Source organism: Salininema proteolyticum (assembly GCF_042685645.1).
Taxonomy (GTDB): Bacteria; Actinomycetota; Actinomycetes; order Mycobacteriales; family Micromonosporaceae; genus Salininema; species Salininema proteolyticum.
In genome coordinates this window covers 398,694-623,578 of sequence record NZ_JBHUNX010000001.1, presented here as the reverse complement: position 1 = coordinate 623,578, position 224,885 = coordinate 398,694, and the positions used below count along the sequence as shown (strand labels likewise).

At 67.3% G+C, this 224,885-nt stretch carries 211 protein-coding genes, 5 tRNA genes, 3 rRNA genes and 3 pseudogenes (2 of these 222 cut by a window edge); 103 read left to right on the top strand and 119 right to left on the bottom strand.

Going from position 1 to position 224,885, the window contains the following annotated elements; all coding sequences use genetic code 11:
- Window positions 1–2,671, bottom strand: partial view of a type 2 lanthipeptide synthetase LanM gene (lanM, locus tag ACFTE1_RS02910; RefSeq protein WP_380618503.1) — the 5' portion only. 437 nt of this gene lie to the left of the window's left edge; only the first 2,671 of its 3,108 coding nucleotides appear in the window; the start codon lies at window positions 2,669–2,671; its stop codon lies off the left edge, out of view.
- Window positions 2,672–2,758: 87 nt separating this feature from the next.
- Window positions 2,759–2,962, bottom strand: a complete 204-nt coding sequence (locus ACFTE1_RS02905) for a hypothetical protein (protein WP_380618501.1) — start codon at window positions 2,960–2,962, stop codon at window positions 2,759–2,761.
- A 459-nt stretch (window positions 2,963–3,421) separates the two neighbouring features.
- On the opposite strand from ACFTE1_RS02905, the gene ACFTE1_RS02900 reads away from it, so the two are divergent.
- On the top strand, window positions 3,422–4,561 hold the full coding sequence (locus tag ACFTE1_RS02900; RefSeq protein ID WP_380618499.1) for a sensor histidine kinase: 1,140 nt from the start codon (window positions 3,422–3,424) through the stop codon (window positions 4,559–4,561).
- Window positions 4,558–5,310 carry a response regulator gene (locus ACFTE1_RS02895; RefSeq protein WP_380618497.1) on the top strand — a complete coding sequence of 251 codons (753 nt, stop codon included), beginning with the start codon at window positions 4,558–4,560 and terminating at the stop codon, window positions 5,308–5,310. The genes ACFTE1_RS02900 and ACFTE1_RS02895 overlap by 4 nt, the downstream gene beginning before the upstream one ends.
- 349 nt (window positions 5,311–5,659) lie before the next feature.
- Here the strand turns inward: ACFTE1_RS02895 and ACFTE1_RS02890 are convergent, their stop codons facing one another.
- From ACFTE1_RS02890 to ACFTE1_RS02860, 7 genes are all read right to left on the bottom strand, one after another.
- Window positions 5,660–6,190, bottom strand: a complete 531-nt coding sequence (locus tag ACFTE1_RS02890; protein WP_380618495.1) for an AAA family ATPase — start codon at window positions 6,188–6,190, stop codon at window positions 5,660–5,662.
- A 406-nt stretch (window positions 6,191–6,596) separates the two neighbouring features.
- Window positions 6,597–7,268, bottom strand: coding sequence for a hypothetical protein (locus tag ACFTE1_RS02885; protein WP_380618493.1), 672 nt, complete (start codon window positions 7,266–7,268; stop codon window positions 6,597–6,599).
- Entirely contained in the window at window positions 7,269–8,363 is a 1,095-nt protein-coding gene (locus tag ACFTE1_RS02880) for a hypothetical protein (protein WP_380618491.1), read from the bottom strand.
- 39 nt (window positions 8,364–8,402) lie between these two features.
- Window positions 8,403–8,888, bottom strand: a complete 486-nt coding sequence (locus ACFTE1_RS02875; protein ID WP_380618489.1) for a hypothetical protein — start codon at window positions 8,886–8,888, stop codon at window positions 8,403–8,405.
- 465 nt (window positions 8,889–9,353) lie between these two features.
- Complete coding sequence (locus ACFTE1_RS02870; RefSeq protein ID WP_380618487.1) at window positions 9,354–9,653, bottom strand: hypothetical protein; 300 nt, start codon at window positions 9,651–9,653, stop codon at window positions 9,354–9,356.
- Window positions 9,628–10,122: a hypothetical protein gene (locus tag ACFTE1_RS02865; protein ID WP_380618485.1), complete on the bottom strand. Its 495-nt coding sequence runs from the start codon at window positions 10,120–10,122 to the stop codon at window positions 9,628–9,630. Before ACFTE1_RS02865 ends, ACFTE1_RS02870 begins: the two co-directional genes overlap by 26 nt.
- Window positions 10,122–10,367 carry a hypothetical protein gene (locus ACFTE1_RS02860; RefSeq protein ID WP_380618483.1) on the bottom strand — a complete coding sequence of 82 codons (246 nt, stop codon included), beginning with the start codon at window positions 10,365–10,367 and terminating at the stop codon, window positions 10,122–10,124. The genes ACFTE1_RS02865 and ACFTE1_RS02860 overlap by 1 nt, the downstream gene beginning before the upstream one ends.
- A gap of 609 nt (window positions 10,368–10,976) precedes the next feature.
- Between ACFTE1_RS02860 and ACFTE1_RS02855 the strand changes: the two genes are divergently transcribed.
- Window positions 10,977–12,380, top strand: a complete 1,404-nt coding sequence (locus ACFTE1_RS02855; protein WP_380618481.1) for a S8 family serine peptidase — start codon at window positions 10,977–10,979, stop codon at window positions 12,378–12,380.
- Between the two features lie 74 nt (window positions 12,381–12,454).
- Here ACFTE1_RS02855 and ACFTE1_RS02850 read toward each other — a convergent pair whose 3' ends face one another.
- Both ACFTE1_RS02850 and ACFTE1_RS02845 read right to left on the bottom strand, forming a co-directional pair.
- Window positions 12,455–13,780, bottom strand: coding sequence for a hypothetical protein (locus tag ACFTE1_RS02850; RefSeq protein WP_380618479.1), 1,326 nt, complete (start codon window positions 13,778–13,780; stop codon window positions 12,455–12,457).
- A gap of 43 nt (window positions 13,781–13,823) precedes the next feature.
- A complete protein-coding gene (locus tag ACFTE1_RS02845) occupies window positions 13,824–14,354 on the bottom strand; it encodes a hypothetical protein (RefSeq protein WP_380618477.1) in 531 nt (176 codons plus the stop codon).
- 851 nt (window positions 14,355–15,205) lie between these two features.
- On the opposite strand from ACFTE1_RS02845, the gene ACFTE1_RS02840 reads away from it, so the two are divergent.
- The 6 genes from ACFTE1_RS02840 to ACFTE1_RS02815 all read left to right on the top strand — a co-directional run bounded on the left by ACFTE1_RS02840 (window position 15,206) and on the right by ACFTE1_RS02815 (window position 20,473).
- Complete coding sequence (locus tag ACFTE1_RS02840; RefSeq protein WP_380618475.1) at window positions 15,206–16,312, top strand: hypothetical protein; 1,107 nt, start codon at window positions 15,206–15,208, stop codon at window positions 16,310–16,312.
- A gap of 875 nt (window positions 16,313–17,187) precedes the next feature.
- A complete protein-coding gene (gene ectA, locus ACFTE1_RS02835; RefSeq protein ID WP_380618473.1) occupies window positions 17,188–17,733 on the top strand; it encodes a diaminobutyrate acetyltransferase in 546 nt (181 codons plus the stop codon).
- A gap of 69 nt (window positions 17,734–17,802) precedes the next feature.
- Entirely contained in the window at window positions 17,803–19,080 is a 1,278-nt protein-coding gene (gene ectB / locus ACFTE1_RS02830) for a diaminobutyrate--2-oxoglutarate transaminase (RefSeq protein ID WP_380618471.1), read from the top strand.
- A 13-nt stretch (window positions 19,081–19,093) separates the two neighbouring features.
- Window positions 19,094–19,507, top strand: coding sequence for an ectoine synthase (locus ACFTE1_RS02825; protein WP_380618469.1), 414 nt, complete (start codon window positions 19,094–19,096; stop codon window positions 19,505–19,507).
- 257 nt (window positions 19,508–19,764) lie between these two features.
- Complete coding sequence (locus ACFTE1_RS02820; protein WP_380618467.1) at window positions 19,765–20,052, top strand: hypothetical protein; 288 nt, start codon at window positions 19,765–19,767, stop codon at window positions 20,050–20,052.
- A gap of 139 nt (window positions 20,053–20,191) precedes the next feature.
- On the top strand, window positions 20,192–20,473 hold the full coding sequence (locus ACFTE1_RS02815; RefSeq protein ID WP_380618465.1) for a hypothetical protein: 282 nt from the start codon (window positions 20,192–20,194) through the stop codon (window positions 20,471–20,473).
- 110 nt (window positions 20,474–20,583) lie between these two features.
- Here ACFTE1_RS02815 and ACFTE1_RS02810 read toward each other — a convergent pair whose 3' ends face one another.
- Complete coding sequence (locus ACFTE1_RS02810; RefSeq protein ID WP_380618463.1) at window positions 20,584–20,976, bottom strand: hypothetical protein; 393 nt, start codon at window positions 20,974–20,976, stop codon at window positions 20,584–20,586.
- Between the two features lie 351 nt (window positions 20,977–21,327).
- Complete coding sequence (locus ACFTE1_RS02805) at window positions 21,328–21,852, bottom strand: hypothetical protein (protein ID WP_380618461.1); 525 nt, start codon at window positions 21,850–21,852, stop codon at window positions 21,328–21,330.
- Window positions 21,853–21,986: 134 nt separating this feature from the next.
- On the opposite strand from ACFTE1_RS02805, the gene ACFTE1_RS02800 reads away from it, so the two are divergent.
- Window positions 21,987–22,340 (top strand): VOC family protein, encoded by a 354-nt coding sequence (locus ACFTE1_RS02800; protein WP_380618459.1) that lies wholly within the window; start codon window positions 21,987–21,989, stop codon window positions 22,338–22,340.
- 82 nt (window positions 22,341–22,422) lie between these two features.
- Here ACFTE1_RS02800 and ACFTE1_RS02795 read toward each other — a convergent pair whose 3' ends face one another.
- The 5 genes from ACFTE1_RS02795 to ACFTE1_RS02775 form a co-directional block, all read right to left on the bottom strand.
- Window positions 22,423–22,731, bottom strand: coding sequence for a DUF4190 domain-containing protein (locus ACFTE1_RS02795; protein ID WP_380618457.1), 309 nt, complete (start codon window positions 22,729–22,731; stop codon window positions 22,423–22,425).
- 67 nt (window positions 22,732–22,798) lie between these two features.
- Window positions 22,799–23,467 carry an alpha/beta fold hydrolase gene (locus tag ACFTE1_RS02790; protein WP_380618455.1) on the bottom strand — a complete coding sequence of 223 codons (669 nt, stop codon included), beginning with the start codon at window positions 23,465–23,467 and terminating at the stop codon, window positions 22,799–22,801.
- Window positions 23,468–23,556: 89 nt separating this feature from the next.
- Window positions 23,557–23,910, bottom strand: a complete 354-nt coding sequence (locus tag ACFTE1_RS02785; RefSeq protein ID WP_380618453.1) for a hypothetical protein — start codon at window positions 23,908–23,910, stop codon at window positions 23,557–23,559.
- A gap of 296 nt (window positions 23,911–24,206) precedes the next feature.
- Complete coding sequence (locus tag ACFTE1_RS02780; RefSeq protein ID WP_380618451.1) at window positions 24,207–24,545, bottom strand: hypothetical protein; 339 nt, start codon at window positions 24,543–24,545, stop codon at window positions 24,207–24,209.
- 226 nt (window positions 24,546–24,771) lie between these two features.
- Window positions 24,772–28,071, bottom strand: a complete 3,300-nt coding sequence (locus ACFTE1_RS02775) for a S8 family serine peptidase (RefSeq protein ID WP_380618449.1) — start codon at window positions 28,069–28,071, stop codon at window positions 24,772–24,774.
- Between the two features lie 423 nt (window positions 28,072–28,494).
- On the opposite strand from ACFTE1_RS02775, the gene ACFTE1_RS02770 reads away from it, so the two are divergent.
- Complete coding sequence (locus ACFTE1_RS02770; protein WP_380618447.1) at window positions 28,495–28,785, top strand: hypothetical protein; 291 nt, start codon at window positions 28,495–28,497, stop codon at window positions 28,783–28,785.
- Between the two features lie 55 nt (window positions 28,786–28,840).
- On the opposite strand, the gene ACFTE1_RS02765 is transcribed toward ACFTE1_RS02770, so the two are convergent.
- The 3 genes from ACFTE1_RS02765 to ACFTE1_RS02755 form a co-directional block, all read right to left on the bottom strand.
- Window positions 28,841–29,239, bottom strand: a complete 399-nt coding sequence (locus tag ACFTE1_RS02765) for a hypothetical protein (RefSeq protein ID WP_380618445.1) — start codon at window positions 29,237–29,239, stop codon at window positions 28,841–28,843.
- Window positions 29,239–29,805, bottom strand: a complete 567-nt coding sequence (locus ACFTE1_RS02760; RefSeq protein ID WP_380618443.1) for a hypothetical protein — start codon at window positions 29,803–29,805, stop codon at window positions 29,239–29,241. Before ACFTE1_RS02760 ends, ACFTE1_RS02765 begins: the two co-directional genes overlap by 1 nt.
- 174 nt (window positions 29,806–29,979) lie before the next feature.
- The gene (locus ACFTE1_RS02755; RefSeq protein WP_380618441.1) at window positions 29,980–30,615 is read right to left on the bottom strand and encodes a hypothetical protein; all 636 of its coding nucleotides are present in this window, start codon (window positions 30,613–30,615) and stop codon (window positions 29,980–29,982) included.
- 177 nt (window positions 30,616–30,792) lie between these two features.
- Between ACFTE1_RS02755 and ACFTE1_RS02750 the strand changes: the two genes are divergently transcribed.
- Both ACFTE1_RS02750 and ACFTE1_RS02745 read left to right on the top strand, forming a co-directional pair.
- Window positions 30,793–31,110 carry a hypothetical protein gene (locus ACFTE1_RS02750; RefSeq protein WP_380618439.1) on the top strand — a complete coding sequence of 106 codons (318 nt, stop codon included), beginning with the start codon at window positions 30,793–30,795 and terminating at the stop codon, window positions 31,108–31,110.
- Between the two features lie 100 nt (window positions 31,111–31,210).
- A complete protein-coding gene (locus ACFTE1_RS02745; RefSeq protein ID WP_380618437.1) occupies window positions 31,211–32,239 on the top strand; it encodes a GNAT family N-acetyltransferase in 1,029 nt (342 codons plus the stop codon).
- 97 nt (window positions 32,240–32,336) lie between these two features.
- On the opposite strand, the gene ACFTE1_RS02740 is transcribed toward ACFTE1_RS02745, so the two are convergent.
- A complete protein-coding gene (locus tag ACFTE1_RS02740; protein WP_380618435.1) occupies window positions 32,337–33,080 on the bottom strand; it encodes a hypothetical protein in 744 nt (247 codons plus the stop codon).
- Window positions 33,081–33,172: 92 nt separating this feature from the next.
- Here ACFTE1_RS02740 and rmuC point away from each other — a divergent pair, with 92 nt between their 5' ends.
- Window positions 33,173–34,252, top strand: a complete 1,080-nt coding sequence (gene rmuC / locus ACFTE1_RS02735) for a DNA recombination protein RmuC (RefSeq protein WP_380618433.1) — start codon at window positions 33,173–33,175, stop codon at window positions 34,250–34,252.
- 239 nt (window positions 34,253–34,491) lie between these two features.
- On the opposite strand, the gene ACFTE1_RS02730 is transcribed toward rmuC, so the two are convergent.
- Entirely contained in the window at window positions 34,492–35,178 is a 687-nt protein-coding gene (locus ACFTE1_RS02730) for an IclR family transcriptional regulator (protein WP_380618527.1), read from the bottom strand.
- A gap of 67 nt (window positions 35,179–35,245) precedes the next feature.
- Here ACFTE1_RS02730 and leuC point away from each other — a divergent pair, with 67 nt between their 5' ends.
- From leuC to ACFTE1_RS02715, 3 genes are all read left to right on the top strand, one after another.
- Window positions 35,246–36,664, top strand: a complete 1,419-nt coding sequence (leuC, locus tag ACFTE1_RS02725; protein ID WP_380618431.1) for a 3-isopropylmalate dehydratase large subunit — start codon at window positions 35,246–35,248, stop codon at window positions 36,662–36,664.
- A 12-nt stretch (window positions 36,665–36,676) separates the two neighbouring features.
- Complete coding sequence (gene leuD, locus ACFTE1_RS02720) at window positions 36,677–37,279, top strand: 3-isopropylmalate dehydratase small subunit (RefSeq protein WP_380618428.1); 603 nt, start codon at window positions 36,677–36,679, stop codon at window positions 37,277–37,279.
- 279 nt (window positions 37,280–37,558) lie between these two features.
- Window positions 37,559–38,050 carry an HU family DNA-binding protein gene (locus ACFTE1_RS02715; RefSeq protein ID WP_380618426.1) on the top strand — a complete coding sequence of 164 codons (492 nt, stop codon included), beginning with the start codon at window positions 37,559–37,561 and terminating at the stop codon, window positions 38,048–38,050.
- A gap of 192 nt (window positions 38,051–38,242) precedes the next feature.
- Here the strand turns inward: ACFTE1_RS02715 and ACFTE1_RS02710 are convergent, their stop codons facing one another.
- Together ACFTE1_RS02710 and ACFTE1_RS02705 are read right to left on the bottom strand one after the other, a co-directional pair.
- Complete coding sequence (locus ACFTE1_RS02710) at window positions 38,243–39,130, bottom strand: NUDIX domain-containing protein (protein WP_380618424.1); 888 nt, start codon at window positions 39,128–39,130, stop codon at window positions 38,243–38,245.
- Between the two features lie 85 nt (window positions 39,131–39,215).
- On the bottom strand, window positions 39,216–39,434 hold the full coding sequence (locus ACFTE1_RS02705) for a hypothetical protein (RefSeq protein WP_380618422.1): 219 nt from the start codon (window positions 39,432–39,434) through the stop codon (window positions 39,216–39,218).
- 233 nt (window positions 39,435–39,667) lie between these two features.
- Between ACFTE1_RS02705 and ACFTE1_RS02700 the strand changes: the two genes are divergently transcribed.
- The 5 genes from ACFTE1_RS02700 (at window position 39,668) to ACFTE1_RS02680 (ending at window position 44,248) form a co-directional block, all read left to right on the top strand.
- Complete coding sequence (locus tag ACFTE1_RS02700; protein ID WP_380618420.1) at window positions 39,668–40,459, top strand: lysophospholipid acyltransferase family protein; 792 nt, start codon at window positions 39,668–39,670, stop codon at window positions 40,457–40,459.
- An 11-nt stretch (window positions 40,460–40,470) separates the two neighbouring features.
- A complete protein-coding gene (locus ACFTE1_RS02695; RefSeq protein WP_380618525.1) occupies window positions 40,471–41,478 on the top strand; it encodes an NAD(P)H-dependent glycerol-3-phosphate dehydrogenase in 1,008 nt (335 codons plus the stop codon).
- Window positions 41,468–42,511, top strand: coding sequence for a D-alanine--D-alanine ligase family protein (locus ACFTE1_RS02690; RefSeq protein ID WP_380618418.1), 1,044 nt, complete (start codon window positions 41,468–41,470; stop codon window positions 42,509–42,511). Before ACFTE1_RS02695 ends, ACFTE1_RS02690 begins: the two co-directional genes overlap by 11 nt.
- Before the next feature lie 121 nt (window positions 42,512–42,632).
- Window positions 42,633–43,283, top strand: a complete 651-nt coding sequence (leuE, locus tag ACFTE1_RS02685; protein WP_380618416.1) for a leucine efflux protein LeuE — start codon at window positions 42,633–42,635, stop codon at window positions 43,281–43,283.
- Between the two features lie 134 nt (window positions 43,284–43,417).
- Window positions 43,418–44,248, top strand: coding sequence for an aldo/keto reductase (locus ACFTE1_RS02680; protein ID WP_380618414.1), 831 nt, complete (start codon window positions 43,418–43,420; stop codon window positions 44,246–44,248).
- 66 nt (window positions 44,249–44,314) lie between these two features.
- Here ACFTE1_RS02680 and ACFTE1_RS02675 read toward each other — a convergent pair whose 3' ends face one another.
- From ACFTE1_RS02675 to ACFTE1_RS02660, 4 genes are all read right to left on the bottom strand, one after another.
- A complete protein-coding gene (locus ACFTE1_RS02675; protein WP_380618412.1) occupies window positions 44,315–45,586 on the bottom strand; it encodes a M64 family metallopeptidase in 1,272 nt (423 codons plus the stop codon).
- Window positions 45,587–45,725: 139 nt separating this feature from the next.
- On the bottom strand, window positions 45,726–46,001 hold the full coding sequence (locus ACFTE1_RS02670) for a hypothetical protein (RefSeq protein WP_380618410.1): 276 nt from the start codon (window positions 45,999–46,001) through the stop codon (window positions 45,726–45,728).
- Between the two features lie 426 nt (window positions 46,002–46,427).
- Complete coding sequence (locus ACFTE1_RS02665; protein ID WP_380618408.1) at window positions 46,428–46,973, bottom strand: hypothetical protein; 546 nt, start codon at window positions 46,971–46,973, stop codon at window positions 46,428–46,430.
- A 121-nt stretch (window positions 46,974–47,094) separates the two neighbouring features.
- A complete protein-coding gene (locus tag ACFTE1_RS02660) occupies window positions 47,095–47,991 on the bottom strand; it encodes a carbohydrate kinase family protein (RefSeq protein WP_380618406.1) in 897 nt (298 codons plus the stop codon).
- An 85-nt stretch (window positions 47,992–48,076) separates the two neighbouring features.
- On the opposite strand from ACFTE1_RS02660, the gene ACFTE1_RS02655 reads away from it, so the two are divergent.
- A complete protein-coding gene (locus tag ACFTE1_RS02655; protein ID WP_380618404.1) occupies window positions 48,077–48,685 on the top strand; it encodes a DUF4245 family protein in 609 nt (202 codons plus the stop codon).
- Between the two features lie 88 nt (window positions 48,686–48,773).
- Here ACFTE1_RS02655 and ACFTE1_RS02650 read toward each other — a convergent pair whose 3' ends face one another.
- Window positions 48,774–48,983 (bottom strand): exodeoxyribonuclease VII small subunit, encoded by a 210-nt coding sequence (locus ACFTE1_RS02650; protein ID WP_380618402.1) that lies wholly within the window; start codon window positions 48,981–48,983, stop codon window positions 48,774–48,776.
- Between the two features lie 7 nt (window positions 48,984–48,990).
- Window positions 48,991–50,235 carry an exodeoxyribonuclease VII large subunit gene (gene xseA, locus ACFTE1_RS02645; RefSeq protein ID WP_380618400.1) on the bottom strand — a complete coding sequence of 415 codons (1,245 nt, stop codon included), beginning with the start codon at window positions 50,233–50,235 and terminating at the stop codon, window positions 48,991–48,993.
- A 57-nt stretch (window positions 50,236–50,292) separates the two neighbouring features.
- Between xseA and ACFTE1_RS02640 the strand changes: the two genes are divergently transcribed.
- On the top strand, window positions 50,293–51,264 hold the full coding sequence (locus ACFTE1_RS02640; protein WP_380618398.1) for a 4-hydroxy-3-methylbut-2-enyl diphosphate reductase: 972 nt from the start codon (window positions 50,293–50,295) through the stop codon (window positions 51,262–51,264).
- A gap of 120 nt (window positions 51,265–51,384) precedes the next feature.
- Window positions 51,385–51,681 carry a GNAT family N-acetyltransferase gene (locus ACFTE1_RS02635; RefSeq protein ID WP_380618396.1) on the top strand — a complete coding sequence of 99 codons (297 nt, stop codon included), beginning with the start codon at window positions 51,385–51,387 and terminating at the stop codon, window positions 51,679–51,681.
- A 91-nt stretch (window positions 51,682–51,772) separates the two neighbouring features.
- Here ACFTE1_RS02635 and ACFTE1_RS02630 read toward each other — a convergent pair whose 3' ends face one another.
- Window positions 51,773–52,639, bottom strand: coding sequence for a siderophore-interacting protein (locus tag ACFTE1_RS02630; RefSeq protein ID WP_380618523.1), 867 nt, complete (start codon window positions 52,637–52,639; stop codon window positions 51,773–51,775).
- A gap of 476 nt (window positions 52,640–53,115) precedes the next feature.
- On the opposite strand from ACFTE1_RS02630, the gene ACFTE1_RS02625 reads away from it, so the two are divergent.
- The 4 genes and pseudogenes from ACFTE1_RS02625 (at window position 53,116) to ACFTE1_RS02610 (ending at window position 56,145) form a co-directional block, all read left to right on the top strand.
- Window positions 53,116–53,553: an MFS transporter gene (locus ACFTE1_RS02625; RefSeq protein ID WP_380618394.1), complete on the top strand. Its 438-nt coding sequence runs from the start codon at window positions 53,116–53,118 to the stop codon at window positions 53,551–53,553.
- Window positions 53,554–53,665: 112 nt separating this feature from the next.
- Window positions 53,666–54,880 (top strand): RNA-guided endonuclease InsQ/TnpB family protein, encoded by a 1,215-nt coding sequence (locus tag ACFTE1_RS02620; protein WP_380618392.1) that lies wholly within the window; start codon window positions 53,666–53,668, stop codon window positions 54,878–54,880.
- Window positions 54,881–54,943: 63 nt separating this feature from the next.
- Window positions 54,944–55,768: pseudogene (locus ACFTE1_RS02615) on the top strand (MFS transporter); the annotation flags it as partial.
- A gap of 14 nt (window positions 55,769–55,782) precedes the next feature.
- On the top strand, window positions 55,783–56,145 hold the full coding sequence (locus ACFTE1_RS02610; RefSeq protein ID WP_380618390.1) for a MerR family transcriptional regulator: 363 nt from the start codon (window positions 55,783–55,785) through the stop codon (window positions 56,143–56,145).
- A gap of 191 nt (window positions 56,146–56,336) precedes the next feature.
- Here ACFTE1_RS02610 and ACFTE1_RS02605 read toward each other — a convergent pair.
- Window positions 56,337–56,411, bottom strand: a tRNA-Gln gene (locus ACFTE1_RS02605).
- Between the two features lie 91 nt (window positions 56,412–56,502).
- A complete protein-coding gene (locus tag ACFTE1_RS02600) occupies window positions 56,503–56,994 on the bottom strand; it encodes an Lrp/AsnC family transcriptional regulator (protein WP_380618388.1) in 492 nt (163 codons plus the stop codon).
- A gap of 60 nt (window positions 56,995–57,054) precedes the next feature.
- On the opposite strand from ACFTE1_RS02600, the gene ACFTE1_RS02595 reads away from it, so the two are divergent.
- Together ACFTE1_RS02595 and erm are read left to right on the top strand one after the other, a co-directional pair.
- Entirely contained in the window at window positions 57,055–58,197 is a 1,143-nt protein-coding gene (locus ACFTE1_RS02595) for a trans-sulfuration enzyme family protein (RefSeq protein WP_380618386.1), read from the top strand.
- Window positions 58,198–58,458: 261 nt separating this feature from the next.
- Window positions 58,459–59,214, top strand: a complete 756-nt coding sequence (erm, locus tag ACFTE1_RS02590; protein ID WP_380618384.1) for a 23S ribosomal RNA methyltransferase Erm — start codon at window positions 58,459–58,461, stop codon at window positions 59,212–59,214.
- Here the strand turns inward: erm and ACFTE1_RS02585 are convergent.
- Complete coding sequence (locus ACFTE1_RS02585) at window positions 59,186–59,839, bottom strand: class I SAM-dependent methyltransferase (protein ID WP_380618382.1); 654 nt, start codon at window positions 59,837–59,839, stop codon at window positions 59,186–59,188. The genes erm and ACFTE1_RS02585 overlap by 29 nt on opposite strands.
- A gap of 161 nt (window positions 59,840–60,000) precedes the next feature.
- Between ACFTE1_RS02585 and ACFTE1_RS02580 the strand changes: the two genes are divergently transcribed.
- Window positions 60,001–60,801, top strand: coding sequence for an SGNH/GDSL hydrolase family protein (locus tag ACFTE1_RS02580; RefSeq protein WP_380618380.1), 801 nt, complete (start codon window positions 60,001–60,003; stop codon window positions 60,799–60,801).
- 55 nt (window positions 60,802–60,856) lie between these two features.
- The gene (locus ACFTE1_RS02575; RefSeq protein ID WP_380618378.1) at window positions 60,857–61,390 is read left to right on the top strand and encodes a DM13 domain-containing protein; all 534 of its coding nucleotides are present in this window, start codon (window positions 60,857–60,859) and stop codon (window positions 61,388–61,390) included.
- A gap of 31 nt (window positions 61,391–61,421) precedes the next feature.
- Here ACFTE1_RS02575 and ACFTE1_RS02570 read toward each other — a convergent pair whose 3' ends face one another.
- From ACFTE1_RS02570 to ACFTE1_RS02550, 5 genes are all read right to left on the bottom strand, one after another.
- A complete protein-coding gene (locus tag ACFTE1_RS02570) occupies window positions 61,422–61,790 on the bottom strand; it encodes a hypothetical protein (protein WP_380618376.1) in 369 nt (122 codons plus the stop codon).
- A gap of 113 nt (window positions 61,791–61,903) precedes the next feature.
- A complete protein-coding gene (locus ACFTE1_RS02565) occupies window positions 61,904–64,063 on the bottom strand; it encodes an Hsp70 family protein (protein ID WP_380618374.1) in 2,160 nt (719 codons plus the stop codon).
- A gap of 39 nt (window positions 64,064–64,102) precedes the next feature.
- Entirely contained in the window at window positions 64,103–64,705 is a 603-nt protein-coding gene (locus ACFTE1_RS02560; protein WP_380618372.1) for a TetR/AcrR family transcriptional regulator, read from the bottom strand.
- 9 nt (window positions 64,706–64,714) lie between these two features.
- Complete coding sequence (locus ACFTE1_RS02555; RefSeq protein ID WP_380618370.1) at window positions 64,715–65,449, bottom strand: ABC transporter permease; 735 nt, start codon at window positions 65,447–65,449, stop codon at window positions 64,715–64,717.
- A 2-nt stretch (window positions 65,450–65,451) separates the two neighbouring features.
- The gene (locus ACFTE1_RS02550) at window positions 65,452–66,168 is read right to left on the bottom strand and encodes an ABC transporter ATP-binding protein (protein ID WP_380618368.1); all 717 of its coding nucleotides are present in this window, start codon (window positions 66,166–66,168) and stop codon (window positions 65,452–65,454) included.
- Between the two features lie 157 nt (window positions 66,169–66,325).
- On the opposite strand from ACFTE1_RS02550, the gene ACFTE1_RS02545 reads away from it, so the two are divergent.
- Both ACFTE1_RS02545 and ACFTE1_RS02540 read left to right on the top strand, forming a co-directional pair.
- Complete coding sequence (locus ACFTE1_RS02545; RefSeq protein ID WP_380618366.1) at window positions 66,326–67,318, top strand: ABC transporter substrate-binding protein; 993 nt, start codon at window positions 66,326–66,328, stop codon at window positions 67,316–67,318.
- Entirely contained in the window at window positions 67,308–68,414 is a 1,107-nt protein-coding gene (locus ACFTE1_RS02540) for a FecCD family ABC transporter permease (RefSeq protein ID WP_380618364.1), read from the top strand. The genes ACFTE1_RS02545 and ACFTE1_RS02540 overlap by 11 nt, the downstream gene beginning before the upstream one ends.
- A gap of 187 nt (window positions 68,415–68,601) precedes the next feature.
- Here the strand turns inward: ACFTE1_RS02540 and ACFTE1_RS02535 are convergent, their stop codons facing one another.
- Window positions 68,602–69,612 (bottom strand): ABC transporter substrate-binding protein, encoded by a 1,011-nt coding sequence (locus tag ACFTE1_RS02535; RefSeq protein WP_380618362.1) that lies wholly within the window; start codon window positions 69,610–69,612, stop codon window positions 68,602–68,604.
- A gap of 211 nt (window positions 69,613–69,823) precedes the next feature.
- On the opposite strand from ACFTE1_RS02535, the gene ACFTE1_RS02530 reads away from it, so the two are divergent.
- The 4 genes from ACFTE1_RS02530 (at window position 69,824) to ACFTE1_RS02515 (ending at window position 74,268) form a co-directional block, all read left to right on the top strand.
- Window positions 69,824–70,774, top strand: a complete 951-nt coding sequence (locus ACFTE1_RS02530; protein WP_380618521.1) for a FecCD family ABC transporter permease — start codon at window positions 69,824–69,826, stop codon at window positions 70,772–70,774.
- Window positions 70,771–71,838 carry a FecCD family ABC transporter permease gene (locus ACFTE1_RS02525; RefSeq protein WP_380618360.1) on the top strand — a complete coding sequence of 356 codons (1,068 nt, stop codon included), beginning with the start codon at window positions 70,771–70,773 and terminating at the stop codon, window positions 71,836–71,838. Before ACFTE1_RS02530 ends, ACFTE1_RS02525 begins: the two co-directional genes overlap by 4 nt.
- Window positions 71,835–72,641 (top strand): ABC transporter ATP-binding protein, encoded by an 807-nt coding sequence (locus tag ACFTE1_RS02520; protein WP_380618358.1) that lies wholly within the window; start codon window positions 71,835–71,837, stop codon window positions 72,639–72,641. The genes ACFTE1_RS02525 and ACFTE1_RS02520 overlap by 4 nt, the downstream gene beginning before the upstream one ends.
- Before the next feature lie 439 nt (window positions 72,642–73,080).
- Entirely contained in the window at window positions 73,081–74,268 is a 1,188-nt protein-coding gene (locus tag ACFTE1_RS02515) for a peptidoglycan DD-metalloendopeptidase family protein (protein WP_380618356.1), read from the top strand.
- A gap of 224 nt (window positions 74,269–74,492) precedes the next feature.
- Here ACFTE1_RS02515 and ACFTE1_RS02510 read toward each other — a convergent pair whose 3' ends face one another.
- From ACFTE1_RS02510 to ACFTE1_RS02490, 5 genes are all read right to left on the bottom strand, one after another.
- Window positions 74,493–74,729, bottom strand: coding sequence for a hypothetical protein (locus tag ACFTE1_RS02510; protein WP_380618354.1), 237 nt, complete (start codon window positions 74,727–74,729; stop codon window positions 74,493–74,495).
- Window positions 74,730–74,891: 162 nt separating this feature from the next.
- Window positions 74,892–75,629, bottom strand: coding sequence for a metallophosphoesterase family protein (locus ACFTE1_RS02505; RefSeq protein WP_380618352.1), 738 nt, complete (start codon window positions 75,627–75,629; stop codon window positions 74,892–74,894).
- Window positions 75,629–76,156, bottom strand: a complete 528-nt coding sequence (locus tag ACFTE1_RS02500) for a DinB family protein (protein WP_380618350.1) — start codon at window positions 76,154–76,156, stop codon at window positions 75,629–75,631. Before ACFTE1_RS02500 ends, ACFTE1_RS02505 begins: the two co-directional genes overlap by 1 nt.
- Before the next feature lie 87 nt (window positions 76,157–76,243).
- Window positions 76,244–76,320: transfer RNA gene (locus ACFTE1_RS02495), tRNA-Met, on the bottom strand.
- A 79-nt stretch (window positions 76,321–76,399) separates the two neighbouring features.
- Complete coding sequence (locus ACFTE1_RS02490) at window positions 76,400–76,900, bottom strand: hypothetical protein (RefSeq protein ID WP_380618348.1); 501 nt, start codon at window positions 76,898–76,900, stop codon at window positions 76,400–76,402.
- Window positions 76,901–77,086: 186 nt separating this feature from the next.
- Here ACFTE1_RS02490 and ACFTE1_RS02485 point away from each other — a divergent pair, with 186 nt between their 5' ends.
- Entirely contained in the window at window positions 77,087–77,803 is a 717-nt protein-coding gene (locus tag ACFTE1_RS02485; protein ID WP_380618346.1) for a GH25 family lysozyme, read from the top strand.
- Window positions 77,804–77,915: 112 nt separating this feature from the next.
- Here ACFTE1_RS02485 and ACFTE1_RS02480 read toward each other — a convergent pair.
- The 13 genes from ACFTE1_RS02480 to hemW form a co-directional block, all read right to left on the bottom strand.
- Window positions 77,916–77,992, bottom strand: a tRNA-Met gene (locus tag ACFTE1_RS02480).
- A 124-nt stretch (window positions 77,993–78,116) separates the two neighbouring features.
- Window positions 78,117–79,043, bottom strand: coding sequence for a GTPase Era (gene era, locus ACFTE1_RS02475; RefSeq protein ID WP_380618344.1), 927 nt, complete (start codon window positions 79,041–79,043; stop codon window positions 78,117–78,119).
- A complete protein-coding gene (locus ACFTE1_RS02470; protein WP_380618342.1) occupies window positions 79,036–79,383 on the bottom strand; it encodes a cytidine deaminase in 348 nt (115 codons plus the stop codon). Before ACFTE1_RS02470 ends, era begins: the two co-directional genes overlap by 8 nt.
- A complete protein-coding gene (locus ACFTE1_RS02465) occupies window positions 79,376–80,674 on the bottom strand; it encodes a hemolysin family protein (RefSeq protein WP_380618340.1) in 1,299 nt (432 codons plus the stop codon). Before ACFTE1_RS02465 ends, ACFTE1_RS02470 begins: the two co-directional genes overlap by 8 nt.
- An 8-nt stretch (window positions 80,675–80,682) precedes the next feature.
- Window positions 80,683–81,147, bottom strand: a complete 465-nt coding sequence (ybeY, locus tag ACFTE1_RS02460; protein ID WP_380618338.1) for an rRNA maturation RNase YbeY — start codon at window positions 81,145–81,147, stop codon at window positions 80,683–80,685.
- Between the two features lie 12 nt (window positions 81,148–81,159).
- A complete protein-coding gene (locus ACFTE1_RS02455) occupies window positions 81,160–82,176 on the bottom strand; it encodes a PhoH family protein (RefSeq protein WP_380618336.1) in 1,017 nt (338 codons plus the stop codon).
- A gap of 156 nt (window positions 82,177–82,332) precedes the next feature.
- Entirely contained in the window at window positions 82,333–82,686 is a 354-nt protein-coding gene (locus tag ACFTE1_RS02450) for a histidine triad nucleotide-binding protein (protein ID WP_380618334.1), read from the bottom strand.
- Window positions 82,683–83,615: a DMT family transporter gene (locus tag ACFTE1_RS02445; RefSeq protein WP_380618332.1), complete on the bottom strand. Its 933-nt coding sequence runs from the start codon at window positions 83,613–83,615 to the stop codon at window positions 82,683–82,685. The genes ACFTE1_RS02450 and ACFTE1_RS02445 overlap by 4 nt, the downstream gene beginning before the upstream one ends.
- A gap of 118 nt (window positions 83,616–83,733) precedes the next feature.
- On the bottom strand, window positions 83,734–84,459 hold the full coding sequence (locus ACFTE1_RS02440; protein ID WP_380618330.1) for a 16S rRNA (uracil(1498)-N(3))-methyltransferase: 726 nt from the start codon (window positions 84,457–84,459) through the stop codon (window positions 83,734–83,736).
- 81 nt (window positions 84,460–84,540) lie between these two features.
- Window positions 84,541–85,680 (bottom strand): molecular chaperone DnaJ, encoded by a 1,140-nt coding sequence (dnaJ, locus tag ACFTE1_RS02435; RefSeq protein WP_380618328.1) that lies wholly within the window; start codon window positions 85,678–85,680, stop codon window positions 84,541–84,543.
- A 25-nt stretch (window positions 85,681–85,705) separates the two neighbouring features.
- The gene (hrcA, locus tag ACFTE1_RS02430; protein WP_380618326.1) at window positions 85,706–86,716 is read right to left on the bottom strand and encodes a heat-inducible transcriptional repressor HrcA; all 1,011 of its coding nucleotides are present in this window, start codon (window positions 86,714–86,716) and stop codon (window positions 85,706–85,708) included.
- Window positions 86,717–86,818: 102 nt separating this feature from the next.
- Complete coding sequence (locus tag ACFTE1_RS02425) at window positions 86,819–87,922, bottom strand: CapA family protein (RefSeq protein ID WP_380618324.1); 1,104 nt, start codon at window positions 87,920–87,922, stop codon at window positions 86,819–86,821.
- 20 nt (window positions 87,923–87,942) lie between these two features.
- Window positions 87,943–89,115, bottom strand: a complete 1,173-nt coding sequence (gene hemW, locus ACFTE1_RS02420; RefSeq protein WP_380618519.1) for a radical SAM family heme chaperone HemW — start codon at window positions 89,113–89,115, stop codon at window positions 87,943–87,945.
- 60 nt (window positions 89,116–89,175) lie between these two features.
- On the opposite strand from hemW, the gene ACFTE1_RS02415 reads away from it, so the two are divergent.
- Window positions 89,176–89,943 (top strand): enoyl-CoA hydratase/isomerase family protein, encoded by a 768-nt coding sequence (locus ACFTE1_RS02415; RefSeq protein WP_380618322.1) that lies wholly within the window; start codon window positions 89,176–89,178, stop codon window positions 89,941–89,943.
- Window positions 89,944–89,950: 7 nt separating this feature from the next.
- Window positions 89,951–90,826, top strand: coding sequence for a hypothetical protein (locus ACFTE1_RS02410; RefSeq protein WP_380618320.1), 876 nt, complete (start codon window positions 89,951–89,953; stop codon window positions 90,824–90,826).
- Between the two features lie 86 nt (window positions 90,827–90,912).
- Here the strand turns inward: ACFTE1_RS02410 and lepA are convergent, their stop codons facing one another.
- Window positions 90,913–92,745 carry a translation elongation factor 4 gene (lepA, locus tag ACFTE1_RS02405; protein WP_380618318.1) on the bottom strand — a complete coding sequence of 611 codons (1,833 nt, stop codon included), beginning with the start codon at window positions 92,743–92,745 and terminating at the stop codon, window positions 90,913–90,915.
- 454 nt (window positions 92,746–93,199) lie between these two features.
- On the opposite strand from lepA, the gene rpsT reads away from it, so the two are divergent.
- Both rpsT and ACFTE1_RS02395 read left to right on the top strand, forming a co-directional pair.
- Window positions 93,200–93,472 carry a 30S ribosomal protein S20 gene (rpsT, locus tag ACFTE1_RS02400; protein WP_380618316.1) on the top strand — a complete coding sequence of 91 codons (273 nt, stop codon included), beginning with the start codon at window positions 93,200–93,202 and terminating at the stop codon, window positions 93,470–93,472.
- A gap of 768 nt (window positions 93,473–94,240) precedes the next feature.
- Window positions 94,241–94,534, top strand: a complete 294-nt coding sequence (locus tag ACFTE1_RS02395) for a hypothetical protein (protein WP_380618314.1) — start codon at window positions 94,241–94,243, stop codon at window positions 94,532–94,534.
- 56 nt (window positions 94,535–94,590) lie between these two features.
- Here the strand turns inward: ACFTE1_RS02395 and holA are convergent, their stop codons facing one another.
- Together holA and ACFTE1_RS02385 are read right to left on the bottom strand one after the other, a co-directional pair.
- A complete protein-coding gene (gene holA, locus ACFTE1_RS02390; protein WP_380618312.1) occupies window positions 94,591–95,565 on the bottom strand; it encodes a DNA polymerase III subunit delta in 975 nt (324 codons plus the stop codon).
- Window positions 95,566–96,422: 857 nt separating this feature from the next.
- Window positions 96,423–96,857 carry an Lrp/AsnC family transcriptional regulator gene (locus ACFTE1_RS02385; RefSeq protein WP_380618310.1) on the bottom strand — a complete coding sequence of 145 codons (435 nt, stop codon included), beginning with the start codon at window positions 96,855–96,857 and terminating at the stop codon, window positions 96,423–96,425.
- 71 nt (window positions 96,858–96,928) lie between these two features.
- On the opposite strand from ACFTE1_RS02385, the gene ACFTE1_RS02380 reads away from it, so the two are divergent.
- Complete coding sequence (locus tag ACFTE1_RS02380) at window positions 96,929–97,816, top strand: SMP-30/gluconolactonase/LRE family protein (protein ID WP_380618308.1); 888 nt, start codon at window positions 96,929–96,931, stop codon at window positions 97,814–97,816.
- 152 nt (window positions 97,817–97,968) lie between these two features.
- Here ACFTE1_RS02380 and ACFTE1_RS02375 read toward each other — a convergent pair whose 3' ends face one another.
- From ACFTE1_RS02375 to ACFTE1_RS02335, 9 genes are all read right to left on the bottom strand, one after another.
- The gene (locus ACFTE1_RS02375; protein WP_380618306.1) at window positions 97,969–100,491 is read right to left on the bottom strand and encodes a ComEC/Rec2 family competence protein; all 2,523 of its coding nucleotides are present in this window, start codon (window positions 100,489–100,491) and stop codon (window positions 97,969–97,971) included.
- A 1,321-nt stretch (window positions 100,492–101,812) separates the two neighbouring features.
- Window positions 101,813–102,613, bottom strand: coding sequence for a helix-hairpin-helix domain-containing protein (locus tag ACFTE1_RS02370; protein WP_380618304.1), 801 nt, complete (start codon window positions 102,611–102,613; stop codon window positions 101,813–101,815).
- 107 nt (window positions 102,614–102,720) lie between these two features.
- Complete coding sequence (locus ACFTE1_RS02365; RefSeq protein ID WP_380618303.1) at window positions 102,721–103,557, bottom strand: DegV family protein; 837 nt, start codon at window positions 103,555–103,557, stop codon at window positions 102,721–102,723.
- Between the two features lie 344 nt (window positions 103,558–103,901).
- A complete protein-coding gene (locus ACFTE1_RS02360; protein ID WP_380618302.1) occupies window positions 103,902–104,375 on the bottom strand; it encodes a hypothetical protein in 474 nt (157 codons plus the stop codon).
- A 45-nt stretch (window positions 104,376–104,420) separates the two neighbouring features.
- Entirely contained in the window at window positions 104,421–105,071 is a 651-nt protein-coding gene (locus ACFTE1_RS02355; protein ID WP_380618301.1) for a histidine phosphatase family protein, read from the bottom strand.
- Window positions 105,072–105,084: 13 nt separating this feature from the next.
- Window positions 105,085–105,465, bottom strand: coding sequence for a ribosome silencing factor (gene rsfS, locus ACFTE1_RS02350; RefSeq protein ID WP_380618300.1), 381 nt, complete (start codon window positions 105,463–105,465; stop codon window positions 105,085–105,087).
- Window positions 105,466–105,549: 84 nt separating this feature from the next.
- Window positions 105,550–106,173, bottom strand: coding sequence for a nicotinate-nucleotide adenylyltransferase (nadD, locus tag ACFTE1_RS02345; RefSeq protein ID WP_380618299.1), 624 nt, complete (start codon window positions 106,171–106,173; stop codon window positions 105,550–105,552).
- Window positions 106,174–106,404: 231 nt separating this feature from the next.
- Window positions 106,405–108,045: a type IV secretory system conjugative DNA transfer family protein gene (locus tag ACFTE1_RS02340; protein ID WP_380618298.1), complete on the bottom strand. Its 1,641-nt coding sequence runs from the start codon at window positions 108,043–108,045 to the stop codon at window positions 106,405–106,407.
- Window positions 108,042–109,229: a M48 family metalloprotease gene (locus ACFTE1_RS02335; protein ID WP_380618297.1), complete on the bottom strand. Its 1,188-nt coding sequence runs from the start codon at window positions 109,227–109,229 to the stop codon at window positions 108,042–108,044. Before ACFTE1_RS02335 ends, ACFTE1_RS02340 begins: the two co-directional genes overlap by 4 nt.
- A gap of 303 nt (window positions 109,230–109,532) precedes the next feature.
- On the opposite strand from ACFTE1_RS02335, the gene ACFTE1_RS02330 reads away from it, so the two are divergent.
- The 5 genes from ACFTE1_RS02330 to ACFTE1_RS02310 are packed head-to-tail and all read left to right on the top strand — an operon-like array spanning window position 109,533 to window position 113,813.
- Complete coding sequence (locus ACFTE1_RS02330) at window positions 109,533–109,805, top strand: hypothetical protein (RefSeq protein ID WP_380618296.1); 273 nt, start codon at window positions 109,533–109,535, stop codon at window positions 109,803–109,805.
- A 3-nt stretch (window positions 109,806–109,808) separates the two neighbouring features.
- Window positions 109,809–111,536, top strand: a complete 1,728-nt coding sequence (locus tag ACFTE1_RS02325) for a hypothetical protein (RefSeq protein WP_380618295.1) — start codon at window positions 109,809–109,811, stop codon at window positions 111,534–111,536.
- Entirely contained in the window at window positions 111,536–111,706 is a 171-nt protein-coding gene (locus tag ACFTE1_RS02320) for a hypothetical protein (RefSeq protein WP_380618294.1), read from the top strand. The genes ACFTE1_RS02325 and ACFTE1_RS02320 overlap by 1 nt, the downstream gene beginning before the upstream one ends.
- Entirely contained in the window at window positions 111,703–112,230 is a 528-nt protein-coding gene (locus tag ACFTE1_RS02315; RefSeq protein ID WP_380618293.1) for a hypothetical protein, read from the top strand. Before ACFTE1_RS02320 ends, ACFTE1_RS02315 begins: the two co-directional genes overlap by 4 nt.
- 32 nt (window positions 112,231–112,262) lie before the next feature.
- Window positions 112,263–113,813 (top strand): AAA family ATPase, encoded by a 1,551-nt coding sequence (locus ACFTE1_RS02310; protein ID WP_380618292.1) that lies wholly within the window; start codon window positions 112,263–112,265, stop codon window positions 113,811–113,813.
- A 62-nt stretch (window positions 113,814–113,875) separates the two neighbouring features.
- Here ACFTE1_RS02310 and ACFTE1_RS02305 read toward each other — a convergent pair whose 3' ends face one another.
- From ACFTE1_RS02305 to ACFTE1_RS02285, 5 genes are all read right to left on the bottom strand, one after another.
- Window positions 113,876–114,076 carry a hypothetical protein gene (locus ACFTE1_RS02305; protein ID WP_380618291.1) on the bottom strand — a complete coding sequence of 67 codons (201 nt, stop codon included), beginning with the start codon at window positions 114,074–114,076 and terminating at the stop codon, window positions 113,876–113,878.
- Between the two features lie 184 nt (window positions 114,077–114,260).
- A 5S ribosomal RNA gene (gene rrf, locus ACFTE1_RS02300) occupies window positions 114,261–114,377 on the bottom strand.
- Between the two features lie 129 nt (window positions 114,378–114,506).
- A 23S ribosomal RNA gene (locus ACFTE1_RS02295) occupies window positions 114,507–117,629 on the bottom strand.
- Between the two features lie 362 nt (window positions 117,630–117,991).
- Window positions 117,992–119,522 (bottom strand): 16S ribosomal RNA (locus ACFTE1_RS02290).
- Together the 16S, 23S and 5S rRNA genes form the textbook arrangement of a ribosomal RNA operon.
- 515 nt (window positions 119,523–120,037) lie before the next feature.
- Window positions 120,038–120,529 carry a cupin domain-containing protein gene (locus ACFTE1_RS02285; protein WP_380620497.1) on the bottom strand — a complete coding sequence of 164 codons (492 nt, stop codon included), beginning with the start codon at window positions 120,527–120,529 and terminating at the stop codon, window positions 120,038–120,040.
- Between the two features lie 67 nt (window positions 120,530–120,596).
- Between ACFTE1_RS02285 and ACFTE1_RS02280 the strand changes: the two genes are divergently transcribed.
- The gene (locus tag ACFTE1_RS02280) at window positions 120,597–121,076 is read left to right on the top strand and encodes an RrF2 family transcriptional regulator (protein ID WP_380620515.1); all 480 of its coding nucleotides are present in this window, start codon (window positions 120,597–120,599) and stop codon (window positions 121,074–121,076) included.
- Window positions 121,077–121,094: 18 nt separating this feature from the next.
- Here ACFTE1_RS02280 and ACFTE1_RS02275 read toward each other — a convergent pair whose 3' ends face one another.
- Window positions 121,095–122,093 (bottom strand): aldo/keto reductase, encoded by a 999-nt coding sequence (locus tag ACFTE1_RS02275; protein ID WP_380620495.1) that lies wholly within the window; start codon window positions 122,091–122,093, stop codon window positions 121,095–121,097.
- An 85-nt stretch (window positions 122,094–122,178) separates the two neighbouring features.
- Between ACFTE1_RS02275 and ACFTE1_RS02270 the strand changes: the two genes are divergently transcribed.
- The 7 genes and pseudogenes from ACFTE1_RS02270 (at window position 122,179) to ACFTE1_RS02240 (ending at window position 131,320) form a co-directional block, all read left to right on the top strand.
- Window positions 122,179–122,868, top strand: coding sequence for a TetR/AcrR family transcriptional regulator (locus ACFTE1_RS02270; RefSeq protein ID WP_380620493.1), 690 nt, complete (start codon window positions 122,179–122,181; stop codon window positions 122,866–122,868).
- A gap of 327 nt (window positions 122,869–123,195) precedes the next feature.
- Window positions 123,196–123,285 (top strand): potassium-transporting ATPase subunit F, encoded by a 90-nt coding sequence (locus ACFTE1_RS02265; protein ID WP_380620491.1) that lies wholly within the window; start codon window positions 123,196–123,198, stop codon window positions 123,283–123,285.
- Entirely contained in the window at window positions 123,285–125,009 is a 1,725-nt protein-coding gene (gene kdpA / locus ACFTE1_RS02260) for a potassium-transporting ATPase subunit KdpA (protein WP_380620489.1), read from the top strand. Before ACFTE1_RS02265 ends, kdpA begins: the two co-directional genes overlap by 1 nt.
- 9 nt (window positions 125,010–125,018) lie before the next feature.
- Window positions 125,019–127,163: a potassium-transporting ATPase subunit KdpB gene (kdpB, locus tag ACFTE1_RS02255; RefSeq protein WP_380620487.1), complete on the top strand. Its 2,145-nt coding sequence runs from the start codon at window positions 125,019–125,021 to the stop codon at window positions 127,161–127,163.
- 2 nt (window positions 127,164–127,165) lie between these two features.
- Window positions 127,166–128,044 (top strand): potassium-transporting ATPase subunit C, encoded by an 879-nt coding sequence (locus ACFTE1_RS02250; RefSeq protein WP_380620485.1) that lies wholly within the window; start codon window positions 127,166–127,168, stop codon window positions 128,042–128,044.
- Window positions 128,045–128,108: 64 nt separating this feature from the next.
- A pseudogene (locus tag ACFTE1_RS02245) lies at window positions 128,109–130,644 on the top strand (ATP-binding protein).
- Window positions 130,637–131,320 (top strand): response regulator, encoded by a 684-nt coding sequence (locus tag ACFTE1_RS02240; protein WP_380620481.1) that lies wholly within the window; start codon window positions 130,637–130,639, stop codon window positions 131,318–131,320. Before ACFTE1_RS02245 ends, ACFTE1_RS02240 begins: the two are co-directional and overlap by 8 nt.
- A gap of 1 nt (window position 131,321) precedes the next feature.
- On the opposite strand, the gene ACFTE1_RS02235 is transcribed toward ACFTE1_RS02240, so the two are convergent.
- The 3 genes from ACFTE1_RS02235 to obgE all read right to left on the bottom strand — a co-directional run bounded on the left by ACFTE1_RS02235 (window position 131,322) and on the right by obgE (window position 135,168).
- Window positions 131,322–131,924, bottom strand: a complete 603-nt coding sequence (locus ACFTE1_RS02235; RefSeq protein ID WP_380620479.1) for a TetR/AcrR family transcriptional regulator — start codon at window positions 131,922–131,924, stop codon at window positions 131,322–131,324.
- A gap of 30 nt (window positions 131,925–131,954) precedes the next feature.
- Window positions 131,955–133,547, bottom strand: a complete 1,593-nt coding sequence (locus ACFTE1_RS02230; RefSeq protein ID WP_380620477.1) for an MFS transporter — start codon at window positions 133,545–133,547, stop codon at window positions 131,955–131,957.
- 154 nt (window positions 133,548–133,701) lie between these two features.
- Window positions 133,702–135,168 (bottom strand): GTPase ObgE, encoded by a 1,467-nt coding sequence (obgE, locus tag ACFTE1_RS02225; RefSeq protein WP_380620475.1) that lies wholly within the window; start codon window positions 135,166–135,168, stop codon window positions 133,702–133,704.
- Window positions 135,169–135,271: 103 nt separating this feature from the next.
- Here obgE and ACFTE1_RS02220 point away from each other — a divergent pair.
- Together ACFTE1_RS02220 and ACFTE1_RS02215 are read left to right on the top strand one after the other, a co-directional pair.
- Window positions 135,272–135,344, top strand: a tRNA-Lys gene (locus ACFTE1_RS02220).
- Between the two features lie 314 nt (window positions 135,345–135,658).
- Window positions 135,659–135,731 (top strand) — tRNA-Lys (locus tag ACFTE1_RS02215).
- 125 nt (window positions 135,732–135,856) lie between these two features.
- On the opposite strand, the gene ACFTE1_RS02210 is transcribed toward ACFTE1_RS02215, so the two are convergent.
- Window positions 135,857–136,267 carry a winged helix-turn-helix transcriptional regulator gene (locus ACFTE1_RS02210; protein ID WP_380620473.1) on the bottom strand — a complete coding sequence of 137 codons (411 nt, stop codon included), beginning with the start codon at window positions 136,265–136,267 and terminating at the stop codon, window positions 135,857–135,859.
- A gap of 78 nt (window positions 136,268–136,345) precedes the next feature.
- Here ACFTE1_RS02210 and ACFTE1_RS02205 point away from each other — a divergent pair, with 78 nt between their 5' ends.
- Both ACFTE1_RS02205 and ACFTE1_RS02200 read left to right on the top strand, forming a co-directional pair.
- Entirely contained in the window at window positions 136,346–137,116 is a 771-nt protein-coding gene (locus ACFTE1_RS02205) for an NmrA family NAD(P)-binding protein (protein ID WP_380620471.1), read from the top strand.
- A gap of 40 nt (window positions 137,117–137,156) precedes the next feature.
- Entirely contained in the window at window positions 137,157–137,570 is a 414-nt protein-coding gene (locus ACFTE1_RS02200; protein ID WP_380620469.1) for a RidA family protein, read from the top strand.
- Window positions 137,571–137,652: 82 nt separating this feature from the next.
- On the opposite strand, the gene ACFTE1_RS02195 is transcribed toward ACFTE1_RS02200, so the two are convergent.
- The 7 genes from ACFTE1_RS02195 to chvE all read right to left on the bottom strand — a co-directional run bounded on the left by ACFTE1_RS02195 (window position 137,653) and on the right by chvE (window position 144,444).
- The gene (locus tag ACFTE1_RS02195) at window positions 137,653–138,021 is read right to left on the bottom strand and encodes a VOC family protein (RefSeq protein ID WP_380620467.1); all 369 of its coding nucleotides are present in this window, start codon (window positions 138,019–138,021) and stop codon (window positions 137,653–137,655) included.
- Between the two features lie 58 nt (window positions 138,022–138,079).
- Window positions 138,080–138,430: a VOC family protein gene (locus ACFTE1_RS02190; protein ID WP_380620465.1), complete on the bottom strand. Its 351-nt coding sequence runs from the start codon at window positions 138,428–138,430 to the stop codon at window positions 138,080–138,082.
- Window positions 138,431–138,464: 34 nt separating this feature from the next.
- Window positions 138,465–138,986 carry a peptide deformylase gene (gene def, locus ACFTE1_RS02185; RefSeq protein WP_380620463.1) on the bottom strand — a complete coding sequence of 174 codons (522 nt, stop codon included), beginning with the start codon at window positions 138,984–138,986 and terminating at the stop codon, window positions 138,465–138,467.
- A gap of 125 nt (window positions 138,987–139,111) precedes the next feature.
- Entirely contained in the window at window positions 139,112–140,236 is a 1,125-nt protein-coding gene (locus ACFTE1_RS02180) for a glycosyltransferase family 4 protein (RefSeq protein WP_380620461.1), read from the bottom strand.
- A 227-nt stretch (window positions 140,237–140,463) separates the two neighbouring features.
- Window positions 140,464–141,750 carry a multiple monosaccharide ABC transporter permease gene (gene mmsB / locus ACFTE1_RS02175; protein WP_380620459.1) on the bottom strand — a complete coding sequence of 429 codons (1,287 nt, stop codon included), beginning with the start codon at window positions 141,748–141,750 and terminating at the stop codon, window positions 140,464–140,466.
- Entirely contained in the window at window positions 141,747–143,285 is a 1,539-nt protein-coding gene (locus ACFTE1_RS02170) for an ATP-binding cassette domain-containing protein (RefSeq protein ID WP_380620457.1), read from the bottom strand. The genes mmsB and ACFTE1_RS02170 overlap by 4 nt, the downstream gene beginning before the upstream one ends.
- A gap of 73 nt (window positions 143,286–143,358) precedes the next feature.
- Window positions 143,359–144,444: a multiple monosaccharide ABC transporter substrate-binding protein gene (gene chvE, locus ACFTE1_RS02165; protein ID WP_380620455.1), complete on the bottom strand. Its 1,086-nt coding sequence runs from the start codon at window positions 144,442–144,444 to the stop codon at window positions 143,359–143,361.
- 900 nt (window positions 144,445–145,344) lie between these two features.
- Here chvE and ACFTE1_RS02160 point away from each other — a divergent pair.
- The 3 genes from ACFTE1_RS02160 (at window position 145,345) to galK (ending at window position 148,637) form a co-directional block, all read left to right on the top strand.
- Window positions 145,345–146,154, top strand: a complete 810-nt coding sequence (locus ACFTE1_RS02160) for a DeoR/GlpR family DNA-binding transcription regulator (protein WP_380620453.1) — start codon at window positions 145,345–145,347, stop codon at window positions 146,152–146,154.
- Between the two features lie 10 nt (window positions 146,155–146,164).
- Entirely contained in the window at window positions 146,165–147,466 is a 1,302-nt protein-coding gene (gene galT / locus ACFTE1_RS02155) for a galactose-1-phosphate uridylyltransferase (protein WP_380620451.1), read from the top strand.
- A gap of 61 nt (window positions 147,467–147,527) precedes the next feature.
- Window positions 147,528–148,637, top strand: a complete 1,110-nt coding sequence (gene galK, locus ACFTE1_RS02150; protein WP_380620449.1) for a galactokinase — start codon at window positions 147,528–147,530, stop codon at window positions 148,635–148,637.
- Between the two features lie 135 nt (window positions 148,638–148,772).
- Here galK and ACFTE1_RS02145 read toward each other — a convergent pair whose 3' ends face one another.
- Entirely contained in the window at window positions 148,773–150,152 is a 1,380-nt protein-coding gene (locus ACFTE1_RS02145) for a GH1 family beta-glucosidase (protein WP_380620447.1), read from the bottom strand.
- Between the two features lie 209 nt (window positions 150,153–150,361).
- Here ACFTE1_RS02145 and ACFTE1_RS02140 point away from each other — a divergent pair, with 209 nt between their 5' ends.
- Genes ACFTE1_RS02140 through ACFTE1_RS02125 form a run of 4 tightly spaced genes read left to right on the top strand, consistent with a single transcriptional unit; the run spans window position 150,362 to window position 154,584 of the window.
- A complete protein-coding gene (locus ACFTE1_RS02140) occupies window positions 150,362–151,723 on the top strand; it encodes an ABC transporter substrate-binding protein (protein WP_380620445.1) in 1,362 nt (453 codons plus the stop codon).
- A gap of 7 nt (window positions 151,724–151,730) precedes the next feature.
- Entirely contained in the window at window positions 151,731–152,657 is a 927-nt protein-coding gene (locus ACFTE1_RS02135; RefSeq protein ID WP_380620443.1) for a carbohydrate ABC transporter permease, read from the top strand.
- Window positions 152,654–153,541: a carbohydrate ABC transporter permease gene (locus ACFTE1_RS02130; protein ID WP_380620441.1), complete on the top strand. Its 888-nt coding sequence runs from the start codon at window positions 152,654–152,656 to the stop codon at window positions 153,539–153,541. The genes ACFTE1_RS02135 and ACFTE1_RS02130 overlap by 4 nt, the downstream gene beginning before the upstream one ends.
- A 14-nt stretch (window positions 153,542–153,555) precedes the next feature.
- The gene (locus tag ACFTE1_RS02125; RefSeq protein ID WP_380620439.1) at window positions 153,556–154,584 is read left to right on the top strand and encodes a LacI family DNA-binding transcriptional regulator; all 1,029 of its coding nucleotides are present in this window, start codon (window positions 153,556–153,558) and stop codon (window positions 154,582–154,584) included.
- Between the two features lie 99 nt (window positions 154,585–154,683).
- Here ACFTE1_RS02125 and ACFTE1_RS02120 read toward each other — a convergent pair whose 3' ends face one another.
- From ACFTE1_RS02120 to ACFTE1_RS02095, 6 genes are all read right to left on the bottom strand, one after another.
- Window positions 154,684–156,045, bottom strand: a complete 1,362-nt coding sequence (locus ACFTE1_RS02120) for a carbohydrate-binding protein (RefSeq protein WP_380620509.1) — start codon at window positions 156,043–156,045, stop codon at window positions 154,684–154,686.
- Between the two features lie 427 nt (window positions 156,046–156,472).
- On the bottom strand, window positions 156,473–157,789 hold the full coding sequence (locus ACFTE1_RS02115) for an immunoglobulin-like domain-containing protein (protein ID WP_380620437.1): 1,317 nt from the start codon (window positions 157,787–157,789) through the stop codon (window positions 156,473–156,475).
- Between the two features lie 105 nt (window positions 157,790–157,894).
- Complete coding sequence (locus ACFTE1_RS02110) at window positions 157,895–158,953, bottom strand: ABC transporter permease subunit (RefSeq protein WP_380620435.1); 1,059 nt, start codon at window positions 158,951–158,953, stop codon at window positions 157,895–157,897.
- Window positions 158,950–160,020 (bottom strand): ABC transporter permease, encoded by a 1,071-nt coding sequence (locus ACFTE1_RS02105; protein ID WP_380620434.1) that lies wholly within the window; start codon window positions 160,018–160,020, stop codon window positions 158,950–158,952. The genes ACFTE1_RS02110 and ACFTE1_RS02105 overlap by 4 nt, the downstream gene beginning before the upstream one ends.
- A complete protein-coding gene (locus ACFTE1_RS02100; RefSeq protein ID WP_380620432.1) occupies window positions 160,017–161,525 on the bottom strand; it encodes a sugar ABC transporter ATP-binding protein in 1,509 nt (502 codons plus the stop codon). The genes ACFTE1_RS02105 and ACFTE1_RS02100 overlap by 4 nt, the downstream gene beginning before the upstream one ends.
- Window positions 161,526–161,562: 37 nt before the next feature.
- Window positions 161,563–162,603: an ABC transporter substrate-binding protein gene (locus ACFTE1_RS02095; RefSeq protein WP_380620430.1), complete on the bottom strand. Its 1,041-nt coding sequence runs from the start codon at window positions 162,601–162,603 to the stop codon at window positions 161,563–161,565.
- A gap of 620 nt (window positions 162,604–163,223) precedes the next feature.
- Here ACFTE1_RS02095 and araB point away from each other — a divergent pair.
- The 5 genes from araB (at window position 163,224) to phoU (ending at window position 169,249) form a co-directional block, all read left to right on the top strand.
- Complete coding sequence (gene araB / locus ACFTE1_RS02090; protein WP_380620428.1) at window positions 163,224–164,888, top strand: ribulokinase; 1,665 nt, start codon at window positions 163,224–163,226, stop codon at window positions 164,886–164,888.
- A gap of 59 nt (window positions 164,889–164,947) precedes the next feature.
- Window positions 164,948–165,667 (top strand): L-ribulose-5-phosphate 4-epimerase, encoded by a 720-nt coding sequence (locus tag ACFTE1_RS02085; protein WP_380620426.1) that lies wholly within the window; start codon window positions 164,948–164,950, stop codon window positions 165,665–165,667.
- 4 nt (window positions 165,668–165,671) lie between these two features.
- Window positions 165,672–167,174 carry an L-arabinose isomerase gene (gene araA, locus ACFTE1_RS02080; RefSeq protein WP_380620424.1) on the top strand — a complete coding sequence of 501 codons (1,503 nt, stop codon included), beginning with the start codon at window positions 165,672–165,674 and terminating at the stop codon, window positions 167,172–167,174.
- 376 nt (window positions 167,175–167,550) lie between these two features.
- Window positions 167,551–168,312 (top strand): VOC family protein, encoded by a 762-nt coding sequence (locus tag ACFTE1_RS02075; protein ID WP_380620422.1) that lies wholly within the window; start codon window positions 167,551–167,553, stop codon window positions 168,310–168,312.
- Between the two features lie 286 nt (window positions 168,313–168,598).
- Entirely contained in the window at window positions 168,599–169,249 is a 651-nt protein-coding gene (phoU, locus tag ACFTE1_RS02070) for a phosphate signaling complex protein PhoU (RefSeq protein WP_380620420.1), read from the top strand.
- Here phoU and ACFTE1_RS02065 read toward each other — a convergent pair.
- Window positions 169,185–169,871 carry a lysoplasmalogenase family protein gene (locus tag ACFTE1_RS02065; protein ID WP_380620418.1) on the bottom strand — a complete coding sequence of 229 codons (687 nt, stop codon included), beginning with the start codon at window positions 169,869–169,871 and terminating at the stop codon, window positions 169,185–169,187. The two genes, phoU and ACFTE1_RS02065, sit on opposite strands and share 65 nt — an antisense overlap.
- A gap of 199 nt (window positions 169,872–170,070) precedes the next feature.
- Here ACFTE1_RS02065 and pstS point away from each other — a divergent pair, with 199 nt between their 5' ends.
- The 3 genes from pstS (at window position 170,071) to pstA (ending at window position 173,196) form a co-directional block, all read left to right on the top strand.
- The gene (gene pstS / locus ACFTE1_RS02060; RefSeq protein WP_380620416.1) at window positions 170,071–171,132 is read left to right on the top strand and encodes a phosphate ABC transporter substrate-binding protein PstS; all 1,062 of its coding nucleotides are present in this window, start codon (window positions 170,071–170,073) and stop codon (window positions 171,130–171,132) included.
- A 178-nt stretch (window positions 171,133–171,310) separates the two neighbouring features.
- A complete protein-coding gene (pstC, locus tag ACFTE1_RS02055; RefSeq protein ID WP_380620414.1) occupies window positions 171,311–172,282 on the top strand; it encodes a phosphate ABC transporter permease subunit PstC in 972 nt (323 codons plus the stop codon).
- Window positions 172,282–173,196: a phosphate ABC transporter permease PstA gene (gene pstA, locus ACFTE1_RS02050; protein ID WP_380620412.1), complete on the top strand. Its 915-nt coding sequence runs from the start codon at window positions 172,282–172,284 to the stop codon at window positions 173,194–173,196. The genes pstC and pstA overlap by 1 nt, the downstream gene beginning before the upstream one ends.
- A 324-nt stretch (window positions 173,197–173,520) precedes the next feature.
- Here the strand turns inward: pstA and ACFTE1_RS02045 are convergent, their stop codons facing one another.
- Window positions 173,521–173,979, bottom strand: coding sequence for a hypothetical protein (locus tag ACFTE1_RS02045; RefSeq protein ID WP_380620410.1), 459 nt, complete (start codon window positions 173,977–173,979; stop codon window positions 173,521–173,523).
- A 700-nt stretch (window positions 173,980–174,679) separates the two neighbouring features.
- On the opposite strand from ACFTE1_RS02045, the pseudogene ACFTE1_RS02040 reads away from it, so the two are divergent.
- Together ACFTE1_RS02040 and ACFTE1_RS02035 are read left to right on the top strand one after the other, a co-directional pair.
- A pseudogene (locus ACFTE1_RS02040) lies at window positions 174,680–175,595 on the top strand (cation diffusion facilitator family transporter).
- A gap of 121 nt (window positions 175,596–175,716) precedes the next feature.
- A complete protein-coding gene (locus tag ACFTE1_RS02035; protein ID WP_380620406.1) occupies window positions 175,717–175,881 on the top strand; it encodes a DUF397 domain-containing protein in 165 nt (54 codons plus the stop codon).
- Window positions 175,882–176,361: 480 nt separating this feature from the next.
- Here ACFTE1_RS02035 and ACFTE1_RS02030 read toward each other — a convergent pair whose 3' ends face one another.
- Complete coding sequence (locus ACFTE1_RS02030) at window positions 176,362–177,300, bottom strand: helix-turn-helix domain-containing protein (RefSeq protein ID WP_380620404.1); 939 nt, start codon at window positions 177,298–177,300, stop codon at window positions 176,362–176,364.
- A 465-nt stretch (window positions 177,301–177,765) separates the two neighbouring features.
- On the opposite strand from ACFTE1_RS02030, the gene ACFTE1_RS02025 reads away from it, so the two are divergent.
- Together ACFTE1_RS02025 and ACFTE1_RS02020 are read left to right on the top strand one after the other, a co-directional pair.
- On the top strand, window positions 177,766–178,032 hold the full coding sequence (locus ACFTE1_RS02025; protein WP_380620402.1) for a hypothetical protein: 267 nt from the start codon (window positions 177,766–177,768) through the stop codon (window positions 178,030–178,032).
- A 794-nt stretch (window positions 178,033–178,826) separates the two neighbouring features.
- Window positions 178,827–180,749 (top strand): protein kinase domain-containing protein, encoded by a 1,923-nt coding sequence (locus ACFTE1_RS02020; RefSeq protein WP_380620400.1) that lies wholly within the window; start codon window positions 178,827–178,829, stop codon window positions 180,747–180,749.
- 226 nt (window positions 180,750–180,975) lie between these two features.
- On the opposite strand, the gene ACFTE1_RS02015 is transcribed toward ACFTE1_RS02020, so the two are convergent.
- Together ACFTE1_RS02015 and ACFTE1_RS02010 are read right to left on the bottom strand one after the other, a co-directional pair.
- Entirely contained in the window at window positions 180,976–183,990 is a 3,015-nt protein-coding gene (locus tag ACFTE1_RS02015) for a UPF0182 family membrane protein (RefSeq protein WP_380620398.1), read from the bottom strand.
- Window positions 183,991–184,042: 52 nt separating this feature from the next.
- Complete coding sequence (locus tag ACFTE1_RS02010) at window positions 184,043–185,026, bottom strand: YlbL family protein (RefSeq protein WP_380620396.1); 984 nt, start codon at window positions 185,024–185,026, stop codon at window positions 184,043–184,045.
- 284 nt (window positions 185,027–185,310) lie between these two features.
- Between ACFTE1_RS02010 and ACFTE1_RS02005 the strand changes: the two genes are divergently transcribed.
- On the top strand, window positions 185,311–186,591 hold the full coding sequence (locus ACFTE1_RS02005; RefSeq protein ID WP_380620394.1) for a zinc-dependent metalloprotease: 1,281 nt from the start codon (window positions 185,311–185,313) through the stop codon (window positions 186,589–186,591).
- Between the two features lie 114 nt (window positions 186,592–186,705).
- On the opposite strand, the gene ACFTE1_RS02000 is transcribed toward ACFTE1_RS02005, so the two are convergent.
- Together ACFTE1_RS02000 and ACFTE1_RS01995 are read right to left on the bottom strand one after the other, a co-directional pair.
- Window positions 186,706–187,242 carry a M48 metallopeptidase family protein gene (locus ACFTE1_RS02000; protein ID WP_380620392.1) on the bottom strand — a complete coding sequence of 179 codons (537 nt, stop codon included), beginning with the start codon at window positions 187,240–187,242 and terminating at the stop codon, window positions 186,706–186,708.
- Between the two features lie 215 nt (window positions 187,243–187,457).
- Window positions 187,458–187,622: a DUF5679 domain-containing protein gene (locus ACFTE1_RS01995; protein ID WP_380620390.1), complete on the bottom strand. Its 165-nt coding sequence runs from the start codon at window positions 187,620–187,622 to the stop codon at window positions 187,458–187,460.
- Window positions 187,623–187,909: 287 nt separating this feature from the next.
- Here ACFTE1_RS01995 and ACFTE1_RS01990 point away from each other — a divergent pair, with 287 nt between their 5' ends.
- Window positions 187,910–189,280, top strand: coding sequence for an ABC1 kinase family protein (locus ACFTE1_RS01990; protein WP_380620388.1), 1,371 nt, complete (start codon window positions 187,910–187,912; stop codon window positions 189,278–189,280).
- A gap of 219 nt (window positions 189,281–189,499) precedes the next feature.
- On the opposite strand, the gene ACFTE1_RS01985 is transcribed toward ACFTE1_RS01990, so the two are convergent.
- From ACFTE1_RS01985 to ACFTE1_RS01970, 4 genes are all read right to left on the bottom strand, one after another.
- Complete coding sequence (locus ACFTE1_RS01985) at window positions 189,500–189,682, bottom strand: hypothetical protein (RefSeq protein ID WP_380620386.1); 183 nt, start codon at window positions 189,680–189,682, stop codon at window positions 189,500–189,502.
- The gene (locus ACFTE1_RS01980; protein ID WP_380620384.1) at window positions 189,679–190,128 is read right to left on the bottom strand and encodes a WhiB family transcriptional regulator; all 450 of its coding nucleotides are present in this window, start codon (window positions 190,126–190,128) and stop codon (window positions 189,679–189,681) included. The genes ACFTE1_RS01985 and ACFTE1_RS01980 overlap by 4 nt, the downstream gene beginning before the upstream one ends.
- A 258-nt stretch (window positions 190,129–190,386) precedes the next feature.
- Window positions 190,387–190,809: a hypothetical protein gene (locus ACFTE1_RS01975; RefSeq protein WP_380620382.1), complete on the bottom strand. Its 423-nt coding sequence runs from the start codon at window positions 190,807–190,809 to the stop codon at window positions 190,387–190,389.
- Between the two features lie 158 nt (window positions 190,810–190,967).
- Complete coding sequence (locus tag ACFTE1_RS01970; RefSeq protein ID WP_380620380.1) at window positions 190,968–193,106, bottom strand: ATP-dependent DNA helicase UvrD2; 2,139 nt, start codon at window positions 193,104–193,106, stop codon at window positions 190,968–190,970.
- A gap of 189 nt (window positions 193,107–193,295) precedes the next feature.
- Between ACFTE1_RS01970 and ACFTE1_RS01965 the strand changes: the two genes are divergently transcribed.
- Window positions 193,296–193,529, top strand: coding sequence for a mycoredoxin (locus tag ACFTE1_RS01965; RefSeq protein WP_380620378.1), 234 nt, complete (start codon window positions 193,296–193,298; stop codon window positions 193,527–193,529).
- A gap of 475 nt (window positions 193,530–194,004) precedes the next feature.
- A complete protein-coding gene (locus ACFTE1_RS01960; protein ID WP_380620376.1) occupies window positions 194,005–195,330 on the top strand; it encodes a TrkH family potassium uptake protein in 1,326 nt (441 codons plus the stop codon).
- A gap of 10 nt (window positions 195,331–195,340) precedes the next feature.
- Here ACFTE1_RS01960 and nudC read toward each other — a convergent pair whose 3' ends face one another.
- The 3 genes from nudC to ACFTE1_RS01945 are packed head-to-tail and all read right to left on the bottom strand — an operon-like array spanning window position 195,341 to window position 198,808.
- Window positions 195,341–196,213, bottom strand: a complete 873-nt coding sequence (gene nudC / locus ACFTE1_RS01955; RefSeq protein WP_380620374.1) for an NAD(+) diphosphatase — start codon at window positions 196,211–196,213, stop codon at window positions 195,341–195,343.
- A gap of 2 nt (window positions 196,214–196,215) precedes the next feature.
- The gene (locus ACFTE1_RS01950; protein WP_380620372.1) at window positions 196,216–197,523 is read right to left on the bottom strand and encodes a M16 family metallopeptidase; all 1,308 of its coding nucleotides are present in this window, start codon (window positions 197,521–197,523) and stop codon (window positions 196,216–196,218) included.
- Window position 197,524: 1 nt separating this feature from the next.
- On the bottom strand, window positions 197,525–198,808 hold the full coding sequence (locus ACFTE1_RS01945) for a M16 family metallopeptidase (protein ID WP_380620367.1): 1,284 nt from the start codon (window positions 198,806–198,808) through the stop codon (window positions 197,525–197,527).
- Window positions 198,809–199,190: 382 nt separating this feature from the next.
- Between ACFTE1_RS01945 and ACFTE1_RS01940 the strand changes: the two genes are divergently transcribed.
- From ACFTE1_RS01940 to ACFTE1_RS01930, 3 genes are all read left to right on the top strand, one after another.
- Window positions 199,191–200,003, top strand: coding sequence for a methionine ABC transporter ATP-binding protein (locus ACFTE1_RS01940; RefSeq protein ID WP_380620362.1), 813 nt, complete (start codon window positions 199,191–199,193; stop codon window positions 200,001–200,003).
- 2 nt (window positions 200,004–200,005) lie between these two features.
- Entirely contained in the window at window positions 200,006–200,668 is a 663-nt protein-coding gene (locus ACFTE1_RS01935; protein WP_380620360.1) for a methionine ABC transporter permease, read from the top strand.
- A 67-nt stretch (window positions 200,669–200,735) separates the two neighbouring features.
- Window positions 200,736–201,557, top strand: coding sequence for a MetQ/NlpA family ABC transporter substrate-binding protein (locus tag ACFTE1_RS01930; RefSeq protein WP_380620357.1), 822 nt, complete (start codon window positions 200,736–200,738; stop codon window positions 201,555–201,557).
- Between the two features lie 83 nt (window positions 201,558–201,640).
- Here the strand turns inward: ACFTE1_RS01930 and ACFTE1_RS01925 are convergent, their stop codons facing one another.
- Window positions 201,641–202,156 carry an NUDIX domain-containing protein gene (locus ACFTE1_RS01925; protein ID WP_380620354.1) on the bottom strand — a complete coding sequence of 172 codons (516 nt, stop codon included), beginning with the start codon at window positions 202,154–202,156 and terminating at the stop codon, window positions 201,641–201,643.
- A gap of 115 nt (window positions 202,157–202,271) precedes the next feature.
- On the opposite strand from ACFTE1_RS01925, the gene ACFTE1_RS01920 reads away from it, so the two are divergent.
- The 8 genes from ACFTE1_RS01920 to ACFTE1_RS01885 all read left to right on the top strand — a co-directional run bounded on the left by ACFTE1_RS01920 (window position 202,272) and on the right by ACFTE1_RS01885 (window position 209,315).
- Window positions 202,272–202,814, top strand: coding sequence for a cysteine hydrolase family protein (locus tag ACFTE1_RS01920; RefSeq protein WP_380620352.1), 543 nt, complete (start codon window positions 202,272–202,274; stop codon window positions 202,812–202,814).
- A 14-nt stretch (window positions 202,815–202,828) separates the two neighbouring features.
- Window positions 202,829–203,776, top strand: a complete 948-nt coding sequence (locus tag ACFTE1_RS01915) for a GlxA family transcriptional regulator (protein ID WP_380620350.1) — start codon at window positions 202,829–202,831, stop codon at window positions 203,774–203,776.
- 48 nt (window positions 203,777–203,824) lie between these two features.
- Window positions 203,825–204,394, top strand: coding sequence for a hypothetical protein (locus ACFTE1_RS01910; RefSeq protein WP_380620348.1), 570 nt, complete (start codon window positions 203,825–203,827; stop codon window positions 204,392–204,394).
- A gap of 236 nt (window positions 204,395–204,630) precedes the next feature.
- Window positions 204,631–204,870: a glutaredoxin family protein gene (locus ACFTE1_RS01905; RefSeq protein WP_380620345.1), complete on the top strand. Its 240-nt coding sequence runs from the start codon at window positions 204,631–204,633 to the stop codon at window positions 204,868–204,870.
- Window positions 204,871–204,872: 2 nt separating this feature from the next.
- Window positions 204,873–205,496 (top strand): LysE family translocator, encoded by a 624-nt coding sequence (locus tag ACFTE1_RS01900; protein WP_380620507.1) that lies wholly within the window; start codon window positions 204,873–204,875, stop codon window positions 205,494–205,496.
- A gap of 171 nt (window positions 205,497–205,667) precedes the next feature.
- Complete coding sequence (locus ACFTE1_RS01895; RefSeq protein ID WP_380620342.1) at window positions 205,668–206,477, top strand: AfsR/SARP family transcriptional regulator; 810 nt, start codon at window positions 205,668–205,670, stop codon at window positions 206,475–206,477.
- 121 nt (window positions 206,478–206,598) lie between these two features.
- Window positions 206,599–207,408 (top strand): TrmH family RNA methyltransferase, encoded by an 810-nt coding sequence (locus tag ACFTE1_RS01890; protein ID WP_380620340.1) that lies wholly within the window; start codon window positions 206,599–206,601, stop codon window positions 207,406–207,408.
- Between the two features lie 101 nt (window positions 207,409–207,509).
- Window positions 207,510–209,315 (top strand): chitinase, encoded by a 1,806-nt coding sequence (locus tag ACFTE1_RS01885; RefSeq protein WP_380620338.1) that lies wholly within the window; start codon window positions 207,510–207,512, stop codon window positions 209,313–209,315.
- A gap of 65 nt (window positions 209,316–209,380) precedes the next feature.
- Here ACFTE1_RS01885 and ACFTE1_RS01880 read toward each other — a convergent pair whose 3' ends face one another.
- Window positions 209,381–209,608, bottom strand: coding sequence for a hypothetical protein (locus ACFTE1_RS01880; protein WP_380620335.1), 228 nt, complete (start codon window positions 209,606–209,608; stop codon window positions 209,381–209,383).
- Window positions 209,609–210,092: 484 nt separating this feature from the next.
- On the opposite strand from ACFTE1_RS01880, the gene ACFTE1_RS01875 reads away from it, so the two are divergent.
- Window positions 210,093–210,467: a hypothetical protein gene (locus ACFTE1_RS01875; protein ID WP_380620334.1), complete on the top strand. Its 375-nt coding sequence runs from the start codon at window positions 210,093–210,095 to the stop codon at window positions 210,465–210,467.
- 363 nt (window positions 210,468–210,830) lie between these two features.
- Here the strand turns inward: ACFTE1_RS01875 and ACFTE1_RS01870 are convergent, their stop codons facing one another.
- Together ACFTE1_RS01870 and ACFTE1_RS01865 are read right to left on the bottom strand one after the other, a co-directional pair.
- A complete protein-coding gene (locus ACFTE1_RS01870) occupies window positions 210,831–211,655 on the bottom strand; it encodes a hypothetical protein (protein WP_380620332.1) in 825 nt (274 codons plus the stop codon).
- A gap of 79 nt (window positions 211,656–211,734) precedes the next feature.
- The gene (locus tag ACFTE1_RS01865; RefSeq protein WP_380620330.1) at window positions 211,735–212,700 is read right to left on the bottom strand and encodes a hypothetical protein; all 966 of its coding nucleotides are present in this window, start codon (window positions 212,698–212,700) and stop codon (window positions 211,735–211,737) included.
- A gap of 483 nt (window positions 212,701–213,183) precedes the next feature.
- Here ACFTE1_RS01865 and ACFTE1_RS01860 point away from each other — a divergent pair, with 483 nt between their 5' ends.
- Together ACFTE1_RS01860 and ACFTE1_RS01855 are read left to right on the top strand one after the other, a co-directional pair.
- Window positions 213,184–213,426, top strand: coding sequence for a hypothetical protein (locus ACFTE1_RS01860; protein WP_380620327.1), 243 nt, complete (start codon window positions 213,184–213,186; stop codon window positions 213,424–213,426).
- Between the two features lie 5 nt (window positions 213,427–213,431).
- Window positions 213,432–214,211, top strand: a complete 780-nt coding sequence (locus tag ACFTE1_RS01855) for a hypothetical protein (protein WP_380620325.1) — start codon at window positions 213,432–213,434, stop codon at window positions 214,209–214,211.
- 232 nt (window positions 214,212–214,443) lie between these two features.
- On the opposite strand, the gene ACFTE1_RS01850 is transcribed toward ACFTE1_RS01855, so the two are convergent.
- Window positions 214,444–215,202 carry an SDR family oxidoreductase gene (locus ACFTE1_RS01850; protein ID WP_380620324.1) on the bottom strand — a complete coding sequence of 253 codons (759 nt, stop codon included), beginning with the start codon at window positions 215,200–215,202 and terminating at the stop codon, window positions 214,444–214,446.
- Window positions 215,203–215,303: 101 nt separating this feature from the next.
- On the opposite strand from ACFTE1_RS01850, the gene ACFTE1_RS01845 reads away from it, so the two are divergent.
- A complete protein-coding gene (locus ACFTE1_RS01845) occupies window positions 215,304–216,467 on the top strand; it encodes a helix-turn-helix transcriptional regulator (RefSeq protein WP_380620321.1) in 1,164 nt (387 codons plus the stop codon).
- Here the strand turns inward: ACFTE1_RS01845 and ACFTE1_RS01840 are convergent.
- Together ACFTE1_RS01840 and ACFTE1_RS01835 are read right to left on the bottom strand one after the other, a co-directional pair.
- On the bottom strand, window positions 216,416–217,141 hold the full coding sequence (locus ACFTE1_RS01840; protein ID WP_380620319.1) for a sulfotransferase-like domain-containing protein: 726 nt from the start codon (window positions 217,139–217,141) through the stop codon (window positions 216,416–216,418). The two genes, ACFTE1_RS01845 and ACFTE1_RS01840, sit on opposite strands and share 52 nt — an antisense overlap.
- Before the next feature lie 117 nt (window positions 217,142–217,258).
- Window positions 217,259–218,209, bottom strand: coding sequence for a hypothetical protein (locus ACFTE1_RS01835; protein WP_380620317.1), 951 nt, complete (start codon window positions 218,207–218,209; stop codon window positions 217,259–217,261).
- Window positions 218,210–218,353: 144 nt separating this feature from the next.
- On the opposite strand from ACFTE1_RS01835, the gene ACFTE1_RS01830 reads away from it, so the two are divergent.
- Window positions 218,354–218,983, top strand: a complete 630-nt coding sequence (locus ACFTE1_RS01830) for a MerR family transcriptional regulator (protein ID WP_380620315.1) — start codon at window positions 218,354–218,356, stop codon at window positions 218,981–218,983.
- Between the two features lie 80 nt (window positions 218,984–219,063).
- The gene (locus tag ACFTE1_RS01825) at window positions 219,064–219,981 is read left to right on the top strand and encodes a hypothetical protein (RefSeq protein WP_380620313.1); all 918 of its coding nucleotides are present in this window, start codon (window positions 219,064–219,066) and stop codon (window positions 219,979–219,981) included.
- A 244-nt stretch (window positions 219,982–220,225) separates the two neighbouring features.
- Here the strand turns inward: ACFTE1_RS01825 and ACFTE1_RS01820 are convergent, their stop codons facing one another.
- Window positions 220,226–220,567, bottom strand: coding sequence for a hypothetical protein (locus tag ACFTE1_RS01820; protein ID WP_380620310.1), 342 nt, complete (start codon window positions 220,565–220,567; stop codon window positions 220,226–220,228).
- Window positions 220,568–220,963: 396 nt separating this feature from the next.
- On the opposite strand from ACFTE1_RS01820, the gene ACFTE1_RS01815 reads away from it, so the two are divergent.
- Window positions 220,964–223,789: an alpha-L-arabinofuranosidase C-terminal domain-containing protein gene (locus ACFTE1_RS01815; RefSeq protein ID WP_380620307.1), complete on the top strand. Its 2,826-nt coding sequence runs from the start codon at window positions 220,964–220,966 to the stop codon at window positions 223,787–223,789.
- A 100-nt stretch (window positions 223,790–223,889) separates the two neighbouring features.
- On the opposite strand, the gene ACFTE1_RS01810 is transcribed toward ACFTE1_RS01815, so the two are convergent.
- Both ACFTE1_RS01810 and arsB read right to left on the bottom strand, forming a co-directional pair.
- Window positions 223,890–224,297 carry an arsenate reductase ArsC gene (locus ACFTE1_RS01810; RefSeq protein WP_380620304.1) on the bottom strand — a complete coding sequence of 136 codons (408 nt, stop codon included), beginning with the start codon at window positions 224,295–224,297 and terminating at the stop codon, window positions 223,890–223,892.
- Between the two features lie 10 nt (window positions 224,298–224,307).
- Window positions 224,308–224,885, bottom strand: partial view of an ACR3 family arsenite efflux transporter gene (gene arsB / locus ACFTE1_RS01805; protein WP_380620301.1) — the 3' portion only. It continues 532 nt past the right edge of the window; only the last 578 of its 1,110 coding nucleotides appear in the window; its start codon lies off the right edge, out of view — the gene reads right to left on this strand; the stop codon is at window positions 224,308–224,310.

The following is a 224,885-nucleotide window of genomic DNA, read 5'->3' as shown; positions in this document are numbered from 1 at the left end:
GGACGTCGAGCCAGCGGTGCCTCGTGGGGTCGAACAGGGTGTCGTCGAACTGGAGCGCGCGGCGTGCCGCTGTGGCGATGCCGTCGTCGTCGAGGAGGGCGGCGGCCTTGGCGAGTGTCCAGCCGATTCCGGTGGCGCCGTGGGAGAAGCCGCCGAGTCGGGCTCGCGCGGTTCCGGTCTCCCAGGCGAGACTGCCGTCGCCGGCGTCAACCCCGCGCTCGATCAGTCGGTCCGCGAGCGCGCGAAGCGCTTCCCGGCCGTAGTCGGTGCGCACTTCGGGTAGGGCCGCGATGACCGCGATCGCTCCTGCGGTACCGGCCATGACGTCCAGGTACTTGTCGTTCGCCGATGCGGTGGCCAGTCGTCGGACGGCCGCGGCTCGGAGTTTCCGGTACCGGTCGCCCCCGAGCCGGGAGTCGTAGTGGGCGATGGCGTAGAGGAGGCCGGCGGCGCCGCTGAAGGCTCCGATGGGTAGTTCGACGCGGTCTTGGGCCCAGTCGTCGAGGATCGCGGCGACGGCGTGCACGGTTCGGTGGGCTAGGTCGTCGAGTCCTAGGTCGGGGAGGACTTCGTGGGCGTAGGTGGCCGCGAAGGCGATGCCGGCGAGTCCGTCGTAGAGGGTGGGGCCGATGGGGCGGTATTCGAGTCCGGTGCTGTCGGTGCTGCTGCAGACGCTGATCCAGGTTGCGTCGTCCTGTCCCAGGATGGCGGTGTCGACGAGGAGTTCGCCCTGTTCTCGGGCCGCTCTGCGGAGTGCGGCTTCGCTGTCGCTCGCCCGCTCGGGAAGTGGTGCCTCGCGCGGGGGCTCGGTGCGTTCCTGGGCGGGCGTCGCGGCGAGGATCGATTCGTCGATGATCCGCCGTGATTCGGCGATGGCGTTCTCGGAGAGGTCGTCGAGGCGGTGCAGTACGTCGTCTCGGGTGGTGCGTTCGAAATAGCCGGGGGCGATCTCGTGCCCGTCGGTGTGCAGGGCGCTGGTGTCCAGGCCAGTGCTGAACAGGGGGACATCGAGGCGGCGGATCGCTTGTTCCTCCGCGCGGATGAGGTCGGCTTCGTCGGGGTGCTCGGCGAGTCTCACCCATAGGCTGCGCAGGAGGTGGTCGCGGTCGATGCCGCTGCGGAGTCGGCCCGGCTGGCGCATCTCGGTGAGCAGGAGCGAGTACGAGCGGGTGGCGCGGACGATGTGCCGCACTGTCATGTCGGGTGCCTCGGTGAGGATCTCGCGCAGCCGCGTGCGCTGGGTGAGAACAGCTCGGTAGGTTTCCGCGAATCCGTCGCTCAGGGCGGTGCGGTGGGCGCGGACAAGCGCGGCGGTCATGCCCGGGGGCTGGTTCTTCGCCTTGCCGATCGGCGTTTCCACGGCTTCGATCCGCATCCGGTCGGTGCACGGGTCGACGAGCTGGTGTGCGGTGGCGTATCCGGTGTCCTCCTTGAGTCCGCCGGTGCTCACGCTGACGTCGATGCTGGTGTCTTCTCCGGCGGTGAGTTGGACGGGGAGGATGCCGGTGCCGAGGACGGACTCGTTCAGCCGCCGGACCGCCACCTGTGCCGCGACGGAGGTGTCGGTTTTGCCGCTGCGGTTCTGGACGAGCGTCTCCAGGTCGACGGGTACGGGGCCGGCCGGGGAGGCTATGACGTTCTCGAGGTGGAGGTCGGAGGAGCCGAAGACGTGGGCTATCGCCAGCAGCCCGCCGAGCTTGCGCAGATAAGTGCCGGGGTCGGTGGTGCCGGTGGCGTGGGCGATGTGCTCGACCCAGCCGTATTCGGGCCGGACCAGCGCGATGGGGGCGTGTAGACGCGACTCGAGAGGCAGCATAGGTGCGAGGGCGTCGAGGGTGTCGCGGTAGAGGGTGAAGACGGAGCAGTCGCGGGGTTTGTAGACGAGCCGGTGCCCGTCGGTGAAGCGCAGGATCGCGACCGTCTGGCCCGCTTCGTGACTGTCGCCGGTGGCGAGCTCGATGTCTCGCAGTGTCCGGTAGTCGCAGGGCAGGAGGTCGGCGTCCGCGAGTGCGTCGGCGTCCGCGACGAGGCGGTCGAGGATCCGTTCGACCTGTGCGCGCCAGTTCGCGATGCCTACGGTGAGATCCTTTGCCAGCACGGGGTATCGCGCGTAGAAGCGCAGCCGTTCGTCGGGTTTCGAGAGTGCGGTGTCCAGGCGTTCGTACGCTCCCTCGGCGGTGTCCCGTGCGAGGTCGGTAACCAGGCATCGCAGGGACAGCGTCGCGAGTCGTTCCGCGAGGCGGTCCAGGAGGCCGGCGCGCGCTTCTTCGGTCAGCCAGGACCAACGGTCGAGGTGGTCCGCTTGCTCGGCGACCACCGGGCCAAGCAGTCCCGGGAACGGGAGCTCTTCGACGCGGCTTCCTTCGATGACCAGCGGCCCTGTCGCGAGATGGTGGGAGGTGGGGCGCAGCAGCCATTCGTCGGCCCGCGCGAGCCAGTCCGTGCTGCCGGGCCGCGGGGTCCAGGATCCACCGGACAGCAACGCTGCCAGGCCATCCCGGTCCAGTCCCTGTCGACTCAGGTAGGCGTCCAACGTGCCCTCCTCTTCGAGGAGGCGTCGCGCCCACGCGTCGGTCGCCGCGTCCGCGCCTTTTCCTGTCGTTGACCCGGGCCGCCGTTCGTGCAGTGCGGCGGCCTGGGCCAGTACCAGCGTGTCGTTGCTTGTGGGCACCGATCGTTCCTGTCTCTTAGTCTGCGGAAGTACGGGAAAGGCGGGCGGCCCAGGTGCGAGACCCGAACCGCCCGCCGAAGGGGTTTGCTACTGGCAGGCGCAGACGACCGTGCCGCACTCGATGGTGAGGGTGCAGACCCAGCCGCTGCTACCGAGGTACGGGGAGGCGATCTTCTCGAACTCGACGTCGATCTGGGCCTGGAGCGACGGCGTGGCGCCGTCGGTCTGGCGGGCCTCGACGTCCCAGCTCGGGCTGACCATGGTGACTTCCTGCTGAATGGTGTCGTTCATGCTTTTCCTATCTTGAGAGGCGGCCCGTGGCTTTTTCGCCCATCTCCATCGGAACCGTTGTACGACCAGATGGGGGGTCTTGATCGGCGTGGAAAAGAATCGGCGGATTGGGGTTCGCGCAAATCTTCACGCGATCAATGGATACAAGTACGAGAATACTGGTCGGAGTGGTCGCGCACATTATACGATTCGGTGATCTTCTTTCATGAAATCCCACCATCGTCGGACTCACGACTGTTCCCACAGCTGATGGGCGAATTACGTTTGCCCAGTGGCAGCCGCCCGGCCCCGTTTACCAGAAACGTCTACTCCCGCTCTGAATTCCGACCGTATACTGTCCGATCGCCGGCTCGGGACGTTCGACATCCCGCGAGTCCGTCACGGCGAGCCCCGTCTCGGCAGGCTCCGATCCGTTGGGCGCCAAGCCTTCCCCTACGGCAGAACTGGTAGTGTGATGGCATGACCACACGCGAACATGCACTGCGGTACAGCGACGCGGCCGTGGCCGGGCTCGGGGTACTGGTGTGCGTGGTCATGGGTCTTTTGGGGCAACCGGACTGGTGGTGGTCGACGGCGATGGCCGCGACTCTGGTCCTGCGTCGTCCGGCTCCGCTGCTCTGCGCCCTGGCCGCGGCGGCCATCTCCACCGTGCACCTCGTTCTCACGACCTCGTTGTTGATGCCTGGAGACCTCGTTCTACTGGTGGCGGCCTATTCTGTCGCCGCGCATGCCTCCAGTCGTACCCGCCAGATCGGACTCCTGCTCTGGACGGGATACGTGGTCGTCCTCGGCGGGCGAATCCTCCTCGGCGAAACCGAGACCGTGACCGGAGCGAACCTGTTCGTCGTCGGGCTCGTCGCCGCAGGGCTTCTGACCGCGTCGTCGGTCGGTTTCGTCTCTCACCGGAAGACGGACGCGCTGCGGGTGGCGGAGTTCCGGCGGATGTTGTCCGAACAGGAGGCCGACGCCAGGGCGCAGCTTGCGACCTACGAAGAGCGCGAACGCATCAGCAACGATATTCACGACATCCTCGCCCACACGCTCACCGGTGTCGTCGTGCAGGCGGAGAGCGGGCGGGCGACCGCGCCGACCGAAGACGTGGCGGACCTGTTCACCGGCATCGCCTCCAGCAGCCGGTCCGCTCTCTATGAGGTCAGGAGCCTGTTGACGTGGACCGGTGAGCCGGGGACCCACCCGACTCCCAGTCTGGACGATCTCGACGAGCTCATTGAGAGCTTCACGCGATCCGACCTGCGTGTCGACATCGAACGCTCCGGACAACCAGTCCCGCTCGGGCCGGGCATGTCCCTCGCCGTGTACCGAGTCGTGCAGGAGTCGCTGACCAATGCGCTCCGGCATGGGGACGGCAGCGAGGCAAAGGTACTTATGGACTGGGAACCTGATGCCTTGACGCTGACCGTGTCCAACCCCATGGACGGGGCTTCCCGTCGCCTGCCGATCCGGGAGAACCGCGGGTTGGCCGGCATTCGACGTCGATGCGCTCTGTACAACGGCGAGGCGTTTTATGAAAGCGCCGATGTTTTCACCGTCGTAGCGAAATGGCCATTGACAATTCAGAAGGATGTAAATAGAGCATGAATGAATCCCCTCGGCCAATCGATGTCCTCATCGTCGACGACCAGTCGTTGATTCGCGATGGGCTGTCCCGCATCATCAATGCGCAATCCGATATGCGAACCGCCGGCATCGCCGCCGACGGAAAACAGGCGATCTCACGGGTACGGGAACTGCGGCCCGATGTGGTCCTCATGGACGTCCGCATGCCCGTTCTCGACGGCATCGAGGCCACGCGGAAGCTGATCGGCGACCGCGTGAGCCCCTCTACTCGGATCCTCGGGTTGACCACGCACGATAGGGACGCCTACGCGATCCGCATGTTCAAGGCCGGCGCGATCGGCTTCATCATCAAGGACGGTACCGCCACTCAGCTCGTCACCGCCATCCGCTCCGCTCACAACGGGACCTTCACCGCCGCCGAAAGCACCACGCAACGGCTCCTGAAGAACTTTGACACCGACGCGCCGACTCCCCCGCCGGCCAACTGCAACGCGCTCGATTCGCTGACCAACCGCGAACGCACCGTGTTCGATCTCGTCGTGGCAGGCGCGTCCAATCCCGAGATCGCCCGGGACCTCTACATCGCCGAGGTGACCGTCAAGACCCATGTAGGGCGGATCCTCGCGAAGATCAACGTGCGCGACCGCGTCGCACTGGTGATCTGGGCCCACAGGCAGGGACTAGCAAACACAGGGACGAGAGAAAGAAAACCGTGGGAGGCCGGACCTGTCCACGGATATAAGCCCGGAGGTCGGCCCGTCGGCAAGTAGTAGGTAGCCAACGGCAACGGCGCTTCGACCACAACTTCCAGCGAACACCAGTAGCTTCTCTTGCAGTTCGCTCACCGCCCTGCCGCTGTCTAATCGCGCTCCCAACCATGTCATCCGCCGCGCCCAGACCCACCCTCAGCGCTCAGAAACCCGCTGGAGGATGGAGGAACTTGAATCCCGGTGCACAACGGGCACCGTAGCTGCAGCGGCACCAATTACAGGACCGCCCTCCCACTACTGGCCCTCCAAGTTTCTCTGTCTCTCAGCGGAGATCAAGTCAACGCTGTGGTTGTATTCTCGCTGCTGACCTCTGGTTCGTCTGGGGCGGCTCCCGAAGCGGCGGTCCCGTTCAGCCCTCATCACTGCCGCGAAGAAGGTCGACTAGCCCGTCAGCCACCTGTTCCGGAGCCAATCCCGTGGTGTCGATGACGATCGTCTCCTCGCTCATCCAGTCGACGAGGGCTTTCTCGTAGGTTGCTCTCGCTTCCAGGCGCCATTGCAAGGCGTCCTTCTCAAACTCGTCATTCTCGACCCGGTGGGCCCATACTTCGCGATCGGCGTGCAGAGTGAAGGCGCGAAGCGGAATCCCAGCAGACCGAAAACCTTCAGCCAGTTCGCTCCAGTATTCGCGCTGGAGGACCGTCTGAGGAATAACAAGCGTCCCGCCCTGAAAGTCTAGTATGCTGCGCGCAGTCTCTACGGTCAGATGCCGCCATGGCGGCCACTCCTTGAAGTCTGTATGCGGTAGATCTCCGAGGATCCCCTGGAGGACATAGCCGACCTGTTCAGAATCAAAGATCCTGGCTGGTAGCTTTGCCGCCACGAGCCCTGCAGTTGTCGTTTTGCCGGCCCCGTAGGTGCCGTTGAGCCACACTATCATTCGCGCAGTGTACCCAACCCTCTTCAAACCGCAAGTGCGATACAAGCCGCCGAGCAGAGTGTGTTCATGTGTCTGGCGAGTCCGTTTCTGGGGTTGAGCCCAAGAGCATTCAGGGCTCGGTGGTGAGTGACAGTGGTTGTGTCGCAGAGTCTTGGGATCATTCATGGTCCTTCCAAGGCGGAACTTCCCAAAGGCGAGATAGCGGAATCGATGCCATGACCCATGGAAGTATTCCCGGACCTGAGGTTGGAGAAGTCCACGGTTGAAACATGTGCGTGAGTGTGCCGGGCAGTTCCGGAAGAGGATGGCGTCTGCACCCCGGAAGGTTCACAGCCCGCAGTCAGCTTCTCTGGCGAATTTGATAATCACGCCGACAGATTTCGTCCCAGCTTCGGTCACCAACCAACTACGTCGACAAATCATTGAGAACTTCTACAGCTGACGGAATATAGTCATCCTTCAAATAATTATAGATCTCCTCAAATCCCGCAATACATGGAAGCTCCGAATTAACTCCATCGTCGGGATGCCTGTCTGGCGTTTCACAAGGTATGACCGTACTGTAACCTCCATACCCCATCTGACCATACACGACATAATTCGGCGCAGAGACCCTCCAGATCACGACCGGTGATTCCATCTCTCCTGGAGGGGATCCAATTTCCCCCAGATTGAAGTCCCCCAACAGTGAGTCGTATTTGAATTCAGGCGCCTCGAACAAACTAAGATCTTCATATTGTTCAAGGGATTCACTCGAACTCTTCGTAGGAATCAGATCAATTGTGAATCTTCCAGATTTAGGACCATTTGCCAAACTGAATACCATTTTACATTTAGTAGGACTGTCATCAAGTACTCCACCCACTGGATCGGGACCTGTATAAGGCTCGCCGAATTGACTCACCAGCTTCTCGGTATTGAGTTCACTGCAAAGTGAGTCAATTGAAAGTAGCTCGGTAGGCTCATCCCGGATGTCACTACTCTCATTCGATGGTTCAGGATCTGATGTAGTACACCCAGTCAAGATCATCAGAACTGATGATGCAATGGCCGCCAAGCGCAGTATGCATGTTTCCATCTAAAATCCGTCCCCAGGAGTTAGATCGCCGGCTGAAGCTTTCCTAAAGTACTCAGATACCTCGATGTCCATATTGTCCTTAATATTCTTACGCTGATCCCGCATCATTGATTTCAACTCCTCAATGCCCCCTGTGAGCTGGCTACGAATCTTGTCATACTCTTCCCTAGAGAGTCCACTTACAGTAGTCAGGTCGATTTCAAATTGCCACATTTGTCCGAGAACAGACATTGAATATGATGCCGCTTGTATTGCAAGCGGAACACCAGGCGAAATTAGGGATGCAAGCCCTACTACGTTGCCAAACGTGTTAATTATTGTTGATGATTGAATTTTTCTTACGCCCAAAGTCGCCTTTTTCATGGCATCTTCGATCGCTTCATGAGTTTCCGTTAGAAGATCATAGACGCCGCATCGGTAGATCGCCTGCAGCGCACCTTCGCAAGCTATTGCTTCCGTAAGCGCCTTTATGATGGCAACATGATTCGCTGCCATAGTGTCTGCATCCCCGAACGCCTTGAATGCCTTATCGCGATCCTTACCAATCCACCTATCTTTCTCAGGGTCAAACAACTCGTTAATGTTCTCAAATGCTCGGAATTTTAGACCATTGCTATCATAGTCAAATTCATCAAGAAACTGTCTGATCTTAATACATTCCTGATGGAGGCTAAATACTGCCGATATGCCACTTGGCGGAACCATCGACAAACATCTTTCTTTTAGCTCATCAATAATTGAGTCAGTCTCATATTTAGCCTCGCTAGAGATAGTAGCTAGAGCCCCTTCCGTAACAGACTCCGGCACTGGGCACTCAATTACATAACTCCATTTCACATTTTCAATACCTTCCTGTCCATTAGCTTCCGCGGTTTCTTCAAGATCCTTCGAAGGCGGGCGCCCAACACTACTATCCAATGATCCATTCCAAGCCACATACTCAGACTCAGTCATTCTAGTCCAATGAGTCATTTCGGGCCAACGCCGAGCAGCCCCATCCCTAATCAACATGTCATGAATTGGATCCCTGAGTTCGTCAATAAGCTGTAGTATTTCGTCATCTGTCGGAGGCGCATTGTCACCACTAATTTCCATAAAATATCCTTTCGATTTGACAATTGTGTCCTACACTGATTACCTAATGGCTGATCCTCCAGGGCCAGTTGCCCCAGTCCCTTCCTCATACGGCGTTCCCTGCTCCCGCTCAGGGGCCAATTCAGCATCATACTCAAGAAATTCATCAGAGCCATGTTCAAAATCTGAATTGTCATCGACCCGCGTATAGGATTCATTCAATCCAGAGTCATAGCTACTTTCTAGGTTCTTAACGATCTCTTCTTCCGTAATTTTGCTATCTTCTGCGGCCTTGACAATGGCCGAGCTCAATTTTGAGTATCCAAACGCCGATTCATATAGCACGTTATTTAGAAGTGCATATGTTTGAAGCCAATATTCGGCGGAATCAGGCATAGACCCATCAGCAATAGCCAAGGCTTGTTCCATGCCTCTGTCAGTTGATCGTGAAGCTTCAAGAGCCCTATCATAAATATCGGCGATAGTAGATAGGTCCTCTCTTCCAATTTTCTCCAAAAATTCAACATCAACAACTCGGTCGGTCACTTTTGCTCCTTTAAGTTTCGCACGCGGGAATTCAAATCGGCGTTCCATTGCCACCAACTCATGAGCCCTGTGCACTTCACTTCGGCAAGGCGCGCTCACCGATGCTAGCGCAACACTGCTCACGTTCTAGTTGATGCTGTCTTTGATTCTCGATTCATGATGGCCTTATTGCATTCGGCAAGGTTGGGCAGCTTGGAGGACCTCCTTGATTTCACAGCTGGCATGGGGGGATCCATGCACAGCCTTGGGGGATGCTTCTCTCAAACACGGTACTACACAACCGCAACCAGGTCTCGTATTGGATGTCTCATCGCCCAAGATACCGTCCTGAACTGGTGTAGTACAGGTTGCATCAATACTTGACACTGGATCTCTCTTTTCAGTCATGAGACCCCCGATCCCTGAAGAGTCGTTCAGCCCCTACAGACATCACCTTCTTCAGATGCCAGTAGGGGCCAAGAACGCCTAGTGTCTACGAACCAGCAGCATGATGGAGTCGCGGATTTCGTGCTCCCAGTTGGTGAACGTCCGAGAGAGCCGGTACTGCTTGTCGCAGTATATCGTGATCTTGGCCCAGACGCCCCGACTGCAGTTCGCGATGACCGCCGGCGTTCGCTCGGCGACCGGAGTGTCATCGTCCGGGCTGGCTGGATAGAGCAGGAAGGCCGTGCCGGCCCCAGCGTCGAGACGTACCTCGAACCGCTGCCCGTAGTGGTAAATGGCGCCGAGGTCCTCAGTGTCAGGAGGAAGGTAGAGTACTGGCACGATCGCTCCCCTCGATCTGGATCTCCTCCGCCAGGCGCGGCGGAAGCGGTTCGTCGAAGACGGTTCGGTCGATGACCGCCCCAATACGTTGTTCAAGGGCGAACTTGAGCCGAGACCGATCCCCGACCAGTGCACAGCGAGCAGGCGAACTGGACCACTGGATAACGCCCGGGTAGCCCAGGGTCCAGTCGACCTCTGCAACCAGCACGCGCCGACCTCCCGGTTCCACAGCTGTTACTGAGGCAGACTTCGACGAGACCGTACGGACGTCGAAGGTCCGGGCCATGAACGAAATCGACCCGAGCAGCACGCCGTCAGCGCGGATCGGCGAAACGGCCGCCCTGCCGGTGGCTGACCGCACTTCGCGCGGAACGTAGGGCGGGAACCCCCGGACAGCGAAATACAGGTACAGACCCGTGACGTTGATGAAGCCGAACAGGAAGAAGAGAAATTCGGCGATAGTGTTCATCAGGGCCTCACTCCCTTCGCGAAGCAGTAGGCGACGTACATGGAGTGGGCACGCAGGGCTTGTTCCAGCAGCCACTCGGAGATCTCTGCGCGGATGGACCAGCCCGGTTTGGGGAGGATGAACCGGCCCTCGGTGTGGACCATGGCGGCGGTTCGGCCGTTCACCGTGATCCAGAAGATCTTGCGGGCCCCGCGCCGGACGATCGAGACCGACCGGCCGTCCAGGGTGAAGTTTGCGAGCGTCATTGGCATAGTTGCCTCCTGACTCCCTGCGGATTTGAGCAGGGGGAAGTAAGGAATAGTCGAACCTGTCTTCTCGCCGAGATGAGACGAGGAACACGCCGTGAAGCAGAATGAGCGCACGGCGGCTGGACGCGATCGCCTGATCGCGTTGCAAGGCGGTAAGTCGGCTGGATTCAGCCGGTGAGATCAACTAGGATGAGTCAGTACAGCCGCTCCCTTCGGGAGTTGTTGGAGAGGCGGCTCGCCAGCTACGTTGCCAAACATGAGTCTGGCGAGCCGCTGCCGTGAGTAAGCGCGGTTCTTACTCAAGACCCCGTATGGTCATCTGGACCACACGGCATCATTTATCTTCGCGAGAAGCTCCGCTTGTTGTCAAGACAACACGCCGATATGAGGTAGATACGATTGTCAACCTTCGCCTACCTACCATTACTAGCTCAGAATTCAGCTCGGATACAGCGAATCTTTACATATTGTAGCTAGACAACTACTTTTCGTTGTGCACGAGAAAGATCAGAGTCTCCCCTACGCTCTGTCCGTGAAGAAATCCTTCAGGTATTTTGAAAACTGAACGTCCGAGAAACGACGCGAGAGGCAAGAGGAACGCCCCAAATGAAGATCGACGGCAGAGCGCCGGCTCAATCAAGAAGCCAAACATCCATCCCCAGGAAGTGGGGGGCAGCGTTCGCGACGACCGCGGCGACCGCCCTCGTGGGCGTTGGGCTTACCCCCGGCATCGCAATAGCAGATGATCACACCACCATGGCCGAAGATAACCAATGGGTCCTTGACCAGATCAATGCTGAAAAGGCTTGGTCTTCCTCAAAGGGGGAAGGAGTCACTGTCGCCGTCCTCGATGACGGGTTCCTCGACCACCCGCTCTTGAACGAAAGCAACTTGTTGGAAGGACATGACCTCGTCGTTCCAGGCAACCCTGACGGTGCTTACAACCCCATCGCCGAACACGGCACGAAAGTAATCGGTTCCACACTGATGGTGGCACCGGAAGCTACCATCCTCCCTATAACAATTTTCGGTGATGTAAGTCCCGATCCGTCCGGTGAACGGTTCGAGCTCGACCCTGGGGAAAAGCAACGGATTGAAGACGGTATTCGATATGCCGTCGACCAGGGCGCAGACATCATCACTACTTCATTCGGCTCCCATGACACATCGATGGACACTGACGAACTTCTGGCGGCCTACCAGTACGCCATCGACAACAACGTCGTTGTAGTCTCCGCTGCCGGCAACTCAGCTGGCGAGCCGGTGGGGGCTCCGGCCCGCTACCCCGGAACGGTCGCTGTCACTGGCACGGAGAAGGACGGATCGGTGAGGTCTTCATTGACCACCGGCCCGGAAGTCACTGTAGCGGCTCCTGGCGGCGAACAGCAGTGCGTCCGAGGAGATAACCGGCCCGAATTCGACTGGCAGGAAAACGAAGGCCCGTTCTACGAGTCTTGCAGTGGAACATCGATTTCCACCGCGATTGTCTCTGGGGCCATGGCGCTGGTCCTGGGAGCCAATCCTGATCTCGACGCCAACAACGCCATTAATAGGCTCATAAACACCGCAAGCAATGGGCCCGAAGGCAAGAACGATGAAACCGGCTATGGGATTATCGACATTGACAAAGCGGTGAATTCGGGAGATCTGGATACTGTCGAAGAGAACCCTCTCGGCTATCCTCTCGGCGAAGCTGGACTGAGCGAAACGTCCCCTGCTAACGAAGACAGCGAGGAGGACCAGAAAAGCAGTGAATCTACCGAAGACTCCGCTGCGGATGAAAGCGATGCGTCGGAAGAGGACAGTAACATGCTCCTGTATCTCCTGATCGGAGCAGCTGCTCTCATTGTCATCGTTGCAATCGTCGTGTGGCTCATCCTAAAGAATCGCAATAAGCCGACCCCTCCTTCCCAAGGTGGAAACGAGAATTTCTACGGACAAGTTCCCCCAGGCTCTCCACAACAGCCTGGTTCTCCGCAAGGTAATCAATTTCCTCCCCAGGGAACCTAATACCGAAGTAGTTCAAAGATTAGGGGCAGGGCCTGTACAGGTCCTGCCCCTAATCTTTGAACTACTTCAAATTGCTAGTCGTCGAGTTCATCGCTGTCACGAGAATCGATCCACTGGAACTCGTCTTCAGTGAGCCAAGTTTCGCGACCCTGCTCGTCTTCTTCGTCGAATCCAGCAGCTCCGCCGCGGCCGGCCCCAGCTCCAGCGCCGGCACGACCACCGGCACCAGGACGACCACCAGCGCCGCCGCGAGCATTCGCCCCTTGCCCAGCACCTGGTCGAGCTCCGGAACCCTGTCCGCCACCACGGGGACTAGAACCGGCTCCACCACGAGGCCCTGCACCACTTCCAGAACGGCTGCTACCAGTTCCTCCCTGACCGCCGGACGTACCACTGGTCGGACCGAACAGGCCGGAGCCTCCGCCTGGCGTACCGCCGCCAGCAGGAGTGTAGGTTGAGCCACCGCCGACATTAAGCGCCGGTCCGCCAGGCGTAGCGCTCTGAAGACCACCATTCTCGTCTTCCATTTCGCCACTTCCAGCAGCCGGGTTCCAGTTGCCGAACTCGTCATCGTCGTCGTAGCCGGGGAGATGATCATCTCCGCCGGTTCCATTGTTCGAGCCGCCACTGCCACCACCGCTCAGGCCCGAGTTGTCGCCAGGAGGTGTGGTACCGAAATCCGGTTTCGGCCGGCCACCAGTGAACCCGCCTTCTGGCGGAGTAGCCTGCTGCATGCGCTTCGGCATTTCCTCAGGCTGGGGAGGCTTGCCCTCAGTCCATTGCTTACTGTGCCTGATCTCCTGGTAGTCATCGCCAAGCTTGGCTACAACCTGAGCAAGCTGATCGTGCCGGTCCTCTTCGTACTGTCGGTATTCGGCTTGGAACTGCGGACGCTGCTGTTCGATCTTCTTCTTGTCTTCAGGATCATGCGGGTCGAGACCGCGATCCCGGGCACGCTTCTCCTCGAACTCTTCGTACTCGATGTTGTGAGCCGGGTCGAGGCTGAACTCATCGTACTCGCCGAAAGTTCCGCTTTCAGCCTTCTCACCACGGTGGCTATTAAGGTCGGCCCAGGACTGCGCTTCACGCAAAGCATCTCCCATCGGGCTTACAACAAGTTCCCCGACAGAGTCAATTTTGCGCTTGTTATCAGAGACGTACTTTATGAGCGTGTCCATTTCGCCCTTAAAGGCACTCGAAGCGTCGCCCTTCCAGAAGTCAAGTAGACTTCCCACACGCTGTCCAAGTTCATCCTTGGACATTTCCATACCGCTGCCGAGTTTCGACCAAAGCCTAGGGGCAGCGCTTACCTTGTCTGGCTGCCCAGCCTTGAGCTTCTCCCAGAGCTGCTCGTGCGAATAGGTTCCCTTGTAATAAGCTTTGCCGCGGCCCTTGGCCATTTCTACTCCTTAGTCTCTTCCGCAAGATCTTGAAGTCTCGCAGTTACGGGAGGTCGAGGTCGATCTCGTTCGCAACCTGGTTCATGCTCGCCTGGTTACGACCCTCGGTGTCGGTGTAGTTGTCTTTAATCTGCCTGACCGCCTCGACGGAGGAGGAATAGGCTCCTTCAAGCCTCATGGCTTGATCTCCCCAACCTTCGTACAGCTCAGTGAAGTACGCTTCCCTGACCTCAGCGGCGTCGTCGAAGTCCCCAAGCAGAAGGTCGTCCGCTGATACCGACATGGGGTTCCCAGGGGCCAGAACGCCCGGCTGAACCTCACGAGGCGGCCCGTAGGTTTCAACTGATCCGTTCCCGAAATCAACGACTACCACGTGGTAATCCTCAGTCGATTGCGAGAGGTGATGGGCGAAGGACTCCATTGCATCTTCGTCATGCTGGAGGACATCTTCGCCCGCGATGACGAACATCGTGCCGTCTTCAGTGTCCGCTTGGCGGACCTGAACTGCGCCTCCCGTAAATGGAACGGTGTAAACCACATCGTCGTCGTTGGTGGTGTTGTCGTTCTCGCTCATGCTGATCGTCCTCTTGAAGTAGTTCAGTTCTTGGCGATTCAGTAAGGACACGTATCGGGTCGTGCCCCGGTTTCAAGTCTAGTGATATGGCGGACACGAGCGGGGTTCAGCCGGTGTCCTCCTATATCATAGCCAACCCTCGCAACGCCAATCATCCCGTATTCGTGCCAGTTGCCCCCAGCCGCATCTATCCGAATACGTACCGTGATGATGGATCATTTTTCCTGAGTATCGCCTTCTTGACCGAGAATTCTCCGCCCCCGGCATGGTCACGTCAGCGCTCATTTCGAGTGCGGGCCCAGCTTCCCACGCCCAACGGACTGGCTGCCACGAAGAGGTCGGACACTACGGCACCACCTTTTGGGCAGCCCATGGCACACAGGCCTTCGAGGCCCGCATCCCCTACGTCGGCCTGGCATGCCAACAGGGACTTCCTGGTACTTCGTTCTCAATTGCCCTGACTGAGAGACAGGCCAGTGGGACGCCCGAAGTCGTGAACCCGACAGTGCCTGTCCCACAGTCGTGTCAGGCGACTCCCTGCGATGCCCCCTGTCACCAGGACACTGCTTGTCAACTGCACAAACGACTCTGGCACGTCACGGAGTCATTATCCTAATTGGCTATTGGTAACTGGTTTACCGGTACGCGCGAGGACTGAGCCCAGACAAGGGGCTGGAGAAGACCGGTTGAAGTTCTCGAAAAATCTGACCCAACGGCCGTAACTCGGTGCACCGGTGCCTCGTTAGACCCAAAAATGCAGAAAACGGCGCCCAGGCCTACACCGATCAAAGTTGAGCCTGGACGCCACCAAAACCACTGGTCATAGGACCAGAAGGAGGTTCGATCGTACCATGGCAATCGAACTCGTCGTGGCATGCCGCGACGTGGAAGGCCTGAGCCCGAAGGAAAAATCCACCCTGGTCGCACTGGCCACCTTCGCCGACGAAGCAGGTTTCGTCCACGAAATCCCCGCCGAGAGAATCGCCCGAGCGACTGACTTCCGAGTGCGCACGGTCCAGCGAGCCCTCGCCGGCCTCCGAAAATCCGGCCTGATCGCCGCCCACCATCGGGCCAACCACCCAAACTCCTACTCCGTCGATGTGGGCGCAGCCGAGCACTGCCAATGCGGAGGAATGGGAGCCTCGGTCGGCACTCGAGAAGACGCGGATCAGAAGATTCGGGTTCGGAGTGCGCACGAAAGCAACCACATGCCGCGTTCTGCCAACGAAGACTCGGCTGTGAGGGCGCCGACTGAGATGGCTGACTCGGCAAGGCCCGCACCTGGCCAGTCTGAGGAACTACGTCCGATGGCCTCGGAGAAGCGGTCGTTGAAATCGCCTGAACCTGTGAGAGGTGCCGCTCCCGACCATGGTGTGGCCCAACCGGCCCCAGAATTCCGCGCCGAAACACCGTCCGATGCTAGCGAAGTTCCGCCCCGCGTCGACGACGGCACGTGCCGAGCCGCCCTCGGCGAGCTCTGCCGGTGCCGCCCGACGAAGGACCACCTCCACGTCGAAGGCATGGACTGCGAGACGATGACCAACACGCCGGAGTCGCACTGGGCCCGAGCGGATTCCCTCATGACGGTCGCAAAGGCCTGGAGCTTCTACGGCAACGGTAGGAACTACTTCCGCGAGCTCGTCGAACAACTCGTGGCCCGAGGCTGGGACGGTCCGGCGATCGTCAAGGCGCTGGGACCACGCCCGGAAGTGTCCACCCATCCGTTCGGGCTGATCCGTCATCGGCTTGAGGCACTGCTGGATTCGCGACCACCGACCGAGCAGACCGCATTGACGCCGACTGCCTCCCGGTGCTGGATATGCGGCGGCGAAGCTCCGCAGGGCACCCACAAGTGCGGCCCTTGCGAAGAGGAGAGGCCGGAGGGCAGCAAGTCCCGAGTCCGGTGGCGTGAAGTGTGGAAGCAGATCAACGGCCCTGACGTGTGTCCCGGAACCTAGGCCTTCTCCCTTGGGCGAGCGGTCGTAGGTGAGGCTGCTGAAAGCCGCTGCCTGACTTGGCGTTGGCACGTTGGCGTGCGGTGGTCGCAAATCAGGGCAGCACCGGGGTCCTTGCGATCGCAGCGGCCGGGTCGTCGTCCACACGCGGTTCAAGCCACGGCGTGGTCTGCGGATGGATCGTCCAGGCGGTGGCCGCAACGTTGGCGCCCAGAGGAGCGCTTGCCTGCGATGCCCTGGGAACCTTCGTGGCCGGCGCCGGAGGCTCGGGCGAAACTTGCCGTCGCTGAGGGGATCATCTGCGGACAGGTCTGCAGTTGAGAAGCCACACAGGCCGAAATCGCGCACGCGCGGGAACGCGGCTCAAAGAATGCCGACAAGATAATAAGGTATCGGCGCCGGCGTAGACCGCCTCATTTCGCGAGCCGGGAGCTCCCGATTCCGTCATGAGGCACGGCGCGAGCCGGGCCGGCTCTGGCGACTTAAGCGGGCCTCGGCCATCTACCGGGACGCGCTGGGCGGTGCGCTGGTCGAGGCGAAACAGTGGCTTTGGCGCAGAGCGCCACACACGCCCCGAATCGGCGCTGGAGTCTGTTTCCAGCCTGGTGGCCGGAGTCGTCGCGATTGGCGGGTGATGGCTGATTCGATGAAATTGCCGCCCAAAGGGAGGCGTGCACCACAGTTATCCGGACCACGAAGCGGCGAGTGCCGAGCGCCGCAAATTGACTACGGAACGTAGTCACAAAGGGGCTTTTGGGGAGTTTATGTAACATTTTCATAACGAAAATCCGGCAGATAACGTGATTGACCATTGGCTGCTTAACAATATCGTTCGCCGTAGCTTAACAATCACCAGAATTCATGCTAGCCTCGCAGTCATGCCACGAGGCGATGACACATCCAAGGACCCTGACAAACCGACGCTGCCGGACTACCAGTTCGGGGCTCCCGACCCCAGGGAAGGGAAGGCCCTGTACGACTTGACCGTCAACACGGGAAACCTGGACGTGAACAGTCCATACGCCTACGCGCTGTGGTGCCGCGACTTCGCGGCAACCAGCATCGTGGCCCGCAAGGGTGACGACCTGGCCGGGTCCATCACGGGCTATCTACGCCCCGACGACCCGCGCACTCTCTTCGTCTGGCAGGTTGCCGTCAGCCCCGCCCACCGGCGGCAGGGGCTCGCTCGCCGGATGCTCGACAATCTGGTCGACCGACTTCGCCCCGAAGGCGTCGACTGGGTCGAGACCACCGTCACCCCAGACAACAAAGCGTCCCTGCGTCTTTTCGCGTCCTTCGCCGAAGGCCGCAATGTCAAAATCAAGCAGGACGTGCTGTTCACAGAGCAGGACCTGGGACCCGGCCACGAGCCGGAAGTCCTTCACACCATCGGTCCCCTGCCCTACCGGGAAACTCAGAAATAGCGCCGCTCCCGGTAAGCGCCAGAGACATCTGGAATCTTGAACAGCTCAACAGGCCGACCGAAAGTCATCATGGAAATTTTCGAAAAGGTCGAATCACAAGTACGCTCCTACTGCCGCACCTGGCCCACCGTGTTCACGACTGCCAAGGGCAGCGAGATCACGGACGAGAACGGGAAGACCTACCTGGACTTCTTCGCCGGGGCCGGCACGCTGAACTACGGGCACAATAACCCGGAGATCAAAGGCAAACTCCTCGAGTACCTCGCGGAGGACAACGTCATCCACACGCTGGACATGCACAGCACGGCCAAGGCCGACTTCCTGAAGACCTTCAAGGAAGTCATCCTCGAGCCGCGCGGCATGGACTACAAGATGATGTTCCCCGGACCGGCCGGCAACAACGCCGTCGAGGCGGCCCTCAAGCTGGCCCGCAAGGTCACCGGTCGCGAGACCATCGTGTCCTTCACCAACGGCTTCCACGGCATGACGCTCGGAGCCCTCGCCGTCACCGGCAACTCCATGAAGCGCGGCGGAGCGGGCGTCCCGCTCAACAACGTCGCCACCATGCCGTTCGACAAGTACATGGACGGTCAGACGCCGGACTTCCTCTGGCTGAAGACGCTCCTCGAGGACCCGGGCTCGGGCCTCGACAAGCCGGCCGCCGTGATCGTCGAGACCGTGCAGGGCGAAGGCGGCATCAACGTCGCCAGCGCCGAATGGCTGCGCGGCCTCCAGGAGCTGTGCCGCGAGCACGAGATGCTCCTCATCATCGACGACATCCAGATGGGCTGCGGCCGCACCGGATCGTTCTTCTCCTTCGAAGAGGCCGGCATCAAGCCGGACATCATCACCCTCTCGAAGTCGCTGTCCGGCATCGGCATGCCGCTCGCGGTCACGCTGTGCCGCCCCGAGCTCGACGTCTTCGAGCCCGGTGAGCACAACGGAACGTTCCGCGGCTTCGCCCCGGCGTTCATCACCGCGACCGCCGCGCTGGACGCGTACTGGCGGGACAACACCTTCGCCAAGTCCATCACCGCGCACGCCAGCTGGCTGGACGAGCAGCTCCACAAGATCATCGACGACTTCCCGGAGCTGAAACTGTCCACCCGCGGACGCGGCCTGGCCCGCGGCCTCGTGTTCGACAACCCGGACCTGGCCGGCGAGACCACGACCGAGCTCTTCGAGCGCGGTCTGCTCATGGAGACCGCCGGAGCCGAAGACGAGGTCGTCAAGTTCCTGCCGCCTCTCACCACCACCATTGACGAGTTCGAGAAGGGACTGGGCATCCTTCGCGAGGCCCTGTCGGCCGTCTCGACGAAACACGTCAAAGTCCTCGCAAAGGTTTAGGAGAACCACACACATGCTCGTAAAGCGTCTGTCCGACATCGAAGGCACCGACCAAGACGTCCTCGGAAACGACCGGGACAAGGCGGAAGGCACGTGGCGCTCGCGCCGTCTGCTGCTGGCCCGCGACAGGGTCGGCTTCTCGATGCACGACACCGTGCTCTACGCCGGAACGTCCACGACGATGCAGTACGCCAACCACACGGAGGCGGTCTACATCATCGAGGGCAAGGCCAAGCTGACCGACCACGAGACCGGAGACGTGCACCAGCTGGCGCCTGGCACGCTCTACCTGCTCAACGGCGGCGAGAAGCACACCCTCGACATCGATGAGGACCTTCGGTGCGTCTGCGTCTTCAACCCGCCGGTGACCGGGCGCGAGGTGCACGACGAGAACGGCGTTTACCCGCTGCTGACCGAGGACGACTAGCAGCGAGTACGAGGAAGACTTACTTTCCTTCCCGGGAAACGGGGGCGGCTCAGCCATGAGGCCGCCCCCGTTTCTCATGTCCGGAGTCCGAAACGGTAGGGGCGCAAGCCTGCCCCTTCCCCACTCCCCCGGGGCCATCGGGCACAAATTCCTTTGAAGCACTCCGAACTGCGCGTATGCAAAATTTCTGCCGCGCGTATGCATCCGCGGTACATGGTGACAGGGTCATTTCCCCGACATCCGAAAGGTTGATCACCATGCGCAAGACCGCGATCGCCGTCGTCGGCGGAGCACTGCTGGCGCTCGGCGCCGCTCTGCCCGCACAGGCCGCCCCGGCAGCGGCACCGGAGTCGAGCAGCGTCTCCACCGACCAAGCCGAGATCCAGGGCCACTGGTCCTCCATCCAGTACTCGGACCACAACTCGAAATCGGCCTGCAACAGCGCGCGGCAGGACAAGCTCATGCAGCCGCGGACCAAGGTCATCTCGGGCTGCTACTACTCCTACGGCGAGTGGATCTTCGAGTGGCGGTACTACATCCCCTAGGCCCTTGACGGCCTGAACGCTTAACCCCCAGGTCGGTCGTTCGGCGGCACGTCGCGGGCACAGCCGCCGAACGGCCATTCCCCAGAAGTACGCGGGACTCCGGCCGAGCGCTCGCAAAGGAATCGAGAAAGGTATCTTCATGACACTTAAGCAACTCGTCGGCGGTGTGGTCATTGGACTGGCTCATACCGGTGGCACTCTAGTCGCCCAGCCGGCCTACGCCGCGCCGACGGCCGTCGACCAATCCGTCGGCACGCAAGGAAAGACCCAGAAGTGCGATGCGAAGTACGACGCCTATAAGGCCGCACAAGCGAGATACAACGCTGCGGTGTTCAACGACTACCCGCCTTCGACAATAAAACGCTACAAGGACGCCATGCACCGAGCTTTCGCCGAGTACCGCCGCTGTTTGAACTCCTGACCGAGCTGACCGAACTCTCCCGGCGCGCCAAACGTCCTTTTCCCTGTCCTGTCAGGGCGTATGGCGCGTTTTCCGGTTTGCGGCACCCTACGGGTGCCGCAAATTTCAGCTCAGCCCACTGACGGGATGCTGTACAGCTCGAACGTGTCGACCATCAGGCTGTACAAGGTGTGCACGGCCCAGACCAGCGCCACAGTGCCGGGAACAGCCATGAGCCCCGCCGCAATGAAGAGCCTGGCCCCGATCGCCGAAAAGGCCGCGAAGAGCAGGAACACGGCGAACGTGCCCAGTGCCAGAACGACTCCGACCATGATCGGCGTCGTGTCGATGAGCGGATACTCGGACAGCAGAGACTCCGCCGACCTGGCCCCTGCGATGAACACCGCCACGGTGACGAAGAGGCCGGCGGTCGGGATCATCCACGTGCACTTGGCGAATACCCGCGCGACGGCCGGATGGTCCCAGTCGCTGTCGGGTTGAGTGGCAGTCGGTTCCTCGTGCATAGACCCCTCCGTCTTCTCTGCTGCGTTCACGGCGAGAGATCGCCTCGCCGACGTCGCCGTGGATTCCGCCCGCTGAGGCGGAACCGCTCGCCCTCCAGCTTGCATCGGCGACGCAAGACGGAACCGACCGCCCTCGCTCGGATGGCGAAGCTGAGGTGCCCATGGGACAAGGGGCCGCGGAGCGGGTAACCCGCGCAGGGAGGATAAAGGGCGACACCGGACGAAGTCGTACAACGAGGTCCGATTGACGGATGGACGGCGAAGGGCGCCGCACGGCAGAGAGACCGTGCGGCGCCCACAGGGAAAAGGGAACGGGCCGACCGGCCCGAAGACTGGACGTCCGGGTGCGAACTAGCCCTGGCCGATCTGGTCGGTGGCGGCCTGCTCGGCGTTGACGGCATAGATGATGGTCATGGCGTCGCCCGGCTGAGCCTCCAGCTTCTTGGCGAGGTTCTTCGACTCGAGAGCGGTGGCGCAGGCCTGGGTCTCGCCGAAGAGCTTGCCGCAGAACTTCTCGGCCTTGCCGTTGACCTTCGCGGCGAAGGTGGCGGCCTCCTGCACGCTCATCGGGGGCTCGTTGGCGATCTTGTCGAACTTGAAGGAGTAGAACGACTGGGCGTTCCCGAGGTCGGACAGGACCTCCATGTCCCCTGCACCGTGCGCCGTGGCATAGGCGCCGTACTGGGCGATGCGGTCCGAGGCGGCCTCCGCACGGGCGAGGTGGCAGTTCGTCACGGCCTGAGCGTCACCGGTCAGAACGGTGGAAGGGCTGCAGGCGCTCAGGTCGCTGCTCGGAGCCGTGGCGGCCTGGGCGGAACCGGCGGCGAGAACTCCGGCGGCAGTGGCGAGAACGGCGGCGGTGGCGAAAAACTTCATATCAGGTTCCTCCTGTGGACGATATCGTTTCACCCCATGTAACGACCCCAACACGTTATTGGTGACGGCCTTGAGACAGACTTTTCCGGGCAGAACGGACAGGTAATGAAGGCGATGAATGTTAGTCTGCGGCCATGATCAACGGAGTTCACGTAGTCCTGTACAGCCACGACGCCGAAGCCGACCGGGCCTTCTTCAAGAATGTCCTGCGATGGCCGTACGCCGACGCGGGAGAGGGATGGCTGATCTTCCGCGCTCCCCCGGCGGAGACGGCGGTCCACCCGTCGCCGGAGGGAGCGGAGCACGGCGAGATGATGCTGATGTGCGACGACCTGGAGGAGACCGTGGCCGACCTCAAGATGTCCGGCGTCCCGATCACACAGCCGATCAAGGAGCTCAAGTGGGGCAAGGTGACGGCCATCCACCTGCCGGGAGGCGGAGAGCTGAGCCTCTACGAGCCGCTGCATCCGAGGCCGACCGGCGAATGAGCGGACGGCCTCCGCCGGGCCACGGGCCGGAGACGGCGGAGATCTGGAGGGGAAGGGCCGGGATCGGATCCCGGCCCTTCCGTCAGTTCATGTTGTCGCCCCACCCGTCAGAGCCGGCCCAGATCGCGGCCCCGGCGATGATGTAGAACAGGATGATCAGAATGAACCCGGCGGCCGAGATCCACCCCAGGACGATGCCGGCGGTGGCCAGCGGCCGACCGAGCTGCCCGGTGGCGTTGACCTCTTTGCGCGCCGAATAGCCGATGAAGAGCCCGATGATTCCCACCGGACTGCAGAGCCCCACGGTGCCCAGCACCAGCGCGGCCACGGACTTGCCATTGATATCGCGCCGCTCGGGCGGCGCCTGCGGATAGGGCTGTTCAGGTTTCACGGATTCTCCCTTCGACAATGTGGACACAGTCTAGGGAGGGAAACCGGTGGTCGCAGGGGTATCGGTGTTATTCGTCCGCGACGGCGAGCCAGTAGTCGCGCAGGCGTTCGGCTACGGCGACGGGATTAGACAGGATGGCGAAGTGGCCGCCGGGAACGGTGTCGAGGGGCAGCTTGAGCCGCTCGGCCACCACCGGTTCGAGGAAGGACGGCGGGAAGAGCCGGTCCTCGTCGAAGGCCAGGAAGCGGGTGGGCGCGTCGGGCCAGGACGGCAGGCCCCAGGGAACGGTCCAGGACGGCCTGCCCTGGGAACGGGAGCGATCGAGCCCCTCGTCGGCGAGTTCGGGGACGTCGTGGAAGAAGTTGGACCGGATCTCGTCGGGAGAGTCGAGCCGGACGTTGAGCTCGGTGTGCCCGGTGTTCCCCCAGAAGTCCGAGACGGCCTCTCCGTGGAGGGGCACCATCGCGCCGAGGAGGACGATCATGCGGGCGGGCATGGCGGCAGCGGCGAGGGGCGCGATGTAGCCGCCGAAGGAGTGGCCCACGAGCACGGGATCGGGCAGGCCCTCGGCGAAGGAGGCTACGTGGGCGGCGTACTCGGGAAGTCCGGCACTCTTGTCCTCGAAGGGGAGATCGGGCGCAACCGCCTTGTGCCCCAAAGATTCGAGAGCGGGGATGAGGCGGTGGAAGTCCCACGAGGTCCGTCCGCCGCCGTGCACGAGAATGAAGGTCGCCATGGAGTCTCCTTGTCGGTGGCGTCCATCGTATCGAGTGGAGAGGGAGCGTCGCGTTCGAGTGGGGGCGCCCTCGACGGGCGCCCCGGCGGCTATAGGTCGGGACGGGGAATGAAGCTGAGCTGCCTCATGGCGTCGAGAGTCATGCGAGCCGTCTCCAGGGCGTCCCCCCGGTGCCCCTCCTCGGACAGTGCGACGGCCCGGCCGATGCCGGCGTAGACGTCCTCGAGGACGCGCAGGTTCTCCTCATAGCGCTGGAGCAGTTCGCGGCAGCCTTCCATGACGGGTGCGTGGACTTCGCGTAGAAACGGGTACCTCTCTTCCAGTTCGGCGGCGTGGAGCGTCAGTTCCGTGACGAACGCGTGGCCCGCCTCGGTCTCGACCCGCCCCAGGGCGCAGTAGGAACGTACGAGCGTGTACAACTCTTGATCCAATTTCTCCGGCACGGCACTTCTCTTCCGTTGGCTCGGTGGGGAATTCCAGGGAACCTGAAACATGAGCTAACCGTATAGACCGTAGTACGGGAAATCGGCGACCCGAGACACGGGGCCACTTTCAGTGAGACGGGGGATCCCTATAGTCACCATCGATCGATGAATGCGCACCGGTAATGGACAATACTGTTGGTTTTTACTGCGTAAATGCGGCCACGTCGGGGCTCCGGGATGCGGCCCGATCGTCCTGGCAGCCGTAATCCCTTGCGGCAGAACACTAAAGCTAAGACAATCGTCTTCTATGGACTTTATTCGTCCTTGTCGGAGGTGGTCTCGGACGCCGCCTCGCGCGCGGCCTCATAGAGCGCCGTGGCCTTCTCGGCGTCGCCGGCCTCCAGGAACTCGTCGACCTTGTCCAGGACCGCGAGAAGCCCCTGCGTCTTCCCCATCAGGTCGTCGAGCGGATTGACCAGGTCAACCGTCATCGCGGCGACCTTGTCCACGGCCTCGCCGAGCCCGGCGGCGGTCAGGCCCTCGGCCTTCTCGTCCAGCTCCCTCTTGATGGAATCGCGGCGCTCGCGCAGCTCCGCGAGGTTGGCGGTCATCGCCTCGCGGGTCTTTTTCACTCGTTCGTGCGTGATCGTCATGTCTGGAAGCCCTTTCACATTGGAGACCGGCACCAAGAGTACTCGATGAGGGCCAAGAGGCCGAAGAACGAAAAACGGCCGGCGGGGATCGCTCCCCGCCGACCAGACGCTCACCCGATGGAGCCTGGGCCCCATTCGCTCCGGGATCGCGTCTCCCGCAGTGTCACTATTTCACCCGGATCGCTCCGGGAGTCCATGCGCCACGGATATGTGTGGCGCCATCGCCTCAGCAGCCGAGTTCGGCCAGGCTGAAGGCAGAGGCGTTGTTTCGTCCGGCCTTCACTTCGACAGAATCGAAGTCTGCCGCGTAACCGTCCTTGGAAACGATAATCGTGTAGGTACCGGCGGTCAACCAGCGCTCGTACGAACCATCCTCGCCGGTGACGAAGTGGCTCGTCCCGCCCTGCGGGTCCCGCAGCTGGACCTGTGCGCCCGACAGATCGACGACCGTGCCGTCGCAGGTCACCGCTTCGACACTGCCGTCGAGCTTACCCTGCTGAGGCCGGGGTACGACCAACATGGACACCTCAACGCCCGGAGATTCACCCGGACTGACGTAATCGACGCCCAGCATGGCCGTGTAGGTGCCCGGCTGGTCGATGCCCTCGCCCGAGACGGTCACCTCGACGACGACGGTCTCGTCCGGCTCGACGGTGACGCGAGCGGGCTCAACGGAGAGCCACGACGCGGCGGCCGCGTCGACCTCGCCCATCATCTCGAACTCGCCGTCGGAGGCGGCGAAGTCGACCACGCCCGGAGCCGAACCGACATTGCGCAGCTCCAGCTCGAAGGTCCAGGAACCGCCCTGCTGGACGCTCGTCGCGAGACGCTCGTCCGAGACCTTGATGTGGGCCGTGCCGATCTCCATCGCAACCTCGGAGACGCTGGAGTCCTCGATGGCCACCGTGGTGACGCTGGAACCGAAGTCCTCCATCGTGGCGGTCAGCTCGACGTCGCCGGTGTCGGGAACGAACATCCAGTAGGAGCCGTCCTCGTCGGTGGAAGTCGACGCGCCGGCGCCGGAGACGATGGCGCCCGCCAGCGGCTCACCGGTGTCGGTGCTGGTGACGGTGCCGCGAACGATACCGCCCTCCTGCTGGACGCACTCGGCGTCGCCGATCATGACGTCGTCGACCGCCCACCACCAGGCCCACGAACCGCCGTCGACGTAGTGGAACTTCAGCTGCGCCTCAGTGGCGTCGCCCCAAGCGGAGAGGTCGACCGACTCAGTCGAGTCGCGGACGTCGGAGGAGGCCGACCAGATCGACTCCCAGGAGTCGCCGCCGTCGACGGACAGCAGCACATCAGCCTGCGAGTTGCTCAGGTGGTTGTAGTCGTTGGCCCACGTGAGCGTCTTGTCATCGGCACTGCTCAGGTCGAACACCGGGCTGATCAGCTCGGTGTCCACGGTCGCGCCGACCCCGGCCTCGTCGGAGTCCGCCATGGCGAACCCGTCCGAACCGGGAGTGGAGTTGACGCGTCCGGAGTCGTACGTCCAGGCGTAGTCGCCGTTGTTGACGATCTCCCAGCCGCCGGCACCGCTCTCGAACTGCTCGCCGAGCGGGTCGAAACCGTAGCCCGGAGCGGCACAGGACTCACCGGAGACCTCGACGACGAGGTCCTCGGTGCCCGTGGAGGCGGTGGCGGTGGTCGTCTGGTAGCCCCGGTACTCGGGGTCGACGGTCAGGTCCCACTCGCCGGCCGGAAGCTCCATGGAGAACTCGCCGGTGATCGGGTCGGCCTCGGCCACCACTTGGCCGTCGGCCGCGGAAACGGTGCCGCCGAGGGGCCAGCCGTGGCCGTCCCCGTCGACGACGGTGCCCGCCACGGTGCCGGACTCGACCGACTCCAGCGTCCAGGTGAACTCGTTGACCGTGTCCATCTCGATGGTGATCGTGCCGGAGGCCGCCCCGTAACCGAAGGCGGAGACGCTGTAGTCCCAGTCCCCGGCCGTCAGCTTCGCAGAAACGGTGCCGTCGGCTTCGGTGGTGAGCTCGCGCTCGCGCTCGCCGTTGGACAGCGTCACCTCGGCGCCGGCCAGGCCCTCGCCGTCGGCGTTGACGACACTGGCCTCCAGGTCGCCGACGTCGCCGATCGGGGCGTTGTTGATCATCGCGACCGCGTCGACCATGCCGTTGCCGTAGACGTTGTTCGCGTCGCCCTCGCTGCCGCACTGGTCGTCGGCCTTGGGCCGAGCGGTTCCGGTGAGGAGCTCGTAGACGCTGTCATAGTCGCCCTTGAGCTGCGGAGCGGCGCTGAGGAGCAGAGCGATCTGCCCCGCAACGTGCGGAGCGGCCATGGACGTGCCCGAGTAGGAGGCGTAGCCGCCGCCGGGAACGGAGGAGCGCACGCCCGCGCCCGGGGCCGAGATGTCCGGCTTGATCTGGCCGTCGACGCCCGGTCCGCGCGCGGAGAAGCTCGCGATGTTCTGACCGGAGTCGTAGGCGCCCACACCGATGACGTTCGGGTAAATGCCCGGGCTGCCGGCCGTGTTGCACGATGGACCGCTGTTGCCCAAGGACGTCACGGGAATGATCCCGCCGGCGTGCCACAGGTCGACGATGTCGACGTAGAACGGGTCGTAACCGGGGGCGGTGGTGCCCCAGGAGTTGTTGACCACGTCGGGGGCCTGCGACGGGTCGGGGTTGTTCCCCTCCCAGTCGGTCGGAGCGGCGATCCACTCGCCGGACTCCAGCAGGGCCTCCAGGCTGGGGCAGCAGCCGTTGACGCCGATCCAGTCCGCGCCGGGAGCGACGCCGATCTGGTTACCCTCGCCGTCGTCGCCGACCATGGTGCCGGTGACGTGCGTGCCGTGGGTGTCGGTGTCGCAGGGTTCGTCGCCGCAGGAGCCCTGGACGTCGAAGTAGTTGTAGTCGTGGGAGAAGGTCCCGTCCCCGTTGTTGCCACGGTACTGGTCCGTGATCGCCGGGTGGGTGTAGTCGGCGCCGGTGTCGACGAAGGCGACGGTCACGCCATCTCCGTCGTAACCCATGTCCCAGACGTCGGGAGCGCCGATGTCGTCCAGGCCCCACTCGGTGGCCTGCGGGGAGGGGTCGGCGTCGGTCTTCTCGACGGGGTCGATGAGGCTGATCTCCGGGGCCTCGACGACGGACTCGACCGAGTCGAGGACGACCAGGTCCTCGAGCAGTTCGATGTCGCCCTGGACCTTCACGGTGGAAGAGGCCCAGTAGGTCTCGAAGTCGGCGCCGGCGGACTCGAGGACGTCGACGGCCTCCTTCTGGGAGTCGACGGCGAACTCTTTAGCCGCCTGGACCGACGCCTCGGCCTTCGCCTCCTTGCTCTCCGCCGCTCGCGCCGCGTCGAAATCGGCCTCGCCCGCGAACCGCAGCCAGAGTTCGGTGTCACCCTCGGCTTCGATCTCCGAGAGCAGACTCGCGTCCACCTTGGAGTCGAGGAGGGCGCCGACCTGATCCTCTTGGGCGAGTGCGGACTCGCCTACGGCGAGTGGAACGAGGATTCCGACACCCGCGGCCGCGAGGACCTTGCGTGCGCGTCTTTGTCGCATGGACTCAGACTCCTGTCCTGTTGAGGGGCCTGTCCTTCCCTCCACTCCGTACCGCGTTGAGGTCGCGGCCGACGGATTCTCCGAGGGGGACAAGCGGGCCCGGGTTCGGGCCCTGCGTCTGAGAATGGCATTACGGTCCCAAATGTGCAAGCTTCTCAATACTGAGTGCACGATGCCGTCCGGCATGCGGGACAAGGAAACAGAAAGGACATTGCCTATTCTGTGGCGGCGCTGCGAGCGGGGAATCTATTGACCTTCGTCACTGCCTAGTCGGCCGGTAAGCGCGACACCGGCCGAATCGCTCGCATTGATGATGTGATGAGTATCACTTCCTGGAGCCGGTCTTGTGCGTTCGGCGCGGAACCGATATCGTGCGGAGATCGTCTAACGCATTTCGATGCGTCGCAACAGATGGGAGACACCATGAAGCGTGCGATAACCATGGCAGCCGCCGGCCTCGCCACCCTTGGGGCCGTCGGACTGGCATCCGCTCCGGCACAGGCCACCGACGGGGCACCGGGCGTCGTCGGATGCTCGTTCACCGCCCTGACCGAGAATGCCGACGGGAGCGGCAGCGAAGTGTGGCTCACCCGGGACACCGAGGTGACCGTCCACAGCGAATCCGGCGACGTCTGGCCGGTGACCGTCACCTCCGGCGGATACGACGGCCGCGAGGGATGGACTGACGCCGACTGCATTCTGCTGCTGGCATAGAAGATGGGAACCGGGGCCCGCGGCGAGCGCGGACCCCGGCAATGGACTCGGTGTTTCAGGCGTCGCAGTAGGCTTCGGACGACTCCTGGGCGAGCATGGTGAAGACGGCGACGTTCACTGCGACCCCCGTCAACCCGATGATCACCGGCAGCCCGGAGAACATCAGAATCAACGGACCGAAAATGCCGAGAAGGCTGAGCACCATGAGGACGAGCCGCCCCCAGTTCCGTCTCAGGTGGACGGCTACCAGAGCCGCCAGCTGCACCGTCCACAGGACCACACCGATGAACGCGGTCATGAGGACTGGCGGAGGCACGGCCGCCTCCCCCAGGATCCTGAATGCCAGAAAGCCGCCCAAAGCCAGGGTAGCGATGCCAATTGAGATCCACAGAATGACCACCGACGCCAAGAGCGGCCCCGGCATCTCCCTCCGGGAAGTCTCGTCGTACGCCATTATTCGCTGCAGTAGTCCTTGGCGTCCTTGTTGGCCAGGAAGACGATCACGAGGACGTTGATCGCCACGCTGACCGTTCCGGTCCCGACGGAGTCGCTCTCGACGAACTGCCACACGAGGCTGAGAATGCTCACCGCGCAGATGGCGATGAGGGCGATGCGGCCCCAGTTCTTGCGCATGTGGAGTGCGATGAGCCCGACCAGCTGGATGACCCAGACGACGGCGGTGATGGCGAGGAAGATGGGAACCTCGTCGGGGACGGGGGCGTCGACCGCGCTGAGGATGCCGGCCGCGGCGAAGAGGAACAGGAGCCCGATTGCGGTGAACCCGAAGGAGATCCACATGAGAACGGCGGCGGTCACGACGCGTCCGGGCATCTTCCTCGGCGGTATGGGCATGTTCGGGTAGCCGCCGTAACCGGCCTGCTGGTAGCCGCCCTGCGGAGGGTAGGCGCCCGGCTGCTGCGGATGGACTCCCGATTGTTGTTGGGGCGGGTAACCTCCGGGCTCCTGCTGGGGAGGGTATCCGCCGGGTTGGGGCTGCTGCCCGTTGTTGTCATAAGCCATGAAGGCTTCCTTTCTCGTTTCGGGCGCGGGGGCTGTTCTTATTTTGTACACCAATACGACAACGGAGCGAGGGCGGTGAGGAGTGGACCGGGGCCGACCACGTTCTGCTCTCGGCCGGAACGAGAAGAACCGGGGCCCGTTACGAGAGCGGACCCCGGGTGAGAACTCGGCGGATCAGGCGCCGCAGTATGCCTTGGCTTCTTTGTTGGCCAGGAACATGATCGCCAGGAGGTTGATCGCGATGCCGACCGTCCCCGCCCCGGGAGACTCCATTTCAATGAGCTGCCAGACCTGCGAGAGGGTTCCGACAACGCAGAGACCTATCAGCATGAGTCGGCCCCAGTTCTGGCGCAGGTGCGCCCCGATGAGCCCGATCAGCTGGAGGACTAGCAGGACGATGTTGAACAGAGCGAGTACGTAGAGGGTATCGACGTCCCCGCCGGCCGCTTCGAGGAGGCTGATGGCGGCAAAGAGCAGCGGAACGGCGATGATGCCCAGGCCAAACGAAATCCACAGCAGCACGACGGCCGCTTTCATTCGCCCGGGCATGCTCTGCGGCGGAATCGCCATGTTCGGGTGTCCCCCGTAGCCCGGCTGGGGGTAACCGGCCGGCGGGTAGCCGCCCTGCGGAGGATAACCTCCCGGCTGTTGCGGAGGGGGATAGCCACCGGGTTGCTGAGGCGGAGGATAGGCACCCGGCTGCTGGGGCGGATAACCGCCCGGTTGTTGTTGGGGCGGATAGCCACCGGGCTGCTGTTGGGGAGGGTATCCGCCGGGCTGGGGCTGCTGCCCGTAGTTGTCATAAGCCATGAAGGCTTCCTTTCTCATGTCTGGCGCGGGGGCGGCACCCCTCTTTGTACACCAGTACGGTGCCATTGCGAGGGCAGGCCTCTAGTATCCTGATGATGCCCGTTTAGACCTCCCTTTTCAACAGAGGAGAATTAGGACATGGTTCAACCGCAGCCTCCGGTCAAGCAAGGTAATGGCATGGCCATCACTGCCCTCGTCCTCGGCATCATCGCGATCGTCCTCGCGTTCATTCCGATCATCAACCTCATCAGCTTCGTGCTGGCCCTGCTGGCGATCATCTTCGGCATCATCGGCATCGTGAAGGCCAGCAAGGCCGGTTCCGGTAAGGGCATGGGCATCGCCGGCCTGGTCACCGGCATCCTGTCCATGATCATCGCGATCGCCGTGTACTTCCTGATCTTCGGGGCCGCCAAGCAGCTCTGTGAGGACAACTACGATTCCATGACTCCCTCGGAGCAGCAGTCCTGCGAGGACGTCTACGACATCACCGGATAACCGGTTCGCGGACTTCAAGGCCCGGCTGCCCGGCCGGGCCTTTCGCATGCCCGGAGGAATTCAATTGCCTCGTTGGTCCCCTTCCGGGGAGAATCCGGTCATGACCAATGGACAACTGGAGATCAGCGCGCTCGACCCGCTCGACCACGACACCGTCGACCAATGGCTCGAGCTTTGCCAGACCGTCGACGACCACGACTTCGCAAACTTCGAGACCCCCTCAGAGGCCGAGCTGCTTCTCGGGCACATGGCCCGGCCCGAAGAGGTCCGCCGACTCCACTGGGTGGGCTCCGTGGACGGCTCCGTCGTCTCCTGTGCCGAGGCCCGTCTCTACGATGCCGACAACACTCACCTGGCGGGCGCGACCGTTAAAGTCCACCCCGATCACCGCCGTAAGGGCTACGCTCGCCTCCTCCTGGGAGCCATCGAGGACCAGGCACGCCGAGAAGAACGCACCACGGTCGTCTCCTGGTTCCTCAAACCCTATGAAGGTTCCGGAGTCGACGGGCACGCCGTCGGCTTCGCCGCCGCCCAGGGATATGGTCCGACCCTGGAAACCGCCGTACGCCGCGTCGACCTGCTCGAGGTAAAAGAGGACCGCCTGGACGCGCTTTACCGAGAGGCGTTGGCCAAGGCCGAGGGCTACCGCATCGTCTCCTTCCCCGATCCGGCTCCGGACGAGTACGCCGAGGGCATCGCCTACCTGGAGGGCAGGATGTACACCGACATGCCTCTCGGCGACATGGATCTGCAGCCCGCCGAGATCACCGTTGAAAAGGTCCGCGCCCGGGAACGCCAGGCACGCCGGCGCGGGCTGCTGTCCCTGCGGACGATCGCCGTCCACGAAGAGACCGGGACCGTCGCGGCCATGTCCCAGTTGGAAACGGCCCCGGGCGACGAGCTCATCGCGCGCCAAGGGGACACGATCGCCGACCCCGACCACCGGGGGCACCGTCTGGGCCTCCTCGTGAAGATCGCCAACCAGCGGCAACTCCGCTCCTACCGCCCCCGGATACGGTACGTCCACACCGGCAATGCCACCGTCAACGACCACATGGTCGCGGTCAACGAGGCCATGGGATACCGGATGCTCGGGATGGCCGAGTGCTACCAGAAAGAACTGGCATAGAAAAGACCGCCGCACCAGCGGCGCGGCGGTCGCGAAGTCTTCCGGACCGGAGGTCCCGGCTCAGGAGGCGGAGGCCGGGGATCCGGCCCGTTCCGGGCTAGAAGTCCATGCCTCCCATGTCCCCCATATCCCCGAAGTCGTCACCGCCGCCGTCTCCGGCGTCGCCCTCTCCCCCAGCGTCACCGCCGGTCGGGTCTCCGTCGGCCGCGCCTGGGTCGGCACCTTCGACCATGCCGCCTGCATAGGCGGGAGCGAGGAGCGCGTTGAAGACCATGACGCCGGCCAGTCCCCCGGCGACGCCCGCGAGGGCGGGCTTCCACCACGGCGTGGAGTACCAGCCGGCGGGGACGGGGCGTCCGTCGACGCGGCCGCCCGGGTAATAGTGCGTGTTCTCGTCGTCGGGACGCGGGCTCGCGGTGATGCGCTGCCCGTCGACCTCGGCGGAGAGGTCCTCCTTGAGCTGTCCGGTGCCCTGGCTGCCGCGCAGCTGCGGAACCTCGGGGCCGGGGTCCATTCCCATGGCCTCGCGTCCGGCGCGGATGTAGTAGAGCCCTTCGATGGCCGTCTGCGCGGCTGCCCGGTACTGACCGACCGAGGAGGCGCGCTCCAACGCGGACCCGGCGGCGGTGTAGCGCTCTCCGGCGTCGGCGAGCGCCTGCCCGGCGGCGGGGTTGTCGCCGGGCGCGGTGAGGTTCATGCTCTGTCCGCCGAGGCGGTCGTAGAGCTGACGCGCTTCGGCCTCGGCGTCGGCGAGGGTCGCTTGGGCCTTCTTCTTATTGGTGTGCATTGTGAAGGCGATGAGCGCGACGGCTCCGATCAGTAGAAAGACCCACAATTCCATGTGTCGAGATTACCGTGCGCCACCGGTGCGGGCCAGTCGCGGAGCGGACTTCGGGAGGATTATGAGATTTCTTAGGTCTAAAGTCGTGAAGTATGACTTATGTACTCCTGGCATTGGTGTGCCTGGCGGCGGGTGCCGCCGGCGGTTTCTTCGTGGGGCGGTCGCGGCAAGAGCGCGAGGTCGGGCGGCTGCGCGAGCGTCTGGCGCTGGCGGCCGAAGGCGGGACCTCGCCGGAGTTGACCGCGGAGTCCCGCAAGCGCCTGGAGGAGGCCGTGTCTCCGCTGGCGGACTCGCTGGAGCGGTACCGGGAGCATCTGGGCGAGGTGGAGAAGGCCCGCCTGGACGCGTACGCGCAGTTGCGGGTGCAGTTGAGCGGCGTGGCGGAGATTTCGGAGGACCTGCGCGACCAGACGGGTCGCCTGGCGGGCGCGCTGCGGGCTCCGAACGCGCGCGGCATGTGGGGCGAGGTGCAGTTGAAGCGGTTGGTGGAGTCGGCGGGAATGGTGGAGCACTGCGACTTCGACACTCAGGTGTCGGTGTCGGGCGCCCGTCCGGACATGGTGGTCCGGCTGTCGGAGGACCGGGTGATCGTGGTCGACGCGAAGGCGCCCATGGAGGCCTACCTGGAGGCGATCGCGTCCGAGGAGGGCCGTGAGAGGGACAAGCTGCTGGTGAAGCACGCCAAGCAGCTGCGCAAGCACATGCTGGTGCTCTCGGAGAGGCGGTACGTGGACTCGTTCACCGGCAGCGCGGATTTCGTAGTGCTGTTCGTGCCCGCCGACCAGGTCCTGGACGCCGCTCTGCGGGCGGATCCGGGTCTGTTGGAGGAGTCCTACGAGCGCGGGGTCGTGGTCGCCTCGCCCGGTTCGCTGTTGATGCTGTTGAAGACCGCGGCCCTGACCTGGCGTCAGGCTCGTTTGGCCGAGCACGCCCAGGTGGTGCACGAACTGGGTCGGGAGTTGGTGTCGCGGGTGCGGGAGGTCGCCAAGTCGTTCTCTCGCCTGGGGTCGTCCCTGGAGTCGGCCGTCGGCTCCTACAACGACACGGTGCGGGCGCTGGACTCGAAGGTGCTGTCCACGGCGCGGAGGTTCCAGGAGTTGGAGGTCTCCGGCGAGGAGATCCCCGCTTCGCGGACTTCGGAGGCCGTGGTGCGGGGCCCGGCGGGCGACTAGGGCCGCCCAGACGCGGGGGCGGGTGAGGCGGCTGCCGCGGCGAGGCCCCCATGGGGCGGTTCTTGGAATGGGGAAAGCCGGGCCCTGGGGCCCGGCTCTACGAGTTTCGGATGGTCGGGGGGAGTCCGGTCGCTCGTCGTTGAGAACCCGGATGCGGCGTTCGTTGTCCGGTCTTCATTGCCGCCGCGGCGCCATTGCCTGAAACGGGGAGTGCGGGAGAGAGGTCGGCCGCTGTGGCGTCAGAGGCCGCTGAGTCGCTGGCCGGCGCGCAGGACGGCCATGCCGAGGCGGTCTCCCGGTCGGCGGCCCATGCGCTCGATCGGGCCGGAGACGCTGATGGCCGCGACGACGCGGCCGGTCTTGTCGCGGATGGGGGCGGAGACGGAGGCGACGCCCGCCTCGCGTTCTCCCACGGACTGGGCGAAGCCGCGGCGGCGGACTTCGGCGAGGGCCTTGGAGCTGAAGCGGCACTTGGGCAGGAGGGGGAGGATCGCTTCGGGCGGTTCCCAGGCCAGGAGGATCTGGGCACCAGAGCCGGCCGTCATGGGGAGGACGGACCCGACGGGGACGGTGTCGCGCAGGCCGGAGGCGCGTTCGGCGGCCAGGACGCAGACGCGCTCGTCGGCGCGGCGGCGGTAGAGCTGGGCGGACTCCCCGGTCTGGTCGCGCAGGACGTTGAGGACGGGTTCGGCGCTGGCCAGGAGGATGTCGGCGCTCGCGCCGGCCAGTTCTCCGAGCTTGACGCCGGGCCTCCAGCGGCCTTCGTGGTCCCTTTGCAGGATGGCGTGGGCTTCCAGGGCCTGTGCCAGCCGGTGCGCGGTGGCACGGGGCAGGCCCGTTTCATGGACTAGTTCGGCGAGGGACGCGCCCTTAGTGCAGGCCTCCAGGATGAGGACCGCCTTGTCGAGCACTCCGACGCCACTGATACTATCGGTTCTCACAAACTGAACGATACCTTCCACAATCTGAGATATACAAGGATTGGTTTCCGAAATGTCTAGTACGTCACAGGGCACCGGACCGCGGACCCTGGCCGAGAAGATCTGGGCCGACCACGTCGTCCGCTCCGCTCCAGGTCAACCGGACCTGCTCTACATCGACCTCCATCTGCTGCACGAGGTCACCAGCCCCCAGGCCTTCGACGGCCTGCGGCAGGCCGGGCGGCGCGTGCGACGGACCGATCTCACCATCGCGACCGAGGACCACAACACCCCCACCGACAACCTCTTCGACATCGCGGACCCGACCAGCCGCAAGCAGGTCGAGACGCTGCGCTCCAACTGCGAGGAGTTCGGCGTGCGCCTCCACCCGCTCGGCGACGCCGACCAGGGCGTGGTGCACGTGGTGGGCCCGCAGCTGGGGCTCACTCAGCCGGGCATGACGGTCGTGTGCGGCGACTCCCACACCTCGACGCACGGCGCCTTCGGCTCCATCGCCTTCGGCATCGGAACCTCGGAAGTGGAACACGTGCTGGCCACGCAGACCCTGCAGCAGGCGAAGCCGAAGACCATGGCGGTGACCGTCAACGGCTCCCTGCCCGAGGGCGTCAGCCCCAAGGACCTGATCCTCGCCGTCATCGCGGAGGCCGGGACCGGCGGCGGCAAGGGGCACATCGTCGAGTACCGCGGCGAGGCCTTCGAGGAGATGAGCATGGAGGGCCGCATGACGGTCTGCAACATGAGCATCGAATGGGGCGCCAAGGCCGGGCTCATCGCCCCCGACGAGACCACCTTCGCCTACCTGAAGGACAAGGTCCACGCCCCGCAGGGCGCGGACTGGGACGCGGCCGTCGAGTACTGGCGCACCCTCAAGACCGACGAGGGCGCGGCCTTCGACAAGGAGATCGTCATCGACGCGGCTGATCTCTCGCCGTTCGTCACGTGGGGCACCAACCCCGGACAGGGCTCGCCCCTGGCCGACTCGGTCCCCGACCCCGCCACGTACCAGGACGCCAACGAGCGCGTCGCCGCCGAGAACGCCCTCTCCTACATGGGCCTGGAGGCCGGCACGAAGCTCAAGGACGTTCCCGTCGACGTGGTCTTCCTCGGTTCCTGCACCAACGGGCGCATCGAGGACCTGCGCACGGCCGCTGCCGTGCTGCAGGACAGGGACGTCGCCGAAGGCGTGCGGATGATGGTCGTACCCGGCTCGGCGCGCGTCCGCGCCCAGGCCGAGGAGGAGGGCCTGGACCAGGTGTTCACCAAGGCGGGGGCCGAATGGCGCTTCGCCGGGTGCTCGATGTGCCTGGGCATGAACCCCGACCAGCTGACGGCCGGACAGCGGGCCGCCTCGACCTCGAACCGGAACTTTGAAGGACGGCAGGGCAAGGGCGGGCGCACGCACCTCGTCTCCCCCGCCGTCGCGGCGGCCACGGCCGTCAAGGGAACCCTGGCCTCACCGGCGGACCTGTAGGAGGAGCGCACCATGGAGAAGATTTCCGTGCACAAGGGAACCGCGGCCCCGCTGCGCCGTTCCAACGTCGACACCGACCAGATCATCCCGGCGGTGTATCTCAAGCGTGTCACCAAGTCCGGCTTCGCCGACGGGCTGTTCGCCGAGTGGCGCGAGGAGGAGGGCTTCGTGCTCGACGACCCCTCGTACGCTGGGGCGTCGGTCCTCGTGGCAGGCACCGAGTTCGGCACCGGCTCCTCGCGGGAGCACGCCGTGTGGGCGCTCAAGGACGGCGGCTTCAAGGTCGTCATCGCGCCCCGCTTCGGCGACATCTTCCGCAACAACAGCCTCAAGAACGGCCTGCTCACCATCGAGGTCCCCGACGAGGTCGTCGAAGAGCTCTGGGCCGCAGCCGAGGCCGACCCGGCCACCGAGGTGACCGTCGACCTCGCCGAGCGGAGGATAGCGTTCGGCGAGCGCACCGTCGGTTTCGAGTTCGACGACTTCGCCCGCTGGCGCCTCATGGAGGGCCTGGACGACGTGGCCCTAACGCTGCGAGAGGAATCGGCCATCGGGGAGTTCGAGAAGGACCGCCCCGCTTGGAAACCCCTGACCCTGCCCGCCAAGACCCCTTAGGGGCCCGGCGGATCCGGCCGCCCCGAGGGGCCGCCGGAGGCAGTCAGTGCGAAATGGACTCGGTGTCCCGACGCCCCCCGAAAGGGCGGCGGGACACCGTTTTTCTGTTCGAAGAACCCCGTATTACGCGTGGCAGGCGTTAAATTGGGAGTCCTCACGAAAAAAATCCTTGCGACACAGGCGGTTTTTTCGCGGAAACAGTTGCATCCCGATTCAAAAGGGAATAACGTGCGATTAACAGCCTGATTATATGAGCAACCACAATGGGAGGAAAGCTTCGTGAACAAGGCAGAGTTCGTAGATCGGATCGCCAACCGCACTGGGGACCGCCAACAAGTCAAGGAAATCGTCGACGTCGCGATCGATGAAATCCAGCGCGCGGTGGTCAAGGGCGAAAAGGTCTCCTTCGCCGGATTCGGCGTCTTCGAGAAGCGCAAGAGGGCGGCCCGCATGGCCCGCAATCCGCGCACCGGAGAGGCCGTCAAGGTCAAGAAGACCGTGGTGCCGGCGTTCCGTCCCGGCACGGGCTTCAAGGAGCTGGTGACCGGCAAGCGCAAGCTCACCAAGGTGGCCAAGAAGTCCGCTAAGAAGGCGGCCGCCAAGAAGACCACCCGGGCCGCGGCCGGCACCGCGACCCGCAAGAAGATGGCCACCGGCCGCGTGGCCAAGAAGGCCGCCGCCAAGAAGACGGCCCGCAAGACCGCGGCGAAGAAGACGACCGCGAAGCGCACGGCCAAGAAGACGGCGCGCAAGACCGCGCGCCGCCGGTAGTCCGGCGTTCGACAACTGTAGCGGAATAAGGCTCCCGCGCGGACGACTCGTCCGATCGCAGGGGGCCTTATTTCATGCCATTGGGCGCTATACGTGATCTGCAGGCGGCAGTGGCGCCGTCACCATATCAGGTCGAAGACGTTACCTGAAAGTCAGCACAATTCGATCGCATTAGAATTGGCAATGCGCCACTCAGAGCCTTTCGGCCCCCGCCAGGCGCGACCCCGAGAATGCGAGCACCCATGCCTCTCCCGGACGGGTCGAGACATCCGGAACCCCAATTCCGTCCTCATCGGACAAAATTGCGACCGCGTCGGCGATCACGTCCTCTTCCGCGCCGACTACCGCGCCCGAGCTCTCCTCCGCCAGACGGCGCAAGCGCGCCACGGAGCGCTCCGGGTTCCGGCCGTGCGAAGAGGCGTCGAAGGCGGTCTCCGAGAGCACCGTCAGGCCCAGGGAGGAGGCCACCGGCTCCACGGTCTGCACCGAGGCGCGCGCGGTCGCCGTGAGGGCCTTGTCGGGCTGGTAGAGGGAGACGAGGCCGGCCAGGCGGACAGCTTGGTCGCGGCCGCGCTCCGACAGCGGCGCGGTCAGGGCCGGGCTCCCGTCGCGGGAGTCGGTCTCCGCCGGGGCCACCAGGACGACGGTGGAGGTGACGCGCGGCAAGGCGGAGAAGCTCCGCAGCGCCAGTTGATCGCGGGGGCGGGTCAGGCGCACGAACGCCTCGCCCAGGGGAATCCACTGGCGCGAGCCGATCTCCTCGTTGCCCTCGAACTCGGCCTCGGGCTTGTCGGTGCGCATGGACCAGAAGTCGACGGTCTTGTGGACGTCGCCGTCGCGGTTGGGAAGGACGTACTCGGCGCGGCACAGCCACGCCTGGGGGATCGGGGGGACGCCGGTCTCCTCCTCGACCTCGCGGCACGCGGCCACGAGCAGCGGCTCACCGCCCTCCAGCTTTCCCTTGGGCAGTGACCAGTTTCCGACATCGGGACGCCAGACGGCCGCCACCTCCAACCCGGAGGGACCCGGCCGCCAGAGCACTCCCCCTGCCGCGGCGACATTTCGTGGTTCAGGTCTCACGGTGAACCATTATTCCCTGTCGGAGCCGCTATGTCGAGGAGTCGGCGAGGATAATAGGGGACGCCGCCCTAGTCGGCGCCCTCTTCTACTTGTGCAGCTGGCGGCGGGTCTTGCCGCCGGTCAGGGTCTCCTTGGCCTTGAAGCCCAGGAAGACGAGGCCGCCCACGATGGCGACGAAGAACGCCGCCTTGAGGACCCAGCCTATGAAGCCCGCGATCGCGCCGAGGACGGCGAACACGAGCCAGATCGCTACGATAGCTCCGCCGGCCAGGGCGGCCAGCCAACCGAACAGACGCCAGTTCATCGTTGGAAACTCCAGTCATCGGGGTTGATGTCAACTTGATGTCTATCATGACATCATTGAGTCGTTTTGACAAGCCCCGGGGGTGCCCGGCGTCCGGGCTGGTCACGCCCGACGCCGCGACACGCCCCTCCCCCGACGCGTGGGAGGATCGACTAGAGGACGGCCGAGCCCGACACCGGAGCGACCGACCCGCTAAAGTCTCTTGGGACGATAACGAGCCTGGAGGAGCAGACATGAGGCCCGAACCACCCGTGTACCGCGGTCGCCGCAAGGGAGGCGACGACTACACCACCTTCATCAAGGTCGTCGGCAACGCCATCAAGGGCGGTCTCAACATCCTCACCAAGCGCGAATGGAGCGGCCTCGAGCACATCCCCCTCGACGGCCCCGCCATCTTCGCCGCCAACCACTACAGCCACTTCGACCCCCTCCCCCTGGCCCACTACGTCTACAACTCCGGGCGCCACCCCCACTTCCTCCTCAAGAACTCCATCGTCGAAGTCCCCGTCGTCGGCCCGATCATCAAGGCCACCGGCCAGATCCCCGTCTACCGCGGCAGCCGCAACGCCGCCGACTCCCTCCGCGACGCCATCGCCATGCTCAAAGACGGCGGCACCGTCATCATCTACCCCGAGGGCACGACCTCCAAAGAGCCCGACCGCTGGCCCATGAGGGGCAAGACCGGCGTCGCCCGCCTCGCCCTGGAGTCCGGCGCCCCCGTCATCCCCCTCACCCAGTGGGGCTCACAGGCCCTGTTCGACCCCCTCGCCGAGAAGGGCAAGCTGAAGCTCGGCTTCCGCAAGCCCGTCACCGTCACCGCCGGACCCGAGATCGACCTCGACCGGTGGCGCGAACTCGAACACCCCACCAACGGCGACATGCAGGACATGACCGACCGCGTCATGGAGGTCGTCCGCGACCAGCTCGCCGAACTGCGCGGCGTCGGCGACCCCCCGCCGCTGTGGGACCGCGCCAACCTGAAGAAGACGAAGAAACAGACCGAGCGCAAGGAGGGCGGCCAGTGAAGGCAGCCGTCATGGGGGCGGGCTCGTGGGGCACCGCCTTCGCCAAGATCATGGCCGACGCCGGCAGCGACGTGAGCCTCTGGGCCCGCCGCGAGAGCGTCGTCGAAGCCGTCAACGCGACCCGGCGCAACCCGGACTATTTCCCCGACATCGACCTGCCCGAGGGCATCACGGCGACCGCCGACCCGGCCGAGGCGCTCGCCGGCGCGCGCATCGTCGTGCTCGCCGTCCCCAGCCAGACGCTGAGCGACAACCTCGCGGCGTGGACCGAGCGGATCGATCCCGACGCCACGGTCGTCAGCCTCATGAAGGGCATCGAACTGGGCACGCTGCGGCGCATGAGCGAAGTCGTCTCCGACGTCAGCGGGATCGCGACCGAGCGCATCGCCGTCGTCTCCGGCCCCAACCTGGCCCGCGAGATCGCCCAGGAGCAGCCGACCGCCTCGGTCGTCGCCTGCCCCGACCACGAACGCGCCGTGGAGCTGCAGAACGCGGTCACCACCTCCTACTTCCGCCCCTACAGCAGCACCGACGTGATCGGCTGCGAACTGGGCGGCGCCACCAAGAACGTCATCGCGCTGGCCTACGGCATGGCCTCGGGCATGGGCATGGGCGACAACACCAAGGCCACGCTCATCACGCGCGGGCTGGCCGAGGCCACCCGGCTGGGCGTCAACCTCGGCGCCGACCCGGCCACGTTCGCCGGGCTCGCGGGGCTGGGCGACCTCGTCGCCACCTGCTCCTCGCCCCTGTCGCGCAACCACACCTTCGGCAAGCAGCTGGGGCTCGGCAAGTCCCTCGAGGAGGCCGCCGAAGTCACCAAGCAGACCGCCGAGGGCGTCAAGAGCTGCCGGTCCATCCGCGACCTGTCGCGCAAGGCCGGCGTTGAAATGCCGATCTGCGAAACGGTCGAAAAGGTATGCTACGAGGGACTCGACCCCCGTGAAGCGGTCGTCGCCCTCATGACGCGCGAGACGAAACCCGAATCCGAGGAGCTGAGGAGCAAGCATGAGCAGTAAGCCCACCGTAGCGGTCCTTTTCGGAGGCCGCAGCGTCGAGCACCCCGTCTCCTGCGTCTCCGGCTCGCAGGCCGCCAAGGCACTGCGCGAGCGCGGCTTCGAGGTCCGCCTCATCGGGCTGACGCGCGAGGGCGCCTGGGTGGAGCTCGAGCCGGGCACCGAGTTCGCCATGGGCGAGCAGATGCCCGAGGTCACCGCCGCCTCCGGCGAGCCGGTCGTCCTCGACCTGGGTCCCGGCGCCGAGCCGCTCGCCGACGTCGTCTTCCCGATCTTCCACGGCCCCTGGGGCGAGGACGGGACGGTCCAGGGCCTGCTGGAGATCGCCCAGGTGCCGTTCGTCGGCTCCGGGGTGCTGTCGTCGGCCGTCTGCATGGACAAGGACGTGGCCAAGCGCCTGGCCGCGCAGGCCGAGATCGGCCAGGGGCCCTACGCGGTCCTGCGCGAGGCCTCCGAGGCCCGCGAGAAGGCCGAGAAGCTGGGCCTGCCGGTGTTCGTCAAGCCCGCGCGGGCCGGGTCCTCGCTGGGCATCTCCAAGATCAAGGACCTCGCCGACATCGATGCCGCCGTGGAGAAGGCCGTGGAGGTCGACCCCAAGCTCGTGCTCGAGAAGGGCATCGAGGGCATGCGGGAGATCGAGGTGGGCGTCGTCGTCCGCGACGGCGAGGTCGTCACGGCCCACCCGCTGGAGGTGCTCGACCAGAACGCCGACGGCTGGTTCGACTTCGACGCCAAGTACCTGGGCAGCCCCGAGCCGTTCGACCTGAAGCCGAGTTTCGAGGGCATCACCGCCGAGCAGATCCAGGACGTGGCGAAGAAGGTCTTCGCGACCTACGACTGCCGCGACTACGCGCGCATCGACTTCTTCCTGACCGCTGAGGGCGAGCTGCTGCTCAACGAGGTCAACACGTCTCCGGGCCTGACGCCCATGAGCGGCGTGCCGCAGGGCTGCAACGAACTGGGCCTCTCCTACGGCGAGCTCGTGGAGACCCTGGTGCTCAACGCCGCCTCGCGCGAGGGCGGCCGCCTGTACTGAACGCTCCCGCGTGTGACGGGCCTTCCCTTCGGGGGAGGCCCGTTCCGCGTCTGAGGCCCGGCGGTTCACTTGGTGGAATCGGGCGGGCGGACCTGCCGGGCGGCCGGTTAAGGTATGAGGCATGTTCGGCATCGTGGACATCTGGACGTACCTGGCTGCAGCCGTCCTCGTCATCCTCCTCCCCGGCCCCAACTCGCTCTACGTTCTCTCCGTCGCGACTCGGCGCGGGCGCAAGGCGGGCTTCACCGCCGCCTCCGGCGTCGTGCTCGGCGACTTCATCCTCATCGTCCTGACCGTCACCGGTCTGGCGTCCATGTTCGCCGCCGCTCCGCTGCTGTACAACATCGTGCGGTGGGCGGGCGTGCTCTACCTGGCGTGGCTGGCCGTCGGGCTGATGCGGTCGGCGTGGACCACCGTGCGCAAGATACGCGCCGGCGAGGTCGAGGCCGAAGCGCCCGCCGATACCGGCAAGCGCGAGCGTCCTTTCGTCCGGGCGCTGGTCGCAAGCCTGCTCAACCCCAAGGCGATCCTGTTCTTCGTGGCGTTCTTCGTGCAGTTCGTGGATCCCGGCTACGAGTGGACGGCGCTGAGCTACCTGATCCTCGGCGTGATCGTCCAGCTCCTGTCGGTCACCTACCTGACGACGCTCATCATCGCCGGCGACTCGCTGGCCACGGCGTTCCGCTCCCGCCGGAGGCTGGCCGCGACCGGGACCGGCCTGGTCGGCGCGGTGATGATGGCCTTCGCCGCCAAACTGGCCGTGGGGGTCTGACCCGGCCGGGGGCCCGGCCTCCGGGCCGTTCGGGCGCGTTGGCATGCCGCGCGGGCCGACCGCGCGGTATCGGCACGCCGAACGGCCCGCCGTCACATACTGTGAACCGTCAACACACACGTCAAGGAGCCAGAATGACCAACGCAGCACCGACCATGACGCTCAACAACGGGGTCGAGATGCCCCGGCTCGGGTTCGGCGTCTTCCAGATCCCCGACGACGAGACCACCGCCGCCGTGACCTCCGCCCTCGAAGCGGGCTACCGCAGCATCGACACCGCGGCCGTCTACGGCAACGAGACGGGAGTGGGCCGAGCCGTCGCCGAGTCCGGAATCCCACGCGACCAGTTGTTCGTGACCTCGAAGGTCTGGAACTCCGACCAGGGGTACGACAACACGCTCCGAGCCTACGACGAGAGCCTGGCCAAGCTCGGCCTCGACGCGCTCGACCTCTACCTGATCCACTGGCCGGCACCCGCCAACGACCTCTACGAGGAGACGTGGCGGGCGTTGGAGAAGCTCTACTCGGAGGGCCGCGTCCGCGCGATCGGGGTGTCGAACTTCCAGCCCGACCACCTCGAGCGGATCATCAAGGACGACGGCGTCGTGCCCGCCGTCAACCAGGTCGAACTGCATCCGGCCATGCAGAACCGCGAAGTCGCCGCGGCCGACACCGCCTACGGCATCGCGACCGAGGCGTGGAGCCCGCTGGCCAAAGGCGCGGTTCTCGGCGACGACGCCATCGTCGCGATCGCCGACCGCCACGGCAAGACGCCCGCGCAGGTCGTGGTCCGCTGGCACCTCCAGGAGGGCCGCGTCGTCATCCCGAAGTCGGTGACGCCCTCCCGCATCGCCGCGAACATCGACGTGTTCGACTTCGAGCTGACGCAGGAGGAGCTGGCGGCGATCGACGGCCTCGACGGCGACGGCCGCACCGGCCCGCACCCGGACGAGTTCAACGGATAAGACAGAGTCGCGCCGGGCCCCTTCTTCCAAGTGGAGGAAGGGGCCCGGCGATTCGTCAGGGGCGGATCACCACGGGCGCCGCGACGGCGTGACCTTCCAGGAGATCTCCTCCTGGATCGATCCCGTCGCGCAGGTCCGCTGATCGCGGACGTCCTCGGTCTCGTCGGTGATGACGACGCTCAGGTCCGACCCGCGCATGTCCCAGGTGAGCGGAACGCTCGTCCGGCCGTCCCAGTCGGACTTCCTCGTCCCGTCGACGTACCAGGTCGTCGTGAGCGTGTCGATCTCTGGCAGCTCAACCTCGACCTCGCGCCCGATCTGGGCCCGGTCGGTGTGCGAGTCGGCCAGGCTCCCGGCGCTGGCCCACATCTTCTCGATGAGGCCCTGCCTGCTCGGATAGTTGAACTCGGCGCCCAGGACCTTCATCAGCGAGGTCTCCGCGGGCCGGAAGGCGCCGAACTCGGCGTAGTAGGCCCCTTCGAACGCCCCGGTAGGGCCGCCGTTCGGGTCCTCCTCCCCTATCCAGCAGTGCCACTTGAGCTTGTCGCCCAGCATCTCGTCCTCGCTGTGGATCGTGACGTTCGGGGCGTCGATCTCGGGCCCGTCGTAGCGCGATCCGTCGCCCGGCTCGGCGTAGTAGTCGTACTCGTCGGCGAGGTCGCCCATGGAGTGCGCCAGCTCGTGCATCATCAGGTCGATGGACTGCTCGTTGCCGCCGGCGAGGGTGGCGATGTCTTCCTCGATGTAGCCCGCGCCGCCGTACTTCTCGCTGTTGGCGACGACGGCGATGTTGTCCACGCCGTCGATCAGGTCGGCGTACGACCAGGCGGCCCCGGTGTCGGTGCACAGGAGCCGTTCGATCCCGCCGCACCAGTAGTTCGAGTTCAGCGGGGTGTCGCGGACGACGTCCTCGGTCGGGTCGCCGCTGACGCCGGAGTCGGTGGAGGGCACCTCGATCCGGTAGACGTTGAACAGTTCGCGATAGCTCGCGAACGGCTCGTGCGACGCCATGGACTCCCAGATCCGGTCGGTCTGCTCGGCGAAGGCGCCCATCTCGCCGGCCTGGTACCCGTCGCCGATAAGGACGAGGACATTGCGGTTCTGGTCGGGGCCGTTGACCTCCACGGGGTGGACCGTGGCGTCGGACAGGGCCTGGCTCTGGACCTGCGGGGAGTCCTCGACGGGGACGTCGGTGTGGAACGGGGTTCCGTCGGGAGCGAAGCCCTCGACGCGTTGGGTGGGAGTGTCGGATTCCTCGGCCCAGGCCACTCCCGCGGGGGCGAGCAGGGCCAGGCCGGCGGTGGCCAGTGTCAGCCGGGTCAGCACAGCGGACTTCACTGAGGCGCCTCTTTCCGTCTCGTGGAACAGGAAAACAGCTACCAGTGAATCAGATATTCGCAACTGTGTAAATATTTACTATTAGTACGAAACCTCGGCGGGAGGCGCCGAACGCCTCCCGCCTCGGGGCTTCGGCCCGTCACTGGGCGGCCTCGCAAGCCTCCCTGGCGCGATCCTCAGGGATCGGGGTGTCAGCCAGTATGGCGAGGCACATGATCTGCCCGAAGCCGTTGCCCGCGCCGAGCCGGCAGGCGTTCAACACCTTGTCCCCGACCTCCCAGCCATCCAGGGAAATCAAGGCCGTGCAGTCTCCGACGGACGCGTGGGCGGCGGTCGAGGTCCCCGCGACGGCTCCGGTGCTGGCGACGACGGCCATCGCACCAGTGACCACGGTCTTCTTGATCCAGTTCTTCATCTACGTATCCTCCACATGGGATCAGAGGTCAGTGTTCGAACGAATATCAACTGTCCCATGGGTTTTCATGAATTCATCCTCATTCTGTCCTACGCCGACAAGAAGCAGGGCACAATGGAGACCCCGCTGCGGTCCACCCGGCATGCCGAGAACTCGGGTGCCGGTGGTGGGTCTTCGAGAGCCGGTCGGACGCACGCCGTCGCCCGACTGGACCCGTCGCCGGGGAAGAACGTTGATTCAGCTTCCGACCTGAGAGCTCTTCGCAGGAAGGGCTGGGCGCGACGGCGTCCGCGGCCCGAGCGTGGTCGCGTGCGTGCCGTCAGACGGCCGGACGACAGCTGGGCGCCGACCTCTGGCTTAGTCCGGGCGAGAGGCGCAGGTCGGGCGCGATTCGAGTGAGTGTCGAGCGCACTCCGGGTGAGAGCGTCAGTAGACGGCGTAGTTCGACTGCGTCAGCAGGGCGCCCAGCTGGTTCGACTGCTGGGCCTGGATCTTGAGGATGGTCTCGAAGTGCGAGCTCTGCTTCTCGATGGCGGCCTCGATGCGGTCGAGCCGCTCGGACTGCGCGCGCTGCCCCTGCAGGACCTCGTCGAGCTTGAGCGTGTGCCCGGCGATCAGGACGCCGAGGGCGTCGATCCGCTTGGAGTGCTCCGCCTGGCCCTCGCGCATCTGCTCGATGGACCGGTTCTGCGCCACGGTCGCCGTGGCCAGGTCCTCGGTCTTGACGGTGTGCCCGGCCAGGAGGACGCCCAGCGCCTCGGTCTTCTCCGTCGCCGACGTCAGCGCGGCGGTCTGGTCACCGCGGGCCTGCTCCGCCTCGTCCATCACCGCGTGGAGGCTCTCCACCTTGGCCTGGCAGATCCTCACCGACTCCTCGACCGACGCGTTCAACCGCCACAGCTCTTCCAGCATGGGGGACCTGCCGACCTCGTTCTCGGCGATGATGCGGGCCTCTTCGGGAGTCGCGGGCACGGGGGCCTCCTGGGGATCAGGGGACGCCGCCGTAAAGGCGGCGTCCGGGCGTCGCGTAGCCCTCAGTCTAGGTCCGCGCCCGCCGAACCCCGTGCAACACGCCGCGCCGCCGCGATTCTTTCTACGGGGCGCCCGCGTGGCCCACGGCGGCGGACGCCTGTCGGGTCGCGAAGGAGAGCGCCTTACCCACGATCTCCCGGTTGGACCAGGCGTCGAGCTTGTCCAGTCCCATCCAGCCCGCGGTGGTCAGCCACCCCAGCAGCCCCGCCGTGAAGGCGTCGCCCGCGCCGATGGTGTCGACGACCTCGACCTCCTCGGCCGCCACGGTGAGCGTGTAGTCGCGGTGCACCGCCACGCACCCCGCCTCCCCGAGCGTCACGACCACCAGGCGCGGCCCGCTCGCGAGCCACTGCTCCGCCACCGAGTTCACCGTGCGGTCCGGGTACAGGGCCGCGATGTCCTCGTCCGAGACCCGCACCAGGTGCGACATTCCCACCAGGCGTTCGGTCCTCTCCCGGACGTCCGCGACGTCCCCCATGGCCGCCAGGCGGATGTTCGGGTCGAAGCTGATCGGCAGGGCGCGCCGGGCCCGGTTCACCCAGTCCTCGATCACGTCGGCGCTCGGCGACAGGTACGCGGCCAGCGAACCGAAGTGCAGCACGTCGTACCTCTTCGCGTCGATCTCCGGCAGCCGCTTCCCCTCCCAGGCGAAGTCGGCCGTCCCGGTCGTCCAGAAGTCGTACCGGGCCCGGCCCTCGCCGTCGACGGTCGCCAGGGCGAGGGTCGAGGGCCGCTCCGAGCGCTCCAGCCAGCTCCTGTCCACTCCGCACAGGGTGTGACGGCGCCACACGCCGTCGCCGAAGGCGTCTTTCCCGCAGGCGCCCACCAGCGCCGTCGGGATACCGCGCTTGGCGAGCGCCACGGCCGTGTTCGCGGGGCCGCCGCCGGTCGCGGGGCGCAACAGCCCGTTGTCGCTCGCGATCAGGTCGACGACGTTCTCTCCGGCAATGAGGATCATGCGGGCTCCTTCGGGGGAGGTAGGTGGGACCACGCCCGGCAGGGGCGGTGGCCTGGGGCTGGGGCGCGTCGGTCACGATAGTGTCATGTCTGAGCGAGAAGTCAAGGCCGCCGCCTTCGATGAGGACGCCGAGAAGGGTCCCCAGTACGAGGAGGAGGGCGTGGAGTACCCGCGCCGGGCGCGGCGGCCGAAGTATCGCCGGTGGCGCGACATGTGGTGGTCGCTGGTGGTGCTGCTCGTCCCCGTGGGGCTCTTCTTCGCGCTGTGGAACGGCCTGTTCGGCGGGCCGGTGGCCCGCGAGGTCGACCCCACCCCCGAGTTCCAGGACGCGGCGAACGCGGGCCTCGACGTGATCGACGAGCCCGACCTCCCGGAGGGGTGGAAGCCCATCGCCGGCGACGTGGACCGGAACTCGGACTCCGTGACCCTGCGGGTCGGCTATGTCGCCCCCGACGGCGGCGGGCTCCAGCTCGTGCAGACCTCCGGGCCGGTCGAGAACGTCACCGGGGTGCTCGGGGAGCCCTCCGAGACCGTCGAGGCCGGGGGCCTGGACTGGCAGGTCCATCCCGACGCCGATGGCGCCGCGACCTGGGTCGCCGAGGGCACTGAGGGCTACGCCCTGATGATCGTCGGCGGCGAGGACTCCGACGGCGACGTCTCCGCGCTGGCGAAGGCCGCCGCCGAGGCCGCCTAGGAGATCCGCCCGAGCCGAAGGCCCGGGACTCTACCGCCGATCGGGCCGCCGGATCACTCCGTGCGGCCGACACTTTCGGCCCGGGGAGCTACTCCTCGGTCTCCTCCGAGCGGGCCTCGACCCGCTCGTCGAGCCTCCGCCTCGCGCCGGCGAGGTACTCGGAGCACAGGTCGGCGAGTTTCTCGCCGCGCTCCCACAGCTGGAGGGACTCCTCGAGCGTGGGGACGCCGGCCTCCAGTTTCTTGACGCACTCGACGAGTTCGGCGCGGGCCTCTTCGTAGGTCGGTTCGGCGGACATGGCTCTCCTATTCCTTGGCGATGCGTGTGACGACGTCGGCCTCCAGGCTGCCGGAGGCGAGGCGGACCTCGATCCTGTCGGCGGCCTCGGCGCTGTCGCGGACGATGGCGCCGTCTCCGGCGTTCAGCGTGATGGCGTACCCGCGGTCCAGGGTCGACTGCGGCGACAGGCTCCTCAGCCTGGCCCGGGTGTGTTCCAGGTTGTCGTCGGCCCGGTCCAGCAGGCCCTTGGTCTGGGAGCGCAGCCGCGCCAGGAGCTGGTCGACGTCGTCCTGGCGGACGGTGATCATGGACTGCGGCTGAGCCAGGACGGGCCGGGCGCGCGCCGAGTCCACGAAGTTCTCCTCCCGGTCCAGCAGTCCCTTCACCGCTTGGCGCAGGCGGGTCCTGGTGACGTCGAGCTTCTGCTGCTCCTCGGCCAGGTCCGGGACGACGGCCTTGCCGGCGGCGGTGGGCGTGGAGGCGCGGAAGTCCGCCACGTAGTCGAGCAGCGGGTTGTCCGGTTCGTGGCCGATGGCCGAGACGACCGGGGTGCGGGCCGCCGCCACGGCGCGGCAGAGCGTCTCGTCGGAGAACGGCAGGAGGTCCTCCACGGAACCGCCGCCGCGGGCGATGATGATGACGTCGACGTCCTCGTTCGCCTCGAGCTCCTCCAGGGCACCGGTCACGGCGGTCACCGCGTGGACGCCTTGGACGGCCACCTCGCGGATCTCGAAGAGCGCGCTGGGCAGGCGGGCCGTGGCGTTCCGCAGGACGTCCCGCTCCGCGTCGGAGTTGCGCCCGGTGATCAGGCCGATCTTATTGGGCAGGAAGGGCAGCGGCCTCTTCCGCTCGGGGGCGAAGAGGCCCTCGGAGGCCAGCTGCTTCTTCAGCTGCTCCAGGCGGGCCAGGAGCTCGCCCAGGCCGATCTGGTGGATCTCCCCCGCCCGCAGTGAAAGAGTGCCCCGGCCCGCGTACCAGGAGGGCTTGGCGCGCATGACGACCTGCGAGCCCTCCTTCAGCGCAGGGTCGATCCTGTCCAGCACGCCCGCGAACGTCGTGATCTGGAGGGAGGCCTCCTGGCTGGGGTCGCGGAGGTTGAGGAAGGCCATCTTGGCGCCCGACCGCCGGTTGATCTGGGTGATCTGCCCTTCGACCCACACCTCGCCGAGGCGGTCGATCCACTGCCCGATCAGTCGGGAGACATGCGCCACCGTCCAGGGCTCTTCGCGTGTCGGTTTGGCGCCGCGGCGGGAGGTCTCGGTGTCGTCCACAACCCCTAGCCTAGCGGGAGGCTTTGTGTTCCAGCCGCAGGCGGCTAAGATCGTGGGGTGGAATCCAAGCCTGTAGAGAAGCGAGTGCTGCTGGCCAAGCCCCGCGGCTACTGCGCAGGAGTCGACCGGGCCGTCGTGACCGTCGAGAAGGCGCTCGAAGTCTACGGCGATCCGGTTTACGTGCGCAAGCAGATCGTGCACAACAAGCACGTCGTCGAGACCCTCGAGAGCAAGGGGGCGGTCTTCGTCGAGGAGAACGAGGAGGTCCCCGAGGGGTCCGTCGTCGTGTTCTCCGCTCACGGCGTGGCGCCCGAAGTGCACGACCAGGCCGAGGAGCGCAGCCTCAAGGCCATCGACGCGACCTGCCCGCTGGTCACCAAGGTGCACCAGGAGGCGCGGCGCTTCGCCAAGGAGGACTACGACATCGTGCTCATCGGGCACGAGGGCCACGAGGAGGTCATCGGCACCTCCGGGGAGGCCCCGGAGCACATCCAGTTGGTCGACGGGCCCGACGAGGTGGAGAACATCGAGGTCCGCGACGAGTCCAAGGTCGTGTGGCTCTCCCAGACGACCCTCTCGGTGGACGAGACGATGGAGACGGTCGACCGCTTGAAGAAGCGCCTGCCGCTCCTGCAGTCCCCGCCGTCGGACGACATCTGCTACGCCACCCAGAACCGCCAGCAGGTCGTCAAGGACATCGCCGCAGACTGCGAACTGGTCATCGTGGTGGGCAGCCAGAACTCCTCCAACTCCCTGCGACTGGTCGAGGTCGCGCTGCAGCACGGCGCCGACTCGTCCTACCTGGTCGACTACGCCAGCGAGATCGAAGAGGCCTGGCTCGAGGGCGTGACGACCGTCGGCGTCACCTCCGGCGCCTCGGTCCCCGACAACCTCGTCCGCGAGGTCCTGGACTTCCTGGACGAGCGCGGCTACGGCACCGTCGAGGAGTTCGAGCCGGTCGTGGAGAAGCAGACCTTCCAGCTGCCCCGCGAGCTCAAACTGGACATGGCCGCCGCCAACGTCAAGTAGGCAAGCGAAGCTCAGAACCCGCCCCGGCCCGGTGCCGCGGCGGGTTCTTCGTTTCCGGGGAATACCGGAGGCCCCTGCGCGATTCTGTAGACAGCGGATCCCGACCGAAGAGGAGGCCCCATGGCCGTGGAGATAGTGGACAACAAGGACGCCCAGCGCTACGAGGTCTGGGAGGACGGCGAGATGGTCGGCCTCTCGGAGTACCGCGACTCGCCCCATCAGATCGCCTTCATCCACACCGAAGTGGACTCGGCCCGCAAAGGGGAGGGCATCGCCGGGCTCCTGGCACAGACGACCCTGGACGAGGCCCGAGCCGCCGGAAAGTCCGTCGTGCCGGCCTGCCCGTTCTACGAGAAGTGGATCGGCCGCCACCCCGAGTACGGCGACCTGGTCGCGCAGGGAGGACCCGAGTCGTAGAGCGGCTCAGGGAAAGGGCCCGTGAACGGCCGTAGAGCATGAGAGAGGGCGGGACCCAGCGGGGTCCCGCCCTCGAACGATTCAGAGGCCGCTAGAGCGAGCGGCCGTCCTTCCAGTAGCCCATGAGCGCCAGGGCGTTGCGGTCCATTCCGCGCTCCTTGCGCAGCACCGTGCGGACCTGCTTCACCACGCCCGCCTCGGCGGCCAGCCAGACGTAGCCGGGCTGGCGGGCCTCGGCGTCGGGCAGCTCCCAGAGGATCTCGGAGTCGATGTCGATCTCCGCGCACTGCGAGTCGCCCTGCGGGATGCTCAGCTCGTCCGCCGCCGCGCAGAACGTGCCCACGAAGCTGGAGCCGCGCGGGTGGCCGTCACGCGGAATCCACGTGATCTCCACTCCCGTGGGGGCCTTGAGGTCGCCGATGTCTAGCGAGTCGGGAACCTCCACGACCACGCGGCCGACCGCGTCCTCCGGCAGGCCCTCGCAGATCGCGGCGATCGCGGGAAGGGCGGTCTCGTCGCCGCCGACGAGGACCTCGGAGCCCTGCGGGGCCTTGAAGTCGATACCGCCGTGGACGCCGTCGTAGCGGGCGTTGGGACCGAGGACGACGATCTCGTCCCCGATGCGGGCGTTGAGGGCCCAGTCCAGGGCCGGGCCGCTGTGGGACTCGGGCGGGTGGATCACGATGTCCACGTCGAGCTCCGCGACCTCGGGACGCGCGTAGCGGACGGTGTAGGTGCGCACCGTGGGGCGCTTCGGCTCGGGGAGCCGGCGCAGCGCCTGGTACCAGCGCTCGCCCTCGACGAGTCCCTCGTATCCGCCCTCGGGGGCGGGGAAGATCAGTTTGATGCGCTGGTCCAGGCCGTTGTCGGCGAAGTCGCGCAGGGCGTCGCCGCCGAAGGTGACGCGGAGGAATGAGGGTGAGAGGCGGCGCAGTCCGACGACGGAGACGTTGAACATGCGCCACGGGAGCGCGGTCTGGGTCGGGGTGAGAACGGCTGTGCTCACGTGGGGACCTCCCTCTCGGTGTGTGCTTCCCGGAAAAGAGAACCGGGTAGGCCTTAGGCTAGCCTAACCTACGAGCGGAAGGCAAGAGTAAGGGGGGCCCTAAGTTGTTTTGACTCTTTATCGATGGCGGCGAGACCCCCGAAGGGAGGCAGGAACTCCCGAGCGCCGGGAGAGACTGGCATCGGTAAAGTCCTGGCTGGAAAGCTCTGCCAGGAACTCCCGCGCTCTGGGAAAGGCTCAGACGCCCCGTGCGAACCGCGAGAGGGCGTGGTCTAGGAACTCCCGCGCGTCGGAGAGACTCGGTCGGTCCGCACCGCAGGCCGTCGCACCCGACAGCCGTCCGCCGAGAGGGCCCGTAGAGTGGCGACGGTGGAAGCCGTCACAGGAACTTGACATTGACGTGGGCGTCAAGGTTTTAGCGTCGCCCTATGACAACGGATTCAACGCCCCGCACGCCACTGTGGCTGCTAGCCCTCTTCTTCGCGGCCTTCGCCGTCGGAACCGACGACTTCGTCATCGCCGGGCTCCTGCCCGAGATCGCGGACGACCTCGCCGTCTCCGAGGCCGCCGCCGGACAGCTCGTCACCGTGTTCTCCCTGACGTTCGCCGTGACCGCCCCGATCGCCGCCATCGTCACCGCCCGGTGGTCGCGACGCGCCGTCATGGTGAGCGCGACCGCCGTCTTCATCGCCGGCAACCTGCTCGCGGCCGTCGCCCCCACCTACACCGCACCGCTGTTGCTGCGCGTAATGCTCGCCTGCGCGGGCGGCGTCATCACGCCGACGGCCGTCGCGACGGCGGCGACACTCGCCCCGACCGGAAGGCAGGGCCGCTACCGGATTCTGCCGCAGTGCGCCGTCCTTTAGGGCGGTGGTGAAGCGGCTCAGAACCGCGCGCGGTGGACCACTGTGGCCGCTGGAACCGGCCCACGCGATATCTCGCAAGCCACGTGTCAGACCCCCGCGATAGAGTCACAGTGTGCTGCTGCGGTACCGGTTCCGGATCTACCCGACCGCGCCACAGGCCAAGGCCCTGGCGCGGGTGTTCGGGTGCGTCCGAGTCGTTTACAACGACAGCGTGGCCGCCCGCAAGGCCGCCTATGCGGCCGGAGAACCCTTCCCCGCATCGGGTGACTTGTCCCGCCGGTTGATCACCGAGGCGAAGAAGACCGACCAGCGGGCATGGCTGGCCGAGGTCTCAGCCGTCCCCTTGCAACAAGCGGTCCGGGACTGCGACCGGGCGTACACAAATTTCTTCGACTCGCTCAAGGGAAAACGGTCCGGCCCGCGCATCGGGCCGCCCCGGTTCAAACGCCGGTCGAACACACAGACCGCCAGGTTCACCAAGGCCGCACGGTTCCGCGTACTGGACAACGGGCGGCTGCGGCTGCCCAAGATCGGGGACCTCACAGTCGCCTGGTCGCGGGAGCTGCCCTCCTGCCCCAGCTCGGTGACGGTCATCAAGACCCCCACGGGGAAATATTACGCCTCGTTCGTGGTCGCCCTCGATGACGGCGCGGACCTACTCGAACCACTCCCGGCCGACCAGGATACGGGGATCGACCTCGGGTTGAAGTCGTTCGCCGTGCTGCGGGGCGGGGCGGTGATCGAGAACCCGAAGTTCTTCGCCCGCCTGGAGCGGAAACTCAAACGCGCGCAGCGGTCTCTGTCGCGCAAGCAGAAGGGATCGAACAACCGCGCCAAGGCGCGTCTTAAGGTCGCCCGGGTCCACGAGAAGATCAAGCACTCCCGCTCCGACTGGATAGACAAGAAGGTCCACCGCATCGTCAGTGAGAATCAAGCTGTATATGTGGAGGACTTGAACGTCAAGGGGCTGCAGAGGTCCCGCATGTCGAAGTCGGTGCAGGAGGCGGCGTTCGGGATGTTCCTGACCCGTCTGGAATCCAAGGCCGCCCGTACGGGCCGCGTGTTCGTGCGGGTGGATCGGTTCTTCCCCTCCACCCGTCTGTGCTCCGCTTGCGGAGCCTTGACCGGCCCCTCCGGTCTGGAAGGGCTCAAGGTTCGCCGTTGGGAGTGCGGGTGCGGGACGGCACTCGACAGGGACGCCAACGCCGAGAAGAATATTCGCGCCGAAGGGCGCAGGCTGGTCGCCGCAGGGCATGCGGAGACCCTAAACGACTCGTGGAGCGCAGGTAAGACCGGGGAGACCCGGCACAGCGCGTCGAAGCAGTAACCCGACCGTAGAGCCTCCAGCCACGCTGGAAGCCAAGCCGGGAATCGCCTTCCCTTTAGGCGAGGACGTCAAATAGGAACCGTGGCCGCGGGCCTCACCGTCGCCCTCGCCGCCGGCATGCCCCTGGGAACCTGGCTGGGCGGCGCCTTCGGATGGCGTTCCACCATGGTGTTCGTCGCCGCCCTGGCCGCGCTCGCCACCCTGGGGATGCTGAGGCTGCCTGCGAGCGAGCCGCCGCCCCGGACCCCGCTGCGAATCCGCCTGGCGCCCCTGCGGCGACCCGCGATCCTCACCGCCCTGCTCAGCGTCCTGATCGCCGCCTCGGGCGGGCTCATGGCCTACGAGTACATCGCTCCGATCGCCGCCGAGGCCACCGGAGCGGGCCCGCGCGCCCTGGCCGCGCTGATCGCCGCCGCCGGCGTCGCCGGGGCGATCGGGACCTGGCTGGGTTCGCGCGCCACCGACCGGTTCGGACCCGAGCGCACCACCCTGGTCGCCGTCGGCGGACAGGTCGCGTCGGTGCTGGCGATGGCCGCACTGGGCTACGCGATGGACCAGGTTCCGGTGGTGCTCTTCGGGTTCCTGTTCGCCGGCTGGGCCCTGGGCGGCTGGGCCTTCAACCCCGCGATGCACCTGCGCCTGATCAACCTCGCCGGCGATGCGGGAGGGGAGGTCGTCGGGCTCAACAACAGCGCCCTGTTCTTCGGGATCTCCATCGCCGGAGGGCTCGGCGGCGCCGTGCTGTCGGGATTCGGCGCACCGGCCGTGCCGCTCGCGTCGGGCCTGTTGAGCCTGATCGCGCTGGCGGTCTTCGCCGTCTCGTTCCGGACGTTCCGCACCGGCGCGGCACCGTCCGAGCGAGTTACAGTGGGCGCCGGGCAGTCTTGACGGGAGGCCGGGAAATGCGCATCGGAGAACTGGCGGAACGCACGGGCGCCACGACCAGGGCGCTGCGCTACTACGAGCAGCAGGGGCTGCTGGAATCGCAGCGGCGGGACAACGGCTACCGCGACTACGACGAGGCCGCGGTGATGCGGGTGCGGAACATCCGCCTGCTCCTGCGGGTGGGCCTGGGGACCGAGGACATCGGACGGTTCGGCGACTGCCTCGACATCGACCTGCGCACCGCCCCCGCCTGCGCCGAAGCGCTGGAGAACATCGAACAGCGCATGCGGACGATCGAAGGGCGGATCACGGAGCTCATGGACGTCCACCAACGCCTGCGCGACCACCTCGACGAGGTGGCGCCGCGCCAGAAGGTGTGAGGAGCTGTCGGCCTCGACTCGATTCGTCGGGGCCGACACTGCGATAAGCGGCCGCGAGAAGTCGGTCGGCCGCACCGCTTCCGGTGAAGGCCGGCCGGGGACCGGCCTCAGTCAGTGGAGGGAAGGGCCGGCGCCGAACGGAAAACGACTTGAGGGCAAGAAAAAAGCCGCCTCTCGGCGGCTTTTCACTGTGGCTGGGGTACCTGGACTCGAACCAAGAACGACGGTACCAGAAACCGCTGTGTTGCCAATTACACCATACCCCATGGCGTCTCGCTTTCGTCCTGTTCAGGACTGCCGCGCTGACGTTGAATAACTCTACCGGACTCCGTTCCGAGGCGGCAACCGGGGCCCGCCTCAACGTGACCCGTGCCTCTGCCCGGCCGGATCGAGCCCCGGACCGGTCCATCGCTCGAAGACCAGATTCGTGCGCACGTGAGCGACCTCGGCCCGAGCCGTGACCTGGTCGAGCACGAGAGCCTGGAGGCTCTCCACGTCCGCGACCGCCACATGGACGAGGAAGTCGTCGGGCCCCGTCAGGTGGTAGAACCGCAGGACCTCGGGCACCTCCCTCAGGTGGCGCACGAAGGCGTCGACGACGGGCCGCCGGTGCGGGCGGACCTGGACGGCGAGGAAGGCCTGGACGGGCGATCCGAGGAGGCTCCAGTCCAGATCGGCGTGGTATCCGGTGATGACCCCGGCCTCCGTCAGCCGGCGCACCCGCATCTGGCAGGTGGAGGCCGCCACCCCCGCTCGGGCGGCGAGGTCGCGGTTGGTCATCCGGCCGAATGACTGAAGACAGCGGAGAATCTCCCAGTCAACCGCATCCAATTCGATGTTCTCGGGCATGAACCGAATTTACGACATGGATCACCCCCGTGCGCCGTCGATGCCGCGATCATCGGTGCCATGAGCATCGACTTCTCCACCAGAGCCGTGCACGCCGGCCGCGAAGACCTCGCCGACCTGGGCGTCCACGTGCCGCCGATCGACCTGTCGACGACCTACCCCGCCGTCGACTCCTCCGCCGAGGCCGAGCGCATGGACCAGTTCGCCTCCGGAAAGCAGCCCGAGGGCAGCCCCATCTACCAACGCCTCCACAACCCGACCGTGGTGCGCTGTGAAAAGGCCGTCGCCGAGCTGGAGCACGCCGAGGCCGCCGTGGCCTTCGCCTCGGGCATGGCCGCGACATCGGCCTGCCTCCTCGCCTCCGCCATGGGCGGCAAGCGGCACATCCTGGCCGTGCGCCCCGTCTACGGGGGCACCGACCTGCTGCTCAACACGGGCCTGCTCGGCACCGAGGTGACGTGGGTGCAGCCCGACGAGATCGCCGGCGCCCTCCGTCCCGACACGGGCCTGGTGGTCATCGAGACCCCGGCCAACCCGACCCTCGGGGAGGTGTCCATCGCCGACGTCGCCAAGGAGGCCGGCGACGTTCCCGTGATGGTGGACAACACGCTCGCGACGCCGGTCCTGCAGAACCCGCTCGACCACGGCGCTTCGGTCGTCGTGCACTCGGCGACGAAGGCACTCGGCGGCTACGGCGACATCGTGGCCGGGGTCGTCGCCTGCGGAGAGGAGTTCGCTCAGAAGCTGCGCAGCGTGCGCATCGCGACCGGCGGCATCCTGCACCCCATGGCCGCCTACATGCTGCACCGCGGGCTCGCCACCCTGCCGATCCGCGTGGAGCGCATGGCCTCGACGGCCGCGGACCTGGCCCAGCGCCTCAGCGGCGACCCCCGCGTGGCGGCCGTCCACTACCCGGGCCTGAACGCCGACCGCCCGGAGCAGATGGCCTCCGGCGGCACGCTCGTCTCGTTCGTCCCGGTCGGCGACCACGACGAGGTCGTCAAGAAGGTCGAACTCATCACCCCGGCCGTGAGCCTGGGCAGCGTCGACTCGCTCATCCAGCACCCCGCTTCGCTGACGCACCACGTCGTCTCCGAGGACGACCGCCACGCCGGCGGCATCGACGACAAGCTGCTGCGCCTGTCGGTCGGGCTGGAGTCGGCCGACGACCTGTGGGCCGACCTGGACCGCGCTCTAGGCTGAGCCGCGGAAAACGACTTTCGCCCCGATGCGCCGACTGCTAGCATCGGGGCGTTTCCATTGCCTCCGAGAAGGGCGCGACCATGAGTGCCTCCTCCTGCTGCTGCGCGATCTACATCCGGCTGCGTTCCGACGCCTAGGCCGCTGGAGATCGACACCGAGCACCGTCCCGCGACGCACGTCGCGTTAGTCGCCGTACCCGAATACTCCGGCGGAACCGGGCCTCCCCGAGTCCTGTTCCCTTCTTCTCCACCGGAGTCATTCGTGAACGATCGCCGTGCCCTAGGGCAGAATTTCCTCGTCGACAACCGCCACATCCACCGCTTCGTCAGAGCCGCCGGCATCGCCGGGACCGACCTGGTCTGGGAGATCGGCCCCGGACGGGGCGCCCTGACCGGGCCTCTCCTCAAACGCGCCGCACGCGTCGAGGCCTTCGAGATAGACCTGAACCTCGCACGCAAGCTGCGCGACCGGTTCCGGGCCGTCGCACACTTCACCTGCCGCCCTGGGGACTTCCGGGACGCCGCTCCCCCGCGCCGCCCGTTCCGCGTGGTGGCCAACGTCCCCTACGCCATCACCACCGACGTCGTGCGCTGGTGCGTCGAGGCGCGGACCCTGCGGGACGCCACGCTCCTGACGCAGCTGGAGTTCGCCCGCAAGCAGAGCGGCGGCTACGGCAGGTGGACGAAGCTCGCCGTCCTCTCCTACCCGGACGTGGAGATGACCTTCCACGGCCGCGTCCCCCGCTCGGCATTCCGCCCGCGCCCCCGCGTGGACGGAGGGATCCTGCGGTTGCGGCGCCATGAGAGGCCGCTGCTGCCCGGGGGCATGCGGCGCTTCTACCGCGACCTCGTCGCGACCGGCTTCGAGGGCCGGGGCGGCAGCCTCTACGCCTCGCTGAAGCGCGGAGGCGGCCAGGTCGACCGGGCCTTCGACGCGGCGGGGATTCCCCGGGCCGCCCTGGTGGGCGAGGTCGCGCCGGAACAGTGGATCACGCTGGCGAAGAGCCTGGCGCGCTGACCGGATCGCGGAGGAGGGCGCCGTAGTACGGGTGGCCGCCTGTGCTCGGCGCCACGGTCTCGTGCAGGTCGAGGACGGTGAAGCGACGCTCAGCCGTGCGGCGCAGCGAGTCGGAGGTGTAGAGGGCGAAGAAGCGCGGAGGGTCGTAGCGGTCCTCCGGCAGCGGGCCCTCGTGGTCCTTGCCGCCGTACTGCCCCCAGTAGAAGACGCCGCCGGGGCGCAGGACGCGGGACACCTCGCCGAGGACGCCGTCGATCTCCGCCTTCGGCACGTGCAGAAGGCAGTTCATCGAGAAGACGCCGTCGAAGGAGCCGTCGCCGTAAGGGAGGTCGGAGAAGTCGGCGACCTCGGCGGCCAGCCCGCGCCGCCGGCATTCGGCGACGAGGTTCGGCGAGAGGTCGGTGGCGAGGACGTCGAGGCCCCGAGCGGCGAACTGCTCGCTGCTCGCCCCGTGCCCGGCGCCGATCTCCAGAACGCGGGCGGGGCCGCCGGAGTCGGACTCCAGAAGTTCGGCGAAGGCGTCCCGTTCCTTCACCCGCCAGGCCGGGTCGTCCATGCCCGCGCGGTCGTGCCAGTGCTTGTCGTAGCTCTTCCGCAAGCGGCTCTTGACCGTCGCGTAGTCCAATGGTCCTCCCAACGGCGAGCCCCGAGGGGCCGTGCGGTTCGCATTCTCACGGTCTCAACGGAAGTCTAGGCGCAAAGAAGGCTACCGGCGAGTATTGACTCGCTGGTAACTTCGGTGCAACAATCCCTTCATAGTTGAATTGATCAATATGAGGGGGATCTATGAATCGATGGCGCAAGGCTTTCACCATCTTGGCGGCCACCGCGATGGGGGCACTCGCCCTGCCCGCCGCGGCTACGGCGTCGACAGAACCGGAACCGGTCCAGTACGTGGCGCTCGGCGACTCCTACGCCTCCGGAGTGGGAGCCGGCGACTACATTCCCGACGGCACCCTGTGCCTGCGCTCGAACAACGCCTACTCCGCCATCTGGGCCGACGACACCGGAGCCGACCTCGACTTCCAGGCCTGCGGCGGAGCCCAGATCCCGGACGTGTACAGCTCCCAGATCGACGCGCTGGACGAAGAGACCGACCTCGTCACGATCTCCATCGGCGGCAACGACGTCGGTTTCGCCGGCATCATGATCGGCTGCACCGTCCTGCCCGACTTCGCCTGCATCGACAAAGTCGACAAGGCCGAGGCCGACGGCCGCGACCGCGTCGCCGGCGAACTCGAACAGCTCTACGCCGACCTCGACGCCGCCGCCCCGAACGCCACCGTCGTCGTGATGGGCTACCCGAAGCTCTTCAGCGAGGTCACCTGCTCCTACAACGCGGGCATCAGCGTCGCCGAACAGCGCCGCATCAACGACGGGGTGCTGGTGATGGACTCGATCATCCGCGAAGCCGCCGAGGCCCAGGGCTTCCGCTACGCCGACCCCGTGCCGACCTTCGAGGGCCACGGCTCCTGCGCCCACCCGATGTACGTTCACGGCCTCCGGGGATTCGCCCCCGAGTCCTACCACCCCACCTCGCTGGGCCAGTCCGACGGCTTCCTTCCGGCCTTCGAGACCGCCCTGTGAGAAATTGATCCGGGGCGGGACCCATCCGGTCCCGCCCCGGCCCCGAACACCGGACATGAGTAAAAGGACCATTGCCATCATCGGAGGACTCGCCGCGGCGGGCCTCATCGCCGCGGCCGTCTGGTTCGAGCCGTGGGCGCTGTTCACGAACGAGAGAGTCGACGAGGAGCTTCCGGAGGTCGCGCAGAGCGAACCCTCCGACGACCCCTCGGAGAGCATGGGCGACGAGGAGGAGGAAGAGGCCAAGCCGGTGCAGCTCGCGGCAGGAGAGTTCGTCACCCAGGAGCACGACACTAGCGGCGCGGCCACCGTCATCGAGAATCCGGACGGCAGCCGCCAGCTGCTCCTGGAGGACCTCGCCACGTCCAACGGACCCGACCTGCGCGTCTGGATCACCGACCAGGAGGTGGACCCGGACGAGTGGCACGTCTTCGACAACGGCTACTGGGTCGAGTTGGGCGAGCTGAAGGGCAACGAGGGCGACCAGGTCTACGACATACCCGACGACGCGGACCTCGACAAGGTCACCAGCGTGTCCATCTGGTGCAAGCGCTTCAGCGTCTCCTTCGGCGCCGCGGAACTGGTCTAGGGCCCGCCCGCCGGCCTGAGAGTCGAATAGCTCAGGCCGTCGGGGCCGAGGCCCACGAGACCTCGACCGTCCACGAGGCGCCGCAGCCGCCGTGGCCGATGACGCCGGGGTGGTACTCGAGGCAGTCGCAGGTGACGTCCACGTCGCGCGTCTTGACGGGGCCCTCGGCCTCCTTCAGGATCGCGTGCAGCAGGCCGTGCCCGTCGGCGAGCGAGCCGGGGTCCGGCAGAAGCAGCGCGGTCCACGCGGTGGCGTGCCCGCAGCGCGGGCACGGACCGGTGATGTCCGCCTGCTCGGGGTTCCGCCCCTCGGGCAGGAGGCTGACCTCGGCGGTGTCGGCCGCGGTCCGGTCCCAGTCGGGGTCGGTGGTCATGACGAAGGGAAGCGGTGTCTCAGTCAAGTCTGGGCTCCTCGGCTCGGAGTCGGTCATGCGGAAACGTCCCTGCCTCCCCACAGTGTATTACTGATCGGTAACGACGGCGCGGACGGCGCTCGGCGTGAGACCCGCGTCCCTCAGTCCCTGGTGAAATCGATGGTCTCGTAGCGGATCTGGTCGCCGCCGCCGGCCTGCATCCAGTCGCGCTCCTTGTAGAACTCCAGCGTCGAGGGCGGGTCGTAGACCAGTTGGAACTTCGCCAGGTCGCCGGGGATCAGGAACTGGACGGTATAGGCGCGCCTGACGACCTCGTCGCCGTCGTCCTCGGTGTGGTCGCGGTCGGAGAACTCCACCGCCTCGGGCGCCCAGGTCTCCCCGGAGCCCTTGATCGCGACGTCGGTCGTGGGCTCGAAGACGAAGCGGTAGCCGTGTTCGACGACGTCGTGATACTGCTCGAAGGCCACCGTCACCGCCGCGAGCCCCGAGTCGGCGAGCCACCCCTCCTCCTCGGAGTAGACGTTCCGGGTGACGGTGAACTCCAGGTCGGTGATGTTGGTACCCGTGATGAACCAGCGCCCTCCCGCGGACGCGTAGTCGATCTCGGTGGTGAAGGCGGTCTCCCGCTCCCCCAGCTCTCCGCTGTAGTACGCCAGGACGGGATCGATCAGTTCCCCGGTCCGCAGGTCGATGCCCTGTTCCCGACCCGAGTCCTCCACAGTGGCGACCGCTTCGTCGTCGGGGCCCGCGACGGCGGCGTAGACGGTGCCGGGCTCGGGAAGGCCCTCAAGCCTCCACGTCTTCGATCCGATCGTGACGACAGAGGACGCCTCGGCGTCCTCCGGGGAGTCTCCGAAGCGGACCAGGATGAACTCCTCGTCGGCCCCGAGGCCGGGTGCCGACCCGAAGAGGTCTTCGACGAGTCCCGTGTCGGTCGTGGACACGGCGCAGGTGACGTCCAGAGAGAAGTGGGGGCCGCGCAGGACGCCGGGCCAAGCGGCCCCGGCCTCGCCGCAGACCTCCTCGGCGGAGGCGGTGGCCACCCCCGGAATCGCGTCGTCCGCGAAGGGCCAGAACCTAAATCCCACTATGGCGAGTGCTGCCAGGACGGCAGCGGCGGCGGCCCCCGCGATCCAGCGGGCACGGCGGCCCTTGCGACCAGTGGCGAGTGGCAGCAGCGGCGTCGTCGGCAGTGCACCGGGCTTTGCTGGAGCGCCGGTCTCGGCCGTCGAGCCGGGTTCCGTGAGCGCGCCTTCGGCCACGGCGAGTTCGGGCTGTTCGACCAGTGTCGGGGCGATGCCGGAGGATTCTTCGACCAGTTCGGCCACGAGCGGCATCCGCGCCGCGCCGCCGACGAGGAAGAGACTGGCGGGGCGCAGGCCCTCCTCGCGGACCGCGCGCAATAGCCGCTCCAGCTCCGCGAGGACGGGGGCGAAGAGAGGGCGGGCGATGTCGTCGAGTTCGCGCCGCGTCAGGTGGACTCCGTTGTCGGCCCCGGGCACGTCGATCGGGGCGGTCGAGGCGGTGGAGAGCATCTCCTTGGCCTCGCGCGACTCGGTCCAGAGGTCGTTGCGCGCCTTGTAGTCCCCCGCGGCCTCGGGGCGGTCGATGCGGTCCCACAGCGGGCTGTCGGCGAGCCCGGGGATGGTCTTGAGGTGTTCGGCGACGGCCAGGTCGAGGTCGGTTCCGCCGAAGTCCGGCAGGCCGCCCTCGCGGACGACGCCGTGGGTGCCGTCGGGGCGGCGGGTGAGCACGGCGATGTCCACCGTGCCGCCGCCGATATCGACGACGGTGAGGGCCTCGCCGGGGCCGAGGGGCGACTCCGTCGCGGCGTCGAAACGCCGGGCGGCGGCCACCGGTTCGGTGACGATCTCGACGTCCGGGAAGCCCGCCGTCTCGGCGGCGGTGCGCAGCAGTCCCTTCCGCCTGTCACCCCAGGTGGAGGGGCAGGTGAGGACGGTGCCAGGCAGGGATCCGGCCGCTTGGCGGCACTCGGCGGCCACCCGGCGCAGGAGCGCGGCGAAGGCTTCTTCGACGGCCACGGTGTCGGTTCCCAGGAGGAGCTCGCCGTCGTCGACGTGCCTCTTCGGGTGCGGTTCATAGCGGTCGGGCGTCGTGGAGGCCAGGCGGCGGGCGTCGCGTCCGGTGTGGACCTCGCCAGACTCGTCGAGGAAGACTCCGGCGGGCAGGAGCGGCGAGCCGTCGAAGAGGAGCGGACGGAGGGTTCCGTCGTCGCGGCGGAGGACCGCGACCAGGTGGGTGGTTCCGAGGTCGATGCTGATGCGTGTGCGGGGCGTCACGGCTCCATTATAGGGCGCCAAGGCGTTCCGCCCACAGGGTCAGTCGAGCTCGCCGGTGAGGTAGCGCTGGACGGTGGGTCCGATGAGAGCGGGCAGGCGTTCGGCCGGTACCGAGGCGAGCGGTTCGATGCGTGCGATGTAGCGGGTCACGATGAGCCCGAATACCTGTGAGGCGACCAGAGAGCAGCGCAGGTCGAACCGGTCGGTCCGGTCGGCCAGGACCGGGCGGAGCGTGGCGGCGATGCGCTCCTCGAAGATGTTGCGCAGCAGGTGGCTGCGGTCGGGGTCGGCCAGGCCGGTGCGCATGACGGCGAGGAGCTCCTCGGACCCCGGGCCCTCCCAGACGCGCGCGAAGGCCCCCAGCGCGGCGTACCCGAATCGCTCGATCGGCACGTCGCCCGCGATCTCGCCGATGACGGCGACCGGGTCGAAGGGCAGGTCGATGGCGGCGGTGAAGAGGTCCTGCTTGGTGCCGAAGTAATGGTGGACGAGAGCCGGGTCGACGCCGGCGCGCTCGGCGATCCGGCGGACCGTCACCTGCCGGAAGGCCTGCTCGGCGAAGAGGGCTCGCGCGGCGGCGAGGATCTCCGACCTCGTGTCGGGATTGCCGCTGCGCCGCCCTGCTCTCTTCTCGTCGCTCACCGCACCAGCTTAATCCGTGCGCCGGCGCATGGTCGCGGCCCCGAAGGCGATGGCGACGACGGTCGCTCCCACCACGATGCCGAGGTCGCCCCAGAAGGCGGTCTCCACTGACGCGGCGGTCTGGACGTCCTCCAGCGCCTTGACGGAGTAGGTCAGCGGCAGCCAGTCGGAGACGGCCTGGAGCCAGTCGGCCATGCGCTCGCGCGGCCAGATGAGCCCGCACAGGAGCAGCTGCGGCACCACGAAGATCGGCATGAACTGCATGGCCTGGAACTCGGTGGTGGCGAAGGCGGAGACGAAGAGCCCCAGGGCCATGCCGAACAGGGCCGAGACGACGGCGGTGAGGACGACCGCCCAGGCCGGGCCGGCGGTCTCGAGGCCCAGCCAGGTGTAGGCCAGGATCGAGGCGATGGTCGACTGTAGGGCGGCGGCCAGCCCGAAGGCGAGCGCGTAGCCGGTGATGATGTCGCCCTTGCCCGAAGGCGTGGTGAACAGCCTCTCCAGGGTGCCGTGGGTGCGCTCGCGCAGGAGGGTGATGGAGGTGGTCATGAACATGAGCATGAAGGGGAAGGCCGCCAGGAGGATGAGTCCGACGGTGTTGAAGATCGCCGGGGTGTCGAGGATGTAGCGGATCAGGGCGATCATGACGGTGGGCACGACCAGGATGAGTCCCAGGGTGCGCTTGTCGCCGGCGAGCTGGGCCAGCACGCGTCCGGCGGTGACGAAGGTCAGGCGGGCGGACATGGTCAGTCCTCCTCTCGGGAGCGGATGACGGTCAGGAACGCCTCGTCGAGGTCGTCGGTTCCGGTGGCCCTCTTGAGTGCGGCGGGCGTCTCGTCGGCGACGACGCGTCCTTCGCGGATGAGGACGACGCGGTCGCAGCGGTCGGCCTCGTCCATGACGTGGCTGGAGACGACGAGGGTCCTGCCGTCGTCGGCGAGGTCGCGGAAGTCGTCCCAGAGCTGTTCGCGCAGGACGGGGTCGAGTCCGACGGTGGGTTCGTCGAGGACGAGGATGTCGGGGTCTCCCACGAGGGCGCAGGCGAGGGAGACGCGGGTTCGCTGTCCTCCGGAGAGGCGGTCGGCGCGCTGTCCGGCGTGGTCGGTGAGGCCGACCTGGGCGAGCACGCTCTTGACGGCGCCTTTGGGGGCGCGGTAGAGGGCGGCGTAGTAGGCGATGTTGCGTTCGACGGTGAGGTCGCCGTAGATCGCGTTGTCCTGGGTGACGTAGCCGATGCGGTAGCGCAGGGCGGCGGATCCGGCGGGGTGGCCCTCGACGGTGACGCCGCCGGAGCGGACCTTCTGCGTGCCGACGATGGCGCGCATGAGGGTGGTCTTTCCGGCGCCGGAGGGCCCGAGGAGGCCGGTGATGGAGCCTTTGGGCATGCGGGCGTTGATTCCGTGCAGGACCGGCCGGTGCCCGCGCCGCACTGTCAGCCGGTCGACGACGATGGAGTCGCTCATTTCTCCCCCGTATTTCATCCGTTGGTGAATTCACAGTACCACAGAAATTCACCGCCCGGTGAATTGTCTATTGCAAGAAACTGGCGATAGTGTCATGCGAATCTCCTTCGCAACGAGGTGAGCGAACGCCTACCCACCGGTTCCCTACAGTGGCGCCATGTCCCGATACCCGAAATCCCTGGCCGCCTTGGCAGCGGCCTCCGTGCTCGCCACCGCCGCCTGCGGCTCCGCCCAGGAGGACGACGTCTCCTCCGGCGAGGGAATCGCCAACTGCGGCTTCACCGTCGAGGTCGACAAGGCCCCCGAACGCGCCGTGACCCTCGACCAGAACAGCCTCGAGATCCTCCTCGAGCTCGGCCTCGGCGACCGCGTCCACGGCACCGCCAACCTTCGCACCGACGTCCCCGAGCGCTATCAGGACGAGTTCGAGGGCGTCGAGGTCCTCAACGACTCCTGGCTCACCGCCGAGCAGCTGCGCGAGGCCGCCCCCGACTTCGTCTACTCCGGCTTCAAGGAGCACTACTCCAAGGACGGCGTGGGCACCCGCGAGGAACTGGCCGACCTCGGCCTGCCCACCTACGCCTCCAGCGTCAGCTGCCCCGAGATGTCCGAGGGCGACACCGCCTTCGACCGCCTCTTCACCGACTACGCGAACATAGGGGAGGTCTTCGGCGTCGAGGACCGCGCGTCCGACCTGGTCGACGCCCAGCAGCAGAAGCTCGACGACGCCGCCGAGGCCGGCGAGAAGATCGACGGGCTCAAGGTCGCCTGGGTCTACTCCTTCGCCGAAGGACAGCCCTACGTCGCCGGCAACGACGGTATCCCCCAGGCCCTGAGCGACACCATGGGAGTCGAGAACGTCTTCGCCGACGTCGACGAGGCCTGGCCGGAGGTCTCCATCGACGAGATCGCCCTGCGCGAGCCCGACGTCATCGTCCTCGGCGACATCTCCGAACGGGGCATGCCCGGCGACTCCGCCTCCGACAAGATCGACGAGCTCCGGGACAACCCCGTCACCTCCCAGATGGACGCGGTGAAGGAGGACCGCCTCATCGAGGTCCCCGGCATCGCCATGGACCCGAGCGTCCGCTCCGTCGACGTGCTCGACCAATTCGTGGAGGGCCTGCAGAAGCTCGGCTATGTCGACTAGGACCGCGGCGACGGCTTCCGCCGACGGGACCGCGCCGGCTGCGACGCGTCCGAGGCGGCGGGGAACGCCGTCGCCCGGCGCGGACGGAAACCGGCGCAGGACCCTGTTCTACGTCGGCGCCCTCGTCGTCCTCGCGGCCTCGATCGCCCTGACAACGCCCCTGGGCGTCGACGGGGTGACCTACGGAGAGGCCGCACAGAGCGCACTGGCGCGGCTCGGCATCGGCGGTACTCCCCTGCCGGGGCTGCTCGACTCCCTGCTGTGGGACTTGCGCCTGCCGCGCGTCCTCATGGCGGCGATCGTCGGGGCGCTGCTGGCCGTCAGCGGGGTCACGCTGCAGACCGTCACCGGCAACGCTCTGGCCGAGCCCTATCTGCTGGGCATCGCCTCCGGTGCGTCGGCCGGGGCGGTCGCGGTGGTCGTGCTGGGGCTGGGCGGTTCGGTCGTCGGGCTCACCGGCGGAGCGTTCATCGGGGCCGTCGCCTCGTTCGCCCTGCTCATGGCGCTGTTGTGGCGGAAGGTGCTGCGGCCCATCACCATCGTCCTGACCGGAGTGGTGATCGGGCAGCTGTTCTCGGCGGTCTCCTCGCTGATCCTCATGTCCGCCGGGGACGCCGAGGCCACCCGCTCGCTCACGCACTGGCTCCTGGGGTCCCTCGCGCCGTCGCGGTGGGAGAACGTGGTCATCTGCGGTGCGGCCCTGGCGGTGTGCGGAGGGATCATCTGGGCCCGGTCCGGGGCGCTCGACGGGCTCGCACTCGGCTCCGAGACCGCCACCGCGCTCGGGATCAGGGTGAACGCCAATAGGATCGTCTTCCTGATCCTGACCGCGTTCCTCACGGCCGCCGCCGTGGCCTCGGTCGGCGCCATCGGTTTCGTGGGGCTCATCGTTCCGCACGCCATGCGGTACATCGTCGGGCCCGGGCACAAGGCGCTCCTGCCGGCCTCGGCGCTGACGGGGGCGGTGTTCCTGATCTGGACCGACGCGCTCGCCCGGATGGCGTTCGCCCCGCAGGTGGTGCCCGTCGGCGTGTTCACCGCGCTGATCGGCGTGCCGGTGTTCCTGCTGCTGTTGCGGAGGCGCGGCGACATCTAGGGAAAGGGCGGACACTCCGGACGGCGTTCCCGCAACGGAGGCCGCCGGCCGTCAGTCGCCCAAAGGAAACTCCTCGTTCGTGAGGTGGCCGGCCGAATAGGCTCCGCTTTCCCACTCCCCCTGAGGACACCGCGGGGCGGGACGCTCCTGCGCCCCGCCCCGCGGCCTACTCGGCTATGCCCTCGTCTTAAGCGACGGCGTCGCCCTTGGCGATCATGTCGGCGAGCGCCTGGACGTTCCCGGCCGAACCGCTCCAGGAGTAGCGCGGCTCGGAGAACCAGGGCACGATCTGGTCGGCCTGGACGGCCTTGAGGGCCTTCCAGGTCGGGAAGTCGGACAGCTCGTCGGGCTGCAGCGCGACGCCGGCGCGGGCGTCCAGCAGCAGGACGTCGGCCTCGTACTTGCCGGCGTTCTCCCAGGAGAGGTCCTCGAAGTAGCCCTGCTCGTCGGGGCTGTCGGGAACGATGAACTCCACGCCGAGCTCTTCGAAGAAGCGCAGGTCGTTGGAGGAGGCGGGGACCGAGGCGTAGAAGCGGTCCTCCGCGGCGGAACAGGCCAGCACCTTGAGCGGCTTGTCGGCGGCTGCGGTCTTGAGGGCCTCGACGGCCGCGTCGAACTCCTCCTTCTGCTCGGCGACGGAGTCGGCCTCGACGTCGGCCCCCAGGGCCTTGGCGAGGTCCTCGTGGCGCTGGATGATGTCGGCGAGGGTGTTGGACCCGTCGTCGACGTTGAGGGCGGCCTGCGGGGCCAGTTTGAGGATCTTGTCCTTGGAGTCCTCGGGGATGTACCAGAGGGACTCGGGGGTGTTGTAGTAGTGGTCGAGCAGGACCTGGGGCTCCAGGCCGGCGTACTTCTCGACGTCGAACTCGCCGAAGGCGTTTCCGATGACTTCGACGGCGTCCTTGTCGAGCCCCTCGACTTCGGGGCGGAGGTTGCCGTCCCCGTCGAGGGTGGGGCCGAAGACGCCGGTGAACCCGTTGAAGCCGAAGTCGGTCAGGGCGGCGGCCATGTAGGAGTAGGCGACGACGCCGGTCGGCGCGGCGTCGAGCTTGACCTCTTCGCCCCGGTCGTCGGTGAAGGTGAACGAACCGGATCCGCCCTTCTGGTCCTTTTCCCCGCCGCAGGCGGCGAGGGTTCCGGCGAGGCCGGCGGCGGTGGCGCCCGCGAGAAGGGCGCGGCGGTTGACGGTGAACTCCATGTCTCTCCTTAGAGATCGGGCCTGGCTGACGGGGTCGTGTCGGAGGCAACTCCCGCCGGTCGGTTTAGGCCGGGCTTCATTATCATTGATTAGGCTAACCTAAGTCCGATATCGTCCGACAGTCTGGAGGCCGTACGTGTCCACCGCCACGGTCGAGCGGAGCCGAGCCCCCCGGCTCCGCCGTTCACCGAAGACGGGCCTGGTCCTACTGCTGATCGCCGTCCCCGTTCTGACCGTCCTGTCTTTGGCGTTGGGGTCCAAGGACATCCCCCTCTCCGAGATCTGGCCGGGGCTGACCGACCCGGCCTCCGACTCCTACGCGGTAGTCAACGGCCTGCGCGTCCCCCGGACCGTCATCGGACTGGCCGCCGGAGCCGCCATGGGGCTCGCCGGCGCGCTCCTCCAGGCGGCCACCCGCAACCCCCTGGCCGACCCCGGCCTCCTCGGCGTCAACGCCGGGGCCGCCGTGGCGGTCGTGTCCGCCTCGTACTTCTTCGGCGTCACCAGCTTCCTCACCTCCCTGCCCTTCGCCTTCCTGGGCGCGGCCGCCGCGGCGACGGCCTGCTACCTCATTGCGGGCGGCGGCAGGGCCACGCCCGCTGCCCTCGCGCTGTCGGGCGCCGCGATCACCGCCGCGGGAATCGCCTACGTCCAGGGCATCCAGGTCCTCGACGCCGCCACGGTCAACACCATGCGGTTCTGGTCGGTCGGGTCGCTCGCGAGTGCCCACTCGGTTCCCCTGACGCTCACCGTCGTGCTCATGGCCGTCGGCATCGTCGCGGGACTCCTTCTGGCCCGCCCGCTCAACGCCCTGGCGCTCGGCGAGTCGGCCGCGCGCGGGCTGGGGCTCAACCCGACCGTCCTGCGGGTGGCGATCATCGCCAGCGTGACGCTCCTGGCCGGCACGGCCACGGCCGCGTGCGGCCCGATCGTCTTCGTGGGCCTCGTCATCCCCCACCTGGTGCGCGCCCTCGCCGGGGTCGACCACCGGTGGATCCTGCCGCTGAGCGTCCTCGGGGGCGCGGTCTTCCTGGTCGCCGTCGACGTGCTGGGCCGGCTCATCGCCCGCCCCGGCGAGGTGCAGGCCGGCGTCCTGTGCGCGATCGTCGGCGGTCCGTTCTTCGTCTACCTGGTGTCCCGGAAGAAGGTGTCGGCCCTGTGAGCACGGTCCACAGTCCCTCCCCGAGCCATGTCGTCAAGCGGATCGGCTCGCTGTCGGTCCGCTCGCACCGCCGCAGCCTCATCGCCGGATTGGCCGCGACGGCCGTCCTGGCCCTGTTGGGGCTCTATGCCCTCAGCGCCGGGGACACCGGCAAGGGCCTGGGGCGCACCCTGGCGATCCTGGTCGGCGACGGCACGGCCGCCGAGGACTTCATCGTCCTCGAACTGCGCCTGCCCCGCCTGCTGACGGCCGTGTTCGTGGGCGCCGCCCTCGGCTGCGCGGGCTCGCTCTTCCAGACCCTCACCCGCAATCCGCTGGGAAGCCCCGACCTGCTGGGCATCACCTCCGGCGCGACGACCGGCGCGCTGGTGTGCATCGTCTTCGGCATCAGCACCGCTCCCCTCGCCATCGCCGGTTTCGCCGGCGCTGCGGCCGTCGGCGTGGGCGTCCTCTTCACGCTGCTGCTGAGGGGGATCGACTCCACCACCGGTTACCGCCTGATCCTCATCGGCCTGGGCTGCTCGGCCATGTTCACCGGCCTCAACGGCTATCTGCTGACCCGCACGCAGGACGTCGTGGTGGCTTCCAAGGCCGTCTACTGGATGACCGGGGACCTCTCCGGGAGCGACTGGGGGCAGGCGGCGACTGTCGGATTCGCGGCAGTGGCCGGGCTCGTCGCCGCGCTACTGTTGAGCCGCTCGCTGGACGGTGTGCGCTACGGCACTCACACCGCGACGGGGCTGGGCGTGAACGTCGCCCTGACGACGCGCTCCGCCCTCGGATTGGCCTGCCTGCTCACCGCCGCGGCGGTGGCGGTGGCCGGACCGCTGGCGTTCGTGGCCCTCTCGGCGCCTCACATCGCCCGGACTCTGTGCCGGGGTGACCGACCCAATCTTCTCGTCTCCGCGGTCTTCGGAGCGGCTATCGTGGTAGTCGCCGATACGGCCGCCCAACACGCCTTCGTCGACCGCCAGCTGCCCACCGGGGCCGTGACCGGCGCGATCGGCGGACTTTACCTCATGTGGCTCCTAGCGGCCCATCGCAAGAAGGGAACCCGACTGTGACCGACAACCGTCTCTCCGCCTCCAACGCAACCCTCGGGTACGGAAAGTCCCCGGTGTCCCGGGACCTCTCGGTCCAGGTGCCCGACGGCGAGTTCACCGTGATCATCGGCCCCAACGCCTGCGGCAAGTCCACGCTGCTGAAGGCCTTCGCCCGCACGCTCAAGCCGCAGGGCGGGGAGATCGTGCTGGACGGCAAGGACATCCACTCCCAGCCGACGCGCGACGTCGCCAAGCGGCTCGGCCTGCTGCCGCAGTCGCCGGTCTCGCCCGAGGGCATCACCGTGGCCGACCTCGTCAGCCGCGGACGCTACCCGCACCAGGGGCTGCTCAAGCAGTGGTCGAGCGAGGACGAGCGCGTCGTCGCCGAGGCCATGGCGGGCACGGGCGTGGAGGACCTCGGCGAGCGCGGCATCGACGAGCTGTCGGGCGGACAGCGCCAGCGCGTGTGGATCGCGATGGTGCTGGCGCAGCAGACGCCCATCATGCTGCTGGACGAGCCGACGACGTTCCTCGACATAACGCACCAGTACGAGGTGCTGGACCTGTGCTCGCGACTGCACGAGGAGGGCCGGACGCTGGTGGCCGTGCTCCACGACCTCAACCAGGCCGCGCGCTACGCGTCGCACCTGATCGCCATGCGCGACGGCGAGATCGTCGCGGAGGGAAAGCCCGAGGAGATCGTGACGGCCGATCTGGTCGAGAAGGTCTTCGACCTCTCCTGCCAGATCATCGACGATCCCGAGTCGCACACGCCGCTCGTCGTCCCCCGCCAGAAAGCCAAGGTGCCCGCCGAAGTCGGCTAGCCGGTCGCGGAGTTCCGGGCCGGATTCACCGCGCGCGGCTTTCAGGTCTGCCCTCGACCGTCTTTCCCTCGGCATTCCGCGGCCCCGGTGGCCGCCGGACCTTCCGCTCAACCCGGCACCGGCTCGTCAGAGCTTCCGGTCCCTGATGTGGCAGTGCGCAGAGCGTAACGTACCGAGATCGCGCGTGTTCACGACGAAGTGCGGCTCGGACTCCGCCAGTTCACCGCCAACTGCTTTCGGAATCCGCCGGGTCTGCAGTTCGGGGCGAACCGCAGACCCCTCTCCGGCAGAATTCTCCGAACCGCCGACGTGGAAACGCCGGCGGTTCGGCCCGTCTCTAGTAGTATTTCCGACGCATGGTCGAGTGTGACATTCTAATAGACATTTGTCTATATATAATATAAGCTTCATGTTGTCCGATACCCACTAGGAGGCACACATGAGACACCTTGTCAGGACCGCCGTCTCCGCCACCCTCGCCGCCGGGCTCGTCATCGCCGCCTCGGCGACGGCCTCGGCCGCGCCCTCCCTCGAGGACGCCGTGGCCCGAGAGATGGTCGAGCACAAGGGCGGAGAAGCGGCCGCGGCCTACGGCCTCAACGCTCAGTCCACACCCGACCCGCAGATCGAGCCACGCGACGAGTCCGGCGCATGGTCCTTCGGCGGAGCCGTCTTCCTCATCCCCGACGACGTCGAGGCCAGCCCGGTCACCTCCCTCTACCTCGCCGAACGCGTCGGAGGCCAGTGGCAGGTCCACCTCGACGGAACCGAGGAGTTCGCCGAAGCCGCCGACCGCGCGCCCTCCCGCCTGTTCTCCTCGCCGGGCGAACAGGAGTCGCTCGCCGAACGCCCCGGAGAAGCACAGGCGGCGGCACAGCCCGGACTGGCCGCGCCGTGGCAGGCCGACCAGGGCGGCTGGCGCCACTGGGGAGTCCACGGCAACTCCGGGACCTCCCGCCCCTACAACTCGATCGACTTCTACGGCGGCGACGGATGGACCCGCGCCTCGGCGGGCGGCTACATCTACTACTACTGCGGCACCAGCACCCCGCACATGGAGATCCGCCACGGCGCGGGATGGACGACCGGCTACTACCACCTGCGGCAGCAGACGAGGTACGACTCCGGCTCCTACGTCGACCGCTACGCGCCCCTGGGGCACATCGGCGAACAGCTGCCCTGCGGCGGGCGCGCCAACGGCGACCACGTGCACTGGACGCTCTGGTACAACGGCGACGCGGTGTCCGTCAACGGGCGCACCGTCGGCGGCTGGGCCTGGTACGAGCAGAACGCCTACCAGGGCTGGGCAGAGCGCAACGGCACCCGGCTGTACAACTCCAACTGCTGCCTGACCAACTACGGCCCCGGCTACAGCGAGGTCCTCGGAACGGCCCACAACCCGGGCGGCGTAGTGAACGTTCGCAACGGGCCCGGGGCAAGCTCCGGCATCGTGCGCACCGTCTCGCACGGCCAGCAAGTGCCGCTCGCCTGCCACGTTCGCGGCGAGGCGATGGAAGGCCCCTGGGGCAACACCTCGGACATCTGGAACCGCCTGGAGGACGGCAGCTACGTCTCCGACGCTTGGATGGACACCGGCAGCAACGACCCCGTCGTGCCGGCCTGCTGAACGCCGCCCTCCGGCGGCCGGGCATGAGGCGGATGCCGCCGCGTCCACGTGACCGCGACTCGGTGGCCGATCTGAACCGCCCCTTCGGCCGCCGGCCACCCTCGGAATGTCCCGACCGCCCGGCCGGGGCCGGATACCGAGTTCCCCCGATGGGCTCGGAGACGACGAAGCGGGCCGGAGCTTTCGCTCCGGCCCGCTCACACTCCTATGGTCGGAGGACGACCCTAGGTCCAGTGGACGCTGTCAGGAGACACGCTCCACCAGGACCAACCCTGGTCTTCCTCGTTCTGCCAGCTCCAACCGGCGTCCTCTTCACTCTGCCAGGACCAGCCCTGGTCCTCTTCGCTCTGCCAGCTCCAGCCGTCCTCTTCGACGGGGTTGGCGGAGGCGGCGCTCGCGGTGAGCCCGATGGCTCCGACGGCGATGAGACCGGTCAGCCCGGCCGCTGCGATTTTCCTCATGGATCTTCTGTTCCCTTCTCCCGCAAGCGATGCGGGGGAAATTTCGAGGTGATGTCTCAATAGTACCGTTGTGCGACAACACCATCCACGAATAGGAAATCAGAGTTCTCTATGCGTTCCCCCGGACCCGAGGCAGAGCCGGCGCACCTTTCGGACGCCCCGTCAGTCCACCATGGGCGTGAACACCTCCAGAGCCTCCACATCAGAGGGCGGCGCGACGAGATACCCGCTCCCGAACTCGTCCGCTCCGGGAAAGGCCGACCGCTCGGCGATCTCCGCCGCCGCAGCCTCCGCGTCGAGAAGGGTCTCCCGGAACTCGACGCCCGGCCCCAAGAGACACCACGTCGGACCGGAACCGTAAGGCATGCCCACGCTCCCGGGATTGACCACGCGGCGGCGGTCCACCAGCCGGAAGAACGGCATGTGGGTGTGGCCGCAGACGACCGTCCGAGCCTCCACCCCCTCGAAGGCCTCCGCCCACTTCCCCGGCGGCGAGTCCACCAGCCGGACCTCGTGGTCGTTGCGCGGAGTCGCATGGCAGAACAGCACATCGCCCAGGCCGTCGATTCCAACGAGCGCCTGGGGAGGCAGGGCGGCGAGGAAGTCCACCTCGTCCCCCGACAACTGCTCGGCCGCCCAGCGCGACTCGTCGTGCCCCGGATCGACGCCGTCACGGCTCCACCCGACCATCTCCCGGTCGGCATTGCCGCTGATGAACGTCGCCCGGTCGCCCAGCGAGCGCATCAGCTCCAGCGTCTCCACCGGCAGCGGGCCGGCCAGATTGTCGCCGCAGAAGACGACGTGGTCGGCCGCGCGAACCTCCGGCTCCCGCAGTACCGCACGCAGAGCGGGGAGCACCCCGTGAACATCGGAGAGGACGGCGACGCGCTCGAAACCCATTACGAACTCGTCACCCCGTCGATGCGCTCGCGGACGATGTCGGCATGCCCGCAGTGCCGGGCGTACTCCTCGATGAGGTGCACGTAGATCCAGCGGAGGTTCAGCGAAGCGCCGCGGCCCTTGGAGGTGAACTCCTCGTCCAGGCCCCTGTCGGCCACCTCTCCGCGAACCTTCTCCAGGGTGGCCAGGTACTCCGCCCAGACCTCCTCGGCCGGGGCGCCGTCCAGGTCGTTAAAGTCGGAGTCGTCCTGCTCCGGGTCGAAGAAACCGAGGTCCTTCTCGTCGAGCCCGAGGAAGTTCGCCTCCCACCACCACTTCTCGACATCGGCCATATGCCGCAGCAGCCCCAGCAGGCTGATCCCCGAGGGGGCGGCCGACTTCTGCTTCAGCTGCTCTTCGGTCAGCCCCGCGCACTTCTCCAGGAGGATCTCGCGGTGCTGGTCGAGGAAGCCTTCGAGGAGTTCGCGCTCGCCCAGTCCGTTTCGGTCGGAGCGCTGAACGACGGTCTTCGGTGCAATCCAAGTCATGTCCGCATCCTAGTGGAGGGCACCGACACGCCTCAATCCGTTTGCGGACGCGAAAAGAGCCGGCTCCCGTAGGAACCGGCTCTCACGTGGTAGCGGGGGCTGGATTTGAACCAACGACCTTCAGGTTATGAGCCTGACGAGCTACCGAGCTGCTCTACCCCGCGTCGTGGTTACAACTGTACGGCACTTGAGAAATGGCGTTCCACGGCGGGGGTCCAGTGTGGCCCACGTCCCCGGCGGGCCTCACTCGTCGAAGCGGCCGTCGAGCCGGTTGCACACGCCGACGTAGTCCTCGTTCCGCTTGACCAGCTCCAGCGACTCCTCGGTGCCCGGATAGTACAGGTCCTGGTTCTCCACGGCGTGGGCGAGCTGTTCGGCCACCTTCTCGGCGGCCTCCGCCAGTCCGTCGTCGGGCGTGGTGGCGGCGTGCTCGGCCCACTCGTCGGCCAGCGCCTGAAGCTCCTGCGGGTCCTGCTCGGCGATCGTCGAGAAGTCCCGCAACGTCGTGAACCGTCCGCCGCAACCGTCGTACAGCTCCATGGGGTCGGTCGGTTCGGGCTCTTCGGCCTTCTCGGACTCGCTCGGTTCGGGCGAAGGCTCGGCGGACGGCGACTCTTCGACGGTCGGCTCGGGAGCCGCGGTGTCGTCTCCGTCCTCGCAGGCGGCCAGCCCCATGCCGACGGCCAGGGCCGCGGCGGCGATCGCGATGCGGCGAGGACTGCGGGACAAGGCTTTCGGGGTCACGTCTTCTCTCGTTTCGTCTCGGTCCTGGGTCATCGGTCCCCAGAATAGAAGGCGGCCGCCAACGTCCCGGCCGATGGACCGGCGGGCGACACGCCCCGCCGTACCGCGATGGGGAGCGGCTCTGTGGTGCCATCGGACCGGACTCCCGCCATTCCACGCCCGACCGACCCTTTTCGGAGGAACGCCGTGAGGCGATCACTGACCATATCGACGACCCTGGCCCTGGCCTTCGCGGCCTCCGCCGCACCCGGCGGCGCGCAGGAGGGTGAGCCCGAGGGCTTCGCCGCCACCTCCCTCCACGAGAACGCCGACTGGAGGGCCGCCGCGGCCGAGGCGGACTTCGCCTACGTCCGAGCGCTGACCGGGCTCGACCAGACCGACGCGAGCCTCTTCGAGCACGTCCGGAAATCAGGCGCCGCAGGAGTCCCGCGTGGGCTCTACCACGAGGCCCGGCCCGACGTCTCCACCGGATCCCGCCAGGCCCACGCCCACATAGACCTCCTCGAAGAGGCCGTGGAGATCGAAGGAGACATGCTCCCCGCCAATGTCGACCTGGCGCCGAACCCGACCGGCCCCGACTGCTACGGGAAGATGCCCGGGGAGATGCGGACCTGGATAGAGGGGTACGTCACGACGTGGGAGAACCAGATGGGCGAAAGCCTGGTCGTGCACACCGACACCCGCTGGTGGAACGAGTGCACCGGCGACTGGCCCGCCATGGGAGACCGCGTCCTGCTGTCCCACCACGAGCCCGCAAGCGCCGCCCCCGGGCTCCCCGCCGGCTGGGACGAGGCGTCCTTCGAGTGGTACTGGGACCCGGTCGAGGTACCGGGGCTCCCCGAGACCACCTACCGGGGCGTCTTCCACGGGTCCGCCGCGGAGTTGGAAGAGCTCTACTACTGACCCGGGCTCCGCGGCTCGAATCGCCGGCGGGGTCGAACACGCCTGCCCACGCCGTGGCGGACGACCTCGGGGCATGAAAAAAGGCCGATTCCCGTAGGAACCGGCCTTCACGTGGTAGCGGGGGCTGGATTTGAACCAACGACCTTCAGGTTATGAGCCTGACGAGCTACCGAGCTGCTCTACCCCGCGTCGCTGAAGACAACTATACGGTAGTGGTGAACGGCCCGCAAACTCGGGATCGGTGACCCCGATCACCCAGCGTTATCGCTGCTCATGCAGGGTGGACTCCCGCTCGCTCCGCTGCGGGAGCGGGTCAGAAGCCCAGGCGGGAGAGCAGCTTGGGATCGCGCTGCCAGTCCTTGGCGACGCGCACGTGCAGGTCGAGGTAGACGCGGGAGTCGATCAAGGCCGCGATCTCCTTGCGGGCCTTCGTGCCGACCCTCTTGAGCCGGGCGCCGCCCTTGCCGATGACGATGCCCTTCTGGCTGTCGCGCTCCACGTAGATCTCCGCGTAGATGCGGCGGCGCTCGTTGCCCTCGCTGACCTCGTCCTCCATCTCCTCGATGACCACGGCGATGGAGTGCGGCAGCTCCTCCTTGACGCCCTCCAGGGCGGCCTCGCGGACCAGCTCGGAGATCATGACGCGCTCGGGGTCCTCCCGCACCATGTCGTCCGGGTACAGCTGCGGCGACTCGGGCAGGTGCGAGGAGAGCACGTCGACCAGCGTGTCGACGTTCTTCCCGGTCTTGGCCGAGACGGGCACGATGTCGGCGAAGTCGTAGAGCTTGTCGACAGCCTGCAGCTGCTCCATGAGCCGCTCGCGAGAGACCAGGTCGGCCTTGGTCACCACCGCCACGACGGTGCCCTTGAGCTCGGATATCTCCTTGGTGATGAACCGGTCGCCCGGCCCGATCCGCTCATCGGCCGGAATGCACAGGCCGATGACGTCCACCTCGCTCCACGTCGAGCGGACCAGGTCGTTGAGCCTCTCCCCCAGGAGGGTGCGGGGCCGGTGCAAACCGGGCGTGTCGACGAGGATGAGCTGTGCGCCGGGGCGGTGCATCACGGCCCGGACCACGTGGCGCGTGGTCTGCGGCCGGTTCGAGGTGATGGCGACCTTCTCGCCGATGATGGCGTTGGCCAAGGTCGACTTCCCCGCGTTCGGGCGCCCGACGAAGCAGGAGAAGCCCGCGCGGAAACCTCCGGCGGCGAGCTGTTCTCCGGCAGGTGGATTAGGCAAGACGTGTCACGTCCTTTCGGTTCACCGCGTACACCGGCGCCTCGGGCGCCAGGTCGCGGACGGCTTCGACACCGGCGTCGTCGCCGGGCTGGTTGAAGATGACGGCGGCCTCGAGAGCCTCGGCGCCGGCCGACGCGGCCTGCGCCACGGCGGCCTGGAGCGCGGTCAGGCCCAGGCTGGGCAGCTCCACGGAGGCCGACGCGTAGGTGCGGCCGATGGAGTCGCGCACGGCGGCGCCCTTCAGCTGCGGGACGCGGCCGGCCGCCTGCTTGGCGAGCGTCGCCAGCTTCGCGTCCTCCGCCTCGAGGTCGTCTACCGTCATGGTCTGCGGGTCAGGCATGGAGGGAACTGCTTTCTTCTAGGGCGGACGGGTCGATCGGTGCGGGCGGGAGCCGCCGGACGAGGACGGTCTCGATGTGGCGGCGGCGCCCCACTTCGCCCTCGGCGGTCAGCTCGAGGCCGGCGACCACGACCCTGTCCCCGGCGGCGGGGACCTTACCCAGTTCGCTGGCCATGATACCGCCGACGGTGTCCACATCGGCGTCACCGAAGTCCACGCCGAACTCCTCGGCCAGCTCGTCCAGGTTAAGCCGCGCGATGACGCGCGCCGAGCCGTCGTCGTTCCAAGTGACCGGCGGCAACTCGTCGTCGTACTCGTCGGTGATCTCACCGACGATCTCCTCGATGATGTCCTCGATGGTCACCAGGCCCGCCACGCCGCCGTACTCGTCGACGACGACGGCGATGTGGATCTGCTTGGCCTGCATCTCGCGCAGCAGGTCGTCGACCGGCTTGGACTCCGGCACGAACGTCACCTCCCGCATGGACGAGGTGACCGGGGACTCGCGGTCCTCCACCTGGGCGAGGTCCTTGAGATAGGCGACGCCGCGGATGTCGTCAAGGTCCTCGCCCACCACCGGGATGCGCGAGTAGCCCGACTCGAGGGCCACCTTGAGCGCGGCATCGACGGCGGCCTCGGTGCGGAGCCACACCATCGACGTGCGCGGCACCATGACCTCGCGGACGACCGTGTCGCCCAGCTCGAAGACGGACTTGATCATCTCCGACTCGTCGTTGTCGACCGTCCCGTTGGCCTCGGCCTGGTCGACCATCTCGCGGATCTCCACCGCCGAGGTCGCGAACGGGCCCTCGCGGAAGCCCTTGCCCGGGGTGAGGGCGTTGCCCAGCAGGATCAGAAGCTTCGAGAGCGGGCCGAACGCCCGCGTCACGACGTTGACCGGGCCGGCCCCCGCCAGCGCGATCGGATAGGCGTGCTGGCGGCCGATGGTGCGGGGGCCGACGCCCACCGCCACGAACGACACCGTCGTCATCACCACGGCCGTCAGGGCGACCGCGGCGGGAGCCGAGTCCACGTGCGTGAAGAACACGACCGCGACCAGGGCCGCGGCGGTGACCTCCGCGGCCACCCGCAGGAAGATCAGGACGTTGAGGTGCGCCGGAAGACGCGAAATGACCGTCACCAGCGAGCCGGCGCCCCGCCGGTTCTGTTCGGCCAGTTCCTCGGCGCGTGCCGGCGACACGGCGTTGAAGGCCGAGTCGAGCATCGCCGCCAGGCCCCCGAGGATCGTGAGCGCGACCGCCGTGGCGATCATTCCCCATTGGAGTTCCATTTTTCCGCCTACCCCTGGGGACTTCGTCTTCGCCAGGCGTCGAGGATCCGGTTCTGCAGGCCGAACATCTCCTTGGCCTGCTGCGGCTCGGCGTGGTCGTAGCCCAGGATGTGCAGGATGCCGTGGACGGTGAGCATGCGCATCTCGTCCAGCGTCGAATGCCCGGCCTCCACGGCCTGGCGCTCAGCGACCTCCGGCGACAGGACGAGGTCGCCGAGGACGTCCATCTCGCCCTCGCCCGAGTCCGGGCGCGAGGGGATGGCGTCGTCCATGGGGAACGACAGCACGTCGGTCGGACCCGATCCGCCCATCCAGCGCTTGTTGAGGTCGGTCATGTGGTCGATGTCCGCGATGAGGAACGAGAGGTCGGCGGCGGGGTTGACCCCCATCTCGCCGAGCGCGAAGACGGCCACGTCCGCCAGCGCCCCCTCGTCGACCTCGATACCGGACTCGTTGATGAGTTCTATTGCCACTTCAGTCCCTTGCTAACCCCGGCCCCGGCGGGGCTTGTTCCGCTCTTCCGCGGTCGCGTCCCATTTCTCGTAGGCGGTGACGATCTCGCTCACCAGCTGGTGGCGGACCACGTCCTGGCTGTTGAGCCGGGAGAAGTGGACGTCGTCGAGCCCGTCGAGGATCTTCTCCACCACCCGCAGGCCGGAGGTCTGCGAACCGGGGAGGTCGACCTGGGTGACGTCGCCCGTCACCACGATCTTGGACCCGAACCCGAGCCGGGTGAGGAACATCTTCATCTGCTCCGGCGTGGTGTTCTGGGCCTCGTCGAGGATGATGAACGCGTCGTTGAGGGTACGGCCGCGCATGAACGCCAGCGGCACGACCTCGATCGTTCCCGTCTCCATGAGCTTCGGGATGGACGACTGGTCGAGCATGTCGTGCAGCGCGTCGTAGAGGGGCCGCAGGTACGGGTCGATCTTCTCCGTCAGCGTGCCGGGCAGGAAGCCCAGCTTCTCGCCGGCCTCCACGGCCGGTCGCGTCAGGATGATGCGGGTGACGTCCTTGGCCTGGAGGGCCTGGACGGCCTTGGCCATCGCCAGGTAGGTCTTTCCCGTGCCCGCCGGGCCGATGCCGAAGGTGATCGTGTGGGAGTCGATCGCGTCGACATAGGTCTTCTGGCCCACCGTCTTGGGGCGGATGGAGCGTCCGCGCTTGGAGACGATGTTGTGGGTGAAGATCTCTTCGGGAGTGGTGTTCCCCGGGGAGTAGAGCACGCCCTCGGTCCGCCGGATGAGGTCGGGGTCGATCGTCTGCCCGGCCTCCGCCAGGGCGACGAGTTCCTTGATGAGGCGTTCCACGGCGTGCAGGTCGTCGGACTCGGACGTCAGCTTGATGACGTCGCCTCGCAGGTGGAAGTCGACGACAGGGTGACGCTTCTCCAGGTATCGGAGGTTGGAGTCGGCCGGTCCGAGGAGGGCTGCCAGGGTCTTCTGGTCGGCTACGGTGATCTGGGCTGTGCGCCCGCCGTGCGGTGTGGGTCGATCGGTCATAGACGGTGCCCCCGGAGGGTTAGCCACCTGCTTCCATTGCGTCGTGGGTGATCTGTAGACATCAATCGTAGTCCTCCGCCGAGCGGGCGGGCAACGAAGAAACCGAACACCGGGGAGTTTGGGCCGCGCTGTCCGGTTTTCCGGCCCCGGCGTGACCTATTCCGCGTTCAGCGCACCCAGCGGTTCCCCTCCGAGGACGTGGAAGTGGACGTGGAACACCGTCTGGCCGGCGTCCGGGCCGGTGTTGGCCACCAGGCGCCAGCCCGACTCGGTGACGCCCTCCTGGTCGGCGACCTCCGCGGCGAGGGCGGCGACCTTGCCGAGCAGTTCCGGCTCCTTGTGGGAGATGTCGGCGACGTCGCGGTAGTGGCGCCTCGGGACCACCACGACGTGGGTCGGGGCGTTGGGGCTGATGTCGCGGAAGGCGTAGGCGTCCTCGTTGGAGGCGACCTCGGTCGAGGGGATCTCGCCGGCGAGGATCTTGCAGAACAGGCAGTCGTCTTGAGTCATGCGTCCATCCTAATCGTTTCCGGGCCCCGCCTCCTGCGCCACATGCCGATCGCGAGACCCGCCGCGACCAGCACCGCGCCGAGGGCCCCGGCCGGATGCGGGGGCTCGGTTCCGAGGAGCCAGGAAGCGGCGACGGCCGCGACGGGTGCCGCTCCGGCGCAGAGGCCGGCGCGCTCCACACCGATCACGGGCAGGGACGTGAACCACAGTGTGAAGGCGACGGCGGTGCCGAGGACTCCCAGGTAGGCCAGGGCAAGCCATTCCGCTCCCGTAGGCGCGGGAAAGGCGTTCGCGCCGTCCTCGACGAAGGCCGCTCCGGCGAGCATGGGCACGGCCGCCAGGCTGACCATGGCGGCGACGCGGACGGCGCCCAGCTTCGGCACCACCGCGGCCGCGATGAGATGGGAGGCCACCTCAACGGTCAGAGCCGCGGCGCCCCAAGCCAGGCCCGCCCAGGTTCCCCCGCCGAGTCCCTCCGTCACGGCAATGCCGGCCGTCACCACTCCGGCCGCGGCGAGGATCCGAGGGGAGGGCCTTCTTCCGGCCAGGAGCGGCGAGACGACGGCCAGTGCGACGGGGACGCCCCCGATGACGGTCCCGACGGCCGAGGGGTCGGAGTGCTCCAGGGCTTGGAGAAGGAAGACGTTGAACAGGGCCACGCCGGTCAGGCCGATGGCCGCCAGTTTGACCCAGTCCCCGGGCTCGACGGGTTCCCTCCGGGAGCGATCGGCGGTCAACGGGATGAGCGCCGTCAGGATCAGTCCGCCCAGGGCAAAGCGGATCGCCTGGCCGGCGAAGGCGGGATAGTCGCCGAGGAGCGCGAGCACCGGTGTCGCGGCGCCGACGAGGGTCATTGAGGCGAGGGCGGCGGAGAAGGCGGTGAGGTGTCCTCGGCCGGTCGCCGTGGGATTCGGGGCGGTGGCGGTCACCGCTCAACGGTAGAGGGGACCATTCCCACCCCGGTGCCCCGCCCGACGACGAGAGGCGCTCGCGCCGAAGCATCGCCGCTATCCGGCACAACACTTCTCCAGTGCTGGGAAAGTAGCACTACCATCTGCCGAGGCGGGCCTGCAGCACCGCCAGGATGGCCGGTCCGGCCGTCGACGTCCGCAGGATGTTGCTCCCCAAGCGGACCGGCGTCGCGAACCGCGACAGGGCCTCGACCTCCTCCGGAGTCATGGACCCCTCCGGGCCGATGACGACCGCGATCTCCCCGGACTCGGCCAGCGGCGCCCGCGAGAGCGGATACTCGGCCTCTTCGTGGGCGATGATCACCTGGTCGGCCCTTTCGAGGCGCTTCACCAACTGCTTCGTCGTGTGCAGCTCCTCGACCCGCGCCAGCCACGGCCTTCGGGCCTGCTTGCTCGACTCCCTCGCCGCACTGGCCCACTTCTGACGCGACTTCTCTCCGCGAGCGCCCTTCCACTGCACGATGGACCGCGCCGCCTGCCACGGGATCACGGAGTCCACGCCGATCTCGGTGGCCTCCTGGACCGCGCGCTCCCCCCTGTCGCCCTTGGGCAGTGCCTGCACGAGCGTCAGCGCGGGCTCTGCGGCGGGAACGTTCTCGCGCTCGTCGACGGTGTACTCCAGCCGCCCTTTGGCGACTGCGGTGACGGTCGACGAGAGCACCGTTCCGCGCCCGTCGGTCAGGCTCAACCGCTCCCCCGCCTTCAGCCGCTGGACGTCGGCGGCGTGGTGCCCCTCGGGGCCCTCCAGGACGCCGGAGTCTCCGGCGGGCAGGTCGTCGAGCAGGAAGTAAGGCTCAGTCACAGCGGAATCCTATCGGAGCAGAGGCGTGCCCGCCCTGCGGGTCGCAGAGGCGGGCAGCGGAGTCTCGGTGCGGCGCGGGCGTCAGCCGTGCCCGTGGAAGGCGTCGCGCATCTTGGCGAAGAAGCCGGACCCGGACTTGACTTCCTTGATCTCCTCGTTGCGGATGTCGGCGAGCTTGCGCAGGATCTCCTCCTGCTCCGCGTCGAGCTTGGTGGGCGTGCGGACGTCCAGCTCCACGTAGAGGTCGCCGCGCTGGCCGTTGCCGCGCAGCCGGGGGAGGCCCTTGCCGCGGATCTTCTTGACGGTGTCGGGCTGCGTTCCGGGGGCGACGTCCACCTCGACCTCGTCGTCCAGGGTGTGGATGTTGAGCTTGGTGCCGAGCGCCGCCTGGGTCATGGGGACGCGCACGCGGCAGTGGAGGTCGGCTCCGTCGCGGGTGAAGACCTCGTGGGGCTTCTCGTGGACTTCGACGTAGAGGTCGCCGGCGGGGCCGCCGCCGGGGCCGATCTCCCCCTCGCCGGAGAGGCGGATGCGCATGCCGTCCTCGATGCCGGAGGGGATCTTGACGGTGATCTTGCGGCGCGAGCGCACGCGGCCCTCGCCGCCGCACTTGGAGCAGGGGTCGGAGATGACCGAGCCGTAGCCGTTGCAGGCCGAGCAGGGGCGGACGGAGCGCATCTGGCCGATGATGGTGTTCTGGACGACCTGGACCTGTCCGGCCCCGGCGCAGGTGGTGCAGCTCTTGGTCTCGCCCGACTCGCTGCCCTGGCCCTCGCAGTGGTCGCAGAGGACGGCGGTCTCGACGGTGATGGTCGACTCGGTGCCGAAGGCCATCTCGTCCAGCGAGAGGTCCAGGCGGATGAGCGCGTCGTTGCCCGGGCGCACGCGGGAGCGGGGGCCGCGTCCGCCGCCGGAGAAGCCGCCCATGGAGCCGCCGAAGAAGGCGTCGACGATGTCCTCGAAGTTCATGAACCCGCCGGCGCCGGCCGGTCCTCCGGCGGAGCGGTCGTAGGGGTCGCCTCCGGCGTCCACGACGGCGCGCTTCTCGGGGTCCATGAGGACCTCGAAGGCCACGTTGATCTCCTGGAGGCGCTCTTCGGCGTCGGGCTCCTCGGAGACGTCGGGGTGGTACTGGCGGGCCAGTTTCCGGTAGGCCTTCTTCAGCTCGGCGTCCGAGGCGCCCTTCTCGACGCCGAGGATGCCGTAGTAGTCTTTCGCCACAGTAGTTCTCGCTAAGTGTCAGGTGTTAACGGTTGCGTTCCAAAATCTCGGAGACGTACCGGGCCACGGCGCGCACGGCGGCCATGGTGGCTGGGTAGTCCATTCGCGTGGGTCCGACGACCCCCATGTGCCCGACCACGGACCCGGGTCCGTATCCGGTGGCCACGACGGTGGTGTTCCGGAAGCTCTCGACGTCGTTCTCGTCGCCGATCCGGACGGTCAGGTTGGAGTTGCTGCCGGCCCCGAGCAGTCGCATGAGGACGACCTCCTCCTCCAAGGCTTCCAAAAGGGGTGTGACGCCCATGAGGGGGGTGTTGGAGCGAGTGAGGTTCGCTGCCCCGGCGACGGCGATCCGCTCCTCGGAGGAGTCGATGAAGGCGTCGAGGAGGACGCGGCCGAGCGCTGCCGCGATGTCGCGGAGCTCGGGCCGGGCCTCGGCGGGCATGTTGGAGAGTATCTCCGGGGCCTCGACGATGGGCTGCGAGATGAGCTTCTCGTTTATGAGGGTGCGCAGCTCGTTGGTGTGATCCTCGTCGATCTCCTCGGCGAGTTCGATGTGGCGCTGCTCGACGCGTCCGGTGTCGGTGATGACGACGAGGAGGAGCCGCTGGGGCGCGAGGCGGAGCAGCTCGATGTGGCGGACGGTGGAGCGGTTGAGGCTGGGGTACTGGACGACGGCCACCTGGTGGGTCAGCTGGGAGAGCAGCCGCACGGTGCGGGTGACGACGTCGTCGAGGTCGCCGGCGTCGGAGAGGTAGCGGTTGACGGCGCGGCGTTCGGCGCTGGAGAGCGGCTGGATGCGTTCGAGGCGGTCCACGAAGAGCCGGTAACCCTGGTCGGTGGGGATGCGTCCGGCCGAGGTGTGGGGCTGGTGGATGTAGCCGGCCTCTTCGAGCCAGGCCATGTCGTTGCGGACGGTGGCCGCGGAGACCCCCAGTTCGTGGTTGACCGTGAGTGCCTTGGACCCCACCGGCTCCTGCGTCGCCACATAGTCCTCGACGATGGCGCGCAGGACTTGGAGTTTGCGGTCGTCCATCGACCCTCACGTCCTCTCTGGTCGGCTGCTGCTCCACCCAAGTCTGGCACTCTTAGGGCGAGAGTGCCAAATCTTCTCGGCATGCCTTCGTGAAGAACGAGGTCAGGGCAGGAGGAGGCTGCCGTCCGGCGCGGCGGTGACGGCGTCGGGACCAAAGTCGGACGCCAGTTCGTTGATCGCGTCGAGGCCGCGGTGCTCCTCGTCGGGGACGGGGTAGCCGCGCTCGTCCATGAGGGTGGACGCGAACCCGGCCGACTTCACGGTGCCGTCCTTGGCGAGGGTGACGCTGAGGACGCCGCCGACTCCGAGCCAGCCGGAGTTGTCGAGGATGCCCTGGCCGCCGCCGAAGTTGCCGAGGGAATGGGCGACGAGCTTGCCGTTGTACACCTCCATGCCGCGCATGACGTGCGGCCCGTGGCCGATGTAGAGGTCGGCTCCAGCGTCGATGCAGGCGCGCGAGAGGGCGATCGGGTCGCCGCGGCGCTCGCCGGCGAAGGTCTCCATGCCGGCGGTGACGTGGCGCGCGTCGACGCCCTCGGCGCCGATGTGGGCGGAGGCGACGACGAGGTCGGCGCTGGACTTGGCCTCGGCGACGAGCGCCGCGCAGGCGGCGGGGTCGCGGAGGTCGGTGAACATGGCGTAGCCGGCGAAGCCCACGAAGGCGACGGTGATCCCGTTGGCCTCGACCGTGGTGATGGTGTCCTTGTGCCCGGCGAGGTGCATGCCGAGCCCCTCGACGGCCTCGCGCGTCTCGGCGGCGCCGTCGGGGCCGGCGTCCCAGGCGTGGTTGTTGGCGTGGTTGAGGACTTCGAAGCCGGCGTCGGCGTACAGCGACGCGTACTCGGAGGGGAGGGTGAAGTAGACGCAGCCGGACTCGCACTTGCTCCACTCGTCGGTGGAGAGCGCGCCCTCCAGGTTCGCCACGTCGATGTCCCCGTTGAACAGGTGCTTGACGTCGGCGAAGAAGTCGTCGTCGGGCGGCATCCGGTCGGGGTGCTTGCCGGGGAAGGCGTCGCCGACGTAGGTGATGGTGACGGTCTCCGCCTGGGGCTCGGGCGAGCTCTCCTCCGGCCGGGGCGGGGCGGTGTCGTCGGCGCCGGAGCCGCCCTCGTCCTCGTCGTTTCCGCAGGCGCTCAGCACGAGGCCGGCGCCGGCGGCGGTCAGCACGCTTCGGCGGGCCAGCCGGGAAGCGGGGGAAGTTCTCATAGGTCTCCCAAGGAGATTGGTCAACCGGTGAGGTCGCGCACCACCCTGTCGGCCAGGAGTCTTCCTCGGAGGGTCAGCCGGAGGCGGTCGTCGTCGACGACGACCAGTCCCTCATCGCTGAGGCGGTCGATCACCGGACGGGTATCCGAACCCGGCAAATCTAGCGGAAGTCCGGTCGAGAGCCTAGTCCTGAGAAGGATCGTTTCCAAATGTTTATCGCCTTGCGTCAATTCCTCACCGTCTGCGACCGGAAGTGAGCTTTCGGGTGTGAGGCACTCCCCGTAGCGGGCGGGGTGCTTGACGTTCCACCAACGCAGACCTGGCAGATGTGAGTGTGCTCCCGGTCCGGCGCCCCACCAGTGGCCCCCGTCCCAGTAGAGGACGTTGTGGCGGCAGCGGGCGTCCTCGGAGCGGGCCCAGTTGGACACCTCGTACCAGGAGAAGCCGGCGCCGGTGAGGATCTCCTCGGCGGCGAGGTAGCGGTCGGCGGCCACGTCGTCGCTGGGCTGCGGGACCTCCCCGGAGCGGACGCGGCGGGCGAGCGCGGTTCCCTCCTCGACGATGAGGGAGTAGGCGGAGAGGTGGTCGATGTCGGTGGCGACGGCCTGGCGGAGGGTCTCGGCGAAGTCCTCGGCCCGCTCCCCCGGCGTCCCGTAGATGAGGTCGAGGCTGACGTGTTCGAAGCCGGCGTCGCGGGCCTCGCCGACGACGTCGAGGGCGCGTCCGGGGGTGTGGTTGCGCTCGAGGACCCGCAGGACGTGGCCGGCGGCCGACTGCATGCCGATCGACAGGCGCGTGAAGCCGCCGTCGCGCAGCTCCCTGAGGTAGGCGGGGTCGACCGACTCGGGGTTGGCCTCGGTGGTGACCTCGGCGTCCGGCTCCAGGCCGAAGGCGTCGTCCAGCTCCCCCACGATCGCGACGAGGTCGGCGGCGTCGAGGAGGGTGGGGGTGCCGCCGCCGAAGAAGACGGTGTCGATCCGCGGGGGCCGGCCGAACAGGGCGGCGGCGCGGCGGATCTCCTCTCGCACGTACTCCGCGTAGTTCTCGCGCGAGACCTTGACCTCGCGGCCCAGTTCGGAGGCGGTGTAGGTGTTGAAGTCGCAGTAGCCGCACCGCGAAGCGCAGAAGGGGACGTGGACGTAGAACCCGAAACCGGACCCTCCCTTCTCGTAAGAGGAGGCCGTTCGAGCGATAACTGGGGTGAACGGCGGAGCCGTTCCGAGCACCTGGGACACGCCCACTACAGTATCCCTATGCAAAGCAATGACGCTCTCATCATCAGCAAGGCCACAACGGGTGTCACCACCGTGACCCTGAACCGGCCCTCCAGCCGCAATGCGCTCTCCCGCGCGCTGATCGGCGAGCTCGCCAAGGCCTTCACGGAGCTCTCCAGCGACGACGGAACCCGCGTCGTCGTCCTGGACCACGCCGGCCCGGTCTTCTGCGCCGGAGCCGACCTGAAAGAGAGCGCCGCCGCGCGCGACCTGGGCGACCTGCCCGCCGCCGCACTGCCGTCGCTGTTCCTCGCCATGGACGAGTGCCCCAAGCCCATCGTCGTCGTCGCCCGCGGAGGCGTGCGCGGCGGAGGCATGGGACTGCTCGCCGCCGCCGACCTCGCCGTCGTCGCCGAGGACGCCAAACTGGCCTTCTCCGAGGTCCGCCTCGGCGTCGTCCCCGCCGTCATCGGACCGGTCGTCGCCCAGCGCCTCACCCCCGCCCGCACCCGGGAACTGTTCCTCACCGGAGAGACCTTCACCGGCCAGGACGCCGCCTACTTCGGCCTGGCCGACATCGCGGCCCCCTCCGAGGACGTCGAAGAGGCCCTCCACACCGCCGTGGGCCTCCTCCTCCAGGGCGGCCCGAGCGCGCAGGCGGGTATCAAAGAGATCACGCGTCATCCGCATCTCAGTTCCGAACTCGCACAAGCTGCGGAAACGACCGCCCGATACTTCCTTTCCGAAGAGGGGCAGGAAGGCGTGGCCGCCTTCACCGAGAAACGGCGCCCCTCCTGGGTAATCTAGGAGCCCTATGCCGATCAGCAAGAAGAGCAGGCGACTGACGGGCCTCACCGCGGCCTCGGCACTCGCCCTCGCGACCACCGCCTGCGGGGACTTCGACTTCGAACTCCCGGAGCCGAAGCCCGTGGGCTGCTTCATCGCGGGAGACGGAGAAGAGTACAACCCCAACGGGGAACAGGCCTACTACGCGGCGACCATCGCCGCCGTCGGGGCCCGCGACGAGATGCCCGAGCGCGCCATCGTCATCGCACTCGCCACCGCGTGGCAGGAGTCGTCGATGAAGAACATCGAGTACGGCGACCGCGACTCCGTCGGGCTCTTCCAGCAGCGGCCCTCACAGGGCTGGGGCACCGCCGAAGAGCTGCAGGACCCCGTCTACGCCTCGAACGAGTTCTACCGGAAGCTCGTGCTGATCGACGGCTGGGACTCCATGACGCTGACCGAGGCCGCCCAGGCCGTCCAGATCAGCGGCCACCCCGACAAGTACGCCAAATGGGAGACCGAGTCGACCGACATGGCCGAGGTCTTCGCCGAAGGCCGCGCCGAGGGCATCGCCTGTACCGCCAGCCGCAGCCGCTACGGCTCGACCGACACCGCCGAGCTCGCCGCCGAGTACCAGAGCGAGTGGCAGGCCGAAGGCGCCGCCGACGGGCGGACGATCCGCTTCGCCGTCCCCGACGAGACGCGCGGCTGGTCGGTCGCCAACTGGGCGGTCACCCGCTCGACCATGTACGCCGTCGAGTCGGTCACCTACGCCGGCAAGGAATGGCGCCCCGGCGAACTCGAGTGGGCCGACGTGGAGAACGCCGACGCCTCGCAGGTCGCCGTCACGCTCCTCTCGCCGGAGGACCAGCCGAGCATGCCCGAGAACGGCGAGTCCTCCTAGACGGACTCACCGCGGGCGCACGCCCCGCGCCGAGGCGGCACCGAGACCGAAAGCGAACGGGGCCCGGTCTCCCGGGCCCCGTTTCCTCAGTCCTCGTCGGTCCGCAGCGCCGCGATGAAGGCCTCCTGCGGGACCTCCACGCTCCCGACGTTCTTCATGCGCTTCTTGCCTTCCTTCTGCTTCTCCAGCAGCTTCCTCTTTCGCGAGATGTCACCGCCGTAGCACTTGGCGAGAACGTCCTTGCGGATCGCGCGGATGTTCTCGCGGGCGATGATCCGCGAGCCGATGGCCGCCTGGATGGGCACCTCGAACTGCTGGCGCGGGATCAGCTTCTTCAAGCGCCCGGCCAGCTTCACGCCGTAGTGGTAGGCCTGGTCGCGGTGGACGATCGCGCTGAACGCGTCGACCCTCTCGCCCTGCAGCAGGATGTCGACCTTCACCAGGTCCGCCTCCTGATCCCCCGAAGGCTCGTAGTCCAGCGAGGCGTAGCCCTTGGTCCGCGACTTGAGCTGGTCGAAGAAGTCGAACACGATCTCCGCCAACGGCAGCGAGTAGCGGATCTCCACCCGCTCCGGCGACAGGTAGTCCATGCCCTTCATCGTTCCCCGCCGCGTCTGGCACAGCTCCATCACCGCGCCCACGTAGTCCGAGGGCGTCAGGATCGTCGCGTTCACGATCGGCTCGGTGATGGCCCGGGTCTTCCCCTCCGGGAACTCCGAGGGGTTGGTGACCTCGATCTCCTCGCCGTCCTCCATGGTCACGTCGTAGACCACGTTGGGGGCCGTCGAGATCAGGTCCAGGTTCGACTCGCGCTCCAGGCGCTCGCGGATGATCTCCAGGTGCAGCAGGCCCAGGAAGCCCACGCGGAAACCGAAGCCCAGCGCCGCCGACGTCTCGGGCTCGAACTGGAGCGCCGCGTCGTTCAGCTGCAGCTTGTCCAGCGCCTCGCGCAGGTTCTGGTAGTCCGAGCCGTCGATCGGGTAGAGGCCCGAGTAGACCATCGGCTTGGCCTCCGTGTAGCCCGGCAGGGCCTCCTCCGCCGGCCCCCTGGCGTTGGTGACGGTGTCGCCGACCTTCGACTGGCGGACGTCCTTCACGCCGGTGATCAGGTAACCGACCTCGCCGACGCCGAGCGCCTTGCCGGACTTGGGCTCCGGGGAGATCACGCCGATCTCCAGCAGCTCGTGCTCCGCGCGCGTCGACATCATCTCGATGCGGGCCCGGGCCTGCAGACGACCGTCCACCACCCTGACGTAGGTGATCACACCGCGATAGGTGTCGTAGACGGAGTCGAAGATCATCGCGCGAGGCGGGGCGTCGGGGTCGCCGACCGGGGCCGGGATCTGCTCGCAGATCGCGTCCAGCAGCTCCTCCACGCCCACGCCGGTCTTGCCCGATACGCGGAAGACCTCTTCCGGCTCGCAGCCGACCAGGCCCGCGATCTCCTCCGCGTAGCGGTCCGGGTCCGCCGAAGGCAGGTCGATCTTGTTGAGCACCGGGATGATGGCCAGGTCGTTCTCCATCGCCAGGTACAGGTTGGCCAGCGTCTGCGCCTCGATACCCTGGGCCGCGTCGACCAGCAGGACGGCGCCCTCACAGGCCGCCAGGGAACGGGAGACCTCGTAGGAGAAGTCCACGTGGCCGGGGGTGTCGATCATGTTCAGGACGAAGTCGCCGCCCTCGCCCTCACCCGAGCGGGTCTTCCACGGCATGCGGACGGCCTGCGACTTCACGGTGATGCCGCGCTCGCGCTCGATGTCCATCCGGTCGAGGTACTGGTCCCTCATCTGCCGCTTGTCGACGACCTCCGTGAGCTGGAGCATACGGTCGGCCAAAGTAGACTTACCGTGGTCGATGTGCGCGATGATGCAGAAGTTGCGAATCGCGTCCGCGGGGGTCGCACCTGGCTGATTGGTCACTGATACCTCGCTCAATGGGCCTCTGCCCACCAGATCTTCCGGGTTGTTGATACTGCCATGGCCATTCTGCCCTATCGTCCGTGCCGACCATTGGCGACGTCGCGAAAGCGTGCCAGTGCTCTCCGCCCTCGACCGCGGGCTCGCGCCGGGCGCCGCCGCAGCACAGGGCGGGTGCCGCCGGACCGGCGGAGAGGACCCTCGCCCCGAGCGCCGAGGCGGGGATTCGCCGCCGTCGCCCCGCTCCGTCCGACGGGCGCCGTTCTCGCCTCGTGACCAGCCCATACCGGTGCGAACGGAGTGAAATACATCGCCTGGGAGCGCCTTGGAGACGCCCTTTCGCGGTCTCCTGGTAAGGTTGGCTGTCGCGCGGAGTGTGCTATGCCCTCTTCCTGATCGCCATCTCTGCGCAAAACTGTAAGTAAGCATAATCCATCACGAGACTAAGGCTTCACGAGTGGCGAACATCAAGTCCAAAGAAAAGCGTAACCGGCAGAACGAAAAGCGCCGTATGCGGAACAAGTCTGTGAAGTCGTCGTTGAAGACCGCCATCCGGAAATTCCGTGAATCGGCGGCCACCGGCGACATCGCTGCCGCCAAGACGAACCTGCAGGCCGCCAGCCGTCAGCTGGACAAGGCCGTTTCGAAGGGCGTCGTCCACAAGAACCAGGCCGCGCAGCGCAAGTCCAAGATGGCTCAGGCCGTCAACAAGCTGGAAGCCTCCGCTTAACCAGCCCGGGCAAGCCGGCCGAGCATCTAGGGCATGTCCCTCGGTCGGCCGCCAGTTTTGCGCAACGCTTAATCGTCCGGCCGCGGATGCCGCTCCCCCTCGCGGGGAGGCGCTCCGCGTGGACCGGGCAAGAGGGTTTACCGAACGGGGTCTCCGACAGGAGGCCCCGTTCCGCTGTCCGGGAACGGTCGGTCCGTCCGCGCCGTCCTCCCGGCCCATGCGATCCGCTCCGCACTTCGCGATCCCCACCGTCCTCCCCGCCTAAGCCACCCGCACCGCCCCTCGCGATCCGCGCCGTCCTCCCGGCCCATACGATCCGCACCGCACTTCGCGATCCCCCTTTCTTTCACAGAAGAGTGAAATTCACGAAGCGCAGCGAGGCTCACCGCCGCTCCTCCGACACTCCATCATGGCTCCAGGGGCGGACGTCGAAACCCGCGTTCCCACATCTCAGGCGCCCGCGGCTCCGCACCGCCGAGCTCCGCCGCGAACGACCGCCGCCGAAAAATTCCGTTTTGTCCGGGTGTCCTGGACGCTCCGAGTTCACATTGGTTTGAGACAATTTCCAGAAGTCACCTGCCCGTCGCCCCGTGTCATCTCCTCAGCGCGGCGGGACCGACACCGGTCCTCCACCGTCCGAAGCGGTCCTCCACCGTTCGCCGGCTTCGACGGAGCGCGGGCCGGAAAGCCGCTCGGCCGCCGGATCTCCGACCGGTGCCGGCAGGGTGAAAGGCCATGGCGGAGCTCGGATTTTAGATAGGGCGCGGAATGAAACGCACGGAAGACGCGGGCACGTCCGGGGCCATGTCCCCGACCGGGACGAACTACCGGACCGGCCATGTCGGCCGCGCACGGCAGCCCTGGTACGGAAGAATTCTCGGCCTGAAGAACATCCGGCTGAGCCGTTCGTGGTCGGTGGTCTTCTTCGAGGGGTCGGCCGCCGTAGCGGTCCTGCTGGCCCTGACCGAACTCGTCTCCTGGTGGGTCGTCCCCGTCCTGCCGCTGCTCGTCGCCGGCCTCGTCAAACTCAACGACATCATCGCGGGAGCCGGGAAGTACTGAGAGACGTCTCGGACCGTCGAAGGCGGGGTCGGCGCCTCGCTCGATCCATGCGGTTTTCAGGCCCGCGAAGAGCCCGCCAGAACGCTGATCTGCACGACGGCGTGCTCCAACGCCCACTCGCGGTCGTCCATGCCGCCCTTGACCTCCCCGTTCAGGCGGGCGGCGATGGTCATCGCCTCCGCCAGCCCTCTGGGAGTCCAGGACTGGGCCTGACGCTTGGCCTTGTCGACCTGCCACGGGGCCATGCCCAGCTTCGACGCCAGCTGGTTCGACCCGCCCCGCTCGCCGGCCACGCGGGACAGGTTCCGCACGGCCGCGGCGACGGCATCGGCGATCGGCACCGGGTCCACCCCGATCTGGAACGCGGACCGCAGGGTCGAGAGCGCCTCGGCGGTCCGGCCGGCCACCACGGCGTCGGCGACGGTGAACCCCGTGACCTCGGCCCGCCCGGAGTAGTAGGCCCGGACGTCCTCCTCGGTGATCTTGCCGCCCGTGTCGGCGACCAGCTGGGAACAGGCTGATGCCAGCTCGCGCAGGTCCGATCCCACCGCCGTGATGATCAGGTCCGCCACGGCGGCCGTCGAGGATCGCGTGGGCGCTCCGGCCGCTGTCAGCTCGCCGCGCACGAAGGCGACGCGGTCGGCGGCCTTCTTGATCTTGGAGACCTTCACCTGCGGCACTTTGCGTTTCTTGAGGCCGTCGACCAGGGCCTTGCCCTTCTGGACACCCGGGTGGACCAGGATCAGGTAGACGCCCGGAGCCGGGTCGTCGATGTAGGAGAGGATCGAGGGGAAGAGCCCCTTGTCGACGTCCTGGGCCGAGTCGACCACGGCGACCACGCCGCCGCCCAGCAGGGTCGGGCTGGTGAGCATGGAGAACGCGCCGGCGGTCAGGTCGCCGCCGTTCAGACGGGACACCTCCGCGGTCGGGTCGTCGGCGCGCACGGCCGCCAGAAACCGGCTCACGGCGCGCTCGGCGAGGAAGTCCTCGTCGCCGATGACGAGTTGGATCGGGTCGAGAGTTTCAGCCACGGAACCATCCTAACCGCTGCACCGACATCACCCGCGGTTCAGAGGCGCCCGGCGATAGCTCGCTTACCTCAGCGAACGGCGGCGCAGTGGATCCTCGCCGCCGACGCGGGCACATGCCGACACCGACCGGGACCACGGTCGACCGCCGCAGCCGGGAGTCCCTTTCCGGCAGTGTGAGCCGCTGGCGGCGCGCAAATGCCTCTCGCTGTGGCGACTCGCGAAGGAACAGCCGGACTATGAACCACTAACGGCGCGCAGAGGCCTTCCGTGAAGACCACTCGGCGGATCCGGGACCGGACCACCGGGAATCGACGTCCCCAACAACCGTTGAATGCGCCCTCCTGATCGGGGAGACAACTCCCGTGACGTCCGGGAGCGCCAGCGCACAGCCCCCGGCCTCAGCAGTGGAGAGGAGGTCGCCATTGCCGGGGACGTAGCCCTGGCCGAGACGCCGCCGCCTGACCCCTACTTCAACCGTAGAGGGAGATCGGCGATGCCGTTCCGGCAACCCCGGGCGCCCTGGGCCCAGCGGCCGGAGGCCCTATCAGCGAGGCTTCCGGCATTCACCAGGGGTCCGCCGCCGCAACGCTTCAATATGGACAGAATCGCGGAGTGGGCGGTCCCCTGGGGCGGACAGAACGTTGGAGCGGACGGAATCTCAGCACCGACGAAACGTCCCGGCGAAGAGGTCCCTTCCGAAGAGACATTAGGGCGAACGAAAGGTCCGAGCAACCAGAGCGACCGCTGCCCGCAACGCAACTCCAAGTCCGCAGGACTCAGGACTCAGGACTCAGGACTCAGGACTCAGGACTCAGGACTCAGCCAGAGGATCGGCACCACCGAAGCTCCGACTCCCGTCACGGACTGACCGGCCTCGCGAAGAAGCTTTCCAACACGATGGTGGCAGAGGTGCCCCTGACTCCCGGAATCTCGTAGAGTCGGCGCAGAACCTCCTGCAGTTCCCTCATCCCCTCGGTCCGCACCTTCAGAAGCAGTGTCGCCGCCCCTGCGACCACGTGGGCCTCGAGCACTTCGGGGATCTCGGCGAAGGCGTCCGCCGAATCGCCCATCCACTGATCCGTGTCGACCGTGATGAACGACAGGACGCTCTTGTCGAGGGCCACCGGATCGACCTCCACCGTCGGTAGGCCGATGACCCCCTTCTCCCGCAACTTCCGGACTCGCTCGTGGACGGCGCCCGCCGAGAGCCCCACCGATTCGGCCAGGCCGGCGTACGACTGACCCGCGTTCTCCTGAAGTCCGGCGATGATCGCACGATCCTTGTCATCCATGCCCACTACCATATCTCATTCGGATTATGTACGCTAAATCTGAACATCATCTATTTTTAGAGGAGTTGACCATGGATCGGTTCAGAACCGAGTTCGAGATCCTAGACGATCGGTTCCGCGGCTGCGACGGCGACGTCCATGTCGAGGTCATTCACAGGGGAGACCGCAAGACCGAGGGGCCCGTGTACTTCCCGGCCGGCCGCTACCTCGTCTGGAGCGATATCCCGAACAACCGCCTCATGCGTTGGGACGAGACCACCGGCGCCGTCGGCGTCTTCCGACACGACTCCGGATACGCCAACGGGAACACCGTCGACCGCCAAGGCCGCCTCATCACGTGCGAGCAGGGCGCACGGCGGCTGACCCGAACCGAGCACGACGGAACCACCACGGTCCTGGCAGACGCGTTCGATGGCCGGAAGCTGAACAGCCCCAACGATGTCGTCGTCGGATCGGACGACGCGATCTGGTTCACCGACCCCCGCTACGGCATCAGCGACGCCTACGAAGGCTACGGCAAGGCCGAAAGCGAGATCGGCGGCGACTACGTCTTCCGGATCGACGGCGGGACCGGCGAACTGTCGGCTGTGGCCACCGATTTCACGCGCCCCAACGGACTGGCGTTCTCCCCGGACGAGGGTCACCTGTACATTGTCGACACCCGGCAGCGGCACATCCGGCGGTTCGCCGTGAAGCCGGGAGGGACGCTCTCCGGAGGCGAGGTGTTCGCGACCGGGTGGTTCGACGGAATCCGCTTCGACACCGAAGGCCGCCTCTGGGGTGCCGCCCTTGACGGTCTCCACTGCCACGCGCCCGACGGAACCCTCATCGGCAAACTCCGCCTCCCGGAGTCCTGCTCCAACCTCGTCTTCGGCGGCCCGCAGAAGAACCGGCTCTTCATTACCAACTCGGCCGGGGACGTCTACAGTCTCCGCGTCACCTTCTGCGGCGCACGGTAGTCGGCTGCTACCGGCACCCCCACACCAATCGCCGTGGGCGTAGAGGCGCCTCGACCACGGCGACCGCAACCCCGTCCGGGCCCACCAATCGGCGTGGGCGTAGAGACGCCGCTCCTCGTCAATCACCGTGGCTGTAACGGCACCATCCCTCTTCAATCGCCGTCGGTGCGGAGCGACCACCTCCCCTCGGTAAAGACCACTATGACGAGGCCGTCCGTGTCCGTGCGGCGTACACGGACCGCCTCGTCTTCGAGGAGCCGGATCACCTCGCCCGACGGATGCCCATGCCTGTTCCCTTCTCCGACGCCGATCAGGGCTATCGAGGCGTGAACGGCGGAAAGGAACTCCTCTTCCTGATACGCGGAGCCATGATGCGGCACTTTGAGAACGTCGGCGCTGAGGTCGACTCCGGAACGGAGCAGGGCCTGTTGGGCCTCGAGTTCGATGTCGCCGGGGAACAGCAGCGAACGAGGATCGCCCCCTTCCCGACTCTCGACAGTCACTCGCAGAACGATCGAGTTGTTATTGGGATCGGACCGCGTCCCCGACCACGGCCTGGTCCCCGGTGCGAGCACATCGATGACCGTCCGCCCATGGACGATCCGCTGCCCCGCCGTCGCCTCTTCGAACGAGACCCGCCCGGGCGGAGTGCCTCCGTCCGTCGTGTCCGTTCGCCGTTCGTTCGCTCCCCCAGGCGGTTCCCCGTTCCATTCACCGTGGCCTCCAGAGCCGGTGGCACTCTCCCGGCCATCCGGTTCTTCGAGCGGGCCGGCGTTCCGGCCCTGCCCCAGTACTTTTCGCACCAGGGCCGCCCCCTGCTCGGCGCCGGCGACCGGCGGCACCAGGACTCTGGAGACCGTCCGCCCGTCGATCAACGCCGCCGCGCCTCCCACATGGTCCATGTGGAAGTGGGATACGACGAAGAGGTCGATCCGGTCGATGCCCAGGCCGTCCAGGCACCGGTCCATGGCGGCCGGGTCCGGTCCGGCGTCGATGACGACGGCCCCTCCCTCTCTGCCGGGGACGACGAAGGCGTCACCCTGCCCCACAGGGCAGGCGGCGACCAGCCAGCCTTCGGGCAGTGCCGACTTCCACTGACAGGAGAAGAAGGCCAACGGGGCGATGAGCACCACCGCGAAGAACGCGGGTCGGAACCGCCGTACCTTCCAAAGGACCCAAATGAGGAGGGTGGCGAGTAGGAACAGCCCGACTCCGGCAAGGCCTTCCGGCCACGGTATGACCGCCCCCGACACGCCCGCGCCAGTTTCGGCCAACCATATGAGGAAGCGAATCGGCCAGGCGGCGACCGTGGCGACCGCCTGGCCCGCGGGTATCGCGACGACGGCCAGCGCCGCCGCGGCCACGGCGAGCGCCACGGCCGGTGCAGCCACGATCGTGGCCATCACGTTGACCGGGATGGAGATCCAGGAGATCCCCGATCCCCAGGAAACCAGGACGGGCGTCACCATCAGCTGAGTCGACACGGCGATCGTCAACGCCAAGGCCGCCCATTTCACCCATCCCCGCCGCAGGAGGGGGTCGGCCCAGCGGAAGGCGAAGGCCAGAATGCCGACGCAGGCCAGGACCGAGAGAATGAAGCCGCCGTCGAGGGCCATGTCCGGGTCGGCCAGGACGAGGAGGATCACCGCCGAGGCGAGTGCCTGCGGCGACGCACGCGGCCGCCCCACTGCCAAAGCCAGCAGCATCATGCCGGCCATGACATCGGCTCGCAGCACGCTGGGGGACGGTCCGACGATAATGGTGAATCCGACTATTCCGGCCAAGCAGAGGGCTGCTCGGAGTGCGGGTCGCAGGCGCGCGCGTAGCGCGCCCCAGAGCAGGACTCCCACGACGATGCCCACGTGGTATCCGGAGGTGACGATCAAGTGCACCAGGCCGGTGTCGCGGAACGCCTCGTTCACCGACTCGTCCATGAGCGACCGGTCGCCGAGCGCGAGTCCCGCGATGAGGCCCGCCTCGGCCGGGTCGAGATCGGCTACGGCCGAATGCAGACGGGTGCGGACGTGGTGGGCCGCCCGCGCGTACCAGGGCGGGCCGCGGGTGACGGTGAACGCGGTGCCCTTGACCACCGCGGCGGTGAGGTCCGGCCGATCGTCCTTCCAGATCTCGGCTTCCGCGCTGATGGCCTGCCCGGGTAGGAGCGCCTCCCACTCGGGGCCCTCTCCGATGATCAGGATCCTCCAGTGCCCGGTGGCCGGTGAGGGCCCGCGGGACCGAGCGTCCGATGACCGCTGATCGTCCCCCGGTCCGATCTCGACCAGCGTGGCGGGTATCAGGAACTTCTCGTCGTCCCATCGGCTTTGGCGGGGGATGTCGGAGACTCTGGCTTCGACGTGAATCGTGTCGTCGCTCTCGAGGTACGGCTCGAGTGCTCGGTGGTCGCGGAGGGCTACGTGGAAGCCTCCGGCGGTCGATCCCAATATGACGCCGAAGAGCGCCGTCGACAGGGCGGGGCGGATCGCATGGCGACGCCCGCGATTGAAGACCATGGCCAGTGCCGCCGCGGCCGTGACGGCAAGGCCGTACGGCCCCGACGTGAACAGAGCGGCGGCGGCTCCCGCCCAGGTTCCGAAGGCGGCGATGATCAGACGGTTGTCGGACGGGTCGTTGACGAAGCGCGATTCCGCGTCGGTCTCGGTCCGTGGCGTTGGCATGGTCGTCTCACCTCCTGTCATTCGCGCCGCCGTCGATCGATACCGCCGCCGGCGGGTACTCGGCGGCGGGCCGACTCGGGTGCGGTGGCACGGCCGGTACGGATGGCACTGCCAGCTTGGCGGCATGGCCAGCTCAGTTTCGGTGGCAAGGCCGGTACGGGCGCAGACCAGTACGGGTGCAGGCCGGTAAGGGTGGCACTGCTAGTTCGGGCGCAATGGCACTGCCGGTACGGATGGCGCTGCCAGCTCAGGCGCTGTGGCACTGCCAGGTCGGGAGCGGGCCGATGCCCGGCCGACAGGTTCGTTCCGGCCCCTTTTCCAGTCCACGGATTGAAGGACCGGTTGGACTGGAAGACTCGGTTGCAGTCGTCGGCAAGTGAACGGTTCGGGGAGGTGCTCGGACCTGACTGGACTAAGATGTCCGAGCACCTCCTCCCCCTCGACACGGTCCGTCGTGCTGACAGACCGTGGAGCCGTGGACCTGTGAACCGACCGATCGGTGCCGCGCACGGCCGAACCGTTCCCGTAGATCCCGCAAACGGGACGGTTCGATGGGCACCCCATATCCCATGGGCGCTGCGAACCTATCCGTCGACAGCGCACCGCCTTGCGACGAGCTGCCCCTGATGCAGGCCCATTGACGACCGGATACCGCTAAACGAGGGTCGAACAGGTTGATCAGAGTCGCAGGTCGGCAGTCGTCCTAGTGTTGGCGCTCCGGGGCGGGACTGTCACCGGAGTTCGACGCGATGCGGTGAACTCCGTTCCACCTCCCGAGCGGGACGACTAGTCGCCGCCTGCTGTTCGATCGGTTGAGGAACGAGCGCATTGGACTTCCGATCCCGTTCCTCCGTCGGTTCTGGTTTCCACTTCTCTCATACGGTCTCGGTTTCCCCCTCACCTTTGGTGTGCGGATATTCTGCGAATGGTTCAACCGCCGCAGGGGCATCCTCGGCCGGTCCACAGCGGGGCCCGCTGTTTCGTCTTCTGTTGCCCTTCTTCTGTTGCCCTGCAGCCCTATGAGCGACCGGTGCAGTGACTACGCAGGAAAGGCCGATGCGATCGCGCTTCAGGACGGCGTTCCCGGTGGTTCACCAGTGGTAGCACCTCGGGCTGCGCATGCGGCCACCTTTGCACCCGCACGGACAACGACGCCTCGGTCGTGTCTGCGGCCGGAGAGCAGTGCCGGCACCTCCGTCCACCGCATTGGTGATGACGGTGGGCAGGACTGGGGCCGGTAAGAAGCCGGAACTTCGGCCAGCCCCTGACGGTGTCCGCTGCCGGACCATAGCAACGACTGCGGCCCCAGCCCCCGCTTCCGTCAGACGGCCACGCTCTCGCGGATGCTCTCCAGCAGCGCCGGCCCGATGCCGCTGACGTTCGTCAACTCGTCGACGGTGGCGAAAGAGCCGTTCTCATTGCGATACGCGACGATACGATCGGCCAGAACCGGGCCGATGCCGGTCAGCTCCGTGAACTGCGCGGCGTCGGCGCTGTTGATGTTCAGCAATCCTCCGGCATCACCCGAATCGTCGCCCTCTCCGTCGCCGCCGTCGGGTGGCACCACTTCGTCATCGCCGCCTTCGTTCACGGCGATGAGGTCACCGTCGTCCAGCGGCCGCGCCAGGTTCATGAACCCCACGTCGGCGCTCTCCGACAGGCCTCCGGCCGCCTTGATCGCGTCGATGACCCGGGCTCCGGGCTCGATTTCGACGACGCCCGGTTCCTGCACTCCGCCCGCCACCGAGACCATGATCGTCGTCGATCCCGTTTCGTGCGAAGCGCTGGAGGCGGCCACGGCGTCGACGGGAGCGAACTCCTCTTCCGAGCTCGACGGCCACGAGAGTGCCGCGGTGGCACCGCCGACGACGATCGCCGCGGCCCCTATGGACCCGAGGATCCACCGATTGGCGTGCCCGAGCCCCGCGCGCCCCTGGATCTTCTCGACGCGTTCGCGCAGGCGAGTGCGGATGGGCACCCTGCTGAGCGGTTCACCGGAAGCGGAGTCGACGCTCTCGGCGCACTCGTCTCGGCCGGGGTGTTCGGTCGGATTCTGAGCCACGGCCTCCACATTGGCGCAGAGTCGGGCGAACGTTTCCTCTTCGTATGATTTCTTTTTCATGACCCCATGAGACATCCGGAGTCAAGAGAAGTACAGGAAAGAATTCCGCCTGTGGATAACCTGTGGATAAAATCGAGGATCGCCACTCGTTCGAACGAATGACTTCCTCAGGCCTCGGGGCAGGCGACGACTCCGACGACGCCGGGACCGCAGTGCGCGCCCAGGGCCGCTCCGATTTCCGAGACCCGCACATCGGTCACCTGGTCGGCGAAGCGCTTCGTCAACCATTCCGCCAGGGCCACCGCGTTCTTCTCCGACTGAAGGTGGTGAACGGTCAATTCGGCGGGGCGCGAGCCGACGGCCTCCTCGGCCAGAGCGGCCAGGCGCTGCAGGCCCCGGGAGGGCGTGCGCACCTTCTCGATCATGGAGATCACCCCGTCGTCCAAGGCGAGAATCGGCTTCACCGAGAGAGCCGTGCCGACCAGCGCCCGGGCGGTGCTGATCCGGCCGCCGCGCCGCAGGTACTCGAGCGTGTCGAGGTAGAAGTACGTGTTGATGCCGTTCACAGGGGCCTGGGCGGCGGCCGCGACGGGCCCGATGGCTTCGCCCTTGGACGCCGCGCGGGCGGCCGCCAGAGCCGGATAGCCGAGGGCCATGCCGGCGCCCAGCGAGTCGACCACGACGACCCGACCGTCGAACTCCGACGCGACGGTCCGAGCGGCGGAGACGGTCCCGGAGAGTTTGGAGGACAGGTGGACAGACACGACGCCTTCGGCGCCCTCGTCCAGCAACCGCCGGTAGGACTCGCGCAGCTCCCCCATCGGCACTTGCGACGTGGTGACCTTCTCCCCTGAGCGGAGCGCCGCCGCGACCTCGCCGGGTCCGATGTCCACGCCCTCGCGGTACTCCCGGTCACCGATCCTGACGATGAGGGGAACGACGGTCAGCCCGTCCTCCCCGTCGTGCAGAGCCGAACTGGAGTCAGTCACCACTCGAATAGCCACGCTCTTAGACTACCCACGAGCGGAGCATCCGTTCCAGCGGTTGGAAGCGACTGAGAGACGGGGGAACCCGGCCTGCTCGTCCAGAACCGGACGGATCGCGCCCGACGCGGCTCCGCAAAGGCGAAGACCCACCGTATCGGCTGCGCGTCGGGGAAACGCGGGACCGGTGCCGAACGCCGGGCCGCCGGTCGGTACCGACCGGCGGCGACGGGCCCGGCCGCCCCGGACGGAAAACCGGCCCGGTCCTGCAGCGGACCGGGCCGGACGAAGTCATCAGTTCACGCCGAACCGGTGAATGCCCGGCTTGCGGGGTGGGCACGTCCCGGGTGGGAGGCGAACGGGGCCTACTTGACCGAGAAGTCGCTGACCTTGAAGGGGGTGCCCTGCTGGCAGTGGCTCATGATCCCCTTGTCCACCTGACCGGTCAACTCGACCTCGGCGCCGGCGCGGACCTTCTGCTTGTCAAAGGAGCCGAACAGACCGTAGGTCGTGCCGTTGTGCGTGAGGACGAGGCAGCCGGCCTCGACGCCTTCCTCCACGGTTCCGGAAATGGTCATCGACGTCAACTTCTGGTCGTCCTCGACGCCCTTGGACGGGTCGACCTTGGGCGGCTCGCTCTCGCTCACGGACTCCTCCTCGGAAGGATCGCTGGAAGACTCGGTCGGAGCGGCCGAGTCGGTGGCCGGCGGCGGGTCGGACGCGGCCGAACCGGGCTCATCGCCGTTCTCACAGGCGCTCAACACCATCGCCAGCAACGCCGCCGAGGCCAGGATAACCGCTCCACGACGTTTCCGATAGACCTGACTGAATGTTTTCATATGGAGTAGACGTCGCTCGCCACCGGATGGTTCCCGCGAATTCGGCTACGACTGGTTCGCCTTGGACAGGGGACTGGACCCCAGGTCGTGGACGGACCGCACTCCCAGGTTGAACCCGAACATGCGCCAACGGCCGTTCTTCATACGGCGCAGGTCCGTCCAGTGGACGTTGTCCATGCCCGCGAGAGCGCCGGCCGCGTCGTGGTCCCATCCGAGGATCCCGGCGATCAGGTGCCGAGCGGCACCCCCGTGCGTGAACACCATGAGCGTGCCGTCCGCCGCGTGGGTGAGGTCCTCGACGGCCTCCAGGCAGCGCTCCTGCAGAGCGTCCCACGTCTCGATCTCGGGGTTCTCGACCGGTCTGCCCGATTTCCAGCGCATGTGGTCCTCGGCGAACCTGTCCCTGATCTCCTCGTTCTTCAGCCCCTCCCAGGGGCCGAAGGCGCGCTCGCGAAGACGCGCGTCGCGCTCGATCGCGACTCCGACGAGGTCCGCGACGGGCTCAGCCGTCGCGACGGCACGGGACAGGTCGCTGGAGACGATCCGCGAAGGCTTGTACTCCGCGAGAGCCTCGGCCGCATCGGCCGCCTGCGCGGTTCCGACCTCGTCGAGCGGAATGTCCGTCGAGCCCTGAATCCGGCCCGAGATGTTCCATTCGGTGCGCCCGTGCCGGACGACGATGATCTTGCTGACCACGGAGAGCCTCCCGCTACTCGCCGGAGGCCGGCTCGTCGGTGAACTCGATCTCCGGGCAGTCCTTCCAGAGGCCGTCGAGCCCGTAGAACTCGCGCGCCTCCTCGTCGAAGACGTGAACCACGATGTCACCGTAGTCCAGCAGCACCCACTGGTCGCTCGAACCCTTGCCCTCGCGGCGGCGCGGACGCAGGTCCTTCTGCTTGATCAGTTCGCCTTCGACGTTGTCGACGATGGCGTTGACCTGCCGTTCGTTGGTCGCGGAGACGATGACGAACACCTCGGTGATCGCCAGCTGGTCGGTCACGTCCCGCAGGTTGATCTGCTCGCCCTTCTTATCGGCCGCGGCCTGGGCAGCGATCTGGGCGATATCGATGGCATATTGGTCAGCTGCCACAAGACTTCCTTTTCCGGATCGACGGCTCGTACTGCGCGCTGGGCGCACTGTCCCAGTGTGCCATGGGCGGCCCCTGAACCTCGATCACATATCGCCTAACGCACGTCCCGGGAGATAGAGGTCCGCGGACTCGATGAACCCCCGCACCGGCTCGGGTACCAGGTATCGGAGAGTCTCGCCACGGGCGACGCGCTCGCGGCACATGCTCGAGGACAGCTCCATCCCCGCCATGTCCACGTACTCCACCTTCGTGCCCGGCGGAAGCTCGGCCCCCCTGCGCTGGGAGCCCGGCCGGTTGAGGGCAATGAACTCGACGCTTCGCACCAGTTCGCCGACGCGGTGCCACGTGTAGAGGTTCTCCAAGGAGTCGGCCCCGAAGATGAAGTAGAGGTCGACGGCCTTGTCGTATTCGGCACGAATGTCCTCGACCGTGTCGGCGGCGTAGGTCGGCCCCTCCCGCTCGATGTCGACGAGGCTCATCCGGAAGCGGGGGTCGCCGTTGATCGCCAGACGCGTCATCTCGCCGCGCAGGGCGGCCGGGCTGATCGCCTTCCCCGCCTTCTGCCAGGGGTCGCCGGTGGGCACGAAGACGACCTCGTCCAGGTCGGCTCGAATGTACGCCTCGCTCGCCGCCGCCAGATGGCCGTAGTGCACGGGATCGAACGTGCCTCCGAAGATCCCGACCCGCCAAGAAACTCCAACAGTCACAATCAGTAATACTACCGTGGACGGCCCCGTGTGAACCATGATCACCGGGCACACCGCGGGCACCACGCCGCACAAGGGCCTGTGCCGCTTTTGAACGGGACATATCGGCCGACCGTGAACTATCGGGAACAGGACATTCGCGCCCCGCCTGCCGGGCCTCCGGGGAGACCACCGTCCGCCACTCCCGCTTCTCTTTTGCCGCAGAACCCGATCCGACTTCGGGCAACGAGGTCAGGCCCGCAGATCGACCTCGACGGGGCCGAATCGGTGCCCGGTCGCGTCGGTCAGCACGGCCAGACAGCGCCCCGTGGGGATTCCGGTCATGATGTCCGACGGCGTCCACCGGGCCCGCTCCACCTTCTTGTACGTGTATCCGCGGCTTTCCGACTCCGTGCGAGTGCGCCCGCGCTGAGTACGGTAGTCGAAGATGCCGCCGAGACCCCGCGTGGTCCCTCTCGACCACGACCGCCCCTCCCGCCTGTCGCGGCTGACGCTGATCTCGGAAATCCACTCGTCCCCGAAGAACCGGGAGAACAGATCGGCGTCGCCCGGATCGACCGCGCCGAACACGGCCTTGCAACCCGCCGACCCGAACACCGAGGAGCGCACATCGGCGCGGAAGTCCGAGATCGACTGGGACAGCAGCACGAGCCCGGCATTGTTGGATCTGAGCCTCTGCACTCCTTTGGCCGCGTAGTCGTCCACGTACCGCCCCGCCTCGTCCATGACGAGCCCCTTGAAAAGATTCCGGTTGGTCTTGGAGGACGAAGCGACCTGGACGAACTGTGAGACCGCCAGCCTGGCGATGATCCGCCCGGCTTCCGGGTACTCGGACTCGGCGAGCGCGAACCGCACCCGCACACCGTGGTCGATCTCCGTCATCCGGAACTTGGGACCGGTCCCGTCCAGCAGGCGCTCCAGCCGGGGACGGTGGAGGAGGGCGAGCCGCTCGACCATGCTCGCCGCGGGGTCGTGGCGCCCCGACGCTTGGTCCCGGCGGGTGTCCAGCAGTGCGCGAGCGGCTTTGCTCCCATGACCCTTCAACCCGCTCTTGACATGGTCGGTGGTTCCCTGTTCGACCCGCAAGAGCGCCAGCAGTTCCCGAACGGACGGAAATCTCCGGAAGGCATCGACGTACGGCGAGAGGCACGCGTATAGGGCGTTGCGAGAAGCGTCCATGAAATAGGCGACGTCATCGCCCGCCTGCGGAGGAAGGAGGGCGCTCGCCAGCCGGTCGGCCGCCGTCTCAGCGTGTTCGGCGCCGCCGAACAGGTCGAAGCCCGTCGTCGGAGCGAGCGGGTCGATGACATGGTCGAACCAACCGGGGAAGTCGAAGTCGTCCCCCTTGGGATCGATGACGACGAGGCTCGACTGTCCGGCCAGCGCCCCCAGGGAGAGGTGTTCGACGACGGGGAGGGCGAAACCCCGCGTCTTGCCCGATCCCGGCGGCCCTATGACGAGCATGGAGGTGCGCAGCGCGTCCTGGCCGACTGCGAAGTCCAGGCCCCCGGTTTCCGGCGCCCTGGCCGACGGCACGATCGTGCCCACCCGTACCTGGCCGTGCTCCAGGTTGTGCCTGGCCATCAGGCGTCCGGGAAGACGGCGCAGGCCGGAGGGGTGCGCGAGCGCGCCGGCCCCCTCCGCGACTATGGCGGCGGCCAGCTCTCCCAGCCGCTCCTGATCGGAGACCGCTCCGGTCTTGAAGGGTTCCAACGCGTTGCCGATGCGGGCGTAGTCGACCTCGGTCAGTTCCCCTCGGGAGTGCAGCAGATCGAGGGAGTCGGCGGCATGCGCATGGCGGGGTCTCAGCCAGTCCCAGGGAGAGGGGCGGCGTCGGGGCCTGCTCTTGTCCTTGCGTTTGAACCACTTCACGGCATCCCCAGGGTGGCTTTGAGTCGGCGTATCCGGATGTCGATGGGAGGGTGGGTGGCCAGGATCCTGTCGCGGAAGGCCTCCCTCCGGCCGTCCCGCATTCCCATGGCCAGCCAGTCTTCCATGACGTCCACCAGCGCATGGCCGTAGCCGACGCGGGCGGCGATGCGGTCGGCGCGGAGTTCCGCGCGCCGCGACACCCAGGCCATGAGGGGCGGGGTGAGGAAGACGACGGCCAGCACCGCCGGGAGCACTCCGATTCGGGTGAGGAGAACGGCGGCCGCGACAATCGAATCGACTACGGCCCCGATGAACTCGAGCACCGTCGCGGCCAGCAGGCAGATTCCGATGAGCCCGGCGATCATGAACAGAAGCGGCAGGTGGCTGACGATCTTCAGCATGGCGCCGAAGACGTAGAGGAGCGCCCGCAACGCTTGAGCGCCGACCCACAGCGCCACCCACGCGGCTGTGGCCAGGACCCCGTTGAAGAACCTGCCCGGCATCGAATACCAGTACAGCAGAAGGGTGCTCCAGGCGTGCCCGGCCGAGTGGTGCCCGAGTTCATGGGCCAGGACGGCCCGAAGCTGATGCGGAGGCATCGTATCGACGGCCTGACGGGTGACGGCCAGGATGTGGCCGGCGGAGGCCGAGGCGTTCAAATCGTCGGCGTCCTGGACCCACAGGCGAAACCGTCCGGGGTCGATCCCCGCGCGTCCGGCGACCTCTTCCCAGGCCGGTTGGAGGATGTCCAGTTCGCGGGAGGTGGGAGGACGGAAGCGGTACAGGTACCGGGCGATCGCCGTCTCGGCGGGAGGGAAGAACATCAGCGCTCCGGAGAGAATCCAGAGGGGAATGATGAACAGGGCGAGACCGAGTGCCGCCGAGAACAGGCCGATCACGAGGAAGCCGTAGAGCAGCCACGGTACGGCGATGAGGAGGGTTCCGAAGGCGGGCAGGTCGATGCGGCGCCCTCCGGGCGGCCGCGCCGCCGGAGGGTCCGGTGAGGCCGTGCCGCCGTCGGGGTCCTGCGACGGGGAGGAGGGACTCGGCGGCTGGAAGACACCGAGTTGGTCGGGAGGCTTCACCTTGGGCCGCATCCAGGGAGGAAGCGGACGGCCGGTGTCGCCGTCGCCGTGCTCGCGGCCCATGTCGTCCTCCTCGGGGCTCAGGGGGTTGTGGCACATCTCATTTATGGTTGACAATACAAACTCAGTGCAACCATCTACATTTCATGATATAAGGACCGGTTCCGCGCGAACAAGAGCGAACGCGGAGCCCGAAACCCAGGAGGCCGCCCAATGCCTTCCAACCCGCGACCCCGACACCGGCCGGTACCGCTTGCCCGGCCGACGACCGGCACACGGCTCACGCCGTCCGCGGCGAAGACCGCCGCCCACCGATCCGTGGAGCGGCGCTCGCGTCGATACCTCGACCTCATCACAGGACTCGACGCGTCGACCGCCACCGTACGAGTGGACACTTCCGAAGTGCGCGAACGCATCAGCGCCGAACTGGCGGCGTCGGCCGTGCCGATCGGAATCATCGCCCACTGCCATCTGGGAGAGGACTTCCAAGTCCACACGATCACCCCGGCACTCGACGACATCATCGCCCACTATCGCCGGGGCGAACCCCTGCCCGACGGATTGGAGCGCGCCCGCGCCTGGACCCGCACCGCCTCCTATCTGGCCGTGGAAGTGTACGAGGACGGAGTCCTGTGCATCCGCCCGGACGGCACCGTCATCAAGGCGGAGGGCTGACCGGTGGCGAGACCAGTGATCCTGTCCGAGGAATACCTCAACGGACTCAACAGCTCCATCAACGAGATCATGAACCGCCAGGAGTCCGTGGAACTCCTCGTCCACGAAGTCCGGACGCTTCTGGAAGCGAACAACAACCGCGTCGACCAGCTGCAGACCGAATTCCACGAGTTCATGGTCGCCGACACCCTCGCCAAGAACGTGCAGCTGGCCCAGACACAACTGAACACCATTCGGCAGGAGGTGGACGCGAACTTCGGCCACTACTCCGCCGTCCGACTCCACGCCACCGGCATCCTGCAGGGCATGGACGCGGGCCTCATCCCGCACTCCACGATCCGGCAGGCCACCGAGGAACTCATGATCTCCACGCCCCGCTACTGGCTCGCCCCGGCGCTCGTCGCCCTGGCAGCGTGGATCCGCGACGACAAACCCCTGGCCGACCGCGGTCTGAAGGAATCGCTACGGCGCGACAATGACAAGACGTCTCTCTTCTTCGCCCTCGTGCTGCGCCGCGTGGAACGCGATGAACCGGCGGTGCGCTGGTTGAGCCAGTACCTCGCCCGACAGGACGCCGACCGCCTGGGCCAAGAGTTCGCCGTCCTCCTGGACGCGGTGGCCAACGGCGGATTCGGACCGGCCGCGAAGGAACTGATCCTTGAGCGCGGCGCCTCCTGGTACGACCGCCTGGTATCCGACGAGGACGCCGTCGAGGCCCAAGTGGAGAGGTGGTGCGAGTACATCGGCTCGCACCGCCGGAACCCTCCCACGGACTTCCCGAACCTCAGGGCGCTCAGCCCGGACTGGCCGCAGTTGGAGAACGCCTACAAGCTCTCCACCGTCTTCGGCCCTGCCGCCGAGGAGGTCCGAAGAGTCTACGAGAAGCCCCTGAACCGGTCCCGGACCCTCGCCGAACAGGTCGACAACCTGTTGCAGCGGTTGGTGACCTCCTTCGACGAGGAAGAGGCTCCGCTCCGGCGAAAAGAAGCCGAGCTTCTGGACGTCATAGGTAGCGGAGGAGACTTGGACGCGGCGCGGAAGCGGACCGCGGCGACCCAGGAGGCCTTCGACAGCGAGATCAACTTCCTGGACCTCTTGAGCAACTCGGCGCTCGCCCCGGAAGACACCGGAGTCTCGCGCTCGACGCAGCGCCTGGCCATAGCGCTCTGTCGCGACTGGGCCGACCAAGCCGCCGGCCGGCTGGAGGCCGCCTCCGTCGCGGCCCTGCCCGACCAGGTGAACCTGGATATCGACGGCTGGTCGACGTCCGTTCACGACGCCACCCGGGAAGAGGACGTCGTCGCCGGCCTCACCGCTCACTTCGACTCCCGTACGGCGAGGGACATGGAGGCCGTCCGCTCCCTGCCGGCCGTGTACGGGCGGGCTGCCGCGGCCGGCGTCGGTGCGCTCACGGCGATCGTCGCCTTCACCATGGCAGTCCCGCTGCTAGGGCTCGCACTGGTAGCGGCAGCGATATTCGCCGGTGCCTGGGCATGGCACGAGAATCGGCGCCAGGAACAGCAATGCGAAGGGATTCGAATCGCTTCCGAAGAGAACAAGAGGCAAAGGACCCGAGAACTGCGAGGGGCGCTGGCGGAACTGGTCGACTTCGGCGAGCGGACCGAGGAAGAACGCGAACAGGCGGCCCGTCTCCACGATTTCCTGCGGGCGCTGCGCCCCGATCAGCAGATGGTGCGAGCCCCTGACACCGCACGAGGAGTGATCACCTGATGCAGGACGACCAACAGAGAGAACCCGTGTCACGATCCACCGTCCGGCCGATCTCCGGGCCCGACGAAGAGCAGGACGGCTCGATCGCCCTCCGGCTCCCCGACTGGGACCTCGTGCCGCCGGTCGAGCCGCTCCGCCGACCGCCCACTTCTCCGGACGGTACCCGGTGATCAGGGCGTCCAGCGGCGACTACACCCGATGGAAGGAGTGGCTGGAGGGTTTCGGGCGCGGTGTCGACCGGGGAACGGACGGCCTGCCTCCGTTTCACTCCGACTGGGGCGGTGGAATGTACGAGCGGCTGTTGGACCGGGTCGAATCGGCCTTCACCGCACGCATGGGCCTGTGGGCCGAGAGCCTCCAGCGGGACATGGGGCGGGCGAGCGGCCTCACCGCTGACGAGCTGGGCGCGGCCCTGACCGCAGCCCGACGCCGCCTGCGACCGATCAAGAGATTCGCCGAATCCGACCGTCTGCCCGAAGACCTTCGCACTCAATTGGCCACCGCACTCCACGCCAGTGTCGCCACGGCACAACGGAGCCTGGAACGCAGCGCCGGTGAGGACGACCCGACCGGCCACCGCGCGGCCGTCGTCCGCCGAGGCCCGTTGACGGCCGACCTTGGCACGCGGACGCCGGAGCGTCGCGACACCCCGAACCCGCCCGACACCGGACCACGCCCGATCCGGTTCCGTTGACCCCAGGACCGCCGACCGAAGGAGACACCACCGTGTCCAATGCAGAAGAAACCCGCGCCCAACTGGAGTCCTACCTGCTCGCCCGGATCCCCTTCGTCTCCATCCGTTCCGGAGAGCGCGTGCGGGTCCGCGAAATCCTCAAATCCGTCGCCGACGACCTGCAACTCGACATCCTCGTCCACACGCTCAGCCAAGGACTGCGCGACATCGCGACTGGGGCCATCGTCTCCGAGGACATGTCGGTGTGGGGCGCCATCGACTTCATCAGCCAACAGTTCGAGGCGCGAGAGCACCTCACCATCGTCTTCACCGACATACAGCAGATCAGCGACGACAGTGAAACCTCCCGGCGCCTCTTGGACTTGGCCACGCTCGCCGAGAGCAGAGGCGGCTGCGTAGCCGTCATCACCACCGATCCGATCTGGATACCACTACAGAGGCTGGGGATGTCCGTCATCCTCGACGTGCCGGACATCGACGAGATGCGCAGAGAGATCACCGACTTCGTGCAGCCTTACCGGGGGCAGGTGGAAATCGAATGGGACGAGGAGGGATTCGCGAAGGCCGCCTCCATCCTGACCGGAGTCACCCGGACCGAGGCGTTCAACATCATGGCGACCCTCCTGGCACGCAGGAAGATCACCAATGACGACTTCGCGCTGCTGAGCCGTGCCAAGGACAGCATCTTCTCCGACCTCAACGGGATCGAACGAGTGCGCAGTGCGGGCGGCGGAGTCCGGATGGGCGGGCTGGCCGGTCTGCGCGAGTGGCTGGAGCGCAAGCGCCCCCTGCTCACCATGGACTTGCGTGACCGGGGTCTGCGACCGCCCCGCGGCGTCCTGCTCATCGGCGTGCCGGGATGCGGCAAGTCCCTTTCGGCCCGATTCGTCGCCGACCAATGGCAGTTGCCCCTGTACCGCCTGGACATCGCCGCCGTGTTCGGACAGTACGTCGGCCAATCCGAAACCCGCCTCAAGGAAGCCCTCGAGACCGCCGACTCCGTGGCGCCCAGTGTGCTCTGGATAGACGAGATCGAGAAGGGGCTTGCCGGCTCCGGTACCGACACGACGGGAATCACGACTCGCCTCGTCGGCCAGTTCCTCTTCTGGCTGCAGGAGTCGGACGCGAGAGTCTTCGTGGTGGCGACGGCCAACGACGTGCAGTCCCTACCGCAGGAACTACTGCGGAGCGGGCGGTTCGACGACCTGTTCTTCATAGACCTCCCCGAACCGGACGAGCGGCGCGAGATCATCTCCCTGTACCTGGAGAAGTACTTGAAAGTAGACGTCGCGGAGGATCTGGTCAACGAACTCGTGCGGCTCAGCGAAGGTTTCGCCGGCTCTGACATACAGGCGGCCGTGGCGGAGATCGGCCACGAAGCCATCAGGAAAGGCGATGAGAACGTCGAGGAGACCTATTACTTGCGTGCGTTCGAGAATATCGTTCCGTTGTCCAAGACCGCCCCTGAACGCATCCAGGAAGTGCGCCAACTGAGTGACCGCGCCCTACCCGCTTCCGGAACCTCCCGTAGGGGGCCTTCGCCCGGCGAGCCGACACAAGGGCGACGAGTCGTCCTGAGCTGACCCGAGTTCATCGGGGCTCAACCCACGGCAGAATGCGCCGGACGAAAGTCCGGCGCACGCCATCACAGTAGTGACAGCAGGATAGGAACGGCCTTCAAGACCTCCCACATCCCAACGCTCGTCACGAACGCTGTCACTAGCCGGCTCTTGGGATGCCGACCGAAGAAGGCTTTCCACTCCTCCAGGGAGTGGTCCAACTCCTTGGGCATGTCTCCCACTAACCGGATCAGCTGTAACAGCCGACTGGATTTCTCGTTGTCCACAGAACGTTCCTCCTGTTTTCAGTGGAATGGATCTACGTGGAAACGTCGCTCAACGCAAGTCGAGCGAGTCCAGCAGAGGCGCCTATTATCCTCCATCAATCGATATTAGTCAATATCTAAGGGCAAAAGGAAGGGGTCCGTTTCCCCTACCAGGAAACGAACCCCTTCCTCCATCATGTTTAATGTTTGGCGGCGACCTAATCTCCCACACCCTCTCGAGTGCAGTACCATCGGCGCAGGGAGCCTTAACAACCAGGTTCGGAATGGAACTGAGTGTACCCCTCCCGCTAACACCACCAAACAAACCCACGAGACACAAACATATCCTCGGGATCCGAGGTGTGCTGCCTCAGAATCATATAGCGTGCGTGAATATCTCGTTTAGCTCTCTACCGTTTCAACACCCATATGCAACCCAATGGGTTGAATATTGGTTAAGCCCTCGGTAATTAGTACCGGTCCACTCCACACCTCACGGCGCTTCCATGCCCAGCCTATCAACCCCATCATCTCTAGGGAACCTCACCAGCAATAACGCTGACGGAGACCTCATCTCGAAGCACGCTTCCCACTTAGATGCTTTCAGCGGTTATCGCTCCCGAACGTAGCCAACCAGCCATGCCCCTGGCGGGACAACTGGCACACCAGCGGTTCGTCCATCCCGGTCCTCTCGTACTAGGGACAGCCCTCCATCAAATCTCCAACGCGCGCGGCGGATAGGGACCGAACTGTCTCACGACGTTCTAAACCCAGCTCGCGTGCCGCTTTAATGGGCGAACAGCCCAACCCTTGGGACCAACTCCAGCCCCAGGATGCGACGAGCCGACATCGAGGTGCCAAACCATCCCGTCGATATGGACTCTTGGGGAAGATCAGCCTGTTATCCCCGGGGTACCTTTTATCCGTTGAGCGACACCACACCCGTACGTTGATGCCGGATCACTAGCCCCAACTTTCGTTCCTGCTCGACCCGTCAGTCTCACAGTCAAGCACCCTTATACGCTTACACTCACCAACTGGTTTCCAACCAGCCCGAGGGCACCATTGAACGCCTCCGTTACCATTTAGGAGGCAACCGCCCCAGTTAAACTACCCACCAGGCACTGTCCCCCAACCCGATCAGGGCCGAAGGTTAGACACACCATTTAGCCAGAGCAGTATTTCACCAACGACTCCACCAACACTAGCGTGCCAGCTTCCCAGTCTCCTGCCTATCCTACACAAACCAAACAACATGCCAATACCAAGCTATAGTAAAGGTCCCGGGGTCTTTCCGTCCTGCCGCGCGAAACGAGCATCTTTACTCGTACTGCAATTTCGCCGAGCATATGGTTGAGACAGCAGGGGAATCGTTACGCCATTCGTGCAGGTCGGAACTTACCCGACAAGGAATTTCGCTACCTTAGGATGGTTATAGTTACCACCGCCGTTTACTGGCGCTTCAATTCACCACGACAGGCCAAAGCCTTAATGGATCCTCTTAACGTTCCAGCACCGGGCAGGCGTCAGTCCATATACATCACCTCACGGCTTAGCATGGACCTATGTTTTTAGTAAACAGTCGTTCCCCCCTGGCCTCTGCAACCCCCACCAGCTCACAGTCGCTTGACTACACCAGCAAGGGCCCTCCTTCTCCCGAAGTTACGGAGGCAATTTGCCGAATTCCTTAACCATACATAACTCGAACGCCTCAGTATACTCTACCTGACCACCAGTGTCGGTTTAGGGTACTGGCCGAACCACACTCGCTAGAGGCTTTTCTCGACACCACGGAATCACGGAATTCACTCAAAAGAACTATGCATCAGCGCTCACCCACATGTGCTCCGGATTTACCTAGAACACGGGCTACCACCTTACCCCGCCTAAACCACCAGACGGTACCGCTATCCCCATGCGTCACCCCATCACTACACTAACAACAGAAAGGACCCCAACCAGATCACGATAGAAAAGAACCGAAGCCCTCAACCACCAGTCACCAGCCAGTTAGCATAACTGCCTTCGCACAACACGTATGATTCGGGTACCGGAATATCAACCGGTTATCCATCAACTACGCCTCTCGGCCTCGCCTTAGGCCCAGACTAACCCAGAGCGGAACAACCGTCCTCTGGAACCCTTAGTCAATCGGCGGACCAGATTCTCACTGGCCTCACGCTACTCATGCCTGCATTCTCACTCGCACACACTCCACGGACACACCCTGTTGGGCTAGCTCACGCTTCCGCTTCCCCGCATGTACGACGCTCCCCTACCCAACGCCCGACTCACAAGTGAATCAGACTTTGCTACGGCTTCGGCGGTGCACTTCAGCCCCGCTACATTATCGGCGCTCAACCACTCGACCAGTGAGCTATTACGCACTCTTTCAAGGATGGCTGCTTCTAAGCCAACCTCCTGGCTGTCAACGCGATCAAACATCCTTTTCCACTCAGCACACCCTTAGGGGCCTTAGCCGGTAATCAGGGCTGTTTCCCTCTCGACAATCGATCTTCTCACCGACAGTCTCACTGCCAACCATGAATAATGGCATTCGAAGTTTAACTCGAGTCAGTAACCAACACGGCCCATTCCCGAATCAGAGCCCTACCACCACTACACATAAACATTGACGCTGTACCTAAATACATTTCGGGGAGAACCAGCTATCACGGAGTTTGATTGGCCTTTCACCCCTACCCACACCTCATCCCCCCAATTTGCAACTTAGGTGGGTTCGGGCCTCCACACGCTCTTACACGCGCTTCACCCTGGACATGGGTAGATCACCCCGCTTCGGGTCTAGAACACACAACTCAACGCCCTATTCAGACTCGCTTTCGCTCCAGCTACCCCACAACAGGTTAACTTCGCTGCATACCCTAACTCGCAGGCTCATTCTTCAAAAGGCACGCCATCACCCACCCGACAAGCAAAAACTCATCGCCAGGCTCTGACGGATTACAGGCACACGGTTTCAAGCACTATTTCACTCCCCTCCCGGGGTACTTTTCACCATTCCCTCACGGTACTCATCCACTATCGGTCACCAAACCTCTTTAGGCTTACCAGACGGTCCTGGCAGATTCACACAAGGCTCCACGAACCCCGCACTACTCGAGCATCAGACCCGAACCCATGAACATTCCTTCGCCTACGGGACTATCACCCACTACGGTCGGCTTTCCCACACCATTCGACTAAAACATCCACAGAGAACCTGTTCCCGGCAGGAAACAACGATCCAACCTCACAACCCCGCATCCGCAACAGCTGCCGCCTTGACACGAACACGGTTTAGCCTCCTCCGCTTTCGCTCGCCACTACTCACGGAATCACTATTGTTTTCTCCACAGCAGGTACTAAGATGTTTCACTTCCCCACCACACCACTACTCGCCCTATACATTCAAGCGAGAGCAACCGACCACCAAGCCGGCTAGGTTACCCCATTCGGAAACCCTGGGATCAACGCCCTGTTGACAACTCCCCCAGGAATATCGCAGCCTCACACGTCCTTCATCGGTCATTTGGCACCAAGGCATCCACCATGCGCCCTCATTAACTTAACCAACACACACAGGTGTCAATCAGATAGAAAACATAAAGACACTCACGCACACTATACAAATCTCAAACAACACACCAGCCCACCCCCTCCACCACACACGCGGCTTCAGAAACAGACCAGGCTCCGAGACGTATTGCCTCAGAACCTAAACAGGGTGCCAGCACCAGAAGAAAACACAAAGTACTCTCTCACTGGTGCTGAAGGATAATCAACGTACGTCTTGCTCTGACACACCAAAAAAACATTCAGTCTTACACACCCCGAACACTCACAGAGACAACCGAATGTCACCTCTTCAACGATCGGGATGGTCGGAAACCAACAGTTACTAAAACTTCACCGTAGCCTCCATAGACTCCTTAGAAAGGAGGTGATCCAGCCGCACCTTCCGGTACGGCTACCTTGTTACGACTTCGTCCTAATCGCCAGCCCCACCTTCGACCGCTCCTCCCCACAAGGGGTTAGGCCGCAGGCTTCGGGTGTTGCCAACTTTCATGACGTGACGGGCGGTGTGTACAAGGCCCGGGAACGCATTCACCGCAGCGTTGCTGATCTGCGATTACTAGCGACTCCACCTTCATCGAGTCGAGTTGCAGACTCGAATCCGAACCAAGACCGGCTTTACAGAGATTCGCTCCACCTCACGGTATCGCTGCCCGCTGTACCGGCCAATGTAGCATGCGTGAAGCCCTGGACATAAGGGGCATGATGACTTGACCTCATCCCCACCCTCCTCCGGTTTAACACCGGCAGTCTCCCGCAAGTCCCCACCATTACGTGCTGGCAATACAGGATAAGGGTTGCGCTCGTTGCGGGACTTAACCCAACATCTCACGACACGAGCTGACGACAGCCATGCACCACCTGTCACCCAGTCCGAAGAAACCACTATCTCTAGCAGCGTCCGGGTGATGTCAAACCCAGGTAAGGTTCTTCGCGTTGCATCGAATTAATCCGCATGCTCCGCCGCTTGTGCGGGCCCCCGTCAATTCCTTTGAGTTTTAGCCTTGCGACCGTACTCCCCAGGCGGGGCGCTTAATGCGTTAGCTACGGCACAGAGCAGAAAAACCACCCCACACCTAGCGCCCACCGTTTACAGCATGGACTACCAGGGTATCTAATCCTGTTCGCTCCCCATGCTTTCGCTCCTCAGCGTCAGTACAAGCCCAGAGATCCGCCTTCGCCACCGGTGTTCCTCCACATATCTGCGCATTCCACCGCTACACGTAGAATTCCAATCTCCCCTACTTGCCTCAAGCCTGCCCGTATCCACCGCAAAACCCCAGTTAAGCCGAGGCCTTTCACGGCAGACGCGACAAGCCGCCTACGAGCCCTTTACGCCCAATAAATCCGGACAACGCTCGCGCCCTACGTCTTACCGCGGCTGCTGGCACGTAGTTAGCCGGCGCTTATTCAAACACTACCGTCAACACAGCAAAAACCATGCCTTCGTCATGAATAAAAGGAGTTTACAATCCGAAAACCGTCATCCTCCACGCGGCGTCGCTGCATCAGGCTTCCGCCCATTGTGCAATATTCCCCACTGCTGCCTCCCGTAGGAGTCTGGGCCGTATCTCAGTCCCAATGTGACCGGCCGCCCTCTCAGGCCGGCTACCCGTCGCCGTCTTGGTAGGCCACTACCCCACCAACAAACTGATAGGCCGCAAGCCCCTCCCAGGCCGAAAAAACTTTCCACACCAGACCATGCGATCCGATGTCATATCCGGTATTAGCCACCGTTTCCAATGGTTATCCCAGAGCCTAGGGCAGGTTACTCACGTGTTACTCACCCGTTCGCCACTCGAGTACCCCCGAAGGGGCCTTTCCGTTCGACTTGCATGTGTGAAGCACGCCGCCAGCGTTCGTCCTGAGCCAGGATCAAACTCTCCAACAAAAAACTATAAATAGAATGTGCCGAAGCGATACCTGACCGATTCTTGTAAATAAAGAAATCAACAGTCAAATACAAACCATGAACCCACCAGAAACCCGAAAGCCCCCAGCAAATCCAATGGCCCGCACGCTGACCATCCAAACACCCTGTTCAGTTCTCAAACAACACGCCACAACCAGATCCAGTAAGCTTCGCTTGACTTTCCCCGATCGGAGCAACCCCACTAATCTACCAGAACCACAACCAGAGTCAATAACGACCCCCTGTGACCCCGACGACTAGCAAAGCCGAAGACCGCCACCAACCCTCCAGACCAACAACCACTCACCGAACCCGGTTCGTCGTTTTCCTGTCCGTCTGTCCGGTTGTCCCGGCGACAAGAAATAATCTACGGCATTGGTCCGGGAGCCCTGAAAAAGGGGGTTGACAGTAGTGACCCAGCACTCCATTGGGGCAGACGCGAGTTGGAGCAGAATAAGCAGGATCGCTGGTCATGACCATTGGGGCGCAATATTTCAGCGAGCGCGAGCCGCTTCCCAAGCCGGGCTGGGCACGTAGTTGTTGTCGTATTCCAGGCTCGAAGCGGGGATCTCGGAGGCGTCGGCGCTTCCTTTAACGACGCGCTCGAGAAGGCGGTAGTAATCGAAACGGTCGGCCGCGGGTGAGAAGACGGCGAGCACGTCGGCGTCGGAGTCGGAGGTGGCGCCGAAAGCGTGTGGCGTGGAAGCGGGCAAGTGGATGAAGTCGCCGGCTTCGAGGATCTCGGTTGATTCGTTGACGAGCACTTGGAGCCGGCCGGAGATGACGAAGAGGGACTCGGTGTACTTCGTGTGGAAATGGGGAGGCGCGCCGTCGGCGCCCTTGGGGAAGCTGGAGCGGGTGATGGAGAGGTGGCCGGAAGTCTGGGCGGCGTCGGCGAGGAGGGTCATGACGCTGCCGTGGGCGTGGTCGAGCTTTTCGGCGGAAGAGGCGCGGGCCAGGTGGACCGGGTTCGAAGTCTTGTTCATAATCTAGATATTATTTGTCTAGATAAGTTCTGTCAAGGCCGTTGGGGGTTAGGATCGCGCCATGAAGATGAGTGAGGGCGTGGAGTGGGCGGCGCATTGCTGCCTGGTGTTGGACTGGATGGACGGCGAGGCGATGCCCACGGCGAAGCTGGCGGCGGCGTTCGAGCTGCCTGCGCATTATCTGAACAAGCAGTTGCAGCCGTTGGCGAAGGCGGGAATCCTGACCTCCACGGCCGGGAAGAAGGGCGGCTTCCGGCTGGCCAGGCCGTTGGAGGAGATCACGTTGATGGACGTCGTGGCGGCGATAGAGGGGCCGCAAGAGGCCTTTCAGTGCACCGAGATCCGACAGAAGGGCGTGTGGGCGGATGAGCCGGAGTCGGCCTTCAAACTGCCGTGCGCGATAGACGGGGCGATGAAGTCGGCGGAGTTGGAGTGGCGGAAGGCTCTGGCGTCGAAGACGCTGGCCGATATCAGCGCAACCGCGTGCGGTCAGGCTCCGGGGTTGAAGGACCGGGTGCGTGACTGGTACGCGCAGAGGGGCCGGTGACCCGGCCCCTCGAAGTGCTCACTTCTCACTGTCGAGTTCGGCCATGAGCGGTTCCGGGTAGCGGTCTCCGGCGACCCGGTCGGCGGGCACGGCGGCGGAGATGGCGTCGAGGTCGGACTGGGTGAGCTCCACGTCGGCAGCAGCGAGGGACTCGGCGAGGCGTTCGCGGGTGCGAGCGCCGACCAGCGGAACGATGTCCGTGCCTTGGGCCGCGACCCAGGCGATGGCCGCCTGGGCGGTGGTCAGCCCTTTGGCCTCGGCGACCTTGCGGAGTCGCTCGACGAGGGAGAGGTTGCGGTCGAGGTTCTCGTCGCGGAAGCGGGGACTGAAGGAGCGGAAGTCCTGGCCGGAGAGGCCCCGGTCGGGGGTCCAGTGCCCGGAGAGCAGCCCGCGGGAGAGGACGCCGTAGGCGGTCACGCCGATGCCCAGTTCGCGGACGGCGGGCAGGACGTCCCGCTCGATGCCGCGGCTGAAGAGGGAGTACTCGATCTGGACGTCGGTGATCGGGTGGACGGCGTGGGCGCGGCGGATGGTCTCCGCGCCGACTTCGGAGAGCCCGATGTGGCGGATGTAGCCGGCCTCGACCATTTCGGCGAGCGCGCCGACGGTCTCCTCGATGGGGACGTTCGGGTCGAGCCGGGCGGGCCGGTAGATGTCGATGTGGTCGACGCCCAGGCGCTTGAGGCTGTAGGCGAGGGAGTTCTTGACGGCCTCGGGCCGGAGGTCGTAGCCGAACCAGGCGCCGTCGGGGCCGCGGAGGGCGCCGAACTTGACGGATATGAGGGCCTGGTCGCGGTCGCGGCCTCGCAGCGCGCGGTTGAGGAGCATTTCGTTGTCGCCCATGGCGTAGAAGTCCCCGGTGTCGAGGAGGGTGACGCCGGCGTCGAGGGCGGAGTGGATGGTCTTGACGGCTTCTTCTTGGTCGGCGGGCCCGTAGAGGGCGGACATGCCCATGAGGCCGAGTCCGAGGTTCGCGGTGGTGACGGGGCTGGTAGTTCCGAGTTGTGCGTCGCGCATGATCGTCCTTTGCGTTATCGGTGATATCAGTGTTGCAATATCGATGTTAACACGACGCTACCATAGTTCTGGTAACATCGCTAACATGACGAACAGTGAATCCAGGGAACGCCTGGTGCGTGCGGCGATGAAGTTGGTCGAGGAGCAGGGGGTAAAGGCCCTGTCGACCAGGGCGGTATGCGAGGAGGCCGGCGTGCAGGCGCCCGCTCTGTACCGGCTCTTCGGGGACAAGGAGGGTCTGCTGGACGCGGTGGCGGAGGCGGGCTTCGAGCGCTACCTGGGTGCGAAGAAGGCCCTGGAGGGGTCCGACGACGCGCTGGCGGATCTGCGCTCGGGGTGGGACGGACACGTGCGCTTCGGTCTGGAGAACCCGGACCTCTACCGGCTGATGTTCGGCCGGGTCACGGCGGAGGGGATGGTCCGCGGCCCGATGGGCGAGGCCAAGGCGATGCTGCGGAGCCTGGTCGGACGGATCGCGGCCCAGGGAGAACTGACCGTCGACGTGGAGACGGCGGCGGACCTGATCCTGTCGGCGAACATCGGCGTGACGCTCTATCTCATCGACTCTCCCGAGGAGGACAGGGACCTGGGGCTGTCGGACGTCAGCCGGGACTCGGTGACGGGCATGATCTCTTCGCGGGAGGTCCGTACGAAGAGCCCGTTGGCGGCGCAGGCGGCGAAGCTGCGCAGCACGTTGGCGGCGACGGAGGATTGTGGACTGACCAAGGGCGAGAAGGCCCTGATGGAGGAGCTCCTGGAGCGCCTGGCGGGCTAGACCGTCAATAACCCGTCAAGATTCCCCTGGGATCCGTATGGAGGCTGTCAAGGACTCTTCACTTTGCGCGAATCGCGACGTTTACTCGTTTCGACGGCGTGAGAACGCCGTCGGAAAGGGCGCGTAGCGGACCCGTTCCTGCCGTGGGCCCCAGGGGCCCATGGGGATTCCGTCCCCCCGCGCGCGCCGTGGCCAGGGTGCCGGCCTCAAAAGCCGGCACCCGTTCTCGTCAGGAGTACAGCGCGATATGCCCGACATTGCATTCCTCGCCTTGACCGTCGCGGGCTTCCTCGTCCTCGGCACGGTCGTGAAGGCGGTGGAGAAGATATGAGCGTCGTCAATCTGATAGGGGTCGTCGCGGCCCTGGTGCTCGGCGCCTTCCTCGCAATGGCCCTCTTGTTCCCGGAGCGATTCTAGTGAAGCAGACATACTCGGCGATCGGCACTCCGTCGGACTCGGCGGCCGGAATCGTCTTCATCCTCTTGATGATCGCCGTTCTGGCGCTGGCCTACAGGCCGCTCGGCGACTACATACACCGCGTGGTGACGCGCGAGAAGCACGCGAAGGTCGAGAAGGCCGTCTACCGGCTGGTGGGCGTCAAGGCCGACCAGGACCAGACCTGGGGCGGCTATGCCCGTGCGCTCCTGGCCTTCTCGGCGGTCTCGATCCTGTTCCTCTACGGCTTCCAGCGCTTGCAGAACCATCTGCCGCTGGCCAACGGCATGGAGGGAGTGGACGCCGACCTGGCCTGGAACACGGCCGTGTCGTTCGTGACGAACACGAACTGGCAGGCCTATTCGGGCGAGGCGGTCATGGGACACCTCGTCCAGACGGCCGGGCTGGCCGTGCAGAACTTCGTCTCGGCGGCGGTGGGCATCGCCGTGGCCGTGGCGCTGTGCCGCGGGTTCGCGGCGAAGGCGACGGGGAGGATCGGCAATTTCTGGGTCGATCTGACCAGGATCGTCACGTGGGTGCTCCTTCCGATCTCGACGGTCGCGGCCGTGGTGCTCATCGCGGGAGGAGCGGTCCAGAACCTGACCGGTGCGGAGGCGACGACGCTGACGGGCGCCGAGCAGACGATCACCGGCGGCGCGGTCGCCAGCCAGGAGGCCATCAAGGACCTCGGCACCAACGGCGGCGGCATCATGAACGTCAACGCGGCCCACCCGTTCGAGAACCCGACGGCGTGGACCAACTTCGTCATCATCTTCCTGCTGCTGTGCGTTCCCTTCGCCATGCCGAGGGTCTTCGGCAGGATCGTGGGCGACAAGCGCCAGGGGCTGGCCATCGTCGGCGTCATGGGCGTCATCGCGCTCATCTCGGTGACCGCGGTGGTCGGTTTCGAGAACCTCGCAGACGGAACGGTGCCCTCGGCGGTCACGGCCGCCATGGAGGGCAAGGAGGTCCGCTTCGGCGTCACCGACTCGGCGGTGTTCGGCACCGCCACGACGCTGACGTCGACGGGGTCGGTCAACTCCTTCCACGACTCGTACACCGCGCTGGGCGGCGGCATGCTGATCCTCAACATGATGCTCGGCGAAGTCGCTCCGGGAGGAGTCGGGACCGGCCTGTACGGCATGCTCGTGCTCGCGGTGATCACCGTCTTCCTCGCCGGCCTCATGGTCGGGCGCACGCCCGAGTACCTGGGCAAGAAGATCGGCGCCCGGGAGATCAAACTGGCGTCGCTGTACTTCCTGGTGACACCCGCGCTCCTTTTGACGGGCCTCGCTCTGTCGCTGTCGGTCCCCGGCAACCTGGACTCGATGTCCAACGACGGGCGGCACGGCTTCTCGGAGATGATGTACGCCTTCGCCTCCGCGTCGAACAACAACGGCTCGGCCTTCGCCGGGTTCGGGGCCGACACGCCGTGGTTCAACACGGTGCTCGGACTGTGCATGCTGTTCGGCCGCTTCCTGCCGATCATCCTGGCCCTGGCCCTCGCCGGGTCGCTGGCGAGGCAGAGGCCCGCCCTGGGAGAAGAGACCGGTTCGGGCGGAACGGCGGTGCTGACGAAGGTCGGCGCGTTCCCCACCCACACGCCCCTGTTCACAGGCCTGGTCGTAGGAGTGACCCTCATTCTGGTCGCCCTCACGTTCCTGCCGGTGCTCGCCTTGGGCCCCATCGCCGAAGGCCTGATGTAGGAGTCTGAAGTGACCGACGTACTGGAACGCCCGGAGACGGAGCCGGAGGCTCCCGCTCCGGAGAAGAAGAACGGCCTGCTGGACATGGGCCAATGGACCGCCGCCGCGCCCAAGGCGCCGGCGAAGATGAACCCGAGGACGCTGTGGCGCAACCCGGTCATGTTCATCGTGGAGATAGGTGCCGTGTTCACCACGGTCCTGGCCGTGGCCGATCCGAGCGTGTTCGCCTGGACCATCGTGGCCTGGCTGTGGGCGACGGTGTGGTTCGCCGCGTGGTCGGAGGCCGTGGCCGAGAGGCGCGGCAGCGCCCAGGCCGACTCCCTGCGCCGGACCAAGACCGACACCGTGGCGCACATGGCAGTCGGCAGGGCCGACGGGCCGGACGCCGAGACGACCGAAGTCCCGGCCTCGGTGCTCGAACGCGGCGACCTGGTCGTCGTGAAGGCCGGGGAGACCATCCCCGGCGACGGAGACGTGGTGGCCGGAATCGCCTCGGTGGACGAGTCCGCCATCACCGGCGAGTCGGCCCCGGTCATCCGGGAGTCCGGGGGCGACCGCTGCGCCGTCATGGGCGGCACCAAGGTCCTGTCCGACCGGGTGGTCGTGGAGATCACCGCCGAGCCGGGGAAGTCCTTCCTCGACAAGATGATCAGTCTGGTGGAGGGGTCCCAGAGGAGGAAGACCCCCAACGAGATCGCGCTCAACATCCTGTTGGCGGCGTTGACGATCATCTTCCTGCTGGCCGTGGTCACCATGCAGCCGGCGGCGATCTACTCCAAGGACGTCAACGCCGCCGCGCCGGACACGAACGTCATCACCGGCGACGGCGTCACGGGCATCGTCCTGGTGTCGCTGCTGGTGTGCCTGATCCCGACGACCATCGGGGCCCTCTTGAGCGCCATCGGCATCGCCGGCATGGACCGGCTCGTGCAGCGCAACGTCCTGGCCATGTCGGGACGCGCGGTGGAGGCGGCGGGAGATGTGGACACGCTCCTGCTGGACAAGACCGGCACCATCACCTACGGCAACCGCATGGCCGACGCGTTCCTGCCCGCGACGGGCTTGGAGGAGCGGCGGCTGGCCGACGCGGCGAGGCTCTCCTCCCTGGCCGACGAGACGCCGGAAGGGCGGTCGATCGTCGACCTGGCCGTGGAAGAGCACGGCGGGGACACCGCGATCGCCGACGGCGCCGAATGGGTCCCCTTCTCGGCGGAGACCCGCATGAGCGGCGTGGACCTGCCCGGCGAGGAGGGTGTCCGGAGGATCCGCAAGGGCGCCGCCGACGCGGTGGCCGCGTGGGTCCGTGAACACGACGGCAGTTACCCCGTCGACGTAGCCGAGACCGTGGACCGCATCTCCGACAAGGGCGGCACGCCGCTGGTCGTCGCCGAGCGGACCGGGGACGCCCCGGCCGCGGTGATCGGCGTGGTCTCCCTGTCCGACGTCGTCAAGGAGGGCATGGTCGAGCGGTTCGAGCAGCTGCGCGCCATGGGCATCCGCACGGTCATGGTGACCGGCGACAACCCCCGCACCGCCCAGGCCATCGCCGACCAGGCCGGCGTCGACGGGTTCCTCGCCGAAGCGAAGCCGGAGGACAAGCTCGACCTCATCAGGAAGGAGCAGGAGTCCGGCCGCATGGTCGCCATGACCGGCGACGGCACCAACGACGCGCCGGCACTGGCACAGGCCGACGTGGGGGTGGCCATGAACACGGGCACCTCGGCGGCCAAGGAGGCCGGCAACATGGTCGACCTCGACTCCGACCCGACCAAGCTCATCGAGATCGTCGAGGTCGGCAAGCAGCTGCTCATGACGAGGGGCGCGCTGACGACCTTCTCGATCGCCAACGACATCGCCAAGTACTTCGCCATCATCCCGGCGGTGTTCATGGCCGTCTACCCGGGCCTGAGCGCGCTCAACGTCATGGGCCTGGCCAGTCCCGAGTCGGCGATCATCTCCGCGGTGGTGTTCAACGCGGTCATCATCGCGGCGCTGCTGCCGCTGGCGCTCAAGGGAGTGGCCTACCGGCCGGTGGGCTCCGCGAAGCTCTTGCGGCGCAATTTGCTCGTCTACGGCCTCGGCGGCGTCATCGTGCCGTTCGCGGGCATCAAGCTCATCGACACGCTCGTCTCTCTCATCCCGGGGGTGGTTTGAAAATGACCCGTCTACCGCGCTGGATCACCACGCACACGGCCGGGCTGAGGGCCCTGCTCGTCTTCACCGCCGTCACCGGGATCGTCTACCCGCTGGCCGTCCTGGCCGCCGCCCAGGCGCCCGGTCTGAAGGACAGGGCCGACGGCTCGCTCGTCCACAACGACGAGGGCGAGGTCGTGGGATCCTCCCTCATAGGACAGTCCTTCACTGACGAGGACGGCGACGCCGTGGAGCACTACTTCCAGTCCCGCCCCTCCGCCGCGGGAGAGGGCTACGACCCGCTCAACACCTCGGCGACCAACCTGGGCCCCGAGGACGTGCTGGACGGCCCCGACGGAGAAAGCCTCCTGACACAGGTCTGCTCGCGCAGCCTCGCCGTCGGCGAGCGCGAGGGCGTCGACGGTTCGCGCCCCTACTGCGCCGAGTCCGGGGACTCCGCCGTCGGAGCGGTTCTGGGAGTCTTCTACTCCGAGGGCCTGACCGGCGACATCGTGCGCGTGGTCAGCCTCAACGAGGTCTGCGGGACGGTGGACCGCCCCTTCCGCGAGGAGTGGAAGGGAGCGCCCGTCGAGTGCGCCGAGGAGGGGAAGGAGTACGACCGCGCCGTCGTCACCCCCGTCAGGGGGGACGCGCCGGACGAGCCGGAGGTTCCGGCCGACGCGGTGACCGCCTCCGCCTCCGGCCTGGATCCGCACATCTCCCCTGAGTACGCGGAGTTGCAGGTGAAGCGGGTCGCACAGGCCCGCGGCATGGAGGAGTCCGAGCTAGAGTCGCTGGTGGACAGGCACACCGGCGGCCGGGCTCTCGGCTTCATGGGAGACCCGGCGGTCAACGTGCTCGAGCTGAACCTGGACTTGGACGAGACCCGTCCGGTCCGTTAGTCCGGGGTGCCGGGAGGGCGGGCGTTTCGCGCCGGCCCTCCCGGCTTTTCTCAGGAAGGCTGTTATGGCACGCGGGGAGTTCCGCATCTACCTCGGGGCCGCGCCCGGGGTGGGCAAGACGTACGCGGCGTTGGCCGAGGCCGCGCGGCGCCGCGAGCGCGGGGCCGACGTGGTGGTGGGGTTCGTCGAGACCCACGGGCGCGGCGAGACGGCCCGGATGGTCGGCGACCTGCCGGTCCTGCCACGGAAGCCAGTCTCCTACCGGGGCGGCGACTTCGAGGAGTTCGACCTGGAGGGCGCGCTGCGGCGGCGCCCGGAGGTCCTGCTCGTCGACGAGCTGGCCCACTCGAACGTCCCCGGGTCGGCCCATGAGAAGCGCTGGCAGGACATCGACGTGCTCCTCGACGAGGGGATCGACGTCGTCTCGACGGTGAACATCCAGCATCTGGACTCGCTCAACGACGTGGTCGCGGCGATCACCGGCGTGCAGCAGAGGGAGACCGTCCCCGACGAGGTGGTGCGGCGGGCCGACCAGATCGAGTTGGCCGACATAACCCCCGAGGCGCTGCGCAAGCGCATGCAGCACGGGAACGTCTACCCGCCGGAGAAGATCGACGCGGCCCTGTCCAACTACTTCCGCGTCGGGAACCTCACCGCGCTGCGCGAGATCGCCCTGCTGTGGCTGGCCGACAAGGTCGAGTCCCAGCTGGAGCGGTATCGCAGCGAGAAGGAGATCACCGCGACCTGGGAGTCCAAGGAGCGCGTGGTCGTGGCCCTGTCGGGCGGTTCGGAGGGGGAGACCCTCATCCGCCGCGCGGCGCGGATCGCCGCTCGCAACGGCGCCGACCTCAAGGCGGTGTACGTCGCGGCCGGGGACGGGCTGTCGACGGCGAAGGTCGCGAGGGACCTGGCTCGCCAGCGCGGCCTCGTCGAGAACTACGGGGGTTCCTTCCACCAGGTCGTCGGGGAGTCGACGCCGGAGGCGCTGCTCGACTTCGCGCGCGGCGTCAACGCGACGCAGCTGGTGCTCGGCGCGAGCCGGCGCGGGCATTTCGCGCAGCTGTTCTCGCGGGGGATCGGCAACGCGGTCACCGCGATGTCGGGTTCGATCGACGTCCACCTCGTCACGCACGAGAACGTCCGCCGGGTGAAGGCCCCTTCGCGGCGGGGCGTTCCGGGGCAGCGGCGGCGGCTCGCCGGTCTCGGCCTCGCCCTGGTCGGGATTCCCCTGCTCATCATGGCGCTCGTGCCGTTGCGCGAGACGATCCCGCTGACCAATGTCATGCTCATCGTGCTGTCGGCGGTCATGGCCGTGACGCTCGCCGGGGGCATGTGGCCGGCGCTGCTGGGGGCGTTGACGGGTTTCGCCTGGCTGAACTTCTTCTTCACCGACCCCCTCAACACCTTCTTCATGACCAGCCGGGACCAGGTCCTCACGCTGGTGGTGTTCGTGCTCCTGGCGCTGGGCGGGGCGACGGTCGTCAACATCTCCGCGCGGCGGGCCCGGGCGGCGGCGCGTGCTGGGGCCGAGGCCCAGACGCTGGCGGCTTTGGCGACGAACGTGCTGCGCTCGGACGGCAGGCTTCCGGCGGTGCTGAGCCTGCTCCAGGAGACGTTCGGCCTGGATTCGGTGTCCCTTCTGGAGCGCCGGGGGCCGTCGAGCGGACCGCGCGAGCGCCACGAGGAGCGCACGTGGCAGGTCGTCGGATCGGCCGGTCCCGCCTGCGCCACTCCCGGGGAGGCGGACAACGACATCCTCATCGACGGCGACCTCACCTTGGCGGTGCGGGGGGCGCACCCTGCACGCTGCCGAGCGGAGGATGGTGCAGGCCTTCGCGATCCACGCGGCGGCGGCTCTGAAGGAGTCGCGGCTGGCCGAACAGGCGGAGCGCTCGCGCGCCTTGGCCGACACCGACAGGATGCGGACGGCGCTGCTGGCGGCGGTCTCGCACGATCTGCGTACTCCCCTGGCCTCGGCGCGCATGGCGGTCAACAGCCTGCAGGACGGGAGCGCGGGGTTCAGCGAGGAGGACCGGGCCGAGCTGTTGGACGCCGCTGACCTGTCATTGACGCGATTGACGGCGCTGGTCGACAACCTCCTGGACATGAGCCGCCTCCAGGCGGGAACACTGGGGGTGATCCCGGTGGCGGTCGGCTGGGAGGACATAGTCGCCCACGCGCTGCGGGACTTCGACTCCCCGCTGGGGGATATACGGGTTCCGGCGGACTTGCCCGAGGTGCTGGCCGATGTCGGCCTGGCCTCGCGGATCGTGGCCAACCTGGTGGGGAACGCGCTGCGCCACTCCCCCGACGGGCGACCGCCGCAGATCACGGCGAGTTCCCTGGGCGATGCGGTGCAGCTGAGGGTGATCGATCACGGGCCGGGAGTGGATCCCGCCGATCACGACACCATGTTCACCCCGTTCCAACGGCTGGGCGACAGGGACAACGCCTCGGGAGTGGGGCTCGGTCTCGCCTTGGCGCGGGGTCTGGCGGAGGCGATGGACGGTTCGGTGGCTCCGGAGGTGACGCCGGGCGGCGGGCTGACGATGGTGGTGGAGTTGCCGGCGGCGAGAGAGGAGAGGGACTCGGATGGTTAAGATCCTGGCGGTGGACGACGAGCCGCAGATCCTGCGGGCGATGCGGATCAATCTGGCGGCGCACGGTTACGAGGTGGCGCTGGCCGACTCGGGGCGGGCCGCGCTGAGGACGGCGGCGGCGGTCCCGCCGGACCTGGTGATCCTGGACCTGGGTCTGCCCGATATGGAGGGCGTGGAGGTCATCGAGGGGCTGCGGGGCTGGTCGAAGGCGCCGATCCTGGTGCTGTCGGGGAGGACCGAGTCGCGGCAGAAGATCGCCTCGCTGGACGCGGGGGCGGACGACTACGTGACCAAGCCCTTCGACATCGGGGAGCTGCTGGCCCGGGTGCGGGCCCTGTCGCGGCGCACGGGTTCGGAGCCCTCGGAGCGGGGCGAGTCGGTGGTGCTGGGCGACTGCCGGGTCGACTTGGCGGCCAAGGAGGTCGTCCGGGGCGGGGAGGCGGTGCACTTGACGCCGACGGAGTGGGCGCTGCTGGGGGAGCTGCTGGCCCATCCCGGGAAGCTGGTGCCGCAGCGGCATCTGCTGCGGGCGGTGTGGGGCCCGGGCTACGGCCGGGAGACGAACTATCTGCGGCAGTACATGGCGCAGTTGCGGAAGAAGCTGGAGGCCGACCCGGCCATGCCCCGTTACCTGCTGACCGAGCCGGGCATGGGCTACCGCCTGCGGGCGGACTGAGTCAGCGGGTGAGCATTCCCTCGAGGAGGGTGTCGATGACCTTCACCGGGAGGTTCTCGTCGTCGAGCTCGGGGAAGCCCTTGTAGGCGCGGATGCTGATGATCGGGGAGACGAACATGGCCACCGCCAGGTTCACGTCGACGTCCTCGCGCAGTTCGCCGCGTTCCTTGCCGAGGGTGAAGATCTCGCGGACGATGGCGCGGCGGGCCTCCATGAACCGGTCGTGGTGCCGGCGCATCTCCTCGTTGCCCTTCATCTCCGCGTGGACGATGTGGAAGACGGCCTCTTCGCGCGGTCCGTGGTTCTTGCCCATGACCGCGGCGGTGATGAGGAGGTCCTCGCGGACGGTGCGGTGGGGCAGGTCGTCGACCACCGGGGCCTTGACGTTGTCGATCGCGGCGGCGACGAGCTCCTCCTTGGAGGACCAGCGGCGGTAGACGGTGGCCTTCGAAACTCCGGCCCGTTCGGCGATGGCCTCCATGCTGACGGCGCTGAGGCTGCCGCGCTCGGCGAGGAGGTCGAGTGCGGAGGTGAGGATCGACACGCTCGCCTCACGACTGCGCGGCCGGCCCTGCGACGGTGCGCAGTTTTCCTCGTTGTCCATCACTCGACCTCTCTTCACCGGACTATTGTCTCATTCGGCCATGGCGGGTTCGGGTTTCCTCTCGGCGTCAGCGGCCTGCCTCATGGCCTGGCCCTTCGTCGGGAAGAAGAGGCCGACGATGACGAAGCCCAGGACCACCACTCCGACGGAGGCCCAAGCGGTGACGTGGAGGGCGTCCATGAAGGTGGCGTTGGCCGCCGTCATGAGGCTTTCGGCCTGTTCGGGCGGGATCGCTCCGGTCTCGACGGCCCCGTAGGTCGACGAGATCGACTCGGCGGCCTCCGAGGGCAGCTGCGGCGCGGCGTCGGTGATCCCGGCGCGGTAGTTCTGCGCCATGATCGTGCCCATCACGGCGACGCCGAGCGCGCCGCCGACCTGGCGGAGCGTGTTGGCCAGGGCCGAGGCGACTCCGGCGTGCTCGCGGGAGACCGAGGACATGAGGGTGTTCATGGCCGGCGGCATGAGGTTGGACATCCCGACGCCCTGGATGGCGAACAGCGCGATGACGAAGCCAAGGGACGTCTCCTGCTCCAGCTGAGTGGCGATGAGCATGGACGTCAGTACCAGCGTCAGGCCGAACAGTCCGACGGTCTTGGGGCCGAAGCGGTTGACCAGGGTGTTGGACAGCGGGGCGAAGATGAGCATCATGCCCGCGAACGGCACGAACAGAAGCCCGGCCTGCAGGGGCGTGTAGCCGCGGACGATCTGGACGTAGAACGTCATGAAGAAGAACACGCCGAGCGAGGCGAAGAAGACCAGCGAGATGATGCCGGACGAGGCCGCGAAGCGCTTGTTCTTGAACAGCCGCGGGTCGAGGGAGGCGTGCGGGATGCGCAGCTCCCAGAGGACGAAGGCGGCCAGGACGCCGATGCCGACGACCAGGGTGCCCCAGACTTCGGGGCTGGTCCAGTCGCCCGAGTCGCCGGCCTCGATGATGCCGTAGGTGAGGGCGACCAGTCCCGCGATCGAGAGCGCCATGCCGACGAAGTCGGTCTTGACGTTGCGGCCCTTCGACTCGGGGGCCATAACGCCGATGAGGACGAGGGCGACGGCGACGACCGGCACGTTGATGAGGAAGATCGAGCCCCACCAGAAGTGGTCGAGCAGGGTGCCGGCGAGGATGGGACCGACGGCGCCGGCCGCGCCGACGGCGGCGGTCCAGATGCCGAGCGCCTTGGGGAACTCCTTGTTGGAGAAGACGGTGCGGAGGATCGCCAGGGTGGCCGGCATCATCGCGGCGGCGCCCACGCCTTGGAGGGCACGGTACCAGATGAGCTGGGCGGGGCTGGCGGCGTAGGCCGACAGGAGCGAGGCGACGCCGAAGACGACGAGGCCGATCAGGAGCATTCTCTTGCGCCCGAGTTTGTCGCCGATGACGCCGAAGGCGAAGAGGAGGCCGGCGAAGACCAGGGTGTAGGAGTTGATCATCCAGGCCAGGTCGCTCTGGGTGGCTCCGAGACCGGCCTCGGGGTCGGCGAGGGTCTTCATGGCGACGTTGAGCACGGTGTTGTCGAGCACGACGACCATGAGGGAGAGGACGAGGACGGCGAGGATGAACCAGCGCCGCGGGTGTCCCTCGTCCTCGGGAATACCGGCGGGAGCCTCCGGTGTTTCCTCGGACATTGCTGATGGTGAAGATGACATGCCTTCACCATACCATTTTCAAAACGATACGGTTTCGTATTTATTCTAAGTCACACCGTGGGCCTGATCAGCAAAGACGCGAGGCCGCCGGGGAGTTCCCCGGCGGCCTCGCGTTATGTCCGTTAAACGATCGCTAGCGGTTGCGGCGGGACTTGCCCTTCGCCTCCTTCTCCAGGCGGATGCGCTCCAGGCGGTCGGCGCGGCGGGCGTCGTGCTCGGCGCGCCGCTCCTCGGCGGACTTGCGGTCGCTGCGCTCGAAGCGGGGGTCCGTGCCGCGCGGGCTGACCGTGGCGATCAGCTCCGGGTCGGTCGGCTCCCACTCGAACTCGCGGTCGCCGATGCGGACCACCGAGCCCGGCTCGGCGCCCTCGTTGACCAGCGCCTGCTCCACGCCCAGCTTGGCGAGGCGGTCGGCGAGGTAGCCGATGGCCTCCTCGTTGTCGAAGTTCGTCGTCCGCAGCCACCGCTCCGGCTTGGCACCGGTGACCTCGAACTCCACGTCCCCCTCGAAGGCCGGGGTGAGACGCCGCACGGTGAACTTGTCCGAGTCGAGGGCCTTCGGCGCGATGACCACACGCGGCCCCTCGATCTCCGGCTGGGCGGCGCGGTGCTCCTCGACCTCCTTGGCGAACGCGAAGTTCAGCTCCTTGAGGCCCGCTCGGCTGACCGCACTGGCCTCGAAGATCGGCCAACCGAACTCCTCGAGCTCGGGCCGCATGATCTCGGCGAGGTCCTTGCCGTCGGGGATGTCGACCTTGTTGAGGACGATCACGCGCGGCTTCTCCGCGAGGCCGCCGTACTCCTCCAGCTCCCTCTCGATGACCGCGATGTCCGCGGCCGGGTTGCGGTCCGACTCCAGGTTCGCCGTGTCGACCACGTGCGCGAGGACCGCGCAGCGCTCGATGTGGCGGAGGAACTCGAGCCCCAGGCCCTTGCCCGACGCCGCGCCCGGGATCAGGCCCGGCACGTCGGCGATGGTGTAGGTGGTCTCGCCGGCCGCGACGACGCCGAGATTGGGCGTCAGAGTCGTGAACGGGTAGTCGGCGATCTTCGGGCGGGCGGCCGACATGGCCGCGATGAGCGACGACTTGCCCGCCGAGGGGTAGCCGATGAGGCCGACGTCGGCGACGCTCTTGAGCTCCATGACGACCTCGTGGTCCACGCCCGGCTCGCCCAGCTCCGCGAAGCCCGGCGCCCGCCGCTGCTTGCTGACCAGGTGCGCGTTGCCGCGCCCTCCCCGGCCGCCCTTGGCGACCGTCACCTCGGTGCCCTTGCCGGTCATATCCGCGAACTCGGCGCCGTCGACGAACACGACGGTGCCGTTCGGGACCGGCACGCGCAGCGTCTCGCCACGGGCGCCGTCGCGGTTGTCACCGCGCCCCTGGTTCCCGTTACCCGCTTTGAGGTGCCTCTGGAAGTGCAGGTCGAGCAGCGTGTGCACATTGGGGTCGACATAGAATATGACGTCGCCCCCGTGCCCGCCGTCACCGCCGTCGGGTCCGCCCAGCGGACGGAACTTCTCCCGGTGGAGGGACACACACCCATTACCACCGTTTCCGGCGCTGACCTGCAACTTCACCCGATCAATAAAACTAGCCACGGACTAAGCTTAGCCTGGGACACCCCCTGTCAACGAGGAGCCGCGGGCCGTGCTAGAGTTTTATCTCGTTGCGGATGAACAGCACATGTTCACACCGTGGCACGCGCCGCTAGCTCAAGTGGTAGAGCAACTGACTCTTAATCAGTGGGTTCGGGGTTCGAGTCCCTGGCGGCGCACCGAACAGAGGCTCCGGGAAACCGGGGCCTTTCTTCATTTCACCCGAGATCCCGGCCGCTCCCCCGCGATCCGCCTTCCACCCGGGAGTTCTCGGCCGCTGTCAGGAGATCCGGTCATGGCCCGGAACCGCGGCGCCGGCCGTTCCCGCCACTCCTGTGATTCCACGCCCGTCCCCTTTCCACGCCCCTCTCTCCCAGGCCTTTCGGACCGAAAAAGATGCGCACGTCATACCCCCGCCCCTCACCTCCCAAGGGGCGGGCCGAACCGTGCTAAAGTTTTCCTCGTTGCAAAGGCGAAAGCCAGAACGCAGCACGCGCCGCTAGCTCAAGTGGTAGAGCAGCTGACTCTTAATCAGCGGGTTCGGGGTTCGAGTCCCTGGCGGCGCACCGAACAGAGGCTCCGGGAGACCGGGGCCTTTCTCATTCCCAAAAGACCGGGCATTCCCCAAGAGACCGGACGTTCCCGGAAGTCCGGCCGTTCCCCCGCAGCGCGGCGGCCCCTGGCACCGTTCCTACCCGTCTCGGCGTGCGTCCCACTCTTCGCGGGCCCGCTCGATGCCGGGAACGTGCTCCCGCGACCAGTCGGCCATGTGGTCCACCAGTTCCCTCAGGCGCGCTCCCAGCCCTGTCAGGCGGTACTCGACCGTGGGCGGGTTCGTGGCGAAGACTTCGCGCTCGACGAGCCCGTCGCGCCGCAGGTTCTTGGTGACGAGGGTCAGCATCCGCTGCGAGATTCCGGGGACGGCGCGCTGCAGGTCGCGAAATCCCCGAGGCCCGTGCGACAACTCCATGACCACCAGGACGCTCCACTTGTCGCCGATGCGGTCCAGGATCTCTCGGATACCGCAGTCGTCCTCGCCACAGGGACCGGTTCGCCCGCCCTCGGCCCCCTGGAGGGTTACCTCCGTGTTCGCAACCGACATCGCTGTGCCTCCTTACACTCCGCCTTTTTCCAACCCACCATGGAGACCGCATCATCCCGACTCGGAAAGGCGGACCCCATGATTCTCGTTACCGGAGCCTCCGGCGCACTCGGTTCGGCTATCGTACGAAAGCTCGGCGAGCGCGGCGTCGAGACCGCCGCGGGCACGCGAAACCCGTCCGACGGCGCACGCCGGGTGGACTTCGACCGCCCCGCGACGCTCACTCCGGCCTTCGCCGGAGTGGACACGCTCGTGTTCGTCTCGGCGGGCTACGCGGAGGACGACGTCGTCATGGAGCGGCACCGCAATGTCGTGGAGGCGGCCGTGTCCGCCGGGGTCGGCCACGTCGTCTACACCAGCCTCGTGGGGGCGGGCGAACGGCTCGGCATCGCTCTGGCCCACCGCTACACGGAAAGGATCGTCCGGGAGTCGGGGATTCCCTTCACGATCCTGCGCAACGGCCTCTACACGGAGCTGTTCGACGCGTTCGCTGAGGCCAACGTCGCGGACGGCGTGCTGAGCCTGCCCCTGGGACGGGGAAGGGTCGCGGCGATTCCGCGGGAGGACCTGGCCGACGTCGCCGCCGACGTCGCGCTCGATCCCTCCGCTCACGTCGGCGAGGTCGTCGAGTTGGCCGGCACCGAGGCGGTGGGCGGGGAAGAACTGGCCGCCGGGCTCGGTGAGAAGCTCGGGCGCGCGATCGCCTACGAGCCCGTCCCGCTCGCGTCGTTCCGGCAGCGGCTGCTCGACGTCGGCGTTCCCGGTTTCGAAGCGGCCCATGCCATTTCGATCATGGCCAACGTCCAGGCGGGCCTGCTGGGGGAAACGGGCCGAAAAGGCGCACGCTGAACGGTTCTCCACGGGCGGGTTTGCCGATAGACTGTCGCCCATGTCACTTGAACACATCAATCCGGACTCCATGCACACCAACCCCGCCTACTCTCAGGCGATCAAGGTGACCGGCCCTCACGCCACCGTTTACGTGGGCGGTCAGAACGGCGTCGACTCGGACGGCTCACTCGTCGGCGACGACCTCGCCGCCCAGGCCGAGCAGGCGGTGTCGAACGTGGTCGCCTGCCTGGAAGAGGCCGGGGCCCGCCGAGAGGACACCGTGAAGCTCGACATCCACCTGGTCGAGGGCGCCGACGTGCAGACGGCCTTCGCGGGTGCGCAGAAGGCCTGGGGCGACCACCCCACGACCGTGACCGTCGTGAAGGTCGCCGGCCTGGGCGTTCCCGGCGCGCTCGTGGAGGTCGGCGCCATCGCGGCCATAGGGGCGGCCCGCAGGCCGGACCTGGGATAGGGCAGAGGCGTTCGCCCTGAGGCGGCCTGGAGCGCAGGCCGCCTCAGGATCACCGGGGGGCGGGTGGTCCGCGGGCCGAGGTCTATCGTTCGGACGGCGGGATGCAGAGGCAGAAAAGGTGCCCGGCCGGGTCGGAGTAGACCCGGAAGTTCTCGTGCGAACCGTCGATCAGGTTCGCGCCCAAGCTCGTCACGCGTTCGTGCTCGGCCGCGATGTCGTCGACGTAGAGGTCGGTGTGCGTCTGCAGGGTTCCCGGGTTCTCCGGCCAGGAGGGCGGAATGAAGTCCGGCGCGCGCTGGAACCCGAGCCGCTCGTCCTCCGGGCTCGGCCCCAGGGAGGTCCAGGACTCGTCGTCGTCGATCCGGCGCCAGGAGAGGACCTGCTCGTAGAAGGACGCCAGGGCCCGGGGATCCGGGCAGTTGAGGACGGTCATACACGTCGTCACGCTCATGGGGCCAGCATAGCGGCGGGGACCGACACCGCTGGGGAGATCGGCCCCCGGCCCCGGGTCACCAGCAGAGGCAGAAGATGTGCCCGGCCGGATCGGCGTAGACCCAGAAGTCCGGCGCGGAGGCGTCGAGGCGCTTCGCGCCCAGCTCGATCGCCCGACGGTGTTCGGTCTCGACGTCGTCGACCCAGAAGTCCAGGTGCATCTGCAGCTCGCCCGCGCCGGGCCAGGCGGGCGGGGAGAACTCCGGCGCCAGCTGGAAACCCAGGCGCTTGTCGGTCTGGGAGGGCCCGACACTGGCCCAGTCCTCCTCGGACTCGAGCCGCTCCAGGCCCAGCAGCGCCTGGTAGAAGTCGGCCAGCGCGTTCGGGTCGGGACAGTCAAGGACGGTGGTGTGCAGTCTCGTTGCCATGACGGCAGCCTATCCGACGCCTCCGACGTCCGGCTCAGACCTTCAGTCCGGCGCCCTTCAGCAGCTTCTTGCGGATCTTGGTGGGCAGCCGGTCGACGTAGACGGTGCCGTTGGTGTGGTCGGTCTCGTGGATCAGGCAGCGCGCCGTGTAACCCTCGGCCTCCAGCGTGATCGGGTCGCCGTTCTTGTCCTGGCCGGAGACCAGGGCGTAGTCGGGGCGGGCGACGTCGTAGTACTCGCCGGGCACCGACAGGCAGCCCTCGTTCTCCACGACGAGGTTGCGCTCTCCGCCGGGGCGCTCGACCGCCTCCAGGACGGGGTTGACGATGTGGGCGACCATGCTCCCGCCCTCGTCGGTCGGGCAGTCCATGACCCAGACGCGGGCGTCGACGCCGATCTGGTTGGCGGCGAGCCCGACGCCGTCGGCCTCGTACATGCTCGCGAACATGTCGTCGACGAGGTCGGACAGCTCGGGGCCGAACTCGGTGACGGTCTTGTTCGGGCGGTGCAGGACGGGGTCGCCGTAATGGACGATGGGGCGGGCCTTGCCGGACAATCGGACTCCTCGGAACTCTTATCGCAAATTACTTGCAATTATAGCGCGGGCGTTACGCACCCATATTAGCGCTCGCCGCGGGCGTCCGGCCGCGGCGAAGGTTCCGGAGAAGGCGCGGAGGCGGTTCAGGACACCGCTCCCCCGCTCTTCGCCCGCGCGGCCCGGCTCAGGTGCTCCAGCAGCTGGTCGTGCTCCGAGGCCATGAGGCTCTCCTCCGCCCGGCGACGGCCGGCCCGGCCCCAGTCGGCCAGCATGTCGCGGCGGTTGGTCAGCTCGGCCACCTTGGCGGCGATCGAAGGGCCGTCCAGCTCTATGTAGTCCCCGTCCAGGCCGGGGCGGACCAGCTCCCCCGCTCCCCCTGCGGCGACGGTCAGCACGGGCAGGCCGGAGGCGTGCGCCTCCTGGACGGTCCGCCCGAAGGTCTCGAAGGGCCCGGGGTGGACGAAGAGGTCCAGCGAGGCGTACGTCTCCGACAGGTCGTCGCCGGTCAGCACGCCGGTGAACTGCGCGCGCGGGAGCGCCGCGCGCAGCGACTTCTCCGCGGGCCCGCCGCCGACGACCAGCAGCTTGACGCCGGGGATCTCGCTCGTCTCCCGCAGCAGGTGCAGGTGCTTCTCGCGGGCCAAGCGGCCGACGTATCCGACGAGGAACTCCCCGTCGGGGGCCAGGACCGCCCGCCGCTCCCGTTTGCGCGCCGAGGGGCGGAACCGGTCGGTGTCGACGCCGTGGGCGATCACGGTGACGTTCTCGATGCCGTTGCCCCGCATGGCCTGTGCCGAGTCGTCCGAGAGGGCGATGTTCACCGCGGCGTGCGAGTGGATGGAGCGGAAGCGCCGCCAGATGTACGGTTCGAGGCGGCCGAGGCCGTAGATCTTGGAGTACGAGGGCAGGTCGGTCTGCCAGGTCGCGACGACGGGGACGCCCGCCTCGGCCGCGTACGCGCAGGCGCGCGAGGGGAATCCGAAGGGACTGGCCAGGTGGATGACGTCGGGCCGGAACTCGCGCAGCGCCCGCCGCACGCCGCGCGTGGCGATGCCGAAGCGGAACTCCCGGTAGCGCGGAACTCCGACGGACGGGACGTGGTGCACCGGCCAGGGAGTGTGCGGCGCGACCTGGCGGCGGCTCGGGGACGGGGCCATGACCAGCGTCTCGTGCCCGTGGGAGTGCAGGAACTCGGCCAGCCGGTGCACGGAGTACGAGACTCCGTTGACCTGAGGCAGGTAGGACTCGGTGACTATGGCGATCCTCATGCCGCGAGGCTACGGCGCGAGCGTGTCCCGGAATCTAATGACGTTATTCGATCAATTGAACATCTCATGGCCGGGGGCCGCGTCCGGGGACGGCTCCGACACGGGCGTGGAGCCCGGCGCCGTTCGCGGCGAAGGGAAGACGCCCGTCGCCCGGTCCCGGGCGCGGAGCCCGGCGCCCCCGCGCCCGGCGAAGGGAAGAGCCGTGGGGCACGGGGGCGCCGGTCCGGTCAGTCGGAGGCCTTCTCCTCCTCGCCCGCCGCGGGTTCGGAGTCCTCCCCGCGCTTCTGCTCGGGAACGCGGGCCTCGGCGGCCGGGGCGGTGGAGGTGCGCTTCTTGTTCCACACGTCGAACACCACCGCGGCGAGCAGAACGAGGCCGAGGATGATCTGGACCTGGTCCTGGCCGATGCCCAGAGTGGACATGCCCTGACGCATGACGCCCATGACCAGTCCGCCTACGACGGCTCCGACGACGGTGCCGATGCCACCGCTCATCGAGGCGCCGCCGATGAAGGCCGAGGCGATCGCGTCCAGCTCGAACATCTCGCCCGCCTGCGGGTTGGCGCTGTTGGCGCGGGCGGTGAAGACCACGGCGGCCAGGCCGGCGAGCGCGCCCATGTTGACGAACACCCAGAAGCTGGTGGCCTTGGTGTTGACGCCGGAGAGCGCGGCGGCCTTGAGGTTGCCGCCGCCGGCGTAGACGTGGCGGCCGAAGACGGTCCGGTTGGTGACGAAGGTGTAGACCACGACCAGGCCGATGACGATGATCCCGATGACCGGCAGGCCCTTGTAGAGCGCCAGCATTCCCGAGAAGAGGAGCGTCACCGCCGCGACGGCGACGGCCTTGACCGTCCAGAGGGCCGCCGAGGAGGCGGGCAGGCCGTGGCGGAGTCGTTCGCGGCGGTCGGCGATCTGGACGTAGGTGAGGGCGACGACCGCTCCGACGCCGATCAGGAGGGTCGGCAGGTGCATGGCGGTGCCGCCGATGGTGGTCGGTTCGCCCCAGTACCCGGAGCCGAGCATGCGGAAGCTCTCGTCGCCGACGGCGATGCTGCGGGACTCGGTGACCCAGATGGTGAGTCCGCGGAAGACGAGCATTCCGGCGAGGGTGACGATGAAGGCGGGGATGCCGACGTAGGCGACCCAGAAGCCCTGCCACGCGCCGATGAGCGCCCCCGTTCCGACGGCCATGAGGACGGCCGCCCACCACGGGAGCCCCCAGGTGCCGGAGGCTATGGCGGCGACCGCGCCGGTGAAGGCGAGCACGGATCCCACCGAGAGGTCGATGTGCCCGTTGATGATCACCAGCATCATGCCGATGGCGAGGATGAGGATGTAGGAGTTCTGGACGATGATGTTGGTGATGTTGCGCGGCGTGATGAAGTTCTGGTCCATCTCTGCCACGACGAGGACCTGGAACAGCAGGGCGATGCAGCACAGTGCGATGACCATGCCGTACTGCCGCAGGTCGATGCGGTGGAGGAACTCCGCCGCCTTGTTCTTGACGGTGCTCATGCTCGGGCCTTTTCTGTGCTGTCGTTCGTCATCAGGGTCATGAGCCTCTCCTGGCTCGCCTCGGCGATCGGCACCTCGCCGGTGATCCGTCCGGCGCTCATGGCGTAGACGCGGTCGCTGATGCCGAGGACCTCCGGCAGCTCGGAGGAGATGACGAGGATCGCCATCCCCTGGGCGGCCAGGGAGAAGACGAGCTCGTAGATCTCGTACTTGGCGCCGACGTCGACGCCCCGGGTGGGTTCGTCGAGGATGAGGACCTTCGGTTCGGTGAAGATCCACTTGCCGAGGACGACCTTCTGCTGGTTGCCTCCCGACAGGTTGCCCACCGGCTGTTCGACGGAGGCGGCGACGACGCCGAGCTGCTCTTTGAGCGTCTCGGCGTGGGAGGCCTGGAGTCCGGGGCTGACGAGCCGGCCGCGGAGGATGCGCGAGAGGTTGGCGAGGCTGAAGTTCTCCCTGATGGAGTAGTCCAGGTGCAGTCCGAGGTTCTTGCGGTCCTCGGTGACGTAGGCGAGTCCGGCGGCGATGGCCGCCTGCGGGGACTTCATGGTGACCGGTTCTCCGTCGACGGCGACCGTTCCGGAGCGGTAGCGGCCCCAGCTGCGGCCGAAGAGGCTCATGGCGAACTCGGTCCGGCCGGCGCCCATTAGCCCGGCGAGGCCGACGACTTCGCCGCCGTGGACGGTGATCGAGGCGCCGTCGATGGCGTTCTTGGAGAGGTCGTGCGGGTCGGCGACGGTCCAGTCGTCCACCCGCAGGACCACGTCGCGCTTCTCGTGGGTCCGGGGCGGGTAGAGGTCGGCGAGTTCGCGGCCGACCATGGAGGCGATCATCCTCGGGTTGGTGATCTCTCCGCCGTGGAGGGTCTCGATGGTCCGTCCGTCGCGGATGACGGTGACGGCGTCGCAGACGTCGCGGATCTCGTCGAGCTTGTGGGAGATGAGCAGGCAGGTAACGCCCTCGTTCCGCAGGCCTCTGAGGAGCTCGAGCAGTTTCTGCGACTCGATCTCGTTGAGCGCGGCGGTGGGCTCGTCGAGGATGAGGAGGCGGACGTCCTTGGCGAGGGCCTTGGCGATCTCGACCAGTTGTTGGCGCCCGACGCCGAGGTCGTCGACGAGGACGCCGGGGTCGATGTCGAGTCCCACGCGGCTCAGCAGTTCGGCGGCGCGGCGGTTGGTCTCGCCCCAGGAGATGACGCCCTTGGTGGCGCGCTCGTTGCCGAGGAAGAGGTTCTCGGCGGCGGAGAGCTCTCCGACGAGGGCGAGCTCCTGGTGGATGATGGCTATGCCGGCGGCCTCCGACTGGCGGATGCCGCGGAACCTCGCCTCGGTGCCGTCGAGTTCGATGGCGCCGCCGTACTTGCCGTGGGGGTAGACGCCGCTGAGGATCTTCATGAGCGTCGACTTGCCGGCGCCGTTCTCGCCCACGATCCCGTGGACGGTTCCCTCGGCCACTTCGACGGTGACTCCGTCGAGGGCCTTGACTCCGGGGAACTCCTTGGAGATCCCCTTCATGCGCAGTAGATGGTCGGGCATGGTCCTGTCCAGTCGCTAGGCGGTGTCGGAGTGCGGGGCCCGGCCCGGTGGGCGCGGGCCCGTGCCGCTCCGGCTACTTGAAGTCGTCCTCGGTGTAGTAGTCCGATCCGACGAGGAGCTCTTCCCAGTTGGAGGCGTCCACGTTGACCGGTTCGAGGAGGTAGGATTCGACGACCTTCTTGCCGTTGTCGTAGGTCTCGGTGTCGTTGACCTCGGGGTCCTCCCCGGCGAGGAGGTCCTCGACCATGCTCACGGCGACCTTGGCGAGTTCGCGGGTGTCCTTGAAGACCGTCTGGGTCTGGCGGCCGTCGATGATCGCCTTGACCGACTCCAGTTCGGCGTCCTGGCCGGTGATGACCGGGAGGTCTTCTCCGGTGTAGCCGTTGCTCTCGAGGGAGGCGATGATGCCGCGGCTGATGCCGTCGAACGGGGCGAGGACCGCGTCGACCTTCTCGGAGGAGTAGTGGGTGGACAGGATGTTGTCCATGCGGTCCTGGGCGTTCTCGGCGAGCCAGCTCTCGGTGGCGGCCTGTTCGATCTCGGTCTGGCCGGAGCGGACTACGAGCTTCCCGTCGTCGATGTAGGGCTTGAGGGTGTCGATGGCGCCGTCCCAGAAGAAGAAGGCGTTGTTGTCGTCGAGGGACCCGGCGAACAGTTCGATGTTGAACGCCTCGTCGGTGTCGTCGAGGCCGAGGGCGTCGACGATGTACTGCCCCTGGAGGACTCCGACGTTGTAGTTGTCGAAGGTGACGTAGTAGTCGACGTCCTCGGTCTCGGTGATGAGGCGGTCGTAGGCGATGACGGGGATGTCGTCCTCTTTGGCCTGTCCGAGGACTCCGCCGAGGGTGGAGCCGTCCTTCGCGGCGATGACGAGCGCGACGACGCCCTGGGAGACCATGGTCTCGATCTGGTTGATCTGGCGGTCGACCTTGTCGGCGGCGAAGTTGAGGATGACGTCGTAGCCCGCTTCCTCGAGCTGGGCCTTCACGTTGTCGCCGTCGGCGATCCAGCGCTCGGAGGTCTGGGTGGGCATGGAGACGCCGATCTTGTCCTTGCCGCCGCCGTCGCCGCTGGCGCAGGCGGTCAGGAGCGGGGCCGACAGGGCGGCGGCCCCGCCCGCGGCCAGCAAGTGGCGTCGTTTCAGGCTGAAGTCCTGCATGGTGAAGTCCTGTCTTCTTTGACGAACGGATGCGTGGTCGATCTCCCGGCGGGATGCGGACGGCTCCCGGGCGCGGAGACCCGATCGCCGTTCCGATTCCCGAAGGTCTTCGCGGCGGGCGTCGCTGTCGGCGCCCGCCGGCGCTTTTCGGCCTTCACCGACGGCCGCGTCCCGTGCGATCGGCCCGCCGTCGGAGGTTCGCTCCGGACAGGCTGCTGCCGTAGACATCGATGTTGCCAATATCTCTCCGTATTCAAACGAAAATCAACACAAATTCTCATTTGTAATCATTTTTTAACATTACCGCTATCGGAGCGATACCGGCGATCCCCTGGACTGGCCACTGAATATGGTGTAGCGCAGGAAATCCCGTGACATGCGGCGGCATTCCGCCATCAGGGCGCCGTACCGCCCTGGATCCGCCCCATTCATCTACGGAGAACGATTGACCGGCGACCTAGGGTCATGTCCGATGGCGTCGGCTGCTTGTTGGAACACGACCGGTTCGCGGCCGCCCCGCCCCCGTCCGCCGATGGCCGGCGCACCCCCGTCCACCTCCGGGCCGCCGCGGCCGCACCGGCCCGCCGGGCCCGCCCGGCGCCTGCGGGAAAGGCCGGATCCCCCTCCGTGCCCCGGGACGGCTCGCCACGCCCGCAGGGCCAGGAGGCGTCGGCAGAGTAGACTGTCCCCAACCCGAGCGGCCTTGGCGGGGCGTCCCCACAGCACGGCCCGGCCCGCATAACCCCGCATCAACGGCGTGCGATCCGTCCAATAAGGGCATAACTTCATCGGTCCGGCGTCAGTCGCCCCCTCTACACTGAGGGTCCGGTAGTCAGGTGAATACCGGCGGGTGATTATTTTTGTTTGATTATGTGTGTTAGTGTGAGGTAGTGAGGAATCATGTTGGCTAAACAGAGGCAGGCTCGAATCCTGGAGGTCCTGGCCGAAAAGGGAGCCGTGCGCGTCACCGAGCTGGTGGACGCCTTCGGCGTCTCCGACATGACCATCCGCCGCGACCTCGACTTCCTGTCCGAACTCGGCAAACTGAACAAAGTCCACGGCGGGGCCACCCGCGTCGACCTGAGCGCCGCGGCGGAACCGGGCTTCACCGCCAAGAAGGTCCGCGAACAGGCGGAGAAGACCGCCATCGCCAAGACCGCCGCCTCCTACGTCAAACCCGGCCAGGCCATCGCCATCTCCGCCGGGACCACGACGTGGATGATGGCGCAGCAGCTGGCCGACACCCCGCAGCTGACGGTCGTCACCAACTCCATCCCCGTCGCCGACGTCTTCTACCGCAACGGCCGCGCCGACCAGACCGTCATCCTCACCGGCGGCATCCGCACCCCCTCCGACGCGCTCGTCGGACCCTTCGCCGTCAACTCGCTCACCACGATCAACGTCGACACCGTCTTCCTGGGAGTCCACGGCATGAGCCTGGAATCGGGCTTCACCACCCCGAACCTCATGGAAGCCGAGACCCTCACGGCGTTCTCGCAGAAGGGGCGCAACCTGATCGTCCTGGCCGACCACACCAAGTGGAAGACCGTCGGCCTCGCCACGATCGCCCGCCTCGAGGACGCCGACGCCGTCATCACCGACTCGAGGATGGACCTCGAGACCCAGGAAACGATCGACGAGCTCACCGAGCTCGTCGTCGCCCCGCTCGACGGAGACGAGTCGGGCGAGGGCGCCCCGCCCTCCGACTGAAGGAACGCCCATGGACTGTCTCAGCGAGGAGGCCGTCGCGCTCGCCGACGGCCGCCGTCTCCGGTACTTCCGCTCCGACCGCGACGACGGCGGGGAAGACGGCGGTCCCTCCCCCGAAACGGCAGTGCACCGGGGCGAGAAGGGCGAAGGCGGCGGAACGGCCGCCCATTCCGAAACGAGTTCGTCGTCGCCCCGCTCGACGGACCGGAGCGAGACCGGCGAGTGCCGCGGACCCGCCGCCCATCCCGACCGGCGCGAGACCGGTCCCCCTCCCCGCCAGGGCGAACGCCGCTGGGACGTCCTGCGCCGGGAATGGGTCGTCGTATCGGCCTCCCGCAACGGCCGCCCGCTCCTGCCGGTCGACTGCCCCCTGTGCCCCACACCCGTCGCCCCGCCCGAACCCCGCACCGGAGAGTGCGGATCCCGCGCCCCGTCTCCCGCCTCCGGCCTGACCGAGATCCCCGCGCCCGGCTACGACATCGCCGTCTTCGACAACCGGTTCCCGTCGCTGACCGGGACCGGCTCCCCGGACGGCAAGCCCTCCGAGCACTTCGCCGAGATGGGCCTCTCCCGACCCGCCAACGGCCACTGCGAGGTCGTCTGCTTCTCCGACGACCACGACGCGACCCTGTCGTCCCTCTCCACCGAGCGGATCGCCGACATCGTCGCGGTCCAGGCCCGCCGCAGCGAAGAACTGCTCGGGCGCGACGACGTGCGGGAGGTGGCCTGCTTCGAGAACCACGGCGTCGACATCGGCGTGACCCTGCACCATCCGCACGGGCAGATCTACGCCTACCCGTACACGACGCCCGACACAGAGCGCGTCCTCGAGTCGGCGGCGGCCTACCTGGAGCACCGGGGGCGCAACCTCTTCGAGGACCTGATCGCCGCCGAGACCGTCGGCCCGCGCGTGGTCGCCCGCAGCGAGGACTGGATCGCCTTCGTCCCCTACAGCGCCCGCTGGCCCTGCGAGCTCCGCATCTGCCCGCTCGACCCGGTGTCCGACCTGCCCGGGCTGAGCGGCCGCCAGCGCCGCTCCTTCGCCGAGATGTACCGCAGGCTGCTGCGAGCCCTGGAGTCCGTCCTGGGCGCCGACGTCCCGTACATGGCAGCATGGAGGCAGGCCCCGCGCGACGGCGACCCGCGCACCGCCGAGGCCTGGCGTCTGAGCCACCAGCTGGTATCGCCGCGTCGGGCGCCCGGCAAGATCAAGTACCTCGCCTCTTCGGAGTCCCTCATGGGGGCGTTCGTCAACGACGTCGTCCCGGAGGAGATCGCCGCCCGTCTGGCAGAGGCCTATGCCGCCGCGTGACGACGGGCCGACGGCCGCGAGAGCCGGAGACGTCCGCCCGCACGAAGGAGAGCAGGAGACCATGCCCATTCCACCCGAGCAGGCCGACCGGGCCGCCGCCCTGTTCCGCGAGCGCTTCGGCGCCGAACCGGAAACGGTCCGCGCCGCGCCCGGCCGCGTCAACCTGATCGGCGAGCACGTCGACCACTCCGGCGGAGCGGTCATGCCGTTCGCCATCGGCCGCTACTGCGTCGTCGCCGCGGCGAAGTCCGACCGGTGGCGCCTGGCGTCGACGGCGGACTCGGGCTCCGACTCGTGGACCGTCTACGCGACCGGGGTCCAGGACGCGCTGCGCGACTTCGGGTTCGAGACCGGGCCGGCCGCGATGGCCGTGCACGGGACGGTGCCCCTCGGGGCGGGCCTCTCCTCTTCGGCGGCCCTGACGTGCGCCGTCCTTCGGGCCATGGCGGACCTCTACGGCCTGGAGATCGCCCCGGAGGCGCAGATCGACATCGCGCAGCGCGTGGAGAACGCCTACGTCGGCATGCCGTGCGGGAACATGGACCAGGCCGCGTCCCTTCTCGGGCGGTCGGACCACGTGCTGTGGTTCGACTCCGCCTCGAAGGAGTACGACTACATCCCCTTCCGCGTCGACCTTCGGGGGCTGTGCGTGCTCGTGATGGACTCGCGGGCCCCGCACCGCCTGGTCGACGGCGAGTACGCGGCCCGGCGAGCCCACTGCGAGAAGGCGCGGGAGATCCTGGGAGTCCGGCAGTTGGCCGACGCCCGGACGGAGGACCTCGACCGGCTGGCCGATCCGGTCCTCCACGGCCGGGCGCGCCATGTGGTCGGCGAGACGGAGCGGGTGCGGAAGGCCGTGAACGCTCTGCGGGACAACGACTTCGCGACCGTCGGCGCCCTGCTGAACGCGTCGCACGCCTCGCTGAGGGACGACTTCGAGGTCAGCTCGCCGGAGTTGGACTCGGCCGTCGACGCCGCCGTGGAGGCCGGGGCGCTCGGTGCGCGCATGGTCGGGGGCGGATTCGGCGGCAGCGCCATAGCCCTGGTCGAGCGGGGCGCGGTGGGACGCGTCGAAGACCGGGTGCGGGAAGCAGCCGCGAAGCGCGGGCTCCCCGAGCCGGCTTTCACGGTCGCCGGACCGGCCGACGGGGCGCTGGCGCTGCGGCCCTGACCGCGCTCCGCGGATAGTGGACGGAGCGGCGCGGGGGTTCGGGACACCGCGCGGACAGTTCGCCCGGCGCAGGCGTAACCGCCGCTGCCGCCACCCGGCCTGGACCCCCGCGCGGACGGCCCGCCCCGGACCGCCTCAGACGTCGAGGCCGTTGTCCCGCACCACCTGCGAGAACCAGTGCGCGCTGGCCTTCGGCACGCGCCTCTGCGTGCGGTAGTCCACGCGCACGAGCCCGAACCGCTTGGCGTACCCGTAGGCCCACTCGAAGTTGTCCATCAGCGACCAGGCCGTGTACCCGCGCACGTCGGCGCCCTGCTCGATCGCCTCGTGCACGGCGGCGATGTGCGACCTCAGGTAGTCGATCCGCTCGCGGTCCTCCACCCGCCCGTCGGCGTCGGCCTTCTCCTCGACGGCCGTCCCGTTCTCGGTGACGTACAGGGGGACCCGGTAGTCGCGGTGGAGCCGCAGCAGGAGGTCCCGCAGTCCGGTCGCGTCCACGGGCCAGTCCATGGCGGTGCGGGGCAGGTCGGCCGGCTCCCATCCGGCGATCCCCTCCGAACCGGGGTAGACGTCCATCGCCGGCGCTCCAGGCTCGGCCTTGACCCAGGCCGGGCTGTAGTAGTTGACTCCCAGCATGTCGATCGGCTCGCTGATCGCCGCGAGGTCCCCGGGGCGGACGAACGACCAGTCGGTGAAGCGCATGGTGTGCCCTATGACGTCGGAGGGGTAGTGGCCCTTGAGGACGGGGTCGAGGAATATCCGGGTGGCCAGTCCGTCGATGATCCGGCGCGCGACGTGGTGCTCGATGTCGGGGCTGCCGAGGACGTCGTCGGCTATGCGGACCTCGGAGGGGTTCACGGCCATGGAGACCCGGTCGGCGCCGTTGGTCCGCAGGGCCTTGACTGCGAGGCCGTGGGCCAGGAGCTGGTGGTGGACGACGGTGAAGGCCTCGGCCGGATCCCGGTGCCCGGGGGCGTGTTCGCCGCTGGCGTGTCCCAGGTAGGCGACGCACCAGGGTTCGTTGATCGTCCACCAGGTCCCGACGCGGTCGGCCAGGACCGAGCCCATGGTGTCGGCGTACTCGGCGAACCGGTGCACCGTCTCGCGCTCGGTCCAGCCTCCCCGGTCCTGGAGGGCGCGGGGCAGGTCCCAGTGGTACAGGGTGGGCATGGGATCGATGCCCGCTTCGAGGAGCTCGTCGACCAGCCGGTCGTAGAACTCGACGCCCTTCGGATTGACCGGTCCGGAGCCGTCGGGCTGGACGCGGGGCCAGGAGATGGAGAAGCGGTAGGTCTGGAGGCCGAGGTCGGCCATGAGCGCCACGTCGTCCCTCCAGCGGTGGTAGTGGTCGCAGGCGACCGCGCCGGTCTGCCCGCGGTGCACGCGTCCGGGCTCGGCGCTGAAGGCGTCCCAGACGGACGGTCCCCTCCCGTCCTCGTCGACGGCGCCTTCCACCTGGTAGGCGGCTGTGGCGGTCCCCCATCGGAAGGCGTCGGGGAAGCGGAGTGCGGTCATGGGTGTCCCTTTCCGATCGGGTTCCAGGGCGGTGGATCCCTGACTGTGGATCTCTTGCGTCAGGTTAACAGTGGGAGAGCGCTCTCTCAAGATCAATGTGAATGTAACAATCTTATAAATGAGCATTGACGTGCGTTGAAATTGAGTGCTACGAATATATTTCAATCTTACGAGAGAGCGCTCTCTGAGAGCGCGGAAAGACCGGGACCATGAACGGAAAACAAAGCGCCCGCCCGGGCGCCGCCCCCAGCCCCACCGACCCGACCACCGCACGGACCACCCCGGGACGAAAGGCCCCGCACCGCAAGTCCCCGCACCGAAAAACCCTGCGCGGCACGGCCGCCGGGGCGATCGCCGTCCTCGCCGCCGGCACCCTGGCCGCCTGCGGCTCCGACGACGGAAAGACCACCCTCACCGTCGGGCTCTTCGGCGACTTCGGCTTCGGCCCGCTCTACGAGGAGTACGAGGAGGCCCACCCCGACATCGAGTTCGAGGAGCGCGTCTCCGAGTTCGCCGACCACCACACCAACCTCACCGCCCACCTGGCCACCGGGTCCGGGGCCGCCGACATCGAAGCGGTCGAGGTCTCCTACATCAGCCAGTACGCCGCCAACCCCGACCGCTTCACCGACCTCTCCGAACTCGGCGCGGGCGACCACGAAGAGCGCTGGCTGGACTGGAAGTGGAACCAGGCCCTCACCGCCGACGGCGACCGGGTCATCGGACTCGGCACCGACGTCGGCGGCATGGCGATGTGCTACCGCAGCGACCTCTTCGAGGCGGCCGGGCTCCCCACCGACCGCGACGAGGTCTCCGCCCTGTGGCAGGACTCGTGGGAGGACTACGTGGACGTCGGGGAACGCTACCTCGCCGCCTCCGGCGACAGCCACTTCTTCGAGTCCTCCGGCAACATGTTCCGGGCGATGGTCGACCAGGCGCCGACCGGCGTCTACGCGAACGACGGCACCGTCACCGCCGACGACCCGGCCGTGGCCGAGGCCTGGGACCTGACCGTCCGGGCCATCGAGGCCGGCATGTCCAACGAACTCGAGGCCTACACCCCCGAGTGGAACGCCAGCTTCGCCGAGGGCACCTTCGCGACGATCATCTGCCCCGCCTGGATGACCGCCTACATCGAGGACAACGCCCCCGAGGCCGCCGGCAAGTGGGACATCGCCACCGTCCCCGGCGGCTCCGGCAACATGGGCGGCTCCCACCTCGTCGTCCCCGAGCAGAGCGACAACGCCCAAGCGGCCTACGAGTTCATCGAGTGGCTCACCCGCCCCGAGCAGCAGCTGAAGATCTTCGAACAGACCGGGAACTTCCCCTCCACGCCCGAGCTCTACGACGACGAGGCCTTCACCTCCCAGACCTCCGCCTACTTCAACGACGCCCCGACCGGACGGATCTTCACCGAGGCGGCCGAGGCCGTCGAGCCGAAGTACCACGGCCCCCTGGAAGGCGACATCATGACCATGATCGGCCAGGGCCTCGGACGGATCGAAGAGGGCTCCCAGTCGCCGGACGAGGCATGGGACCAGGTCCTCTCCGACATAGCGACCCTGGATTGACCGCACCGTGACGACCGCGGAGACGACACGGCGGCGATCGCGCCGGAACGCGCGACTGTCGCCCTACCTCTACATCGCCCCGTTCTACCTCCTGTTCGCGGTGTTCGGCGTCTTCCCACTCGCCTTCACCGCGTGGGTCTCCCTGCACGACTGGTCGCTGCTGTCCGACGACCACGCGTTCGTCGGACTGGCCAACTACACGACCCTGCTGTCCGACCCCTACTTCTGGAACGCGCTGGGCAACACGGCGAGCATCCTCGTCCTGGCCACGCTCCCCCAGCTGTTCGCCGCGCTCATCCTGGCGAACATCCTCGCCATGAGGGTGCGCGCCCCCACGTTCTTCCGGATGGGCCTGCTGCTGCCCAACATCGCCTCGGTCGTCGCCGTCGCCGTCATCTTCAGCCAGCTGTTCGGACGGGACTTCGGACTGGTCAACTGGACCCTCGAACTCTTCGGAGCCGGCCGCGTCGACTGGCAGGCGGGGACGGCGACCTCCCACATCGCGATCGCGACCATGGTCGCCTGGAAGTGGACCGGGTACAACGCCCTCATCTACCTCGCGGCGATCCTCACCGTCCCCAGAGAGCTGTACGAGGCCGCCCGCATCGACGGCGCCACCAGGTGGCAGCAGCTGTGGAAGGTCACCGTCCCCTCCATCCGCCCGACGATCATCTTCACCGTCATCGTCTCCACCATCTACGGACTCCAGATCTTCGCCGAACCGCAGCTGTTCGCCGGCGGCGGGCCGTCGGGGACGACCGGAGGATCCTCGCGCCAGTTCCAGACCCTCACGCTCTACCTGTACGAGCACGGCTTCAACCGCGGCTTCCAGTTCGGCTACGCCTCCGCCGTCGCATGGACCATGTTCGCCGTCATCGTGATCGTCTCGCTGGTGAACCTCGCCCTGTCCCGCCGCATCTCCTCCGACCGATGAGCGAGACCCCGACCAAGGAGCCCGCCGTGAAACCGCACAGCACCCGCCGCCGCCTGCTCGTCCTGCGCGACCGGCCCGGCCGCCTCGCCTACCTGACCCTGACGGCGGTCATGTTCTTCTCGATCTTCCCGCTCTACTACAGCCTCGTCGTCGCCTCCCGCGACAACGCGGCCCTGGCCGAGACGCCGCCGCCGCTGACGCCCGGGGCGAACCTCTGGGAGAACACCGTCCGCGTCTTCGACACCGTGCCCTTCGGCGCGGCACTGGCCAACAGCGCCATCGTGTCCACCACCGTCGCCCTGTCGACCGTCCTCTTCTCGACGCTCGCCGGGTTCGCCTTCGCCCGCCTGCGGTTCAAGGGATCCCGCGTGCTCCTCGTCGGCGTCATCGCCACCATGATGGTGCCCATGCAGCTGGGGGTCATACCCCTCTACATGCTCATGGTCCGCCTAGGCTTCGCCGACACCCTCCTCGCCCTCATCCTCCCCGCGCTCGTCAACGCCTTCGGCGTCTTCTTCATGACGCAGTACCTCTCCTCGGCCCTGCCGGCCGAGCTCATCGAGGCCGCGCGAGTCGACGGCGCCTCCACCCTCCGCGTGTTCTGGAGCATCGTCCTCCCCGCCGCGCGGCCCGCCGCCGTCGTCCTCGGCGTCCTCACCTTCCTGACCGCCTGGAACGACTACTTCTGGCCCCTGGTCGTCCTCTCCTCCCCGGAGAGCCACACCGTCCAGGTCTCCCTCTCCACCCTCGCCGGCGGCTACGTCTCCGACCGGTCGCTCGTCCTGACCGGGACACTCCTCTCCACGCTCCCGCTCCTGGCGGTCTTCGCGGTGCTGGGCCGCCACATGATCAGTGGCATCATGGAGGGAGCCGTCAAAGGTTGAGAGGAGTCGGCGCCGTGGCCGGACGCAACGCGAATCGGAGAGAACGCCCCACGCTCGTGCAGGTGGCCGCCGAGGCGGGAGTCTCGCGGGCCACCGCCTCGCGGGCGCTGCGCGGGGAGAGGACCGTCGACGCCGGGCTGCGCGCCAAGGTCGAACGGGCGGCGGAGAAGCTCGGATACGTGCCCAACGCGGCGGCGCGCTCGCTGGTCACGAGGCGGACGGACACCGTGGCCCTCATCCTCCCCGAACCGACCGACCGCGTCTTCAGCGACGACCAGTTCTTCCCCAACGTCATCCGCAGCGCCGCCGCCGAGTTCGAGGCCGCCGGGAAGCTGATGCTCCTGTTGACGGCGGGGTCCGAGGACGGGCACCGGCGCATCGAGCGCTACGCCCTGAGCGGGCACGTCGACGGCGTCGTCTTCGCCTCGCTGCGCGACGGCGACCCCCTGCCGGAACTCGTCCACCGGTCGGGGATCCCGGTGGTGTGCAACGGCGCCCAGAAGGGGTCGTCGATCCCCTATGTGGACGTCGACCACCGCAGCGGGGTCCGCGAGGCGCTGCGGCACATGTACGAGCGCGGCTGCCGGCGCATCGCCACCATCGCCGGCCCGCAGACCATGGTCGCCGGCCGCGAGCGCCTGGCCGCCTACGCCGAGGAGTCGAAGGCGCTGGGGACGGGCACGCAGATCGTCTTCGGCGACTTCACCAAGGAGTCGGGCCACAACGCCATAGGCGTGCTTCTGGACGAGGGGACGTGGGAGGACACCCCCGACGCGGTGTTCGCCGCCTCCGACCTGATGGCCTACGGGGCGCTGCAGCACCTGCAGCAGAAGGGGATCTCCGTTCCCGACGACATCGCGCTCGTCGGGTTCGACGACATGGAGATGGCGGCCTTCACCGAGCCGGGGCTGACGACCGTGCGCCAGCCGATCGACGAGATCGGCGCCGCCCTGGCCAAGCAGATGCTCATGCTCCTCGAGGGCGAGGAGGAGATCGCGAACGTCGTCCTGCCGACGCAGCTCATCCGGCGCGGCACCTGCTGACCCGCAAGCCGCTTCGCGCACCGTCCGGTTGACGGTGCGCGAAGCGCGTGCTATTCGAATCGATCACCGGGTCGGGACCCGTCGGCCCGGGCCGGAGCGTCAGCGGCGGAACCGGAAGGACCGCACGGTGACGTAGGGTTCGCCGTGTCCGGCGGTGAAGGTGAGGTAGACGTTGTGGGTGCCGGTGGGTCCGTCCACATTGCCCGGAATGTCGGTGAACGAGTTCCACCCGCCGGTGCTCCCCAGGGCGAACGATCCGATGGGCGGCGCGGTCGGTGAGCCGATCCGGACCTCTACCAGGCCGCTGACCCCGTCGGGGGCTCCGGAGGCGACGGTGGCGACCACGTCGAGCGGCGGCTGCGACCCGAACTCGACGCCGTCGAACCGCAGCCAGTCGCCGTTGGAGAGCGGGCCGACGGAGTCGTCGGCGGTCGGGACTCCGGAGGATCCGTCGTAGGATGTCGCCGCGATCGGCTCGTAGGCGTCGTGCCCGTCGCCCGGGTCGGGGTCGCAGTCGCCGCAGGGGTCTCCGTCGGCGGTGTAGACGCGGACGTAGTCCACCAGGAGCGAGTGGCCGGACTCGGTGGCGGCGGTAGGAGTCGGGAATCCCGCGACGCCGTCGGGGAAGGCGCCGCCGATGGCGAGGTTGAGCAGGATGAAGTACCCGGCGTGCCCGGTCATGTCCGCCCAGGTGTCGGCGGGCATGTCCGCCTCGGAGACGGTGTGGTGGAGCTGTCCGTCGACGTACCAGCGGAGCTGCTGGGAGGGCCCGGAGTCGTCCCATTCGAAGGCGTACTCGTGGAACTCGCCGGGGCAGGGGCCGGTCGGGCAGGCGGTCTCATGGCCGAGGCCGAGGGTCTCGTTGCAGGGGCCGCCCTGGGGGACTCCGCAGTGGAGGACGGCGGCGACCCAGTCGTTGCCGTTGACGTTCTCCATGATGTCGAACTCGCCGATGGCGGGCCAGTTCCAGTAGTTCCCTCGGTAAGGGGAGCCGAGGGCCCAGAAGGCGGGCCAGTACCCGAGGGCGGCGTCGCCGGTGACTCCGGGGATCTGGAGGTTCCCCTCGATCCGGAGGCTGCCGCCGGCAGGGGGTTTGAAGTCGCCGCGGTGGGTCTCGATGCGGGCCGAGGTCCAGTCCCCGTTCGCGTCCCGGAGCGCGGTGATCTCCAGGTTCCCGTTCCCGTCGAGGGAGATGTTGTCGGGGTCGTCGGTGTGGTAGGCGATCTCTCCGGTGCCCCAGTTGTCGGGGCCGCCGGGGTAGGAGTGGCCGATGTCGAACTGCCACAGGGAGGAGTCGGGCAGTTGGCCGGCCGGACCGTCGAACTCGTCGGCCCAGACGAGGTCCCATTCTGCGGCCGCGCCGGCTTCCCCGGGGGCGGCGTCCGCGTCGGTCTCGGCGGAGGCGGTGGGCGCGGTGGCCAGGGATACCGCCGTCAGGACGCCGGCTGCCGCGGCCGCCATGCCGCGACGGAGGACGCGGCTGCGCCTGCCGTCGCCGCGGAGAAAGCGGTCCGCTCCGGCGCCGCCGCGCGAAGCGTGCCCGCCGCCTGAGGCTCTGTTCCCGGCTGCGCTCTCGGCCGTGTTCTCGCGGGCGATGGCTCGACCGGCTATGCCGTTGTGGACGGTGGATTCGCCTTCGGAGGGCCGGCCGTGAGCGCCGCTCCGGGCACCTGTGCCGTCCGTTCGCCTCTCGGTACGGTCTTCGCCGTCGTCTCGGGTCGGATCCATGGTCTCTTCTCCCCTTGTCGGACTTGTGTTCCCGGATACGGAGAGCGCTCTCCCATAAAAATAGGTGGCTTTACCTATTTCAAGAGAGCGCTCTCTCTATCCCGTTATAACAAGGACGGAGCCAAAGATCAACACTTATCGATTACTTCGCCGGGGTCGGCTAACCCCAGGCCTGCTGGATCCTCTCGTACTCGCTCGCCGTCACCGGGACCACGGTGCCGTGGCGCGGGTGCTCGGGCAGGGACTGGCCGGCCGCCTCGGTCCACGTCCCGGCGGCCAGGTCGGTGGTCTCGAACGCCACATACCCGCGGCCGCCGTACTCGTCGATGAACATGTACCACTTCTCCTCGGTGTTCGACTTGAACACGAGCGGCCCCTCGCCCTGGCTGATCGCTCCGGCGCCGATGCACTCGGACTGGAAGTCCCAGTCGGTGTCGCGCAGGCTCTCCGACGTCTCGGACAGGATGAACTTCCCGCACGGGCTGTCGCCGGTGTTGGAGCGCTCGTCCTTGGTGAAGCGGTAGTAGACGCCGTCGTCCTCGGCGATGGTCGAGTCGATCGTCGAGTACCCCTTGTCGACCCACACGCGCGGCTCGGTGAAGTCCACGAAGTCGCGCGTGGTCGAGTACATCATCCGGTTGTACGTGTCGTCGGAGTGGTCGGGCGTCTCATAGAGCTTCGACGCCCAGAACACGACGTAGGCGTCGATCTCGTCGTCCCAGTAGGCCTCCGGAGCCCACGTGTTGCCGGCCGACTCGGGCGAGACCTCGACGAGGCGGCCCTCCGACCAGTCCACCAGGTCGGTCGACTCCCACACCATGATGGAGCGGGACCCGTGCCGCTGGGCGCCGTCCCAGTCCCCGTTCCCGTGGATCTTGAGGTCGGTGGCGATGAGGTAGAACCGGTCGCCCTCGGGAGAGCGGATCAGGAAGGGGTCGCGCGCCCCCTCCTCGCCCTGGTCCGTGGTGAGGACCGGCGCTCCCCCGTTGAGTTCGGAGAAGGACGTCGGGTCCTCGCCGTCGGAGAGGGCGGCGTACACCTGCTCGCCGTCCGGGAAACCCTCCCCGGTGAAGTAGGTGAAGAAGTATCCGGCGTAGTCCTCCTGTTCGGGGAGGGCCGGAACCTCGGTGGTGAAGCGCTTCTTCGCACGCGCCCTGTCCTTCTCGACCGTGGCCGTGAGGGTCACGGCTACCGCGTCCGACCCCGGTTCGGGGCGGTTCACCCGGCCGTCGGACGACAGCACGTCCTCCCGGGAGGAGCGCCAGGAGATCCGGGTCTCCTCGGCGCCTTCGGCGGGCAGGTTGAGCGCGGAGCGGGGGTCGTCGATATTGACGACGGACAGCTCCTCCACGGCTTCGCGGACGTCGGCCCGGTCGGCCAGGTGGCCGTTCTTCGCGGCGGCGGAGCCGGGCGCGACCGCCACGGCGAGCGCCGCCAGGGCGGCCCCCGCCGCCACGGCGGTTCTTCTTCGAGTCATCGTGTTCCCTCCATCGTTCCTAATCGTGTGGCGGGAACGGCCGCCCGGCCCCGACGGGCGGAGCCGCGACGGTCGCTCCCTTCGGCGTCCGGCCGATCCGGTGCCTCACGGCGCGGCCTGCTTCTGCGGTTCCGGCCGGGCGGGCTCGGCGCCGGGCGGCGCCGCGCGTTCCGCCACGGTTCGGCGGCCGAGCTTCTCGATGAGCTGCTGCAGGAGGATGAACAGCAGCAGGAGCGCGCCGACGGTCATGTTCGCCCACCAGGAGCTGAGGCTCCCCTGGTAGGCGATGATGGTGCTGATCAGGCCGAGCACCATGACGCCGGCGACGGTGCCGAGGACGAACCCGTAGCCGCCGACCAGGAGCGTCCCTCCTATGACGACGGAGGCGATGGCGTCCAGCTCGAATCCCACGCCGGCCAGCGGGTTGGCGGACTTGGTGTAGAAGGCGGCCACGACTCCGGCGAGGGCGGCGCAGAATCCGCTGATCGCGTAGACGGTGATCTTGGCGCGCGCCACGGGGAGGCCCATGAGGTGGGAGGACTGCTCGCTGCCTCCCACGGCGTACACGGTCCTCCCGAGGCGGGTGTAGTGGAGGATCGCGAAGGCGACGACCGCCGTGGCGAGGGCGACGAAGGTGATGTTGGGGAGGCTGACCTCGCCGAACCGGTGGCGCTCCATCCCCCAGGAGAAGAACTCGACGTCGCGCACGGAGATGTCGCGGTCGGAGATCTGCAGGGTCAGTCCCCGGTAGAGGAAGAGCCCCACGAGGGTGGCGATGAACGGCTGCACCTTGAAGTAGTGGATGACGGCTCCGATGAGTCCGCCGGAGAGCATGCCGAACAGCAGGACGCCGGGCACCGCCCATCCCGCGGGCACGCCCGCCTCGACGGTCAGCCACGCGCAGGCCATGGTGCTGAACGCCATGACCGACCCGACCGAGAGGTCGATGCCGCCGGTGAGGATCACGAAGGTCATGCCGACCGCCGCGATGAGGAGGGCGGCGTTGGTGACGAAGAGGTTGGCCACCACCTGGGGGTGGTCGAAGTTGCGGTAGTTGGCCAGGCCGCCGGCGTACAGGGCGGCGAGCAGGAGGAGCGTCGCCGCGACCGGCACGTAGCGGCGGGATCCGGCGCTGGACAGGACGGTGGTCACTGGGTTGGTCACGAGCGGTCCTTCTTCCGTGTCGGGGGCTGCAGCCGGCGGCGGAACTCGGGCGACTGGAGCAGCGCGACCGCGAAGACGACGACGGCCTTGGCGGTGAACTGCCATTGGGAGGAGAGGCCGACGTTGATGATGGTGACCTCCAGGGTCTTGATGATGACGACGCCGAGTGCGGTGCCGAGGAGGTGGAAGCGCCCGCCGGTGAGCGCGGTCCCTCCGAGGACGACGGCGAGGATCGCGTCCAGTTCGATCCACAGTCCCCCGTTGTTGGCGTCGGCGCTGCCGAGGTTGGACGCGGAGATGAGTCCGGCCAGTCCGGCGAGGAGCCCGCAGATGAGGTAGACGGCGAGGGTGAGCTCGCGGGCGCGGATGCCGGAGAGCCGGCTGGCCTCGGGGTTGCCGCCGACCGCTTCGAGCAGCATTCCCATGGCCGTCTTGCGGGTCAGCAGGGCGAGGAGCAGCAGGACGGCGAGTCCGATGAGGATCGGCACGGGGACGGTGAGGACCGACCCGCGTCCGAGCCCTCCGAAGGGGCCGGCGTCGTCGACGTTGGGGATCTGGCCGCCGGTCACCAGCTGGGCGATGCCGCGGCCGGCGATCATGAGCACGAGGGTGGCGACGATGGGCTGGATTCCGAAGACCGACACCATGGTGCCGTTCCACGCCCCGATGGCGGCGGCGACGGCCAGCGCCAGGGCGACGGCGAGGACGACGCGGCCGAGGGCCTGCTGGTCGCCTCCGATGAGGAACTGGCAGGCCACGGCCGCGGCTATGGCGTAGACGGCCCCCACGGAGAGGTCGATGCCCTTGACCGCGATGACGAGCGTCATGCCGAGGGCGACCAGGAGGAGGGGCGCGCTGTTGCGCAGGACGGTGACGAAGGGGCCGCCCATGCGCCCGTCCTGCCATTGCGGGAGGACGAAGTCGACGCTTCCGGTGGCGATGACGTTGACCAGGACCAGGGCGGCGAGGATGAGCAGCGGCCACAGGAGTCCCCGGGAGGGGCGGCGCGCGGGGGCCTTCTTCTCGGCCGCGCCGGCGGCGGGCCCGTCGGTGTTCACGTCGGTCACGGTCGCGCCCCTCCCGCGATGGTGTCCACGATGGTGGAGGCGGTGGTCTGCGGCGTGTTGTCGAGGATGTCTATCATGCGGCGGTCCTTGAGGACTCCTATGCGGTCGGAGAGGCGGACGACCTCGTCGAGTTCGGCGGAGATGAAGACGACGGACATGCCCTGGCCGGACAGCTCGGCCACGAGGTTCTGGATGTCGGCCTTGGCTCCGATGTCGATGCCCCGGGTGGGCTCGTCGAGGATGAGCAGGCGCGGCTCGGTCAGGAGCCAGCGGGCCAGGAGGACCTTCTGCTGGTTGCCGCCGGAGAGGTTCCGGACGGGCATGTCGGGGTCGGCCGGGCGGATGTCGAGCCGTTCGACGAGGTCGGCGACGACGGTGCGGCGCTTCTCGGCGGGTATCGGCCGCGCCCATCCCAGGGAGGCCTGGAGGGCGACGGTGATGTTCTCGGCGACCGTGAGGTCCGGCAGGAGGCCCTCGGTCTTGCGGTTCTCGCTGCAGTAGGCGATGCCCGCGGCGATGGCGTTGCGCGGGTTGTGGCCGCGCCGGGTCCGTCCGTCGACGGCGAGGGTCCCGGCGTCGGCGGGGTCGGCGCCCGCCAGGAGCCGCGCGGTCTCGGTGCGGCCGGAGCCGAGCAGCCCGGCGAGGCCGAGCACTTCGCCTCGGCGGAGGTCGACGGTGAACGGTTCGACGGCGCCCTTGCGCCCCAGGGCGGTGGCGGAGAGGAGGACCTCGTCGCGCGGTTCGCGTTCGCGGCGGCGCTCCTCGAGTCCGGCCAGGGAGGTCGATTCGCGGCCGAGCATGCGGCCGATGAGGTCGGCCTCGGGGAGGTCGGCGGTCGGCCACTCGCCGACGAGGGTCCCGTTGCGCAGGACCGTCATCCGGTCGCAGACGTCGTAGACCTGGTCGAGGAAGTGGGAGATGAAGACGAGCGCGGTCCCGTCGTCGGCGAGGCGCCGCATGGTGTCCAGCAGGCGGCGCACCTCGTCCTGGTCGAGGGAGGAGGTCGGTTCGTCGAGGACGAGGACCTTGGCGTCCATGTCGACGGCGCGGGCGATGGCGACCAGCTGCTGCACGGCGATGGAGAGGGTGGAGAGCGGGGCGGTGACGTCGAGGTCGAGTCCGACGCGGGCGAGGGCCTCCTCGGCGCGTTTCCGCATGGCGCGGAACCGGATGAACGGTCCGAGGCGGGGCTCGCGCCCGGCGAAGAGGTTCTCCGCGACGGTGAGGTTCTCGGTCAGGTTGACCTCTTGGTAGACGGTCGCGATCCCGGCCTCCTGGGCCTCCCTCGGGTGGTGGAAGGAGACGGGCCGGCCGTCGAGCTCGACCGTCCCCGAGTCGGGGCGGTGGACTCCGGTGAGGGCCTTGACGAGCGTGGACTTGCCCGCTCCGTTCTCGCCCATGAGGGCGTGGACCTCCCCCGCGCGCAGGGTCAGGTCCACGCCGTCGAGGGCGGCGACCCCCGTGAAGGACTTGGAGACGCCCTTCATGCGGATGATGGGTGGCATGGTGGTTCCTTAGGGTGTTCCCGGTCGCGCGGGCCGGTCAGTACTGGCGGTTGGGCAGTTCGTCCGCGAACTCGTCGGGGCCGTAGGCGGACTCCTCGACGGGGACGTACTTGTCGACGTCCTCGCCGCCGACGACGTCGACCGCGAGGTCCATGAGCTGGTCGCCGAAGACGGGGTTGCACTCGACGATGTAGTCGACCTTCCCGTCGGCGCCGGCCTGGAAGCCGGCGGCGGAGCCGTCGACGATGATGACCCGGACGTCCTCGCCGGGCTCGACTCCGGCCTCCTCCATCGCCTGGATCGCGCCGAGGCCCATCTCGTCGTTGTGCGCGTATAGCACGTCGACGTCCTCGGGGTCGTGGCTCTGCAGGAAGACCTCCATGACCTCTTTGCCTCCCTCGGCGGTGAAGTCCCCCGACTGGCTGTCCAGCAGGTCGTAGTCGAAGCCCTCGCCGTCGAGCACTTCGTAGAACCCGGCCTTGCGGTCGTTGGCGGGGGCCGATCCGACGGTGCCCTCGAGTTCGAGGACGGCGGTGCCGTCGGCGTCGGCGAACTCCTCGGTGACCCACGCGCCGGCCTTGCGGCCCTCTTCGACGAAGTCGGAGCCCAGGCGGGTGGCGTACAGGTCCTCGTCGGACTGTTCGACGCTGCGGTCGGCGAGGAGGACGGGGATGTCGGCGTCCCGGGCCTCCTCGAGCACCTCGGTCCAGCCCGTCTCCACGACGGGGGCGAGGACGATGGCGTCCACGCGCTGGGTGATGAGGTTGCGCATGCCCTCCAGCTGCTTGGCCTGGTCCTGCTGGCCGTCGATGAACTTCAGCTCCGCGATGCGGTCGTCCTCCCCTGCCGAGGAGCGGACGGACTCGGAGTTGGCGGTGCGCCAGGCGGACTCGGCGCCGACCTGGACGAAGCCGATGACGAGGCCGTCGTCGGACCCGCCGGAGTCGCCGCCGCAGGCGGCCAGTCCGAGGAGGAGGCCGGTGGCGGCGAGGCCGCCGACGAGGCGTCGGGTGACGCCGGAACGGGCGGCCCCGCGGAAGAAATGTTGATTCTTGTTCGCTCGATCAGCACCGCTCATCGAGCGCGGGGAGGGGCTGTTATCACTGTGGGCCGCACGCCCTTGTGAACTCGTGATTCGGTCAGTCGCGGGGTTCGCCGCGGAGTTCTCGGACATCATGAGCCTTTCGATTTTGTGTGAATTTGTTGTTTATTGGCCTGATTCTATGTTTGAACTGAGGGCGAGTCAACAGAGCGGCCGCAGTGATTCATAACGATTCAGCCATATCCGCGTAACATGTCCGTAAAACTTCGCGATCCCCTCGGGGGTCCGGGGATGCCGACCGGCCGGGAATGTTCATTTCCGTCGGCACGGTCGCCCTGCGGCCGAGTGCTGGACGGCGCCGGGCCCGACTGCGGTGACCAGTGTGTTCAACTCTGTGGAAGACTGGTGGTTTTTCGTGCGAGTGGACATCGAACCGAGGCGGCACCGCGTCGGCGGTCCCGAATCTCAGCCCGGAAAAGCCCCGGGGCGGGCTTTACTTGTTTGTTTTTGTCGTTTATTGTTCGTTCAAGACTCAAGCAGACCTGTCCACCAGTGACGGCCACGAGCACGGCGCCCCGCGGGGAGTACCACTCCGCTCCTCCGGAACCCGCCGCTCTGCTCCGAGTGACCTCACTCCCCGGGGAAGGAACCACCCTATGGCCGACCCATCGTCCTCCGCCGTCATCGGCATCGACTTCGGCACCCTGTCGGGCCGGGTCATCGTCGTGTCGACCGACGACGGCACCGAGCTCGCTAGCGTCGAGCACGTCTACCGCCACGGCAGCATCGAACACCACCTGCCCGAATCCGACCAGCGGCTGCCCGCCTCGTGGGCCCTCCAGGACCCCGACGACTGGCGCCAGGTCCTCAGCCGGGCCGTTCCCAAAGCGCTGGAGCAGTCCGGCAGGACCGCCGCCGACATCGTCGGCATCGCGACCGACTTCACCTCCTGCACCGTCCTCCCCGCCACGGCCGAGGGATCCCCGCTGTGCGAGCTGCCCGAGCTGCGAGCCCGTCCGCACGCCTGGCCCAAGCTCTGGAAGCACCACGCGGCGCAGGACCAGGCCGACCGGATCACCGAGCTCGCCCACGCCCGAGAGGAGGACTGGATCCGCCGCTACGGCGGCAAGATCTCCTCCGAGTGGCAGTACGCCAAGGCCCTCCAGGTCCTGGAGGACGACCCCGAGATCTACCGCCGCACCGACCGGTGGATCGAGGCGGCGGACTGGATCGTCTGGCAGCTGACCGGCCAGGAGAACCGCAATACCTGCACCGCCGGGTACAAGGGGATCTACCAGGACGACGGCTGGCCCTCGCGCGACTACCTGGCGGCCCTGCACCCGGAGTTCGCCGACTTCGCCAAGTCCAAGCTCGACTTCCCGCTTTCGCCGCTGGGCGGGCGCGCGGGAGGATTGAGCTCCAGGGCCGCCGAGTGGACCGGGCTGCGCGTGGGCACCCCCGTCGCGGTGGGCAACGTCGACGCGCACGTGACGGCGGCGGCCGCTCAGGCGGTCGACCCGGGTCAGCTGGTGGCGATCATGGGCACCAGCACCTGCATCGTCGTCAACGGCGACCTCCTGGCCGAGGTGCCGGGCATGTGCGGAGTGGTGCGCGACGGCATCGTCCCCGGCCTGTGGGGCTTCGAGGCCGGACAGTCCGGCGTCGGCGACATCTTCGCGTGGTTCACCAAGAACAACATCCCCGACTCCTACTCGAAGCTGGCAGAGCAGCGGGGCCAGTCCATCCACGACTACCTGAGCTCTCTGGCCGCCGAGGAGAACGTGGGCCAGCACGGCCTGATCGCCCTGGACTGGCACTCGGGCAACCGGTCGGTCCTGGTGGACCACGACCTGAGCGGCGTGATCGCCGGCCTGACGCTGGCCACCCGCCCGGAGCAGATCTATCGGGCGCTGCTGGAGGCCACGGCCTTCGGGGCGCGGAAGATCATCGACAGCCTGACGACGTTCGGCGTCCCGGTCACCGACATCACCGTCGCCGGGGGCCTGCTGAAGAACGAGCTGCTCATGCAGATCTACGCCGACGTGCTCAACCGGCCGTTGAACGTGCTGACCAACCCGCAGGGGCCGGCGCTCGGCTCGGCGATCCACGCGGCGGTCGCCGCGGAGGTGTACCCGGACATCCGCAGCGCCTCCAAGGCCATGGGAGCGGTGCGGCGCAACGCCTACCACCCCAACCCCGACAACGCCGCCCGGTACGACGAGCTCTACCGCGAGTACTGCGAGCTGCACGACCACTTCGGGCGGGGCGGCACGGAGATCCTGCACCGGCTCAAGCAGATCGCTCGGGACGCGCAGTCGTGACGGCGCGAGTGCGGGGCCCACGTCGAGCGGAATCCGAGACGACGAAAGCGAACACGACTATGTCCGACATGGTGGAGAAGTACCGCAGGGAAGTCTGCGAACTGCACGGAGAACTGATCAGGTGGGGACTGGTCGCGTGGACGGCGGGGAACGTCAGCGCCCGCGTCCCCGGCACCGACCTCATGGTCATCAAGCCCTCCGGGGTGTCCTACGAGGACCTGACCCCGGAGTCGATGGTGGTGTGCGACCTGGACGGGGTTCCCGTCGACGAGGGGGCGTCGCCCTCTTCGGACACCGGCAGCCACGCCTACGTCTACCGGCGCCGGCCCGACGTCGGCGGGGTGGTCCACACCCACAGCCCCTACGCCACCGCCTGGGCGGCGACGGGGGAGCCGATCCCGTGCGTCATCACCGCGATGGCCGACGAGTTCGGCGGGGAGATCCCGGTGGGGCCGTTCGCGCTGATCGGCGACGAGTCGATCGGCGAGGGGATCGTGGAGACGCTCGAGGGCAGCCGCTCTCCGGCGGTGCTCATGAGGCAGCACGGGGTCTTCTCGATCGGGAAGGACGCCAAGGCCGCGGTGAAGGCGGCGGTGATGTGCGAGGACGTAGCTCGGACGGTGCACATCGCGAAGCAGATGGGGGCGGTGGAGCCGATTTCCGGTGCGGACGTCGACTCGCTGTTCGACCGCTATCAGAACGTTTACGGGCAGAAGAAGGGTCCGGCGGGCGCCGCGTCGCGCGAGCGCGCCGGTGCCGCCGAGGGGAAGGATGACTGAGGCTATGAGCGTCGACGCGAGCGGAATGGAAGTGTGGTTCCTGACCGGGAGCCAGGAGCTGTACGGGCCCGAGGCGCTGGAGGCCGTCGAGCGGCAGGCGCGCCGGGTGGCCGAGGAGCTGGACGCCCCGGACGGGTCGGGCCGGAGGCTGCCGGCGCGGGTCGTGTTCAAGCCGGTGGTGACCACGCCCGACTCGATCCGCCGCGTCATCACGGAGGCCGGCGCCGACGACTCCTGCGCGGGCGTGATCGCGTGGATGCACACGTTCTCCCCCGCGCGCATGTGGATCTCGGGCCTGCAGCGGCTGTCGAAGCCTCTGCTGCACCTGCACACCCAGTTCAACCACGACCTGCCGTGGTCTCGGATCGACATGGACTTCATGAACCTCAACCAGGCCGCGCACGGCGACCGGGAGTTCGCCCACATCCTGACCCGCCTGGGCGTCCCGCGCAAGACGGTCGTCGGGCACTGGGGCGGCGAGCACGTCAGGGCGCGGCTCGACTCCTGGTGCCGGGCCGCCTGCGGGCTGGCCGAGGCCAGGAGGCTCTCGGTGGCCCGGTTCGGCGACAATATGCGCCGGGTGGCGGTGACCGAGGGAGACAAGGTGTCGGCGGAGATCGACCTGGGCCCGGCGGTCAACGGCTACGGGATCTCCGAGGTCGCCGACCGCATGGCGGGCTTCGGGGACGCCGAGGCGGGCGCGCTCGTGTCCGAGTACGAGGAGGCCTATGACCTGGTGCCGGAGCTGCGCGCAGGGGGCGAGCGCCGCTCGGACCTGGTCGCGGCGGCGCGGATCGAGCTGGCGCTGGCGTCGTTCCTGGAGGAGACGGGCGCCGGGGCGTTCACCGACACCTTCGAGGACTTGGGGGCGCTGCCGCAGCTGCCGGGGATCGCGGTGCAGCGCCTGATGGAGCGCGGCTACGGTTTCGGCGCCGAGGGCGACTGGAAGACGGCGATCCTGGTCCGGATCGGCAAGGCCATGGCCCGGGGGCTGGACGGCGGCACGTCGTTCATGGAGGACTACACGTACAACTTCGGCGCGGAGCATCCGCAGGTGCTGGGCGCGCACATGCTGGAGGTGTGCCCGTCCATCGCTTCGGCGCGGCCGAGCTGTGAGATCCATCCGCTGGACATCGGGGGGAAGTCCGATCCGGTGCGGCTGGTGTTCACGGCGCCGGAGGGTCCGGGGACCGTGGTGGGCCTGACGGACCTGGGCGGCCGTTTCCGGCTGGTGGTCAACGAGGTGGACGTGGTGGCCCCGGAGGAGGACCTGCCGCGCCTGCCGGTGGCCCGTGCGGTCTGGACGCCGAGGCCGAGCCTGGAGGTGTCGGCCGAGGCGTGGATGCAGGCCGGGGCGCCGCACCACACGTGCTTCTCCCAGGCGCTGACCGCAGAGGTGTGGGAGGACTTCGCCCGGATGGCCGGGGTGGAGGCGGCCCTCATCGACGGGGAGACCTCTCCCCGGAGCTTCCGCCGCGAGTTGGAGTGGAGCGCTCGTTCCTTCTAGCGCGTCGGGCCGGCCGGGGGTGCTCCGAGGGAGTTCCCCCGGCCGGCCACTTTCGTCGGGGCCCGCGCCCCGCCCCGACGCGGCTTGTCATCCCCCTCTCCACCGCGGTCCCGTATCGCCCCTGGTACGGAGTTCGGCGGGATCCGACCGTTCTGCATGTCCGCTGTGAATGCGACCAGTTCCCACCTCCTTGCGGTCCCGCTCGTGCCATGGTGTCCCTAGACGAACGGTCGCCCCTTCCGGGCAGCGGATCCGCCTCGGAACACGGTGCCGCCGCGGGGCGGAGTCGCCGTGGACGACCGATCATCCGGTGACGCCGGCGCCGGGCCGAGACGGGTCCGGCCGGCCTAACCCGAGCCGAGGAGGACGACACGCCATGACCGCCGCCATCTCGCAGGGCGCCCCGTTCTGGGCCGACGCCAACGCCGCGGACATCGCGGGCGACCAGGATTTCTACACGGGCCTGTTCGGCTGGACGCCGGAGGACCTGGGACCCGAGATGGGCCATTACCGGGTCATGAGCCTGCCGGACGGGCGCCACGTGGCGGGCCTGGCCCCCAACCGGCCGGAGAGCCCGGACTCCCCGGCGGTGTGGACGCTGTCGTTCAAGGTCGCCGACTGCGCGGCGAGCACGACCCTGGCCCGAGACCTGGGAGGCAGCGTCGTCATGGGCATCACCGACCTGGGCGACCTGACGTTCTCGCTGGTGGAGGACCCTCAGGGCGAGATGTTCGGGATCGTCGAGCACGGCGGCGGCGACTTCGGGTTCCAGGCGTCGCACGAGCGTTCGGCGCCGGTCTGGTTCTCCTACGGGGCGCCGGGGGATCCGGTCGACGCCATGCGCTACTACATCGACCTGTTCGGATGGCGCAGCAGATCGTCCCCGATGCCGGACGGGGGAACGATCCTGGAGATGACGGCGCCCGAGGAGTCCGGGGCCTTCTGCTCGGTGCGGACGGTCGCCGCCGGGGAGAGCCCGCACTGGACGGTCTTCTGGGGCGCGGAATCGGTGCCGCGGACCGTGGACCGCGCCGTGGCGCTGGGCGGTTCGGTCGTCGTTCCCGCCAGTCCGTCTCCGGCGAGCACGTGGGCGGTCCTGGCCTCGCCGGCCGGGTCGGTCTTCGGGGTCATGGACTGAGAAACGGTCTCCCGAACCGTCACCCGGACGCATTCCGCCGACGTATCACCGTCCTCATGCGACTGCGAATCGCATTTTGAATAGGATTCCCTGGGCCGCAATATGAATAATACTAACGCTCGGGAGGCCTCGAACCGGACCGGGAACCGGACCGATCCGGCATAGTACGATGATTCGGGCGGAGGAGGCCATTTTCCGGCCATGGGCGGTCAACCCTCTGTTCACCTTGTCGTCCGCTCATCCCCTTACCGTGGGGCGCAGTCGATCATATGAAGTGAGAACAGCCGTGGGAAACGTATTTCACCAGCAACTGGACGAGTTGGCCGAGCTCCTCGTCGACATGTCGCGCCGCACCACCCGCGCCATGGAGCGCGCCGGCGAGGCCCTGTCCACGGGCGACGTCGACCTGGCCCGGAAGGCCGTGGTGGGCGACGGGAAGATCAACCGCCTGCAGTACCAGGTGGACGACTTCGTCGTGGACCTCATGACCCGCTACCAGCCGGTCGCCCAGGACCTCCGCTTCATCCTCGGCGCCGCGCGCATCACGATCGACTTGGAGCGGGCGGCGGACTACGCCAAGCACATCGCCCAGACGGTCATCGACCGCGCCCCGTTCCCCGCGGTGCCGGAGTTCCTGCGCCCGCAGTACGAGGGCATGGCCCGGGCCGCGGTGCGGATCGGCGACAAGACCACCCGCGTGCTCGAGACGCTCGACACCGTGGAGGCCTCGCAGCTGTCGCTGGACGACGACGAGCTCGACGCCCTGCAGGAGACCGTCCACGGTTCCTTCGAGACCTGGGACTACGGAGCCCAGGCGGCAGTCGACGCGGCCCTGCTCGCCCGCTTCTTCGAGCGGTTCGGCGACCACTGCGTCAAGGTCGCACACCAAGTGGTGTACCTGGTGACAGGCGAGATCCGTCTCGATCGGTCCGCGTGATCCGCACCAGCGAACCGATGATCAGCACCTGCGCGGCGGCGTAGGTCACCATGATCGCGCCGGAGCGCCCCGCGAAGTCGATGTCGGCCAGGTCGAGCCCGATCATGAGGTCGGAGACGACGAAGGCCAGCGCCCCGGCGGTGAGCCACCGGTCCCGCAGCCCCGCGGCGAGCACCGCCATGCCCACCAGCAGCGCGCTGTAGATCGCCACCGGCGCGGCGAAGTCGCCGAAGGCGCCCCAGAAGTAGACGTTGAACGCCGCCCAGAAGACGAGCAGGCCCAGCGGCAGGCGCCAGTGCTCGCGCACCCCGGCCACCGCGCCGCGGCCGATGAAGATCCACATGTAGAGCACCTGCATGACGCCGAAGAGGGCGATGCCGGCGAGGAACGAGATCTCGTCGCCCCGCAGCAGCGCCGCGTCGGCCGCCCAAGCGGCGACCAGCGCGGGGAGGACGAGGCCGAGCCGCTCCCGCCTTCCGCGCGAGAGGGCGAGGAAGTAGAGCGCCAGCAGCGGCATGAGGGCGAGCTTCGAGAACCACCGCAGGTCGTCGGCGCCGGTGGCGATAGCGGCGACGTCGGTTCCGAGAGCGGCGGCGTAGAGTACGGCGAACAGGGTCGGCATCGGATTCCTTCTCGGGGGTTCGCGGGGGGAAAACGGTCATTTAAACCCTATCGGACCCGAACAGTGGTGGTCCAGCGCACTTTAGCCAAAAGTCCCTTCCGAGTTTACCTCTAGTTCAACTTCCTTTCGTCCCGCGTACGCCCTGAGCCATTTTCATGGGGCGTGACAGAGAAAGAATGGAAAAGGACAGAGAGATACCGTGAAAATTCACATGCGCCGTCGAGCCGCCTTCTCGACCCTCGCCGCGGGCTCCCTCGCTCTCGGTCTCGCCGCCTGCGGCGGAGGCAGTGAGGGTTCCACGACCATCGAGGGGACCGGCGCTTCGTTCCCGGATGCCTACTACCAGGTCGCCATCACCAAGTACCTCGAAGAGAACTCCGACTCCGACATCAGCTACAACGCCGTCGGCTCCGGCACCGGCAAGAGCGACTTCGCCGAGGGCCTCAACGACTTCGCCGGCACCGACTCGCTGGTCGGCACCGACGACGGCCCGGAAGAGGGCTCCTACCAGTACATTCCGACCGTCGCCGCCCCGATCACGGTCTCCTACAACCTGGAGGGCGTGGACGGGCTCAACATCGGCCAGGAGACCCTGGCCAAGATCTTCCAGGGCGACATCACCTCCTGGAACGACGACGAGATCGCCGCCGACAACGAGGGCGTCGAGCTGCCCGACGAGGACATCACCGTCGCGCACCGCTCCGACGGCTCGGGCACGACCGGCAACTTCACCAAGTTCCTCGACGAGGCCACCGATGCCTGGACCCTGGGCGCCGGCGACACCGCCGAGTGGCCGTCCAACGCGATCGCCGGAGAGAAGAACACCGGCGTCGCCCAGGCCATCCAGGACACGCCCGGCGCGATCGGCTACGTCGACTTCGCCGACGCCACCGAGACCGGCCTGGTGACCGCCAACATCGAGAACAAGGACGGCCAGTTCACCGCCCCGACCCTCGCGGGCACGACCGCCGGCCTCGAAGGCGCCGAGATCGCCGACGACCTCAGCTACAACCCGCTGAACGCCGCGGGCGCCGAGGCCTACCCGATCACCGCCCCGACCTACCTCCTCCTGCACACCGACCAGGACGGCGAGACCGCCGCCGAGGTCAAGGACTTCGTGACCTGGCTGCTCACCGACGGGCAGCAGTACGCCGAGGACGCCGGGTTCGCCCAGCTCCCCGACGGCCTCCGCCAGCAGGCCCTCGACGCGGTCGAGGCGACCCTCGGCGGCGAGGGTGACGGCGAGGCCGAAGAGAAGTAACGCACCGAGGGCCTTCCCGACAGGGCGGGCCCTTCCGGGTCCCCGGCCGCCGGCTCCGCGAGGAACCGCCGGCCGGGGGCCCGGGGACAGTGCCGGACCGCCAGCCACCTGGTCCGGCTGAACCGACCGGACCGCCGGCCTACAGGTCCGGACAACTGAGAATCTGGAGAAGCAGACCTTGAGTGCCATAAGCCCGCCCACGCCGGACCTAGAGCCGCGCGCCAAGACCCGATTGGCGGACAGGTCCTTCAAATGGCTCGTCCTCGGAGCCGGCCTGACCGTCCTCGTCGTCCTCGCGACCATCCTCATCTCGACCACGCTGCGGGCCATGCCGGCCCTGCGGCACGAGGGCCTCCTCGACTTCCTGGCCGGCAGCCGCTGGGCTCCGAACGAGCAGATCTTCGGAACCCTCTCGATGCTGTACGGCACGCTCGTCACCAGCCTCATCGGCATGGTCGTCGCCGTGCCCGTGTCGGTCGGCCTGGCGCTTTTCATCAGCGAGGTCGCCCCGCGCAAGGCCAAGAAGGGCATCGTCCTCATCGTCGACCTCCTCGCCACCGTCCCGTCGGTGGTCTTCGGCCTCGTCGCCGTCCTGGTCGTCGCCCCCAAGCTCACCGGCCTCTACACCTGGTGGTCGGACCTCGTCAGCCCGATCCCCGTCCTCAACACGGTCTTCGGCGACGTCACCAGCGGGCGCACCTACTTCACCGCCGGGATCGTCCTGGCGATCATGGTCATCCCGATCATCACCTCCATGGCGCGCGAGGTGTTCGACACCGTGCCCGACATCGACAAGCAGGCCGCCTACGCGCTGGGCGCCACCCGCTGGGAGATGATCAAGGGAGCCGTCCTCCCCCACTCCTTCGGCGGACTCGTCGGGGCGTCCATGCTGGGCCTCGGCCGGGCCATGGGCGAGACCATCGCCGTCACCCTGATCGTCGGCGGCGCCTTCCACATCTCCGGCAACATGTTCGCCTCCGGCAACTCGATGGCCGCCGTCATCGCCCAGCAGTGGGGCGAGTCCACCGGCCTCCACACCGACGCCCTGATCGGCATCGGCGTGGTCCTGTTCGCCACGACAGTCCTCGTCAACATCGTCGCGCGGGTCATCGTCCGCCGCGCCGAGGCCAAGTTCAAGGGAGCCCAGTGATGACGACCCTCGCACCCGCTCCGAAGGAGTCCCGGCAGGTGGACCTCAGCAGCAAGTCGATCGGCGCCGTCCGCAACGCGAAGAACCGCGCCGCCACGCTGGCCATCGCGGCCTGCCTCCTGGTCGCGGCGATCCCGCTGGGCTACGTCGCTTACGAGGTCATCGCCCGCGGCGGCTCGTCGCTCAGCCTCGAGTTCCTGACCTCCGACATCCCGCGCAACTACCGCGTCGAGGGCGGCGGCATGGCCCCGGCCATCGTCGGAACGCTGACCATCACCGGAATGGCCGCGCTCATGGCGCTTCCGGTCGGCATCCTCGGCGCCGTCTACCTCAACGAGTACGGCAAGAACTCGCCCCTGGCGCGGTTCATCCGCATGATGTCCGACGTCATGACCGGTGTCCCGTCGATCGTCATGGGCCTGTTCATCTACGTCGTCTGGGTAGTCAACGTCGGCGAGCGCAACGGCTTCGGCGGCGCTCTCGCGCTGGCCTGCCTGATGCTGCCGATCGTCATCCGCTCGGCCGAGGAAATGCTGAAGCTGGTGCCGGACGAGTACCGGCAGGCCTCGGCGGCCCTGGGCACGCCGAAGTGGCGCACCATCATGACGGTGGTGCTCCCGTCGGCCTCCTCGGGCCTCACGTCGGGTTCGCTGCTGGCCATCGCCCGCGCGGCGGGCGAGACCGCGCCGATCATCGTCACAGTCGGCATCACCTACGCGGTCAACCCGGACCTTTTCGCCGGTGGCAACACGACCTTGGCCGCGCAGATCTTCGGCAACGCCTCCCAGCCGTTCGCGGGCTCGACCGACCGGGCCTGGGGCGCGGCCCTGACGCTGATCGCCATCGTCTTCCTGTTCACCCTGCTGGCTCGGTTCATTTCCGCCAGGTTCTCGATTGAGGCCAAACAGGGATAGGGCAGCCCTCTCAGGCTGGCTGAGGACTGTCCGAAGAGGCCGGGACGCGAGTCGCACCGACTCCGCTCCCGGCTTTTTCCATGCCCGGGGGCGGCTTTCGCACTTCCGGGGCGGTGCTCCGGGCGCGTTGGCCGGCGCAGCGGCCGCGATCGCCGGGGGCTTCCGGCGCCGCGTGCGGCGTCAGGGACTTCGGGCGCCGCGTGCGGCGTCGGCCGTCCCGGCGGCGCCCCTCAGTCCGCGTCGTTCTCCGGACAGAGAGAACGGCCGCGGAGCTCTCGCTCTCGCGGCCGCTACTCTCTCACCACGCGGGGTGCGCCGGAACTCTCAGCCGGTCCACTGACCGGTCGGCACGTCCTGGTCGGCCAGTTCGTGGCGCCTGCTCCGTTTGCGCGTGTTGATCGGCACGGGGCCGGTCGGTCCGGGGGCCTTACCGAGCACCCGGCGCGCGTGGTTCAAATACTTCAACCCCGCCAGCGAATACGCCCGGGCCTGTTCGAATTGCCGTACGCCCTTGGCGGTCGTGAGCGACTCCCTGGCCTCGGCCAGGAGCCGCTTGGACCGCTCCACCGCCGACTTGGCATCGTCGTTCCCCTGAACTCGGGGAATGATGGCGAGCTGGTTGGCCAGCAGCTCGGTCCAGGCCTCCGCGTCGGACTTGGCGCGTGCCTTGCGCTTGCGCCTGGTCTCGAGGTGGGAGCGGAGTCCCAGGACGAGTGCGGCCAGGAGCACGACGGCGACAACTGCTCCGAACGAAACGAGGGCGACCATGATAGCGGTTTGCATGAGTTCACCTCCGTGACGCAGTCGTGAAGTTTTGTCTCTTTCAATGGTAGGCCATTCACCCCGGCAGCAGGTAGTCCCCCGGTGCCGACACTCTGAACCCTGAGAGCATTTTATGAAAATTCCTCTACCAGTGGATTGAATACGACGAATCCACATGATCGGCCGGAAGATCTGCTCTCGATGAGCCGGCCGCGTCCTCCGGCCGCCCGATGCGGGCGAAGACGGCTCCAGCTTCCCCACCGTGCACACCGCCCCGGTTCCGGACGCCCGACGGGCAGCGAAGACGGGCCCGAGGCCCGTGATCGCGCGGCGACCCGCGTTCCGACTCTGTGGACACCGGTCCTCTCGACAGGACCGGGACACCGCCCTCCTCCGGCCCTCGGTGAGAAAGAACGGGTGGGCGCCTCCCAGGCTATAGGCGGCCGCGCATCCGGCACCAGGGGCGGGGCCGAGATCCACCCGCCCGGGGTCGCCGGAGGAGGCGGCGACGCGGTCCGATTCCCAGGATCCCAGCTCGGAGGCCCTTCATATGCGATAATGCGCATGTTAGCATTAGAACGGGCCGCGCAGTCGACGCCGATAGGCTCGGCAGTCGGACCGGCACCCGCGAACACCGGGTTCCCGACCCTCTCGGCGGGGCCCGGAACCACCGCCCACGGGCGGCGACCGCCATCCCGGCCGAACAGAAGGAGGCGCTCACATGGGCGCAGGACACAGCCACGGACCCCCGACCCAGTCGCTGGGCGAGAAGCACCGCTTCCGCCTGTGGATCGCGTTGGGACTGTCGCTGACCACCGTCGCCGTAGAAGGCATCGCCGCCTGGCTGACCAACTCGCTCGCCCTGCTGTCCGACGCCGCGCACGTGGCCACGGACGCCGTCGGCATCTCCATGGCGCTGGCCGCGATCCTCGCCGTCCGCCACGCCAAACGCGGCACGCACCGCACGTACGGCTTCTACCGCCTGGAGGTCCTCGCCGCGCTGGCCAACACGGTGCTGCTGTTCGGGGTGGCGATCTACGTCATCTACGAGGCCGCCATGCGGTTCGGGAACCCTCCGGAGGTGCAGTCGCTTCCGGTGATGGTCGCCGGCGGATGGGCCCTGGCGGCCAATGTGACGGCCCTCTTCCTCCTCATGCCGGGCGCGAAGGAGAGCATCAACGTCCGGGGGGGCCTATATGGAGGTCCTGGGCGACGCGCTGTCCTCCATCGCCGTCCTGGTGTCGGGCCTGATCATCTACTTTACCCAGTGGTATTACGCGGATGCCCTGCTGGCGAGCGCCGTCGGACTGTTCATCCTGCCGCGCGCCTACCGCCTCGGCCGCGACGCCGTCCGTATCCTCCTGGAGAGCGCACCCGTAAGGGTGAACATTCCCGAAGTGATCCACCTCCTGGACGCGCTCCCAGACGTAAAGGAAGTTCACGATTTGCATGTATGGACGCTCACGTCGGGTATGGACGCGGCTACAGTCCACCTTGTGGCACAGCCCGACAGCGACCACGCGGACGTGCTCCGCGACGCGAAATCCTTGCTAGAAGAGGACTTTCACATAACACATAGTACGATTCAAATAGAACCCGATGGAGATAAATCAGCATGTGAGACCCCAGATTGGTAACGGAGTGTGAGGGTGTCAGTAATCCGATACTGACATTTTGGCGACGCCGTAAAAGTCTGTACATGCGTTATGGTAGACCAACCTGGGGACTCAAACTGTCTTCCCGAACAAGGAGGAAAACATGCTGACATCCGAGTGGAAGAAGAGTTCGCGTTCGGGGCACAACGGCGCCTGCGTCGAGGTCCGCCTCGCCGACAAGGCCGTTGAGGTCAAGGACTCCAAGTTGAGTGACAGCCCTGTGCTGCGCGCTTCGTCCGCCGACTGGCAGGCGGTCCTGTCGCGTTGAGCGACGGACCGACTGGCTTGCCGCACCTTCCGAGTGGTGTTCTGGTCCAGTTAGCGGGAAGGCCGGTTCGGACCCCGGTCGACGATCGGGGCGAAGGGGCCCGGCCGCTTCCGAAATGTGCAAACCGACACGAAGCCCGGCGGAACCTGAGGGTTCCGCCGGGCTTTGTCTTGTGCGCATGAGCAGGTACCGACCGGGGCCGGCGGTGCCGGGACCGCCGGGAACCGTCCGGGCGCGTAGAGGTGCGCCGTCGATGGTGGCCAGGCCGAGCACGATCATGAGGACCCGCGCGGACGGAGAGAGATGCGGTGCCGATGTCGGCCAAGTCGAGCACGATCATGAGGACTCGCCCCGGGGCGCGTAGAAGTGCGCCGTCGATATCGGCCAGATCGAGCCCCCTCATGAGGTCCTTCCCCGGGCGCGCAGAGATGCGCCCCGGGAGGAAGCCGCGGTCGGCCCGCTTCGAGCCGACCGCCGCCCTCAGTCTGTGATGTCCTTCAGGCACCGCCTGATGAACTTGCGGCTCTCCACGGGCCCCATGGCGATCGAGCGGAGGTTGTTGAAGACGGTCTGGAACGGCCGCACGGACTCCCCCTCCTCGTAGATGTCGCCGTTGTGGCTCTCCACGTAGACGACCTCGGGGTGCCGGTAGCCCTCGGTCTCCTCCCCGAACTCCATGATCGTGAAGGAGCCCAGCATCCCCGGGTAGGTGCCCGCCGCGAGGGGCAGGACCTGGACGTTGACGCTCTCCTTCTCGGTCATGTCGAGCAGGTGCTGCAACTGCTTCGCCATGGTCCCCGGACCGCCCACTATGCGCCGCAGGGCGGCCTCGTCGACGATGTTCCAGATGTTGAGGTCCCTGTCGAGCCTCTCCTGGCGTTCGAGCCGCAGCTGGATGCGCTTCTCCATGAGGTCCTTGCCCTCCTCGGTCGCCAGCGCGAAGGTGGCGCGCGCGTAATCCTCGGTCTGCAGCAGCCCGTTGATGATGAGGCCGTCGTAAACGTTGAGGTTGGAGGCGCCGGACTCCAGCCCGACGTAGGTCGAGTAGGCGGGAAGGATGGAGTCCGAGTAGCGGGCCCACCATCCGCGCCGGCGCGACTCCCCCGCTATGCGCGTGATCTCCTGGATCTCGGGGCTGTCGGGATCCTGGCCGTAGATCTCGGCCAGCTTGCGGATGTCGCGCGGCTTGATGCCGACGTTGCCGGACTCCATGCGGTAGATCGTCGAAGTCGTGCATTCCAGGACGTCGGCGGCCTCCTGCGCGGTGCGCTCGGCCTTGAGGCGCATCTCCCGCAGCGTCGTGCCGATACGCCGGCGGCGGACGGTCGGGCTGAGCTTTCCGATGTCGCGCTTGGAGTTCCCACTTTTCGGGACACGACGTCCAGAGGCCTTGGCGGCCGGTTCGTCTGTCTGAGCCATGATTCACCTAGTTTCCACCGGACGGATTGGACGGGGGTCGCAGCCTCCGGACGGGGGTGAGCTGCGGTTCGGTCTTCAGTTCTCATCGTAGGCCATGGAGGCCTCCGGGTCACCCTGCGCCGCAGAGCGTTCCGACGCCGTCACTCAGCGCCGAGATTTTTCCACCCGTTTCGGTTATAAGTCTTGCATTCGAATTCTGCATGTGCAATTCTACTATGCGAGGGCCCTGATCGGTCCCCTCTTAAATGTATCGCTCCCTCGGCGCCGAATGGAACCGACTCGCGCCGGAGGGGGACGAAGACCTATCGAAGCCGACGAGAACCCAACCGACACAACGTTGTCCCTAGACGGCCTCCCGCGTTGCGGCGGCAACCTCATAACGCGGCACCGGCTCCCGCACCCGACCCCTGGAACCGACGGCGGGCCGACTGTCACTCCGTCCCTGACAGCGAAAGGCACAGAGAAGTGAAGAGCTTTTTCACGCTAGACAATCCACCACCGGAGAACCCGCCGGCCGGCGTTCCCGCCCCGAGCCTGTGGCGCGTGCAGCGGCGCCGGTGGCACCAGCACACGCCGGCCCCGTGCGACCGGGGCGCGAAGAACCCGGTGTGCGCCCACTGCAAGCAGGCCTGGCCCTGCCACTCGTGGGCGTGCTGGGACGGGCAGATCGCCGAGGCGTTCCGCCACGTTCGCACGAGCGTCCACCCGACCCGCCGACCGCGGACGGTGTAGCGGCCCGACCGGCGGAGAACGCGCTCCCGGGTGACCGTCCGACGAGGACGTGGGAGCGGGGCTCGGAAAGGCACGGGACCGACACCGTGATCCCGGAGAACGCAGCGGGATGACGAGGGTGGGGATTCGGCGCAGTGGGACACCGGCCTCCTGAAAGGCAGAGCAGGAGCCGGAGTCGACCGCCGAGGGAACCGGGGCCGGCAGAACCGACGACGGCCGCAGCAGGGCGTGGGAGCGCAAAGCTCCGCTCCGCGCGGTCCGCAGAGACCCAACGACGCAAAGAGCCCTCCGCCGGGCCGGCGACCATTTCCATCGAGCAAGAGGCGCTGCTCGCCGACCGTGCGGGCCGAAGCGGCCCACGCCGCCCCGGCCCGCACGGTGGTACCGCCGCCACCACCACCGCCAGCGACGCTCGGCGCGGACCTCCCGACGACGTCGGCGAAATCCATCCCGGACCGGATGGGAGGCACCGCCTCCTCCGCCCCGGGCGAAGACCCGCGGCAGGAACCACAGCGCGCTCCGAGCCGGCGGCGCGGTGCGCCGTCCTCGCCGGACCGGACGGAAGACCACCGTCCCCCCGAACCGGAGCCGGCGGAGACGGAATCGAAATTCCCCCGCCCGAAGGCGTAGCCTCGCGCGCACCGAGTCGTTAAGCAGACGAGAGGCCGCTGCCGGAGTCCCGGTCGTGCTCGACCGCCCTCAGCCACCCGCCGAACCCTGCCCGGACCGCGAGCGGGTTCGACTGCACCGCGTGCGAGTTCGCCTGCGCCGCCCCGCGGCCGCCTCGTATCCCGATGTCGACCGTTCGCGCGACGGTGGACCCCAACGACGAGTGCGGAGTACACGCTGGGATGGTCAAGAGCCGCAGTATCAAAGAGGGCGACGTCCTCAACGACCGCTACAGGATTGTCCGCCGCGTCGGAGGCGGGGGCATGGGCGACGTCTGGGAAGGCCACGACGGTGTCCTGCAGCGGAAGGTCGCCGTCAAGCTGCTGCTCGCCGGGCTGTCGGACGACGCGGGCTTCCAAGAGCGGTTCCGGCGCGAGGCCCGCGCGATCGCGTGCCTCAAAGGCCCCGGCATCGTCGACATCTACGACTACGGCGAGGTCATGACCGAGGGCGGACTCGTCGCCTACCTGGTCATGGAGTTCATCGAGGGCGAACCGCTGTCGCGGATGCTCGGCCTGTTCGGACGCCTGCCCGTAGAGGACACCTTGAGGATGGTGTCCGGCACGGCCAAGGCCCTGGCCGTCGCCCACGCCGGAAGCATCGTCCACCGCGACATCAAGCCCGGCAACATCATCGTCCGCCCCGGCGGAGCGGTGTGCCTGGTGGACTTCGGCATAGCCCGGGACGGCAACGCCAACACGATGACCACGACGGGCGTGGTCCTGGGCACCGTCACCTACATGTCCCCCGAGCAGGCCGCCGACCAGCAGCTGTCGGCCGCCTCCGACCTATACTCGCTGGGCGTCGTCGCCTACCAGTGCCTCGCCGGGAACCCTCCCTTCAAGGCCGACACCCCCCTCCAGGTCCTGCAGGCGCACCTGGTCAGCCGCCCCATGAACCTCCCCGAGGACATCCCGCCCGCGGCGGCGCAGATCGTCTACCGCTGCCTCCAGCGGGAGGTCGAAGACCGCTGGTCCGACGCGACGGCGCTGGCCGACGCGTGCGACCGGTACCTCGGCGTCCACGTCCCCGCCGGCACGAGCCGGCACGCACCCGGCCGTTCGCGCCGCAGGGACCTCGCCGCGCTCGCGCCCGAGGGCCACCCGACGCCGAACGGGCTCGCCGGACACCCGAACACAGGATTCGCGGCCGCCGCCCAAGGGCACCAAGAGAACACCTTCCGCGCCGCGGCCCCGGCCCCCAGCGGCCAGTTCGCCGGCGCCGGCGGACCCGCCCCGGCGGTCTCCGGACAGTACCCGGCCCCGGCCACGGGCCCGAACCGCGTCCCGACCTCCGGTTCTCACCCGGCTCCCGGCACCGGCGGGCACCCCGCGCCCGGCCCGTCGGGGCGGTTCGCCGCGGGCGGCACGGCCATAGAGCCCACCCCCGGATCCGACGGCCCCTCCGCCAGGGCGCCGATCCCGGTCACCCCGGCCCCCAGCGGCGAGTTCGCCGCCGAGGACAGGCGGCGCCGACGCCGGAGACGGGCCGCCTGGTGGACCGTGTTCGCCACGGTCATCGGGCTCTTCTTCGCGGCTGGAGCGCTCGCGGCCACCGCGTCGTGGAACCCGGCGGACCTGCTGGGGCAGAGGGACCCCGGGCCGCCCGACGAGATGGTAGGCGACGTCACCGAGGTGCGGGACGACGCCGGCGCGGACGCCGGCATGCAAGACCAGGGAGTCCCCGACGGAGGAGGCGACACGGCTCCGCCGGAGACCGACGAGGACCCGGACGAGGAAGGCGGCGCGTCGCCGTCGGAGGACTCCAGCCCCAGCGAGGACACGGAACCCAGCTCGTCTCCCTCGCCTTCGGACACGCGCGTGGAGGTGCCCTCGGTGGTCGGCGAGACGATCTACCGCGCCGAGGAGATGATCAAGGCCGAGGGCCTGACTCCGAAACAGTACTACCAGGGCGAAGGCGAGCACATCTGCCCGGTGTCTACACAGGACCCCTCGCCCGGCACCCTGCTCGAGAAGGGCTCCGAGGTGCAGTTCACCGCCCGCAAGGTCGCCGCGGAGAGCGACTGCGAGAACACGCCGGTCGAGTGACGGACCCCTGCGTCGATCGGGGCTTCGCCCCGATCGACGGGTCCCGCCGGGGAACGGACAGGCGCCCGCCCGGACAACCGAACGACGCCCCCGAGAGGAACCCGGACGAAGAGACGGGAGAGAGCCCGACCGGGGAACCGGGCGCGACACGCGCACCGAAGCATGAGAAAAGGGGCGTGCCCCGGGAGAGGACTCCCGGGGCACGCCCCTCGCTTTCGGACTCGCGCTACTCGCCCTCGGCGGCGGCGACGGCCTCGTCGTACTTCTTCAAGGCCTCGTCCAACTTCGTGAGCGCCTCGCCGAGCTGGGTGAGGTCGCCGGACTGGCTCGCCTCCTGAACCTCGGCGGTCGCGGCCTCCACATCGGCCAGCGCCTCCTGGATCTCAGGCGTGTTCGGCACCGTGCCGGAGTCCGGCGGGGTCTCCTCCTCCGGCGGAGTCTCCTCCTCGTCCGGCGGTTCCTCCTCGGTATCGGTCGGAGCGCCCTGCGTGTACTGCTCCACCACGTCGGCGACCGCGTCGCCGTAGTCGTCGGCGTAACCCACGTAGCCGCCGTAGAACACGGCCATCTTACGCAGGACCGGCAGCGACGTGGCACCGCCGGAGGACTCCCGCCTCAGGTACATCGGCTCGAAGTAGAGCATTCCGTTGCCCACCGGCAGGGCCAGCAGGTTGCCCCACTCGACCGTCGTGTTCTGCTGCTGGAACAGCTTCAGATCGCTGGCCACCTGCGTACTCGACGTGATCGTCTTGTGCACCTGGTCGACGGAGGAGTTGTCGCCGCCCTGGACTTCGTAGAGCGCCAGTCTCGGCTCCCCGTCCTCGTAGTAGCCGCTCATGAACGCCGACATGACGTTGTCGCGGCTGCGCGGAGTGAAGTTCGAGGTCAGCTGGAAGTTCTGGCTCTCCTGCCCCGGGTAGGTCGCGTAGACGTAGTAGGCCGGCTGGAGCGACTCCTGCTGGGCCGACGGGTCCTTGGTGACCTCCCAGGTCTCGCTGCCCTCGATGAAGGTGCGGGAGTCGTCGACGTGGTAGCGCTGCAGCACGTCGCGCTGCACCTTGAACATGTCCGAGGCGTAGCGGATGTGCTCGGTGAGCTCCTGCGACATCTCGTCCTTCGGCTTGACCAGGTCGTCGCCGTAGACGGCGTTCCAGGCCTTGAGGATCGGGTCCTCCTGGTCGAACTCGTAGAGGTCGACCGAGCCGTCATAGGCGTTCACGACCGCCTTGACGGAGTTGCGCATGTAGTTGACGTCCTCGTTCTCCATCTGCGCGGTGCCGTTGCCGGAGTAGGTGTCCTGCGTGGCGGAGTTGAGGTTGACGTTGTCGGCGTACGGGAAGTTGTCGGCGGTGGTGTAGCCGTCGACGATCCAGACGACCTCCCCGTCCACGACGGCCGGGTACGGGTCGGTCCCCACCGTCAGGAACGGCGCCACCTTCTGCACGCGCTCGCGGACGTTTCGGTTGTAGAGCAGTTCCGAGTTCTCGTTGAATCGCTCGGAGAGAAGGAAGCGCGGCTCCTGGAACTCCCACGCGTAGAGCGCGCGGCGCAGCCACGTGTCCACCTCGACACCGCCGCCGCCGTCGTAGGTCGTGCGGACTTCGTCGCCGACGATCTCGACGTCCTCTTCGCCCTCGATGTCCTTGAGCTCGTCCTCGGCCTCCTCGTCCCCCTTGTTGGGGACGGGGCGGTCGAACTCGCGCGGGTCCGCCCCCTCCGGAGCGCCGACGATCGCGTAGTCGTCGTTGAGCAGGCCGTAGTAGATCTGCGGCCTCTCCACCTGAATGTAGTCCTCAGTGGACTCACATCCGCCGGCGTCGACCTCCTCGGTGCGCATGATGCCCGAGACGAAGTACGGTCCGCCGTCGCAGATCTCGTTGGTCGGAGCGGCGACGAAGCCCCAGCCGTGCGTGTACACGGTGTGTCGGACGGTCCAGTCCTGCTGCGACTCGGTGTAACGGCTCGGGTCGAGCTCGCGGACGCCGACGACCATGTCGTCGGTGACCTGCTCGCCGTCCGAGTTGGTGTAGGTGTAGCGGTCCACGTCGAGCTTCGGGTTGAACCCGTAGAAGCCCCTGGGCTGCTGCTTCTGGGTGAAGGCGTCGGAGACGATCGACGGGTCCATGAGGCGGACGTTCTCCACCGTGCCCGTCTCGTCGGAGGCCATGGTCTCCGCGTCGGGGCGCGAGGCGAGGCTGAAGCTCTCCGTCTCCAGGTCCTCCATGTCGAAGGCGTAGCGCGTGCCGTCGATGGTGTGCTGCGCGTACGGCCCCTCCTTGGAGGGGACGTTCGGGTTGACCTGGAAGGAGCGGACCACCATCGGGTAGATGCCGCCCGCGGCGATCGCGGTGACCAGGACCAGTCCGAGCGCGGCGCCGGGCAGCAGCAGCGAGCGGATGAAGCCCCACGAGAAGACCACGATCACGAGCGCGGCGATGACCGACACCCAGATGAGCGCGTTCTTGGCGTTCATGAGGGCGGTCATCTCGGTGAAGCCGCCGCCGACGATGTTGGTGACCGGGTTCTCCTGAGTGGTCAGGTCGAAGCGGTCGAAGTAATAGGCCACGGCCTTGAGGCCGAGGAACATCGCCACCAGGAGCGAGAGGTGCACCCGTGCGGCGGCGCTCATCCGGTCGCCGGCGCCGCTGAAGCGGATCGCGCCGTACAGGTAGTAGACGGCGAAGGCGGCGATGAGCCCCACGACGACGGCCCCGAAGCCGACGCCGACGAGGAAGTGCAGGAAGGGGAGGTCGAAGATGTAGAACCCGGCGTCGGTGTCCATCACCGGGTCCTTCCAGCCGAAGCCGCCCCCCTTGAGGAACAGCAGCCACTCCTGCCACCGGCTCTGGGCGTTCATGCCGGTGAAGATGCCGACGACGGCGGCGGCGCCGCCGATCCACCAGCCGATGCGCGGGGTGATGAGCTCCCGGTACTGGCGCATATTGTCCGAGGCGGACGAGGCGACCCAGGTGTCGGGCTTGAACTTCCAGGCCAGCCACAGGTTCAGCGCCGTCCACAGGCCCAGTGCGAGGAAGCCGGCGGCGAAGAGGCCGGCCCGGTTCCACAGCTGGGTGGAGAAGACGTTCCCGTAGCCGACCGAGTCGTACCAGAGGTAGTCGGTTCGGAGGCTGACCGCCCACCCAAGGACGGTCAGGAGGACGATGGCCGCCACCAGGAAGACGAGGACGTACCTGCCCCGTCTGCTGATGCGCGGACTTGAGGACGTCCGGTCGTTCGCCACTATCTAACAGCTCCTTCGATGCGTTCGAGCACTGCACGACAGGCCTGGCCTGTCAACATGTCCGGGGCAGGGGATCACCCTTGGCGTAGGCCTCGACGGCGGCCACGGCGTCGTCAAGAGTGTCCACTCGGGCCAGTTGTACGCCGGTTCCCTCGGCGGCGCCCTTGGCCTCGCTGCAATTATCGGCCGGAGTCAGGAAGAGTTCAATTCCGGCCTCGTCGACGGCGGCGATCTTCTGCTGCACTCCGCCGATGGGTCCGACCTTTCCTCCGGCGGTGATCGTTCCGGTGCCCGCGACGTCTTCTCCGCCGGTCAGGCTGTCGGGCGTCACCCTGTCGACGATGCCGAGGGTGAACATGAGACCCGCCGAGGGGCCGCCGATGTCGAGGGCCTCGGTGTCGATTTGAATATTATAAGGATCGCGGTGGGTGAACTCGAGTTCCACGGCGGCCGGGTCGACCCCCGAGACCTCCTCTTCCTTGCCCGCGCGGTTGACCTTGGCGTCGACCTCCTCGCCCGCGAGGGCCTCGACCTGCTCGGTCGACTCCACCTTCTCGCCGCCGAGCTCGACCAGCACGTCGCCCTCCCTCAGGTCGCCGGCGTCGGCCGTGACCTCGACGGTGAGGGGCTGGCCGAGGTGGTCCAGGGCCGCCTGTTCGGCGTCGGACTGACTGGTCACCCAGTCGTTCTCCTGCTTCTCGGCGATCTCCTCCTTGGACAGTCCCGGAGGGTAGACCAGTTCGCGCGGCACGACCGCCACCTCGTCGGAGAACCACAGGCGGAGCGCCTCGGCGATCGAGACCTGCTGGTAGACCGACACAGTCGTCAGGCGCAGCTCGCCGTCGGTCGGGTACTCCTTGTCGGCGGTGATGATCTGGTGGTCCTCACCGTCCTCACCCGTCTGCGAACTGAGGACGTCCACGGTCTTCCCCGGGGTCATCGCCACGTACGCGACGTTCATTCCCAAGACCTGCCAGGTGAGCAGCGCGACCAGCGCGGCGCCGATCATCACCGTGATACCGCGACGTTTCATCATGAGTCCGAAGGATACCTGGTCGGTCGCGCTGAGTAGTACCGCGCCCGTCGCGAGGTCGGGGCACCGACCGCCCCGCGGCGGCCGATCGGCGGGAATGAGTGCATGGTGACAGAGTACAGTCCGGGCGGACCGCCTCCCCGCCAGCATGACCCCGGCTCCCCCGCCTCCGCCGCGCGACGTGGAACCGCGCGGGCCTCCGAATATCGCGGGAAGCGTAATTCCGACCGGGGTTTCGGCTTGCCGTGATTTGGATGCGAGGGGCGTGGTTGACGTAGTGTTGAGCTATGAACTCCGACATTCCATTCGGCTTCGGCAACATGGGCGGCAACATGCCGGACCCTAACGACCCGCGGGTCCAGCAGATGATGCAGCAGCTGCAGCAGATGATGGCGCAGTCCATGTCGCAGGGACCGGTCAACTGGGATCTGGCCAAGCAGTTGGCGGAGGCCGACCTGCCCGCGGAGAACACCGTCGGGCCGGTGCAGCAGCAGGAGATCGCCGACGCAGTGCGCCTGGCGGACCTGTGGCTGGACGGCGCGACCGCGTGGCCCTCGGGGGTGAGCTCCACCGACGCGTGGACCCGCAAGCAGTGGATCGCGCGCACGGAGAAGTCCTGGAAGCAGCTGGCCGAGCCGCTCGCGCAGCAGATGAGCGACTCGATGGGCAGCCTCGTGCCCGATGAGATGGCGGAGATGCTCGGACCCATGGCCAACCTCATGAAGGGCGTCGGCTCGGCGCTGTTCGGGGCCCAGATGGGCCAGGCCCTCGCGGCACTGGCGGCCGAGGTGCTGTCGTCGACCGAGGTCGGCCTGCCGCTGGGCAAGACCGGCGGGGCCGCTCTCCTGCCGGCCAACATAGAGGAGTACGCCGCGGGGCTGGAGCTCCCGGTGGAAGAGGTGCGACTGTTCAGCGCCCTGCGCGAGGCGGCCACGCACCGCCTGTTCACCCACGCGACCTGGCTGCGCTCGCACCTGCTGAGCCTCATCGAGGCTTACGCGCGCGAGATCCACATCGACGAGGCGGCCATCGAGGAGGCCATGAGCGATGTCGACCCGTCCGACCCGGCCTCGGCCCAGTCGCTCGACTTGAACCAGGTCTTCAAGGCCTCCGACACCGAGCAGCAGAAGGCCGCCCTGAGGCGGCTCGAGACCGTGCTCGCCCTCATCGCCGGCTGGGTGAACGTGGTCGTCGCCGAGGCGGCCGGGGACCGCCTGCCGACGATGGACCGCCTGCTCGAGTCCGCGCGGCGCCGCCGTGCGACGGGCGGGCCGACGGAGCGGACCTTCGAGGCGCTGGTCGGGCTGCAGCTGGCCCCGGCGCGGGTGCGCCAGGCGGCGAAGCTGTGGGAGGTCGTGGCCGAGCACCAGGGCGCCGAGGGCCGCGATAGGACCTGGTCGCACCCGGACCTCATGCCCTCCTCCGACGACCTCGACAACCCGGAGTCCTTCGTGGCGATCTCCGACGCGATGGGCGAGCTGGACCTGGCCATGTTCGACGAGCTGGCGTCCAACGACCCCGACGCGAAGGGTCCGGACGACGAAGAGGACGACGGCAAGGACAAGTGACGCGGGCCTCCGGCCGGAGCCGCGGCTCGGAGAGAACGCCCTGAGAGACGCGAACCGCCGGCGGGAGTCCTTCCCGTCGGCGGTCTTCTCTGCGGTAGGGGGGTCGGGGGCCGCTCAGCCGAGCGTTTCGCGCGTCTGTTCTATATCCGCCACGGCCTCGAGATAGCCCTTGGCCCTCTCGGCCTTCGGGTACCGGGAGACGAGCTTCCAGAAGGCGGGCGAGTGGTCGGGGTGGACCAAATGGGCCAGCTCGTGCATGAGGACGTAGTCGATCACCCAGCTGGGCATCATGATGATGCGGCGGCTGATGCGGATCGTGCCGTCCTCCGGCGTACAGGAGCCCCAGCGGTTGCGCTGGTTGTCCACCCAGCGAACGCTGCGCAGGTGGAGGGGCAAGTGGAACTCGGAGAGGTGCCGCGAGGCGAGACGGACCGCGCGGGACTCGAGGGCGGCGTCGGAGGTGCGCCCGTCCCTCTCGTTGCGGTCGTCCAGGCGCGCGAGCATGCGGTCCACCCATTCCCGCTCTTCGGCCGGGGTGAACTGATCGGGGATCATGACCACGACACGGCCCTGATCCTCGTACGCCGCTACCGTCTTCTTGCGGCGGCGGCTTCTTTTGACTTCAACGTCCGGGAGTGCTTTCCGCGCCATGGTAAGCACTCTAGTCTATTGGGGCGACATTTGCATACCACAAAAGTCTCGATTTGATGCGGTATTCGGACGTTTGCCCGAAATAAATTTCAGTGATCCCGGATGCCGGGAGGCCCGCTCCAAGATTATCACTTTCAGTTGCCCCGCAATCACTTCAGAAGTGTGACGGGAGTCTCTCATTCGGACTTGGAGCGGGGCCGCAGCCCCGCCGTCCGCTATTTCTCCTTGCCGAGGATGCGGTTCATCTTGGTGCCGCAGGTCGGGCAGGTTCCCTTGGCCATGCGCCGGCCGGAGTCGGACACCGAGACCGTGCCCTCGAAGTCCCTTTTGTCACGGCATTTCACGCAGTAGCCGTTGTACTCGGCTGTGGCTTGAGTCACTATAATCTCCTTGTAGTTTCGGTCGGGTAGTGACCGCGTGTGCACAGAATGCCACAAGGGAGGGTCCTCACAGGCGTGCAAGGGGAATTTATCCGGCTTTCGGTGGACTCGTCCGCCCGGCGGCCCGCAATTCCCACGGATATGCCGCCGGTCCCTCCCGCGGAATTCGATCCGTGCGACGGCCCGCGGGCCCCGCGGGCGCGCTGAAGGACGCGGGCGGCGAAAGTCCGTCCGCTCGACGGCCTTTCGGGTAGTCCGCTCCGCATCGCCCGTGAGACCATGGATATGTGAGCAAGAGCCATGAATCTCGCGACGACCCGGAGACACCCGCTTCGGCCTCCACCCCCGACCTTCCTCAACGCGCCCTATCGCGCGGCTTGAAACTCGCCTCCCTCCCGCTCGGCATCGCCGGGCGGGCCACCGTCGGTATGGGCAAGCGCCTGACGGGCTTCGCCGACGAAGTCTTCGGCGAGGACCTCCAGCGCAAGACGGCCGACCACCTCTTCCGCGTCCTCGGACAGCTCAAGGGCGGGGCCATGAAGCTCGGCCAGGCCCTGTCGGTGTTCGAGGCCGCCCTCCCCGAGGGCATGGCGGGCCCCTACCGCGACGCCCTCACCAAGCTGCAGAACTCCGCCCCGCCGCTGCCCGCCGCCAGCGTGCACGGCGTGCTCCACCGCGGAATGGGAGAGGACTGGAGGGAGCAGTTCCTCGAGTTCGACGACTCCCCCGCCGCGGCCGCCTCCATCGGCCAGGTCCACCGCGCCGTGTGGAAGGACGGCACCGAGGTCGCGGTGAAGATCCAGTACCCCGGTGCCGGCAAGGCCCTCCAGTCGGACCTCAAGCAGCTGGCCCGCATCGCGCCGCTGTTCAAGACGCTGCAGCCGAACTTCGACGTCCGGGAGATCATCGCCGAGATCCAGGACCGCCTCATGGAGGAGCTCGACTACCAGTACGAGGCCGAGGCCCAGCGGGCCTTCCACGAGGTCTTCGCCGAGGACGAGCACATCCGCGTGCCGGCCGTCCTCCACGCCGCCGACGAGGTGCTGGTGACCGAGTGGGTCGAGGGCACGCCGCTGGCGGAGATCATCAAGAACGGAACCCCCTCGGAGCGCGACCGGGCCGGCTGGACCCTGTCGACCTTCCACTTCTCCGCCCCCGCGCGGACGGGCCTCCTCCACGCCGACCCCCACCCGGGGAACTTCGCGCTGGCCGACGACGGACGGCTGATCGTCTACGACTTCGGCGCGGTGGCGCGCCTGCCGGAGGGCATGCCCCCGGAGATCGGGCGGCTGACCACGCTGGCCCTGGAGGACAAGGGCGAAGAGGTCGTCGAGGGGCTCCGGGAGGAGGGCTTCATCCCGCAGGACCTCGATCTGACCGGCGAGGACATCCTCCACTACCTCAAGCCGATCCTGACACCGCTGTCCGGCGGGGAGTTCACCTTCACCCGGCAGTGGCTGCGCGAGGAGACCCAGCGCCTGACCTCCGCCGACTCGCACGCCGCGAGGATCGGCAAGAAGCTGTCATTTCCACCCTCGTACCTGCTGATCCACCGGGTCACCCTGGGATCCATCGGGGTGCTGTGCCAGCTGGAGGCGACGGCCGACTGGCACGAGATCATCGTGGAGTGGGTCCCCGGGTTCAGTTTCAAGGGTTAGGGCTCTTGTAGGAACTCCTTGACCGATTCGAGGAGCGGTCGTCGCCCTACAGGCGAACCTTTTCGGGAAGACCAGTCAAGTTGTTCCCACAAGGGCCTTTAGCGGGGACCGGCCACAGGCATAGAGGCATCACGATGCGCGGTTCGCCGCGCACCGGGGCATAGAGAAAGGGCCGCCGGTCGACCGGCGGCCCTTGAGCCAACGCAACTCGTCAGTGCGTCAGCGATGTTCGTCGTGCTCTTTCCAGAGACTGCGCATGCGCAGCTTCCCGAACGAGCCGACCGCGCGGTGGACGAGTCGCGTGGTGGGGGCCTCGGGGCGGCTGCCCGCCGAGGCGTCCCATTCGTACAGTTCCAGGTCTATGTCCCGCTTCATGTGCAGGGACAGGTGGTCGAGGCTCATACTACCTTCGCTCCTACCAGTTCGAGTTCTCTACTGCGCCTGGCCAGGTCGGCCTCGGCGGCCTCTTCCAGCTCCAGCGCGTTCTTGCGGGGACGGCCCCGCGGCTTCTTGCGGGCGATCACGGTTCCGCGTTCGAAGATCTCGCCGCCCCAGACTCCCCAGGGCTCGGACCGCTCTACCGCTCCGGCCAGGCACTGGAGCCTGACGGGGCAGTCGGCGCAAAGGGACTTGGCGAACTCCAGCTCGTGCGGGGTCTCCGAGAACCAGAGGTCGGCGTCGTACTCGCGGCAGGGCAGGTCTCCGCCCTGCGACGCGGCCTTGGCGACCAGTTCGGGACCGGACAGGTCGGCTCGCAGCGACTCCTCGTCGAGGGAGGGTGCGGCCACGGTGTTGAGCTGGAGGAACGGGGACTTGGAGGATCGCTCTTCGTTGAGGGCGGCGTCCATGGATGGGACTTCCTTCCGGATCTCTTTCATCTTCTGCTGGGTGTCTCGCTGTGACGTGGTCTGTCGGGGTTGTTCTGTTGTCTTCACGTAATCCGTCTTCGAGGTCTGGACGTGTACGTTCGGGGCCGACGGAGACCGGTGCGGTCGGCGTCGGCTGGACCGGTGCTGATTCCGGCCCGACCGGGAGACAGGGCAAAAAATTAGGCCGCGTTCCCGGTTGGCGGGAAGCGCGGCCTCGAAGGTCACTCAGTCAGAAGACTATGGTCGCTTTCGAGGCGGTCGTATCCCGCGACGGCGGTTGCGAACTCCGGCGTTGACCGGACGATCGGCGGTTATGCGGTTGTCGACTGTGGCTGCCTTGGCGATGCCGACGCCGGCGTTGCCGACAGTGCTTTCCAGGACGGTGCCGCCCACCGGGTCGCCGTTGACGGGCGTGACTCCATTACCGGACACAGCGGTGCCGTGGTAGCCGGACACATTGGTCCCTTGGAGATCGCGCCAAGCGGCCTGGTCGATCACGCCCATGTGGACTCCGGGCGTGAAGGCGCCGTGGAAGGCAGTGCCGTCGAAGCAAGCGGTTTTCGGACGCGCGACGGTGACGTCGAGAGCCAATTCGCCGTTCTGGTTCTGAATGATGTCAATCACGGGTTCCTCACCCCTTTCTTCGATACGCGCTGCCATGTCCCGAGTGGCGCACTGATGCCGAACCGGCCACGCGATGCCGGCTCGAGTACGCACTCGACCTTGGATTCCGGACACAAGACGGACCGTCTTGAACCGATGATCGCAACACTACGCCGACGGTCTGACAAGTGCAACGCTTTTTTCGGCGCCCCGGATCAGATTTTCATGTCAGCTTCATGACGGATTGCTAACGATTCTTCAGAGCACTCCAGGGCGTCCTCGATCGAACCACCCTTGACCAGGCACAACACGGCCTCGCCGAACTTGTCGAGCTTGTACTGGCCGATGCCGTTGATGTCCGTCAGCTCGCTCGGAGAGCCCGGATTCCGCTCGCATATTGCGGTCAAGGTCACATCCGTGAAGATCGTGTAGGCGGGCTTGCCCGTCCGCCGCGCCAGTTCGAGCCGCCAGGCCGTCATGCGTTCGTGCAGTTCCTCATCCATTGTGGCGGGACAGTCCTCACAGTGCCCCAGCTTGCGGTCTTTGGCGGCGGTCAAAGGCTTCTCGCACCCGGAGCAGTTGATCGAGACCGACTTGCGCCGGCGGACCTTCTCCGGCCGCTCTTCGGGTTCGGGCGACTTCGGGAAGCCGGGAAGGTTGGCCCGCAAGAGGAAGCGGGAGAGCTTGCGCTGCCGGGACCCGCCCTGTTTGAGGAGTCCGAAGGACAGGTGCAGCTCGACGCGGGCGCGGGTGACGCCCACATAAAGGAGGCGCCGCTCCTCCTCCTGCGCCTCGGGCGTGCGCGCGTAGGTGGTCGGGAGGGTGCCGTCGGCCAGGCCGACGAGGAACACCGTGTCCCACTCGAGTCCCTTGGCGCCGTGCAGGGAGGCGAGCGTGACGCCCTTGACGTCCGGGGCGTGCTGCTCGGCCGCGCGGCGGCCCAGCTCCTGGCAGAACTCTGCGAGGCTCGCGTCTGGGTAGTGCTCGGTGAGGCCGACCAGGGCGCTGACCGCCTCGTACTGTTCGCGCTGCGCCCCGCCGGTCGGCACGTCGTCGCGGCGCCAGCCGACCGCCTCCAGGGCCTGTTCGACGGCCTCCGCAAGGGGCAGCGAACCGACCTCCGTGTTCGTCGCGGCCCGCAGCGACACCATGGCCTGCCGGATCTCGGGGCGGTCGTAGAAGCGCCCCCCGCCCTTGACGACGGTGGGGATCCCGTAGGAGGCCATGGACTCCTCGTACAGCTGCGACTGCGCGTTGGTGCGGTAGAGGACGGCGATCTCGGCCGGGTCGCGGCCCTCGCGCAGGAGGCGCGAGCAGTGCCGGGCGACCAGGTCGGCCTCCTCCGCCTCGTCGGAGTAGGTGTCGGCGGTGACCTCGGGGCCGTCCTCGCGCTGGCCGACCAGTTCGAGGCGCGCGGCCGACTCCTTGCCCTTGGCGACGGAGATGATCTGGTTGGCGAGCCCGACGATCTGCGGCGTCGAGCGGTAGTCGCGCACCAGCCGCACCAGCTGCGCGTGCGGCCAGCGGCGGGTGAAGTCGAGGAGGTGGTCGGAGGTGGCGCCGGTGAAGGAGTAGATGGTCTGGCTGGCGTCGCCGACGACGGTGATGTCCTCGCGCTCCCCCAGCCAGGCGTCGAGCAGGCGCTGCTGCAAAGGGGTGACGTCCTGGTACTCGTCGACGACGAAGAACCGGTACTGGGCGCGGATCTGCTCGGCGATCGACTCGTCGGACTCGAGCATGGCGGCGGTGTGCCCGATGACGTCGGAGAAGTCCATCACCTGGGCGCGCTCCTTCGCCTCTATGAAGGAGGAGTAGACCTTCGCCACCTCGTCGGGCTTCAGCGGCGCGTCGCGGTCGATCTTCTGGATCGCCGAGGCGTACTCGTCGGGGCCTATGAGGGAGGAGGCCGCCCACTCGATCTCCGTGGCGAGGTCGAGCGTCTTGGGACGGGTGACCTGGATGCCGGCGCGGGCCGCGGCGATGGAGACGAACTTGTACGTCGAGTCGATGAGGTCGGGGATCGCGCCCCGGAACTGCCTGGCGCCGAAGTAGCGCAGCTGGCGGAGCGCGGCGCTGTGGAAGGTCCGCGCGTTGACGCCGGTGACCCCGAGGCCGCGCAGCCGGTCGCGCATCTCGCCGGCGGCGCGCGCGGTGAAGGTGACGGCCGTGACGTGCTGCCCGCGGAGGTCGCCGCGGAGCACCCGCCAGGCGATGCGGTGGGTGACGGCGCGGGTCTTCCCCGTCCCCGCGCCCGCGAGGATGGCGACGGGGCCCGGTTCGGCCGTCACGGCGTCTCGCTGTTCGGGGTCGAGGCTTTCCAGGAGTCGGCTGATTCGATCGTCGCGAGAAGTCACCCGCCGAGTATGGCATCCGCCCCCGACTCACCGGACGGGCGACCGCGCCGCCGCCCGGGCGCGGGACACTCGGAGTGGCGGCATTCACCCGGGTGTTCGGACTTCCGGGCGGAATACCTCCCGGGGACGCCTCGTTGTCCCTGGTGCCGGGCGACGACCCCGGCCCCCGCCCAGAGAAGAGGAGTGACGATGGTCGAGATGTTCAGCACCACCTGGTGCGCCTACTGCAAGCGCCTCAAGGTCGCGATGGACCGCGCCGGCATCGCCTACAAGGAGACCAACATCGAGGAGGACCCCGAGGCCGCGGACTGGGTCATGAACGCCAACGGCGGGAACCAGACCGTCCCCACCCTCCGGTTCGAGGACGGCTCCGCCCTGACCAACCCGAGCATCGGCGAGGTCAAGGCCAAGCTCGGCGTCTAGGCCCCGCTGCGGTTCCGCCGCGGCTCTACCGCGCCCGGGGAGGCGGCTCCCGCCGCTCAGCGGCGGCGCCGATCCCTCCCGACCAGACGCAATCCCCGGTATCCCCTTGTGTTATCGCATTACCCGAGCGGGCGAACTCTGGAAACTAGGCCATACCCCCTTACATCGGACGTCCGTAATGGTTTATAGTTGTGGGCATAAGACTTGCTTGGTGATTTCGAGGGGTGATTGCCAAGCAAAGGCCCTGGGGAGGGTACCATCCCCAGGGCCACTTTTCATTTCTGAGAACTCCCGCTCCTCCGGGACGGACCGGCGCCGGAGGGGAGTTCCGGTACCGCCGAATCGATCCGGCATCGCCTAGCGCGAGGATCCGCCTTCCAGGGAATCCCCTCTCCCGCCGCCGGCCCGGCGTGACACACCAAGCGCCGAGGCCACCATTCCGCGGACTCGCTCCGGAGAGGCGCAGAATCCTAGGGTGCGTGAGTTCTTTCGATCCCCGGTGAGAATCCTGCCGCTCGGCTTCCTCGGAGTCATCGCCCTGGGAACCGTCCTGCTGATGCTGCCCGCCGCCACGGAGTCCGGCGAGGCCCCGCCGTTCCTGACGGCCCTGTTCACCTCGACCTCGGCCGTGTGCGTCACCGGCCTCGTCGTGGTGGACACGCCCGCCTACTGGTCGTCCTTCGGCGAGGGCGTCATCGCCATGCTCATCCAGGTCGGCGGGTTCGGCATCATGACCTTCGCCAGCCTCATGGGCTTCCTGGTGCTCGGACGCCTGCGCCTGCGCAACACCCTTGCAGCCCAGGCGGAGACGAAGACGATGCAGCTGGGGGACGTCCGCCGCGTCCTCGCCTCGGTCGGGCTCATCACCCTCGCCATCGAGTCGGCCGTGGCCGCGATCCTCACCGTCCGGTTCGCCACGACCTACGGCTACGAGACCGACCATGCCCTCTGGCACGGCGTCTTCCACTCGATATCGGCGTTCAACAACGCCGGCTTCGCCCTGTACGACGACAGTCTGGAGGGATTCGCGACCGACGGCGTGGTCACCCTGCCCATCTCGGCGGCGATCGTCATCGGCGGCATCGGCTTCGCCGTCATCGCCGAGATCCTCCAGCACCGGCGGCGCCCTCGGAAGTGGTCCATCCACACCAAGATCACCGTGGCGGGCACCGGGATCCTCCTGGCCGTCGGCTTCTTCTTCTACCTGGTCCTGGAGTGGAACAACACGCTCGCCGGATTCGACATGGGAGAGAAGGTCCTTACCTCTTTCGTCTCCTCCGTCATGCCCCGCACCGCCGGGTTCAACGTGCTCCCGATGGGCGACCTGGAAACGCAGACATGGGCGGTCACCGACGTGCTCATGTTCATCGGCGGCGGCTCGGGAGGAACGGCCGGCGGCATCAAGGTGACCACGTTCTTCCTGCTGGCCTTCGTGATCTGGTCGGAGCTGCGCGGCGAGCCGGACGTGCCGGCCTTCCGCCGCACCATCCACCCGCAGGTCGTCCGCCAGGCCACCACCGTCACCCTGCTGGGCTTCGGCCTGGTCGCCATCGGTACCTTCACCCTGCTGAGCGCCACCTCGCACAGCCTCGACGAGGTGCTGTTCGAGGCGATCTCCGCGTTCGGCACCGTGGGCCTCTCGACCGGCATCACCGACGACCTCGGGCCGGTCGGCGAAGTCATGGTCACGATCATGATGTACCTCGGCCGCGTCGGGACGATCACCGTGGGAGCGGCGCTCGCCCTGAGGGTCCGCCCGAGGCGGTACCGCTTCCCGAACGAGCGCCCGATCGTCGGTTAGGCCCCGCCCCTCAGGCCGCCGCCCTCCGGCGCTCCTCGATCCACCAGTTGGCCATGCGGTAGGCGGTGGAGGCGCGCATGACGCCCTTGCCCCACAGGCCCTCGGGGTCGTTGTACATCTCGTCGACCTCGTCGACGGTGAACCACCGCGCGTCGGAGATCTCCTCCTCCTGGAGGGTGATCGGCGAGTCGGGGTCGGCCTCGGCGAAGTAGGCGAGCATGAGCGAGTCGGGGAACGGCCAGGGCTGCGACCCGATGTAGCGGAGGTTCCCCACCTCGATGCCGACCTCTTCGCGGACCTCGCGGTGCACGGTCTCCTCGGCGCTCTCCCCCATGTCGACGAACCCGGCGAGCATGGCGTAGCGGCGGGCGCGGTTGTTGGGCCCGTAGGAGTGTCGGGCCAGGAGGGCGCGGTCGCCGCCGTCGTGCACGAGGGTGATGACGGCGGGGCTGATCTTGGGGAAGACCACCGCCCCGTCCTCGTCGGCCTGGTACCAGCCCCCGCCCTGCGGGGTGAGGGGCTTGCCGGTCTGGGGGTGGTAGCGGACGCGCTGGTGCCACTGGGCGACGGCGAGCGCCTCCATGGCGATGCCGACGTCGGCGTCGCTCCACTCCCCCGACTCGCGCCTCAGGTCGAGGCCTTCGGGCAGCGAGTGGATGACGGCGAAGAGCGGTCCGTCGCAGTCGCCCAGGTAGATCCGTGATCCGTAGGGGGCCGTGCTGGAGTCGAGGTAGTCGAGTCCCTCCTTGGTGCCGACGAAGGTCTCGTGGTGCGGGTCGACGGCCACGATCCGCGCGCCCTTCCAGGCGTTGTCGAGCCAGTCGGTGTCGCGGCGGCGGCCGGAGTCGTAGTCGAGTGGCGTGCGCAGGAACGGTGTGTCCACTTCTAGGCCTCCTCGATCTCGCCGAGGTCGGCGAGTCCGGCGGCGGTGGCGTCGCGGTCGCCGAGGACCACGGTGACGGACTGTGCGGAGGAGAGCCTTTCGCCGGCGACGCGGACGACGTCGTCGACGGTGACCCGCTGGAGGTTCTCGGCGTGCTCGCCGATCCAGGAGAGCGGAAGTCCGTCGGCGGCCAGGGTGGTGGCGTATCCGGCGAGTCCGCCCTGGGAGGCGAGGGCGAGGCGGAGGCTGCCGAGCGCGTAGTTGCGCGCCTGGTCGAGTTCGTCGCGGGTCGGCGGGTTCGCGGTGAGGCCGTCGAGTTCCCGGTAGGTCTCCTCCAGGGCTGGCGCGGTGACGTCGTTGGCGACGTCGACGTAGCTGACCTGCACCGATCCGGCGGGCCGGTGGTGGACGGAGGAGCGCGGCGAGTAGCCGTAGCCCTTCTCTTCGCGGAGGTTGGCGACCAGGCGGGAGGAGAAGTATCCGCCGTAGACGAGGTTGGCCAGCTGCTGGGCGGCGTTGTCGGGGTGGGTGCGTCCGACGGCGGGCGCGGCGACGCGGATGGCCGACTGGACGGAGTTGTCGCGGTGGCGCAGCAGGAGCGGCTTCTTCTGCCAGGCGGGCAGGGCGGCGTTGGGCGGGAAGGCCCGTCCGCCGTCCCATTCGCCGAAGATCGCCTTGACCTGGCTGAGGAGGACGTCGGGGTCGGTGTCGGCGACGAGGATGAATTCGGCGCCGTCGGGTCCGAGCCGGTCGCGGTGGAGCGCGGCGACGTCGGCCTGGGTGACGGCTTCGACTTCGGCGCTGGTCGGGTCCTGGTGGCCGTAGGGGTGGTCGGGCCAGAGGCGGGCGTTGAGTTCCCTGCCGACGACGTAGGAGGCTTCCTTCTCGGCGACGGAGAGGGAGTCGACCAGGCGTTTCTGTTCGGTGTCGAACTCGTGTTCCGGGTAGCGGGCTCCGGTGAGGATGTCGGCCATGGTGTCGAAGAGGCCGGCGGTGTTCTCGGAGAGCGCGCTGCCGCGCAGGGTGAGGTGGTCGGCGCTGGATCCGACCCCGAGGCTTCCGCCCATGCCCTGGAGGCGGGCGGCGATGGCCTCTTGGTCGAGGTCGGCGGTGCCGGTGAGGGCGGTGGAGGCGAGCAGGTCGGCGGCGGCCATGGGGGCGCCGGCTCCGTTGAAGCGCAGTCCGGCGTCAACGAGGCCGGTGGCGGAGTGCGGATAGACGGTGACGCGGAGGCCGTTGTCCAGTGTGGTCTCGACGGGGACGGAGAGCGGTAGTGCGGTCTCGGGCCCCAAGGCGGGGATGGCGGTCATCTTACTGTGCCCCTCCGGGAATGAGTTCGAGTACGGTGCGTCGGTCGGCGGTCAGCGCGGCGGCGGCCTCGGCCACGTCGTCGCGGGTGGTCCGCGCGAGCAGGTCGGGCAGGCGGTGGATGAACTCGGCGCTGCCGTGGAAGGTGTGGGCCGTGGCGTAGTGGCGGGCGCGGGACAGGGGCGCGTCGGCGGCCCGGAGGAACCGGGCCTTCGCCTTGGTGGTGACCCGGGCGATCTCCTCGTCGGTCACGGTCTCGGCGGCGTCCTTGATCTCGGCGTCGACGGTGTCGACGACCTCGGCGACTTCGGTGCCGGGCGGCAGGTAGCCGATGACCTGGAGCGGCGCGGGGCCGCGGGTGGCGAAGGGCTCGCCCATGACCGAGACGTAGGAGCCGATGGAGGTGGCCTTCTGGTCGCGGTGGACGAGGCGCTGGACGAGCCGGGAGGCGTCGCCGTCGGCGAGGAGGTCGGTGAGGACGACGTTGGCGAGGTACCGGGTCAGGTCCCGCTGCGGGTCGGGGACGCGCCAGGCGGCGGTGAAGGCCGGCAGGGGCGCGAGCTCGTCGTCGACGGTCTCCCAGCGTCCGCCGGCCGCGTCGGGCTCGGCCAGGTCGGGCAGGACCGGGTGCGGTCGGGCGGCGATGGGGCCGAAGTACTTCTCGATCCACTCCTTGGCCTGTGCGGGCGCGAAGTCGCCCACGACGGTGAGGACGGCGTTGGAGGGCGTGTAGTAGGTGTCGAAGAACGACTGCGCGTCGCCGACCGTGGCCGCCTCAAGGTCGGCGAAGGAGCCGATGCCGTCGTGGGCGTTGGGGAAGGTCTCGAACATGACCTGCGGGAGCTTGGTCCAGGGGTAGCCGCCGTAGGGCTGGTTCTGGACGCGGACGCGGATCTCCTCCTTGACGACCGAGACCTGGTTGTCGAGGTTCTCCCGGGTGACGGCGGGCCCGGCCATGCGGTCGGCCTCCAGGAAGAGGATCCGCTCCAGGGCGTTGGAGGGGACGACGTTGTAATAGTCGGTGTAGTCGATGTGGGTCGATCCGTTGAACTGCCCGCCGCTGGCCTGCACCAGCTGCATGTGCTCGGCCTTGCCGACGTTGGCCGACCCCTGGAACATCATGTGCTCGAAGAGGTGGGCGAAGCCGGTGCGCCCTTCGGGCTCCGACCTCATGCCGACGTCGTAGACGACGGCGACGGCGGCCACCGCCGCCGAGGGGTCGGGGGCCAGGACGACTCTGAGTCCACCGGGCAGCGAGAAGGCCTCTACTGGGCGCGAATCAACCATGTGGGTAACCGTAGCGCAGGACACGGACTCGGCGCCGCCGCGACGACACGGCGCGTCCACTCCGGATCCGGCGCATTCGCCCCGAACACGCCCATACGGCCGGATAGCACGCCGATCGCTGTGGGATAGGACTCAAACCGTTGGCGGCCCGAGGCGCCGCCTGGTTCCATTGGACGCGATGAACGCACAGCACATGAACATGATGACCGGCCGCGGCGCCGGCATGTCGTGCTGCATGCGAATGTTCCTCTGAGGGCCCGAGTCTCTCTCCCGCCGCGCCCCGAAGCGGCATGACGTCCGTCCGAAGCTCTTTCGAGCGCCAGGCCTCCTCTGCTCAGATTCCTGACCCGAGGCCTCCGGACCCGAACACCCGCAGGGAACCATGATCACTCTCAACAACGTCTCCAAGCGCTTCGGCGAGGTGACCGCCCTCGACGGCGTCGACCTCACCGTCGAACGCGGCGAGGTCTTCGGCATCCTGGGCCGCTCCGGCGCCGGGAAGTCCACCCTCCTGCGCCTGCTCAACCGCCTGGCCGACCCCGACGAGGGCGTCGTCTCCGTGGACGGCACCGACCTGGCGGGCCTCTCCGGCCGGGCGCTGCGCGAGCAGCGCCGCAAGAGCGCCATGATCTTCCAGCACTTCAACCTGCTCTCCAACCGCACGGCTCTGTCCAATGTGTCGCTGCCGCTGCGGCTGGAGAACACGCTGATCCTCAGCCGGAGAGCCCGCGCCACGGAGCGGGAGCGCGCGCTCGAACTGCTGGAGCGCGTCGGGCTGTCGGACAAGGCGAAGGCCTACCCCGGACAACTGTCCGGCGGGCAGCGCCAGCGCCTGGCGATCGCCCGCGCCCTGGCCACCGAGCCGGAGATCCTCCTGTCCGACGAGGCCACCAGCGCCCTCGACGCCGAGACGACCGACGAGATCCTCACGCTCCTCCAGGGGCTCAACGAGGACCTCGGCCTGACCATCGTGCTCATCACGCACGAGTTGGAGGTCATCGCCCAGATCTGCCACCGGGCCGCCGTCATGGAGACCGGCCGGGTCGTGGAGACCGGGCGCGTCGCCGACCTCCTCGCCGACCCCGGTTCGCGCCTCGGATCGGGCGCGCGGAGAGCCGCGGAGCGGCTCCTGGGCGGCAAGGGCGGGGCCGACGCCTCCGTCCTCGCCGGCACGGCCGCCGAGGAGGTGCGCTGACCATGTGGGACACCATCGTCGAAGCCTGGCCGAAGCTCTGGGAGGCCACCCTCGAGACACTCCAGATGAGCGCCGTCGCCTCCCTGTGGACCCTCCTGGGCGGCATCGCCCTCGGAGTCGTCCTCTACCTGACGTCCTCCTCCGGCCCGCGCCCCAACAAGGCGGTCAACCTGCCGCTGGGGACGGTCGTCAACATCGGGCGCTCGGCCCCGTTCGTCATCCTCATGGTCGCCATCGTCCCGCTGACCAGGATCCTGGCCGGCACCACGATCGGCACCGCCGCCGCCATCGTGCCCCTCTCGGTCGCGGCCATCCCCTTCTTCGCCCGCATCGTCGAGAACTCCCTCCTCGAAGTCCCGCCGGGGCTCACCGAGGCGGCCCGCTCGATGGGCTCCACCACCCTCGGACTCGTCCACCGGGTGATCCTCCCCGAGGCCACCCCCGGACTGATCCGCGGATTCACCGTCACCGTCGTCACGATCATCGCCTACTCGGCGATGGCCGGGACCATCGGCGGCGGCGGACTTGGCGACCTCGCCTTCCGCTACGGATACCAGAGGTTCCAGACCGAGTACATGATCCTTCCGCTGGTGATCCTCGTGATCGGAGTCCAGCTCATACAGTTCGCCGGCGATCGGGCCGCGAAGACGCTCGACCGCCGCTAACCTCAAGTCCGAAATCCTAAAAGCACACCACTGTGGCACCGCCTACCCGAAAACAGGAGACAGACCCATGCCGAACCGCACCAACCGCCGCTCCCTGGCAGCGCTGACCGCCGTCCCCGTCCTCGCCGCCGGCCTCACCGCCTGCGGATCGGGCAACGACGAGGACGTCCTCCGAGTCGCCGCGAGCCCCACTCCGCACGCCGAGATCCTCCAGTACGTCAAGGACGAGCTGGCCGACGACGCCGGCCTCGAGATCGAGATCCTCGAGTTCAGCGACTACGTGCAGCCCAACGTCGCCACCACCGACGGCGAGGTCGACGCGAACTACTTCCAGCACCAGCCCTACCTCGACAACTACAACGCCGAGAACGGCACCGACCTCGTCGGGGTCGGCGACGTGCACGTCGAGCCGCTCGGCCTCTACTCCAAGCAGCTCGGTTCCGCCGACGACCTGGCCGACGGCGCGCAGGTCGCCATCCCCGGCGACGCCACCAACGGCGCCCGCGCCCTGCAGCTGCTGGCCGACAACGGGATCATCGCCCTGGAGGAGGGCGTCGACGAGGACGCCGCCACCGTCGAGGACATCGCCGACAACCCGAAGGACCTCGACATCAAGCCCCTGGAGGCCGCGCAGCTGCCGCGCTCCCTGGACGACGCCGACGCCGCGGTCATCAACACCAACTACGCCCTCGAGGCCGACCTCGCCCCGGAGGAGGACGCGCTGCTGATCGAGCCCTCCCAGGGCAACCCGTACGCCAACCTGGTCGCGACCACGCCGGAGAACGAGGACGACGAGAAGGTCGTCCAGCTGGTCAAGCTGCTCCAGTCCGACAAGGTGAAGAAGTTCATCGAGGAGGAGTACGACGGCGCCATCCTGGCGGCGTTCTAGTCCCCTGAGTCCTTCCCATAGCGGGAGCGGCGCCCGAGCCCTTTTCCCGTCCGGGGGGCCGGGCGCCGTTCTCGCGTCTCCGCTCAGACCCAGTTGTCGGGGGTGTTGAAGCCGCAGAACACCGGCCGGTCCGGGATGTCGCCGGTGGCCAGACGCTTGACCAGTTCGGCCGTCTCCCGCGTGTATCGGGTGCCCTCGCGGGTCCGCAGCTCCTCCACGGGTATCCAGACGTGGCGCATGTCCAGCTCGTAGTCGTCGCCCTGGGCCACGACCGGGTCGAAGCGCTCGACCCGCTGGAAGAAGTACGTGTTCTCCTGGGCGAAGGGCCGTTCGGGCGAGTCGTTGACGTAGACGTCCACCGCCACCGGGCCGACGAGCGACCCGCGGTCGGTCCGCAGCCCCGTCTCCTCGTAGACCTCGCGGACGACCGCGTCCACCGGCTCCTCGCCCTCGTCCAGGCCTCCGCCCGGCGGGCTCCAACCCAGGCGCCGCTCCCTGGGGTAGATCCCGCCTATGTGAAGCACCCGGTCCTCGGGGTCCATGAGGATCGCGCGGGCGCCCCGCCGGTTCACTTCTCGCTGCGCCATCTGGGAGAACATGCCTCCCATTATCCGCGAACCCGGCGACATCCCCTGTGCACGGTGACCGGATCGTTCCGCCCGCCGACCAGTGCGGGCCTGCCCTTCGGCCGCCGCCCTCCCTAGCCTGGAACCCATGAGCAACGCACTACTCGTCATCGACGCCCAAGAGTCCTTCCGGCAGCGCGACAGCTGGAGGCAGATCGCCCGAGTCCCCATCGCGGAGAACATCGGCCGCCTCGTCGAGCACGCCCGCGCCGAGGGCGACCCGGTCTTCTGGATCCTCCACACCGAACCCGGCACCGGCAACGCCTTCGACCCCGAGAACGGCTTCGTCCGCACCCTCGAGGGGCTCGACCCCGCCGACGGGGAACCGGTGCTGACCAAGACCAGCCACAACGCCTTCACCACCACGAACCTCTCCCCGATGCTCACCCGGGGCGGCGTCACCTCCCTCACCGTGTCCGGCATCCGCACCGAGCAGTGCTGCGAGACCACCGCCCGCCTGGCCTCGGACCTCGGCTACGCGGTGACCTTCGCGATCGACGCCACCGCCACCAACGACATCGAACTCTCCGACGGCTCCCGCCTCGCGGCCGAGGACGTCAAGGAGCGGACCCGGTTCGCGCTCGAAGGCCGGTTCGCTACCATCAGAACCGTCTCGCAGATCGTCCCGTAAGGAGTGACCGGATCGTGCCGACCGTCGCCTTCCTCCTCGCCCCGCGCGTCCACCTGCTGGACCTCGCCGGGCCGGCCCAGGTCTTCTCCACCGCGGCCGACCTGGGGCTCGGTTACACGATCCGCTACACGGCCGAAGAGGACACCGTCACCACGCCGCAGGGCGTCGCACTGCGGGCCGAGACGGAATGGCCGGACCTGACGGTCGGCGACCTGGCCCTCGTGCCCGGGTGGCGCAGCCCGGCGGACCGGCCGGTCCGCACCGCGCTGTCGCCGCGGGCGACCGCCCCGCTCGCCGAGCACCACGCGAGAGGCGGCACGGTCGGCAGCGTCTGCTCCGGCGCCTTCGCCCTGGGACAGGCCGGACTGCTCAACGGGCGGTCCTGCACCACCCACCACGAGCTCCAGGAACGCCTGCAGCGCCGCTTCCCGCGAGCGCGGGTCGTCCCGGACGTCCTCTACACCGACGACGACCGCGTGGTGACGTCGGCGGGCATCGCCTCCGGGATCGACCTGGCGCTGTACCTCCTCACGCAGCGGCACGGACCGGCGTGGTCGGCGCGCGTGGCCCGGTCGATGGTCGTCTACGCGCGCCGCAACGGCGACGCCCTGCAGGAGAGCGCCCTTCTGCGGCACCGCAACCACGTCTCGGAGGTCGTCCACCGCGTGCAGGACGAGATCGACCGGCGGTTCGGCGAGACCCTGCCGCTCAAGGAGTTGGCGGACGGGGCGCACGTCAGCGAGCGGACGCTGACGCGGAGGTTCGAGAGGGCCACCGGGCTGACTCCGTTGCGGTATCAGCAGTCTCTGCGGGTGGAGCGGGCGGAGCAGTTGATCGCCGCCGGGTCCACCGTCGAGGCGGCGGCGCGGGAGGTGGGGTTCGCCGACGCCCGTATGCTGCGGAACCTGCGCGGCCGTCCGGTGCGGTTACGCCTTTCCGCCGTGCTTGCCATGGGGCCGTAGACTGTCGGGAGTCCCCCGACAGTCGAGTTCTCTACGAGGTGTGTTCCAGTGTCCTATCCTCCGCAGCCCCAGTACCACGCTCCGCAGCAGCAGCCCGGCCCCTATGGCGCGTTCCAGCCCGGTTACGGCGGGATGCAGCCGGGTCCGGTGAGCAAGCCCGGTTCCTTCACAGCGGGGGTGATCATGGCGTGGATCGGCGTGATCGCCATGATCGCCGCCATCGTGCGCTACTCGATGGATTACAGCGAGTACCCCGGCGGTATCCCGAAGGCGTTGGAGTTCCTGCTGGAAGTGGCGCCGGAGTTCGCCTACCGTTACATCGGCATGGCGGCGCTCGGCCTGCTCTGCCTCCTGGCCGTTTTCGGCCTCTCTGCCTCGAAGAGCTGGGGAAGAACGTTTCTGCTCATCCTCGCCCTCCCCGCCGTGGGCGTGTTCGGTTGGGAGCTCTACAGCATTGTGGACGCCCTCCAGACGGTCGGCCCCGCGCCGGGCGTCGACGAGAACGCCCTCTACCTGAGCGCCGGACTGGCGGGCGCGGTCGTGCTCACCATGCTCCTGGCGTTCTTCCTCACGATCGGCTCGCGCTCGCGCGACTGGGTGCGGCGTCCCGGCCAGTGAGCGAAGGGCCCTCATGACCGCCCGTGGAATGACCGGGTCTCCCGTCGACGGCCGATCCCGCCGTCATGGTCGGCCCGGACACCCTGTTCGCCCTGTTTTACCTGTCGGCGACCAACGTCGCCATGGGTCCGGCCCTCCTTCTCGGCGCCAAGTCCCGCGACCGGCTGCGGAGCTCCGCCGGATGACGATGCCGGATCCGCGGCATATTCTGGTATCGGCTAGAGAAAGGAACTGACATGGCATCGGGAATCCGCATGTTCGGCGCGCAGTGGTGCGGCGACTGCCGCCGCGCTAAGAAGCTGCTCGACGGCGAGGGCGTCGACTACGAGTACATCGACCTGGAGGCCGTCCCCGAGGCGGCCGACGAGGCGCGGTCCATCAGCGGCCGGACCAACATCCCGGTCGTGGTGTTCCCCGACGGCTCCCACCTGGTGGAGCCCTCGAACGACGAGCTGCTCGCCAAACTGGCGAAGTGAGCATGGCGACCGCGCTGGTCTCGTTCGCGCTCGTCGCCGGGCTGATCACGATCATGCCCGGCGTCGACACCGCCCTGGTCCTCCGCTCGGCCGTCTCCAAGGGCAGCCGCTTCGCGTTCTCGGCGGCCCTGGGCATCCAGGTCGGCTGCCTGGTGTGGGGCGCCGCGGCGGCCGTCGGGGCCTCGGCCCTGCTGGCCGCCTCGCAGACGGCCTACCGCGCCATGACCTTCGCCGGAGCGGCCTACCTCGTTTTCCTCGGCGCGAAGTTCATCAAGCAGAGCTTCTCCAGGGAACTCGGAGACGCCGACGCCCCGCCCCTGGCGGAGAGCTCGTGGCGGGCCTTCGGGACGGGCCTGCTGACGAACATCCTCAATCCCAAGATCGGCGTCTTCTACCTCGCCGCGATCCCGCAGTTCATTCCGGACGGGACGAACCCCCTGGCCATGGGCCTGCTGCTGGCGCTCGTCCACGACGTCATCGGCATCCTCTGGCTGGGCCTCATCATCCTCGCGACGGCCTTCGCCGCCAAGTGGATGCGGGCGCCCAAAGTACGGCGCGTCACCGACCGCGTGACCGGTGTCGCGCTGATAGGCTTCGGCGCCAAACTGGCCCTCGACCACCGGTGAGGGGCGGCCCTGGGCCGCTCCTCCCGCACTGGTCACAGCCCCGGCAACACTCCGGCCCGTTCGGCGCCCGACCCCGCATTAGGGCCGAACGTACGATGCCTCACCCTCTCCCAGCTGCTAGGATGGCGATTACCGCCCGGTGCCCGTCCCATTTCAACTCCGGAGCTCGCCATGAACCTTGAGAGGAACCCCGCCCCCGAAAGGGCGCTGTCTTTGCAGCTCTTCGGCGACGTCCGCCTGGACTTCCACGGCAATCCGCAGTTCATCGGCGGCCCCCAGCACCGCGCGCTGCTGGCCATGCTCGTCCTCAGCGGCGACAAGCCGCTCCCTTCGGCCGACATCGTCGCCGGACTCTGGGGCGACGAACCTCCCAAGGCCTGCCGCCAGTACGTGCGCAACCTGATCACCGCGATTCGCAAGTCCCTGGCCCACACGGGCATCGTCATCTCCTTCCACGGCGGCTACGTGCTCGAACTGCCGGAGGACACCGCCGTCGACTACTACCGCGTCTCGCAGCTGGCCCGCTGGGCCGCCGCGGCCGCTTCGCGGCACATCGCGCTGCGCCTGTCGACCCGCGCCCTGGAGCTGTCGCGGGTGGGGATCGCGCTCAACACCGACGTCCCCTTCGCCCGCCGACTGCGCGGCCACTGGCGCCGGCAGCGCGAGCTGATCCTCGAGAACAAGCTGACCCTGCTGGTCATGCTCGGTAGGGGCCGCGACGCCCGCGACGAGCTGAGCGACCTGGCCCGCGACCACCCCTTCCAGGAGCGCCTCCACACCCTGCTCATGCTGGCGCTCGTCCAGTCCAACCAGCCGCTCGAGGCGGAGCTGGTGTACGTGCGCTTCAAACAGCGCCTGCAGGACGCGAAGGGTCTCGCGCCCTCGCCCGAGCTCCTGCGCCTCTACCGGCGGATCTGGGTCGCCGACTCCTCCCCCGAGGAGCTGTTCGAGCACGTGGCCCAGCCCGAGCCGATCGGCTGATCTCACTCCCGTCCCCGCCGCGGCCGGGCGGTGTCCTGGGCCCTGCCGGGCGGACATCTCCGGCCCCGCTCCGCCTCGCGGCGGTATCCTGACGAAATTGCCGTCGACCTAGGGGGTCAGAGTGGGACATTCGCAGAGGATCAGCGTGCGCAACGCCGCGTGGCAGCAGTGGGAGACCCTGCTGCGCAACCGCCGCAAGAGGACGCGCGCCGGGCTCTTCCTCGTGCAGGGCGTCCGCCCCATCAACCTGGCCCTCGAGCACGGGTGGGCGTTCGACGCGATCCTGGTCGACATCGACCGCGACCTCTCCTCGTGGGCGCGGGACACGATCGACGCCGCCGGCTGCGACACCTACCTCCTCACCCCCGACCTGATGGCCGACCTCGGAGAGAAGGACGACGGGCCTCCCGAGCTCATCGCCGTCGTCTCGCAGCGCCGGCCCGGGCTCGACTCGCTCTCCACCCACGAGGACTTCCTCGGGGTGGTCTTCGACCGGCCCTCCAGCCCCGGCAACCTGGGTTCGGTGGTGCGCTCGGCGGACGCCTTCGGGGCCGACGCCGTCATGGTCACCGGGCACGCCGCCGACCCCTACGACCCGCAGGCCGTCCGCGCCTCGACCGGGTCGCTCTTCTCGCTGCCCGTGCTCGCCGACCTGTCCACCGCCGAGATCCTCGCCTGGGCCGCCGACTCCCCCGTGCGCCCCACCGTGATCGGCACCGACGAGCACGGCGAAGTGGAACTGTCCCATCAGGATTTGACCGGTCCGGTCCTCCTGGTGGTCGGCAATGAGGCCGCCGGCATGTCCCAGGCCTGGCGCGAGGGCGCCGACCGGCTGGCCTCCATCCCGATCGGCGGCTCGGCCAGCAGTCTGAACGCCGCCTCCGCCGCGTCGGTCTGCCTGTACGAGGCCGTGCGCCAGCGCCGCCTCTGAACCGGAGCGAATCCGCCCCCGGGTGATCACCGCCTTGATTATATTGATATTACTCAATATAATTTTAAGGAAAGTTGCCTGACTTTCACTTGGGGGATTCCATGTCCACGCTCACCTGCCATCGCGGGCGGTCTCCGGCCGCCCGCGCCATGATCCTGGCCCTCTCCGTCATCGCCGTCCTCCTCACCCCGCTTCCCGCGTACGCCGCCGAGAACCTCCTCTCCAACCCCGGCTTCGAGTCGGGGCTCGACTCCTGGGCCTGCCCCACCGGATCCGTCTCCACCGACGCCCGCAGCGGCAGCGGCTCGCTGGAAACGGCACCCTCCTCCACCGGCACGGGTGAGTGCTCGCAGAGCCTCGCGGTCCAGCCCGGCTCCGCCTACGAACTCTCCGCCTGGGTCAAAGGGTCCTACGCCTATATCGGCGCCCGCGGCGACGGCATGGACGAGGCGAGGACTTGGACCGCTTCGGCCGGTTCCTGGACCAAGCTGTCCGTCGCCTTCACCACCGGGCCCTCCACCACCTCCGTGGCCGTCTACGTGCACGGATGGTACGGCCAGCCGCCCCTCAACGCCGACGACTTCGCCCTCTCCGGCGAGGCGGGAAGCGTGCCCGACAATCCGCCCGCCGCTCCGAGCGGCCTGCGGTCGGACTCCACCACCGCGACCTCCGCGACGCTGTCCTGGAGCGCCCCCTCCGGAGAGGTCGACGGTTATCGCGTCTACCGCGACGGGACCGAGGTCGGCACTTCTTCCTCCACCGTCTTCACCGACTCGGGGCTGACGCCGGAGACCGCGTACACGTACCGGGTCGCCGCGCACAATGCCGCCGGCGAAGGGCCGCAGAGCGATCCGGTCGAGGTTTCCACGCCGGCCCCGCCCGACGGGTCGCCGGGGTCGCGGTCGCTCGTCGGCTACCACCACTCCTCGTTCCTCAACGGGTCCGGGTACATCCCGCTCGCCGACGTCTCCACCGACTGGGACTTCGTCAACCTGTCCTTCGGGGAGAGCCCCGGCAACGGCGTCGTCACCTTCGACCGCTGCCCCGCCTCCGAGTGCGCCGAGCGGGAGTCCGACGCCGAGTTCCAGGCCGCCATCGAGGCCCACCAGGCCGAGGGGCGGAAGGTGCTGCTGTCCATCGGCGGCGCGAACGGCACCGTACGGTTGACCTCGGCCCAGGCGCGGGACAACTTCGTCGACACCGTCTCGGGGATCGTCGACCGCTGGGGGCTGGACGGGATCGACATCGACTTCGAGGGCCACTCCCTCTCGCTCGACGACGGGGACAGGGACTTCCGCAATCCGACGACGCCGGTGATCACCAACCTCATCGACGCGCTCCAGACCCTCACGGGCCGTTACGGGGACGGGTTCGCCCTGACCATGGCGCCCGAGACGTTCTTCGTGCAGATGGGCTACACCTTCTACGGCCGAGGTGAGTGGGGCGGGGCCGATCCCCGGGCCGGGGCCTACCTTCCCGTCATCCACGCGCTTCGCGACGACCTGACCATGCTCCATGTCCAGCACTACAACTCGGGTCCGATCATCGGCCTGGACGACGAGTACCACTCGATGGGGACGGTCAATTTCCATACCGCCATGGCGGACATGGTGCTCAACGGGTTTCCGATCGAGGGCAATCCCGACTGGTTCTTTCCCGGGCTCCGCGAGGATCAGGTGGCGATCGGCCTGCCCGCCAGCAACAATGCCGGAAACGGGTTCACGTCCGTCGGTGCGGTGCAGCAGAGTCTCGACTGCCTCATCAAGGGGGTGAACTGCGGCGGTTACCAACCGCTCGGGACCTATCCCGGTATGAGGGGCCTGATGTCCTGGTCGGTGAATTGGGACGCGTTCAACGGGTACGAGTTCTCCACGGCGCATCGAGCCTATCTGGACGCGCTTCCGTAGAGGGGGAGCAGAAGCGGGCACCGCCGCCGGGGTCGGAGGACGTCCACCGGCGCGGTGCTCGAACTTCACTCGGGCCGTGGCTCTAACGAGAGCGGATTACGCCAGCCGTCCCGGGCCTCGTAGGCATCTCCGTCTTCCGGAGATTCCGGGCCGTCGAGGGGAAGGATCTCCTCCAGCGGAGGGCCGATCTCCACGACGGATTCCGGGGCGAACTCCCGGATCACCGTCTCACCTTTGTAGGCGAAGGCCGGTTCGGCAGCAGCGGTCTCTGCTCTTCTATGCATCCCAGTCATGACCGGCATTGTAGCCAATGCGAGCTTTCGACGTGAAGCCCCAGCGGCGTGTCCGAGCCTGAAACTACCGGTAGAAACAGCATGGCAACGAAGAGATCTCCGCGTTCGAATAAACAAATACAGTCACATCGCCAACCCATGCCCGGCGTGCCTGTCGCACAAAGCCGTGTAATCCGCGTATACCCTCCACCAAAAGACCGCCATGGCGATGGACGAGTTCTACCACTCCGGCTGGTTCAACGAGTATCGCAGGTGCGAGTCGCTTCCCGCTCACGCCGCCCTAGGAGGCCGTCTAGTACACGGCTGTCGAAGAGTCGCGACCACGAGCGGGAGCCATCGTGCCCTACGGTGCCGAAACGGCTCGATTCCGCCGGGAAATCACTGCGATAAGCCGCCCCAGGATCGAAGCGACTCTCCAGAAGTAATACGCAATCCCTGGGGCGGAGCTGTGCGTTCCGCCCCTCGAACGCACGGGGAGACCTTGATGGACGTAGAAGAACTTAGCCGCATCTGGGAGTCGAGAGACAACACGCGGCAGGCCGTGGGATTGTTCCAGGACACCAATTACAATCTCGAAACGACTGGTGTCGGAGGTGAGCCGCGACCAGAACGATGGGGCGAGCCGCTCGGGGCCTTCCTGTCTTTGATGGAACAGCAGGCGAAGTTCGCCGACCTCATGCGCGAACAACTCGATCGGTGGGCAAGGTCAAATCGACCTCTCACCGCCGTAGACCGATGCTCCATGAACGAGGTCGAGAAGCTGCTCAGGCGAGAACTCGAGTTGCTCAGAAAATCCGCCGACAACCTGCGGGCCGTCCGCGCACATCTTCGATCATTCGGGACCGGGCCAGACGAATGAGAGCCCAGAGACCTTCTGGCCTCGGGACGAAGGAATGGTTTGCGATGTCGTCCCGCTTCGCTCTGTCCCCTTGCCGGACATGCCCCTCAGCACGGTGGGCATCAAATTGCACATATGCGCTGTGTCGGCCGATCCGTGCCCGGATCGCAGTTGACAGGCACCTTCGCCGAAGACGACATCGCAGAGCCAGTGGTCAGCTTGCGAGTGTACCCGAGTTCGGCGACATGCCCCAGACAATCCGACCGACCACGATTCAACGAGGGATCCGTTGCTTCATTCCGAACTCATCCATCGAAAACTCGAGACTGAGAATACCGCGCAGACGTCGTGGAGAAGTTTCCACCCGCTCAAATATCCGAACGGTCACCCGCTTTCGTGAAAACCCAAGCCGGGACCATCGCTACTGAGAACATCTATGAGAGAGGCATAGTCATCCGGATATTTCCACCAGGACCCCACCATTTCAGTCCCGCGCAATCGATGGACCGATGCAGCCGGGAGGTTATCTGAAACCCACTGCTCAAATCCTGCCAAGGAATAGATTCTGAGTTCACCGAGTGCTATATGCATTCGATTTCCGATCCGCTTGCAATTCCCAACGGGAGATTGGTCGGATCTTCGTGTGTCCGATTCACCATCGGTTGACAGAATATCGATCTGCTGAAGTCGACGTGAAATCATGGAAATCTGCACGGCTGTGAACTCTTCAGCCTCGGAAGGATTAGCACGCGCAATACCGACGCCGAATCGCCGCGCCTGTTCAGGGGAAAGCCGTCTGGAGGCCGCCAGTTGCCCCCACTCGTCCTCCGTAAAGGATTCAAACAGACTGGTGAGGCGTTCAGCTCCCTCTTCACTGCCCATCACTGCCTCGAGGGCGGATTCCACGCGAGGGTCATCAGTACCCATGTAGTCCTGAACCGGAGGGTTCATGATCAAGCAGGTGCGCGCAATCCCTTGGGCCGCGACTTGTGCGGCCGCGTCACAAGCGTCGCCGAATGAAACCACGATATCGAATTGCTGTTCTTTAAACCTGCTATTGCAATAGGACACGACGTGGTCATTCCAGATTTCATTTTTTCCAAATGATTTTCCTACTGAAATGTCGGGTGTGACTGCATCGATCCGCTCGGCGACTGGAATCCAGACTGAGCTATCGCATAGCTGTTCGTGCAGCAACAGTGCAGTCATGATCACCTCCCCTTATAAAGGATTTACGGGGCCGGCACCGCTGTTGATACCGACCCCTTCTATCGATTACGATGACGATCTACCAGAAGCCTTTGCAATCCTTGGCGCACCTCACGCCAGAACCACCTGCGCATAGGCCGCATTTGCCACAGTTTATCCAACTCCCGGTGGCACAGTGACCACATGCGCTAATGCATCCCGCATCAACTTTCCCGCCGAGACACAGCGTCAGACAGGCCGCATACTCCTTCATACCCTGAACGCCTATTTGCGCGGATGCGGGGACATTCTCAGATGCGATTTGAGAAGACGTCACGGTCTCTCCATCGGTGGAGAACTCGGCAATAGGCACGCCCTCGGGAGTGAAGTACCGGATGGTGGGTTCACCCGGCACGTACTCCACTGTAACGCCGACGCTCGGGTCAGTCTCACTGAGAAATGTGGCGTAGCGCCGGTCATCCCCGTGGGACATAACGAGAACTTGATCGCCGTCATCAGCAGCGAAGCGCGCGACATCATGACGATTGACTTCACCCCACACGGCAGCAGATCGACTAACCTCGGGCTTATCGATCAGAACGGAAAGCTCGTCCGCCCCAAGCGGTTCGGCAATCGATGAGCTCACCGAACTTGCTCCCGAGTTCGGGGCAGCCTGGGCAGTTGCGGCACCGGTAATGGCCGCCCCGGCTCCTGCTACTGCTCCTCCCAAAAGAGTTCTGCGGTTGACGGCCTTCTTTCGCTCCTGCCTTGCCTGCGCCTCGGCCCAGGCAAGTCGAATGAGCTCGGAAGCCCGCTTCGATCCGATGACTTTGGCGAGCTGGAGGCGCATGCGCCAACCCGTGTAGATCCGCACCTTACTGTCAGAATTCACGAGAAGACTTGGTTTATCCGGAAGACTGAGGCCGTGTTCAGTGATGTTCGCACGAAGAGAGCGATCGTTGCTCGAAGCAGTACCGAGCGAGTCAATCCCGAGGTCGTGAACATGTTTAGCTACCTTGGAACAGGAAGGGCATTCAGAGTCATAGATTAGGGTGTACGTATGCATCCTGGGGGACTCTCCTTGTGAGTAGGATGTAACAGACGTGACTGATACTCATAGATTCCGGCATGGAAAGTTCTAAGTCAAGACACCGAGTATGTGATGAGTACCACTGTTGATGAATCGGGGGCGGAACACTACCTTGGCCCACAGCGGATTACGGGGCCACCTCGACATATCCACATTAGATCTTAATGCTGATTACGATGGGAGCCGATCCCCCAATGCGAACCGGCCGCCCGGACAACAACCCGAACTATCGCGTAGATACACCAACACGAATCTCATCTCAATATTCCACCATATTGGACTGTTTTGCTTCGAGTTCTGAGCAACAAGGCATTCTGATCTACTAAAGTAGTAATGACCGCCCACAATGCTGGGCGGCCTAAGATCAGAGCTGATCGGCCTCATCGCTCTGGTTCTGGTATTGCCGTATCTGCTCACGGATGGTGGACGAAGGGGACTTGCCAGAACGAAAAGGCCGTAGTGACCGTGCGGCTGGAGAAGTGGTACACCGACGGTCGTACGGGTATCTGGGCGAAGAAGGCGAAGTACCAGAAGAGCATTGAACCCGGTGGTGGCTCCAGCAGGCGAGCAGCTGCTCGCGTGGATTGTGTCAGTAGTATCGAGACCGCATGGGGGCCGGTCGTTGGTGCGGTCAATGTCGACGAAGGGGATTCCGGCGTCGGGAAGACGAACGAGTTCGATGCCGACGGTAGGATAGGGTGAGCCCCATGAACGGAGAACCTGAAATTCACGAATTCAGGCCAGGGCTCGTTTCCGGGAACGGTTCTGTCGACAGTGGCCCGATCTTTGCCGCAGTGTACGGAACCCTCACAGGCGGGAGCGCTCTTTCCGACCCCGACCCGTACGCATTGTTCCGGGATCGATCTGAGGCGATGGGCTGGTTGACCGAAGAGCGCGATGGGGGTCTGTGGGGTATGAACGACGCTGGCCGCGGTGAGACCGGATCTGGAATGGCCGCCTGGTTCCAGGTCGGCGTCGACGGTTCGAACGTTGAGCGTACGTCGGTTCCGATCGAGCCGCTCTTGGCGTGCGCCGCCGACGTCGTGTCCTGGATGGGCGACCTTGACCTTGACGCTGTGCAGGTCCTCGTCCCGACCGGCCTGGCCAACGGGAAGGTTCTGGCATCGCGGAGGACGCCGTTCGCATTCGACGAGATCGACGTTGTCGACAGGGACCGGATGCGCGCGACGGTGGACGGCGGTCAAGCGGTCGACCTGTCCGAACGCGGCGAAGCGATTGCCGACCGGCTGAGTGATCAGAATGTGTTCACTGCGATCGCGACAGGAGCTGAGGCGTCAAGTCGGGCTCGAACACTGCCGTTCGACGATTCCTTCTGGGTAGGGCCTCCCCATCGGCCGGCCGTACTCGATGGAACCCTCCCGGAATGGTCCCTGGCCATCGTCGGCTGGCTGGCAGCGATCATCACTGACAGTGTCGCCGATTGCGGTGTGAACACCCCCATCGTAGTGACGGTAGAACGACGCTGATCGGCATTCGGAAGAACGTTGGAGGAGAACCAGAGTCGAAAGGCGTCGTTCGCAGCAGAAATCGGCGACGGCTCGGTCGAAGGCATCGGCGTCCATTCTGGCGAACTGCAACAGCGGGCTTAACAGCTCGGGGGCCAGGGCTTCGCCCTGGCCCCCGGGTTCGTCACCCGGTAGCGCTTGCCCATTCCCATGCGGAGCCTGTGTTCTCGAATGAACTTCCCTCACTCAACGTTCACCAAGGAACTGCGCCGTCGGAATCGAGGAACTCGATGGTCCCGTCATGTCGGAATGCTCCCGTGGGGCCGTCCGGACCGATGAGCGCCATCTCCACCAGCACCGCCGCCCCTTGTTCGACGGTGCGCCAGCCTTGGTGTCCGTTGATGTCCGTCGCGGTGTACCCGGGAGTGACGGCGTTGACCTTGATCGAGGAGTCCCTGAACTCCTTGGCGTAGGAAACGGTCAGGGCATTGAGCGCCGACTTCGACGCCCCATAGGCTCCCGGTTGGAGCGCGGGGATCGGTTCGGGCGTGTCCGTGCGGAGCATGGTGGCGATGGAGCCGACCTCGCTTGAGACCATGACGATCCGGCCGGCCTCTGAACGGCGGATCAAAGGCAGGAAGGCGTTGGTCACGGAGACGACCCCGAGCACGTTGGTCTCGAAGACCTGGCGCGCCGTGGCGACGGTCAGCGAGCTGGTGTTCCCGTCGCCGTCGCCCATTGCGATGCCCGCGTTGTTGACGAGGATGTCGAGGCGGCCGTGTGCGGACTCGACGCGCCTTGCGGCGGCGGCTACGGAGTCCTCGTCGGTGACGTCGAGCGGCACGTGGGAGGCGTCGATACCCTCGTCGCAGAGGGAGGCGGCCGCCTTCTCCCCGCGTTCGGCCGACCGTGCCCCGACGAGGACGGTGACACCGCGCCGCCCGAGCTGCGCTGCGGTTTCGTATCCGAGGCCCTTGTTGGCTCCGGTGATGAGTGCGATCTTCTCTGTCATGCCCCGATCGTGCGCCGGTTTCGGCGAACCGTACAGAGCCCTTCTTATGGTGGTACCGGTAGTACCTGTGCGAGCGTTGCGATCACGGGCATACTGGGGTGATGGACCGCAAGCAGCTCGCCGATTTCCTGCGCGTGAGGCGCGCGGCGCTCCAGCCCGCCGACGTGTCCCTGCCGGAGGGGTCGAGGCGCCGGACGCCCGGTCTCCGCCGGCAGGAGGTCGCCCAGTTGGCGGGCATCTCGATCGAGTACTACATCCGCCTCGAACAGGCCCGGAGCCCACAGCCGTCCCGGCAGGTCCTGGGGGCGCTGGCCCGCACGCTCATGCTCGACAGGTACCAGCGCACGCACCTGTTCCACCTGGCCGGGGCGGCGCCTGATCCGACACCGGCGGGCCGCGAGGTGCCGCCGGTGATCCGCAACCTCTTGGACGGCCTGGACGACTTCCCCGCCTACGTAGTCAACGCGGCCTACGACATGCTCGCCTGGAACGGCCTGGCCGACCGCTTCATGGGCGGTCTATCCGAGCGGGCTCCGGAGGACCGGAACGTGCTGCGGCACAACTTCACGGGTCCGGGTGCGGCCGGACGGCTGGCCGACCCGCAGGCCGCCGCCTTCGCCCGCGACTGCGTCGCGGACGTCAGGGCCTCCCTGGCCCGGAACCCCGGCGACACCGAGTTGCGGGACCTGGTCGACGACCTGCTACGGACCAGTCCGGAGTTCGGCCGCATGTGGGCCGACCACGACGTGTGGGTGCGAGGTGTGAGGGTGAAGCGGGTGGTCCACCCGCGACTCGGACCGCTCGAGTTCGCCTGCCAGGTGCTGGAGGTGACGGGCGAGGGGCTGCGTCTGATCATGTACGTCCCGGAACCGGGTTCGGCCACCGCCGAAGCGATGTCCCGCTTGGCGGGAGAGACGGAAAAGCCCGCGGCCCCTTCGGGGACGGCCTGCACCGGAGGGCGTCGCGATCCCCTGGCCGGTGAGCCGATCGCGCCGGAATGCCGGCCCTCGAGTCACCGGTCTTTACCGGCCGCTCCCCCGACCACTTGTCGTTGCGGCGCCACCCCGATGCCTCGCCCGAGTCCGACAGGGAGCCGTTCGCCCAGCGCCGAACGAATCGTGGTCAGGCGAGGAGGCGCGTCCCGGAACGCGGGTGACGCGCTTACCGGTCGACCGGGCCTCCTGGAAGTTCCGCACCGACATCCTGCGGTCCTTCACAAGTCCCCTCGTAAAACGACCAAACGTCTCCGGCGGAGCTCTTCGTAGAAGGGCAGATGGTACTCGAGACAGGTCTCGAACATCGGGTGCCGCTCGGTCTCTCGACTGCGGCTCCACTGACTCGCGTTCCATCCTGAACTGGCGGCCGCCTCGGCGTGCCAGCGCCTCATCGGCCGCCATTCCGGTCGATCGGACGGCTGCCAGGTCAAAGCCCGCGGCCGGAATTCGATGCCGACATGCGCGCAGTACGCTTCGACCATCTCAACGGGCCGGCCCGTCAGTTCGTCGGCGTCCATGACCACGGGTTCACGACCGGTCAGACTTCTGACCTCCTGGTACAACTCGTACTGCGCCTCGAATCCGATCTCGTGCAACGAGGCCTCCGGCCTGATGGCCAGGTAGGAGGCGATGGTGTCCCTCGGATGCCGGATCAAGAAGGTGTGCTGCGCGTCCTCGGCCAGGAAGGACCGGTCGGCGAGGACCTCGGGGTACCGCCTGTCCGTGGTCTCCTTGACGAAGACCGGCCCCTCCGCGGCCAGCGCGCGAAGTTCGGCCAGGACGGCCGACACGGTGTCCGTCGACTTACCGCCGATCTCGGTACGGCCGAATGACGCGAGGTAGGAGAACGGTTCGTGGACGGTGGTGAAATCGCCCCGTTCGATCATCATCCGGAAGAACGCAGTCGAGCGGCTGCGCGGCACGCCCCAGAGCATCAGCAGCATCGTTCGCAGTCTACAAGCACATATGAACCCATCGAGCGAAGCAGAGCGATCGCGTACCGGTCCCCGGAGACTCGGCCCCGAAACGAGACGGTCCGCCGGCCCACTGCCGCAGGCGGGTCATCCGGGAACCTTTTCTGGAGTCTCCGTCTTCTCTGCCGATGCCGGACGAGGAGCCGCCGCGACGACGACCATTGCCATAACGACGGTGAGGGCCGCCAGGGCACCCACCGCGATGAGCGTCGGAGCGGTCGGGTAGATCAAGGGCTCGCCTCGGAGCGCCTGCCACAGCACCAATCCCGTCAACCCCGCGTAGGCCGCCGCGGCGACGAAGACCGCCCGCATGCGGGTCGCTTCATCCGCGAGCCTCGGCCGTCTCCGCGCGAGCAACACCAGCCCGATGGCGAAGAGCGGCAAGAACTGCAGGGCGTGCATACCGACGAAGTGCGCGATGCGCAGATCGCCGCCGGTCGTGCTCCACCCCAGGATCGGCAGCCCCGGTCCGCCGTCGACCACACCGACGGAGTGCGCTCCCACGAAATCCTCCGCGTTCGATTGCCGCTGCTCGGGAGTGGGCACCGGCATGAGCGCTCCGAGTCCCAGTCCTACGAGCCCGATCGCCATCGCCAGGCGGATCGACCAGGTGAGGGCCCGATCGCCGATCGGGTGGCGCCACAGGAGGACTCCGATCATGAAGGTCGCCGCCCACAACACCATGATCGTGAAGGCCATGGTGTTCCAGACGAAGGCGTCGAAGGGCGTGGACTGGTTGAAGTGGCTGGTCGTGCCGCGCAGCATCTGTCCGAGAATGGCGACCTGCTCTACGACGAGTGCAGCGGCGATGACGGTCCCGGTCCACCAGGCGGTCCGCTTCCACGCGGACAGGCGGGAGTAGAGCACGGCCATCGTCGCGCAGTAGACCGCGATCGACACCGAGAACTTGAACGGCTTGGCCCAGGCGGGGGCTCCGTTGATGACGCGGCCGTCGAAGACCAGCCCGGCGACCGACGCCAAGGCGCACAGGAGCATCACGGCGGCGACGGCCATGAGGGGACGGTGTAGGTTCGCCATTCGAAGTAGATAGTTGCGCTTTCTAGTATCCATAGCTTCACTATCCACTCTTGAACCGGAGGTGTCAATGAAAAACGAGTGGAGATTGGAAAGTTCCGCTATCCATCGTGAGGTAGGGTTGTCCCCGACGCCGAAAGGAGCGCCATGCGCATCGCCGAACTGAGCCGGACCTCGGGCGTGCCCGTGCCCAGCATCAAGTACTACCTGCGCGCCGGACTGCTGCCGCCGGGCGAGCGCACCGCCCGCAACCAGGCCGACTACCGGCAGTCGCACGTGGACCGGCTGCGACTGGTGCGCGCCCTGGTCGAGGTCGGCGGTCTGTCGATCGCCGCCGTCGGAGAGGTCCTCCAGTCCCTGGACCGCCGTGGCGACCTCACCCGCAGCCAAGCCCTGGGCACGGCCCTGGAGGCCACACTGCCGACCGACACCGCCCCCGACGGCCCCTTGACGGACGCGGCGCGGCGGACGGTCGCCCGTCTCTCGGAGGAGAGGGGATGGACGATCGGCCTGGACACGCCGGTGGCGCAGAACCTGATCGCCCGCCTGGCGAGCCTCTTCCAGTTCTTCGGCGAGGACGCCGAGAGACTGGCCGACAAGTACGCGGACATAGTGGACGAGCTGGCGGAGTTCGAGGTGCGGTGGTCGGTCGAACCGGAGGACACGGACACGGCCGTGGAGCGGGCCGTGGTCGGCACGTTCATCGGCGGCGCGGCCTTCGAGGCCATGCGGAGGCTCGGCCACGCCGACTACGCGAGGAAGCACTTGGGACAGTAGGGTGTTGGACGCCTGGCTGTACTGTGGATCGGTCCGTTCGACGGACGTGACTGCCCCATGCGCCCAGAAGGAGATCCTCCGTGCCCCGTACCCGCTACAAACGCTGGCCCCTGATCCTGGCAATCGCGATAGGAGGGCCGTTCATCCTGTTCGGGCTCTTCATGGCCCTGTACATGACGTTCGCGACGAAGGAGGTCCTCGTCTACGAGGGCGAGGTGGTCGGCGCCTACGAGGTCTGCGAGAACGAGGGAACCCCCGAGGCGGTCAGCTGCCGCCATGTCGCCACCGAGGAGGAGAGGCCCGTCGAGCGCGACTTCCGTCCGTCCATCGGCCTGGTCGTCTTCGGCTCGCTCCCCATCGGTTACGTGCTGCTCATGCGCTGGCGCCACAGGCCCCGCGCTGTGAGCGCGGAGGAGGCGGCGAGGCTCCAGCCCGGTCATGTTCCCCAGCAGAGCGCCTGGAAGGACGCCAAGAGCAAGGTCGTCGTGCCCCGGCCCCGGATCATCGGGCACGTGGTGCGCGTCGGGTTCTTCACCTTCTTGGCCTTCGGCGGCGTGGCCATGGCGATGGCGTCGACGCCGGGTGAGCGGGAGAGCTACGTCTGGGGCGGGAAGGTCGTCAAGGGCAATGACCGGTGTGTGGACCTCTACGGCGGGACCGGGACCAACATGTGCCGCGATGTCGCCGAGAAACAGACCGTCCAGTACGACCTGGAACCCGTTCCGTTCGTCCTCGGCGTGCTCCTTGCCGCCGGTGCGCTGTGCATGCTGGCGTGGAGCGTGCACCGGATGCGAAAGGCCTACGGCCGGAGGGAGGGAACCGCCGACTCCGGCGACCCGTCGCACCCGTTCTACGACGCGGCGCCCGTACCGGTCGTCAACGGCGCGTATGGCTCCGGTGCGGCAGCGCCGGACGCCGAGAGTGGCCTGGAGACCGACACCGTAAGGGCCGTAACGGAAGAGAACGACACCTCCACCGCGGGGAAGAGCGCGCCCTGACGACGGGCGTCCGGCGCCAGGGTTCCGCGCCAGCGGGCGCAGGGGGTTCGGGCGGACGCCCGTCCTGGCGCCCCTAGAGAAGGTGACCACACCGAGCCCGCGTAGGAGGCTTGCGGGTCGGCAGGGAACAACGTGACGGCCCCCGGGCGCCTGAGGCGCTCGGGGGCCGTCGAAGTCTGTCGCGAGCGGGGTCTGCCCGGCTCCATCGGACCGGTGCCGTGGAGGTCGTGCCGGACCCCGGTCCTCATACGCGGATCCACAGCTCCCAGGGACCTCCGCGGTGCGCCTTGACGCAGTCGTAGTCGTAGACGTCGGGGTGGTTGTCCTGGATATAGCGGCCGACGTCGGCGCAGTGGCCCCAGCTGCGGAAGGTGTCCACATAGATCCAGCCGTGGTGGGACACGCTGATGTCGAGGTCGAGAATGTCGTCCAGATCGAGGTCGATGCCGATGTCGGTCCCGATTCCGATGTCGAGGTCGGTGGTGGCGTTGAAGTCGCCGGCGGTGTCGGCGGCGGCGGGGGCCGCCGCTCCGAGGGCCAGCGCGCAGGCGGCGAGAAGAGTCAGGAGCGCGTTGCGGATTTTCATGGAAACCTCCTAGTTCGTTCCTCCAGCACTGTAGTTCTCCCGTTGGGAGTCGCCGTCCCGAACGCGAAAGGATTCTTGTCGGCAATGCGACATCGCACCCGGCAGCGGGACTAGACGGGAGCGCCCCGGCCGAGTGATCGCCCTGTCCCGGCGGGGAAGAGAGGGACGACGTCGAGCGGTGTCCCGGGGGCCGGAAGGAATCCGGGTCTCTTATGGAGGCGTCGCCGGCCTCGGTCGCACGAGACGACTTGCCGCGTTCGACCTCCGACCCGGGTCCGGCCCAGACCGCCCCCGCATTCACGTGTGTTTATAAATGTTGATTTAAATTGAGTATTGACAGAGATGTTTCTCAGTTGTCATCATAATTACACACAAATGAACACTGGAGGAGAATCCATGAGACCATCACGGATCCCACGCGCGGGCGTCGCCTCGCTGGCAGCGGCCGCCATGGCGCTGGTCGGCCTCAGCCCGTCCGCCGGGGCCGACCCCATAGAATCCACAGAAACGAACACGAATGCCGACGCCCGGATCGACGTCGACCTCTCCGACTCCAAGTCCATCAGCGAGCGCCTCTACGGCCTGTTCTACGAGGACATCAACCACGCCGCCGACGGCGGCCTGTACGCCGAGCTGGTGCAGAACAGGTCCTTCGAGTTCAGCCCGGCCGACAACGCCTCGTACCACCCCCTGACCGCCTGGTCGGTCGACGGGGACGCCTCCGTCCAAGACCAGGGCGGCCTCAACGGCGCCAACCCCTCGTTCCTCCGCCTCGGCGCGGGCGGTTCTGCCTCCAACGCCGGCTACAACACCGGCATCGCCGTCGAGGCCGGACGGACCTACGACTTCTCCGTCTGGGCGCGGGCCGACCGCTCCGCCTCGCTGACCGTCGCGGTCACCGACGCCGGAGGAAACCCCGTCGCCGCGCCGGCCGAGGTCAGGGCCGTCAACGGCGACTGGCAGAAGTACGAGGTCGCCGTCGCCGCCGAGGAGACCACGGCGGACGGGCGCCTCACCGTCACCGCGAACGGGGCGGCCGACCTCGACGTGGTCTCCCTCTTCCCGCGCGACACCTTCATGGGCCGCGAGAACGGGCTCCGCTCCGACCTCGCCGGGATGATCGCCGACCTGGAGCCGTCCTTCCTGCGCTTCCCCGGCGGGTGCATCGTCAACACCGGCTCCTACGACCGGGACTCGCGCGAGCGGGCCTACAACTGGAAGGACACGGTCGGGCCGGTCGAGGAGCGGCTCGTCAACCACAACTTCTGGGGCTACAACCAGTCCTACGGCCTGGGCTACTACGAGTACTTCCAGTTCGCCGAGGACCTGGGCGCCGAGGCGATCCCGGTCGTCCCGGTGGGCGTCACCGGATGCGGCGACTCCCCGGAGATCACCGACCCCGACCAGCTGCAGACGTGGGTGGACGACACCCTCGACCTCATCGAGTTCGCCAACGGCCCGGCCGACTCCGAGTGGGGCTCGGTCCGCGCCGAGATGGGGCACCCCGAGCCGTTCGGCATGGAGTACATAGGCCTGGGCAACGAGGAGTACAAGGAGCAGTTCTACGCCAACTACCCCGCCTTCCACGACGCCGTGCGCGAGGCGCACCCGGAGATTCGGATCATCGCCAACTCCGGAACCGACGACGAGGGCGCGGTCTTCGACCGCAGCTGGGAGTTCGCGCGCGAACAGGGCGCGGACCTGGTCGACGAGCACTACTACAACTCGCCGGAGTGGTTCCTGTCCAACAACGACCGCTACGACGACTACGACCGCGAGGGCCCGCACGTCTTCATCGGCGAGTACGCCTCGCAGTCCAACACGTGGCGGTCCGGCCTCGCGGAGGCCTCGTACCTGACCGGCGTGGAGCGCAACGGCGACGTCATCGACCTCGCCTCCTACGCCCCACTACTGTCCAATATCGACTACATCGACTGGACGCCGGACATGATCTGGTTCGACAACGACGAGGCGGTCGGCTCGGTCAACTACGAGGTGCAGAAGCTCTTCGCCGCCAACGCCGGCGACGAGGCGGCCGCCTCCACCCTCACCGCCGACGGCGGCACGGCCGCCCCGGACATCCGAGGCGGCGTCGGGCTCGGCACCTGGAACACCGCCGCGACGTACGACAACGTGAAGGTCACCGGCGCCGACGGCGCGACGCTCCTGGAGGACGACTTCACCGAGGGCGCCGACCAGTGGACGCCCACGGGCCCGGACGGGGAGCCCGTCGGCGACTGGTCCGTGGTCGACGGCGCCTACACGCAGTCGGCCATCGTGGAGAACGCCCGGTCCACCGCCGGGTCGGCCGACTGGTCGAACTACACCATCGAGCTCGACGCCACCAAGCAGAGCGGCGACGAGGGGTTCCTGGTCATGTTCGGCGTCGAGGGCTCCGACGACTTCTACTGGTGGAACCTGGGCGGCTGGGGCAACACGACCTCCGCCGTCGAGGTCGGCAGCGGCGGTTCGAAGTCCACGCTCGTCGAGCACGACACGACCGTGGAGGACGGCCGCACCTACCACCTCGAACTGCGGGTCGAGGGCCGGACGATCACCGGACTCGTCGACGGCGAGGAGGCCTTCTCCTTCGAACACGAACTGACCGTCGAGCCGCTCTACCAGGTGGTCACGCGGGACTCCGCGACCGGGGACGCCGTACTGAAGGTCGTCAACGCCCGCGACACCGCCATGACCACCGATGTGGAGCTGACCGGGGCCGACCTCGCCTCCACCGGTTCGGTGACGACGCTGGAGTGCGCCGAGTCCTGCGACAACGTCCTGGGCGAGGAGCCGGTCCTCCAACCGGTGGAGGAGACGAGCAGCGACCTCGGCAACTCCTTCTCCTATGAGTTCGCGCCCCACTCGGTGACGTTCATCCGCCTGCACGAGGAGGGCGCCGGAGGGGCCGCCGTGGAATGCTCGGTCGACTACGAGGTGGTCTCCCGGGACGGCAGGGACTTCACCGCCCACGTGACCATGGAGAACGAGTCCTCGGCGCCGATGCGGGACTGGGAGCTGACGTGGGATGCCAAGGGCGTCACCGGGGTCCGGGAGTCGTGGGGCGCCGACGTGTCCCGGGACGGGAAGACCCTGAAGGCCGTCTCCGAGGGACGCCACGCCTCGCTGGGCGGCGGCGAGTCGCTCCGCGTCGCGGTGTCCGGAACGGGGAATCCGGAGAAGGCCCGGGACTTCCGGGTCAACGGATCCCGATGCGCCTGACGGAAGGAGCCGTCGGCACGCCTCCGCTGCGATGAGATGAGGAGGCGAAGAAGGGGCCCGCCTACGGCGGGCCCCTTTCGTGCGTTCGGTAAGTACTCCCCTAGGCCGGTCCGAGCAGCTCGCCGATCAGCGCCTCCACGCGCGCCTTGATCTCGTCGCGGATGGGGCGGACGGCTTCGACGCCCTGGCCGGCCGGGTCGTCGAGCTTCCAGTCGAGATAGCGCTTGCCGGGGAAGACCGGGCAGGCGTCGCCGCAGCCCATGGTGACGCAGACGTCCGAGGCCTCGACCGCCTCGGTCGTGAGGATCTTGGGACTCTGGTCGGTGATGTCGATCCCGACCTCGGCCATGGCCTCGACGGCGGCGGGGTTGACCTCGTCGGCCGGAGCCGAACCCGCCGAGCGGACCTCGACGCGGTCCCCGGCGAGGTGGGCCAGCCACCCGGCGGCCATCTGGGAGCGTCCGGCGTTGTGGACGCAGACGAAGAGGACGGACGGTTTCTCGGACATGTTCTCTCCCTTATGCATCGGATCGGGTGGACGCCGCGGCGCCCGGGACGGCGGGCTCGCGGAAGAACTTCCGCGCCCACAGGCTCACGTAGACGAGCGCGACGAGGACGGGCACCTCGATGAGCGGGCCGACGACCCCGGCAAGCGCCTGGCCGGAGGTGACCCCGAACGTCGCGATCGCGACGGCGATGGCGAGTTCGAAGTTGTTGCCCGCGGCGGTGAACGCGAGGGTGGCGGTGCGGTCGTAGGGCAGGCCGATGGCACGGCCCAGCAGGAAGGTCCCGGCCCACATGATCGCGAAGTACGCCAGCAGCGGCAGGGCGATCCGGGCGACGTCGCCGGGGTTGGTCGTGATGGCCTCGCCCTGGAGGGCGAAGAGGACGACGATGGTGAACAGGAGCCCGTAGAGGGCGAAGGGCCCGATCTTGGGGAGGAAGCTCCCCTCGTACCACTCGCGGCCCTTGGCGCGCTCGCCGAGCTTGCGCGTCAGGTAGCCGGCGGCCAGCGGGATGCCGAGGAAGATCGCGGTGTTGACGGCGATGTCGAGTCCGGAGATGTCCAGGGCGGCGCCTTCGAGGCCCAGCCAGT

Excerpts from the sequence above, each read along its gene's own strand:
- ACFTE1_RS02905 (WP_380618501.1), bottom strand. The coding sequence starts at position 2,962 with ATGAACGACACCATTCAGCAGGAAGTCACCATGGTCAGCCCGAGCTGG.
- ACFTE1_RS02900 (WP_380618499.1), top strand. The coding sequence starts at position 3,422 with ATGACCACACGCGAACATGCACTGCGGTACAGCGACGCGGCCGTGGCC.
- ACFTE1_RS02895 (WP_380618497.1), top strand. The coding sequence starts at position 4,558 with ATGAATGAATCCCCTCGGCCAATCGATGTCCTCATCGTCGACGACCAG.
- ACFTE1_RS02890 (WP_380618495.1), bottom strand. The coding sequence starts at position 6,190 with ATGATAGTGTGGCTCAACGGCACCTACGGGGCCGGCAAAACGACAACT.
- ACFTE1_RS02885 (WP_380618493.1), bottom strand. The coding sequence starts at position 7,268 with ATGGAAACATGCATACTGCGCTTGGCGGCCATTGCATCATCAGTTCTG.
- ACFTE1_RS02880 (WP_380618491.1), bottom strand. The coding sequence starts at position 8,363 with ATGGAAATTAGTGGTGACAATGCGCCTCCGACAGATGACGAAATACTA.
- ACFTE1_RS02865 (WP_380618485.1), bottom strand. The coding sequence starts at position 10,122 with ATGAACACTATCGCCGAATTTCTCTTCTTCCTGTTCGGCTTCATCAAC.
- ACFTE1_RS02860 (WP_380618483.1), bottom strand. The coding sequence starts at position 10,367 with ATGACGCTCGCAAACTTCACCCTGGACGGCCGGTCGGTCTCGATCGTC.
- ACFTE1_RS02855 (WP_380618481.1), top strand. The coding sequence starts at position 10,977 with ATGAAGATCGACGGCAGAGCGCCGGCTCAATCAAGAAGCCAAACATCC.
- ACFTE1_RS02850 (WP_380618479.1), bottom strand. The coding sequence starts at position 13,780 with ATGGCCAAGGGCCGCGGCAAAGCTTATTACAAGGGAACCTATTCGCAC.
- ACFTE1_RS02845 (WP_380618477.1), bottom strand. The coding sequence starts at position 14,354 with ATGAGCGAGAACGACAACACCACCAACGACGACGATGTGGTTTACACC.
- ACFTE1_RS02840 (WP_380618475.1), top strand. The coding sequence starts at position 15,206 with ATGGCAATCGAACTCGTCGTGGCATGCCGCGACGTGGAAGGCCTGAGC.
- ectA (WP_380618473.1), top strand. The coding sequence starts at position 17,188 with ATGCCACGAGGCGATGACACATCCAAGGACCCTGACAAACCGACGCTG.
- ectB (WP_380618471.1), top strand. The coding sequence starts at position 17,803 with ATGGAAATTTTCGAAAAGGTCGAATCACAAGTACGCTCCTACTGCCGC.
- ACFTE1_RS02825 (WP_380618469.1), top strand. The coding sequence starts at position 19,094 with ATGCTCGTAAAGCGTCTGTCCGACATCGAAGGCACCGACCAAGACGTC.
- ACFTE1_RS02820 (WP_380618467.1), top strand. The coding sequence starts at position 19,765 with ATGCGCAAGACCGCGATCGCCGTCGTCGGCGGAGCACTGCTGGCGCTC.
- ACFTE1_RS02815 (WP_380618465.1), top strand. The coding sequence starts at position 20,192 with ATGACACTTAAGCAACTCGTCGGCGGTGTGGTCATTGGACTGGCTCAT.
- ACFTE1_RS02810 (WP_380618463.1), bottom strand. The coding sequence starts at position 20,976 with ATGCACGAGGAACCGACTGCCACTCAACCCGACAGCGACTGGGACCAT.
- ACFTE1_RS02805 (WP_380618461.1), bottom strand. The coding sequence starts at position 21,852 with ATGAAGTTTTTCGCCACCGCCGCCGTTCTCGCCACTGCCGCCGGAGTT.
- ACFTE1_RS02800 (WP_380618459.1), top strand. The coding sequence starts at position 21,987 with ATGATCAACGGAGTTCACGTAGTCCTGTACAGCCACGACGCCGAAGCC.
- ACFTE1_RS02790 (WP_380618455.1), bottom strand. The coding sequence starts at position 23,467 with ATGGCGACCTTCATTCTCGTGCACGGCGGCGGACGGACCTCGTGGGAC.
- ACFTE1_RS02780 (WP_380618451.1), bottom strand. The coding sequence starts at position 24,545 with ATGACGATCACGCACGAACGAGTGAAAAAGACCCGCGAGGCGATGACC.
- ACFTE1_RS02775 (WP_380618449.1), bottom strand. The coding sequence starts at position 28,071 with ATGCGACAAAGACGCGCACGCAAGGTCCTCGCGGCCGCGGGTGTCGGA.
- ACFTE1_RS02770 (WP_380618447.1), top strand. The coding sequence starts at position 28,495 with ATGAAGCGTGCGATAACCATGGCAGCCGCCGGCCTCGCCACCCTTGGG.
- ACFTE1_RS02765 (WP_380618445.1), bottom strand. The coding sequence starts at position 29,239 with ATGGCGTACGACGAGACTTCCCGGAGGGAGATGCCGGGGCCGCTCTTG.
- ACFTE1_RS02760 (WP_380618443.1), bottom strand. The coding sequence starts at position 29,805 with ATGGCTTATGACAACAACGGGCAGCAGCCCCAACCCGGCGGATACCCT.
- ACFTE1_RS02755 (WP_380618441.1), bottom strand. The coding sequence starts at position 30,615 with ATGGCTTATGACAACTACGGGCAGCAGCCCCAGCCCGGCGGATACCCT.
- ACFTE1_RS02750 (WP_380618439.1), top strand. The coding sequence starts at position 30,793 with ATGGCCATCACTGCCCTCGTCCTCGGCATCATCGCGATCGTCCTCGCG.
- ACFTE1_RS02745 (WP_380618437.1), top strand. The coding sequence starts at position 31,211 with ATGACCAATGGACAACTGGAGATCAGCGCGCTCGACCCGCTCGACCAC.
- ACFTE1_RS02740 (WP_380618435.1), bottom strand. The coding sequence starts at position 33,080 with ATGGAATTGTGGGTCTTTCTACTGATCGGAGCCGTCGCGCTCATCGCC.
- rmuC (WP_380618433.1), top strand. The coding sequence starts at position 33,173 with ATGACTTATGTACTCCTGGCATTGGTGTGCCTGGCGGCGGGTGCCGCC.
- leuC (WP_380618431.1), top strand. The coding sequence starts at position 35,246 with ATGTCTAGTACGTCACAGGGCACCGGACCGCGGACCCTGGCCGAGAAG.
- leuD (WP_380618428.1), top strand. The coding sequence starts at position 36,677 with ATGGAGAAGATTTCCGTGCACAAGGGAACCGCGGCCCCGCTGCGCCGT.
- ACFTE1_RS02705 (WP_380618422.1), bottom strand. The coding sequence starts at position 39,434 with ATGAACTGGCGTCTGTTCGGTTGGCTGGCCGCCCTGGCCGGCGGAGCT.
- ACFTE1_RS02700 (WP_380618420.1), top strand. The coding sequence starts at position 39,668 with ATGAGGCCCGAACCACCCGTGTACCGCGGTCGCCGCAAGGGAGGCGAC.
- ACFTE1_RS02695 (WP_380618525.1), top strand. The coding sequence starts at position 40,471 with ATGGGGGCGGGCTCGTGGGGCACCGCCTTCGCCAAGATCATGGCCGAC.
- ACFTE1_RS02690 (WP_380618418.1), top strand. The coding sequence starts at position 41,468 with ATGAGCAGTAAGCCCACCGTAGCGGTCCTTTTCGGAGGCCGCAGCGTC.
- leuE (WP_380618416.1), top strand. The coding sequence starts at position 42,633 with ATGTTCGGCATCGTGGACATCTGGACGTACCTGGCTGCAGCCGTCCTC.
- ACFTE1_RS02680 (WP_380618414.1), top strand. The coding sequence starts at position 43,418 with ATGACCAACGCAGCACCGACCATGACGCTCAACAACGGGGTCGAGATG.
- ACFTE1_RS02670 (WP_380618410.1), bottom strand. The coding sequence starts at position 46,001 with ATGAAGAACTGGATCAAGAAGACCGTGGTCACTGGTGCGATGGCCGTC.
- ACFTE1_RS02660 (WP_380618406.1), bottom strand. The coding sequence starts at position 47,991 with ATGATCCTCATTGCCGGAGAGAACGTCGTCGACCTGATCGCGAGCGAC.
- ACFTE1_RS02655 (WP_380618404.1), top strand. The coding sequence starts at position 48,077 with ATGTCTGAGCGAGAAGTCAAGGCCGCCGCCTTCGATGAGGACGCCGAG.
- ACFTE1_RS02650 (WP_380618402.1), bottom strand. The coding sequence starts at position 48,983 with ATGTCCGCCGAACCGACCTACGAAGAGGCCCGCGCCGAACTCGTCGAG.
- ACFTE1_RS02635 (WP_380618396.1), top strand. The coding sequence starts at position 51,385 with ATGGCCGTGGAGATAGTGGACAACAAGGACGCCCAGCGCTACGAGGTC.
- ACFTE1_RS02630 (WP_380618523.1), bottom strand. The coding sequence starts at position 52,639 with ATGTTCAACGTCTCCGTCGTCGGACTGCGCCGCCTCTCACCCTCATTC.
- ACFTE1_RS02625 (WP_380618394.1), top strand. The coding sequence starts at position 53,116 with ATGACAACGGATTCAACGCCCCGCACGCCACTGTGGCTGCTAGCCCTC.
- ACFTE1_RS02610 (WP_380618390.1), top strand. The coding sequence starts at position 55,783 with ATGCGCATCGGAGAACTGGCGGAACGCACGGGCGCCACGACCAGGGCG.
- ACFTE1_RS02600 (WP_380618388.1), bottom strand. The coding sequence starts at position 56,994 with ATGCCCGAGAACATCGAATTGGATGCGGTTGACTGGGAGATTCTCCGC.
- ACFTE1_RS02595 (WP_380618386.1), top strand. The coding sequence starts at position 57,055 with ATGAGCATCGACTTCTCCACCAGAGCCGTGCACGCCGGCCGCGAAGAC.
- ACFTE1_RS02580 (WP_380618380.1), top strand. The coding sequence starts at position 60,001 with ATGAATCGATGGCGCAAGGCTTTCACCATCTTGGCGGCCACCGCGATG.
- ACFTE1_RS02575 (WP_380618378.1), top strand. The coding sequence starts at position 60,857 with ATGAGTAAAAGGACCATTGCCATCATCGGAGGACTCGCCGCGGCGGGC.
- ACFTE1_RS02555 (WP_380618370.1), bottom strand. The coding sequence starts at position 65,449 with ATGTCCGCCCGCCTGACCTTCGTCACCGCCGGACGCGTGCTGGCCCAG.
- ACFTE1_RS02550 (WP_380618368.1), bottom strand. The coding sequence starts at position 66,168 with ATGAGCGACTCCATCGTCGTCGACCGGCTGACAGTGCGGCGCGGGCAC.
- ACFTE1_RS02545 (WP_380618366.1), top strand. The coding sequence starts at position 66,326 with ATGTCCCGATACCCGAAATCCCTGGCCGCCTTGGCAGCGGCCTCCGTG.
- ACFTE1_RS02540 (WP_380618364.1), top strand. The coding sequence starts at position 67,308 with ATGTCGACTAGGACCGCGGCGACGGCTTCCGCCGACGGGACCGCGCCG.
- ACFTE1_RS02535 (WP_380618362.1), bottom strand. The coding sequence starts at position 69,612 with ATGGAGTTCACCGTCAACCGCCGCGCCCTTCTCGCGGGCGCCACCGCC.
- ACFTE1_RS02515 (WP_380618356.1), top strand. The coding sequence starts at position 73,081 with ATGAGACACCTTGTCAGGACCGCCGTCTCCGCCACCCTCGCCGCCGGG.
- ACFTE1_RS02510 (WP_380618354.1), bottom strand. The coding sequence starts at position 74,729 with ATGAGGAAAATCGCAGCGGCCGGGCTGACCGGTCTCATCGCCGTCGGA.
- ACFTE1_RS02505 (WP_380618352.1), bottom strand. The coding sequence starts at position 75,629 with ATGGGTTTCGAGCGCGTCGCCGTCCTCTCCGATGTTCACGGGGTGCTC.
- ACFTE1_RS02500 (WP_380618350.1), bottom strand. The coding sequence starts at position 76,156 with ATGACTTGGATTGCACCGAAGACCGTCGTTCAGCGCTCCGACCGAAAC.
- ACFTE1_RS02470 (WP_380618342.1), bottom strand. The coding sequence starts at position 79,383 with ATGCCTGACCCGCAGACCATGACGGTAGACGACCTCGAGGCGGAGGAC.
- ACFTE1_RS02465 (WP_380618340.1), bottom strand. The coding sequence starts at position 80,674 with ATGGAACTCCAATGGGGAATGATCGCCACGGCGGTCGCGCTCACGATC.
- ACFTE1_RS02455 (WP_380618336.1), bottom strand. The coding sequence starts at position 82,176 with ATGACCGATCGACCCACACCGCACGGCGGGCGCACAGCCCAGATCACC.
- ACFTE1_RS02450 (WP_380618334.1), bottom strand. The coding sequence starts at position 82,686 with ATGACTCAAGACGACTGCCTGTTCTGCAAGATCCTCGCCGGCGAGATC.
- hrcA (WP_380618326.1), bottom strand. The coding sequence starts at position 86,716 with ATGGACGACCGCAAACTCCAAGTCCTGCGCGCCATCGTCGAGGACTAT.
- ACFTE1_RS02425 (WP_380618324.1), bottom strand. The coding sequence starts at position 87,922 with ATGAGAACTTCCCCCGCTTCCCGGCTGGCCCGCCGAAGCGTGCTGACC.
- ACFTE1_RS02415 (WP_380618322.1), top strand. The coding sequence starts at position 89,176 with ATGCAAAGCAATGACGCTCTCATCATCAGCAAGGCCACAACGGGTGTC.
- ACFTE1_RS02410 (WP_380618320.1), top strand. The coding sequence starts at position 89,951 with ATGCCGATCAGCAAGAAGAGCAGGCGACTGACGGGCCTCACCGCGGCC.
- ACFTE1_RS02395 (WP_380618314.1), top strand. The coding sequence starts at position 94,241 with ATGAAACGCACGGAAGACGCGGGCACGTCCGGGGCCATGTCCCCGACC.
- ACFTE1_RS02385 (WP_380618310.1), bottom strand. The coding sequence starts at position 96,857 with ATGGATGACAAGGATCGTGCGATCATCGCCGGACTTCAGGAGAACGCG.
- ACFTE1_RS02380 (WP_380618308.1), top strand. The coding sequence starts at position 96,929 with ATGGATCGGTTCAGAACCGAGTTCGAGATCCTAGACGATCGGTTCCGC.
- ACFTE1_RS02375 (WP_380618306.1), bottom strand. The coding sequence starts at position 100,491 with ATGCCAACGCCACGGACCGAGACCGACGCGGAATCGCGCTTCGTCAAC.
- ACFTE1_RS02370 (WP_380618304.1), bottom strand. The coding sequence starts at position 102,613 with ATGAAAAAGAAATCATACGAAGAGGAAACGTTCGCCCGACTCTGCGCC.
- ACFTE1_RS02360 (WP_380618302.1), bottom strand. The coding sequence starts at position 104,375 with ATGAAAACATTCAGTCAGGTCTATCGGAAACGTCGTGGAGCGGTTATC.
- ACFTE1_RS02335 (WP_380618297.1), bottom strand. The coding sequence starts at position 109,229 with ATGTGCCACAACCCCCTGAGCCCCGAGGAGGACGACATGGGCCGCGAG.
- ACFTE1_RS02320 (WP_380618294.1), top strand. The coding sequence starts at position 111,536 with ATGCAGGACGACCAACAGAGAGAACCCGTGTCACGATCCACCGTCCGG.
- ACFTE1_RS02285 (WP_380620497.1), bottom strand. The coding sequence starts at position 120,529 with ATGAACAAGACTTCGAACCCGGTCCACCTGGCCCGCGCCTCTTCCGCC.
- ACFTE1_RS02280 (WP_380620515.1), top strand. The coding sequence starts at position 120,597 with ATGAGTGAGGGCGTGGAGTGGGCGGCGCATTGCTGCCTGGTGTTGGAC.
- ACFTE1_RS02275 (WP_380620495.1), bottom strand. The coding sequence starts at position 122,093 with ATGCGCGACGCACAACTCGGAACTACCAGCCCCGTCACCACCGCGAAC.
- ACFTE1_RS02270 (WP_380620493.1), top strand. The coding sequence starts at position 122,179 with ATGACGAACAGTGAATCCAGGGAACGCCTGGTGCGTGCGGCGATGAAG.
- ACFTE1_RS02265 (WP_380620491.1), top strand. The coding sequence starts at position 123,196 with ATGAGCGTCGTCAATCTGATAGGGGTCGTCGCGGCCCTGGTGCTCGGC.
- ACFTE1_RS02250 (WP_380620485.1), top strand. The coding sequence starts at position 127,166 with ATGACCCGTCTACCGCGCTGGATCACCACGCACACGGCCGGGCTGAGG.
- ACFTE1_RS02240 (WP_380620481.1), top strand. The coding sequence starts at position 130,637 with ATGGTTAAGATCCTGGCGGTGGACGACGAGCCGCAGATCCTGCGGGCG.
- ACFTE1_RS02235 (WP_380620479.1), bottom strand. The coding sequence starts at position 131,924 with ATGGACAACGAGGAAAACTGCGCACCGTCGCAGGGCCGGCCGCGCAGT.
- ACFTE1_RS02230 (WP_380620477.1), bottom strand. The coding sequence starts at position 133,547 with ATGTCCGAGGAAACACCGGAGGCTCCCGCCGGTATTCCCGAGGACGAG.
- ACFTE1_RS02210 (WP_380620473.1), bottom strand. The coding sequence starts at position 136,267 with ATGTCGGTTGCGAACACGGAGGTAACCCTCCAGGGGGCCGAGGGCGGG.
- ACFTE1_RS02205 (WP_380620471.1), top strand. The coding sequence starts at position 136,346 with ATGATTCTCGTTACCGGAGCCTCCGGCGCACTCGGTTCGGCTATCGTA.
- ACFTE1_RS02200 (WP_380620469.1), top strand. The coding sequence starts at position 137,157 with ATGTCACTTGAACACATCAATCCGGACTCCATGCACACCAACCCCGCC.
- ACFTE1_RS02195 (WP_380620467.1), bottom strand. The coding sequence starts at position 138,021 with ATGAGCGTGACGACGTGTATGACCGTCCTCAACTGCCCGGATCCCCGG.
- ACFTE1_RS02190 (WP_380620465.1), bottom strand. The coding sequence starts at position 138,430 with ATGGCAACGAGACTGCACACCACCGTCCTTGACTGTCCCGACCCGAAC.
- ACFTE1_RS02180 (WP_380620461.1), bottom strand. The coding sequence starts at position 140,236 with ATGAGGATCGCCATAGTCACCGAGTCCTACCTGCCTCAGGTCAACGGA.
- mmsB (WP_380620459.1), bottom strand. The coding sequence starts at position 141,750 with ATGAGCACCGTCAAGAACAAGGCGGCGGAGTTCCTCCACCGCATCGAC.
- ACFTE1_RS02170 (WP_380620457.1), bottom strand. The coding sequence starts at position 143,285 with ATGCCCGACCATCTACTGCGCATGAAGGGGATCTCCAAGGAGTTCCCC.
- chvE (WP_380620455.1), bottom strand. The coding sequence starts at position 144,444 with ATGCAGGACTTCAGCCTGAAACGACGCCACTTGCTGGCCGCGGGCGGG.
- ACFTE1_RS02160 (WP_380620453.1), top strand. The coding sequence starts at position 145,345 with ATGTTGGCTAAACAGAGGCAGGCTCGAATCCTGGAGGTCCTGGCCGAA.
- galT (WP_380620451.1), top strand. The coding sequence starts at position 146,165 with ATGGACTGTCTCAGCGAGGAGGCCGTCGCGCTCGCCGACGGCCGCCGT.
- galK (WP_380620449.1), top strand. The coding sequence starts at position 147,528 with ATGCCCATTCCACCCGAGCAGGCCGACCGGGCCGCCGCCCTGTTCCGC.
- ACFTE1_RS02145 (WP_380620447.1), bottom strand. The coding sequence starts at position 150,152 with ATGACCGCACTCCGCTTCCCCGACGCCTTCCGATGGGGGACCGCCACA.
- ACFTE1_RS02140 (WP_380620445.1), top strand. The coding sequence starts at position 150,362 with ATGAACGGAAAACAAAGCGCCCGCCCGGGCGCCGCCCCCAGCCCCACC.
- ACFTE1_RS02130 (WP_380620441.1), top strand. The coding sequence starts at position 152,654 with ATGAGCGAGACCCCGACCAAGGAGCCCGCCGTGAAACCGCACAGCACC.
- ACFTE1_RS02120 (WP_380620509.1), bottom strand. The coding sequence starts at position 156,045 with ATGGCGGCCGCGGCAGCCGGCGTCCTGACGGCGGTATCCCTGGCCACC.
- ACFTE1_RS02115 (WP_380620437.1), bottom strand. The coding sequence starts at position 157,789 with ATGACTCGAAGAAGAACCGCCGTGGCGGCGGGGGCCGCCCTGGCGGCG.
- ACFTE1_RS02100 (WP_380620432.1), bottom strand. The coding sequence starts at position 161,525 with ATGCCACCCATCATCCGCATGAAGGGCGTCTCCAAGTCCTTCACGGGG.
- ACFTE1_RS02095 (WP_380620430.1), bottom strand. The coding sequence starts at position 162,603 with ATGAGCGGTGCTGATCGAGCGAACAAGAATCAACATTTCTTCCGCGGG.
- araB (WP_380620428.1), top strand. The coding sequence starts at position 163,224 with ATGGCCGACCCATCGTCCTCCGCCGTCATCGGCATCGACTTCGGCACC.
- ACFTE1_RS02085 (WP_380620426.1), top strand. The coding sequence starts at position 164,948 with ATGTCCGACATGGTGGAGAAGTACCGCAGGGAAGTCTGCGAACTGCAC.
- araA (WP_380620424.1), top strand. The coding sequence starts at position 165,672 with ATGAGCGTCGACGCGAGCGGAATGGAAGTGTGGTTCCTGACCGGGAGC.
- ACFTE1_RS02075 (WP_380620422.1), top strand. The coding sequence starts at position 167,551 with ATGACCGCCGCCATCTCGCAGGGCGCCCCGTTCTGGGCCGACGCCAAC.
- ACFTE1_RS02065 (WP_380620418.1), bottom strand. The coding sequence starts at position 169,871 with ATGCCGACCCTGTTCGCCGTACTCTACGCCGCCGCTCTCGGAACCGAC.
- pstA (WP_380620412.1), top strand. The coding sequence starts at position 172,282 with ATGACGACCCTCGCACCCGCTCCGAAGGAGTCCCGGCAGGTGGACCTC.
- ACFTE1_RS02045 (WP_380620410.1), bottom strand. The coding sequence starts at position 173,979 with ATGCAAACCGCTATCATGGTCGCCCTCGTTTCGTTCGGAGCAGTTGTC.
- ACFTE1_RS02035 (WP_380620406.1), top strand. The coding sequence starts at position 175,717 with ATGCTGACATCCGAGTGGAAGAAGAGTTCGCGTTCGGGGCACAACGGC.
- ACFTE1_RS02030 (WP_380620404.1), bottom strand. The coding sequence starts at position 177,300 with ATGGCTCAGACAGACGAACCGGCCGCCAAGGCCTCTGGACGTCGTGTC.
- ACFTE1_RS02020 (WP_380620400.1), top strand. The coding sequence starts at position 178,827 with ATGTCGACCGTTCGCGCGACGGTGGACCCCAACGACGAGTGCGGAGTA.
- ACFTE1_RS02010 (WP_380620396.1), bottom strand. The coding sequence starts at position 185,026 with ATGATGAAACGTCGCGGTATCACGGTGATGATCGGCGCCGCGCTGGTC.
- ACFTE1_RS02005 (WP_380620394.1), top strand. The coding sequence starts at position 185,311 with ATGAACTCCGACATTCCATTCGGCTTCGGCAACATGGGCGGCAACATG.
- ACFTE1_RS02000 (WP_380620392.1), bottom strand. The coding sequence starts at position 187,242 with ATGGCGCGGAAAGCACTCCCGGACGTTGAAGTCAAAAGAAGCCGCCGC.
- ACFTE1_RS01985 (WP_380620386.1), bottom strand. The coding sequence starts at position 189,682 with ATGAGCCTCGACCACCTGTCCCTGCACATGAAGCGGGACATAGACCTG.
- ACFTE1_RS01980 (WP_380620384.1), bottom strand. The coding sequence starts at position 190,128 with ATGGACGCCGCCCTCAACGAAGAGCGATCCTCCAAGTCCCCGTTCCTC.
- ACFTE1_RS01975 (WP_380620382.1), bottom strand. The coding sequence starts at position 190,809 with ATGGCAGCGCGTATCGAAGAAAGGGGTGAGGAACCCGTGATTGACATC.
- ACFTE1_RS01965 (WP_380620378.1), top strand. The coding sequence starts at position 193,296 with ATGGTCGAGATGTTCAGCACCACCTGGTGCGCCTACTGCAAGCGCCTC.
- ACFTE1_RS01950 (WP_380620372.1), bottom strand. The coding sequence starts at position 197,523 with ATGACCGCCATCCCCGCCTTGGGGCCCGAGACCGCACTACCGCTCTCC.
- ACFTE1_RS01945 (WP_380620367.1), bottom strand. The coding sequence starts at position 198,808 with ATGGTTGATTCGCGCCCAGTAGAGGCCTTCTCGCTGCCCGGTGGACTC.
- ACFTE1_RS01940 (WP_380620362.1), top strand. The coding sequence starts at position 199,191 with ATGATCACTCTCAACAACGTCTCCAAGCGCTTCGGCGAGGTGACCGCC.
- ACFTE1_RS01935 (WP_380620360.1), top strand. The coding sequence starts at position 200,006 with ATGTGGGACACCATCGTCGAAGCCTGGCCGAAGCTCTGGGAGGCCACC.
- ACFTE1_RS01930 (WP_380620357.1), top strand. The coding sequence starts at position 200,736 with ATGCCGAACCGCACCAACCGCCGCTCCCTGGCAGCGCTGACCGCCGTC.
- ACFTE1_RS01925 (WP_380620354.1), bottom strand. The coding sequence starts at position 202,156 with ATGTTCTCCCAGATGGCGCAGCGAGAAGTGAACCGGCGGGGCGCCCGC.
- ACFTE1_RS01920 (WP_380620352.1), top strand. The coding sequence starts at position 202,272 with ATGAGCAACGCACTACTCGTCATCGACGCCCAAGAGTCCTTCCGGCAG.
- ACFTE1_RS01905 (WP_380620345.1), top strand. The coding sequence starts at position 204,631 with ATGGCATCGGGAATCCGCATGTTCGGCGCGCAGTGGTGCGGCGACTGC.
- ACFTE1_RS01900 (WP_380620507.1), top strand. The coding sequence starts at position 204,873 with ATGGCGACCGCGCTGGTCTCGTTCGCGCTCGTCGCCGGGCTGATCACG.
- ACFTE1_RS01895 (WP_380620342.1), top strand. The coding sequence starts at position 205,668 with ATGAACCTTGAGAGGAACCCCGCCCCCGAAAGGGCGCTGTCTTTGCAG.
- ACFTE1_RS01885 (WP_380620338.1), top strand. The coding sequence starts at position 207,510 with ATGTCCACGCTCACCTGCCATCGCGGGCGGTCTCCGGCCGCCCGCGCC.
- ACFTE1_RS01880 (WP_380620335.1), bottom strand. The coding sequence starts at position 209,608 with ATGACTGGGATGCATAGAAGAGCAGAGACCGCTGCTGCCGAACCGGCC.
- ACFTE1_RS01875 (WP_380620334.1), top strand. The coding sequence starts at position 210,093 with ATGGACGTAGAAGAACTTAGCCGCATCTGGGAGTCGAGAGACAACACG.
- ACFTE1_RS01870 (WP_380620332.1), bottom strand. The coding sequence starts at position 211,655 with ATGACTGCACTGTTGCTGCACGAACAGCTATGCGATAGCTCAGTCTGG.
- ACFTE1_RS01865 (WP_380620330.1), bottom strand. The coding sequence starts at position 212,700 with ATGCATACGTACACCCTAATCTATGACTCTGAATGCCCTTCCTGTTCC.
- ACFTE1_RS01855 (WP_380620325.1), top strand. The coding sequence starts at position 213,432 with ATGAACGGAGAACCTGAAATTCACGAATTCAGGCCAGGGCTCGTTTCC.
- ACFTE1_RS01850 (WP_380620324.1), bottom strand. The coding sequence starts at position 215,202 with ATGACAGAGAAGATCGCACTCATCACCGGAGCCAACAAGGGCCTCGGA.
- ACFTE1_RS01845 (WP_380620321.1), top strand. The coding sequence starts at position 215,304 with ATGGACCGCAAGCAGCTCGCCGATTTCCTGCGCGTGAGGCGCGCGGCG.
- ACFTE1_RS01840 (WP_380620319.1), bottom strand. The coding sequence starts at position 217,141 with ATGCTGCTGATGCTCTGGGGCGTGCCGCGCAGCCGCTCGACTGCGTTC.
- ACFTE1_RS01835 (WP_380620317.1), bottom strand. The coding sequence starts at position 218,209 with ATGGCGAACCTACACCGTCCCCTCATGGCCGTCGCCGCCGTGATGCTC.
- ACFTE1_RS01830 (WP_380620315.1), top strand. The coding sequence starts at position 218,354 with ATGCGCATCGCCGAACTGAGCCGGACCTCGGGCGTGCCCGTGCCCAGC.
- ACFTE1_RS01820 (WP_380620310.1), bottom strand. The coding sequence starts at position 220,567 with ATGAAAATCCGCAACGCGCTCCTGACTCTTCTCGCCGCCTGCGCGCTG.
- ACFTE1_RS01815 (WP_380620307.1), top strand. The coding sequence starts at position 220,964 with ATGAGACCATCACGGATCCCACGCGCGGGCGTCGCCTCGCTGGCAGCG.
- ACFTE1_RS01810 (WP_380620304.1), bottom strand. The coding sequence starts at position 224,297 with ATGTCCGAGAAACCGTCCGTCCTCTTCGTCTGCGTCCACAACGCCGGA.